Here is a 170,246-nt window from a genome sequence, read left to right on the forward strand (position 1 = left end):
ATTCAATCTCGACTAAATCACGTCATTCTGAATCGACGAGAACTCACACTCGTCTCAAAACGCATCTCTGCGCCAAAACGAGGTGTATTCTCTTGTTCAAAACGTAACCGTCGAAGTCTCTTTCCAGAACCGAAATCTCTTCCGGTCCCGCAAGCTTCGCCGCCCACGTTTCTCTTTCTTCTCATCTTCAATTGTCAAAAAACAGACCAGAAAACCCAGTCGAAATCACGTCCCWCAATCCCGAACCCGAAAGCCCAGAACCACCAATCAGCATCGCAGCCAATCCAGGAAACACTAGAGCGAAGGTCGTCGTCGCCAGCAGCGCCGCCGCCCTCGTCAGTGATCGGGCTTATAGAGAATGCACCACGCCGCCGTCAATAGGGGTTCTGAGAGAAATTACGAAAATCTTACAAGCTATTGATTTCATTACGAATTCAAAGCGCGACTACAAATACCGCCCAGAACTCGCGTTTTGGAGCAGCTCGGCGGCTTATCATAACCGTTCTGCCTGAGATCACGCATTGAAGATGTCGACTGAACACGTGCGGCATCCCCTCTCCCTCCCCTTTGCATCCACCTGACGACTACCCTGGAATAGGTCCGCCGAAGAAGTGGGATACACCGACCATGGCTGGCATGTCCCGTCATCGGCCGGTCACGCAGGGGTGAGACTGTTTCTTGAAGCGATGAAAGTGGAGGTTCGTCGCACAATCGCACGGAGGGCGATTTCATGTCCGATATTACAGTCTGGGCCAATAACGACGTCGTTCAGATAGCGTGGCGGTCCGATAAGCCGATCGAGACTTGTCTAGGCTTCGCAATCGATCGCGCGGAGGTGTTACCGACAGGAGGCGATCGCGACTGGGAAGCACTTCCCGCCTGGGTCGGCTTCACCGGCGAGACCAACCCTGCCTGGCAAATGAAGGACACCTGGATTTGGCCGATACAAAAGTTCAGCTGGAAGGATCTTACCGCCACACGCGGCAAAACCTATCGCTACCGCGTGACACCGGTCGGCGGCGAGATCGTCGATGGACAGCGTCTGGCGGCGATTGCCAGCATCGCCCCACTTGAGAGCCAGCCTGTAACCCTCACAGAGAAACACGGGCATTGCAGCGCCTATTTCAACAGAGGCATTCTCTCTACCCAGTACCTGGCTCATCAGATCCCCGCGGGGCCAAGCGGCGCACCCAATTATGTCACGCTGAAAGGCCGCATCGATCAACCGGGAGATCCGCTGCGAGAGAACCTCGCCGGCCAACTCATCGATGGACTGCTTTCGCTCCTGCGCCGGGCCGAAACCGAGGGCGGCACATGCTATGCCGCCTTGTATGAGCTTAACGACGTTGAGCTGGAAGGAGCACTGCTTCAGGCTTCACGACTGTCCATCATACTTTCGAACACTGGTCCCGACGACCAGGAAAATCATCCGGCGCGGCAAGCGCTACACGAGAAAGCCGCCAGCAATCCCAACCTGCAGATCTTTGATCGATTTGTTCCCGGCGGCCATATCGGCCACAACAAGTTCATAATCTATGCGGACGGGCAAGGCGAACCCCAGGCCGTGCTGCTGGGCAGTACAAACTGGACCGACATGGCCGTCTGCGCCCAGTCCAACAATGCGCTGGTCGTTGAGGATGCAACGCTGGCAAAAGCCTACAAGGATTATTGGGACAGGCTGCTTGCCGACACCCAGAACGACGATGCAAAGCAAGGGAACGATTTGCGCAGCTCGGATGCTGAGGCCGGCGCGACTGATATCGCCTTGGACCAGGCAACGGCCACGGTCTGGTTCTCGCCGAACACTCCGCATGCACGCCCAAGCCATCTGTCTGCGGATGCGCCGCCGCCACCCGATTTGTCAGTCGTTTACCAGCTCATGCAACAAGCCAAGACAGCTGTCGTGTTCCTTGCCTTCCAACCCGGCAGCCCGAGCATCGTCGACGAGCTTGCTCGCCTCGGAAATGCAAGGCCTGACCTCTTCATTCGCGGCGCGGTGACCGACCCCAACGCGGCCCAGACATTCAACACGACGCTGATCCATCGCTCCGGCGAGCAGCCGGTCAACGTCGTGCCGGCGTCGGCGATCGACGATCAGTTCGGCTATTGGCAAAGAGAGCTGCTCAAAGCAGGACCAAGCGCCCATGCTATCATCCACGACAAGATTGTCGTGATCGATCCGGGGCAACCGGGCTCGGTCGTCATCACCGGCAGCCACAATCTCGGCTACCGCGCATCCATGAACAATGACGAGAACATGCTGCTCGTCTCGGGCCATGACGAACTTTCGAAGGCCTACGCCGTTCATGTTTTGGATGTCTATGATCACTATCGCTTCCGCTACATGATCCAGAAGGGCGGCACGCATGCCTTTTCGGGTCTAAGCCGAGATGCGAGCTGGCAGGACAAGTATTTCGCGCCGGACAGCAGTGCGCGCAGGGATCTGGACGTATGGTTCCAGAACGGCGCGGCTAAGGACTAAACATGCAGGCCTTTGGGATCGTCCGGCGGAGGTCGAGACCATCTCCACCATGAGGCCTATCTCACCCATCTCCGAGCAAGGTCCATGACGGCTGACATTTCAATCTGAAGTCAGCCGTCAATGGGTGCCTGCATCTTCTCAGCCGGCCATCCGGTCCGGAGAACGCAAGATTGCAGCGCCTCCTGCCGCCTGCACTGCGAGACTTCCGTATTCGATGCCCGCGGCCAAGGCGCTGCTTACATCGTGACCTTCGAGCCAGGCATCGATAAACCCGGCATTGAAGGCATCGCCCGCTCCCGTCGTATCGATCACCGGGACATCCTTCGCAGCCATGTGGGCCTGCGTGTCGGCTGAGCGAAGCCAAGCGCCCTCGCCTCCGGCCTTCAACGCGACGATCGGAAAGTGCGTTGCGAGAACATCAAGCGCCTTAGCCGGCTCGTCGTGACCTGTAATAGCCTGCGCCTCTTCGCGATTGGGCAGGAATATATCGACGCCCTCGCAAGCCTTCAGCAGGCCAGGATCGTAAATCAGCGTCTCGTCCCAGCTCGGATCGAGCGAAACGGTAAGGCCAGTAGACTTTGCCTGCCGCACCAAATCAGGGATTTCATGCAGCGTGGCGAATTCGGCGATATGGAGATGCCCCGCATCCTTCCACTGCAGTGCATCAGAAAGCGTTGCGGGCAGCGCCGCACCCGCCCGGCGCGACAGGAATGCGCGATCATTGCCGATCACGCTTGCCACCGTCACCTGCGGGCCGGCATCTTCGGCGCGCTCCAGAAAACGCAGATCCAGGCCATCGATCGCAAGATCCGGCTCGATGCCGCGCGACAGGCCGTCAATGCCGAGACGGGCGACAAGTGCCACCGCCCTGCCCGCATGAGCGAGATGCGCGGCGGAAATGAACGCGCCGCCACCGGCTGCCAACTTCATATTTTCGGCAAAGACCTCGCGCCCTGGCTGCGGCAGTGACTGCAGGCCGGTGAAAATGAGGTCACAGTAAATCCGTCCTATGCTGAGGACCGCCGGACGGTTCAATTGTTGTGGTGTCATAAGCGGCCCAGGCTCTTTTCGGTCTTGGCATCGAAGAGATAGAGGCTGCCCGCGGGAGCGGAGACCGAAAGCATGCTGCCAGCCTCGGGGATAAGCTTACCAGGTGCCGTTGCGATCACCGATGCCCCGTTGACATCGAGATGAACCAGCGTTTCCGCGCCAAGCGGCTCCACGGCCGTGACGGTTCCGCGCAGCGACAGGCCGCCTGGTTTGCCTTCCTCGACCCTTAGATCATGCGGACGAACACCGACGAGCACGTCCCCATCCGGTATAAATTCGATCCCGCTTCCGTTGCGCCGGCCTGCCGTCAAGTTCATCGACGGGCTGCCGATGAAGCGTGCCGTGAACACATCGGTCGGATTTTCGTAAAGCTCGGTCGGCGTGCCGGTCTGCAGGATGCGGCCGTCGCGCATGACGACGATGCGGTCGGCCATGGTCATGGCTTCGACCTGGTCATGCGTCACATACACAGTGGTCGTCTTCAGACGCTGATGCAGTCGCTTGATCTCGATACGCATCTGCGCACGCAGCTGCGCATCGAGGTTGGACAGCGGCTCGTCAAAGAGGAAGGCGGATGGGTTGCGCACCATGGCGCGGCCGATGGCGACGCGCTGGCGCTGGCCACCGGAGAGAGCCGCCGGGCGACGATCGAGATAAGGCTCCAAGCCGAGTGCCTTGCCGGTCTCCTCAATCCGCTGATCTTTTTCCGCCTTGGACAGTTTAGACGTATAAAGACCGAAACCGATATTCTGACGCACGGTCATATGCGGATAGATCGCATAGTTCTGGAACACCATGGCGATGTTGCGCTGCTTGGGGTCGCGCTCGTTGACGATAGCGCCGCCGATCTTCAGATGACCGCCGGAAATATCCTCAAGGCCGGCAATCATGCGCAGGGTCGTCGATTTGCCGCAACCCGAAGGCCCGACGAAAACGACGAATTCGCCGTCCTTGATTTGCAGATCGATAGCCCGAACGGCTTCGACCTTGCCATAGCGCTTGACCAGCTTTTCGAGTTCGATGGTCGCCATCAGCGTGCCTCCACAAGTGCACTGAATTTCTCTTCAAGTTCGCGCGCAGCTGAAGCTTCACTTGCTGCATGTTCGGACGCCAAGGCCTTGAAACGATCGGCGTCTGCCCTGTGCCGCCCAAGCGCCTCGTTCATCGCCTTTGGTGACGGTCCGCCGAGCCGGTCGCGCACGGCGACAAAATACTGCGGCGAGACCAGCTCCTCGAACTTCTCACGATCGAAAGACGGCTCGCGGGAGGTAGCCTCGCGGAATGCCTCAAGGAACGGCTCGAAACCATCCTTTTCCAACCCACCACCGAGCGCGACGACGGCGCGCGCTACCTTCGCCGCGATCTCATGCGCCTGCCGGAACGAAAGACCCTCGATGCGCACAAGCGAGTCCGCCAGTTCCGTGATGGTGATGCAGGAGCGACGGATATTTTCGGCAACGCGCAACGAGTCAATGCGGATCGCGCCGATGAAAGCGGCCAACAGGTCGAGGACGCGGCCAGCTGAGGCAAATGCCTCGTAACCCATCTGCTGGGTCTCGCCTTCGCTATCGTTCATGTCGGTGAACGGCGTGTTGTGCATGACGTCAAGAACCGTGCGCGCCCGGCCCATGGTCTGGCTTGCCAGATGGCGCATGTGCTCGACCGGTACCGGATTGCGCTTCTGCGGCATGATCGAGGAGATCTGCACGAAAGCATGGGGCACATAGATCTGGCCGACCTCGAAGCTCGTCCAGAACTGGAAGTCCTGGATGAGACGGCCGAGGTGTAGGAACATCAATTCCAGCGCCGAATAGGTCGAGGTGATGTAGTCCACCGCGGCGATGCAGCTGTAGGAATTGGACAGGGGGGCGGCAAAGCCCAGGAGAGCAGCCACCCGGTTGCGATCGATGGGGAAGCCCGAGGTTGTAATCGCCGCCGCGCCCATGGGGGACAGGTTGACGATAGTGCGAGCAGCTTCAAACCGCTCGAGGTCGCGGATAAGAACCTCTATCGCCGCTGAAAGATAATGGCCGAATGTCGATGGCTGCGCCGGCTGGCCATGCGTGTAGGCGACGATCAGTGTCTCCTTCTCGCGTTCGGCAGCCGCAATCATCGCATCCAGGAGATTGCGAACCTTTGATGTCAGCGTGTCGATACGCTCCTTCAGGCCGAGCTTGAACAGCGTGTGATCTATATCGTTGCGCGAGCGCGCCGTATGCAGGCGTCCGGCGATATCAGCACCGATGCAAGCCTTCAGCTCTTTCTCGATGAGGAAGAAGAAGTCTTCGACCTCGCCTGTGTAAGTGAGCTTGGAGGGATCGATCTCCCGATCGATAGCCTCCAGTGCGCCCGCGATAGCAGCAGCCTTCTCGCGGTCCAGAATGCCTGTTTCGGTCAGCATCACCAGATGTGCGCGGTCGATACGGCGGAAGCCATCGACATGGTGGGTCTTGGCGCCATCGAAAAGCGGACGAAGAACGGTTTCCTTGTAAACCGGATCGGGGAAAACGCTTTTGTCGGAGAGCCGGGGATCAAGATCAGACATGGTTCAACCCTTGAGGCCTGCGAGCATGACACCGCGGACGATGTAACGCTGTAGAAGAAGGAAGACGACGAGTGTGGGAAGCGTGGCGATGGCAGCGCCCGTCATGATCATTTCCCACTGGATGGACTGCTCGACGGCAAAGCTCGAAAGCCCGACCGGCAACGTATAGAGCTCCGGGCTTGTGGATACGATCAACGGCCAGAAGAATGCGGTCCAGTTGCCGAGGAAGGTGAAGATCGCAAGCGCTGAGAGCGCAGGCGTCACCAGCGGCATCGCCACTTTCCACCAGATCTGGAATTCGTTGAGGCCATCGACGCGAGCGGCTTCGAGAAAGTCGTTCGGAACGCCTTCGAAGAACTGCTTCATGAGGAAGGTGCCGAAGGCCGTCATCATCCCTGGGAACATGATGCCCCAGTAGCTGTCCAGCCAGCCGAGCTTGCTCGACATCAGATACCACGGAATGACAAGCATTTCCGTCGGGATCATCAGGGTTGAAAGAATGGCAAGGAAGATGAAATAGCGGCCGCGGAACTGGAACTTCGCCAGAGTGTAACCGACGAGGCTGTCGAAGAAGACGTTCGACAGCGTGACGACGACCGCGACGATCATGGAATTCATGAACCAGCGCAGGAAGCGCCCGTCGGCGAGGATGGTCACGTAATTCTGCAGCGTCGGTTCGGCCGGGATCAGGCGCAGATCGTAGACCTGCCCCGCCGTCTTCAACGAGGTGGAGAACATGAAGGCCAGTGGCGTGATCATAATGAGGCCGCCGATGAACAGCAGCGTCCATGTCAGGATACGGCCGGGGCGCAGGTGCTCGAACGGCAAAGGTTTGGCTTGAGCCGGCATTGTCATTTCTTTTCCCTCAGAATCCAGAGCTGCAGCAGCGAGACGCAAAGCAGGATGGTGAAGAGAACGACGGTCTGCGCTGCCGCATAGCCCATCGCATAGGAGGAAAATGCAGTCTGGTAGATCATCAGCACTAGCGGCTTTGTCGAACCGAGCGGTCCGCCAGGATCGTTTGTGGTCATGTTGTAGACCTGATCGAAGATGCGCAGGAAGCCGATCGAAGAGAAGACGACAAGGAAAACCGTGGTCGGCTTCAGAAGCGGGATGGTGATCTTGCGCAGAATCGCCCATTCGCCGAGGCCGTCGATGCGCGCCGCCTCGTAGAACGTATTGGGGATCGCGCGCAGACCGGCCATGAAAATGATGATCTGGAAGCCAAGGCCTGCCCAAATGGAGGTTGCCATGATGGCATAGAGCCCTTGATCGACCGAGCGCAGGAACCCCTGCTGTGGCAGACCGACGGCATTCAGAATGTTATTGATGAAGCCGATGGGCGCAGGCTGATAGAACCAACGCCAGACCCACGCCATGGCGGCTGCCGTCGTTAGATAGGGCAGGAAATAGAGTGCACGGATGAGCCCGTGCATGAAGTGCACGCGGTCGAGAAAATAGGCGATGGTGAATGAGACCAGCAGGCTGATCGGCGTGCCGATCAACAGGTATGTAAAGGTGTTCTTGAACACCTTCCAGAATTCCGGATCGGAGAACAGCTTCTGGTAATTGGCGATGCCGATAAATTTCGGCGGATTCATAAGATCCCAATCGGTGAGAGAAAGCCAAAAGGCTTCCAGCGTCGGGTAGAAGCGGATCACCGAGTAGAACAGGATCGGCAGGGCGAGAAAGCTCCATACCCAGATCAGCCGTCGTGTGCGCATTGAAAGGCGATCCGTAAGGCGATTGCCCGAGGGCTGGTTCGCCATGCCGCCTGTTTCAGCCGTCATTGTCATGTTTCAAAACCCTTCGGCAGCGGAAAATGCAGTGCCGTGGACAGGCAGGAGAAGACGAAGCGGCATCCGCCGCTTCGTCGGTTGCCGTGGCTCTTACTTCGCCGCGTCGAGTATCGTCTGCTCGGCCTTCGCGGCCTGATCGACGGAATCCTTGACCGGTTGCTTTTCAAGGATCACGCGGTTGGCCATATCGATCGCAATCTGGCGCTGCTTCTGTTCGTCTGCAAACATGGTCGTGTGCGCATATTCGAGCCCCTTGAGGAACGGGCCATAGATCGGATCGGCCAGGTTCTTCTCGGTCATGGCAGCAGAGCGCCGTGCCGGTAGTTCACCCACATCCTGCAGCCAGATATCCATCGCTTCCGGCGAGGAGATGTAGTTCAGGAACTTCTCGGCGGCCTTCAGCTTCTCACCACTTGCCTTGGCACTGATGCCATTGGCGAAGTAGCTGGCATAGTTGGAACGAACACCCTCGGCATTGGCCGGAAGTTCCGTCACACCCCATTCGAAATCCTTGATGCTCCGGAAGGACCCGAGGCGGAAAGTGCCGTCGATGGTCATGGCAGCCTTGCCGGCGCGGAAGGCCGCCTGGCCTTCGTCCATGAACTTGACTTCGCCAACCTTTTGCTCGGTCTGGAGGCTCGTATAGAAACCGAGCGCCTTTTCACCGGCGGCATCGTTATAGGCGACCTTGCGGTCATGCTGGGTGTACGGCTGGCCACCGAACTGGCGCACCAGAACTTCGCGCCACCAATGTTGGTCCTGCCCCGGCATGTCGAGCGTGATGCCTTCAGCCAGGAGATTACCCGAGGCGTCCCGCTTCGTCGTCTTCTTGGCAACTTCGACCAGCTCGTCGAGAGTCTTCGGCGGCTTGCTCGAATCGAGGCCGGCGTCGGTGAACGCCTTCTTGTTGTAGAACAGGGCCAGCGACCGGACGGCTGTCGGCAACCCGTAATACTCGTCACCGCGCTTCATGGCGGAAACGATCGGGAAGAATTCGCCTTCGATCTTGTCGTGCGGGAAGGCATCTTTCGGCAGCGGCTGAAGAATGCCGCCAGCTACAAACTTGTCGAGCCAGCCGTAGAAGAGCTGCATGACATCGGGGCTTTTACCAGCCATTTTCGCCGCGATCACGCGGGTCTGATAGTCATCGTAAGGGAACGTGACCTGCTTGACCTTGATGTCCGGATTGGCCTTCTCGAAATTTGCGATCAGCTTGTCCATCGCCTTGACGCGCGTCTCGAAGACGTACTGCCAGTATTCGATTTCGACAGCCTGAGCGGCATTGGCCGCAAGGGCACTGAACCCTGCAACCAGACCTGCCAATAATAGCTTACGCATAAATCCTCCCTTGTGCCCCCACCCGCCGGTTTCCAAAATGCGGTTGCCAGGCTTGGCTGCGGATAGGCACCTCCCATCCGCATGTTCCACCATATGCCGTACAGCGAATGCACGACACCAACTCCTTGCTCGATGCGAGAATCATGTTTTCGCGATGGAGCGGGGCGGCTTTCGCCACCCTGTCCTTTACGCTTCAACTTTAAGCGCGCCTTGTCAATAAGATAATTTAGTTGAATTAATATATTGCTGTTAAGAACGCCGCGCGCTATTCCTTCAGGAAGGCAGGAGGACCCATGACACAACAACCGGCAAAGATGCCGCTGGCCGTTACTCTCGGTAAAAACCCGGAACGGATCCGCGATCATAATCGCCGTGTCGTACTCGACGTGGTGCGCCGTCATGGGCCTTTGGGCCGCATGCACATCGCCCGCCTCACCCATCTGACCGCGCAGGCCATTGCCAATATCGTAGACGAGCTGGTGGCGGATAATCTCCTGATGCAACTTGGTCGCCTCAAGACCGGCCGCGGCCAGCCGCCGATCCAGTTCGCTGTCAATCCCGAGGGTGCGATGACCATCGGCGTCGAGATGGGCTCGACCCAAATGGTCACGACGGTGCTCGATCTTTCCGGCACACCGCGCCGGCAGCATGTCCGTCCCGTTCTCGATGTCAGCGCCGGAACGCTTTCGGCGCAGTTGCGGGCCGAAGTCGATGCCGTCAAGGCGGCCTTTCCTGCTCGTCTTCTCGGTATCGGCGTCGTCATGCCCGGCCCCTTCGATATCGAAGGCATGAGCTCGGTCGGGCCTACGACCCTGCCTGGGTGGTCAGGGATCGATGCTGCGGAAGTTCTGAGCAATGCCTGCGGCGAGCCGGTTATTGTCGAAAACGACGCGAACGCCGCGGCTGTCGGCGAGCGCCTGTTCGGCGCCGGCCATGCGATCTCCAATTTCGCCATGATCTATTTCGGCGCCGGCATCGGCCTCGGCCTCATTCAGGATGGCGCGCCGTACCGCGGCGCGTTCGGCAATGCCGGCGAAATCGGCCATGTGGTCATCACCCCGAACGGACGCCAATGCGCCTGTGGCCAGAAGGGCTGCCTCGAGACCTATGCCTCCCTCCATGCTCTGCGCGAGAAGCTTCATGCCTCAGGCATTGAAAACACGGACTTCGACGCGCTCGAAACGCTGCATGCTGAGCGCAACCCGGTACTGATGAATTGGCTGCAAGAGGCGGCCGATCATCTCGCACCGATGATCGCCATGATCGAGAACATCCTTGATCCGGAAACCGTAATTCTCGGCGGCATGTTACCGGATGCCATCATTGACGACTTAATCCGACACATGGGCGAATTGCCAATTTCCGTCGCAAGCCGCCGTGCTCGTGCCTTGCCGCGCGTCCTACTCGGGCAGACCGGCCAGTTCACCGCCGCGCTCGGCGCAGCATCCCTGCCGATGTTCGAGGCAATGACACCGAAGCTCGATATGAACTCAGAATTGTAAGAGGTCCGCGAGGAACCATGCTCACTGCCCTGCAGCGCATCGAGCGCCAAAAATCGTCCCCTGCCCTTGTTCGCCTGCATCGGGCGCTGAACAGACTGCGATCGACGGTGACGCTGATGCACACGGGCGCGCATCCTGACGACGAGCAAAGCGGGCTGATTGCCTATTTCCGCTTCGCACTCGGCATAAGGGTCGTTGTCGCCTGCTCGACGCGCGGCGAAGGCGGGCAAAATGCGCTCGGCCCCGAACGCGGCGGCGCGCTCGGCGTGATCCGTAGCCGGGAAATGGAAGAGGCCGCACGCGTTCTTGATTGCGATATCCATTGGCTCGGTCATGGTCCGGACGACACCGTGCACGACTTCGGCTTCTCCAAGGATGGCGACGGCACCTTCGCGCATTGGGGCGAGGAAAAAATCGTCGAGCGTCTGGTGCGCGCCTATCGCACCGAACGCCCGGACATCGTCTTGCCGACTTTTCTCGATGTTCCCGGCCAGCATGGCCATCACCGCGCAATGACACGCGCAGCCGAGAAGGCCGTACGGCTTGCGGCAGATGAAAATGCCTATCCAGAACACATCACCGAAGGGTTGAGGCCATGGCGGGTGGCAAAATTCTATCTGCCGGCATGGTCCGGCGGCGGGGATACCTATGACGACGAACTGCCGCCTCCGGACGCCACGCTGGAAGTCCATGCGCACGGCCGCGACGAGGCGACCGGGGCAGATTTTGACCGGATCGGCGAATGGTCCCGCGCCTGTCACGCGACCCAAGGCATGGGTCGCTGGCCGGAGGTGCCAAAGTCCAATTGGCCGTTGCATCTGAAATTACCGGAAAGCCATCCGGAAGAGGCGATCTTCGCTAGCCTTCCTCAGTCACTGACCGCGCTCGCCGCGACAGACGGCTTGCCCGAAAACATTGGGCAGATGCTGATCCATGCCCAGGTTGTGATCGAAGATGCCATCACCGCCTATCCGAAGCGGGCTGTTATCATCGAGCGCCTGATCGATGCGGCGAAAAGCCTGAAAGCGGCGCTGACCGCCTCGCCCGCCGATTTTCTGCGGCGGCACGGACATCGGTTGGAGCAAAAGCTTCGCGAGGTAGACGCCGCCTTGATGGAGGCATCTTCGCTGTTCGAGAGCGCCAGCCTTGATGAGACCATGCTAGCTTCAGGCGGTGAATCCAGCCTCATTGTCGAATATGGAAGCGGCGTCCGCGACATCGATGTGACGGCCGAAGTTGTTCTGCCAAGAGGCTGCGTCGCGACTGCCGGCAACCGGAAGGCTGGCCGTGAGGAGTTTGCCATCTCCATCTTGCAACAGGCGCCGCTTTCGCCTCTTTTCGAACCCGCCTGGCGCGCGCTTGGCGGCAACGGTCAAGCCTTCATCCGGCTCAAGGTACCGTTTGACGGTCATGATGCTGTCGCCTGCTTTGATCTGGAAGAGCCACTCCGCGTGGTCCCCTCGACATCACTTCGGCTGGATCCGCCGGCTTTGGTCGTATCCACACACCAGCAACAGATAGCAGGGTGGCGGATCGGGCTTGTCGCCGAGGGTCAGGCAGACAAGATCGCGTTCAGCCCGCAGAAGGGATGGGCCGCTAAGGTTGAGGAAGCAGCAACAGAGTTGCGAGCACCGGAGGAATTAAAACCCGGTCTTGTTCGCCTGCTGCCCTCCGTCGACGGAGAGGCTGCGTGGCAAACGAGTATGATGAGCTACCGGCACCTCGGCAATACGCTTTGGCGCGAACCCACCGCATTGCAGATACTCGCGGTCGACCTGCGCCTACCCGATGCACGCATCGGCTACATCGGCGGCGGCGCCGACAATACCGGCATCTGGCTGAAGCGGATTGGCTTCGACGTAATCGAACTCGAAGAGCATCATCTAGCAGGCGATCTCTCGCAATTTTCCACGATTGTGGTCGGCATATTCGCCTTTGGCCTGCGGCGCGATCTGGCGGCTGCGACGGATCGGCTAAACGATTTCGTCGAGCGAGGCGGTCACCTCGTGACGCTCTATCATCGCCCAACGGATGGATGGCATCCGGATCGCACGCCGCCACGAAGGCTTACGATAGGCTCGCCTTCATTACGTTGGCGCGTGACCAATCCCAAGGCGTCCGTCACCGTGCTGATACCGGAACACCCTCTGCTCACCGGACCAAACGCCATCAGCGAGAGCGACTGGAACGGATGGCACAAGGAACGGGGGCTCTATTTCGCCTCCAGCTGGAATGATGCCTACCGCCCTCTCCTGTCCATGCACGACGATGGCGAACAACCTCTTTTCGGTGCGCTGGTTTCGGCCGAAATCGGCAAGGGCCGGCATACGCATACAAGTCTTGTCCTGCATCATCAGTTGGACCGGCTCGTCCCCGGCGCCTTTCGTCTTCTCGCCAATCTAGTCCAGCCTGCCCGATAGAACGATACCGCGTCGGGCAGAACAAGTAGACGCACCTAACCTCTCCGCCTTGGCAAAGGCTCCTGTGGCTGTTGCTTCGACTTACCAGACTTGCCGCCTGATTTTGGACGCGAGATCAGGGCGGGCCAACCTTGATCGTGGCGCTTCGTTTGGACGCCCATCGTCAGTCTAATGATCGCAGGAGCTTTTCCGCCCGAAAGCCTTTTAGTATCCATCGTTCTGGCGCCGTCCAATCTCTTTTGGTGTCGACATGGCACACCGCAGAACAACATCTCGGGGCTATTTCAATGCCCGTCGCGGGCAACGGCATCCTGCGGGATGCTCCCGGTCAGGTTCTTGCGATGGAAAATGAAAAGACCGGCGAGCACGATAATGACCGATCCGACGATGATCTGCGCGTCGGGGATATCTCCGAAGAACAGGAAACCGAGTGCAATCGCCCAGATCAACAGGCTGTATTGTAGCGGTGCGAGCAAGGATGCCGGCGCAAGTTTCAAGGAGCGGGTAATCAACATGTGGGCGCTACCGGCGACAACGCCAAGCGCGAGCATGGCTCCCCAATCAAGCGTCGATGCCGAGCGCCAGTTGCCGATGCTCAGCACGAGCCCCGTCGCGAGCGCAGCGACGGTCTGCCAGGCAACGAGCGTGGAATCGCTGGTATTGCGCAGCTTTCGGCTGAGGATCAGCGTCATCGAGAAGGCCAGGCTGCCGCCCAAGCCGAAAATCGACGGCCAGGACAACATTGCCGCTGAGGGCCGCAGTGCGATCACTACGCCGACGAAACCAAGCAAAACGGCCAGCCAGCGCCGCCAGCCGATCCTCTCGCCAAGGAAGAAATGCGAGAGCGCCGCAACATAAATCGGGCCTGCCATGTAGAAGGTCATGACATCGGCCAGCGGCAGATAGGCAACCGCGGCATAGAATAGAGCGACATCGGCGGTCGTCATGACGACGCGCAAGACCTGCAACGGTGGATGCTCGATCCGGAAGAGCGCATCACTTCCTTGCCGCGCGATCATGGGGGCAAGGATAATAAAGGCGCCGAAGGAGCGTATCACCAGAATCTGGCCGACAGAAAAGCTCGCGACCAGCCACTTACCCATGGCGTCATTCAATGAGAACATGAAGTCGCCGAGAACCATCAGAAGCACGCCGACAAGCACGAGGTTGCTACTCGCGCCCGCTTTCCTGGGATTCATGATGTGTCCTCTGCAGAATCTTGACTTCGCTAAACGGGCTTTAGCCGGTTTTGCTCCGGTCCCGCAAGGCACACGCGTACCCGTTTTAGTTGAACGAGCTCCCGGCGGTTGTCACGCTGACGGAAGCGATGCCGTCAGCTCTCAAAACCGACGGATCCCTGTCTCGCTTTCGTTGGAAAGCGTTCGTCGCGATAGCCATTCGAAATGTGCCTCCCAATCGTTAATGATCCACCTGCGTCCCTTGAAACCGGCTCCGATTCCGATACCCGCGGTGCAGCAACGACCAGACCGGTCTTCACGAGATCTCCTCCGTTTCTTGACAATGGCAAGCCATAATGCCGGCATTCGGATCTCCGGGGGAGACGGCATGTGGACACTTCCATTGCAGTTTTCTGGTTGCGCTGACGACGTAGCCACCGCGGCCAAGGAAGAGACCCCGGCGAGCCAAAGCTTGCAGGCTGGCTACTCGTCCCAGCGCCCGTCTTCTGGAAGGCACCCGGTCGGTATCGGCGTGAGCGGTAACTCTCTTCAACCGGTCGGCCCTGAATGACGATGAACAGCTTTCACCTACCCCGTGAGACGCCCTTGAAAATTCTGCTGCTTGAAGACGAACCCAAAATGACCCGAGCCTTGCTTGATGCACTGCGACGTCGTGATGTGTTGGCTGACCACGTTCGCACCATCGCCGACGCGGATGCCATGATCTGTACCGGTACATATGATGCCCTCGTGCTGGATCGCCGTCTGCCGGATGGCGAGGGTCTGGATTTCGTCGCAGCACTTCGCCAACGCAGGCATCCCGTGCCGATCCTCATACTGACCGCCCTCGGCAGTGTCGATCATCGTGTGGATGGTCTGGATTGCGGCGCCGACGACTATCTTGCCAAACCGTTCGCGCTCGAAGAACTGCTTGCCCGGCTGCGGGCACTGCGCAGGCGGGGTCCGCTGGTTTCTGACCGGAATCTGGACTTCGGCAATCTGACTATCGACCCTCGGAGCAATGAAATCTGCATCGCCGGATCGGTGATCGAATTTTCACGGCGTGAGTATCTGGTGCTTGAAGCCCTGTTGCGCCGCCCGAACCGTATCGTTACGAGGCCCAATCTGATCGACGCGGTCTATGCGCTGGAAGACGAAATCGAGTCGAATGCGCTCGATGCGCACATCTCCCGAATTCGAAAGAAGCTTGTGCTTGCCGGAGCCGCCGTCGAGATAAGGGCCGTGCGCAATCTTGGCTATCTCATCCGATCAAGAGTGCAGACCGCCATCGCATCCTGACGGTCAAAAACGCCCGGCGCGTAATTTTTCGATCCGCTGCAATCGGCGGGCAAACCTCAACGCCTCCCCCCAGTTCTCGCACCTCCGCTTTAACCCAATATTTATGACAGTCGGAATGGATGCAGCTCTTTCACGGTTGAATAACTGGTTCTCGCTATCGTCCATCGACAAATGAGAGAGCCGCAGATGACGCGACAGCCGGGTAGACCGTCGAAATCGATGAGCGCTGGTACGAAAGGAGGCGATGAGCACCTCCGCCAACGGTTCGATGCGTTGCAGGAGCAGCATCTGTCGCTCACCGAGCGATATGAATGGCTCGAGACGATGATCAACTATGTTCCGGACTTCATCTATGCCAAGGACAGAGATGGCCGTTTTCTCTTCGCCAATCGAGCCATTGTCATCAATAATGATTTCAGCAATGTTGAAGAGCTGATCGGCCTCACCGACGCAGAAATCCACTCGGCAGTCGACGCCGAGAAGATCGACGAGGTCGAGCGGCGCGTCATGGAAACGGGCGAACCCGATCTCGGAGTCGAAGAAAGGCGCATCCGAGGCGAAGGATGGCTGATGATGTCGCGCGTGCCGCTGCGGGACCGGAGCGGTAACATTATCGGCGTGGTGGGTGCTTCCCGGGATATCTCCGCTCGCAAGCGCGCGGAGGAGTTGATGAGCACGCAGACAAGACTCTTGCAGGATGTAGCCAGAGGCGTTGATCTCGGATCATTTCTCAGGGACGCCCAAGCGCTTCTCGAGAGATTGCTCGATGGAAGCCGCGTCCATTTCCAAGTCGATGACAGACAAGCCGAGGCTTTCGCGGAGGAACCCGTCGAGTTTCCCATCCTGTCGCGTGACGGGGGCCGGCATGGTGTCTTGATGGTCGCCAAGGCCTGGGACAATGATGACGCCGGCCTCATGGAATTCCTCGCAGGCGTGGCGCAAACGGCGGGAATTGCCATCGATCGCCACCGAGACATCACCCACATAGCCTATCTGGCGGAGCACGACGCTCTTACAGGCCTGCCGAACCGCACGTTGCTCGACAGCAAGCTCGGGGAGCTTCTGGAAAAATCCTCCCGCCAGCAGAAATGCGTCGCTGTCGCTTTCGTCGACCTCGATAATTTCAAGTTCGTCAATGACAGTCTCGGCCATGCAGCCGGTGACGAATTACTGAAGGTCGTCGCGCGGCGAATATCGACACAGATTCGAAACGATGGCATCGTCTCACGGATCGGCGGCGATGAGTTCATCATCGTTCTGGAGGAAACCTCCGTTTCGATGTCCGAACGCTTGCGCGCTATTCTTGAGGCGATTTCCGCGCCTTTGACGATAGACGGCGTCGAAATTCGTGTTACCTGCAGCATTGGCGTTGCATGTTCCGGCAAACACGGAGATACGGCATCCGAATTGTTTGCCAGTGCCGACATGGCGCTCTATCGCGCCAAGGAATCCGGCCGCGATCGCATTCAGCTGTTCACGCACGCCATGGGAGAAGAAGCGCGCAACAAGCTCGTTCGCATCGAAGAGCTCCGGCGCGCCGTGGCGCGGGACGAGTTCGTACTCCATTATCAACCTCAAAAGGACATCCGCACCGGCAAGATAATCGGCGTTGAAGCGCTGGTGCGATGGCAGCACCCGGTTGAAGGCCTGCTGCTTCCGGGCGCGTTCATCCCCCTGGCCGAAGAGACGGGGCTCATCGTCGCGATCGGCGATATCGTTTTGCGCAAGGCTTGCCAGCAGAACCGAAACTGGCAGGACCGTGGCCTTGCGATGCTGCGAGTGGCCGTGAACGTATCGGCACGGCAATTTCTCGAACGCTCACTGACGGATCAGGTGTCATCAGCGCTTCAATCCGCCGGGCTCGATCCCCATTGGCTAGAGCTTGAACTGACGGAAAGTCTGATCATGCGCGATCTTGAGGGCGCCATAGAGCGCATGCGCGAGCTGAAGCAACTTGGCGTCAGCCTTGCGATCGACGATTTCGGTACCGGATATTCGAGCCTCAGCACCCTCAGACGGTTTCCGTTGTCGCGCCTGAAGATCGACAGATCCTTTATCGCGGATATCCCGCACAAGGCCGGCGACATGGCAATTGCCGCCGCCATCGTATCGCTTGGCAGGACGCTGGAACTCGAAGTTGTCGCCGAAGGCGTGGAAACCGAAGAACAGGCGCATTTCCTCGCAGGCGCCGGATGCGAAATGTTCCAAGGCTACCTGCTTGCCAGACCCCTGCCTCCTTCCGAGGTTGAAGACCTCATTCGGCAGATGACGACACAGAGGGATGGCGATTGACCATAATCACCGGCAATGCAAGCCAGCAGCATCAGGCAAACGTCACGATTTCAATCCAGTTCGCGCCGGCGCTGACCGGGTATCGACCGACGATATCAAGTTCGCCACCATCCCTGTCAATGGCATAGACCGAGAGCCTGTCTGACTTTTCGCCTGATGCCACCAAAAAGCGACCGGATGGGTCGATGCGAATGCCGCGCGGCTGCTGCTCCGTCGGATAGCTGGTGACATAAGTCAGGCTGCCGCTTTCCTCATGTGCGCGAAAGAGTGCGATCGTGCTTGTGGTTCGTTCGGTTGTATAGAGAAACCTGCCATTGGGCGTGATGCCGATATCGGCAGCCCATACTTTCGGTTTGCCGTCATCCACCGGAGTCTTAACCGATGGCGCGACACCGGGAGACAGTTCAGCGTCACAGGGGACGGATGCAACGCTCTCGACCTCAGTCAGCGTTCCATCGGACGGATCCAGCACATAATGGATCACATGTCCCGTCAGCTCCGTCAGGACATAGAGAAATTTGTTATCCGTCGAGAGCGCAATGTGCCGTGGGCCGAAACCCTGCCCCGTCGCGATTCTCGCCGGATCATTGGCTTCCAACATGCAGCTTTCCGGATCGACGACGAATTGCAAAATGGCGTCGGAACCGAGATTTGTCGCAAAGACATATCTCCCGCTCCGATCGCTGAGGATCGAATGGGCGTTGCGTCCCGTGGGGATTGTCTGTCGCTCTCCCTCAGTAACAAGCCCGTCCCTGGCGATCGCGAGTGCCGCAACCTTGTCGCCGCCATAGGATGCCGCAAGAAGCAATCGGCCCGATGGCTCGGTGGCAATGTAAGCCATGCTGTCGGACAAGGGGGCTGTAGCCCTCTGCTCCAGCCTGCCGGTCGCCGGATCTATTGCCAACGTCAACAGGCGATAGGGCTGCGAACGGATGGCGACATAGAGATGTCCCTTATCCGCGCCAACGGCCATCGGCATGGCCATTCCGCCGACATCGAAGGAGGATATCCGAGAGAGGGCGCCATTTATCCTGTCCATTTCATACGTGTCGACCGTCCCCGCGGCTGCCGCAGAAACATAGACGAAGGTCCGGCCGGAGCCGGTGGGCGAAGATTGAAGCATTGTCGCTTTCCTCAAGGCAGCCAGCGTCGCTGTCTCTCAAGCTACTTTCTAACGAAGATTATCCGGCAGTGGTGACAATCTTCTCCAGCATCGCCATTTCCTCTGCAGTCAAATCGATCAACGGAGGCCGGACGGGGCCGGGATCCCGGTCGAGAACACGCAGCCCCGCTTTGATGATCGAAACGGCATAACCCTTTCTGCGATTGCGCAAGCTGACCAATGGGAAGAAGAAACCCTTGAGGATCGCGTCCACCGTCGCCTGATCTCCCACGCGCAAAGCGGCGTAGAACCGTTGGGCCAGCGCGGGTACGAAATTGAAAACCGCAGACGAATAGGTCGTCACTCCAGCGGCGAAATAGGCCTGCGCATAGACCTCATGGGTTGGCATACCGCCGACATAGACCAGCCGATCTTTGAGCGTCGTAGTAATCTCGATCACCTTGTCGACATCACCGACGCCGTCCTTGTAACCAATGAGATTTGGGCACTCGTCGGCCAATCGCGCCAAGCTTTCGGCTGTGAGTACGGCGTTGTCGCGATTGTAGACGATGACGCCGACACCGACAGCCTTGCAGACCGCTTTTACATGGGCGATCAAACCGGCCTGCTCGGCAAACATCAAATAGGGCGGCAGCAATAGCAAACCGTCGGCACCGGCCTTCTCCGCCGACCTTGCGATTTCAACGGCGAGCGATGTGCCGTAGCCGGTCCCAGAAACGATCGGCGTGCTGCCGGCTGCAGCCTTGGCTGCACGAACCACCTGCGGAATTTCCGCGGGATTGAGGGAGAAAAACTCGCCGGTACCGCCGGCAGCAAACAGTGCCGCAGCATCGTAACCTGCCAGCCATTCGACGTGATTGCGATATTTGGCCTCGTCGAATGAGAGATCCTGATTGAAATGCGTGACCGGAAAGGACAACAGTCCACTGCCGACGGCCTGCTTCAGTTCATTCGGGTTCATGGCGAAATCCTCTTTTATTCAGCGGACGAATCCAGTCTCAGCCCTGACCGAGCGTCTGCAAAAGTGCGGCGATATAGCCGTAGCAAAAGGCAAAGGCGACGCCTGTGGGGTCGCGGCCGCTGATGGCCGGGACATGATCCGGCATCAGCATGTATTCATAGCCGACCTCCCGATAGACCCGGACGGAACGGGCCATATCCATGTCGCCTTCCTCGGGGAAGGTTTCCATGAAAGACAGCTTGCCGCCACGGATGTTGCGGAAGTGGACGTTGAAGATCTTGTTGCGCGTGCCGAACCAGCGAATGATGTCGTCGATCTCCTCACCCGGATTATCGAGCATCTCGCCGACCGAGCCCTGGCAGAAGTTCAGTCCGTGATACGGGCTTTCCCGCATAAGAACGAATTTCTTCAACCCTTCAACGGAGCCCAGCACGCGCGTTACGCCACGAAATCCGGGCGGGGTGTACGGATCATGCGGATGACATGCCAGACGGACACGATTGCTTGTCGCCACCGGAACGACGCGTTCCAGAAAATAGTCGATCCGCTCCCAATTCTCGTCCTCCGACAAGACGCCGGCAAGGCCGGGTGCTGCCTGCTGGTCAGTCTTGTCCCAGCGAAAACTCGCATTCATCGAGCCTCCCCGACCGGGTTCGTCCGGGGTGCGTGGAATCCCGATGAGGTTGAGATTGTATTTTGCCGAAGGGATGCCGGCCGCTGCGACATCTTCGATCAATTTGCAGATCGCATCGATCTGACGATCGCGATCCGGCCCGGCGAGGAGAATGTCGGGATAGGACGCGTTCTCGATCGATTGGGATGGCAAAGGAAGCTGGATCATATCCAGAATCAATCCGAAACTCTCGATCTTGTCGCGATGCCGCTCGAGATCAGACAACGTCCAGCTAGCCGGCTTTCCCGGAGGGTCGGCACAGATATGCTTTACCCCCAGTTGCGCGAAGACTCGATAGTCATCGTCGTCGCGCGCCTCGACCTGCGTTCCCAAGTACACTCGCCGCACCTCCCGTGGGACTTCATATCATATGACATAATATGACTCAAAACGAGAGTCGAGCCCTATTGCGGCTGCTGTTCCGCCAATTGCCGGTAGCGCCGCTGGCTTGCTGTCATATGAGCACGCATTGCCTGACGCGCACGCTCTGGATCCTGATCGGCGATTGCTTCGAGGATCGCGGCATGTTCGGCATAAACCCTCTCCAGATAGGCACGATCATTGGCTTCCGGCAGGGTCGGAAATTGCCCGCGCGGGATGGTTCGCAGACCGAAATGCCTGAGCACGTCGACGTAAAAGCGGTTGTTGGTGGCAATCGCAACGGCGAGATGAAACTCATAATCCGCCTCGATCGTCGAACGCCCTTGCTCTATGAGCGCAGCCATCTTTCGATTGGCGGCGGCGATCGCCGCCTCCTGCTCGGCAGTTCTGCGATAAGCTGCTATTGCGGCCGCCTCACCTTCGGCCGCCATGCGGAACTCAAGCAACTCCAGCGTCTCGGGGATGCTTTTGACCTCGATGGGCGTCAATAGCAGACCGGATCTTGCAGTCGCCTCGGAAACGAATACTCCTTTGCCCTGAATGGGTTTGACAAAGCCGGCGGCTCTCAGATCGGCGATTGCTTCCCGCACGACCGTGCGACTGACGCCGAATGTCGCCTCCAACTGTGGCTCGGTCGGGAGCTGGTCGCCCGCCTGAAGTCTACCGGCTTCAATCTGCTGACGCAGTTGGTCGATGACCTGCTGAGCCAATCTCTGCCGTCCCCGGCCTGATGTCGTCATTCTCTTCCTCTTCGCAGAGCGACATATCGATCCTGATAGACCTTCGTCGTATGCTCACTTGCCCAATCATAATATGACATGAAGTCGGTCTCTCCCGCAATCGACGGTTCACGACGAGCTCTCCGCATGACCGACGCTCCCGCGCCAGCGGCATACCCCTTGAGGTAGCTCCCCATCTGCCGCCACCGGCGCAGCCCGGACCCTGATCGGGTACGTCGACCAACCGCTACCATTTGCCCCGTCAGCCAATCGCTTCGAAACTGCCTCGCGAAGCTCCCAACTTTGAGGATTTATTGGTTCAAATTCAGAATGATACTTCCGTTTCCGGAAGTCGTTTATCAAACACACCAACAACGCCCAAGGGGGTACGGCGACACCACCAAGCCGATTCCGAAATTGCCATATTGACATTTGTCGAAAGCAACTCGAATATTGTAAACATAAGTGCTCGACGACAAAGCTCGGTTCCGATCGATCTTTTGGCCCGGCATCCAGAGTGCGGAGGGGAACGTGGAATTCCTGCTTGAAGTGGAGGGGCTGAAGAAGTCCTTTGGCGGCGTTGCCGCATTGCGCGATGGCCGCTTTCAGTTGCGCTCCGGCTCGGTTCACGCCTTGTGCGGCGGTAATGGCGCGGGCAAATCGACATTCCTCAAAATCCTGATGGGCATTCACAAGCGCGATGCCGGCTCCATTCGCCGACGCGGCAAGGAAGTGGAATATGCGAGCCCCGCCGAGGCGCTTGCCGCTGGCATTGCCATCATCGAGCAGGAACTCAGCCCGATTCCGCATATGACGGTTGCGGAAAATATCTATCTCGGTCGTGAGCCGTCTGCCCGCTTCGGCGGCATCGATTTCAAGACGATGAACCGCAATGCGCAGGCGCTGCTCGATCGACTGCAGTTCAACATTCGCGCCACCCAATTCATGATGAACCTTTCGGTTGCCCAGGTTCAGCTGGTCGAGATCGCCAAGGCGCTCAGCCACGATGCTGAAGTGATCTTCATGGACGAGCCCACCTCGGCAATCGGTGAGAAAGAAGCGCAGCAGCTCTTTGCGACTATCGAGAGGCTGAAAGCGGAAGGCAAAGGTGTCGTCTATGTCTCGCACCGCCTGTCAGAAATCTTCCAGATCGCCGATTCCTACACGGCCTTCCGCGATGGCTCCTATGTCGGCAGCGGCGCTCTTGCCGATATCGATCGGCCCGGCCTCATCCGCATGATCGTCGGCCGCGAGCTCGGCGAGGAATACATCAAGACGAACGTGCCGACAGCAACACCAGGGCTGGAAGTCGCTGGCCTGACGGCCGCAGGTAAGGTCAACGACATCTCGTTTACCGCCCACCAGGGCGAAATCTTCGGCATTTACGGCCTGATGGGATCGGGTCGAACCGAAATCTTCAACTGTATCTTCGGCGTCGACGCAGTCAGCAGCGGCCAGGTCAAGCTTGCCGGCACCCCCATCGTCGTTCGCAAGCCCGCCGAAGCCATGCGGCACGGCATCGCCTTCGTGACGGAAGACCGCAAACTCACGGGTCTCAACCTGATCGACAGCGTGCGCAACAACATCTGCTTGGCAAGCCTTCCCAAAATGAGCCCGCATTTCTCGATGGATCGCCGGGCCGAAGCCAGCGCCAGCCAGGACATGATCCAGCGCTTTGGCATCAAGGCGGCGCGCGACAGCATGCCCGTCTCTGGCCTTTCCGGCGGCAATCAGCAGAAAGTCGTGCTAGGCAAGTGGTTCCTGCGCGAGCCGAAAGTGCTGCTGCTCGACGAGCCGACCCGCGGCGTCGATGTCGGCGCCAAGCGCGAAATCTATCGCATCATCTGCGAGTTCGCCGCCGAGGGCGGCACGGTCATCATGATCTCATCCGAAATAGACGAGGTTCTTGGCATGTCCGACCGCATCCTGGTGATGCGGCAGGGCCGCTCCGCCGGAATTCTCAAGAGGGAGGAGGCCGACGCGCAATCGCTCGTGCATCTGTCGACCTGACGACGACAGACCACGAAGCCCAGAATGAGCGCCCGGCAACAAGAGGTATTTGCAATGTCCGCCACCGACAATAATCAATCCAATTCCTGGTTCAGCTCGGACCGCCGCAGATTGATCATTCAGGAATACGGGATCTTTCTCGCCTTCCTGCTGCTCGCGGTCGTCCTTTCCTTCTCGAACCAGTACTTCCTGACGGCCGGCAATATCTCCAACGTGTTGCTGCAGACCTCGATCAACGGCGTGCTGGCAATCGGCATGACATTCGTGATCCTGACCCGCGGCATCGATTTGTCCGTCGGCTCGGTCGTCGCACTCACCGGTATTGTGAGCGCGAGCTTCGCAACGACCTCGGCGACGGCTGGCATCGTCGGCGCGCCCTATCCGCCCTATGTCGCGCTAACAGTCGGCCTGCTCGTGGGCGTCGCCTGTGGCGCCGTCGTCGGCCTCATCGTTTCGCGCTTTGCTGTGCCTGCCTTCGTCGCGACGCTCGGCATGCTGTCTGCCGCCCGCGGCCTCACCCTCATCTATGGCGGCGGTAAGCCTGTTCCGGCTCTCACCCCCGATTTCCGCTGGATCGGCACCGGCAGCGTCCTCTCCATTCCGATGCCTGTCATCTTGCTTGCCATCGTGTTCATTGTCGCCTGGTGGGTCCTCAACCGCACCCGCTTCGGCCGCTACATCTATGCCGTCGGCGGCAACCCGCATGCTGCCATCACCTCGGGCATCAATGTCAGCAAGCTGCGCTTCCTCGTTTATGTCATTTCCGGCGGTCTTTCCGGCCTAGCAGGCATGATCCTTGCGGCCCGCACCGGTTCCGCTCTCCCGCAGGCCGGCATCGCCTACGAGCTTGATGCGATCGCAGCCGTCGTGATTGGCGGAACCAGTCTTTCCGGCGGCGTCGGTCGCATCACCGGCACGCTGATCGGCGCATTAATTATCGGCGTCATGAACAACGGCCTCGATCTGATGGGAATCCAGTCCTACTACCAGCAGGTCCTCAAGGGCGCATTGATCGTCGGCGCCGTCATGCTCGACCAAAAGAGAAATCTGGGCGGCTAAGCCCGAAGAAACTGCAGTGTTCGCACTCGCAAACCGAACGGCGCGTCACGACGGCGGCCGGACTTCCAACGGAGGAGAATTATAATGAAGAAATTACTTATAGCTCTTGCTGCTGCAACCGCGCTTCTCGCCTCGCCATCTCTGGCGCAGGAGAAGAAGCTGAAGATCGGCGCGGCCCCTTATGGCCTCAATGCCGAGTTCATGCAGATCTGGTCGGCGGCGCTCAAAGAACATCCCGCCGTCAAGAACGGTAACGTCGACCTGACCATCTTCGACGGCCGCTACGACGCGCTTGTTCAGCAAGAACAGGTCAACACCATGATCACGCAGAAGTTCGACGCGATCATCTTCGTGCCGATCGATATCGAAGCCGCAGCGACCGCCGTTCAGGCAGCGCACGACGCCGGCATCCCGGTCGTCGGCTCGAACACCCGTGTCAACTCCGATCTCCTGACCTCCTATGTCGGCTCCGACGACACGATCTCCGGCTACATGGAAGCCAAGACCGTGCTCGACAAGATCGGCTGCAAGGGCAATGTTGTCATCCTTGAGGGCCCGATCGGCCAGTCGGCGCAGATCTCGCGCCTCGAAGGAAACAAGAAGGCGCTTGCCGAGTGCCCGAATGTAAAGGTTCTTGAAGACCAGACCGCAAACTGGTCGCGTGCCGAAGCCCAGACGCTGATGGAAAACTGGCTGACCTCGCATCCGGGCCAGATCAATGGCGTTATCGGCCAGAATGACGAGATGGCACTTGGCGCGATCGAAGCGATCAAAGCAGCCAAGCTCAACGTCAAGGACTTCGCCATTGCCGGTATCGATGGCATCACCGATGCGCTTCACGCCGTCAAGCAGGGAACGATGACCTCGATCCTTCAGGACGCAAGCGCTCAGGCTCAGGGCGCACTCGACCTCGCGATCTTCGCCGCCAAGAAGGGCAGCTACAAACCGGAATCGAAGATCTGGGAACAGTATCCGGCCATGCCATTCAACGACGGCAAGGACAAGAACTACAATGTTCCGTGGACCCCGGTAACGACCGAGAACGTGGACAAGCTGCTCGAGACCCGCAAGTAAGATCATTGCGGCGGGGCGAACATCTCGCCCCGCTCCCCCAAGGACAGAGGCTTGAAAAAGATGACCGAGACATCTCCAGACATTGATTTGAACTTCCCGCTGTCGGGCAAGATCGCCCTCGTGACGGGCGGCGGTTCAGGCATCGGCGCAGCCGTGGCAACGGCGTTCGCGTCGAAGGGCGCAAAGGTCGCCGTCCTCGATATCAATGTCGATATCGCGAAGGCAAAGGCGGCCGAGATCGGCGGCGGAGCGACACCCTTTGTTTGCGATGTCTCCGATCCCTCTTCGGTCAACAAGGCAGTCGGCGACGTCGTCTCGCATTTTGGCGGCATCGACATTGCTGTCAACAGCGCCGGCGTTGTCTTTCTGGCACCGGCCGAGGATCTGTCGCTCGATCATTGGGACAAGACGATCAGTATCAATCTCAAGGGTACATTCTTGATTACGCAGGCCGTCGGTCGCGCCATGATCGCTGCCGGCAAAGGCGGCAAGATCGTCAACCTCGCCTCGCAGGCAGGCACCGTCGCCATCGAAGATCATGTCGCTTATTGCGCCTCCAAATTCGGCGTCATCGGCATGTCCAAGACGTTTGCCGCCGAATGGGGCAAGCATGGCATCTGCGTCAACACTATCTCTCCGACGATCGTGCTGACCGAGCTCGGCAAAAAGGCCTGGGCCGGCGAGAAGGGTGAGGCTGCCAAGAAGCGCATTCCGAACGGTCGCTTCGCTTTCCCGCAGGAGATCGCAGCCGCTGCTGTTTTCCTCTCCTCTTCCGGTGCGGACATGATCAATGGCGCCGATCTACTGATCGACGGCGGCTACACAATTCTTTGAGCGCAAGCGCGCGATAATTCTACAGGAGGTACCATGCAGCGGTTCATCAACAATCCGGATGAAGTCGTTGAAGATACTGTGAAAGGCTTCATCAAGGCACATTCGGATATCGTCCGTCTGGCTGGCAATCCGCGCGTCGTCGTCGCCAAGGATGCACCGCGCGCCGGAAAGGTCGGTGTGGTCACTGGCGGTGGTTCGGGCCATGAGCCGGCCTTTATCGGCTATACCGGCAAGAACATGCTGGATGCGGTCGCAGTCGGCGAGCTTTTCTCCTCTCCGACGGCCAAGAGCTTTCACGACGCCATTCGCGAAGCCAATGGCGGCCGTGGCGTGATTTGCCTCTATGGCAATTATGCCGGCGACAACATGAATGTGAAGATGGCCATCAAGCTTGCCGCAAAGGATGGAATCGAAGTCGCCACCGTTGTTGCCAACGATGATGTTTGCTCCGCACCGCCAGAGGAACGCGAAAAGCGCCGCGGTGTCGCCGGAGAGATCTTCATGTGGAAGGTTGGCGGCGCCAAGGCTGCAACCGGAGCAAGTCTCGAAGAAGTCCGCGTAACCGCGCAGAAAGCGATCGACAGCTGCCGCTCCGTCGGCATAGGCCTCGGTCCCTGCACTCTGCCCGCCGTCGGCCATCCGAACTTCCAGATCGAGCCAGGCACGATGGAAGTCGGAATCGGTCATCACGGCGAGCCCGGCGTTCGCGTCGAGCCGTTGAAAACGGCGACCGAGATCGCAGACGCCATGTGCCAGATCGTTCTTGACGATCACAATCTGCCTGCGGGCAGCGAAGTCGCCGTGCTTGTATCGGGTCTCGGCGCAACGCCGGTCAACGAGCTGTATATCCTCAACGACACGATCGAGACGAAAATCTCCGAGCGGGGCCTGAAGATCCACAAGACCTATGTCGGCAACTATTTCACGTCGCTAGAAATGGTCGGCGCGACGCTGACCGTGATGGCGCTCGACGAGGAGCTGAAAGAGCTTTTGGACGTCGAGGTCAAATGTACGACTCTGCTCTGAGGGAGGACGCACGCATGCAGACATTCAACAATGCAACAGCCGGCGGCATCGTCCTTTCGATGGCCGACCGCATCGTCGAAAACCGCGCCTATCTCAGTGAGATTGACGGCAAGATCGGTGATGGCGACCACGGCGTCAACATGGCCAAAGGCTTCGGCATGGCTGCAGAGCGGCTGAAGGGCCAGAACCAGTCACTGTCTGCGTCGCTCGACACGCTCGGCACCGTGCTGATGACCGAGATCGGCGGCTCCATGGGTCCGCTTTATGGCGTCATGTTCACTGAGATTGCCGAAAAGCTCGAAGGTATCGATGCAATCGACAGTGCCGCTTATAGCCGCGCGCTCCATGCCGGCCTCGAAGGCATTCAATCGATAGGCTCGGCAAAGGTCGGCGACAAGACGCTGCTCGACACGCTGGTTCCAGCGATCGAGGCCTTCGATGCAGCGAATACGACCGGCAAATCCTTCGCAGAGGCACTCGACGCTCTGGTGGCTGCTGCCGAGGCCGGCCGTGACGCCACGCTCAATCTGGTCGCCAAGATCGGTCGCGCCAGCCGCCTGGGTGAACGCTCCCTCGGCGTACTGGATGCCGGTGCCACCTCCTGTGCTATCATCCTGAAGGAGCTTTCCCTCGGCGCTCGCGCCCAGCTGCACTAACGGGCTCTCCCAAGACCGCGCGACCCCTCAATAGACTGGAGGGGTCGCGCACCGCTTATCCCGACAAGAAGCATTTGCAAACACCCAGCATTGCTTCCATCTTCTGGCGGGAAAAGGGAATCGCGATGACAGGCAAGGCAAGTTCGGCCAGCAAAACTGGCTCAGGAAAGGGGGGCGCTCCGGACGCAATCGACGCCATGCCGCTGCGTTATGGCGACGACCCCTATGTTTGGGCCTGCTGGCTCTATTATGAAGACGGCAAAACCCAGGGCGAGATCGCCGATATCATGGGCATCTCGCGGGCGACCGTTAACAGTTACCTGGCCGATGCCCGCAGCCGCGGCATCGTCAATATCTCGCTTGAACCGTCGCGCCTAAGCTCCCTTTCCATCGCGCTCGAACTGAAACGGCATTTCGGGCTGCATGACTGTCTCGTCGTCCCGAGTGACGATGGAACACGGCCGTTGATCGACCGTCTGGGGACGGCAGGGGCGCAGGCAATCGCCAAGCTACTGAAATCGGGCGATACGCTGGCAGTTGCCTGGGGGCGCACGGTCCTTGCAGTCGGTGAACAATCGAATGTACCGAACCTTCAGGATGTGACCGTCGTTCAGGCGACCGGCGGCACGCGGGCGCGCTTTGCCTATACGCCGGAGCTTTGTGCCGCCGCCTTTGCCAACGCCACCGATGGCAAGCTTGTCAACATCACTGCGCCTGCCATCGTTTCGACGGCCGAGGTGCGCGACATCCTCTTGGCGGAACCACTGATCGAAGACCAATTCGCTGTGCTCTCGAAAGCCAACAAAGCGGTCTTCAGCGTGTCGTCGCTGCGACCGAATTCGACGATCCATAGCAGCGGCTTCTTCGAATCCGTCTCGCTGCAGGACTATCTGGCCAAGAACGCGGTGGGCGTTGTCGCGGGACGGTTCATCGACGCGAAGGGCCAGCCCGTCGCTGGCCCCCTCGATGATCGCACCATAGGCATATCTCTCGACATGCTGAAATCGATCGGGCTGCGCATCGCTGTTGCCGGCGGCTTCGACAAGGTGCCAGCGATCCTTGCGGCGCTGCGCGGCGGCTATATCAACGTGCTGATCACGGACGCCGCCACGGGGCGAGGCATTCTCAACGCCGATGGCGTCACGGCTCTGGATCAGAAGGCGAACCAACGGCCAAGGGCAGACAATAGCGTTTCGCTGCCAAGCAGCTATCGCACGCATATCAAGAAATTTCTCAACAATCCCGACGACGTCGTCGACGAGATGCTGGATGGCGTCGTCAAGGCGCATGGCTCGCATATCGCACCGATCAAGGGGTCAAATCGAGCGCTGGTTGCGCGGAATGGCCCGCGCCCCGGCAAGGTCGGCCTCGTGATCGGCGGCGGCACGGGTCATGAACCCGGCTTTCTCGGCTATGTCGGCAAGGGTTTGGCCGATGCCGTTGCCATCGGCAACATCTTCTCCTCGCCGCCGCCCACCCCCATCCTCGAATGCGCGAAAGCAGCCTCCGGCGGGCAAGGCGTGCTCTTCGTTTACGGCAATTATGCCGGCGACGTCATGAACTTCGAGATGGCCGCTGAAATGGCGCAGGAGCAGCAGATCGAAGTCCGGACAGTGCTGACGACCGACGACATTGCGTCGTCCCCCATCGAAGACAAGGAGGGGCGTCGCGGCGTCGCCGGCAATTTCTTTATCTTCAAGGTTGCCGGAGCTGCGTGCGACAAAGGCTTGCCGCTCGATGCTTGCGAGGCCACAACACGCAAGGCCAATGACCGGACCTTCACCATGGGTGTCGCGCTGGAACCCTGCTCAATGCCGCAAACACGGCGCCATAATTTCGAGATCGGCCCTGACGACATCGAGTTCGGCATGGGCATTCATGGCGAGCGCGGCGTGACCCGCGAGAAAATGATGAGCGCCGACGAGATTACGGACCGCGTCATGGATCGGATCTTTGCCGAGATGAAGCCGGCCGCCGGTGACCGGGTCGCGGTGCTGATCAACTCCTTCGGCGCGACGCCGATGATGGAACTCTATATTCTCTTTCGGCGTGTGGAGCAGCGCCTGAGCGCCAAGGATATCAAAATCGACGCAAACTGGGTGGGACACTACTGCACGTCGCTCGACATGGTCGGCGCATCCATATCCATAATGCATCTCGACCAGGAGCTGACCGAGCTGTTGCACCATCCGTGCGACGCTTTCGCACTGAGGGTCGGGTGATCGTATAAGAATGAGCCCGGCAGCGACAGAACTGCTGGGACCGGGAGGAAGACGATGTCGGAAAATGCCGCTCGATGCCTGGGCAACATGTTTCAGCGCATATCCATCGCAATCAATGCCGAGAAAGACCGTCTCTCGGAATTGGATGGCGCGATCGGAGACGCCGATCATGGGATCACCATGTCCCTCGGCTTCATGGCGGTGAATGCGGAACTCGCCAAGCTCGACCCCGCACAGGTCCTGCCCTCCGAGATTTTTGCCGTCGCGGCTTCGGCGTTTCTCGATGCGGTCGGAGCATCGACCGGCCCGCTATACGCAACCGCCTTTCGCCGAGCGTCACAGGCGCTGAAGACCGACGAATCGCTGTCGCCGGCATGCCAGGCGATGATCGTTGATGAAATGCGGGCAGGCATTCAGCAGCGCGGAAAGGGCCAGCGCGGCGACAAGACTATGTTGGATGCTTGGATCCCGGCTGCCGAAGCTGCCCTCGACGCCAGAACGCGTTCGCTCGACGCCGCCGGCATGTGGAGCGCCATTCTGGAAGCCGCGGAAGACGGTGCAAACTCTACGAGCTCAATGGTCGCCGCCCGCGGCCGGGCGGCCCGCCTTGGGCAAAGATCTCTCGGACACGTCGATCCCGGCGCAGCATCGGCGGTGACAATTTTGCGCGCGATGCGCGATACTTTCGCTGAGGAGCGCGCTGGAATTCGTTCCTGACGGGCCTGAAATCTGGTCATTGGCCTGGCCACGGGGCCGCTGACCGAAGCAAATCTCTTACCCGAAACCCTCCATTTATGCGTGATGTCGAAGATAGACATGTTCCCGGTATGATAGTATCAATCTCACCTTGTTGATGTACCCACCCCCTAGGTTCAATCAAAAAAAGGCTGTCAATTGATGCATACAAGGATAGGTTTTGCTTTCACGCTTGCGCTTCTTTCGGCCTCCCCGGCTCTGGCTGATGCCTGTGCAAGCCACTTTGAGAGCAGCGGCGTTCCGCTGGTGACCGGCATCACCTATAAGACATGGGTAGTCGCTCCGTCAGTCAACCCGAACACCGCCTTTGACAAGATTCACCGCGCCATTCTGGCAGATGGTTTTCTGGATGTGAAAGCAGAGAAAAACCTTGGCACATTGACAGCCCAGCAGGAAACGAGCGGCTCCGGCCGACCGCAAACTCTGCGCGCCGTTGTCCGCAAAAGCGGCAAGGGCAGCCGCGTCGATGTCGTTTTCATTGTCCAGCCGGGACAAGTGGCTCCGAACATGACCAAGAACCTCTGCCGCATTGCAAATGCCGCCAGCGAATGAGGCGCGCTGATAGCGATCCCAGACTTGAGTGCTGGGGATCGCTATCCAGGACTTCACCCAATGAGATGTGGCGTCGCCCATTGGCAGCGCTACAATCTCGCTCGGCCATAATTGTCGAATATTTCACGCCCCACACGATCAAATGCTAATAATGTCCGCGGTAAGAGCGTCTTTCAGTCATTGTGCATCAATGACCCGGTGTTTCCCCAGCCACAGCCGGACCGCGCTTCACCAGCGGCGGTCGTCCATGACGTTCAGAGCGACGCGGTGATCCCGCCGTCGACGTAGAGAACATGACCGTTGACGAAGGAGGATGCGTCGGATGCCAGGAAGATGCATGCGCCGATCAACTCCTCCACCCGCCCCCACCGGCCGGCCGGTGTGCGCTTTTCGAGCCATGCCGAAAAATCGGCGTCAGCGACCAGCGCTGCGTTCAACGGAGTGTCGAAATAGCCAGGCGCGATGGCATTGCATTGCAGCCCGAACCGGGCCCAGTCCGTCGCCATGCCTTTCGTGAGATTTCCGACGGCACCTTTGGTCGCCGTATAGGGTGCGATCGAAGGGCGCGCCAGCGCCGTCTGCACGCTCGCTATGTTGATGATCTTGCCGGCACCGCGCTTGATCATATGTCGCGCAACCGCCTGACCGACATTGAAGATGCTGGAAATATTGGTTCGCAACAGCTGCTCGAAGGCATCGGCTGGAAACTCCTCAAGCGGCGCACGAAACTGCATGCCGGCATTGTTGACGAGGATATCTATCGCACCCGTTTCTGCCTCGAAGGCGTCGATGGCATGCCGCGCAGCGCCATGATCTGTCGCGTCGAACGCCAATACATGCGCCCTGCCCTCGAAGCCTTCCGCAGTCTTGGCGAGCTTCTGTTCGTCGCGACCGTTGAGGATGACGTCTGCGCCAGCATCCGCTAACCCCTTGGCGAGCGCGAGCCCGATACCCTGGGATGAGCCCGTAACGAGGGCGCGTCGCCCTTTCAGATCAAAGAGACCAACAGACATCGCTTCCTCCGTTTACTCGATTGCGATACCAGAGAGGGGGCAAATGGACACTCCGAATTCACGGCGGAATATGTCTGAAGTGCCATGCTCTCCGCTTGCGGAGTCGTTTGAATACGGTATCGATAGCACAACGAACAGGCCGTGTAACTTTACGGGAGGTATTGCCGCGATGTCGTTCTTCGAGACCATGGATCCCACGTTCGGCACATTCGTTCTCGGCAATGCGCCTCTCAAGCAGCTGGCAACCGGTTTTGATTGGGTCGAAGGGCCGGTCTGGTTTGGAGACCTGAATTGTCTACTTTTCTCGGACATCCCCAACAATCGCATCATGCGGTGGGCACCGGGTCTCGGCATCAGCGTGTTTCGCGAACCATCCAATTTTTCCAATGGTCACACACGCGACCGGCAGGGCCGGCTCGTCAGCTGCGAACATGGCGGAAGACGCGTAACCCGTACCGAGTATGACGGATCGATCACGGTGATCGCCGATCGCTATCAGGGCAAACGACTGAATTCGCCCAATGACGTCGTCGTCACGTCGGACGGCGCCATCTGGTTCAGTGATCCGCACTACGGTATTGCAACGGACTATGAAGGGCACCGGAGCGAGCAGGAATTGCCTTGCCATGTCTACCGCGTCGATCCGTCCGGTGCGATGCAAGCGGTGCTGACCGACTTCAATTGCCCGAACGGCCTCGCCTTCAGCCCGGATGAGAAAAAGCTCGTCGTCGCTGATACCGGCCGCATGCATGGCAACGATCCTCAGCACATCCGCGTTTTCAACGTCGGCGATAACTGGCGACTATCCGGTGGCGAGGTGTTTCATGTGATTGCGCCTGGCTGCGCTGACGGCATGCGCTTCGACGGCGATGGCAATCTCTGGTCGTCGGCCGCCGATGGCGTTCATTGCATTGCCCCCGACGGACATTTGATGGGCAAGATCCTGGTGCCGGAAACGGTATCCAATCTATGCTTCGGCGGCCGCGGCAAGCACAAGCTTTTCATAACGGCGACCACCAGCGTCTATGCGATTTCACTAAACCGCAGCGGCGCGCTCTAAGATGCTCTAGAGCCAGAGACGATCCCACACGCATTTGACCGACCAAGCAAAGTCAGCTGCCGCATGGCAGCTGGAAAGTAGAGGCAGTGCCTTCAGCGCAAATCCGCCCGGGCAGTGATTTGCGTCTGTGAAGCTGCATTGGCTATCGGGGCCAAATCAGCGGGCAAGGTGAATTCTTTCGCACGCTTCTGCCGGCGCGCAGCATCCTGCAACAGATTCGCCATACCGCTAACAGAGATGTGATCCGCCCGCATAATCTGCCGGATGAGCGGATCTCTAAGAACTTCGGTGATCGTCAGGTCCCTATGTGTCATCTTTATCTCCTGTTCGATACCACACAAGATAAACGGCTTTATTTGCAGCGCGATGTCAGAAGCCGGACAAAAACAAGGCAGTTCGTTCGATTTTGTTACAGAATAATTGCAAAACCGCCCGCTGACATATTCACAAATCACAATACGACCCTAGTTGTCGATTAACGAAGGCGTGTTCCACCGTGGCCAGCCTACGTGGGAGGTTCAGTCGTTCCGGGAGGATGCAATATATTTGCAATAGTTCCGAACATAATTTTGCGACTTTTGTGTCTATTGTCATCTGACGCCTGAACTTCGAAGATTAAACATTTATCAGCGATCGGCCAGCGTCATGTACTCAGACCAAACTACAGAAGATGAGCGCCTCATCTACCATGCAGATCTCCTCAGCCAACTTTCAAACCCAAAGCGTCTTGAGGTTTGTATTTACCTTTCCAGCCACGAAGAAGACGTCAATAGTCTGGCCAAGAAGCTCGGAATCTCGCAGTCGGCACTCAGCCAACATCTGACACGGCTTTATCATTCCGGAATTGTCAAAGTACGACGTCAGGCGCAGTTCCGGTACTATACTTGCGATCATCCTGGAGTATTGCGCATCCTGCAGACCCTGTCTGAGGTTTTCGATCCCGACGCCGAGCGGTTGGCATCAAAGGCTGCGGACGATGCGCATCGCGAGTCTTGAGGCAATGCGGACCATGCTTCGACATATGAGGCAACCGGCCGCTAAGAGTTTTGCCTCCCCGTCCGCACCATGGCGATGAAGCTGGCCAACGCGGGCAAATACGGAAGATACCGACGCCGGATCGTTCCCGATCTGCCGCGTCAGCTGACGCCTGCAAATTTCCCGGAGATGGTAAGATCCGGATAGTAGCCCGACGGCTTGTCGCCGACAGTCTGTCCGCCGGTCATCGAACCCTGGATCTCCGGCCCGAAGAAGGAATAGGGGAAGGTCGATTGCAAGGCGCTTACCTCATTGAGCCTTTGGCGCAGCTCCGCTGGAATCGTGAACTCCAGCGCACCAAGATTGTCCTTCAATTGCTCGAGCCTGGTTGCTCCGATGATGATCGAGGCGATGCCAGGCTGCGTCATCGCCCAGTTGACGGCCACTTGCGCCATACTGCGCCCGAGCTCCGCCGAAACCTTTTCCAATTCCGCAACGATCGCCCAATTGCGTTCCGTGAATTTCTGGAAGCCCGGATTGGTCGTACCGCGGACCGTTTCAAGCCGGCCATCCACCTGCCGAACCTCGCCTGCCCGATATTTCCCGCTCAGAAGGCCGCTCGCCAGCGGGCTCCACGCCATGACGCCGGCGCCATACCGTGTACCGAACGGAACGAACTCGTTTTCGATATTGCGTTCGGCAAGCGAATATTCGAGCTGAAGCGCCGATAACGGTTCATAACCGCGATATTCCGCAACCGCCTGAGCCCGACTGGCGTACCAGGCCGGCACGTCGGACAGGCCGACATGCAGCACTTTTCCCGACTGGACGAGATCATCAAAAGTCCGCATCACTTCTTCAGGTGGGGTTAGCCGATCCCAGCAATGCAGCAGATAAAGATCGATGTAATCGGTGTTGAGGCGCTTCAACGACCCTTCGACGGCCCGCAATATGTTCTTGCGGCCGTTCCCCGCAGCGTTCGGCGTTCGGGCGGAGAGATTCATGGTGAACTTGGTGGCGATGACCGCATCATCCCGCAATCCCCTTTCGGCGATGAATTCACCGAGCCAGGTTTCCGACGTACCGCCCGTATAGGCATCGGCTGTATCGAAGAAATTGCCGTCGGCATCGACATAGGCATTGAAAATGGCGCGTGCCGTTTCCTTGTCGGCGCCCCAGCCCCATTCAGTGCCGAAGGTCATGGTGCCGAGAGCAAGCCTGGTTACTTTCAGCCCGCTATTGCCGAGGGTGTAGAAATTCATGCTCATGAGCGCGCTCCTCGTTGAAAGCGCCGGCGTAGTGGGATCGTGGCGGTGCCGGCTGTTCGCTGGACACAAGTTCGCCGACTTTGATCGCCTTTATAAGATCATTTAATTCGTATGCATTATGCGATATTGCTCAGCAATGGATCGAGATCTGCTGACACATCTACCCGTCATCGTCGCCGTTGCGCGCCGCGGTGGCTTCGCGGCCGCCGCCAATGAGCTCGGAATGAGTGCCTCCGCCGTCAGCCATGCCGTTCGGCTGGTCGAAGAACGGCTCGGCCAGCCACTCTTTGCGCGCACGACACGCAGTGTCGCGCTGACGGAGGCGGGCAGAAGCCTGATTACCACCATCGCGCCGGCCCTTCAGGACATTCACGAGCGAATGGAACGCATAAGGGCCATCAAAGGAAGGCCAAGCGGCCTGCTGCGGATCAACGCAGCCCGTGTGTGCCTGTCGCTTGCCGTCACGCGTATCATTGCGGCCATGGCCGAGCGCTATCCGGAAGTGGAAGTTGAGATCTTTTCGGATGAGAGGCTGACCGATATCGTGTCCGAAGGCTTCGATGCCGGCATTCGCATCGGCGAAATGATCGCGCAGGACATGGTGGCAGTTCGCCTCACCCCGCCCTTCCGTTCGGTCGTGGTCGCCTCACCCGATTATATCAGCCACTTTGGTCGCCCGATGATACTCAGTGACCTCTCAAGCCACAATTGCATCGGCTATCGACTGATCCGCTCAGGCGGGCTCTACGAATGGGAATTCGTCGAGGACGGCCGGGACGTCGCTGTCGCCGTGAAGGGCCAAGCAATCGTTACCGAATCCCACTCAGCAATCGAACTGGCGCTGGCAGACGTCGGATTGGCCTATGTATTCGAACCGCTGGTGCGCACGGATATTCAGGCCGGCAGACTGATTCAGGTCTTGAGCGAATTCGCGGTCCTGGAGGCCGGCCTGTTTCTCTACTTTCCCCGCCGTGCAGAACTTGCGCCGAAACTGCGGGCCTTTATCGACACGGTAAGACACCTCGGCCGAGAATCCGCGAATAGAGGGTAAACGTGCCGACGGCATTTCGCGGAGAAGACGCGCCCCCCTTCCAAAACTACGCCCCCGAAATTGGGGCCATTGCACAGCCCTGCGGCCCGCTGGGCTCTGGAATTGGCCCGCGCCTCGTCACTTGACAAATGTAGCCGAGACGAGAGTTACGACTGATCCCATCCCTCCCAATACCTGAGCTGGGATTAATAAAGTTAAATGCGCTCTCGTCGATAAAGGACCAAGAAAGACTCTGCCGCGTTGGAGTCCTCAATCATGAACACCATGCCATCCTTCTCTCCTGTGCACCTTGTTCGCCACAGCACGGGTGAAATAAAAACAGTTGGGGATGCCGGCGAGGCCTGGAAGACGCTTCTGGACGACTGGCCGGCGGACGAAGGCAGTTGTTTCATGTCCGCGCTCCTGATTTGCATGGACGTTCAACGCGGTGAGCGGCCTGCCGAGGAAGCGCGGCTTGCCTTCATAGCTGCGGCGGTCGAAGCAGGCGTTCCCGTGCTGTCGTGAGAAGGCCGCTTCCGCCAAGACTCTCCCCGAATGATTACAAGCAGCGGCGGCCCGACCGAAACCTGCTCGCCTCTCGCGATGAATCGGCCTATGAGAGAGGCGACTAGCATCCTCAAGTTCGAAAGTCTCCTATGATGGAAAGAAAATGGAGCAAGGCGGTCACGATCGCCCTTGAAAGTCCAGAGGAATGGATGGTCATCGACACCACCCAGGCAGCTTCCTGGGCGTTGATCGAAGACTGGCCTCTCGACGAAGCGCCCGCGCTCGACAGAGCTTTGCTCGTATTCGCCGATGTGATCTCCGGAAAGCGCACGCCCGAAGATGCACGGCGCGCGTTCATTGCGGCGGTAAAGGAAGCCGAAATACCAATGAAGGACGAGTAAGTCTGCCCTCGCCCGGATTTGAGCTTCGCGCTTCGCCAGCCGTTTGGCCTGCACCCGGTGTTAGGATGGGTCGTTTCCAACTACATTTCGAGCAACGAAGCGGATGTGCAAACCTCGAAAGTTCATACTCAGTAGAGATCACACCCCTCCTTGGCGTCACTCCACGACCTGATATTCAACATGCAGCTCGGCTGTCTGGCTTTGGCCGTAAATAGATAGTGCTTACCGCATCCGGCGAATGCTCGACATCTATCCTTCAGCCGATCAGCCTCGGCGTGCGAATGACCTTCAGGAACAGCGCATTCATCGCATCGGTGATGCCCTGCGTCGGACTGACTTCGAAATAGAGGCCAGGCGATGCGCAGTTTTGCAGATCGGTGCCGATCTGCGATTGGAACGGCGCAATCCAGGTGTTGTACCAGGCGTTCTGCGGCAGCGGCAGATAGGTGGTGTAGAGAATGGCGATCTTGACGTTCTGGTTCTTGAGCGGCTGGCAAAAGGACGTATCCAGCGGCTCTTGGCAGCGGCCGCCGGTGGTCGGCTTCGTGCAAGTTGTCGGCTTGTAGCTGTCGCCGACACCATCGGTCACGAAAAACAACACCTTAGCCCGGTCGGAGCTGGTCGTCCCGCCACCGCCAGTACCGATGATCGGCTTGATCTGAGTAAGCATTGTGTCGAAGCTTGTCGTCTGGTCGTTATTGTAGCCTGCATATGGAATGGTCATCAGGTCGACCGCGCTGGTCGTGCTCTTGACCTGCGTCATGTCAGACGAAAGCGCAGAAACGTTGGTCAGACCGGCAGTCTCGGCCTTGCTTCCAAAGGTGTAGACCGCCATGCGATATTGATCGGGGGTCGTTCGGTTCGTCGTCGCCGTGTCGGTCAGTGATTGCGTCGCCTGGCGCACCACGTCGATACGCATCTGCACGTTGAGGCTCTTCGCAAGATTATAGTAGTTATTTGTCGTATTGACGTTGTGACAGGCGAATGCACATGTATCGGTTGTATTAGCCTGCATCGTCTTGATATCGTTCGCTGTCGCCCCGACACCCATCGACGGCGTATTGTCGAGCAGCATGTAGAAATCGATGAAGCTTGCCGTCTGATATTGGGCTGATGCGACTCCGCTGATCGGAATCGTGGTTTGGCCCAGCAACTGCATCAGCGTCGTTGGTACAGTGGCGGAAAAGCTGACGTTGGCGGATACGATGTTCGACGCTCTCGTCACCGCGATATTCACGTTGACGGGCACATTCTGCAGATCGCTCGATATCTGGCCGTAAAAGAGTTTGTTGGCGTCGTTCTGACCGATGGTGACTGTTCCGTCACTGGTCATGGCCATCGCAGCCGCGACCGCTGGCGACGAGGTCGCGACGGCACCGACAGCCGCCGCGTCCGCAGCATTGTAGAGTTCATTCCTGACCACAAGCGCATTGGTAACATCGATGGCAAGGCCGGCCGCACCGATCAGTGGGATCGCCAACAACGCCGTCATCATCCCGAAATTTCCCGACCTATTGGCGATAAATTTTCGAGATTGCTTATATATAAAGCAGAAGGATTTTGCGCCGACCTTCAATATCTTCACGAACAAACTCTCTATGGTAGAAGCTACACGAACAAATACCGTATAAGTCGAAAGCAACAGTACTTTCAAATATACTTAAGAATAGTATCGACGATAAACATTGAAATTCAGATAATGGAAGAGAATCTATTTTAGACGTTTTGAATTTAGAAAAAATTTACCGAAACGCAAAATTATACTTTGGTATAGTCAAAAATATTTCGAGCACAAAATTCGGCACGACCGATAAGGCCTAATTTATTCTAACGATTGATATTTTGGCCGCCAAATCCCGCGCCAGGCAATTCGAGACTCGCGTGAATTGAGGCCTTTTCCAGTAATTTGCGCAGGTCGTATTTACCCGATTTTCAGTGTTTACCCCCGAAAGCATCGTTCATCTACTTCAGTTGTGACGGGTGCAACACCAAACCTCCGTCATTCCAGTGACCAGATTCGGGATTATCTGAGTGCGCGTCCTTTCATGTATCGTCACAGCACATAATCTGTGGCTCGTCTTCCTTGCGGCATTTGTCTGTGTCAGCGGCGGATGGATAACGCTCAACCTTCTACGACGGGCAGAAAAGACACATGGGCTTCAGCGCGGCGGATGGATCTTTCTGACCGGTGTGGCTGCCGGTGCCTCGATATGGTGCACCCATTTCATCGCTATGCTCGCCTATGACGTCGGCGCGCCGGTCGCCTTCGACCCGATCCTGACCATGGCGTCGTTTCTGTTGGCCATCGCCGGATGCTCCGGCGGTTTCGCGATCACATTGTCGGGCATGCCGAAGATTGCGCCGGAACTGGGTGGCGCGGTCGTTGGACTTGCCATTACCAGCATGCATTATACCGGCATGATGGCCTATCATGTCGACGGCATCGTCGATTGGGATAGGACTTATGTTTTTGCCTCCGTCGTCCTCTCGGTGATGTTCGCCGTCCTCGCGCTCAATCAGGCCATTCGCCACCCCTGGCACTTCGCGCCCTTGGCCGCACTCGGCTTTTTCGTGCTTGCGGTGGTCCTGCTGCATTTCACGGCAATGACCGCCGTTTCCGTCACGCCGCTGGCAACAGGCGCCGGCATCGTCGACTCCTACGCGCTGCAGGCCATGGCCGTCGCTGTCGCGGGCGGCGGATTGCTCGTCATCGGCACGGGTGTCGCGAGCTACATGATCGATGAGCGCGCCTCGCGCGAATCCATCCAGAAGCTCCAGCACATGGCGATGAACGACATCCTCACGGGCATGCCCAATCGCGGCAGCTTCAGCGACTATCTCAGCAGCGCCCTGGAACATGCCAAGGAAGACGGTGCGAAGCTCGCCGTGATCGGCATAGACCTCGATCGCTTCAAGGAAATCAACGATCTGCGCGGCCATAAAGCCGGCGACCAGGCATTGAAGGCAATCGGGCGCCGCCTCCTGCGCCTCGTCAAGGACGGCGAGTTCGTTGCCCGCGTCGGCGGCGACGAATTTGCAGCGGCCAAACGCTTCGAGCATCAGAGCGAACTTCTGGATTTCGTGGCACGACTGGAAAAAACCCTGTTCGAGCCCATCCGCATCGATGATTTCGAAACGGTGACCGGCGCAAGCATCGGGGTTGCGATCTATCCTGACGATGGCATCGATCAGGAGCGCCTTATCAGCAATGCGGATCTGGCGATGTATCGCGCAAAGGCCGATGTCGGTCGCGCAGTATGCTTCTATGAATCCAAGATGGATGAGGCAGCCCGCGCGCGCCATACGCTGGCGCAGGATCTGCGCCGCGCCGTCGAGCTCGATCAGCTCGATCTGCACTATCAGGTGCAAACCTCGGTTCAGACGGGCGAGATTTGCGGCTACGAAGTCCTGCTGCGCTGGAACCACCCCGAGCGAGGTGCCGTTCCGCCCTCCGAGTTCATCCCAATCGCCGAGGAGAGCGGCACGATCCTCGTCATCGGCGAATGGGTCTTGCGCAACGCGTGCAGACAAGCCGCCGCCTGGAGCAAGCCCTACAAGATTGCCGTCAATCTCTCGCCGGTGCAATTCGCCCATGCGGATCTTGCCAAGCTCATCCAATCGATCCTTATCGAAACCGGCCTTTCGCCGTCGAGGCTTGAACTGGAAATCACCGAGTCGACAATCATCGCGGACAAGACCCGCACGCTACATGTGTTGCGGCAGATCCGGGCGCTTGGCGTCACCATCGCCATCGACGATTTCGGCACGGGCTATTCATCGCTCGACACGCTCCGCTCCTTCCCCTTCGACAAGATCAAGCTCGACCGCTCCTTCATGAACGAGGTCGACAACAGTATTCAGGCAAAGGCGATCGTCCGCGCGGTGCTCACGCTCGGCAAGAGCCTCGATATCCCGGTTCTGGCTGAGGGCGTCGAGACCAACCATCAGCTGGAGATTCTCCGCGTGGAAGGCTGCGACGAGGCACAGGGCTTTTTCCTCGGGCGCCCTAAGCCCGTCGGACAGATCTTCGAGATGGGGCAGATGGTGGAGAAGGAGCTGGCATCTCCCTTTTCGGGCCGGGTGCCGCCGCAGCGTATGCGCCGCCGCTGAACACCAAGCTGAACTGCATCGGCGAAGCCGCAGCGCCCCGCCAATGCTGACCCACTATACTTGCGATAGCATTCAGCGTCAGACCAGAGGGTCGGAAACCTCCCCAATCCATTCCCTTGCAAGCTCGATCGTCACTATTGAGCGGATATCGGCGGCGTTGGCTGCGACCAGAAGTTCGTATCGGCCGACGGCAGCACGAAACGCCTTCGCCTCCACGTCGAAATAGCTCAGATCGCGCGGATAGACGGCGAGCGAAGCCCTACCCGTCTCGCCCTTTGCCAAACTGAGCTTGGCGAAAGCGCGGAGTTCCTTGTTTGGTCGCTCGACCACCGAGCCCAGCGGCCGCACATAGAGCTGTACGAGCGCCGATCCCCTTCTATCGCCGACATTGGTGACGTCGACGGTGACGGTGATGCCGTCCCGAGCCATTTGCGTCGCCGATGCCTGCGCATTGCCCCAGGAAAAATCGGTGTAGCCAAGACCGAAACCGAATGGAAACAACGGCTCCACGGCGCTGTTGTCGTGATGCCGATAGCCGACGAAGACGCCCTCGGCATAACGAACATGACCATCCTTGCCCGGATAGACGGCCTCGTCACCGATCATTGCGGAATTGTCCGACAAGTGCCTGGGAAAAGTCTGCGGCAGGCGGCCACCCGGCTCGGCATCGCCGAACAGAACATCGGCAACCGCGTGCCCCAGCTCCTGGCCCGGATACCACATCTGCAGGACCGCCCTTACCTTGCCGAGCCACGGCATCTCGACCGGGCCGCCTGTCTGCAGGATAACGACGGTGTTGGCGTTCACCGCTGCCACCCTCTCTATGAGCTCTTCCTGTCGTCCGGGCAGCCGCATATTTGGGAGATCAAGCCCTTCCGTATCCCACTGACCGTCGCGGCCAACGAACAGCAACGCCACATCCGCGTTGCGCGCCGTCTCGACCGCCTCCGCCATGTCCTGTTCGCCCAGCGGCTTCTCAACGCCAAAGCGCACAGCCGTTAGGTTGATACCTTCCTCCATCGTCGCCGAAGAGCAATATTCGACCACGACCTGGTATCTCCGGCCAGCCTCAAGATGGATACCCTGTCTCTGTTCGACGTTGGCGGTGCCGAAATAATTGTCGCCGCGGACCCAGCCGTCAAAGCCGTTCACGACCAGCCTGCCATCGACATAAAGCTTGGCGAGACCGGCATTGGTCATGCCGAACACATGCTCGCCGCTCTCTGCGGGCACGTAGGAGGTTGTCATGCGCGCGGAAAAGTCACTTGGATCAAGCTCTGTTGACGGCAAGTCGAACCAGAAAAACTCGCCGACATGGGCCGGCTCGGCAACAACCGGCAGGCCGGACAAACTACACCCCTTGAAGTACTCGACCCTGATGTCGCCTGAGAAGAGGTTGATCAGCCTGTTGTTGCGGCAGCCGACCGCGTGGCGGATGCTATTGGCGTTCGACAGCGCCTCGCGGATCCCCTCAAGCGGGCTGATCCGATAGTGAGCGGCAATCTGGGCGCTACCGCCGCCCATGACACGCGCTGCTGCAGCATTCGGCCCGAGGACGGCGACCTGTCCAAGGCCGGTCTTTTTAAGCGGCAGGATGCCGTCATTCTTCAAAAGCACGGCACCTTCAGCCCCCAGTTGCCGGATCAACGCACGATCCTCGGGCAAATCCAGCGCGTGCTCTGTAAGGTCAGGAGCAGACTCGAATGCCCCGACACACTCCAGCAATTTCAAAATGCGACCGGCAGCCGCACGCACCGTCTCGGGCTTGACCTCACCGTTGCGCACCGCCGCGACGAGCTTTTCACCTCGATCCCGCGCAGGCCCGGGCATCTCCAGATCGAGCCCGGCATCGACGGATGCTGCGGTCGAATGCGAGCCGAACCAATCTGACATGACAATCCCGTCGAAACCCCACTCGTCACGCAGGACTTCGGTCAACAGCCACGGGTGCTCGCTCGTATAAGTGCCGTTCAGCCTGTTATAGGAAGACATGACTGCCATGACGCCAGCTCTCTTAACGGCCTTCTCGAATGGCAGCAGATAGATCTCGCGAAGCGCGCGCTCATCGATATCCGACGACATGGTCTGCCGTTCGATCTCGGATTCATTGCCAACGAAATGCTTGATCGTCGCGGCAATACCCTGGCTCTGCACGCCCTTGACATAGGCAACGGCAAGCTCCGCCGTCAGCATCGGGTCTTCAGAATAGCACTCAAAATTGCGCCCGTTCAGGCCGGAGCGATGAATGTTGACCGTCGGCGCCAGCAAGACCGACGCACCCTTGCTCTTGGCCTGGCCGGCAATGGCCACCCCCATGCGCTCGACAAGCGCCGGGTTCCAGGTCGCGCCAAGGGCAATGGCGACCGGGAAGCATGCGGAGTGGACGCCGGCTACCAGCGAGCCTGCACCCCGCGCGCCGTTCGGTCCATCCGTCACCTTGATCTTCGGAATGCCGAGACGCTCGACTGGCACCGTGGTCCAGAAATCGGCACCGGACAGCAGCGAAACCTGCTCCTCAAGCGTCATCCTGTCGAGAAGATCGTCGATCATAGGGCCTCCCTTTATGTTTTCGGCTCGCTCCCCGCATCCCATATCGAGGAGATCCGCATTTGAAGTAACCAAATCATAAACGCGTTCAAGACTGTCAAGCAATCGCGATATGTCGATGAAATATCATATGTTTTCGGCACTGCTATCGCGATTGCCCGAGCGGACGCGCCCATTTTCGGCAAGGCGAAAGTGTCGATGCGGCACCGGTATCCGTGCGGGTCGCCGCCAAAGCGCGACTTCGCTAAAATGCGAATGATCTTTTTCCGAATAAATTTGACCGCATCGGATTTCATGAGCGCAATTCATGGAGCCGAGTATGCGTTCATTCCTCATCGCTGCAAGCTTTATCCTCGTTACGGGCTTGTCGTTTTCGACGGTAACCACCGCAAAGCCGGTGACTAAAGTCCTGGACGCGCCGACCCGCCAGTTCGCCCGCGTGGTCACGGAGGCGAACGCGCCAGTCGGCTGGGCCGGCTTCTGTTCGGCACAGCCGGCGGAATGCACGGCTGCGGAAAAATCCGATGAGTTCATCACGCTCGGCAAGGAGCGCTGGGCGCAGTTGCAGCAAATCAACGCTCTCGTCAATCATGAGATCCAGGGCGTCGGCGACAATGACCACTACGGCATCTACAAGCTCGGCATCATCAACTGGTGGACCTACCCAGACGATGGCGCCGGCAACTGCAACGACTATGTTCTATTGAAAAAGAAGCTGCTAGTGGAAGCCGGATGGTCGCGCTCGGCACTGCTGCTGACGGTCGTTCTAGACAAGAACAACGAGGGTCATCTCGTGCTGATGGCCCGCACGAACGATGGCGACCTCGTGCTCGACAACCTCACCGACACGGTCAAAACCTGGGAAGGGACGGGCTACACCTTCATCAAGCGCCAGTCCACCGACAATCCGAACAATTGGGTTCGGCTTGAATCCGGCCGCACGCCGGAACAGCTCGCCATGATCAGCAAGGCGTTGGCCGGTCACTCGCAGTGATTGGCTGACCAGTAGGTATCGACAAGACCTTTGCCATCCTGGTCGAGGATGGCGAAATTGCCAGGTATGATCACGAAAAAGCGTTCGCCGTCATCCGCGCCGGACGATGTTTTGATGCGGCCGCAAACGACAAAGCCCGGCATCCGCTCGCTCGGTTTGGCGGTCAATATATGGACGGCAGATGGAGAGACATCGATCCGCCGCACAACGGCTGCCTTGGCGAGTGCCGGAACGTCTGCCATCGTCGGCAGGGCCTCGCCTGGCGCGGCTGCAAGCAGGATGCTCCCTGCTACAACGAGATGTTTCAACGCAATTCCCTCGAAAACCATGACCCCACGAAAAAAAGGGCGGCGAGTCCGAAACTCGCCTTGGCAGTATTGGCATCCACGACTGCAGCCAGAGGCTGCCTGATGTAAAGTTTATTGTGATTCGCCGGACAGAAGAAGCGCCCGCCCTTGCCTTTGCAGGCTGATCGACTATGAAGATCATCCCCGTGCCGGGGAAAATTTTTGAAAGTCAACTTGCGTATGCTTACAAGCCTGTCGAGAATTCCGGCACTCAGTCTTCTTGTCGTCCTTACGTTGACGAGCGCTAGCTTTGGTCACGAACTGGTGCGCGTGCCGCCCGGCAATCGCAATAGCACGCAGCCGCCGGTTCCGAACACGTCGGCATTGCGGGCGAAAGCCTTCAACACGACCTACGATGAAAAATACCAGAAGATCGTTGGCGTGCTTCGCGAAGACAAGGATCTAATGGCTTCGATCAAGAAGGCCGCACAAGCCTATAAGATCGACCCAATCCATATCGTCGGCGCGCTTGTCGGCGAACACACCTACAACATCACGATCGTCAACAGGGTAAAATCCTACTACGTCAAGGCACTTGCCTATTCCCAGGCGGATTTCAAGTTCAGCTACAAGGACATGAACGTCCAGTCCTTCGTCAAGAAGCCGGAATTCGCCCATTGTGACGCCTTCACCGGCAGCGCCGAATTGTGGGAATGCCGCGACGAGACCTGGGACAAGAGCTTTCGCGGCAAGGTGGTCGACGGCGTCACCTATGAGAACATGACGTTCCAGCGAGCCTTCTTCCAGCCTTTCTTTGCCGGACAAACCTTCGGCCTTGGCCAGATCAGCCCGCTCACGGCTCTTGAGGTCACCGACCTGGTGCATGCGACAAGCGGGCTGTCGAAGCTGTCGGCCGATGACCCGCAGGCGATCTATCGCGACATCATGGATCCCGATCGCAGCGTGATCTATATCGCCGCGATCGTCCGAGACGCCATGGATGTTTATCGCGCCCAGGGTTACGACATCAGCGAGAATCCGGGTCTGACGGCCACGCTCTACAATGTCGGACAGCCGCGGCGGCGTGCGATTGCTCTGCGGCAAGCCGCAGATGCTTCAGGCGGCAAGAAGCTGCCGGAAGAGAACTACTATGGCTGGCTGGTCAATGACAGGCTGCCGGAATTGCGTGGCCTGCTCGGGCAGAAATAGTCGAGCTTTACGTGTGGGCATCCACGAGGGAATGGCATTGCCTGTCTCAGGCTGCCATTCCGATGAGACCGCTTGCGATCTTGCTTTCGACCCAGACGCGCTCGTTCTGCCAGTCGTGGCGCTTCCATCCCTGCCAACCGAAACCGCACAGGTTGATCTGCCACTCGGAGGCCGGGAAGTTGGCGAGAGCGTAGCAGATGCCGAGGAAGCCGGTGCTGGGAAAGACTTTGCGCATTCGGCTCGCCGTAATGCCGAGCTCGGCGCAACCGTCAGCGTAGAATTGCGGCGGCATGATTCGGATTTCTTTGCCGGCATGTCCCATGAGTTCGATCGCCTGCGTGGTCCAATCGGCCCTGCGCCCCCTCAGGCGCTGGAAGATGTTGGGCCGGGGGTGGTATTTGCGAATCACCTCCGGGTGATAGGCAAGCATCAGGATCTTTGCGGATTTGAGCGCCGCATTCTCCAGAAATGCTGGATCGGCCATCCGCAGATGCAAGGCCTTGCTGGAGGCAGCCAGCATGAGCATGTCCGTTCGCGAGCCGCTCCTATCGTCCGCGAGGTTGGGCTCGTTGAAGCGCATGACAAAATCAGCGTTGTCTATAGCCCCGGAGAGATCGCGCTCCAGGCTTCCATTGCCGACGATAAAAGCAGTCTTGCGCGCCAATTACGGGTGTCCAGCAAATTCCGGTGCTGAGTTATCAGCGCCATCTGACAATACGCTGAACTGATGACGAAGCGGAACCTTGCTTCGGATTCCTCTCGCAACGGGGGGCTGTTTTGAGAGGCAGCTGGTCCGCCCCTTCACACTTCGGCGGGGGTCGGCGCCACATTGCGCACCCAAATGTGCGGCGAATAAGGCCGCAATGTTACAAAACGTAAACGAACTTTAATCGGTATGGCACCAGCCGAAATCTCGCAGGTTCCCCGGATTTCAATAGCAACCGCGCATGCTTCATCCACAGAACTGCCATGACAATGACGGCATTCTGAAGGCATGACGGCTCTTGGGAGCCTCCTTTGCCCCCAAAATTTTGGACTCAATAGCCGCCTGCGAGACTCAATTGTGGACGAAACACTTGCCACCGACATGACACGCAGGCGATCGGACACCACAGAGCCAATCGTAACCTTCACCGCGACCGGCCTTACTCTTCTCGCAACGCTTCAGCTCGGCCCGGCTGGCCAGATTTCAAGCCTTTGTCATAAGGAGTACACCCTCTGTGCATTAATAGTCGAACCACCGTTGCCGCCTGAGGGCGACGGGTCGACACAAGGGCTTCTTGTGTCTCTCACCCACCAGGAAATTCCCGCCGAAGAAAGTCTGTCCATGTCCGGCTCGACCGCTGCCGCCGCCTCCATCTCGTCCCGTTCCTCCGAAATTTACGACCTTCTGTCGTGCTCCAATCGAGAAATCATCACCATAGCTCACCGCGGGGTGTGGTCGGCTGGGCCTGAGAATTCGCTTGCCGCAATCCGTGCTGCCGCCGAACTTGGCGTCGAGTTCGTCGAGATCGATACGCAAACAACCGCCGATGGGCATCTCGTCGTCATCCATGACAAGGCCCTCGACCGGACGACGTCCGGTAGCGGCGTGGTTGGAGCAAGCAGCTTCTCCGCCGTTCGCGATCTCCGCCTTCGCGACGGCGCAGGCGGAGAGGCCGCCGCACTCACTGATGAACGAGTGCCGACTTTAGAGGAAGCTCTCGAGGAAGCTCGCGGGCGGGTGTTCGTCAATATCGACACGAAGTTTCCGCATGAATTGCCACTGGTGATCGCCGCGGTCCGACGGTTAGGCGCAGAAGATCACGTGATCATCAAGTCAGATGTCGTGCCCGAGAGCGGTGACTTTTCCGTGCTCGCCGCCGACTGGTTTGGCTCCATTCCCCATATGCCAATGTTCCCCGTCAGACCGGGCAAGTTTGCCGCAGATCTCAGACTGATCGAGGCGCTACGTGCACCGATGGCCGAGGTAGAGTTCACCGATATCGCTGACCTCGCAGCCGGCCGAGACGAATTGGAGCGCCAGAACATCCGCTTGTGGATCAATACGCTCGACGTTTCCCACAATCTCGATTTCAACGACAGCCGGGCCGTCAATGATCCCGAGGGCGTTTGGGGCGCACTCGTCGAAGCAGGCGTCGGCGCCATTCAGACGGACACCAATGTCGAGCTCAAGCGATGGCTTTCGAGCCGCAAGCCGGCATAAATCCCGCCACCCTTTTCTTGGCGCTGAAAACAGACAAGCCCGGTCGATCGTGTGGATCGCCGGGCTTGCTGCGTCTTGGGAGACTGGTCTTAGCGAGCGTTGTACTTCGCGTCGACTTCGTTGATGGCGTTGACGTTGCCGGCCGAACGGCCCTTCTCGTCGAAGGTCTGCGCCAGGAAGGCGTCGGCGATGGCCTTAGCAAGCTCCGTGCCGATGACGCGGGCGCCCATGGTGATGATCTGGGCGTTGTTCGACAGCGCAGCGCGCTCCGCCGAATAGGTGTCATGCGTCAGGGCCGCACGGATGCCCGGCACCTTGTTGGCAGAGATGCAGACGCCGATGCCGGTGCCGCAGACGAGGATGGCCTTCTCATAGGTGCCGTCGATGACGCCGGAGGCGACGCGGTCAGCGAGATTGGCATAGAACGCATCCGGACCTTCCTGGGTGCGCGAAACCTCGCTCACTTCGAAACGATCCTTCAGATGGTCGGCGAGAACCTTGGCGAGGCCTTCGCCGGCGCTGTCTCCAGCAATAGCAAGTTTCATGATGATCTCCTTCAGAGTTTGGTGGCGCACTTGGCGAGGATGTCGAGATAGCCCTCGACGTTCCAGGCGGAGCGCCCGATGAAAAGCCCATCGACGTTAGGGCAGGAAATGAGCTCCTCGCAGTTTTGCGGATTGACCGATCCGCCGTAGAGGCATGGGATCTTTCGGCCAAGCACCTTTTGCGCAACCGCGATGATCTCGGCCTGGCGTGCATCGGCATAGGACGGCTCGGCCGGAATCCCTTTCTCGCCGATCGCCCATACCGGTTCATAGGCCAGCAGGATTTCCGCCTGCTTCTGTTGTTCATTAAGTTTCGAGAGCGCGCCGACTACCTGTTCGCTCAGGATTTCTGGAGCGCGGCCACTTTCACGATCGCTCAGCGTCTCGCCGATGCAGATGAGCGGGATCAGACCATGACGAACGGCCGCCTCGGTCTTCAGACCGACGGTCTCATTGGTTTCGCCGAAGAATTCGCGACGCTCCGAATGGCCGAGCTCGACGATGTCGAGATTGCAATCCTTGAGCATCAGTGGAGAGATCTCCCCGGTCCATGCCCCATGATCGGCCCAATGCATGTTCTGGGCACCAACCTTGGCGGAGCTTTCCGACAGGATCGATTTGACTTCGCGTACCGCGGTGAACGGCGGGATGATGAAGCGCTGGATACGGGCATCGCGCAGGTCATCGGCGACACGCAGGGCTTCGGCGAAGGCGCGCGCTTCGGCGAGCGTCTTGTTCATCTTCCAGCTGGTGCCGATCCAATAGCGAGGTGTCTCTGTCATGTCATATCCTGAGTAGAAGCAATGGTAAGGGCGATATCGTCACGGCGGAACTGTTCGAGCGTTTCCGCGTCCGGCGCACGATCTGTGATGATTGCATCGAAATCGGCCAGATCGGCCATCACATGCAGGGCCGTGTGCCCTATGCGCTGGTGATTGACGAGCAGGCAACTCCTGGCGGCCGATGCGATCATCGCGCGCTTCGTGCGCACGACATTGTCGTCCATGTGATAGGCAAGCCTACCGGAGATGGCCGGTGTCGACAGGAAGGCGATGTCGGCTCGCAATCGCGACAAGGCCTCCTCAGTGACGACGCCTAGAAAAGCGTTGAACTTGGCGGAATAAACCCCGCCAAGCGCGATGAGCGTTATGCGGCCTTCGTTCCTCATCCTGTCAATGATGGCAGCATTGTTGGTGATCAACGTCAGCGGTCGTTTTTCCAGCAACATCTCGCCGAGAACGGCCGCCATCGATCCGTCATTGACCATGACAGTCATGCCCGGCTCGACCAGCTCCAGCGCACGGCGCGCCATGGCGAGCTTTTCCTCATGGCCCTGGCGCTCGCGAAAGCGGAAGTCGCTCTCGAACTGCGTGCCGGCATCGATCGTCGCGCCGCCGCGAACCTTGCGCAGCACGCCCGCCTGCTCGAGATCATCCAGATCGCGATGAATGGTCATCTTGGACACGACGAAGCGATCGGCCAGATCGTCGAGGTCGACGGTCTTGTGCTCGACGAGCAGATTGATGATCGATTGCTGGCGCTCTTCTCGTTTCACCCTACCCTCCGGCCGTTGCCTGAGTGGAGTTGAGAGAAATATAACACGTAAATATCACAATTCAACATTTTAGTTGTGATATTTACGCGAAATTACGTTACAAACTGCGTCGACTACACTTTCAACAAAGCCCGCGCTGTTCGTTCATCGGTAATCAAACCGTAGAGACAGCGGCTTTTCAGCACGGCCCGGATGGCCTCGACCTTCGGCAAACCACCGGAGAGCGCAACCAGCCGCTCCTCTTTCGAACGCGGCAGCGATGCTGAAAGCGTGCGCGCCGTCAGCGTTGTTTCGAGGATATTGCCTTCCGCGTCGAAGAAATGGCCGAGGATTTCGCCGACGCCGCCGGCTGCGGTGACTTCCTTGATCTCGCGCGGCTCGACCATGCCGGACAGGACGAGCTGTGCGTCCGTATCGACGGTGCCGAGACCGACAAGTTTCAGCTCGGCTCCATTTGCCAGATCGAAGACTTCCCTGACACCGCGCTGCGCCAGAAGAACGTCGCGATCCTCGCGCGTATTGGCAAAGAACGGCACCGGCATCACATGCGCCTGCATGCCGGTCTTTTCGGCGATGCGGTGCATGACGTCATAGGGGTTGGCGGCATAGTTTCTGGTCAAACCACCGAGCAGCGACACGAAGCGCAAATCCTTGGCATTGACCCGCGCCAGATGATGAACGGCCGACGACAGCGTACGGCCATGGCCGAGGCCGATGACCTTGTTGTTGCCGCTCTCGATCTCCCGGCGGAGGAAGCCGGCACCAGCTTGGCCGAGTGCGCGAAACTCAAAACCATCCTCACCGAGGTCAGGAGCGACCTCGCAATATTGCAGGCCGAACCGCGCCGAAAGCTCTGTTTCCAACTCAACGCATTCGACGATGTCGCCGTCGATCGTCACTTTCACGACACCCTCGGCGACGGCGCGCGCGATCAATCGGTGTGCCTTGACCGAGGGAACGCCAAGGCGCTTTGCCACCTCAGACTGTGTCAACCCGCCGGCATAGTGCAGCCAGGCCGCCCGCACAGCGAGCGAAGCATCCGCATCCGTCATCGACCGTTCCTCTTCATTATGTCACGCATATGGTTCCGCCTGCTTATCTTTTAAGGCCCCGACCAGCTTGCCCCGGTATAGCCGCGTTGCTGATGGATTGCAGAATCGGGACTCGACTACCTCTGCGGTTAGATATGCAAGTCACCGACGCCCGTGTCGATATGAGGAGCCCAGAAGGCGACGCTTTCGGCGATCTGCGAGATAACCTGCCGATCGTTCGGCTCACGCTCCTTGAAGGACAGTTCAAGGCAGATCTCGTTATCTACGGCGCCACCTTGAGCGAAGGCCTCGAGAAGCGGCGCAGGCTGGATACGGCCCTTGGCGTTAAATTCCGCAGTAAAGGGACGGTGCCCACCCTTGTCCATAAGGCTTTGCTTGATGTGAATAATCGGCGAAACCTTCGGGACCGCACGCGCCCACGCGTAGGGATCAAAATCGTCCGGGTTTGCGGACGTAACGTCTCCGTGGTCGATGTCGGCCATCATCCACATTGGGATTGCAAATGGCGCCTTCGTCAACCTCTTCTGCAGGGAAAGACAGGCCTCGATCGTCTCGCCGAACTCGCGGCCGATGCTCATCGGCTCCCAGAAGATATAGGAGAGGCCGGCAGCGCGGGCATGTTCTGCCACCTCGCCCCAGCAATCGATCGCGATCTGGATAAGCTCCTCACGCCGGGTGGGATCGTCATAGTCCTTGTAGGTGAAGATCGCGAATTGCGTGCCGACGGAATGTCCGCCGAGGTCAGCCGTGATATCAGCAAAGGTCTTGAACCAGTCGACATAGTAGCGGCGAACGTCCTTGTCCGGATGGCCAAAGTGGTTGAGTCGGCCGTAAGGACCGGTCATGCCTGACGTCACGCGGACGCCGGTGCGCTTCAGCGCGGCCTGCATATCACGCGTCAGACGGCGAATGACAGGCGCCTGCCAGCTTGGATTGATGAACTCATGCGTCAGCTGCAGATCGCGGATGCGCAGATCGCGCGCCACCGTTTCGATCAGGTCGGACGGTTCCGCAAAGCGGTTCACCAATGGATTGGTGTTGAGTGAAAGCGTCAAGGGCATCGATATCGTCTCCCGGCAGATGTCAGTTGGTTCAGGCGGCAAGTGCCAGTTCGGTGTCGAACCAGGCGGAGAATATCGCCTTCTCCTCGACCGTCATGCGCAGCCCTTCCTTGGTGCGGCGCATCAGCACGTCTTCCGCCTTCTGCGCCCATTCGGAAGCGGCAAGATACCGGGCTTCGGCCTCATAGAGATTGCCGCCGAAATGGCGGCCGAGCCCTGTGAGCGAGGTTGCGTCGCCAACGATGAGCTTGGTGCGCGCACCGTAGAGATGCCCATAATGATTGACGAGCGTGCGCGGCATCCACGGATAGGCGCTACGGAGCGTATCCGTGAAAGACACATAATCGGCATTTGGAATTTCACCGCCCGGCAACGTGGCGCCACGTGTCCAGTCGCCGCCCATTTTCGGAAAGAACCGCGCAAGCTTCTGCATCGCATGTTCGGAGAGCTTGCGGAACGTCGTAATCTTGCCGCCGAAGACATTCAAAAGCGGCGCGCCACCGGTCTCATCGAGATCGAAGACATAGTCGCGCGTGACAGCAGACGGGTTGCCCTTGCCGTCGTCGAAGAGCGGGCGCACGCCGGAGAAGCTTTCCAGCACGTCGGAACGGCGCAGCTTTTCCTTGAAGTAGCGATTGACGGCGGTGATGAGATAATCGATCTCCTTCTCGTCTGCCTTTACCTCTTCCGGCTTGCCTTCATAGGGAATGTCGGTCGTGCCGATCAGCGCCTTGTCGCCTTCGTAAGGGTTGATGAAAATCACGCGCTTGTCGTGGTTCTGCACCAGATAGGCCTGCTGGCCGTTCCAGAATTTCGGCACGATGATATGGCTGCCCTTCACCAGGCGAACACTGCGGCTGCTGTTGGACCCGGCGACGCGGTGGATGATATCGTTGACCCAGGGACCGGACGCATTCACCAGCGCCTTGGCGCGCACGGTGCGCACCTCGCCCGAACGCGCGCTCCGCATCTGGACGATCCAGACGCCCTGATCGCGGCGGGCGCTGATGCAGGCCGTCCGCGTCAGGATCTGCGCGCCCTTGGCGGCGGCATCGAGCGCGTTGAGGACAACGAGACGGGCGTCATCAACCCAACAGTCGGAATATTCAAAGCCCTTGGAATACTGATCGAGGATCGGAGCGCCTTCGGGATCGCGATGGAGGTCGAGCGAGCGCGTGCCCGGCAGCTTCTTGCGGCCGCCGAGATGATCGTAGAGGAAGAGCCCGAAGCGCACGAGCCATGCCGGACGATCCGACGGGCTATGAGGAAGCACGAAACGCATCGGCCAGATGATGTGGCTCGCGGAATTGAGCAGGACTTCACGCTCGATCAACGCTTCACGCACCAGACGGAACTCGTAATATTCCAGATAGCGCAGGCCACCATGCACGAGCTTGCCGGAACGCGAGGACGTTCCCTCAGCCAGGTCGCCTTTTTCGCACATCATGACCGAAAGCCCCCGGCCGGCTGCATCGCGGGCTATGCCGGCACCGTTGATGCCTCCGCCGATGACGAAAAGATCAAAGATTTCCGGTTCCATCATGTCATGCTCCTTCGGATGCCTTTGGCATCATCAAATCAAATCTGAATACGGCGTCCACTCACGGTGCCCGACTAGTGCTGCGCCAGCTTGTCCCAAGCCGGCGCGATCGCCTGCCGCACATCCTTGTAGGCATCGAACAGTCGGTCATAGCGCTCGGCATTGTCGGCATCGGGCGCCTCGGCGTCGCCCAGCAGCGGCGTCACCCAGTCGGCAATACAGCTATCCATGTCGGGATATGCGCCGATGGAGACCGCCGCCATCATGGCAACGCCAGCGGCGCCGGCCTCTTCACGCTCCGAAATGCGCACCGGCGCTCTGACGGCCGCAGAAAGCGAGCCACGAAGTGCGCGCGAACGGGCAGCCCCCCCGGTGATGCGCAACTCCGACGGCATGTCACCCATGGCTGCATAGCAGTCGCGCGTGGCCATGCCGAGCCCTTCGACCACAGCCCTCAACATGTCGGCAAAGCCATGCCGTGTCGAAAGCCCCGTGAAACCGGCACGGGCATGGGCGTTGACGAAGGGGCCGCGCTCACCAGCCTCGGAAATATACGGATGGTAGAGAAGGTTGGTCGGGCGCGCTTCGGCAAACCAAGCATCGATGCGCGCTATGAGGTCGGAATAGGAGACCTTCCTGCCACCTTCGGACATCAGATCGGCCGCAATCCGAAGAATCCAGTCGATATTGATGGTCGCGCCCATATTGGTCTGGACCTGGGTGACAATGCCCGGGATCGGCAAGGCGATGACATAGCCGGTTCCTTCATCGTTGAGCTGGACGTCCGGCACGGCTTTCGCACGCATATGGACGCCGGTTGAACCGATCGTCGAGCAGGCGGCATTCTGACCGCCCGTGCGCACACCGGCGCCAAGCGCGGTCATGACCATATCTACATAGCCGAGGCAGACAGGCGTTCCCGCCAGCAATCCGGCCGCTTTTGCCGCGTCAGCGGTTAGAGGGTAGCTGATCTGAGTACCATCGATGATGTCAGGCAGAAGCGAACGCCGGCGCCCTAGGCCGAGCGCATCGATAACGATCGGATCATATTGCCGATTGCGAAAATTGCCGAAGGTGAAGCTTGCTTCCGACGGATCGGTGGCCCGAACACCCGTCAGGTTGAGATAAAGCCAGTCTTTGCAATGAAGCGATGCCTCGGCCCGATCCAGAAGCTCTGGCATGAAGCGGTCCATATGGGCGAGCTGCGTGCCCTGCTGGCAAGTATTGAGGCCTGTGCCGGTCGCCTCGAAGCGGGCGCGATTGTCGGAGCTGGCGCTCAGCTGCGTCACGGTCGGCGCAGCACGTGCATCGAGCCAGAGCCAGGCGTCTCCGACAGGAGCATTACCGGCTCCGACGAGCCATGTGCCATCACCCTGCCCCGTTACCGCAATTGCAGCCGTGCGTGACGCAAGATTCGCCACCTTCTCGCCAAGGCCACGCAGTGCGCTGACGCAATCCGCCCAGGTTTGCCCCAACGACTGCGTTACGGAACCATCATCGCCCGTCTCATAGCGATTTCGTGCCGACGCGGAGGCGATCTGCCGGCCGGACAACTCGAAGGCGACTGCCTTGAGAACCGAAGTTCCCGCATCGATCCCGATGATGATCCCGTCACTCTTAGGCACTGTGCACCTGCCCCATCACCGCCAGCCCCGCACCGGGGACGCCCGCATTCGCCAAAAACATATTCATTCCTCCCGGCCCATCCCCAAGGCTCGTTTTCAACCATCCCCGCATACACCCAGAGGGGAACGACCCTAGATAGAGCATTAGCCGTATTCGACACCGGAGGCGCCGCCAAACCATACACAAATGCAATCATCATATTGATCTCGCATTTATAACACAGAGATATCATGGTTGCAGTAATTTTTTTCTGGTATTGTAATTTTTTTCAGATAAAATGCGCAGGTGAGATCCTGATCAGATCCGCAACGATGCTGCCGGAGCGGGCCGAAGAAAAGAGCTTTCGAGACGCATGCGTCAGGCGGAGAAGCAAACTCAAGTTGCGACTGCCTTGAAAAACTTCTCCATATTATTTCGTTATATCAATGCAATAATGGATTCTTTTCCACTCTAGAGAAGCCCCATTCACAATATGATCGATGACTTCGCGCACGATTGGCAAAATGGAAGCGATAAAGCGTTGAGGGTGAGGAACTCAGGTTCGCAAGAGCACGGAGAACAGACAAAGCCTTACTTTTGCCGATTGACACCTTCTGAAATTTATAACATATGAAATACAGTTATTAACATAACTCTATCACGGAAGCCGTCGATATCGATGGCCACGGAACCAAGATGGGCGATCGGAGGAGACGGTCACCCGGCACGCTGAGGAGGCTCCTGATGCTGAACTCCCATTCCCGTCGCAGCGCGACTGGCAGCCGAGCGGAATGCCCGCAGGTCCAAGCTCGCGCATTGGCATCGGCTGGATCGTAGCCGGCACCACAGCACCTTTTCTCCCTCTCCATCAGGCAATCCGGCTCAATCGCCGAAGGTCGTTTGAACATGAATACGCAGACTCAATACACAATCGCCAGGCCGACGGGCTCCAAGCTCAAGATCGCAGCCGGAGTCGCCGCAGTGGTCATCGTGATTGGCGCCATTGCCGCCGATACCAAGGTCGTCGCGATCGGCTCCCAGCACGATGTGCGCGAACAGGGCTTTCAACCGGATAGCTTCGGCGCTCAGGAGTTTCCGAAGGTGCAGGCGGATGTCGAGAAACGCGCCGTCGATGCGGTGACGCTCGCCACCGCCGTCCTTGCCGACAAGAAGGCCGCGGGCGAAAAATATGGTGTGGCGACCAGCACCGGCCCCGTGCTCCCGGTATCCCTCAATGGCGCTTTTGGTGACCGCAAGGCCAACCTCAACGAGTTCAAGGTCGAGGGGCTTCCCGACGGTGTCGTTATTCGCGTCCAGACCGGACCGGCGATCAACGGCACCGAACTTCGCGACGCGACCGGTAATATTCAGTTCGGACAGTTCACCAACCAGATCGAATATCAGGACGCCGGCTCGGCCATCAACAACGAGATGAAGAAGGCAACCCTTCGCGGCCTCGATCCGGAAAAGCTGACGGGCAAGACGGCAACGATTGTCGGCGTGTTCAAACTCATCAACCCCAAGAACTGGCTTATCACTCCCGTAAAGGTCGAGCTGAAATGAGCCAGGCGAGAGAAAAACAGGCGCGCACGGGCGAAGTTGTTCTCGCCGCTCGTAACATCGCCAAGTCCTACGGCAGCGTCCATGCCCTCAAGGGTGTGAATTTCGACATTCGCAGCGGCGAAGTCACCACGCTCTTTGGCGAGAACGGCGCCGGCAAATCGACGTTGATGAAGATCCTCTCCGGCGTCATACAGCCGAGCTCGGGCGAAATCGTCCTCGATGGCAGCGCTATCAGCTTTGCCTCCTCCACCCATGCTCGCTCCTGCGGCATTTCCATCATCCATCAGGAACTGAGCCTCGCTCCCAATCTCAGCGTCCGCGACAATATCTTCATGGGTCGCGAGATCATGAAAGGCGGTGTGGTCGATTTTGCCGAGGAAGAGCGCCAGACACGCGCACTCATGGAGGAATTGGAGGAGGAAATCGATCCGCTCACCCCGGTCGAAGACCTGCGCCTCGGCCAGCAGCAGATTGTCGAGATTGCCCGTGCGCTCTCCGTCAATTCGCGCATCCTGATCATGGACGAGCCGACATCGGCGCTCAGTGCCACCGAAGTTGAGGTCCTGTTCAAGGTCATTCGCGATCTGACCAGCCGCGGCGTGTCGATCGTTTACATCTCGCACCATCTCGAAGAGGCGCTGCAGATTACCAATCACGCCGTCGTTCTGCGCGACGGCAATATGACGGCCTATGCCGAGCGCAGGGATATCGATCTTGAGTGGATCGTGCGCAACATGGTCGGCGACAATTTCGACCTTGGCAGCCCGCCAAGCGGCTACAAGATGGGCGATGTCGCGCTGACGATCGACAATCTCACCGTTCCCGGCCCCTCGGGTGCCGCTTACAACGCGGTCGATCGCATGTCGCTTCAGGTCCGTGCCGGCGAGATCGTCTGCATCTACGGGCTGATGGGCGCAGGCCGCACCGAGTTGCTCGAATGTGTCGCAGGTCGCCTGAGATCGAGCGGTGGCCGTGTCCTACTCGGGAGCAGTGACCTCGGCAATCTCAGCATCGCCGGCCGTATCGCCCAGGGCCTGGTCCTGGTGCCCGAAGATCGGCAGCGCGACGGCCTCGTGCAAACGATGACCGTTGGCTCCAACCTGTCGCTCGCCAGCATCGGCGCTTTCACCAAGGGCCTGTTTACGTCGACCGGCCGCGAGCGCTCGCTTGTCGACGCGTCCATTCGCAAGGTTCACATCAAGACCGATGGTGGCGAGGCCGCGATCGGCTCGCTTTCGGGCGGCAATCAACAAAAGGTCGTCATCGGCAAGATGCTGGCGACGGATCCCAAGGTGATCCTGCTCGACGAGCCGAGCCGCGGCATCGACATCGGCGCCAAGGCGGAAGTCTTCAAGCTTCTGGCGGAGCGCGCCAAGGAAGGTTTGGCGGTCATCTATTCGACGTCGGAAGTCGCCGAATGCCTGAGCATCGCCCATCGCATCATCGTCATGCACCGCGGCAAGATATCAGCCGAATTCGGTCCCGACGTCCCCAAAGAAAAGATCATGGCCGCCTCCGGCGAAGCAGTGGTCGCGCACTAGCCGCATTCATGGAGCACTGATTATGTCAGTCACGAACATCACAGATAAAAAGCCAGTTTCGAACGGACAGCGGCGGAATTTCAGTCTCGTGCGGCTGATCCTGGAAGGGCGCGCCTTCTTCGCACTGATCGTCATCATCGCGGTCTTCTCCTTCCTGTCGCCCTACTACTTCTCGCTCAGCAACTTCCTGACCATGGCCTCGCATGTGGCCATTTTCGGCATTCTTGCCATAGGCATGCTGCTGGTCATCCTCAATGGCGGCATTGACCTGTCTGTCGGCTCGACGCTCGGCCTTGCCGGCTGTATCGCCGGCTTCCTGATGCAGGGGGTCACGCTTTCAAGCTTCGGCGTCATTCTCTATCCGCCGGTCTGGGCTGTCGTGGTGCTGACCTGTGCGCTCGGTGCGGTCGTCGGGGCAGTCAATGGTGTGCTCATCGCCTATTTGCGCGTTCCGGCTTTCGTGGCTTCGCTTGGCGTCCTCTATGTCGCCCGTGGTATCGCTCTGCTGATGACCAACGGCCTTACCTACAACAATCTCGGCGGTCGTCCCGAACTAGGCAATACCGGCTTTGATTGGCTTGGCTTCAATCGCCTCGCCGGTATCCCGATCGGCGTCATCGTCCTTGCAGCCATCGCAATCATCTGCGGTCTCGTCCTTAGCCGCACCGCGTTCGGACGCTGGCTCTACGCCTCGGGCGGGAACGAACGCGCGGCCGATCTTTCCGGCGTTCCGGTCAAGCGGGTCAAGATCCTCGTCTACGTATTCTCGGGCGTCTGCGCCGCCATCGCCGGTTTGGTGCTGTCCTCGCAGCTGACATCGGCCGGCCCGACCGCGGGCACGACTTACGAGCTGACTGCGATTGCTGCTGTCGTAATTGGCGGCGCCGCATTGACCGGCGGCCGCGGTACAGTGCGCGGCACCATGCTTGGCGCTTTCGTCATCGGCTTCCTGTCGGACGGCCTCGTGATCATCGGCGTCTCGGCCTACTGGCAGACCGTCTTTACCGGCGCTGTCATCGTGCTCGCCGTGCTCATGAACAGCATCCAGTACGGACGCCGGACCAAGTCCAGCTGACGCTGCATACGAACTTGTCACTGATCGGAGACTTTTCGGTCAGAGAAAGAACCGCCGGTTCGCCGGTATCACCAAAGCTCATCAAAAAGGGAGAGAGACTAATGTTCAAAAAAGGTTTGCGCATCGTCATGGCAGCGGTTGCTGTGGCACCGCTTTTGACCGGAGCCGCATGGGCTGCCGGCCAGATCACCGTGATCGTCAACGATCCGTCCAACCCCTACTGGTTGACAGAGGGCAATGTCGCCAAGGCAACGGCTGAGAAGCTCGGCTACACGGCAACGGTCGGTGCCCACAAAGGCGATACCAACACCGAAAGCAATCTGATCGACACGGCCATCACCAACAAGTCGGTCGCCATCATCCTCGATCCGGCCAATGCTGATGGCTCCGTCGGCGCAGTCAAGAAGGCCGTTGCCGCCGGTATCCCCGTTTTCCTGGTCAATGCTGAAATCAACCAGGAAGGCCTTGCCAAGGCACAGCTCGTTTCCAACAACGCCCAGGGAGCTGCTATCGGCGCACAGCAATGGGTCGAAGCCGTTGGCGACAAGGGCAAGTATGCCGAACTCTTCGGCGCTCCGTCGGACAACAACGCCGCCACCCGTTCGAACGGCTATGAAACCGTTCTGACGCAGTATCCCGATCTGCAGAAGGTTGCCAAGGAAGTTGCCAATTGGGACCGCACCCAGGGCCACAACAAGATGCAGTCCATGCTCCAGGCTCACCCGGACATCACCGGCGTGATCTCGGGCAATGACGAAATGGCGCTCGGCGCGATTGCCGCACTCAAGGAAGCCGGCAAGCTCGCCAACGTCAAGGTCGGCGGCTTCGACGGTTCGCCGGATGCAGTCGCCGCCATCAAGGCTGGTGAATTGCAGTACACCGTTCTACAGCCGGTCGCCGTCTTCTCGGAAGAAGCCGTCAAACAGGCCGACAGCTTCATCAAGACCGGCAAGACCGGTGCCAAGAGTGAAAAGCAGCTTTTCGATTGCCTCCTGATCACCAAGGACAATGTCGCCAAGTACACGGCACCGTTCGTTCTGGCTCAGTAACGAAAACGGGGATGCCGGAAACGGCATCCCCTTCCTCTAGGCAGCCGCCGGCGGCTTCCTGGCAAAACATCAGGAAGAACTTGCAGTAGCCTCGGTAGTGAACTGTTCTTCCTACTCTTTTTCTTTAGAATGCCATTCGCTGCGGCAAATGTAATCCACAAGGCTCAGCGTCAGAGGCCAATGTGACAGACAAGACAAGCCCCACTGCCTTCCTCCAGGATGAATTGCCAAGCGACAGCCGGCAATCCCGGCAGATTGCCCGCCGGCAGATGATCGCCGAGGCGGTGATGGCGGAGAATTCCATCCGCATCGAGGATTTGACTGAGCGGTTCGGTATCAGCCTAATGACCGCCCATCGCGATGTCGATGAGCTTGTCAGTCGCGGCCTCTTGCGCAAGACGCGCGGCATCGTCACGGCGACCGCCACCAGCCTGATCGAGTCCAGCGATGTTTATCGCGCCAACCGGCAGGCCAGCGAAAAGAAGATGATCGCGACAGCCGCCATGCAGTTCATCGAACCCGGCCAGGCGATATTCCTCGACGATTCCACCACGGTCCTGCAAATGGCATCGCAATTGCCGGCCAAGGTTCCGCTGACGGCGATCACCAATTCGCTGACATTGATGAATGCGCTGAAAGATATGCATGATGTGAACCTTTTGGCGCTTGGCGGGCAATATTACAATTGGTGCAACGCCTTTATGGGCCGCATGACAATCAATGAAATCAATCGCCTGCGAGCGGACGTTGCCTTCATTTCTATGTCGGCCATCATCGATGACGTCGTCTTTCATCAGTCGCCCGAGCTGGTCGACATCAAGCGCGCGATGTTCAACAGCGCCGCGCGACGCGTCCTGTTGATGGACCACACCAAGTTCGAGCGGCGGGCGCTGCACAGCTTTGCCGCCCTTGACGAGTTCGACGTCGTCATCGTCGATGAACAGATCCCGGCGGCGCATCTCGAACGCATGCAGAGCAAGAACATCAACGTGGTCATCGCCAGGAGCGACAAAGAACGATCCTGACCATTGCTGCCATGCGGCCGGCGCCGGATCCTTCACCATCAGGAGTAACAGGAATGCCGAGTCTGCTCGGAATCGACAGCGGTCTTACCGTCACGAAAGCCGTGATCTTCGATGTCGACGGAAGGCCGCTTGCAGTCGCACGGCGCCGCGTGACCCAATTCATGCCGCACGCTCGCCATGTCGAACGCGACATGGACGAGCTCTGGACGCAGACGGCGGATGCCATCGCGGAAGCGATCAGGCTCAGCAAGCGCCCGGCAAGCGACATTCAGGCGATCGCCGCAACCGCCCATGGCGACGGAATCTATCTGCTCGACAGGGCGAAGAAGCCGCTCGGACGCGCCATTCTATCTCTCGACAGCCGCGCAGGATCGGTCATCGAACAATGGCTGAAAAGCCCGGTTGCCGACGAATCCTTGAGATTGACCGGCCAGGTGCCGCATGTCTCAGCACCTTCGGCGCTGCTTGCGTGGATCAAGGCCCATGAGCCCGAGCGTTTCGCTGCAATCGGCCAAATTCTAAGCTGCAAGGACTGGCTGCGCTTTTGCCTGACCGGCGTTACCGGCACGGATCGCACTGAGGCAAGCACCTCGTTCACTGATGTTTCGACGCAGGCCTATTCTGCGGATACGCTGAAGCTCTTCGGCGTTGCCGAGGTGGCGAGCGCGCTGCCGCATGCATCGCGATCCGATGAGGTCGTCGGACATGTAACCGAGGCCGTGGCAATACGCACTGGCCTTGCAGAAGGCACGCCTGTCGTCGCCGGCCTGCATGATGTTACCGCGTCCGCACTTGGAGCAGGTGGCTATGGCGAAGGGGTGGTTGCGGTCATCGCCGGGACCTATTCGATCAACGAGACGCTTTCTTCCACGCCGCGTGTCGATCGCCGCTGGTTTTGCCGTAATGCGATTGCGCCAGGCCAATGGAACAATATGTCGATCTCACCGGCCTCATCTGCAAACTACGAATGGTTTCTGGACAAGTTATGCGCCAGCGAAATCGCAAGCTCTGAAGCGGCCGGCCAATCCATTCACGCCCTCCTCGCCCCCGAGATCGAGGCGGCATTCCACCGGCCATCGAGCGCATTGTTCCACCCCTATCTGTTCGGCTCGCCCTATGGTGCCCAAGCAAGCGCCAGCTTCTTCGGCCTTGGCGGCTGGCATGATCGCGGCGACATGCTGCGGGCGGTTCTTGAGGGGATCGCCTTCAACCATAGAATTCACGTCGATGCCCTAAGCGACGGTTTTTCCTTCAATCAGGCAAGGCTCGCGGGCGGCGTGTCGCGCAACCCGATCGTCGTGCAGATGTTTGCCGATATCCTCGGCATGCCGGTTACGACCACGGAAACCGACGAGGCCGCGGCTTGGGGAACTGCCCTTTGTGCCGGCGCCGGCATCGGTGTATATGCGAGCCCGCAGAGCGATCCGCGTGATGTTGCAGGGATCGCCACGACCTACCATCCAGACCCGCATCGTAGCGCTGACTATCGAGCTCGTTACGACCTCTTCAAGGACATTGCCGAAGCCATGACGCCGCTCTGGCCGCGGATCGGTAGTCTCGCCTCCCAAACCTCCCAAGACTAGACCGCCAATTGCGCCGCGCGGGGCAAGTTCTGTCGCGGCAATTCAGCAGGACGATGATGTTATGACCGATATGGCTGCCGATCTGAAACAACGTTTCTCGCAACTTCAAGACGGGGATATCGACGTCGTCATTCTCGGTGCAGGCGTCAATGGCGCCGGATTGTTTCGCGATCTTTGCGCTCAAGGCGTCAACTGCCTGATCGTCGACAAATCCGATTTTGGTTCGGGAACGAGTGCGGCCCCCTCCCGCCTGATCCATGGCGGCCTGAAATATCTGGAAACCGGCGAGTTCCGGCTGGTCGCTCAATCGGCGCTCGAGCGGAACCTTTTGTTGAAGAACGCGCCACACTGCGTCGAGGCGCTACCGACATTCGTGCCGATCTTCTCGTGGATGCGCGGCATACCAGCCGCGCTTCAAACGCTCTTCGGGTCGACGACGGCGCCACGCAGCCGCGGTGCAGTCTTGATCAAGATCGGGCTTGCGCTTTACGATTTCTTCGGCTCGCGAAACCGCGTGATGCCGCGCCACCGGTTCCTGCTGAAGGGTCGCGCGCTCAAGGAAATGCCGCATGTGACACGCCAGATCGTTGCGGGCGGCATTTATTACGACGCCAAGATCAGTCGGCCGGAGCGCCTGGTCTATGAATTGGTCAATGACGGGCTTGAAGCCAATAAAGGATCGCTCGCCGCCAATACAACGGCACTTGTATCTTCCGCCGACGGACTGCTGACCTTCCAGCGCTCGGACGGCCATGCCTTCTCCGTCAGGCCGAAGCTAGTCGTTAACGCCGCTGGCCCGTGGATCGATCATGTGAATGCCGCACTAGGGGCGTCCGCCCATCTGATCGGCGGCACTAAGGGCTCGCATATCCTTCTCGATCATCCGGAACTGGTGCGCAGCCTCAACGGCCATATGATCTATTTTGAGGCCGATGACGGCCGGATCTGCCTTGTCTACGGTTATCTTGGCCAGGCACTGGTCGGCTCGACCGACATTCCCTGCGACGATCCGGACAATGTGCGATGCGAAGAGCATGAGATCGACTATTTCATCGACAGCGTGCGATCACTGCTACCGAGCCTGCGCTTCGACCGCGATCAGGTTACTTACAGTTACAGCGGCATCCGCCCCCTGCCTGCTTCGGACGCCTCGTCACCGGGTCTCATCAGCCGCGATCACTCCGCACCGGTCTTCGAACCGCAGCCAGAACGCCCTTTCCCGATCATCTCGCTGGTTGGCGGAAAATGGACGACATTCCGCGGCTTTGCCGAGGAAGTGGCCGATACCGTGCTTACTCGCCTTCAGCATAGCCGCAAACAGTCCACGGAGCGTCTCGCCATCGGCGGCGGTCGGGATTTTCCGACAGACTCCAACGCGCGTGCAAGCTGGATCCGGTCGATCGCCGTCAAAACCGGCGTGGAGATAAGTAGGGCGGATGAGCTACTCAGCCGCTACGGCACCACGGCCGCGGCAATCCTTGCCCATCAATCGGACTATAGTGACAATCAACGTATTATCGGCGCGCAGCGCCACAGCGCGCTTGAGATCGATTGGATCGCACGACAGGAACTGGTCGTCCATCTCTCCGATATCGTCTTTCGCCGCACGACTTTGGCAATCGAAGGCTTGCTGACGATCCAGGGCTTGCGCGAAATCGGCGCAATTGCCGCGGCCGCTTTGAAATGGGATGCACAGCGCCTCGCCGAGGAGATCGACGATGTCGTCACGGCCCTTTCGAAATTTCATGGTCAGACATTGACTGAAGAAAGCGTGCGACGAACAGCAAGCCCGGCGGCGCGCTGATCATCTGTCGGAAAACGGCCAAAGCTCAAGACCACCTCTTTTAGCGCTTGGCCATCTCCGCGACCTAAAGCGACCGAATGAGCGTGATCGGTCAAGGCCAACTGTGCCAATGGTCTCTGCCGATCGCTCATAGACAGTCGTAGCTCCCGTCCTATCGCGCGGAGATCAGACGGTCTCGGATCGTCGTAGAGCATATAGCATTTGCCGCAATGTCGCCTGCAAGCTATCCATCCGGACGTTGACCCTGGGCATATCGCTCTCAATTGCCCATATCGCAGAGGACTTCGCCTTCATCCCAACACGGCCGGGCACCTCACACGAAAACCTCTCCTTGTTTCGATAAAAACATTTGACTGCCGGCGGATCAGATGTTTTCTATAGATAAAAAACAGATCCGGCGCGACTGGGGATGGTTCGAGGCCATCTCGAGCGAGCTGGAACAGCAATCAATATTGCATCTATGAGGCAACTTGCGTGAGCTCGCGGATTATCCAATTCGGCACAAGCCGGTTCCTGCAGGCACATGCAGCACTGTTCGTGCATGAGGCGAAACAGTCCGGCCAGGATGTCGGCCCGATTACCGTCGTACAGATTTCCGGCGCGAACAGCCGCAGCGGCCGCGTCGCAGCCTTCAATAACACAAATGGCTATCCTGTGATTATCCGCGGCATGTCAGACGGACTGCCCGTAAACCACACGGTGCAGGTCAAAAGCGTCGTACGCGGCCTTTCCGCGACGGAACATTGGGAGGAACTCTCATCGCTCTTTGCCGAGAATGCCGAATTCGTCATCTCCAACACTGGCGACACGGGTTATCAGACCTCGCTGGAAGAAGATTGCTTTGGTAATGACAGCCAGATTCCGCACTCCTTCCCCGGCAAGCTTGCAGCTCTCCTCGTCAAGCGCTGGCAGCGATCCGGTCGGCCACTCGTTATTCTTCCCTGTGAGCTGATAACGGCCAATGGGAAGGTTCTAAGAGAGGCGGTCATCGATTGCGCAAAGCGCAACAGGCTGCCGGCTGACTTCTTCGCTTGGCTCGACGCCCATGTCGCCTTCGCCGAGACGCTGGTCGACCGTATTGTTTCCGAGCCGATCAATCCGATCGGTTCCGTCGCGGAGCCCTATGCGCTATGGGCGATCAAACGCGCACCGGGAGTGCGACCGCCATGCAGCCATCTCAGCATCGTGCTGACGGATGACCTCGAACCCTACGAGCGCTTGAAACTGCATATCCTCAATCTCGGCCACACCTTTCTTGCAGAAATCTGGCAGCGCGAAAATCGATCTGCGGATGAAACCGTGCGCGGCATATTGGTGGACGATGACGTGTGCGCGAGGTTGGAGACTCTCTACCAAAGCGAAGTGCTGCCCGGCTTTGCCGCAAATTGCATGGCCGACGAGGCCAAGACCTATATCGCAACGACCCTCGACCGCTTCCGCAATCCATTTCTCGATCACCGCATTGCGGATATCAGCCAGCACCATCCCGAAAAAGTCTTTCGCCGCATTCGCTCCTTCCTCGTATGGGCAGATGAAGCGGGAAGTCATTCAAGTGCTCCTACGCTGAGGGAAATTGCCGCGCGATATCCACTGAAAGAGGTCGCACAATGATCGCTTCTGACAAACCAGAATGCGTTACCTTGGGGATCAACAACGAGCCAACAGAAGTTCCAGACCGTCCTCTTATCTCCGCATGAGGCGGTTATTTCCAACACCGACGCTCCTGAACCTTTTAAGAGTGCATCACAATGAAGACACTGATCTGTAACGAACCCGGTAAGCTCTCGCTGATTGAACGCGATGTCCCTACGCCAGCCCCGGGAGAGGTACTGGTGCGCGTCAGACGTGTCGGCATTTGCGGCACGGACTTCCATATCTACCAGGGCAAACACCCGTTCCTCCAATATCCGCGCGTCATGGGCCATGAACTCTCCGGCACAGTCGAAGATGCAAATGGCTCTACCCGTCTCCGGAACGGCGAGAATGTTTACATCGTCCCCTACCTCGCCTGTGGCAAATGCGTTGCCTGCCGCCGCGGTGTGACCAATGCGTGCCAGAGCCTCTCAGTTCTTGGCGTCCATTGCGACGGCGGGATGACCGAGTTCATCTGCGTGCCCGAGCAGAATGTCGCCTCGGCCGGCAAGGCTTCGCTGGATGAAGCTGCCATGATCGAGTTTCTGGCCATCGGCGCCCACGGGGTCAAGCGCGGCGGCATCACTGCCAAAGATCGCGTCCTCATCGTCGGCTCAGGCCCGATCGGCATGTCTGCCATCATCTTTGCCAAGGCGCGCGGTACCGACGTTACCGTCATGGACACGCGCGAAGACCGATTGGAATTCGCCCTCGCTACGCTCGGTGCCGACCGCACACTCATCGCCAACGATGAAGCGGAGGCGCAAGCAAAACGTGTGACCGATGGCGACTTCTTCGACGTCGTCATCGACGCAACCGGCAACGCCCGCGCCATGCAACGCGGCTTCGGCTTTATCGCCCATGGCGGCCGCTACGTTCTTGTCAGCGTCGTCCGCGACGATATCACTTTCTCTGATCCGGAGTTTCACAAGCGCGAAGCCACGCTATTTGCCAGCCGCAATGCCCAGCCGGATGATTTCGCCGAAGTGGTGAAGCAAATGGAGAGTGGTCGAGTGCCGACGGCGGCATTGAACACGCATCAAGGTTCGTTAGACGACGGACCGGAAGTGTTTAAGCAGTGGTTGAGGCCGGAGGCGGGCGTGATCAAAGCGATCTTGGCGGTCGACTAACTTGCCACATGATAAAATCGCAAACCGTCAACCTACATCCGAAGTGGACATGCATTGCAACGCTCGGTGGTCGACAAAGACGCGGCAAGATTTTCCTGCCGCGTTAGCCCTTATGAAATATGTCGATGTCGGGTACATCAGGCCTTAGATCGGTTTATGCGAAGGTCTCTGCATCTGCTAATAATGGTTGTCGCTGATCCTTTGGAGAAAGAGTGAGGGCACCGCTAGCGCCCCAGTCGATCGCGATCTGCGGGTCGCTCCAACGAATGCCACGATCACTCTCGGGAGAGTAATAGTTAGTGGTCTTGTAGAGGAACTCGACATCATCGCTCAATGTCAGAAAACCGTGCGCAAACCCTTCCGGGATCCAAAGCTGGCGTTTGTTTTCCGCGGAGAGAAGGACGCCGACCCACTGTCCGAACGTCGGTGAAGATTTGCGGATGTCAACTGCGACATCATAAACCTCGCCAACCACGACACGCACGAGCTTGGCTTGGGCATGCGGCGGCAGTTGGTAGTGGAGACCACGCAGGACGCCTCTTCCCGATCGACTATGGTTGTCCTGCACAAAATCGACGCACCTACCAATCGCCGTATCAAATTTCGCTTTGCTAAAACTTTCAAAGAAGAAGCCGCGATCGTCGGAAAAAACCGCTGGCTCGATGAGCTTAACATCCGGAATGGCGGTATCGATAGCTTTCATCTACTTCTTGCTCAAAGTTCGCGTGAGAGACACCAGCAGCTCACAGCACCGCGGTATAGAGTTAGAATACTTTCTCACGTAGGATCCCAAGAAGATATTGCCCATAGGCGTTCCTCTTGAGCGGATGCGCCAACTCCTCAACCTCAGATGCACTAATCCAGCCGCTACGATAAGAAATCTCTTCGGGGCAAGCAACCTTCAAGCCTTGCCGATTCTCGATGGTGGCGATGTACTGGCTCGCCTCCAGCATCGACTCGTGCGTGCCGGTATCAAGCCATGCATAGCCTCGCCCCATCGTCTTAACGTCTAACTGACCAGCTTCCAAATAGTGCGTATTGACGTCGGTTATCTCTAGCTCACCACGCTGCGAAGGGCGGATAGATCTTGCAACATCAACGACTGTGGCATCGTAGAAATATAGTCCTGTTACCGCATAGTTGCTCTTCGGCACACTCGGCTTTTCCTCAAGGCTGACCGCTTGCCCCTGACGATCGAACTCGACGACACCGTATCGATGCGGATCTTGTACGTGATAGGCGAATACTGTCGCTCCGGCCTGCTTACTGCTCGCATCATGGAGCAGACGAGTAAAATCGTGGCCATAGAAAATGTTGTCGCCGAGGACCAGGGCGGATGGCGCCCCATCTAGAAACGCCTCGCCAATCAAAAAGGCCTGTGCCAGGCCATCCGGACTTTGCTGGACCGCGTAGTCGAGCTTGATACCCCATTGGCTGCCATCGCCGAGCAACTGTACGAAACGGGGCGTATCCTGCGGCGTAGAGATGATAAGGATCTCGCGAATGCCCGCCAACATCAAGGTCGTTAGCGGATAGTAGATCATCGGCTTGTCGTAGATTGGCAGTAGCTGTTTACTAACCGCGAGCGTTACTGGATAGAGACGTGTTCCCGAGCCACCGGCAAGTATGATTCCTTTGCGTGCTTTTGTCATCGTTGTGCGTCTCGTCTTCTTTCCATTTATGCTTGTCCGTTGCCCTAGTGACCAAGGCCACACATGGTTCTACAGCATTCCACTCATGTCGACCGCAGAGTTGCCACGACATGGTCAACCCCCTCTTGCCACGCAGGAAGAGTAATGCCTAAGCGGTTCATAAGCTTTGTGCAATCCAGCTTCGAATTGGCTGGCCGTTTCGCAGGAGTGGGATATTCCGCGGTCGATACAGGCTTGAGCTTATCGGGTGAAAGAGCAAGTTTGAAACCTCCTGCCGACGCTTCACGAACAATGTGCTCGGCATAGCCATGCCATGACGTATTGCCGCGAGCGGTTAGATGAAAGGTCTCTTGGAGACCATCTGTTGTCTGCAAATCCGAAACGCGTTCGACGATCGTCCGCGTGATGTCGGCTATTAGCGCTGCCGACGTCGGCGCACCCAACTGATCAGCCACAACATTCAGCTCGCTTCGCTCCTGGGCCAGCCTGAGGATTGTCGTCAGGAAGTTGCTGCCGTGATGACCATAAACCCAACCGGTTCGCAGAATGACATGACACACGCCGGAGGTACGGACTGCCTCCTCACCGCGCCACTTACTTTCGCCGTAGACAGACTGCGGATTGGCTTCATCCCCCTCCACATAAGGAGCGTTCTTCGTGCCGTCAAAAACGTAGTCAGTCGAGTAATGGACGAGCAAGGCGCCGTTGTCGGCGGCCCAGCGCGCCAAAATCCCAGGTGCGATGGCATTGACAGCCATCGCTAGCTCGACATCGCTTTCAGCCCGATCAACAGCAGTATACGCAGCAGGATTGATAATAATACTCGGCTCGTGCTCACGAAGGGCTGCAAGGACGCTTGCTTCATTGGCCAAATCCATTTCCTTGCGCGTCAGAGCGACAACTCCACCCAATGGTGCAAGTGACCGCTGCAACTCATACCCGACCTGTCCATTTGCGCCGGTAACTAGAATGGCGCTCACGACTGAGCCTCATATTGTTTGCCGACCCAGTCGCGATAGTCGCCGCTGGTGACGTTGCGAACCCAATCCTGATTGGCCAGATACCATTCGATCGTCTTTCGAATTCCGGTCTCGAATGTTTCCTGCGGCTTCCAACCCAGTTCACGCTCAAGCTTGCCAGCGTCGATCGCATAGCGGCGATCATGGCCAGGGCGGTCCTTCACGAAAGCAATCTGATCGCTATAGCGGCCACCATTGGCCTTCGGCTTGAGCTCGTCCAGGATCGCGCAGATTGCATGCACGACATCCAGGTTCGGTTTCTCGTTCCAACCACCAACATTATAGGTCTCGCCGATCTTGCCTTCCTGCAGCACTCGCCGAATGGCACTGCAATGATCCCTTACATAAAGCCAATCACGAATCTGCTGCCCATCACCATAGATAGGAAGGTTCTTGCCCGAGAGCGCGTTCAGGATCACCAGCGGGATCAGCTTTTCTGGAAAATGATAAGGGCCGTAGTTATTGCTGCAATTAGTCGTCAATACCGGCAGACCATAGGTGTGATACCAGGCACGAACCAAATGATCTGACGCCGCCTTACTGGCGGAATAAGGGCTGTTCGGCTCGTAGCGATTAAGCTCGTTGAAAGGAGCATCGTCCTTGGACAAGGTACCATAGACCTCGTCAGTCGAGACATGCAAAAAGCGGAAAGCGGACTTCTCATCCTCCGGCAGGCCATCCCAATAGCCGCGTACGGCCTCCAGCAGGTTGAACGTGCCGACGACATTCGTTTGGATGAAATCACCCGGACCATGAATGGAGCGGTCTACGTGACTCTCGGCGGCGAAATTGACCACCGCTCGAGGCCTAGACTTGGAAATCAGCGCGCTGACTTGTTCACGGTCGCCGATATCGCCGTGCACGAACACATGTCTATTGTCACCTCTCAATCCCTTCAATGTGTCCAGGTTGCCAGCATAGGTGAGCTTATCAAGATTAACTACCGTTTCGTCATGCCTTTCAAGCCAGCTAAGGACGAAATTCGCTCCGATGAATCCTGCCCCGCCGGAAACCAAAATCGTCATGTGAAATCCACTCCCGTCCAAAATCGTCGGATAAAACTGAAGCCACAGTCGCTATATAGCGAAAAAGACGATAGCCGAAGGGTTTTTTGCCGCAAGCAAAGCAGTGAGATCTGAAAGCAATGTTATGTTTGTTGACGCTGGATTGGGCTGCAAATGCCGATGCCCTTCAATCTTACACAGCTATTAATTGTACTCCACCGCATAGCCGCATAGCCGCATAGCCGCATAGCCGCATAGCCGCATAGCCGCATAGCCGCATAGCCGCATAGCCGCATAGCCGCATAGCCGCATAGCCGCATAGCCGCATAGCCGCATAGCCGCATAGCCGCATAGCCGCATCGGAATTCGCTCGATTTCAATCAAAGTCAATCTGCTCAAGCTACCCTGCGCGAATGACAATCAGCGATTACTGAGTCCACAATAGTAGATTGCCCATGAAATACCATTGGTCAGGGTGTTCGCGAACAATGGGTTCTATTATTGCATTCAGAAACACTGTTACCTATGGGATGGCCCGCCCTTCCGACGACATCGTGCGTGACGGCTAGAGATTAGCGGAGAAGGAGCACGCCGATTATCCGATCGAATTTGGGGGCGGTTCAGACAGGAAGAGAGAGAAATCTCGTGGGCAAAATTTGAACCCTGATGCAGCCCTAAACCATTCCGCTTCCGTCGCGATCTCTAGCGGACTTTAACCTGGCGTTAACCATATTCACCTTTATTCGCCCTTGTGAATACAAGGACTTGATTCCCCCTGCCGGCGCGCAATTTGCCGATGAATCTGACCATAAACAATTGTCGCGATCCCGAGATATGCATTCTATAAGGACTATAGCGCTGATTACTTTGGCCTGCCTCGCAGCCGGCTGCACGACGACTGGTCATGTAAAGCAGTCCATCGGCGTGGAAACGGTCGACAACGACAAGGCGCTAGCATTCCCACCGCCAGGTGGCCCGGCGATCGTCAATGTGGTCGAGCGCCGGCATGGGAAGGATGTAGATCAGACGATTTCGCTTGCCACATCCTCATCTGTCTCTGGTCAGAATTTCCTCAAGGTTCAGTTCCTTGGCGTAGCGGGGCCGAATCAGGGCCTCGGGAGCCGACCTTTCAACACAATCAACGAGCGCGCGATCGCCCGCGAAATGGCCTCGGCTATTCCAGGCGTGCGCCTCGCCCGCTCGGCGATCCTCGTCCAGAATAGTTATGGGCCATTCGGCTATGCTTCCGGTCAAAGCAGAACCGGCGATACCTGCCTCTATGCCTGGCAGCAGATTCAGGCCGGTTTCGCGCGGCAGCTCGACCAGCGCAATTTTGGTATGGTGCAGACCAGGGTCCGGCTCTGTGATGCCCACGCCACCGAGCGCCAGCTTCTCAGTACCGTCTACGGCTACACGATCGCCGGCCATTTCGATGGCGCTGCTTTGGCACCCTGGGGCACGCCGCGCGGCGCCGAGGCCGTTCTCGGCAAGCCGGGCGAGCTGGTGTACCCCGACACGGCCCCCTATCGCACGCCGCCGATCACCATCGGCTATCAGAACCGTCCAGCTCAACCTCTCCGTCACCCGGCGGTTGTACGCCGACCAGCCGTGGTGCCGCCGCAGCCACAAGTGCAGCCGGCTCTTCCGCCGATAATCGGCCCACGTGTGCCATTGCCGGATGGACAAAGCGACCCATCTCAGACAGGTGGCGCGGGTGGGCCGTCGTCGATGCTGGTGCAGCCAGCACCGACGAATACCGTGAGCAATATTATCGTGCCTTTACCGGACTGTAACGGAGACGCTGGCATATCCGGGACATGCCGCCGTTAGGCGGGCTAGTCTCGGGGCGCCAGGATGGCGCCTGGCAATACCTTTGAAGGAACTTCGATGCAGACAGCACGCAGCATCTTGATATGGGCCGTAATCGCGTTTTGCGGGGTCGTGCTGATCACATTGCCGGTCAACCTTCAGACGCAGCTGATCGCCAGCACTGTCGCCGTCACTATCATGGCGATCATTAAGATCCTCAAGCGTCAGGGCACCTGGCGGCTGGTCGCGCTCGCCTTCGGCACGGCTATCGTACTGCGTTACGTATACTGGCGGACGACCAATACGCTTCCGCCTATGAATCAGCCCGAAAATTTCATTCCTGGACTGCTGCTCTACCTCGCCGAAATGTACAACGTGGCGATGCTGATGCTCAGCCTCTTCATCGTTGCCACGCCTCTACCTCCACGCACCGCGCGCGCATTGAAGACGCAGCATTTCCCGTCTGTGGACGTTTTCGTGCCCTCATACAACGAGGATACGAACCTTCTCGCCAACACGCTCGCTTCCGCAAAGGCGATGGATTATCCGGCAGACAAACTCAAGGTCTGGCTGCTTGACGATGGCGGCACCGCCCAAAAACGGCATTCGACCAAAGTCCTGGAATCAGAGGCCGCCATCGCGCGGCATGACGAACTTAAGCGGCTCTGCGTCGACCTGGATGTCGAATATCTGACGCGTGAACGCAACGAACATGCCAAGGCTGGCAATCTCAATAATGGCCTCGAACACTCCGACGGTGAGTTGATCGCCGTTTTTGACGCCGACCACGCGCCGGCACGCGACTTTCTCTTGGAGACGGTCGGCTATTTCGAGGACGATCCGAAACTCTTTCTCGTCCAGACGCCGCACTTCTTCATCAATCCCGACCCGCTGGAACGCAATCTGCGAACCTTCGATACCATGCCGAGCGAGAACGAAATGTTCTACGGCATTATTCAACGTGGCCTGGACAAGTGGAACGCGGCGTTTTTCTGCGGGTCAGCCGCAGTTCTCAGCCGCAGGGCGCTGGAATCACAGAACGGGTTCAGCGGTATCAGCATCACGGAAGACTGCGAAACAGCACTCGCGCTCCATGGCGCCGGCTGGAACAGCATTTATGTCGACAAGCCGCTTATCGCGGGCCTGCAGCCGGCAACCTTTGCAAGCTTCATCGGCCAGCGCAGCCGCTGGGCGCAAGGCATGATGCAGATCCTGCGTTTCCGCTTCCCGTTGCTAAAGCGCGGCCTGAGCTTGCCGCAGCGTCTCTGCTACATGTCGTCAACGCTGTTCTGGCTTTTCCCCTTCCCGCGCGTAATCTTCCTGTTCGCACCGCTTTTCTATCTCTTCTTCGACCTTGAGATTTTCACAGCCTCCGGCAGCGAGTTCCTCGCATATACTCTTGCCTACATGCTCGTGAACCTGATGATGCAGAACTATCTCTATGGCTCCTTTCGCTGGCCCTGGATTTCCGAGCTATACGAATATGTCCAGACGGTGCATTTGCTGCCGGCGGTCATCTCGGTCATGCTCAACCCGCGCAAGCCGACATTCAAGGTTACTGCCAAGGACGAGTCCATCTCGGTCAGCCGGCTTTCCGAGATCAGTCGCCCGTTCTTCGTCATCTTTGCCGTGCAGATCATTGCTCTCGCGGTGACGATTTACCGCGTCTACGCCGAGCCGTATAAGGCCGACGTGACACTTGTCGTCGGTGGCTGGAACATCATCAACCTGATCCTTTCAGGGTGTGCACTAGGCGTCGTCTCGGAGCGCGGCGAGCGTGCCTCCTCACGGCGTGTACGGGTCGATCGCCGCAGCGAATTCGGTTCCGGTGACAGATGGAATGCCGCCTCCATCGAGGACGTTTCCGTTCATGGCGCCCGATTGAACGTTTTTAACAAGGATCTCGGTCCTATAAAGATCGGCTCCGAAGCCACCCTTCGTTTCCAACCCTATAGTGGTGCGGACATGGTCACTTTGTCGATCATCATCCGCAACATAGAGCCAATGGGAGACATCACCGCCATCGGATGCCAGTATGCCCCCAAGGGCGCTGCCGATCATCGACTGATCGCCGACCTGGTTTTTGCCAATTCCAACCAATGGACGAAGTTCCAGCAGGCGCGGCGGCGCAACCCTGGCATCATCCGCGGAACGATCTGGTTCCTCGGCTTGTCGCTCTATCAGACCAGCCGCGGCTTGATTTACCTCTTCCGAGGGGTGGGGGGCGAACGGGCGCCGCAACGGCAGGACGCAAAGGCGAAGAGCTGATGAACCGCGTCCTCCCTGCTCTCATCTTCCTGATTGGCACCACCGTCGCGCAGGCTCAATCGACGCCATTCGATATGTCCGGCGAACGTCCCAAGGGCGAGCCGCCGGTCACGCGGCAGATCCCGGCGCCACAGACGAGCACACCACAAGCCGTGCCGCCGAAAACGGCCGCGCCCCCGACTGTAGGGCCGCAAACTGTTGCCCCACAGGCCACCCCGCCTGCCGCCGCGGCGCCGCAAGCAGCCACGCCCCAGCCTCAGACCGCCGCGCCGCAATCAATAGCACCTGCAGCACCCGCGCAAGCGACACAGCAGACAGCGCCGAAAGTGGAAAAGGCCGTAGCTGCCCCAGCGGCATTCCGTCGCTTTGTCGTTCCCTATTCGAAGCTGCGCCTTGAAGGCGAGAACGACCACAAATCCTGGTCGATCTACCTCACCCCGGAACAGGCTGCCGCCCCGGTAAAATTCAATTTCTCCTATCAGAATGCGGTTGTCGTCGCTCCGGAAGCTTCGCAGCTCACGGTTCTCCTGAACGATCGCGTCGTTCATCAGCAGCCGATCGGCTCTTCCGACAATCCATCGGACATCAGCTTCGACATCCCGCGCGGCCTCCTGCAGCCCGGGGCTAACCTGCTGACCTTCGATGCCTCGCAGCGGCATCGTACAGATTGCGACATTCCGTCGACCTACGAGCTCTGGTCGGATATCGACCCGGCAAAAACCTATCTGACGTTCGCCGGACGCGAAGCGGAAAAGCTTTCAACGACGGATGCAATACGGGCAATCGGCGTCGATTCCAGCGGCAAGACGCAGTTCAATCTCGTGGTGCCGGCTTTGGCACAGCCAGGCTCCACAAAGCCGATATTGCGGCTCGCCCAGGGTCTGGCGCTGCTTGCTGGAATGCCTAATGAGATCTTCTCGTTCAGCACGGACACGCTGCCGCCTTCAGGCCCGGGAAAGATGACCGTCGTCGTCGGCACACCGACCGAACTGCAACCGGTGTTTGCCGTGCCGCCTGCGGCTCAGACCGGCGCCGTGGCGACATTTGCGGCCGACCCGCATAGCGGGCAGCAGATCTTGCTCATCAGCGGTCCATCCTGGCAAGCCATTTCCTCGGCCATCGACATGGTTGTGTCGCCGACTGAGAAAGACCCGGGTACACGGCGCGACCTATTGGTGACGCAACGCTGGACCGCGCCTGATGCCCCATTGGTCTACTCTGGAACCAGCCTTTCCTTCGAACAGCTCGGCGTCAAGACAGCGGAATTCTCTGGCCGGCGCTTCCAAACCAGCTTCAACATCGCAATTCCATCCGATTTCTATGCGAACGCCTATGGTGAGGCCACGATCCTGCTCGACGCCGCTTATGCGAAAGACGTAAGGCCGGGCAGCCACATAGATATCTATGTCAACGGCAATATTGCCACGACGAAACCGATCACCGCGACGGGTGGTGGCATCTTCCGGCAATTGCCCATTCGCATCACGATGCGGCACTTCAAACCCGGTCTCAATACGGTGACGCTCGAAGCCATGCTGCTCGCGGACGAGGATTCGGCCTGCGCGCCTGCGGCCACTTCCAGCACGACGCCACGCTTTGCATTGTTCGACACCAGCCAGTTCCGTATTCCTGATTTCGCAAGGGTCGAGCAGCGGCCCAATCTCGCGGCACTTGCCGGCACCGGCTATCCGTACAATCGCGATGGCGAAGCCACGGCGCTGTTCATCGATCGGATCGACGCAGACATGCTGTCGACGACCGCGACACTCCTGGGCCAGATGGCAATCGTTGCAGGACATCCCATCGCGGTCGAGCCGATAGCCTCATCGAGTGCGGTCGGTAGCCGGAATGCAATCTTCATTGGGTCGATTTCACAATTGCCGTCGACCATCCTCTCGCAAATGAACATTGCTTCGACCAGCCAAGTGGCATGGCGCCCGCCCACACCGGGACAGGGTGCGGCTCCGGATTCATCGGTGACCATCGCAGACTGGCGTTCGCGCATCAGCGGCGGCTTATTGCAGGGACAGGTCGACAATTTTCAGGGATGGATGCATCGCAATTTCGATATCTCGCTGAGCTCACTGCGTTTCATGCCCGGCTCGGAGCAAATCTTTACTCCGTCGAATACGAATACGTTTTTGATTGCTCAGGAGGCGAACCCCACGAATGACGGGACCTGGACCGTCGTTGCCGCGCCCAGTGCCTCCGACCTGAGAGCTGGTGTCGAGGCCATGACCTCGCTCCTCAACTGGTCACGGATTAGCGGTCATATTACCGTCTATTCCGGCAAGACCGGAAAGATCGATACCGTCGCGGTCAATCGCTTCGACTTCGTCATGCCTGAACCGTGGTCGCTGACCAACTATAGGCTAATCGCCGCCAACTGGCTTTCCAGCAATATCCTCTCCTACGCCTTCCTGCTGGTCATCGGCTCGCTGCTTCTCGGTATCGCCACGGCAAACATCCTCTCCAAGATCGGCAGGCGGGAATGAGACGCCGCCGTTCCATAATCGCTTTGTGCTGCGCCGCAGTTTTCGCGATCGCCCAACCGGCCGCAGCACAACGCGCCGCAATCGATCCGCAAGCATGGACCCTCTACAAGGCGAGATTCCTGGACGCGAACGGGCGCATCCTCGACAACGGCAACAGCGGCATCAGCCACAGCGAAGGCCAGGGCTACGGCCTGCTGCTCGCCTATCTCGCCAACAACCCGGCGGATTTCGAGCAGATCTGGTACTTCACGCGGACCGAGCTTCTGTTGCGCGACGATGGTCTGGCCGTCTGGAAATGGGATCCGGAAGTTACTCCACATGTGACTGACACGAACAATGCTTCGGATGGCGATCTGCTGATAGCCTATGCCCTGGCGCTTGCCGGATCTGCATGGAACAACAAGGACTATTTGCAGACGGCTGCAGCGATGGCGAAGTCGCTCTTGTCGCATGTCGTGATCGATACGGGCGGGAGAACACTGCTCATTCCCGGTGTCGAGGGCTATCAGGCACCCGGTCGCAAGGACGGCCCGATCATCAATCCATCTTACTGGGTCTATGAGGCCATTCCAGTGATGGCGCTACTGGCGCCGTCCGGCCGATGGCAAAAGCTGAAGGACGACGGTCTTTCGTTGCTGCGCTCGATGCAGTTCGGCCCGCGCAAATTGCCTGCCGATTGGGTCAGCCTGCGGGCAAAGCCGGCGCCGGCCGACGGTTTCGAACCGGAGTTCGGCTATAATTCTGTGAGGATCCCGCTCTACCTCGCCCGTGCTGGCATTACAGACAAATCCCTGCTTACGCGACTGCAGCAGGGTATGACCGTCGAAGGAGACGAACCCGCGACGATAGATCTGGCGTCGGGCAAGCTGAAAGACCGGCTCCCCGACCCCGGTTATAGAATTGTTAACGATGTTGTGGCGTGTGTGGTAGACGGGACGAAACTGCCCGCTTCGGTTCGGCAGTTCGCTCCGACACTTTATTACCCGGCCACTTTGCAACTGCTGAGCCTGGCTTTCGTTACGGAGAAACACCCGGAGTGTTTATAAAGTCCACCTTGATCATGGCTTTCATGGCCGTCGCCGTAGCGGGGTTCACCCTCGCCACGAAGGATCTCGACACGCCGGAAGACAAGATTAAGCTGGCAAGATCAAACCGGCTGGAACCCTTGGCGACGCTCGTTGCCGAAACCAAAGCCGTTGCCCCCGGACAACCGGTCGACCTGAAGACAATCGCCGATCATATTCAGGCGGCGGCACCATCCGCAGTGCTTGCTGATGTACCAAGTACTGCGTCAACGACTGATACCAGAGCCAATACAGCCGCACAGGCCACGCAGCAGCCACAGCCGGCCGCCCCGCAGCCCGCACCGCAACAAACTTCGCAACAGATGTCCGCTCAGGGTCAGCCCGCCGCAGCCCCACAGAAGGTAGATGAAAGCGCCTTGCGCTACTTTGCTAGTCGGGGCGATAAGGCGCGTCTTCAGGCGGAGATTTCGCGTTTGCAGACGCTCTATCCGAATTGGACGCCGCCTGCCGATCCGCTCGCAGTGCCGCAGAATAGCGACAAACAGCTGGAAGCCATGTGGCAGCTCTATTCCGAGGGCCGCTATGCGGAAGTGCGCAAGGCAGTGGCCGACCGTCAGGCAGAAGAGACTGGGTGGCAGCCACCCAGCGACCTTCTGGAGCGTCTCGCGATCGCCGAGGCGCGCACGCGCCTCATCAACGCCTCCGATCTCAAGCAATATGCGACTGTCATCGATATCGGCTCGAAAAACCCGAGCCTCCTCACCTGCAGCGATATCGATGTTCTCTGGCGCGTCGCCGAAGCATTCGTCAGCACCGATCGGGCGGCGCGTGGACAGGACGCCTACAGCTACATCCTGAAGACCTGTACGAACCCGCAGGAAAGGCTTGCGACCATCCAGAAGGCCTCTGCCCTCTTGCCTTACAAGCCGATGCAGGATCTGCTTGCCCTTGAGAGGCCGGATGGCAATGGCGGTCGCGAGTTCGACAGCATACGGACGGATTTGGCGCGACGCTTCGTAGCTCAGGGCAATGACGATCCGAAACTGACAGTCTCGGAGGACTATCTCTCCCAGGTCGAGCGCGTGGCCCGTAGCCAGGGCCTTGCCTCGGACGACGCGTTGCTCGGCTGGTACTATCTGCGCCGCAGTAACTACACCGACGCCGAACAATGGTTCAAGGCGGCTCACGAAAAGGAAGATTCAGCGCCGATCTCGCAGGGTTTCGCCCTGGTGCTGATTGCCGATCGCAAGCCGCAGGAAGCTGAGGACGTCATGTACAAGTGGCGCAGTGAGTCCAAGGATGCGATGGCGACCTATCTGGCGGCGACCGCAAACCTGATGGCATTGCAGCCGCCCGCCAATCTCACCGAAGAAGTGCTGGGACGCGTCGCCGCCGAAGTCGTGAAGCAGAAATATGTCCCGACCGCCCAGCAATTCGGCTGGTTTGCTCGCTCGATGAGCCAGCCGCAGGCGGCAGCCCGCTGGTTCGAGACGGCCCTGCGCTGGAAGCCCGATGACGAGCCTTCCGCCTATGGCCTTGCAATCACCCGCAATCAACTGAACGACCGGCAAGGTGTCGCCGAGGTACAGCGTTTATGGGCCGGCCGGTCGCAGCGCATCGCCGCTCTTGGTGAACCGACTCCGCGTACGCCTGCTTATGCGCCATTGCCCTCGCCGAACCAAGCCGCGCAAGTCGCCGCGCCGCAGCTTGTGCCGCAAACCCTGCCTCAGAGCGCTCCTTTGGTTGCTCCTCAGGTGGCGCCGCAGGCACCCGTCGACCAAGCCTATGTGAATACACAGGTCGTCCAGCAACCCGTGGTGCCGGCTCGCCGCACGGCCCCGGTCGAATATGCCGAGCCTGCTGGTCGCTCGAAAGTGGTCGCTCGCACGACCCGCCGACCAGCCGGGTGCACCACGACCATCAATGCCGAGCTTCTATCGCCGTCCAATGCACTCTCGCATGGCTGGTGCCTGATGAACCTCAACCGGCCAATGGAAGCCGTACAGGCATTTGGCGTTGCGCTCGAGAGCAGCGATACCAAGTCGCGCGAAGAGGCTGCCTATGGACAGAGCTTGGCTTATCTGCGCGCCGGACTTGCCAACAACGCCGCCGTCGCCGCGACAAAGGCGCCGATGAACCATCAACGGGCCGCCGAACTACAGGTCGCCATCCTTGCCGACCGCGCCCTTGCAGCCTTCAACGGCAAACGCTACCACGAGGCCCTCCTCTATCTCGATCAACGCTCACAACTCCAGCAGGAGCGCACCGATCTGATGGTGTTGCGCGGCTACAGCTACCTCAATCTAAAAATGTATGACGATGCCCAACGCATCTTCACCGCCGTCGCCGCCACCGGCAACCGCGACGGCAGCCGCGGGCTCAGAGACCTGATGCTGGCTCTGCATCCGCAGCCAGGGGAATAGTAATGCTCCGATATCAATGGATGTGTTCGCCAGCTCTCTCGATCTTTGCGGCTTACAGGTTATCGCTCTAGGTATCCGCAACCTGATGTGACATCCATCCACCGGTTCATGCTATTTGGGCACCGGTCGCTGCGGTGAAGATACAATAGACCGAACGCGTAGCGGTGATGAATAGCTGATTTCGACGCGGACCACCGAAGGTGAGATTGGCCACCGTCTGAGGAATCTTGATCTTGCCGATCAGCATGCCGTCCGGCGCGAAGCAGTGAACGCCATCACCCGCACTCGTCCAGATATTGCCCTCAATATCAGCCCGGAACCCGTCCGGGATACCGGCGTCGATCTCGCAGAAGACGCGGCCATTTGTAAGGGTTTTGCCGCCAACGACGTCAAAGACCCGAATGTGTCGCGGGGCGCTGACATCATGACTCGCAGCAGAATCCGCCACATAGAGCCTGGTTTCGTCAGGCGAGAAGGCCAGACCGTTCGGTTGGCCGAAGTCGTCCACCACCGCCTCAAGCGCGTTTGTCGATGGATCAAGACGATAGACATTGCGCGTTGTCTGCTCAGGTTCCGCCTTGTAACCCTCGTAATTCGAAAGGATACCGTAGGTCGGATCAGTAAACCAGATTGTTCCGTCCGAGTGGACGACGACATCGTTCGGCGAATTCAGACGTTTGCCCTTGTAGCTGTCCGCAAGAACGGTAATCGAGCCGTCGATCTCCGTGCGTGTCACCCGGCGGCCGCCATGTTCACAGGACACTAAGCGGCCCTGTCGATCGCGGGTATTGCCGTTGGCAAAATTCGATGGCGCGCGGAAGATCGACACACCTCCGCCCGGCACCCAGCGCAACATACGTTCATTCGGGATGTCACTCCAGATCAGACACCCAGTATCAGCAAACCAGACGGGTCCTTCGGCCCAGCGGCAATCGGAATAGAGTTCGTCCAGTCCGGCACTCGGCACCACAAGATTGCGGAAGCGAGAATCGTAAATCTCATAGAGGGGCGACACGTCATGCGGCATTTCGAAGGTCCTGCAATTGGGAGGAAATGGTGTCAGCGGCCGCCTGCTGGGCGGCCGCCTGCGACGAGGATGACTGCGATGATGATCAGACCGGTCAGAACGAGCCTCGGGCCTGCGCCGAACCCATAGGTGTTGAGCATGGACACAACGAGGAACATGAAGAGCGAAGCACCCCATATTCCCGGAACATTGGAGTCTCCTCCGGCCACCGCAGTTCCGCCGATGATGACAACGGCAATCGACATCAGCAGATATTCGACCCCCATGTTGAGGGCGGCACCGCCAGAAAAGCTCGCCAGCAGATAGCCACAGATCGACGCCAGAATGGCGCAGAGCACATAGGTCACGAGCCGCGTACCGTCGACGGGAATGCCTGCCATGCGCGCCGCAAACATGCTTTGTCCGATTGCCGAGATCCATCGACCATAGATCGTCCGCTCCAACAAGATCCAGGCAAGCACCGAAAGCAGCAGCGCGACGAGCGCGATATTTGGGACGCCAAGGAGGCCGGATGTCGTGAAATCGGCCAATTGCTCCGGCGGCTTGATGCGCAGGCCACGATTGCTCCATATGGCCGTCGATTGGACAATGAAACTCATTGAGAGCGTTGCGATGATCGGCGGGATGCGCAAAAGCTTGATCAGTGTGTAATTGCCGATACCGACTCCAAGTCCAATCAGGATCGACACCAAGAGGCCGGGCACGATCATACCGTCCTCGACATTCATCAGCTTCAGCGCCACAGTGCCCGCAAGTGTCATGGTCGAAGGTACGGAAAGATCGATATTCCCCGGACCGAGCGTTATGACGAACATCTGCCCGATCCCGACGATCACAGAGAAGGCTGCGAATGTGAGGGCGGCCTGCGAAAGGCCGATAGAGCTCGCCCCGCCTGTAAAAAGAACGGTCACAAGCCAGACGATGATCGCTGCAAGAAAGGACCAGATCCATGGCTTTCTGCCGAGGGAGCGAAGGGCGATCATGAATGTTTCTCCCGCTTCTCGACGCGGTTGAGCAAAAGCCGCAAGGCGAGCACGATAATCAGGATGGCGCCCTGCGCTCCAATTTGCCAATCTGGAGAAATCCGCAGAAATGACAGAAACGAACCTGCCAGGGTCAAGGTCAACGCACCGATGACGGCTCCCACCGGCGAGACGCGGCCGCCGATGAATTCACCGCCACCAAGTATGACGCCGGCAATCGACAGCAGCGTATAACGCAAAGCGATATTCGCATCCGCGGAGGTCGTTAGCCCGACCAGCGCAATGCCCGATAGCACAGCAAACAGACCGGCGAGGCCGTATGCCGCCGCACGCAAGCCTAGGACAGACCAACCAGCACGCTGAAGCGAACGTTGATTGCCACCGACCCCGCGGATGAGAACGCCGAAGGAAGAGCACATGACGATCAAGTGAGAGACAAATGCGATAACGACGCTTGCTACGATTGCCACAGGGACGAATGGCGGCTTTGACGTCATCATCCAGCGAGCCCAGTCAGGGGCAGTTCCCCCAGGCGCCGGGAGTAACAGCACTGCAAGGCCACCCCAGACAAAGCTCATGCCAAGCGTGACGACGATCGATGGCAGGTCCTTGACATAAATGATCACGCCCATAACGGCATAGACGGCAATCGCTGCGGTAAGGATGAGGACACCGAGGAGCGGCGACGACTGCAGGTAGGTTGCAGCTACACAGGCGGTGAAGCTCACAAATGTTCCCATCGAAAGATCGAGATCATTGACCGCCATGATCATCATCTGGGCAATCGTCGCCAGCGCGATCGGCACTGCGAGATTGAAAAGAAGATTGAGCCCGGCATAGCTCATCGCCCGTGGCTGGAGATAAAAGATCGCAATCAGCAAGACGGCAAGCGAGAGAGCCGGGATCAGGAGCCGCAGGGTTGAGGACGATGGACGGATCATGCGCCCTCCCCTTCAAAGGACGCTGCAAGCACATTTTCCTCCGTGATATCGCCTCCGACGAGCTCCGCGACAATTGCGCCGTCACGAAACACGTAGGCACGGTCGCAAAGGCGGATTTCGTCCATTTCCGTGGAGTACCAGATGAAGGTCCGGCCAGCCGAAGCCTCGTCGTTCAGAATTTGATAAACTTCCTGCTTGGTGCCAATGTCGACGCCGCGCATTGGATCGTCCATGAGCACGATAGGCGACGTGGTCGCCAGCGCGCGCGCAAACAGGACCTTTTGTTGGTTGCCCCCGGACAGTGACAGAATGCCGTTTTCCATCGTTGGTGTTCGGATCTCGATCCGCCCCTTCCAGTCCGCGCCAAGGCTGTCTTCCTGCTGTCTATCGACGAGGTACACCTTCGACAGATCGCCAAGGGACGCGACGCTGAGATTTTTCAGGATGCTCCATAAAGGAAACGTCCCGTTCAAGCTGCGGTCGCCGGCGACGAAGGCAATGCTATCTCCTCCGTCGGGAAACCAGTTGCTTGAAAGCGAGCGGTGAAGGTCGAGCAGCATATCGGTCTGACCATGCCCGGCGAGGCCAGCAAGACCAATCACCTCTCCTTTGCGAGCCTCAAAGCGAAGGCCTCGCTCACCACGATGAGGCAATGCAAGGATCTGCGGCGTAGCGGCGCGCTCCTCACCTTTGCGTTTGCGGTCCTGTTCCTTGGCGACGCTACCCATCGCTTGGACAAGGCTCTTTACACCGAAGTCCCGCGCGGCGCGATCTGCAACGATACGACCGTCTTTCATGACCACGATACGGCTCGCGGTTGTCAGGATTTCGCCGAGAATGTGTGAGATCAACATCACCGCGCCGCCAGCTTGGACAAATCCGCGCACATAGGCCATCAGTTGGGCCGCGAGCCCTGCATCGAGCGATGACGTCGGCTCGTCAAGAATAACGAGTTTCGGCCTCTCAGTGACGGTCGAGAAGATAATCGCGATCTCCACCATCTGGCGTTCGGCGATCGAAAGCTCGCCGACCGTGCGCATGATGTCGATCTTGTGGCCGGCAAAGATTTCGTCAAGTTTGGCACCAACAATCGCTGCTGCCCGCCGACGCCAATTCCAACCGGAAAGGCCATGATGCACGATGCGCATGTTTTCGACCACGGTCAGATTGGGAGCGAGCGAAAGCTCCTGAAAGACGCAGCGAATACCGTGCGCACGCGCAGCGATAATGCCATGCATCTTGGCGTCGCCATTATAGGTGACTGTTCCCTCATGAGGGCTGAGACCGCCATTGATGACGTTGACGATCGTCGATTTGCCGGCGCCGTTGTGTCCAACGAGTCCAATGCATTCGCCGGTATGAACGGCGAGGTCGGCACCATCCAGCGCCTTGACGGCACCGAAATGCATCTTGATGCCTTTGACCGAGACGACAGCTTGTTGCTCGGTATTTTCTTTCATCACGCTAGTGTCTTTGACTGAAACCATGAATCGTCCGGCCGGGCGTTGGGTCCAATCGGCGCCGCCTTTGATTGGCAGCGCCGGGCTTCATATTCGGGCTAAGTGATTACTTCGCTGAGGCAATAACCTTCTTTGCGTCATCCAGCGTGTATTCGACGTTGGCAACCCCACCGGCCTGCGTCGTCGCGAGGTTGGTTTCGAGGTTATCCTGGTCGATGCGCAGGAACGGCACGACCAGATCCTTCTTCACCTGCTGCCCGTCGAGAATCTGTTGGGCCACCCAGAATGCAAGCGTCGAGACGCCCGGAGCGATCGAAACCGACATGGTCTCATAGCTGCTGGCATCCTTTTCCTTCTTCCACCAGGCAAGCTCGTCCTGTCGGTTCCCCATCACGATCGTCGGCATCGTACGCTTTGCAGCTGTGAATGCCTGAGCCGCACCATACCCGTCACCGCCCTGGGTGACGACTGCTGCGATGTCGGGCAGGCTCGGCAGGATGCCGGCCACGGCGCGTTGCGCCACGTCCTGCGCCCAGTCACCGTGAACCGAGCCGACGATCTTGAACTGCGGATACTTCGCAGCTGCATCATGAATGCCGGCGGAAATCTCGTCATCAACCGAGACACCCGCCAGCCCCCGAATTTCCAGCACATTGCCGCCCTTCGGCATCTTCTTGGCGAGATAGTCGATCTGGCTGGCGCCCATACCCTTGAAGTCGACGGCGATCCGCCATGCGCATGGTTCGGTGACGATACCGTCAAAGGAGACGACAACGATCTTGGCGTCACAGGCTTCCTTGATGGCTCCATTCAGTGCGGTCGGAGATGCGGCATCGATGACGATCGCATCATAGCCCTGTAGGATCATGTTCTGGATTTGCGCGGCCTGCTCGGTCGCCTGATTTTCTGCAGTTGTAAACGGATCGGCAGCGGCAACAACGCCCGTCTTGACCGCATCACCGGTCACCTTCTGCCAGCTGGTCAACATGGCCTGACGCCACGAATTGCCGGCATAATTATTCGACAATGCAATCTTCTTGGATGATGTGTCTGCAAAAGCGGAACCCGGCACGACAACGCAAGCGATGGCGGCGGATGCCAGAAGCATCTTCGCAATATTCATATTTTCCTCCCAAAGAGCCCGTACTTCCACTTCTGGGCTAAGATTTTCGAAGGCGCTCCTCAACGACCGATCGAAAATAATATTTGCACTGAAGGTTCCCCCGTCAGTAGAAACAGGATGTCCGAGATTGTTACGCTTGTACAGGCGCTTAACGGATGAGACATTGCGGGATCCCGCAGAAAAAATGCGCAAATCCGCAGGACGGACAGCTCGGATAGGCGCTTAATAGCGTAGAATTCGCATATTGAGATCGATCGGAGGAGAAGCGATCGACATACTACCTCGGAGGGTTTGTTTTGCGCAATCTGGCGCCGGCGTCTGTCTTCGACCACTACCTCAACATATCGAGGCTACTCGCCGGTCAACTCGACTTTCATTCCGTTATCCAATCGGTCGCTGCTGAAATCAGCCATGTCATCCCGCATGATCATCTCGACGTCTGCATCATTCTGGTGGATGAGCAATTCCACACCGCATACGAGACCGGGCTAGAGACGGATTGGGGGCGCCGGTTTCCGGCGCCCGTGAGCAATAGCCCTATCCGCACACTTCTTTGGGGCGAGACCGACTACCTCTTGACCGATGACGCCTGGAGCGATCCGCAATTCCATTTCCAAGGCGCCTTCTCGCATCCGATCTTTCATCAGTCGCTGCATAGCCGTCTTCATGTACCTCTTAAGGTTCAGGGCCACGTTATTGGCGCCCTCTCCTGCTCAAGCCACCGGACCGGCTTTTATACGATGGAAGACATCGAAAATGCGCGCGTCATTGCCGATCTCCTGGCCCCTCACTTCTTTGCCATCCGCGCCGCCGATCAGGCGAAGCGCTCGGCAATCGTCGAAGCGGAAGCCCGCGCCCGCGAAGAGGGCCTGCAACTTGGCGCCCTGAAACTGACCGAGGCGCTCGAAGCCGAGCGTCAGCGCATCGGCATGGATCTGCACGATCAAATCCTTGCCGATCTGACCCGTCTCTCCCGCCGACTGGAACGCCTTGCACGCCAGCCTGATGTCACCGGTGAAGCACTTGAGCCGCTGTTTCGCGGATTGCAGCATAGCATGCATGATCTTCGCCAGATCATTGAGGAAGCCAAACCCTCTGTCCTTCAACTGTTTGGCTTTGCGCAGGCGGTTGAGAACCATCTGGAGCGATCGATCCAGGAAAGTGGGGCCATTTTGACGTGGTCGCTGAAAGACGAGACCCGCGGCGCCATCGATTGCCTTGAACAATCCGTTTCCATCGCCCTTTTCCGCATCGGCCAGGAAGCCATCAACAACGCAATCCGGCATGCCCAAGCGAGCAGCATAGAGGTCCAGCTGAAGGCGTCCGGGAACGCATTGACCATTGAGGTTATGGATGACGGTCTCGGACTCGGGAATGCCCGCAAATTATCTGGAGGCGGCATAGAAAACATGAAAACCCGAGCGCGCCTCATCTCGGCACGTTTCGCGATCAAGGCAAAGGCAGCAACTGGAGGAACGCTGGTCAGCGTCAGTTTGCCGATCACCGCCAAGCCATCGGAAGGCGCTACGGCATGAAGGTTCTGATCATCGAGGACGATCCGCTTCATCGCTCCTACCTCAATGAAGCCATCCGCGCGGCCCTTCCCGAATGCGACGGCGTGCTGGAGGCCGAAAACGGCGACACAGGCGAGCGGCTAGCCCGGGATTGGAAGTCCGCCCATATCGTCATGGATCTGCAGATGGGCCAGCGTAACGGCATCGAGGCTGCCCGCACGATATGGAAGGAGCGGCCAGAGACACGCATCCTCTTCTGGTCAAACTACTCAGATGAGGCCTATGTTCGTGGTGTCTCGCGCATCGTACCGGCTGGTGCAGTCTATGGCTATGTCCTGAAATCCGCCTCTGACGACCGGCTGAAATTGGCGCTCCGCAGCATCTTCATCGAGAGCCAGTGCGTAATCGATCGGGAAGTCCGCGGCATGCAGCAAAGGAGCCTCGGCAACACCAACGGCTTCACCGAGGCGGAATATGAAATCCTGGTCGATATCGCACTTGGCCTGACCGATCGCGCCATTGCCCAGAGGCGCAATCTCTCAGTGCGCAGCGTACAGAACCGGTTGCAGCAGCTCTACGTCAAACTCGGCGTTTATCAGCCGATCGGCGGCCAAGACGATGATGGCCGGTTCAATCTGAGAACACGAGCGGTCGCCGTTGCGCTTCTTCGAAAGCTGCTCAATCACAATGCTCTCGAGCGGGCAGAAGCCGATCTCAGCGTGTGGCTCGCGCGCCAGCCACATAATTGAGCCTGGATGAGCGGGACTGTCGATGCACCATCCGCATCGACGGCCAATATAACATGCGGCGACAGATGCCGTTGGGGGCTTTAAACGAGTTATAAAAGCACCGTCTGCAGGCGCTCCACCGAGTTTTCCAAATCGAGCAATAAACCATCACTTAGAGGCCTCCCTTGCTGATCGCTATGCGGGCTGATTTTAGAGCTGTCGCCCTGCATTCTTCGCCCTTGAGTTGATTTGTTTACGGAGCAGCAACCGACCCACATGTAGACTACCCCTGGTAGTTGGGGGCAAGGTGATATGCAGGATGTTTCAAAACCGCGACTATTGTTGCTCGCGGGCACGCCAATTTCGTATTTTGCGATCTGGATACTGGCGAAAATTTCTGGCCTCCAGCTTGAACTGAAGGCTACGCTTGGCTCAATTTTTGCGATAGCACTTGCCATTTGTGCCGTGAGCATTTTCGCGACCAAACGTAAGATGCTGACGCTCCGAGCAGTTGTCGAATGTATGGGTTGCGGGCTGCTACTGATCGTACCGAATGTCATAGCCACCTACTTGGCCATGAGGGCAAATTTTCCGCTCGCAGATGCTCAGCTTTCACGTTTGGATGGCTGGCTTGGTGTGGATTGGCGTTCTGCTATGATATGGCTGGATAAGAATGGCCTACTGGCTGAGATATTAAATCAGGCGTACCGAACATTCAGCTATCAATTGCTATTATTCCCACTGATCCTGATCGTGGCGAAAAGAAGCGCCAGAGCCTATCAAATGATCATCGCATATGCGCTAATATGCTTTATCGCGAGTGGCATCTCCACGCTGTGGCCAGCGGTGGGCACGTATGTTTTCTACAATTTTGATCCGACCACTTTGCAGAATATTGACCCTACCTATGGGTATGAATTTCTGGCGCAGTTTCAAGCCGTGCGAGAAGACCCAAATTTTGTATGGAGCCTTGAAAAGAGCTCAGGCATCCTGACCTTCCCATCGGTTCATGCGGCAGCGGCGACACTGTGCACCTGGGCCATGTGGGACCTGCGCCTGTTTCGCTATCCCGCTTTGGCTTTGAACATCGCGATGGCACTTTCAGCCGTTCCCTCTGCAAACCATTATGTCGTCGATGTGCTAGCGGGTTGCCTGGTAGGACTTTGCGCCATCGGGGCTGTTGTCTGGCTCACCAAGACCAGCAAAGTTCCCGCGCTGGCCGACATCAACAGTAGCAGCCTCCCATCATATCCTTGAGAAGGCCGCAACCCGCTGGGATCAGTAAGACCCCACATCTTCAAAATGAAGACCATCATGCGTGCACATCACGCAATCAAGCTTGACGTCTCCTGCTGAATAATTGTCTATTGCTAGCAATAGACAATTATTCAGCCCGATGGAACTTCCGATGCCCGCCATTTCACCTGTGATCCTGCTTAACCCCATCGACGACGTCGCGGTCGCGCGCGCCATGATCCGCGCCGGCAGTTCAACCGGCATCGACGATTTGATCGCGGCGGATCAAATTCCGCGCGGCCACAAGATCGCGGTGCGTGACATCCGAGCGGGACAGGAAATTCGCAAGTTCGGCCAGCCGATCGGCGTTGCGACACAGTTCATTCCGGCGGGCGGCCATGTCCATTTGCAGAATCTGGCGGTTATCGAGTCCGAGCATCCCTATCAGTTCAGTGTCGACATTGAAGAGGCAGGCATGCTGCCACAGGCGGACTGTCGGACCTTCATGGGCTTTGATCGAGGTGCCGGCGGCGTCGGCACCCGCAATTTCATCGGCATCATCACCACCGTGAATTGCTCGGCAACCGTCTCGAAATATATCGCCGAGCATTTCAACCGCACCGGCGGCTTGGACGGCTTTGACAATGTCGACGGCGTGGTGGCTCTCACCCATGGCGGCGGCTGCGCGATAAACACCAATTCCGAGGGGTATCGTTATCTGGCGCGCACCCTTCAGGGTTACGCGCGCCATCCGAATTTCGGCGGCATCCTGATGATCGGACTAGGCTGCGAAACCAACCAGATCGCGCCCATCCTCGAACACTACAAGCTCGAGGAAGGAAACCGGCTGCGCACCATGACCATTCAAGATCTGGGAGGCACCCGCAAGACCATCGCCGCTGCCTCGGAAATGATCCGCGATATGCTGCCTGAGGTGAATTCTGCCAAGCGCACCGTCCAACCGCTCTCGGGGATCAAGCTCGCTTTGGAATGTGGCGGCTCCGACGGCTATTCGGGGATTTCAGCCAATCCCGCACTCGGATACGCCTCCGATCTGCTCGTACGTAATGGCGGAACCTCAGTATTGGCGGAGACGCCGGAGATCTATGGCGCGGAGCACCTGCTGACACGCCGCGCGGTCACCCCCGCTGTCGCCAAAAAGCTGCTTTCGAGGATTGACTGGTGGCGAGACTACACCCGCCGCAATGGCGCGGAGCTCAACAACAATCCATCCTATGGCAACAAGCTCGGCGGCTTGACGACGATCCTTGAAAAATCGCTTGGTGCAGTCGCCAAAGGGGGCTCAATGCCGCTCAAGGCCGTCTACGAATATTCTGAGATCGTTGACGAACCCGGTTTCGTGTTCATGGATACACCAGGCTATGATCCTGTCGCCGTCACCGGTCAAGTGGCTGGCGGCTGCAACGTGATCTGCTTCACCACGGGTCGCGGATCGGTTTCGGGCTTCAAGCCGGCGCCCTGTGTCAAGATCGCCACGAACACCGAAATGTATAACCATATGCGCGAGGATATGGACATCAACTGCGGCGACATCGTCAGCGGCGATGACACGATCGAGGCGGCCGGCGAACGGATCTTCGAGGAAATCATCGCTGTCGCCTCTGGAAAAAAGACGCTGAGCGAAACCTTCGACTATGGCGACAACGAATTTGTTCCGTGGCAGGTCGGCGCGATCACCTGATTCAGTGCTGCGGTGGCGCCTTTCAAGATTCTGAACCATTTGCGACCGATCACAATCAGTTGCCACCTCTCCCATCTTGAATTTAGCTAGATTTTGATCGATCCCCTCAACCGGACCGAAAGCGCGGTTTGCTATGCCTCCCGCAACCGGGAGATCCGAGAATGTTTAAGTTCGTTGCGCTGGCTGCGCTCTGTCTGGCCGCATCCTTCACGATGGCAGGAAGCTATACGTTGCCTCCGAAGCCTCTGAGCCTGTCGGTGCGGCCGGACACGGATCCGGCTTGCAATATCAAAGGCAATATCAGCTCCCCTTCTGGCGAACGGATCTATTATGTTCCGGGTCAGAAATATTATGACGCGACGCGGGTGAATTATTCCCGTGGCGAACGCTGGTTCTGTAGCGAGACGGACGCACGGGCCGCCGGGTGGCGAAAGTCCAAAGTGCAGTAGCAGCGAAGACCGCGATCATCCGCGGGCCGAGCCTCAGCTTCTCTACGCAGCTATGAAATAAAGCTGTATTCGTCGGGGCGGTAGTGTTCGCGGATGTAGGCGGCGCGGGTCTGCACATTGGGCTGCGAATTGGTGATGTGATCGCGCATGGCTTTCCGCAACCCTTCCTTATCGCGTTTTTGTACCATCTGAAACACACCGATGTGCTCGGCAAGGAATGGCTCGTACTCGGGCTTTTTAATGCGGCTGCCGACGACATGCTTGCTGAGCGTGAGAATGCAGTGCGTTCGCTTCAGGATGTTCAGGAACTCCTTATTCGGGCAGGCCTGGAGACTGCGCTGATGAAGATCAAGCTCCAGCTCGTACATGGTGGAGGCCGAAACATCTGGATAGTCCGTAAGCGCCTGGGACAGGCGTGATAGCATCCCGTCGACGTGCTCCTTCGAAAGCCCATCAAGCGCGCTTGCGAGCGCCACCGGTTCGATCTGCGCGCGCACCTCATAAAGATCGCGGATACGCTGACTGTCGAGCGGCACGATTGACCAGCGGAAATTGTCGTCCTTTTCGGTGATGCCGAGCGTCTCCAGCTTCAGCAGAACATCGCGCGCCACACCGCGACCAACACCGAAGTGGCGCGCAAGCTCGTTTTCATTGATGCGATAACGGCCAAAGAAGGAGCGATGGACGACGATACGCTCGACGTCTTCATAAAGCGCCTGCCACGCAAACATCGGCCGGTCGTCATCACTGGCAAACAACTTGCCCAGATGGTCGCCAAGCTTCAGCCGCGTCGGCTGCGTCCCGGCCGCACCCACGATAAAGCCGCGCCCGTCGAACCGAGCGATCAATCCATCATCGAACAGCAATTGCAGCGCCTGGCGTACCGGCGCCCTGCTGCTGCCCACCAGATCGGCAAGGGCAGCTTCACTCAATACAAGCCCCTTGGGGAGTGTTCCTCCGAGGATCTCCGTCTTTAGCCGCACATGAAGCTCCTCATAAAGGCTGGTCTTGCGCGAACCGCCGCTCTCTGACTGTGATACGCTCATCTCATCCAATGTCTCGCTTCTTAGGCCACAGCCCGGGAAGAGCATCGCACGAATGGTCGTTGCACAACAATATGGATGAGGTGTTTGCAGCTCGGCGGCCAGCAGCCCAGGCGGAGTATTCCCAGAGCAAGCTCATGCCTCGCCGCACAAACATCCGGTATCGCGAGAAGATGGTGAGGTAGGTCTGGCCGATCGGAAACCAAGCTCTATATGTTTAAGATGGACAGGCGGCTAACAAGTTTATTCGCCCCGATATGGAGGTTTGTGTATGACTAAATCTTCGCGAAAGGCGATCGAAGACCTAAGCCTGCACGAGATATGTTCACGCCTTGAGAAACTTGCCGAAAGGGCCAAGCGTCTTTCCGAGAAATATGGCGGAAGCGAAATCGCGGCCGAAACGCCGGCCGATGAGATGACACCGCATTCATAGCGGAGATACTGCTCTCGCAATCAAAGATCGAACCAAGCGTCTGTTCGACGAAATCACTCATCCCGCTTGGGCGACGAAGATTGCACACAGCTCCATTTCCATTCTTCGAACGTGAGAAAATTCCAACGACATCGCACGCGCCTCATGAGACGCCCCAAGAGGTTGCGTCTTGCCCATGAAATCGAACCAGGCGCTGTCCACTATGCCGCTTTCTCTATCCGCTCCCCTGATCGCGATGGGAGATGACGCCAAACCGTTCACCTAATCAGCGAACTTACGTAGCAAGAAAACCGCCGTCGACAGTCAGAACCGTTCCCGTCACCATTTCGGTATCCGACGATAGCAGCATCGCGATCGTGCGTGCGACATCATCGACATTTGCGAAACGGCCAATCGGGTGGCGTGCCATCATTGGTTCGGATTTGGCTGGATCGCTCCATGCTTTGAGAGCAAGCTCCGTGAGCGTGATCGTCGGGGCTACAGCATTGACCCGGATGCCATGCGGCCCAAACTCCTTCGCCAGCACGCGCGTCGCCCCTTCGAGACCGGCTTTCGATGCCGCATAGCAAAGATGCTCCGGAAAGCCTCGGTGTCCGGCAATCGACGTGATGTTGACAATCGCGCCGCCGCCTCCGGCGGCCACACGCGCACGGCCAAACTCCTGACAGGTGATCAAGGCGGCGCGCAAGTTGATACCCATCACGGCCTCATATCCCGCCTCGGTCATATCAAAGCTGGTTTCGAGAACGTTGGTTCCAGCGCTATTGATGAGAAAGTCGGCAGTTCCGGCTTCCTTCATCGCCGCCCGGGTAGCTGCGGGTTCGGCGAGATCGACACCGATAGACCGACCACCGATTTCAGCCAGCAGGCTTTCGAGATCCGAGGCAGTGCGACTAAGCGCAATCACCTGCGCACCACGCTCTGCCATGATCCTGGCGCAGGCACGGCCAATTCCCTTTCCAGCCCCGGTAATAATGACGGTCTTTCCCGCGAACTGCATAGTGTTCTCCCATGGAGCTGTTTGATTTCCCGCTCTACCGGGGCGCTCCATGCGAGCCCAGTGAAGGTTGAGGCGAATGCCATCGGCGGCATTTCCCGGCGTCAGGATTGTCGCCCTGCTTCGTGAAGGCGTTTCCGCTCCTCAGACACGATCAAAATTGGTGGGAAGGACCAGCATATCGCGAATGGTCACAGTGCGTTTGCGCGTCAGGATATATTCGACAGCATCGGCAACCTCACTCGGGTCGATAAGACTGCCGGACTCCTTTGCCTTGCGTAGGTTTTCCTCTGGCCAATCGGCGAGAAGTGCGGAAATAACCGGACCGGGTGAAACCTGAGCGACGCGGACCCCATGGGGAATCATCTGACGTCGCATCGTCTGCACGAAGCAGGTGATCGCCCATTTCGAAGAGGCATAGACAGGTTCCCAATGTACTGGGTAGTGGCCCGCGATCGAGCAGGTGACAACAATATCACCGGTCTTGCGCTCCATCATATGTGGGACGACGGCGTGAACATTTTTCATCACGGCATTGACGTTGAGAGTGAGCATCTTGTCGATCGCTTCGCTAGTCGTCTCGGTCAAATCGCCACCGATGTATGTGCCGGCATTGCAATAGAGAATGTCGATGTGATCGACCTTCTTGAGGATTTCCGGGATCATCGCAGCGCAACTTTCAGCGTCGATCAGGTTTGTCACCTGCGAAACTGCCTTGCTTCCGAGTTTCTCGGCAAGCTCCGCGAGCCTTGCTTCGTCCCAATCGACCATGACGACCGTCGCGTCGAGCGAAAGAAGCTTTTCGGTGGTGGCGAGCCCGATACCGGAAGCCGCGCCGGTAATGACGGCAATCTTGCCTGCCAATGATTGAGACATGCGCATTCTCCTGTGGTGTGGGAACGACGTGAGGCAGCCACCGCCATTCAAGGGCTATGTAGATAGCAAGTAGGGTGACAATGCCTCGAATAATGTCCTGAAGGTAGGGATCGATCCCCATCAGGTTCAGCCTGTTGCCGAAAATACAAAGCAGAACCGCACCGGTCAGCATACCGAAGATGAGGCCATGACCGCCTGATGTTACCGAAGAAGCTGGTCAGCATGGATTCTCACCACCACAGAACACCTGTCGATAAAACGGAAAGCGTCGATAAGCCCCGACCTCCTCTTCCGTCTGCCCACTCACAACCGCGTGTCAACCCGCTTCGATTGGGTGGTGACGTCGGTTGCAACGCTCGACATCTTCCCGAATATTGCAAGATTCGAGATTCTTACCACTCTGCAGTTCCGTCATCGACTGGGTCAACCCTTCAAAAGCAGGATCCGCAAAAATTCGATTCCGGGCCCAGATTCTATGCTGGCTGTGCTGATGCCCGCCGCGAGACCGGCGACGGGCATCCGCTCTTCGGCTCGGGGAGAGTGTGAGCCTTAGATGTTGGCAAGCAGGTCGTTGATGCGCGATTCCATATCGGAAAGTGCGGCATCGACGCCCTTTTGACCGGTGATCGCCGCGCTCATCTCCTGCCCGATAATGTCCTGGATCGCAAACTGGCGCTGGACGGCGGATGGCAGCGGCGTGCCGAGCTGAGCGATTGACGAGATCGTGTCGCGATGCGGCAGGGCCTTGAACTGGGCCGAGTCGAGAACCGCCTTGACAGCAGGCAAGTGGCCGGTCCGCGACCAATCGAAGTCGTTGTCGTGGAAGAACTTCAGGAATTTGCCGATGGCGGCGGTTGCCTCCGGTGAGCGATCCTTCTGCGAAACGGCCCAACTGTGGCCGTCGGCATATTGTGCCTTCTTGCCGGCAAAAAGCTGAGGATAGGGATATACGGCGTAGCCGCCCTTGTTGAGGGCGGTGCCTGCCTTTTGCGACGACGCCGTATAGTCGCCGATCACCCAGGTTCCATTCAGATGCACGCCGCCATCGCCATTCAGAAAAGCATTGATGCCGGCAGCGTAATCGAGATCCTTGGTCGTATCTCCGTTGTCATAGATCGCCTTGTACATCTCGAGAACCTTCCTGGCCTCGGGCGTATTCAGCTTGACCTTCTTCGGATTGGCGAAGAAGTCGGCATCCTGCTGAAAAAGGTAGGTGTAGAGATTGCGGGTGTAGAGCGCGACCTCGTTGGCGAGGTTTTGCACGAAATAGGGCTTGCCCGTCTTCTCCCTGAACTGCTTTGCCTGTGCCAGAAGCTCCTCGGCGCTGGTTGGAAGCTTGGGCGTACCGTCGGCATTGACGAGACCGGCCTGTTTGAAGAGGTCCATGTTGATGTGGAAGAGCATGGTCCAGTTGTCGATCGGCAGGCCGTAGATCTTCCCATCCTTGGTCACGCCACCAAGGCTGGCATCGGTGAAATCGGAAGGCGCAACACCAACCGATTTCAGCAGATCGTCAAGCGGCATGATCAGGCCCTTGGACTGATAGTCTGCCAGCACGGACTGGTGGATGGTAACGATGTCGGGCGGATCTCCGGCCGCGAACTGCGCCGTCAACTGGTCGTAGCCCGGCCACTCGACCGTAGTAACCGCGACGTGAATATCGGGATTGTCGGCATTGAACTTGTTGATCAGCGAGGTGATGATCCCGCACTCGCCGACGGCCTTGCTGACGTCGGTGTTGGTACCGAAATCGGCATCACAGGCGCCGAAGAAGCGCTGGACGGTGAGATCGGTTGCGGCAAAGGCCGGCGTAGCGCCGACGAGGGCGATGACCGATGCCGCGGCCAGCATGTATTTCCTCAAAGCATGCGTCATTCCAACTCCTCCTCTTGAGTTCTTTGATCACTGGCTGCAGGCCGCCCTAAGAGGCGGATTGACCATCGTCGCGTTGCCGCCTCGTCAGCGCACGGCGGCGCCGGAGACTGCGGTCACGATGTATTTCTGGAAAAACAGGTAGAGAACCAGGATCGGTGCACCGGCAAAGACCGCTTGCGACATCAGAAAGCCGAGGCCCTCGGATTGTGCAAAGTTGGTCTGTGTCGAGGCGATGCCGATCGTCAGGGTATACATTTCCTTCTTCGTTCCCGAAATCAGCGGCCAGAAGTAGTCATTCCAGGCGCCGAGGAAAGTGAAGATGCCAAGCGTCGCCTGGGCTGGGATCGTCAGCGGCAGGAGAACCGCCCAGAAGATCTTGAAGCGGCTGGCATTGTCGAGAAGTGCCGCTTCGTCGAGCTCTTTCGGGATGGCTCGAAAATACTGCGTCATCAGAAACACACCGAAAGGTGCCGACAGACCCGGCAGGATCAGGCCATGATAGGTATTGTGGAACTTCAGCCAACTGAACAACTGGTGCCGGGCGATCAGGACGGCCTGTTCCGGAACCGCAAGACCGAGCAGCACGATGATGAACAGCACATTGCGGAAGGGAAAATTCAGCCTGGCAAAGCCGTAGCCGGCAAGCGAAGACAAGATCAATGTCATGATCGTCAAACCGCCGGCAACAATGACACTGTTTAAAATCCAGCGGAAGACCGACGAGGTCGCAAGGATATTGATGTAGTTGTTGATCGTGTAGGGTGCATGGAAGACGGCGTTCATATCCGCCATCAGTTCCTTGTTGTCCTTGAGCGAGAGCCCGATCACCCACAGCACCGGCGCCATCATGATCAGAGCGCAGAGGATGGCAAGGAATAGGATCACTCGATCGCCAGTCGAGCGACCCACCATATTGCCAGCGGAACCCATACTCATCCTTCCTCTCCTTTGCGGCGCGAGATGAAGTACTGCGCCATGGCAGCAATCAGGATCAGCAGAAACAGAACCTCGGAGGCCGCGGCGCCCAGTCCAAGGTCCCATTTGGTGAAAGCAGCCTCGTAAATGTAAAAGACGATCGGTTTGGACACATTGTTCGGGCCGCCAAGCGTCATCAGTTTCGACTGGCCGAACAGCTGGAACTGAAGCACGACCTGAATGATGAGAACGAGGACGAAAGTGCGTCGGATCGACGGCAGGGTGATATATCGCAGCGTGCGCCAGCGGCTGGCATTGTCGAGTGCGGCAGCCTCGTAAATCTCTGCCGGCACCTGCTGTAGTGCGGAGAGAAACAGCATCATCGGCAAACCGATGCACCACCATATCGTTGCAATCGCAATGCCAATCATCGCAAGGCTCGGATCGGACAGGAATGCTGGCGAAGTCGCGCCGAACCAGCCATAGATCGTGGCAAGCAAGCCGAAGTTGCCGATGAAGACGATGCGCCAGATCAGCGTCACGATCGTTACTGACAGCACCGACGATGAGAAATAGATCGTACGCAGGATGGCCGCCATCTTCGTCTTCCGGTTTAGCGCCAGAGCCAGCATGAGCCCGAGAATAGCCAGAGCCGGCACGGTCAGGAATACGAAATAGAATGTATTGCCAACCACCTGCAGGAAGATCTTGTCACGGAACAGGCGCACGTAGTTGTCGATTCCGACAAAGCGTCCGGTACCGAAGGCATCTGCCTTGTGCAGGCTTAGCCACATGCCCCAGAACAAGGGTATGACGAGCAGCGTGACAAAAAAGAAGAGATAGGGAGCAACGAAAAGCGCGTTGCGCCACAGCGGAGCATTGATGTTCTGCACCTTGTTCCGGGTGCCGGCCCTAGTGGCCGATCGAACTTGCGACAACGTCACGTCAGCCATGGCCTGGTTCCTCATTATGCCAGGCGCGCCCCCCTGCATCGAAAATATGGCTGCGGGTGCCGTCGAGCATCAGAGCGATTTCCTCACCGATGGCCACACGACTATTGCCGATGTCTTCGGCCACCAAAGTGGTGCCGTCCTTGAGACGCGTATAGAGAAGAGTGCGGTCGCCCAGGCGTTCGAGCACTTCGACCTTGCCTATTGTCGTCGCATCGCCACCTCCTGCGGCCTTTACCGCCTCGGCCCGGATGCCCAACGAATGGGGACCGGCATTAGGGCCTGAAGCGCGGATTGCCGTCTGCAACATCGTGCCGTCGGGCAGCCGGGCGCACAGGAAGCCGTTGCACTCGGAAAGGCCGACGTCGAGGAAATTCATCGTTGGCGATCCGACGAAAGTGGCAACGAAACGACTGGCTGGACATGAGTAGATCTCCATCGGAGAGCCGATCTGCTCGATCTTGCGGTTGTTCATGACGACGATACGATCGGCAAGCGTCATCGCTTCGATCTGATCATGCGTCACGAAGATCATCGTCGACTGGACACGATTGCGCAGTTGGGCCAGTTCGACACGGGTGCGCACCCGCAATGCCGCGTCGAGGTTCGACAACGGCTCATCGAAGAGGAAGGCCTTCGGCTCCTTGACAATGGCGCGACCGATCGCAACGCGCTGCCGCTGGCCGCCTGAAAGCTGGCCGGGCTTGCGCTCCAGCAGATGGCTGATCTCCAGCATGCGGGCAGCTTCGGCAACGCGGGCCGCAATCACGTCCCGCGCAACATTGATATTGCGCAGGCCGAACGCCATGTTGTCGGCAATCGTCATATGCGGATAGAGCGCATAGCTCTGGAAGACCATAGCAACATCGCGTTGGCCGGGCGGCAATGTGTCGATGCGCTGCCCATTGATCGAAATGGCACCCTCGTCGACGCTCTCCAGGCCCGCAATCATCCGCAAAAGCGTCGACTTGCCGCAGCCGGAAGGACCAAGGAACACCATGAATTCGTTGGCCTTGATAGATAGAGACAGATCGTCAAGGACGGTTACGGCGCCATAGCGCTTACTGACATTCTGGATTTCGATATTCGCCGTCATCCGACCACCTCGATGAGGCAGTCAGAATCCGAAAAGCCGATATGACTATGTGTCTGACATGTGCGAACCGTGCAAATATCCATCGTGAAAGATGGATACGCGTCAGTCGGCAACAGCGCCAAAACAGAAGCTGCTGCTTCCATCTCTTCCTCCCAGTGGCACGCCAAGACCGATGCTTTGACATTAAATCATACTAATTCGATGTCAATGCATCCTCGATATAGATCGGAAATCCTGATTTATAACTCAGGCCCGCAAACGGATCATCCGGTAAGACAAGGGAGCGATCTTTGCGCTGAGCCTGCTGTCCGCAACCACGGCGTCCGTCGCCCTGACCGGCGCGACATTGAAGGGCGCCTCGGCGGTATTGGTGATGTTGAGATTGGGATGGGCAATGAGCTGATCGTTGACGACCTTCAACGCCCCGAACTCAAGCAGGCTGACATCGAGGTCAAGTACCTCAGTCCTGTGACGATTGACGATGAAGAATGTCAGCGCACCAGCATCAGCATCGTGAACGGCGGAAACGTCGAGGTATGGCACCTCGCCAAGCTCATCCACCTTATAGGTGGGGCTGTCGACCATCAGCCTCAGCGCCGTACCGCGACCATAGACCGAGGCGAAGTAGTAGGGATAGAAGATCGTCTGACGCCAGGCCGCCCCACCCGGCGTCGTCATGATCGGCGCGATGACGTTCACCAACTGCGCGAGGCAGGCGATTTTCACCACATCGGCGCGGTTGATGAAGGTATTGAGAATACAACCGACCTGCAGCACGTCCTCAAAGTTATAATCATCTTCGAGGAGTGCTGGGGCACGCGGCCAGCCATTGGCGCCGGCAAGCGTTGCCTTGTCGCGCTCCTTTGAATGGTACCAGACATTCCACTCGTCAAACGAGATATAGACATCCTTGGCCGAACGCTTCTTGGCCTTGATGTAGTCGATGACCCCGGCAACCGTGCCGATGTAGCGATCGAGTTCAAGGCTGCGAGCGAGGTAGGTTGCGGTGTTCTTGGCGCGGTTCTCGAAATACATGTGCAGCGAAATGTAATCGACTTCGTTGTAGGTATGGTCGAGAACGGTCGCTTCCCATTCCGGATAGGTCGGCATGTGGGCATTGGACGATCCGCAGACGACAAGTTCCAGGCCATTGTCGAAGGCCCGCATGGCCTTGGCGGTTTCATGCGCCAGGCGACCGTACTCGTCCGCCGTTTTGTGGCCGATCTGCCAGGGACCGTCCATCTCGTTGCCGAGGCACCAGAGCTTAACGTTCCAAGGTTCAGCCCGGCCGTTGGCGATACGCTTGTCGCTCCACTCGCTGCCGCCGGGATGATTGACATACTCGAGGAAATTGCGTGCCTCGTCCAAGCCCCGGGAGCCGAGATTGACCGCGAGCATCATTTCGGTGTTGGCGCTGACGCACCAATCGGCAAATTCGTGGATACCGACCTGGTTACTTTCCGACGTATGCCACGCAAGATCGAGCCTAGTCGGCCGGCTTTCCTTGGGGCCGATCCCATCTTCCCAATTATAGGCCGAGACGAAGTTGCCTCCGGGATAACGCACGATCGGAACGTTAAGCTCCCTGACGAGATCGAGCACGTCCTTGCGCATGCCGTTCTCATCGGCGGTCGCGTGCTCCGGCTCGTAGATGCCGGTATAGACGGCGCGGCCGAGATGCTCGATGAACGAACCGTAGAGACGCGGATCGATGTCCGAGATCGTATACTTGCCGTGCGCGGTCACCGCAGCTTTCATGATACCCTCCACATTATCATATTTTGTGATATATATCACAATTTTAGATGAATAAAGCGGAAGCCGCGGCCGCGGTCAAGGGTAAATATCAGAAAGGCCGATTGGCTTAGCGGGTCCTGATGCGCAGCAAGATATCTTGATCGTAATTGCCGAAGCCGCGGCCAAATACGTTGATGCCGCCAGGGTGCTTTGCGTCGTCACGTACCCCGATCCGCAGGCGAATCGAATGGTGTTCGTTGAGCTTGAGATCGGCCAGCGTCACATTCGAAATGCGCAGGCCGTCAACAAATGCACCATCATCATTGATACGGAAGCTTTTCAGCTTTCCGTATTGCGATCCCTTCAACTTCCACCAATCGGGCGTAAAAACCCCACGTTTGTCGCCAAAATCGCCGGGTGACGTCCAGGTTCCGATATCGACGCCGTTGACGGTGAGGGTAATGTCGGAGGGCCAGTCGGCACTTGTACCAGGCACCTCAGAGCTCAACTCCATAACGAATTCGATCTCACGAACATGGGCATTGGTTAGTCGCGCATTGTTGGGAAACTGGTACTCGACATGGCCACGTGTGAACCAGATAAGCGCCGTTTTCATCCTGTCGGGATCAAGGAATGTTGCCGGGACGTCGAGCAGCCCGATAATACCCTCCACCGAGCAGAGACCACACGGCGCCGTCACATCGAAGCTTGTATAGAGACCAAGTGGCATCGCCACCTCAATGGCATCCGGTTCAGCTTCCTTGATTTCATTCTTGAAGACGACGAGGATCTCGTCATAGACGCTGTAGCAGACCTTCTGATTGCCCTTGCGCGCCTTCTGCGTCTCGGTACGGATCAACCCTGCCTCCTCGAGCATCTGCACATTAGTCGAGACGCTGGATTGCGGCAAATCAAGGATTTCAGCGATTTCATTGACGTTCAACGCGCCTCTCTCGTGCAATAATTTGAGCACCGAGATCCTTGCCGGCGATGCAAGTCCTTTCAGGACGGACATACCCTCCTCAGGGTGAACGACGAGAAAATTGCGACTCATGGGGGTCCGATCAGCAAGATATGAATGCGTATCCTCGTTCTATATCAATTTAGCTGATTTAATCAATCGGATGCGCAGCGACTGCCGGCCTTCAGGAGCACAGACCCCAGCCTTCAAGTCTCCTTGAGCTACCTCCGGGTCTCTCCAGCACCCACCGTGTCGGATCGACCTACGATCACAATTAGTTCGCCTGAAAGCTACGACGGACCGCACACGCCAACGGGGCCGGCGGAATTTGAACACCACATGGTTGCCATACGGACCAAAACCATGAGAAAACCTTTTCCCATCTTGACACACACTATGAGAAAAGGTTTTCTCACCTTCATTCATTCAGGAGAGGTCATCTGCAAAATCAGCGTACCAAAAGCGGCCGAACGACGATTCACGATGTTGCTGCGGCTGCAGGCGTCAGCATTTCAACGGCATCGAAGGCATTGAACAATACCGGCCGGATGGCGCAGGGGACCCGCGACCGAGTCAAGCGGATTGCATCTGAAATCGGCTTTCGTCCGAATGCCCTCGCCAAGAGCCTGCTTAGCAATCGCAGTTTTACCATCGGTCTTTTGACCAACGATACTTACGGCCGCTTTACGCTTCCGGTGATGGCCGGGATTACCGAGGCGCTCGCCGATCATGGGGTCTCGGTGTTTCTCTGCACCATCGAAGACGATCCGGCGCTCGGAAAGGTTCATGTGGACGCCATGCTCGACAAGCACGTTGACGGCATCATCGCTTCGGGAAAAAGGATCGATCGCCGGCTACCGGTGGATCTTTCCAACCTACCCGTGCCGGTCGTCTATGCCTTTACCGAAGGTGCGCCCGACAGCGTGACATTCTGCGCTGATGATTTCCAAGGCGCGACCCTTGCGGTCAAGCGACTGATCGATCTTGGTCGTCGCCGGATCGCGCATGTTACCGGACCGGAGAGTTTCGTATCCGTGCGCGAACGTAGCCAGGCCTATCGCAGCCTCGTCGGCGACGCCTTTCCGGTGTTTTACGGCGAGTGGTCTGAGGCCTGGGGGCACGAGGCGATCACTAGGCTATGGATGGCGCCCGGTCCGAAGCCCGACGGCATTTTTTGCGGTAACGACCAGATCGCGCGTGCGGTCGTGGACGGGCTGCGTGAGCGTGACGTGCGTGTGCCGGAAGATGTCTCGGTGATCGGCTTCGACAACTGGGAAATTGTCGCTGCCCAAACTCGCCCGCCACTGACGACGGTCGACATGAATCTAAAGGCGCTCGGGCGCGAAGCGGGATTGACGGTCCTAGCGCTTGCCGAGGGCCATGCCGTCGAACCGGGCATCAGGACGTTGCCGTGCGAATTGATCATTCGGCAATCGTGCGGAGGAGATTCCAAGCTTTAGTGCAAGAAACGAGGCAATGGGAGTTGCCTCAAGGGAGGAGAAACATGATGAAGCGATTTCTGGCCGCAACCGGCCTCATATCTCTATGCCTTACATCCTTAGCATCTGCCGAAAACATCTCCATGTGGGTTCGAAGCGGCATTGGCGATTCCTTCAAGAAAGTCGTTGAGGCCTATAACGCCGGTCACGATGACAAGGTCACGCTGACCGAGGTACCCTTTGCCGAGCTCGTGCAGAAATATGCGACGGCCATTGCCGGTGGTCAGGCGCCCGACGCGCTGTCGATGGATCTCATCTACACGCCTGCCTTTGCTGCGGCCGGCCAGCTTGAGGATCTGACCGACTGGGCCAAAAGCCTGCCCTACTTCAACTCGCTTTCGCCCTCGCATGTGAAGCTCGGCACCTATGATGGCCATATTTACGGCCTCCCGCTCTCCGTCGAGACCTCGGTCTTTGCCTGGAACAAGGATCTGTACAAGAAGGCCGGCCTCGATCCCGAAAAGGCGCCGGCGACCTGGGTGGAAATCGAACAGAATGCGGAGAAAATTCGCGCGCTCGGCGGCGACACCTATGGCTTCTATTTCTCCGGCGGCGGTTGTGGCGGCTGTATGATCTTCACCTTCACGCCCCTCGTTTGGGGTGCCGGTGCAGATATTCTCTCAGCCGACGGCAAGAAGGCGACGCTCGACACGCCGCAAATGCGCAAGGCTATCGACATCTATCGCAGCATGGTGAAGAAGGATCTGGTGCCGGCGGGCGCGGCAAGCGACACCGGTGCCAATTTCCTCAGCATCAGCAACGGCAAGATCGGACAGCAGAGCATCGGCGCCTTTTCGATCGGTACGCTGATTACGCAATATCCCGATATCCATTTCGGCGTGACGCTGATCCCCGGTGTCGACGGCAAGCCCTCTTCCTTTGCAGGGGGCGACAATTTCGTCATCTCCAAGGGTACGAAGAAGCTCGATGCCGTGAAAAAGTTCCTCGAATACACCTACTCGCTCGACGGGCAGAAGATCATGGCGAAGTACGGGAGCCTGCCGACGCGCGGCGATATCGCCGAGCAGGTGCTTCAGGGTCTCGATCCGCGCATGCAGGTTGGACTGAAGGCGATCTCCATCGCCAAGACACCCTACACGCTGCAGTTCAACGATCTGATCAACAGTGCCAACGGCCCATGGGCGGGCTTTACCAACGCCGCCATGTTCGGAAGCGATGTCGATGGCGCCTTCTCCAATGCCCAGTCGGAAATGCAGTCGATCATCGACAACGCACAACAATAACCGATCCATCAACGCCGGGGAGCGCCGAGAGCTTCCCGGTTCCTCCATCACAACATCGGGAGCATTCCATGGCCGGGCCTGGAGCTATCGCAGCCGCACGTCCGCGAAAAAGGCGAAAGCGTGCCGACTGGCACGGGTTTCTTTATATCGCGCCGGCCATGGCGCTCGTCTTTATTTTCTTCGTCCTACCGGTCGGCTTCACCGTCTGGATGAGTTTTCATAACTGGCCGCTGCTTGGCAATCCGCGCTGGATCGGCCTTGGCAACTATACACGCATGCTCTCGGACGTCCGATTCCTGACGGCCTTGCGCTTTACCGCCTATTACACCGTCGTCGTGACTATCGCGATCTTTGCGGTTGCCTTTCCCCTCGCCTTCTTCGTCGAGAAGCACAGACCGTTCGTCGGCGTCTACCGCACGATCATCTTCCTTCCGGTCGTCGTCGGGCTTGCGACAGCGTCGTTGCTCTGGGTATGGCTTGCCAATGTCGACAGCGGCTTCTTTGCGCCGGTCGCACTGACGCTTGGTCTCGTCGACAAGAGACCGAACCTGCTTGCCGATTTCGACATGGCATTTGCAACCATCATCGTGATGGTCGTCTGGAAGATCGCCGGCTTCACCATGATCATTCTTTTGACCGGCCTGCAGGCAATCCCGTCCGAACTGACCGAGGCTGCCCGGATCGATGGCGCGAAACGTTGGCAACGTTTCCGGCATCTGACGCTGCCTTTGATGCGCCGCACGATCGCGCTTGCGCTGATCATTTCCATCACCGGTTCGGTGCTTGCCTTCGATCAGTTCTACATCATGACATCAGGTGGCCCGCAGAACCGGATGATCTCGGTGGTCTATTACATCTTCAACCAGTCCTTTGTGTCCTTCAATCTCGGCTATGGCGCAGCGCTTTCCATCGCGCTCCTCGTCATCCTGGTGTTGATCAGTATCGTCCAGCTCTGGCTGCTGCGCGTCGGGGAGGATAAGCCGTGACCATCGCAAACGAGCGTCGTGCGAGGCGCAAGCTCTTCGGCAGCATCGGCTATCATGGCATCGGCGTCGTCATCGTCATTTTCTTCTTCGCGCCGTTCGCGATCGCGTTGCTGTCCTCATTTAGGCATGGATCGGAGGCAAGCCTCCCGCCCCTGCCGCCATGGCCAACGACCGGCTTCAGCTTCGACGCCTATCGCTCACTTGACGGCTTTGGTGCCGGCGTCGTGCAGCATACGCTGAACTCGCTTTTCGTATCGGTCGTGACCGTGCTTTTGACCGTCATCGTCAGCCTGCTCGCCGGTTACGGTTTCTCGCGCTATCGCTTCCGCTTCAAGAGTGCGCTCTTCATCTTGATCATCGCAACGCTGATGATCCCCTTCCAGTCGATCCTGACGCCACTCTTCATCATCCTGGCAAGGCTCGGCCTCAACAATTCGCTGATCGGGCTGACACTCGTCTATGTGACGCTGCAGCTTCCCTTCTCAGTCTTCATGATGCGCAACGCCTTCGACGCCGTGCCGAAGGAAATCGAAGAGGCAGCGCGCATCGACGGCGCACGCGATCTGAAACTTCTGTTCCGCGTTCTCTTTCCCTTAGTGCTGCCGGGTGTCGCGACCGTTGCGATCTTCGCTTTCCTCAATGCCTGGAATGAGTTCCTGGCCGCACTAGTGCTCCTGTCGAGCAACGAGAAATTCACCCTACCGGTGCTGATGATCGCCGTCAGGACCGGCCGTCTCGGCGCCGTCAACTGGGGCGCGGTCCAGGCCGGCGTCGCCGTCATGACCATCCCCTGCGTCATCGTCTTTCTGCTTCTGCAACGCTACTACATGCGCGGGCTCATGGCCGGCGCGGTGAAATAACCCTTTCAACAAGGATGAAACCATGTCTGACAGAGAAAATCGCCAGTTTCGCCCCCTCCCCGTCCCGAATATCGAGCTTGCCGGCCTTTTCGGCGCCCGCCAGGATGCCATCTGCAACTCTACCGCTGCAACGCTGCTCGATCGCTGCGTCGAAGCCGGCATGATCAAGGCTATCGATGTCGATCAGCCAAGTCCTGGCATCGTTATTCCCTTGCAGGCATGGTCGGGCTCGACGCAGATGTTCTGGGACAGCGATCTCGCCAAGTCGATCGAGACCATCGCTTACTCGCTCTACAGGCGCCCCAACCCCGAGCTTGAAGCGCGCGCCGACGCCATCATCGATATGTACGAAAAGCTGCAGCAGGAGGATGGCTATCTGAACGCCTGGTTCCAGCGTGTTCAGCCTGGCCGTCGCTGGACAAACCTGCGCGATCATCACGAGCTTTACTGCGCCGGGCATCTGATCGAGGCGGCGGTCGCCTATTATCAGGCAACAGGCAAGCGCAAGCTGGTCGACATCATGAGCCGCTTTGCAGATTGCATGATCACCGTCTTCGGACATGGCGAGGGCCAGCTTCGCGGCTATTGCGGCCATGAGGAAGTGGAACTCGCCCTCGTCAAGCTCGGACGAGTCACGAGCGAGAAGAAGTATCTCGACCTTGCCAAATACTTCATCGACGAGCGCGGCCAGCAACCGCATTTCTTCACCGACGAAGCGCTTCGCGACGGCCGCGACCCTAAGAATTTCGTGCAGAAGACCTATGAGTACAGCCAGTCGCACCTGCCGGTGCGCGACCAGGCGAAAGTCGTAGGCCATGCCGTACGTGCCATGTACCTTTATGCCGGCATGGCCGACATCGCCACGGAATATAACGACGATACGCTGACCGTGGCACTCGAGACGCTTTGGGACGATCTGACGACCAAGCAGATGTATGTGACCGGCGGCATCGGGCCTGCGGCCTCCAACGAGGGCTTCACCGACTACTACGATCTGCCGAACGAAAGTGCCTATGCCGAGACCTGCGCTTCCGTTGGACTGGTCTTCTGGGCGAACCGTATGCTGGGTCGCGGGCCGAACCGGCGTTATGGCGATATCATGGAAGTCGCGCTCTACAATGGTGCAATGGCGGGGCTGTCGCAGGACGGTAAGACCTTCTTCTATGAAAACCCGCTGGAAAGCACCGGCAAGCATCACCGCTGGACCTGGCATCATTGCCCCTGCTGCCCGCCGAATATCGCGCGCCTGCTTGCCTCCGTCGGCTCCTATATGTATGCGGCAGCCGACAACGAGATCGCCGTCCATCTCTACGGTGAGAGCAAGGCCCGCGTACCGCTCGCCGGCGGCACGACCGTGCACCTTTCCCAGACGACGCGCTACCCTTGGGACGGCGCAATCCGCTTCGACGTCAGCACCGATCGAGCGGCAAGATTTGCGCTGTCGCTGCGCATTCCCGAATGGGCCGAAGGCGCCACGCTCGCAATCAATGACGCGTCGATCGATCTGGCAACGGTGACGATCGATGGCTATGCGCGCATCGATCGTGAATGGCAGGCGGGCGATCGTGTCGACCTCGCGCTTCCGCTTATCCCGCGCACGCTGTTTGCCAACCCGAAAGTCCGCCAGGATGCCGGTCGCGCTGCCCTGATGCGTGGGCCGCTCGTCTATTGCGTCGAGACCACGGACAATGGTCGCGATCTCAACGGCATTTTGCTTTCCAGCGATCCGGCCACTGCGAAAACCACGGAGATTGCCGCGCTGGAAGGAGCGGTCGCACTCGATGTTGCCGTGACGCGGGAGACAGCTGACTGGGGCGCAGATCTCTATCGGACAGCACCGCCGAAAACCACTTCTTCGACCGCGCGTTTCGTTCCCTACCATCTTTGGGACAATCGTGAGCCCGGCGAAATGCTGGTCTGGGTCCGCGCCGACCACATGCAGCGCGGAGCCTGAGATGACAAAGAACAGTATGCGCCTGACCGGCGTCCGCAAGAGCTTCGGCGGGCTGGAGGTCATTCACGGCATCGACCTCGACATACCGGAAGGCGCATTCGTCGTCTTCGTCGGCCCCTCCGGCTGTGGCAAGTCCACCTTGCTGCGCATGATTGCCGGACTGGAAGAAGTCACTGACGGCGAGATTGCGATTAAGGGTCGAGATGTCACCGATCTCGATCCTTCCGAGCGTGGTATCGCCATGGTCTTCCAATCCTATGCGCTCTATCCGCATATGAGCGTGCGCGACAATCTCGGTTTCGGGCTGAAGATGGCACGCGTTGGAGCTTCGGACATCGAAGCGAGAGTCAGGGCCGCCTCCGCGATCCTCAAGATCGACCATCTGCTGGATCGCCGGCCGGGTCAGCTTTCCGGCGGCCAGCGCCAGCGTGTCGCAATCGGCCGGGCAATCGTGCGCAAGCCGGACGTCTTCCTGTTCGACGAACCACTTTCCAATCTCGATGCTGAGCTTCGTGTCTCCATGCGTATCGAGATCGCCCGACTGCATCGCGACCTCGGCAACACGATGATCTACGTCACACATGACCAGACGGAAGCGATGACGCTTGCCGACAAGATCGTCGTGCTCAAGGACGGCAGGATAGAACAGGCAGGCAGTCCGCGCGAGGTCTATGAAGATCCCGCCAATAGTTTCGTGGCGGGTTTCATCGGTTCACCACGGATGAACATGGTCCAAGCGGAATGGGTCGGTAGCGGTCTTGCAAACACGGCTGGCGGCTGCATCCAGACTGACATACGACAGGCAAGCCTGTCCCCCGGCGAACAACTGATGCTCGGCATGCGGCCGGAGCATCTGACAGTCGTCTCGGATCGGGATGACACCATTCGGGTCACAGTTGATTTCGACGAATATCTCGGCGGAACACGCTACCTTTACTGCCAGAGCGAAGATGGCCAAAGCCTGGTTGCCGAGTACCGCGACGGACCGGAGATCCAGCGCGGCGACATCATCCATCTCTACTGTCATCCTTCGCGCCGCCGCTATTTCGACGCCCAGGGAAACCGCCTGCGCTGATCGCTCAGTGGCCGGGTAACATCAGCCGGTCAGCGCCTGGCCAGAGCGACCACGTAACGACGAGTTCTGCTGCTGCCTAGCGGTCATCCCCATCAGATATGCAACTGTAAGCGTCACCGCCTCCAGCGCCAATCCTTGACCTCCGGCATATCCTCGCCATGCTGCCTGACATAGGCGTGATGTTCTACGAGCTTCGCCTCCAGGGCCTCCACGAAATCCGGCACTTTCTCCGCAAGACCTGGGACACGGCTGATTGCTTCGAGCGCGAGATGATAGCGATCGAGCTCGTTCAGAACCGTCATGTCGAATGGGGTAGTCGTCGTACCCTCCTCGATAAAGCCGCGAACGTGGATGTTTTGGTGGTTGGTGCGTCTATAGGTCAAGCGGTGAACGAGGTAGGGATAGCCGTGATAGGCGAAGATAACCGGCTTGTCCGTCGTGAAAATGCGATTGAATTCATGATGGTCGAGCCCATGCGGGTGCTGCTCAGGATCCTGCAAGGCAAGAAGATCGACGACATTGACCGTACGGATCTTCAGATCGGGGATCGCTTCATGCAACAGCATGACGGCAGCCAGCGTCTCCATGGTCGGAACGTCGCCGGCACAAGCCATGACGATATCGGGCGCGATCGTATTGTCCTCGTAGCTTGCCCAGTCCCAAATGCCAGCACCCGCTTTGCAATGGGCAATAGCTTCATCCATCGTGAGCCATTGCGATTCCGGTTGCTTGCCCGCCACGATGACGTTGATCCGGTCGTAGGTTTGAAGGCAATGGTCTCCGACCCAGAGCAGCGTATTGGCGTCCGGCGGGAGATAGATGCGGACAATATCGGCCCGCTTGTTGGCGACAAGATCGACGAAGCCAGGGTCCTGATGGGAAAAGCCGTTATGGTCCTGCCGCCAGACGTGCGAGGTCAGCAGATAGTTCAGCGATGAGATCGGCTTGCGCCATTCGAGTTCACGGCTGACTTTCAGCCACTTGGCATGCTGGTTGAACATGGAATCGACGATGTGGATGAAGGCCTCATAACATGAGAACAAGCCATGCCGTCCGGTCAGCAGATAGCCTTCCAGCCAGCCTTGGCAAAGATGCTCGCTCAAGACCTCCATCACCCGGCCATCGCGTGCCAGGTGAACATCATAGTCCTCGATATGCTCCATCCAGACCCGGTCCGTCACCTCGAAGACGCTGCCGAGACGGTTCGATTCCGTCTCGTCCGGACCGAAGATGCGGAAGTTCTTCTCGTCGGCATTAAGTCTCAACGTGTCCCGGAGATAATGCCCCAGGATCTCCGTCGATTGCACCTGCTTGCTGCCGCGTTCACCGATCTCGATCGCGTAATCCCCGATCGGCGGAACCCGAAGCTCCTTGCGCAGAAGGCCGCCATTGGCATGGGGATTGGCGCCCATGCGCCTTGTGCCGCGGGGCGCAAGCGCCTTCAACTCCACCTTGAGCTTGCCCTGCTGGTCGAAGAGGTCTTCCGGATCGTAGCTGCGCATCCAGTCTTCGAGGATCTTTCTGTGCCCCTCATCCTCACGGCAATTGGACACGGGTACCTGATGGGCTCGCCAGAAACCCTCTACTTTCTTGCCATCCACTTCTTTCGGGCCAGTCCAGCCCTTGGGGCTGCGAAGCACGATCATCGGCCAGCGCGGGCACTCAGCAAGAACGTTGCCTTGCCGCGCGGCGGCCTGGATCGCACGTATGCGGTCGAAAACCTGCTCGAAGGTCGCGGCCATCTGCTGGTGCATCTTTGCCGGCTCGTGGCCCTCAACGAAGAAAGGCTCATAGCCATAGCCTTCGAAAAGACGCTTCACATCCTCGTCGCTTGCGCGCCCGAGAATGGTAGGGTTGGCGATCTTGTAGCCATTGAGGTGCAGGATTGGCAAGACGGCGCCGTCCCGGGCCGGGTTGAGGAACTTATTCGAATGCCAACTCGCTGCCAGCGGCCCTGTTTCTGCTTCACCGTCCCCGACGACACAGGCGACGATCAATTCTGGATTGTCGAAAGCCGCGCCAAAGGCGTGCACCAGCGCATAACCAAGTTCGCCCCCCTCATGGATGGAGCCGGGCGTCTCGGGTGCGGCATGGCTCGGAATGCCGCCGGGAAAGGAGAACTGCTTGAACAGGCGCTGCATCCCGTCGGTGGTTTCTGAAATCTCCGGATAGATCTCGCTGTAGATCCCCTCGAGATAGGTATTGGCCACCATGCCTGGACCACCATGACCAGGTCCGCACATGTAAATGATGTCGAGGTCGCGTGCCTTGATGACACGATTGAGGTGAGCATAGATGAAGTTCAGGCCCGGTGTCGTGCCCCAATGGCCAAGCAGCCGCGGCTTGATATGTTCGGGCTTCAGCGGTTCGCGCAAAAGCGGATTGTTCATCAGATAGATCTGCCCGACAGACAGATAGTTTGCCGCCCGCCAATAGCGGTCGATCAGTGACAATTCCTCGGGCGAAAGCGGTGCGGCGATTGCGGTCATGTTCGTCTCCTCGTTTTCGTCACGCGATGAGCGCTATCGTCTCATCGGCGATCACTTGTTCCTCGTCGGTGGGAATTACGAATAGCTTGACGGCGCTGGAGGTCGCGTTGATCGAAGTCAAATTGCGCCTGTTGGCATCCTCATCGATTTCGACGGACAACCATCGCAACCTTTGCGCCACCCGAGACCTGATCTCCGGCTGATTTTCGCCAATGCCCGCGGTAAACACCACGGAATCGAGGCCACCGATCGTCGAGCACATCCGCCCGATCTCCCCGGCAATGCGCAGACAGAACAGATCGATGGCCGCGGCAGCTTCCGGACGCTTGTCCTGCAACAAGATGCGCGTATCGCCGCTGATGCCGGAGACGCCCAGCAGCCCGCATTCATGATAGAGGAAATCCTCGATTTTTTCGGGATCACGCAAGCCGCTTCGCATCACATAAAGCAGGGCACCAGGATCGAGCCATCCCGGGCGCGTTGCCATCGGAATACCGTCAAGCGCCGAAAACCCCATGCTTGTGTCGCAACTGATCCCGTTTTCCATGGCGCAGAGGCTGGCGCCGCTGCCGAGATGACACGCAATGACTTTGCCTCGTGCCCCCGCCGGATTGATCTCGTTGAGCTTCGAGGCGATGTATTTGTAGGACAGACCGTGAAAACCGTACCGGCGCACGCCGCCATCGTGCAACGCCCTCGGGATCGCAAGCCGCCTGACAATATCTGCTTGAGAAGAATGAAAGGCAGTATCGAACGATGCGGTTTGCCGAATATCGGGGCGAAGTTTTCGAAGTGAGCGAATGACGCGCAGCGCCTGCGGCTGGTGCAAGGGCGCGAGCGGGACAAGGTCCTCCACGCGTTCGATATTGGCATCGTCAAGCAATACCGGCCCTTGAAACTGCAGACCGCCATGAACAATACGGTGGGATGCCGCAAGCAGTGTGCCAGGGAGATGGCCAAGGATGTGATCGAGGGTCTCGCTGACGACGGAGACGAAATTCTCCGCGTTATCTCCTGTAAGCGTCTTTTCGTAACGGTCACCTCCGATCGAGTAAACGAGTGTCAGAGGCGCTTTATCGAAGTCGATCTTTCCGCGACCTATATTCCTGGCGTGGCGGCCCGTCTGTTCGAAGACCCCGATCTTCAGGGTCGAGGAGCCGGCATTGAATGTCAGTAGGATGTCGTCGGTCATGAAAAGCCTCGGATCAGAGGGTACTGCCACCCCAAGTTAGGGCATTTGTGCATGGAAGCAATCAAGCAAGCAGCCCCGTGCGACGCTATATCGCAACTGATAGTTGTCAGTCTTGTGACAGAGCTGACGGGCTGTGCCTTGGTGGTACAGGCGAAAAATCATTCGCACTTCTACAGTCTTGCAGCCCTGGGCAGATACGACGGGCTGCCGCAACAGCATCACCGTACGATTATCTCAGGAACTTCCTGAACCTTCCTAGAGCCAAGAAAAACAAAATCCCGCCGATAGCAAGCAAGGATAAAAGCTGCGGCCAGACGACATCTATACCAGCGCCTCGAAAGAGCACGGCTTGCGCCAGAATGACAAAATGAGTGTTCGGCGCAAGAAGCATGATGTTCTGAATGATATCGGGCATGCTTTCGCGCGGTGTCATGGCACCGGACAGGACCTGCAGCGGCAAGAGCACCAGAATCAGGAGCAAGCCGAATTGCGGCATCGAGCCCGCGACGGTAGCCAGAAATATTCCCATTGCCGTCGTTGCAAAAAGCTGGAGCGCTGTTCCAAGCAGAAACAGCGCCATCGAGCCTTCTATAGGTACACCAAGCAGACCCTTGACCACGACGAAGACAGAGAAAGCGGTGGCAACCAGGACCACGAGCCCCATCGACCAGATCTTGCTCAGCATGATCTCCAGCGGGGTTACGGGCATGACGAGCAAATGCTCGATCGTGCCGTGCTCCTTTTCGCGAATGAGGGCGGCACCGGTCAAGACGATCGAAAGCATCGTGATCGAGGTTATGATGTTGTTGATTGAGCCGAACCAGGATTTGTTGAGCTGCGCGTTGAATCTGGCCCGCAAGGTCAGCTCCACTGGCACGTTACTGGTAGCGCGATAGCGCTTCATGAACTCATCGACCTCGCTTGTGACGATGGTCTGGATATAGCCGCTCCCGGAGAAGGCCTGGCTCATGCGAGTGGCGTCGACATTAAGCTGAATAGCCGGCTGTTGCCCCGCCATGACCTTGCGTTGGAAGTCTGGGGGGATGTTGAGCGCAAAGGTGTCAAGGCCCGCATCCATTCGCTGATCCATCTCTGCGATGGAAATCTGCTTTGGCGGCACGAAATACGGCGGGTAGAACGCCGTGCTGATACGGCCAGACAGCGGCGACTGATCCTCGTCGACGATCGCGACAGCCGCGTTGTTCAACGTTTCCGGCAAGGCGCTGGAGCCGGTATAGATCTGCAGCGAGAATGCATAGACGACGAGCAGGAGGAGCATCGGATCGCGGGCCAGGCCACGCAACTCCTTGATCCCTAGCTGCAGGATATTGGACAGTGCCATGTCATCCCTCCTGCTTCTTGATAAGCAGCGTGCCCAGGATCGAAAGGATCGGGATCGCAATCAATAGCGGAATAAAGGAGCCGTAGAGGCCTGCAAAGTCGAGCGCCTTGGAGAAGGTGCCGCGAGAAATCGTCATGAAATAGGTTGCCGGATAGAGCTTGCCAATCAATGCACCTGCGCCCTGCAATGACGAAACCGGGTCGATCATGCCGGAATATTGCGTCGCAGGTATCAGGGTCAGTAGCGCAGTGCCAAAAATGGCCGCGATCTGGCTTTTCATGAAGGACGAGATGACGATGCCGATCGAAGTCGCGATGACGACATAGAGCAGCGCGCCCGTCAGATAGGTCAGATAGCTGCCGGTAAAGGGAACACGGAAAACCAGCGTGGCAAAGGCTGTCAGCAGAACAAAATTCAATACGCCCAGCGCGATGTAGGGCAATTGCTTGCCGATCAGGAATTCCAGCTTGCTGACGGGCGTGACGTATAGATTGATGATCGAGCCAAGTTCCTTCTCGCGCACGACACTCAAGGCTGCAAGCATTGCCGGGATGAGCATCAGCAGCAGCGGGATGACTGCAGGGACCATTGCCACCAGGCTTTTAACGTCCGGATTATAGCGAAAGCGCGTTTCGATCGTGAACGCGCCTTGCGTGGCTGCTGATCCATAGAGCTCCTTTGCCTTGCGTGCCAGCCATTTGGCGTGCATGCCCTGAACATACCCTCTGACCGTTTCGGCCCGTTGCGGCATGGCCCCATCGATCCATGCGCCGATCTCGACATTGTCGCCGCGCAACACGTTTCGTCCGAAGCTTGGCGGTATCTCGATAGCAAGACTGAGTTCGCCGTCGCGCATGCGGCGATCCATGTCGGCATAGTCCTTGATCGGTGCCTTTTCGATGAAATATCGCGAACCGGCAATATCGAGCACGTAGTCGCGGCTAATCGTCGAATCGTCGCGGTCGAGCACGGCAAAGGTCAGATCTTCGACATCGAGGTTGATGCCATAACCGATGACGAACATCAGAATAACGCTCCCGAGAACGGCAAGTGTACCGCGAATGGGATCGCGCTGCAGCTCCAGCGCTTCGCGGCGCGTATAGCTGAACATCCGTCGAAAATCGAAGAGCCGCCGGCGGGCCGGCATTGCGGATGGCCGGTGAGCGTTTGCCATCACGACAGGCTTGGCTTCCTCGCCTCGAACGATACCCGAGGCTTCCTCAAGATAAGCAATGAAGGCATCTTCTAGCGTCGCCGCGTCGCGGCTGCGGGCGATGGCCGCCGGTGTGTCGCTAATCAGCACCTTGCCCGCGTGCATCAGCGAAATTCGATCGCAGCGCTCGGCCTCGTTCATGAAATGAGTCGAGATGAAGATCGTCACATCGTCCTTGCGCGAGAGGTCCACGAGGATCTGCCAGAAAGCATCGCGCGCAACCGGGTCGACACCCGAGGTCGGCTCGTCAAGAATGAGAATATCCGGCGCGTGAATCATTGCAACCGCAAGCGACAGCCGCTGGCGGATGCCGAGCGGCAATGCGTCCGGCAGCGCGTCCATCACATTACCCAGCCCGAAGCGATCCGTCATTTCGGCGATGCGTGCAGGGATCCGCTCTTCGGGCAATCTGAAAAGACGGGCATGAAGATCGAGGTTCTGCCGGACCGTCAGTTCGCCATAAAGTGAGAAGGCCTGGCTCATATAGCCGACCCGGCGTCTGACCGCCATGTCGCTGGCGTCGACCTTGCGGCCGAAAAGCTTAGCTTCGCCTTCGCTCGCGGCAAGCAGGCCCGTCAGCATCTTCATCGTCGTGGTTTTGCCGCAACCATTCGAGCCGAGAAAGCCGAATATCTCGCCTTTGGGGATCTGAAAGCTGACATTGTCGACGGCGGTGAAATCGCCGAAACGCATGCTGAGATGGCTGGCCTCGATGGCGTAAACACCGTCAGCGGCCTTCGGACGTGGCGGAATAATGATGTCGTGGTGGTCACGCCGATCGGCCTCCGGAAGCAGAGCGATGAATGCAGCATCAAGATCGCTGGTCTGCGTGCGTTCAAGAAGTTGCTGGGGAGTACCGGTATCAAGGACTTTGCCGGCATTCATCGCGATCAGCCAGTCGAACTCGGCCGCCTCCTCCATGTAGGCGGTCGCGACGATGACGCTCATACCGGGCCGGCTTGCCCGAATACTGCCGATCAGCTCCCAGAATTGCCGGCGCGATAGCGGGTCGACGCCAGTGGTCGGCTCGTCGAGAATAAGCAGGTCAGGATCGTGAATGAGAGCGCAACACAATCCGAGTTTCTGCTTCATGCCACCCGACAGTTTCGCTGCCGGACGCTGCGCAAACGGTCCGAGACCGGTGCTGTCGAGCAACTCGGCGATCCTGGCTTTCCGCTCTTCCTTGTCCTGCCCGAAGAGGCGCCCGAAGAAATCGACATTCTCGAAGACGGAGAGGGTTGGATAGAGGTTCTTGCCAAGCCCCTGCGGCATGTAGGCAATCCGTGGGCAAGTTCGGTCGCGATGTCGGGCATCGCTCATGTCTCCGCCGAATACTTCTACGCGTCCCGTCTGCACGGCGCGGGCACCGGAAATCAGTGACAATAGGCTGGATTTCCCGACACCATCGGGGCCGATCAAGCCAGTCATCCGTCCCGAAGGAATATCAAGCGCGATGTTGTCCAGCCCGATCGCATTTTTGTAGACGAGCCTGACATCGGTCAGCCTGGCTACAGCGACATCGCCTTTGTCGTCGTTCAATGTCCGTTCGACAGTTTCGACCATGTCGTCAACCGCTACTTGACGAGCTTGCGTTCGAGCTTGTCAGGCCATTGCGCCTGCGGATCGAGGCGGACATAGGCCATGCCCGGCAGCCCCGTTTTGACATATTGGATGTATTTCTTCAGAAGCTCCTGAGGGATCTGGGCGCGAACGCGGAAGGTGAGTTTTTGCCTTTCCTCCTCGGTCTCGACGGTTTTCGGCGTGAATTGCGCAACGTCTGCAACGAACGAGACCTTGGCGGGGATCGTATATTGCGGCGCCGCATCGAGCACCAGACGAACGTCCGATCCGATCGAGGTCCGGCCCGCCTGTTCCGTCGGCAGGAAAAAAGTCATGTAGACATCGCCGAGGTCGACGAGATTCAGCACTCGGCCGCCGGCTGCAAGCACTTCACCCGGCTGGGCAATGCGATATTGTATCCGGCCATCCCTCGGAGCCTTGAGCGTGCTGTCGGATATATCCGTTTCTATGCTCTCGATCTCGGCCTTGGCGGCATCGACCGCCGCTTCTGCATCCACCACTTGCGCCTTGGCAGCGTTGATGGCGGCATCTGACGCCGCAAGAGCTGCCTGTGCCGAGGCAAGCGTTGCCTTGGCTGACTGCTCGTTCGCCTCACTGTCGTCGACAATTTGCTGCGAGACCGTGTTGCTGCTCAGTAGCTGTCTGTTGCGCGCATTGGTCTTACTTGCGGAATCGAGCTGGGCCTTGCGCTGTTCGATGACAGCCATCGCCGAGGTCTTCTCCGCCAGTCGCTGGGCAACAAGGCTATCCGCCGTATCGATCGAGATCTGCGCGCGACGAAGCTGCGCTTCTGCCTGGCGCTTTCGGGCACTGAGTTGAGCCGTATCCATTTGAGCAAGCGTCTGGCCGGCGGTGACGAAATCGCCCTCGCGGACCAGCAAATCCTGCAATCGTCCGGCAGTCTTGGTGGAAATGTCAATTTCGACGGCCTCGATGCGACCATTGCTTGCAGCAAAGCCGGCGGGAAGGCTGGGGGCATGGATCTTCGTCCATGCGTAGTAGCCAGCCGCGGCAATGATAATGATTGCGCCCGCAAGCCAGGTCTTTCGTGAAACAGCCATTGCACTCTCCATAACCATCGGCCCGCACGCTCTTGGGCCAAGCACTCAAAACACTTTAAGCTCTCAACTGCCCACCGGATGCCAGACCATCCGGTCGGTATTTCGAAACGGCTTCATCTCAAGCGACTCCATGGTCGGGCTACGGCTTCATCGAGCTCATCTTGAACGCAAAAATGCAATCGATGAGCGTGACCATACCAGGCAGATCGACAACGAATACGGGAGGCGCGTTCGTTAAGAGCGAGCCATACGCAACCTTACTGGTTACATCGGTGATCGCAGTTTCCTCAAGCTTCGTCGCCGTGAAGCCGGCGGCGATGATGTCAATGATGCCAGCAACCGCGAGGGCAATGGCATCAATTCTGCGCGCCGATAAAGCGCCGCTATCATGGGGGAGCCTCATCTGTTCGAACCGCGCCGGAGCGGCTTATCAGAATGCGACGGTAGCAAGGAGAGTTGTAGTTTTCAATGCTTCAAACAATTCAAGCGAGTTTCGTATTTCGGATTCGATGTGGTCAGTTGTAGCCCTCTGGCAAAGAGCAATGAAAAGCGGGAAGTCGCAAGAGTGGTCACCAGCGGCGAAGGGTCGCGGCTTATGCGATCGGCAACACGGGATGGGAAAGAGGAAGTGACTGGGTCGCGCCAATCGACCAGAAGCTGCAGCTTTTGCCAAGTCGCCAATGCATTTGAGTGCCGATGGAAATCGCCACCCTGACCGGACGCCAGATATTCCTTTTCAAGGTTTTCGACGCCGCTGGTTTGCGTAAACCGGCCAAATTTGCGGCGTCACCACCGAATCACTTCATGAGAGACGACGTGACGGGGTCGGCACGCATGCTTCGGCATGTCTTAGTCTGACGACGATCAGTATGAGAACATAACGTGAAAGTATAGTCTCGAAGACGGAGCAATGCGCTGCGGCAGGTGATCTGCGCTTCGGTCTGGGCGGCCGAAGTTCACTCCCACCGGCGTCGTAGGTTCACCGCAAGGCCATGCTCTGCGATAAGCGTGCGGTTACAGAATACCATTCTCGCAATCCAATTGCGGGTGCCGGCGCATAAGCCTCCGATGCCTTGCCCCCAAATTGACGGCAGCCTCAATCACGAGTGGCGGCACATTCGCGTAAAGATCGAATGTGCTCAGCCTTAGAAGGCGTCGCCGGTTTCCTGCCAGCTGCGAAGCAAGGCATGTAACTCTTCGCGATCCTTCCGGTCGAGCTGCGGCAGCCCTGGAACTCGAACCGGGCCGACATCCAGACCAGAATAGCGGACCGCTTCCTTGACGACCGTGACATTAGCGCCGTTACGGAACTTGGTGCGCATGCGCTCGAAAGGTTCAAGCTTGGCCACGATGGCACGCGCAGCAGCAAAATCGCCTCTGGCCAAGGCAGCATGAACGGCAAGTGACAGCTTTGGCGCCACATTGACCAGTCCGGAGGTGAAACCACGCGCGCCTGCTGCAGCGAAAGTCGGCGCCCAGCTTTCGGCCAAGCCACAAACGAACAGCGCACCATTTGGATCGGAGGCGGCAATCGACCGTGTCAGCAGCATCAGATCGGTTGTCGCAAACTTGATGCCGACGATATTTCCGTGTCCAGCCAGCCGAACCATATCGTCGACGCTGAACCCCTCGGCACGGACGTAAGCAACAAGCGGCAGAGGCGAAGCCTCCGCCAAATCCCGGAAGTAATCGATCTGTGCCGCCGGTGCGGCAAACGGATCCACCGGTTGATGCGACATGACGGCCGAAGCGCCGATCAACGTGGCGTCCTTCGCCATTCGGATGGCTTCGCGCAGCGAGCGGCCAATCGCCGCCGTAACCGGCGCCTTGCCATCCACACCGGCGACGGCAGCTTCGTGGACACGGCGGATTTCGTCCGGCGTCAACGCATAGAATTCACCGGTATTGCCGGCTGCAACGATGTTATGGATACCGGCAGCCGCGACGCGCTGGTAAACCCGAGCCGTTACCCGTGCTTCCACCTCGCCGCTTGCATCATAGGCCGTGACGGGAACGCCGGATACGCCAGTCAACGCGTGCCGCATGATTTCTACGCTCATCTTCCTACCCTTACCCTTCTTGCCCGCTGAGACGGACACGAACACGCTTCAAGACGTGCCTCACCTCTTCCCGCGTGTCCTCAAACTCCCTAAACGCCCTGGAACATGCGGGCGCGCGCATTCAATATGTGCCGCTTCATGGCATCGTGCGCTTCAGTCTCCTGGCGCTCAAAGATCGCCTCCACGATCACGGAATGTTCGTCCTGGACGCTGCGGATCTGTTCGGGCGTCCGCTTGAGGCTGAGACTTCGCGTGACGGAGTGACCAATGGCGAAATGCGGCCTGAATAACTCGCGGGCGGAGACATGAAATTGATTGCCGGTCGCGATCGCAATCGCATCATGCAGTTCCTGATCTTCCTCGGCGCCAAGCCGGCCCTCGCGCAGACATTGTTCAATCTTTTGCAGCGCAGCCGAAATCCGCTCCTTGTCGGCGGGCTGCCAGTTGCGGGCAGCAAGCTCCGCCGCTTCAGCTTCAAGCCCCGCGCGAAATTCGAAGAATCGCTGGACGTCGGCGAGCGATCCGACCGGCACCATTTTGAGGACTGACGAATCCGGCCTCTGGCGAACATAAGAGCCAGACCCCTTGCGGGAAACGATCAAACCGTCGGCACGCAGCCGTTCCAGTGCATCGCGAACCACAGGCCGTGACGCGCCGAACATTTCTGCGAGCCTGGCTTCCGCCGGCAGGCGTTCGTTGACCGGGAATTTCCCCTCCGCAATCATGGCGACGATCCGCTCATAGATGATGTCGCCGAAGCGCGTCGCGCCCGTAATCGGTTCGTTGGCGACAGAGAGTTTCATCATCATCCTTCTTGAATGCCAACCAGCGACAGCCATAGCGCATTTCCTGCGCGACAGGGCTACTAAATCTGTAAAAATCTGTCAACTCTTGTAATTATCTGAGAACAGAATATGGTCTCGACGCTGCGCCAGAAGGGTGCATCGCGGCAGGTCGGGAGCTTGTCGCATCGGTTGAGGCAAAGCCCGGCCGAGGTTAAAATGGGAGGGATTCGATGCGCGATGAAATATTGTCCCGCGGCGTCAGCAGACGTGCCGTTCTCAGCGGCATGGCAGGAATGGCAGCGCTGTCTCTAGCCGGCCGCGTCAGCGCAGCCAATGCGGGCGGCGAAGCACCCGCGCTGGCTCAGCTCGTCAAGGACGGCAAACTGCCGCCGCTGGCAGACCGGCTGCCGAAAATGCCGATGGTCCTCACCCCTTACGAGAAGGTCGGGACCTATGGCGGCACCCTACGACGGGGCCTGCGGGGCTCCTCCGACCATAACGGCATTCTGCGCATGGTGGGCAATCAGAGCCTGGTGCGCTGGAACCTCGAATTCACTCAGGTCCTGCCGAACCTTGCTGAGCGTTGGAATGTCAATGCCGACGCCACGCAATTCACCTTCTACCTCATTCAGGGCGCGCGTTGGTCTGATGGGCATCCGTTCACGGCCGACGACGTGGTCTTTGCCATCGAGGACTGCGTCAAGAACACCGATCTCTATAGCGCAACACCGGCGCAATTGACCGTCGCTGGCAAGCCTGTCGATGTAGCGAAAATCGACGACTATACGGTGAAATTCAGCTTTGCCGCACCGAACGCGCTTTATCTGGAAAATCTCGCAACCCCGCTCGGTCAGCATCCGACGCTGTTTCCAAAGCATTACTGCAGCCAGTTTCTGCCAAAATACAATCCGAACGTCGCCGAAGATGCCAAGAAGGCTGGCGTCAGCAACTGGCCCGAACTCTTCCGCGCCCGCTGCGGCGATATCGAAATTCCTTCACGCTGGGGCAATCCGGACAAGCCAACGCTCGACCCCTGGGTCATCAAAGAGCCCTATAGCGGCGGCGCCACCCGTGTCGTCATGACCCGTAACCCCTATTTCTGGCAGGTCGATACAGCCGGCAATCAGCTCCCCTATGTCGACGAGATCAACTTCGGCATCTCGCAGGATGTGGAGTCGCTGATGCTGAATGTGATCTCGGGCAAGGTCGATATTCAGGAGCGCCACATCAGCGTGCTCGCGAACAAGCCGACGCTCTCGCAGAACATGAAGAAGGGCGACTATCGCCTTCTCACTCTTATTCCTTCCAGCTCGCAGCAATGCCAGATCTACTTCAACATCACCCATAAAGATCCGGCCATGCGCAAGATGTTTGCCGACAAGTCCGTCCGGCAGGCGCTGTCGCTCGGCGTCAATCGGCAGGAAATCATCGACATCGTCTACTTTGGCCAAAGCCAGCCGTATCAAGCCGGACCGCGGCCGGAGCATCCCTGGTACAACGAAAAATACGCACGTCAATTCACCAACTACGATCCGGACAAGGCCGGCGCGATGCTCGATCAGGCCGGCTACGGTAAGAAGGATGCCAACGGTTTCCGCCTGCGGCCGGACGGCCAGAAAATGTTCTTCACGATCGACGTCATTCCGACCCTCTATCCCGATCTGGTCGATGCTTTGGAACTGGTCAAGGCACATTGGGCGCAGATCGGTGTCGACATGAAGGTCAACACGATCGAGCGTGCCCTTTATTATACCCGTGGTGACGACAATGCGCACGACGCACAGGTTTGGCCCGGACCAGGTGGCCTCGACCCCATGCTCGATCCGCGCGATTTCTTCGCCTTTCATCCGCAGGGTTCGCGCTACGCAATCCCATGGTCGGTCTGGTACACCTCGAACGGCAAACAGGGCGAGGAGCCGCCGGAAAGCCAGAAGAAGCGCATGAAGCTCTTCGACGAGGCGCGTTCAACGGCCGATCTCGAAAAGCGCGGCGCCGTGATGAAGCAGATCTTCGACATCGCCGCCGAAGAATTTGAAACGGTTGGGCTTTGTCTTGCGGTCGGCGGTTTTGGCATTATCCGCAACAATCTGCACAATGTTCCCGAAAAACAGCCGGACAGCTGGTCCTGGCCGAATCCGGGACCCGCTATGCCGCAGCAGTTCTTCTTCACCAGTTGATCACACCGATCAAGCGCCGTCCTCCATGGGCGGCGCTCTCCTTCATGCGGAGCTGCCCGTGGCAGCGCTTACTGCGAGAAATAGCCATGCTGGTCTTCATCGGTAAACGCCTCTTATGGATGATCCCATCCCTCTTCGCCATCAGCTTCCTCGCCTTCGTGCTGATCCAGCTACCGCCGGGCGATTATGTCACGACCTATATCGCCACGCTCGCCTCGTCGAATGAGGTGGTCGATCAGAATACGGCTGCTCAGCTGCGCGAGCGTTTCGGCCTCGATCAGCCGATGCTCATCCAATATCTGAAGTGGATGTGGGGCATTCTTTCGCGCGGGGATTTCGGCATCTCATTTGAGTGGCAGCAGCCGGTCTCGGGCCTCATCTGGGAACGCATGGCGCTGACGCTTATTCTGGCGCTGGCAGCCCTGATCGCCACCTGGGCCATCGCCTTGCCGATCGGCGTCTATTCCGCCGTGAAGAAATACTCGATCGGCGATTATTTCTTTACCGCCTTCACCTTTCTTGGCCTCGCCATCCCCTCCTTCCTGCTGGCACTGGTGCTGATGTATGTCGCCGCCGTCGAGTTCGGTCAGGATGTCGGCGGTCTCTTCTCCTCCGAGTTCGAGACTGCGCCCTGGAGCATCGCCAAGATGCTGAACCTCCTGTCGCATCTCTGGCTTCCCGTGATTATTCTCGCGGTGTCCTCGACCGCCAGCCTGATCCGCGTCATGCGCGCCAATATGCTCGACGAGCTGCCAAAACCCTATGTGACGACTGCGCGGGCAAAGGGTCTCTCGGAGTTTCGGCTTCTGGTCAAATACCCGCTGCGCATCGCGCTCAATCCCTTCATTTCGACGATCGCCTGGCTGTTGCCCAATCTCATTTCGGGTTCCGTCGTCGTCGCCATCGTTCTCAATCTGCCGACGGCGGCGCCATTGCTGCTTCAGGCCCTGATGGCGCAGGACATGTATCTTGCCGGCGCGTTCGTGCTTCTGATCTGCGCGCTGACGCTGATCGGGTCACTCATCAGTGACATCCTGCTTGCCCTCGTCGATCCCCGCATTCGGTTGGAATAGGAGCAGCCCATGGCCGATATTGCCGTTACAAATCTCCGTCCCGACCGAAACGCCGTGGCATCGCAATGGCAGCTGATCTGGTGGGCATTCCGCCGTCACAAGCTTGCCATGGTCGCCCTCGTCGTTACCGTGCTGATGTATATCGTTGCGATCGTGCCGGGCTTCTTTGCGATCAACGATCCCAATCAGCAAAACGCACGCGCAACCTTCCACCCGCCGCAACGGGTGCATTTCATCGACACGGACAATGGCTTTTCCTTCGGGCTGCACTACTACCCGTTGAAACTGACAAGAGACCCGGAAACGCTTGCTGCCATTTTCAAGGAAGACACCACGAAGCCGGTCTCCATCAGCCTGTTCGGGCGCGGCTACGAGTACTCCGTGCTCGGCCTTTTCACGACCAACATCCATCTTCTTGCATCGTCGGATAAAGCGACGCCACTCTTGCTGTTCGGTGCGGATCGGCTCGGCCGCGACGTCTTCAGCCGCACGGTTCAGGGCGCGCAGATTTCGTTATCAATCGGGCTCGTCGGCGTGTTCTTCTCGCTGGTGCTCGGGATCGTTCTTGGAGGAATTTCAGGCTATTACGGCGGCAAGCTCGATTTCTTCATCCAACGCTTGATCGACTTCGTGCTGTCGCTGCCCACCATTCCGATCTGGCTCGCCATGGCGGCGGCTCTGCCGCAGGGTTGGCCAGCAGCGCTGCAATATATGATGATCACCATCATCCTGTCTCTGACCGGCTGGGCGCAGCTTGCCCGCGTCGTGCGCGGTCGTTTCCTATCATTGCGCACCGAGGAATTCGTGGCTGCAGCAAGACTGGACGGCGCCAGCGAAGGGCGCATCATCTTCCGCCATATGCTGCCAAGCTTTGCCAGCCACATCATCGCCTCGATCACGCTCGCGGTCCCAGCGATGATCCTCGCCGAAACGTCCCTCTCCTTCCTAGGGCTTGGGCTGCAGCCGCCGACCATCTCCTGGGGGGTTCTACTGCGCGAGGCGCAGAACATCCGCTCGATCGCAACGGCGCCGTGGCTGTTCCTGCCCGGTGTTGCCGTTGTCATTGCCGTCATGGCGCTCAACCTTCTTGGCGATGGCCTGCGCGATGCGGCCGACCCCTACAACAAATGAGGCGGGCATGACCGACATTGTTTGCATGAACACCGCTCGCCCATTGCTGCAGGTCAAAAACCTGACCGTCGACTTTCCGCTGCGAACCGGCACGTTTCGCGCAGTCGACAATCTATCCTTTGCCATAGAACCGGGAAAAACGCTCTGCGTCGTTGGGGAAAGCGGCTCGGGTAAATCCGTGACCGCCCGCTCGATCCTACAGATTGTCGATGCGCCCGGCCGCATCACCGCCGGCTCCATCATCCTGGATGGCGCAAACAGCAGTTCCGTCGATCTCGTCAAGCTCAATCCGCGCGGGCGACAGATCAGGTCGATCCGCGGGCGTGACATCGCCATGATCTTTCAGGAGCCGATGGCCTCACTGTCGCCGGTCCACACGGTCGGCGACCAGATCATGGAAGCGCTGCGCCTCCACATGAAAATGAGTAAGGCTGAAGCACGCGCCGAGACGATCTCCCTGTTGAAACAGGTAGAAATCCCCTCCCCGGAAAAGGCGATCGACCGCTACGCTTTTCAATATTCGGGTGGCATGCGCCAGCGCGCTATGATCGCTATGGCGCTTGCCTGCAAACCGCAGCTTCTGATCGCCGACGAGCCGACGACGGCACTCGATGTAACGACGCAGGCCGAGATCCTCGACCTCATCGCCCGGCTGCAAAAAGCCAATGGCATGGCGGTCCTGTTTATCACGCATGACATGGGCGTCGTCGCTCAAATCGCCGACGACGTGCTCGTCATGCACAATGGCGTGGTCAAAGAATACGGCCCGGTCGAGCAGATCTTCCATGCGCCGAAGGACGATTATACGCGCATGCTGATCGGCTCGGTGCTGAAGCTCGAGCGGAAGGCCGAAATCCGCCTGGCACGGCCGCCGCTCGACAGAGCCGCGGTGCCGATCCTCGAATTGCGCAATGTGTCGATGGCCTTTGGCGAGGTTCGCGCGCTCAACGATGTTTCGATCTCGCTTCTGCCGCGCGAGACGCTTGGTATCGTTGGTGAGAGTGGATCGGGCAAGACGACGATGGGCCGCTCGATCATGCGCCTGATCGATCCGACCGCCGGGGAGATTCTCTATCGCGGTTCCGATGGCGGCATTACGGATCTGGCAAGCGCTAAAGGGGTAACTCTTGCAGCAGCACGCCGCGAGCTGCGTATGGTGTTCCAGGACCCCTTCGGCTCGCTCAATCCGCGCATGACCGTTTCGCAGATTATCGGCGAGCCATTGCTGGTCAACGGCATCGCCAAGGGCCGAGCGCTTGATGAGCGCGTTTGCCACCTAATGGAGCAGGTCGGGCTCGATCCAAGGGCGCGCGAGCGCTACCCGCACGCCTTCTCCGGCGGCCAGCGCCAGCGCATCGGCATTGCCCGCGCCATCACTCTCAATCCACGCCTGATCGTTGCCGACGAGGCAACCTCGGCTCTCGATGTTTCCGTGCGCTCTCAGGTGCTCGATCTGCTAATGCGCCTGCAGGACGAACTTGGTCTCGCCTATATCTTCATCAGCCATGACATCGGCGTCATTCGCTACATGTGCGACCGGGTCGGCGTCATGTACAAGGGCCGCCTTGTCGAGGTTGGCGATGCCGACAAGGTCTGCAACGCACCCGAACATGCCTATACGCAAGCGCTGATCTCAGCCATCCCGCGCCCCGATCCGCGTGATCGGGACCGCTCGCGGCGCTTCCGCTATATCGAGCCTGAGACCGTCAAAAACGGGAGTGCTGCCTGATGGCTTGCATCCTCACGGCCCCAACAATCACGTGCCGCCGCTTTGGCTCGACTTGGCAACGGTTTTCCCACCTGCGGCGCCTCCCATGCCGCATCCATGTCAATCGATAGAAGGAAAGTTAGATGAAGATCGACCGCATGCGGGTGTATATGACCCGTGACAAGGATCGCCCGCGCGTCATCGTGGCGCTTGATACGGATGACGGACTGACCGGCTGGGGCGAGTGCTACAATCACGGCCCCGATCTGGCACTGCCGCCGATCCTCGACTATCTCTACGGCTTTATCGCCGGCCAGGATCCTAGCCGCATCGACTATCTCATCAACCTCCTGATCCAGCAGAGCCGCTTTCCGCCGGGAGCCCTCGGCCTTTCGGCGATTTCCGCGCTCGACCATTGCCTCTGGGATCTCTCAGCCAAAGCCCTCAATGTACCGGTCTACAAGCTGCTCGGAGGCGCGGTGCGCGATCGAATCAAGGTCTATGCCGGCGTCTACACCGCACCGGACGCGCCGGCCGCTCGCGACGAGCTCGACCGGCTGAACGCAGAATGGGGCTTTACCGCCTTCAAGCTCAGCCCCTGGCGCATCGACATGCATGCCCACCGCTGGGGCAATGTCGTCAAGGCATCGGCCGATTATTTCCGCTCGCTACGTGAGACCGTGCGCGACGACTATGAGATTGCCTTCGACGCCCATGCGAAGATCTTCGAACCGGTTGCCGCACGCCAGCTCGGCAACGCACTCGCACCTTACGATCCGCTTTTCTATGAGGAGCCGCTGCGCCCCGAAAATATCGAGATGTGGGGCGAACTGAAGCAGGGTCTGAATTGCGTGCTCGCAACCGGCGAATCCCTCTATAACCGCAACGAGTTCCTGCGCCTGTTGCAGGTCAAGGGCGCCGACCTCATCCAGCCCGATATCTGCGTCGTCGGTGGTATCAGCGAGATGCGGCGCATTGCGACCATTGCCGAGGCGCATTTCGTCGGCGTTGCCCCGCACAATCCGATGGGTCCGCTCGCAACCGCCGTCAACGTGCATTTCTCGGCCGCCGCACAGAACTTTAGGATACTCGAATACCGGCTGCCGAAGGGCCAGGCCTATGTCTATGGTGGCAACGAGGTCGAGCAGCGGCAGGGCGAAACCCGCTATGTCGTCGATCCCTATCTGCCGAAGGATGGCTATCTCGAGCTTCGGCCCGACCGGCCCGGCTGGGGTGTCGATATGGATGAAAAGGCAATGGAAGAGGAAGGCTATATCCATTGGCAGCGGCGGGTGCCAAAACGCCCGGATGGATCCTATGCCTTCGCCTGAGCGGACGATGCGAGCCTGAATGCAGAATCTGCATCCAAACCGACAGAGGAGCGGCCTTCAGCCGCCCCTTTTTTTGACGTAAGTCATCACATGGGCTTGCCGGCGATCACTTCGCGCCTGCGGCACCTGGATTGCTAAGATCCTCTCTTCGTGGAGCCTTCGGTATCATGCGGCCGATGACGAGAACCAACAGCGCCGCAGCCAGAAGACAAGCAGCAAGGAAGAACATCGGCGCGATCGTGCTGCCGGTCGAATCCTTGATCCAGGGAACGACGTTCTGGGCGACAAAGCCGCCGAGATTGCCGACCGAATTGATGGCAGCCAGTCCCGCCGCAGCGCCTGCCCCTTGTAGGAAACGCGACGGCAGGCTCCAGAACACCGGCTGCCCGGCGAAGATCCCGGCGGCCGCGACACACAAGAAGGCGAACTGCAGGGCATGGTCGGGAACAACGGCAGAGAGAACCAGACTGACCGCGCCGGCCAATGCCGGCAAGACGATATAGGGCGTCTTGGACTGCGCCTTGTCAGCCGCTGCCGGCACTGCATAAAGGGCGACGGCGACGAGGAGCCAGGGAATGATGTTCAGGAAGCCGTTCGTCGTGTTGCTGACGCCGAAATTCTTGACGATGGTCGGTAGCCAGTAGCTCAGACCATAGGCAGCCAGCGGGAAGCCGACATAGCAAAGCGCCATCAGCAATACGCGCGGATTGATGAGTGCGCGGAAACCATCAGCGGCATTCTTCTCCATGCTCGAATTTTCCGCCGCGAGCCGGTCCTTGAGCCATGTCTTTTCCGTATCGCTGAGAAACGACGCCCGGGCCGGCAGATCTGGAAGAAAGAAGAGCGTGATGATCCCAGCGATAACTGCAGGTATGCCGGTGACGAGGAAGACCCATTGCCATCCGGCCATGCCATAAAGGCCGTTCAGATCGAGGAGCATACCTCCCAGCGGCGCACCGATCGCATTAGCAAATGCACTGAAAATCATGAACAGACCGACCATCGTGCCGCGATAGGCGGACGGGTACCACAGTGTCAGGAGATATAGAACGCCGGGAAAGAAGCCCGCCTCGCAGGCGCCGAGCAGGAAGCGGAGGATGTAAAACATCGTCGCATTCTGCGTGTAGGCCAGGGCGACCGTGACTATCCCCCAGGATATCAGGATGCGCGCGAACCACTTGCTTGCGCCGAACCTGTCGAGAAGCAGGTTGCTCGGCACCTCAAAGATGAAATAGCCGATGAAGAACAGCGAGGCGCCGAGACCATAGGCATATTCGCTCATGCCGAGATCGCCGACCATTTCCAGCTTCGCGTAGCTGACATTCTGACGATCGATATAGGCGATCAGATAAAGGATGCCCAGAAACGGCATGAGCCTCCAGGTGATCCTGGAGATGAGCTGCTTTTCATCAACCACGCCTCTTCCTCCCAGAAAAATGGTTCTGATTGATATAGATAGCGTAACTGGCCGTTTATCAATGCGCTAGTCGGCAAAGCTCACTTTGCCCATCGAGCTTGCGGGTGACGCAGGTGGCTACATGTCGCCAATGCGAGAGGGCAGCCCCGAGCGGATCCCTTAGGCGACGCGTTCGAACTGCGTGCGAATATGCTCGATGTAGTGCTGGCCGGGCGAAGATGCCTTGACCATGGCCAGCGCCGCCTTCTGCGGCACACCGGTGAACTGGCGTTCCTCGCCATTCTTGAAACGGATATACAGCCGCCCGTCATCGGGGCGGAAAAATACGGACTTGATGATTTTCGACGAAACCAGAAGTTCTTGCATGGGGTCACCTCACTTTCATCGGGCTTTTCGCATAGAAACCCCAAAAGATGGGTGAAGTGACCTAGTTAATGAAAGATAGAGTTGTATCAGCGGATTTTAGCGATTGCCTTTCAAGAGCTTACTGCTCTTTTGGCAGGGCATCGTCGGCATAAAGCGCCGCAAATTCCGCGCTCGGCGGTATCGGCTTTATAATGTCGATCAGCACACCGTTCGGATCGGCGGTGATGAAGTGGCGCTGACCGAAGGCTTCGTCGCGAATGGCAAGCAAAATGGGCAGGCCGGCCCGCCGCACACGATCATAAACGGCATCGACGTCATCCACCTCGAAGTTAAGCAATAGTCCCGCAACCCGCCCGCGGCCCTGCTCCGGAATGGTTTCATGCTGCCCGTCCAGAATGGCCAGGTTGATCGCGCTATCCTGCCCATGCTGCAGATGCACGTACCAGTCGCTGGCGAAATTCTCCTGAAAACCGAAATGCGTCCTGTAGAAAGCCGCAGTCTCCTCAACGCGCTCCGTCATGATGACCGGATAGTAGCTTGTCACCTTCATGCTTCACTTCTCCTCAAAAAAGACATACAGTCTGCCTGTATTTTCGCAAATAACATACAGGCTGCATGCATGCAAGACTATCGCTCCAATCGAGAAAGAACCGAAAAGACAAAGGCCGCGCTCATCGCAGCAGCGCGCGCCCTGTTCGTTGAAAAGGGGTATGCCGAAACATCGACGCCGGAGATCGTGGCGGCGGCTGGCATCACGCGCGGCGCGCTCTACCATCACTTCGAGGACAAGCGCGCCCTCTTTCGCGCCGTCGTCAAGGAGGAGGCGTTTGCCGTCACAGCCGCGATCGAAGCGGCGACGCCTGATCGTCTTTCAGCTCTTGATGCACTGATCGCCGGCAGCAATGCCTATCTCGATGCGATGCGGGTGAGCGGCCGCACACGGCTTTTGCTGATCGAAGGACCGACAGTGCTCGGATATCTCGACATGAAGCAATTGGACGAGGAAACAACGGCACTGACCCTGCAGCACGGGCTGGAAGCAGCACTCAATCCAGGCAACACTTCCGGCATCCCAGCCGACGCACTTGCCGACATCCTTTCAGCAGCCTTTGATCGGGCAGCCCTAGCAGTCGATACCGGCGGTGATGCGGATCGATATCGCGCAGCGATTGCGCATCTGATCAAGCATATTGCGGGATGAGGAACACGCCCGCCTGACGGTTGGAGATCGCAGTTCGCCCGCCACGCAAATACCGGCTGCTCGGACTGTTTGATGCTCATCGCGACGGGCGGATGGCCATTATTCCGCATATTATTTGAGCACAGCTGTTGCTTGACACTTTTTTAGACGCCTCCTATGATTTTTTTACCAAATGATCAAAAAGCAGGGGAACTAAAAAATGACCAAGCAGATCATATTGACACGCCGTGCCGTCATCGCATCCGGCATTGCCCTCGGCGTCGGTGCGCTTGCACCGGCTGCTCGAGCGGCAGCGCCACTCAAGGTCGCGGGCATTCACGCCTCGCCGGTCGAAAATGCCTGGAATTCCTGTCTTCACAAAGCCCTTCAGGACGCTGCCAAGGAAGGCGTCATCGAATACGCCTTCTCTGAGGGAGTCTCGGGCACGGACTATCCGCGCGCCATGCGCGAATATGCCGAACAGGGCAACAAGCTGATTATCGGAGAGGCCTACGCAGTTGAAAAGGAAGCCCGCCAAGTCGCAGGTGATTATCCGGACACCGCCTTCGTGCTCGGCTCAAGCGGCGAGGCTGCCGGCAGCAATTTCGGCGTCTTCGGCACCTGGAACTATGACGGCGCTTATCTCGCAGGCATGCTCGCCGGCAAGATGACCAAGTCGAACGTCGTCGGATCCGTCGGCGCCGTTCCGATCCCCGAAGTCAACATGCTGATCAACGCCTTTGCGGCTGGTGTCAAGGCGGTCAACCCGAACTGCAAGCACCTCGTCTCTTTCATCGGCACCTTCTTCGATCCGCCCAAGGCGCGTGAGGCCGGTCTCGCACAGATCGACGCAGGCGCCGATGTTCTCTTCGGCGAACGCATCGGCACGGCCGATGCCGCCAAGGAGCGGCATATCAAGTCCGTGGGATCGCTGATCGACTACACGCCGCGCTACCCCGACACCGTCTTTGCCAATGCTATGTGGTATTTCCGTCCCATTCTCAATGCCGCCATCGCCGACGTTGCAGCTGGCAAGCCGGTCGGTCGCAACTACACGGCCTATGGACTGATGAAGGAGGGAGGCAGCGACATCGTCTACGTGAAGGGCACCGCCTCGGCAGAAGCGGAAGCGGCCATGGAAAAGGTCCGTGCCGACATCAAGGCTGGCACCTTCGAGGTGCCGAAGGTGCCGGATCAGCCGAAGTAACTCTCCGGTTCGATCATGAGCAGCCCGTCATTCGCCGACGCCACCGAGCTAGCCGGCGCGATCAAGGCCGGCAAGCTCGCCTGCGTGGATGCGATGCGGGCAGCTCTTGCCGCCTGCGTCAAGCAAGACGAGCTTGGCGCCATCACCTATCTCAATCCGGAGGCAGGGCTTGCGGCAGCGCGCGCCCTGGATCAGGAGACGTCGGCGTATCCAGAGCGCTTCGCTGAGCGGGCCTTTGCCGGCGTGCCGACGGTTGCCAAGGATCTCGGCGGCCCCTTTCCGGGGTTGCCAGTGACGGCTGGCTCTCGGCTGTTCATCCGTACCGGCAATGGCGTAGACAGCGATCTGGCGGGGCGCTTTCGCGATGCCGGCCTCTGCGCCTTTGGCTTGAGCACCAGCCCGGAGTTCGGCTTCTCCCTCGCCTCCGAGCCGGCAATCGGGCCGATCTGCCGGAACCCTTTGGATCCGATGAGAACTGCCGGCGGCTCGTCGGGTGGAGCTGCGGCCGCAGTTGCCGCCGGCATCGTGGCAATCGCCCATGCGACGGATGCGGGCGGCTCGATCCGAGTGCCAGCCGCCTGTTGCGGCCTTATCGGGCTGAAGCCGACGCGCGGCGCCGTGCCCGCCGGCCCGTCCTTCGGCAATCATCTCGGCGGCATAGCCAGCGAACTCGCCTTGACCCGCTCCGTGCGCGATACCGCGCGGATCTTCGATGTCGTACGCGGTCGGACACGAGGACCTTTCGCTGATATCGCGCAATTCCCCGCCAAGATCGGCAAGCTTCGCATTGGGCTTCTTGCCGACACCGGACAGCACTATGCGATCGAGCCAGACAGAGCCGAAGCGGTGGACGCCGCTGCCCGCTTGCTTGAAGGACAGGGACACGAATTGATATCCCTTCGTTGGGGGGACGTAGAACGCGCCGTTGAGGCCAGCGCCCTCGCCTTTGGCGATATCATTTCCGTCAATATTGCCAGCCTGATTGACGATCTCGACCTGGACATGCGTGCCGCCGAGACGATGACGCAGGCCTTCATCACGCGCGGACGCGCCATGCCGGCAACAGCCCTTTGGAGCTCGCTCAATGGCGCCGTAAGGGCCAGCCGCAGCCTGTGGGAGATCTTCGACACGGCGGATGTCATCGTCATGCCGATGCTCGCCTCGGCGCCACCGCTGATCGGATCCTTCCCCACGGATCATTCGGACACCGAGCTGCACCTTGAGCGCATGACCACCTTTGCGCCGCTTGCCTCGCTTGCCAATATATCCGGCTTTCCAGCGATCACACTTCCCTTCGGCGAAGATGCCGAAGGATTGCCGCTGCCGGTCCAGCTGATGGCACCCATGGGTGAGGATAACCTCTTGCTGCAGCTTGCATCTGTGCTCGAGGCCGAGCAACGTTGGCAGCACCGCTCCCCGATTGCAGGATTTCCGACATGAGCATTCCTGTCTTGACCATCGAAGGTGTTAGCAAGCGCTTCGGCAGCACGATTGCCAATGACAATATCTCGCTGTCATTGGCAAAGGGCGAGATCGTTGCCCTGCTCGGAGAAAACGGTGCGGGCAAGACGACATTGATGAGCATCCTCTTCGGGCACTATGTGCCCGACACCGGACGCATCCTCATCGACAACGTGGAACTGCCGCAGGGCAAACCGCGCGCCGCAATCAAAGCCGGCGTCGGCATGGTGCATCAGCATTTCTCGCTCGCGCCGAACCTGACCGTTCTCGAAAACATCATGACGGGTACGGAGGGACTATGGTCGCTCAGGTCCCAAACGGCGGCAGCCCGCAAAAAGCTCCTGGCGATCTCCGAGCGCTTCGGCCTGAAAGTCGATCCCGACGCGCGCCTTGGCGATCTCTCCGTCGGCGAGCAGCAGCGTGTGGAAATCCTGAAAGCCCTCTACAATGATGCGCGCATCCTGATCCTCGACGAACCGACCGCGGTTCTCACCCAGATCGAGGCGGAGAAACTCTTCTCGACGCTGAAACAAATGGCGGCGCAGGGCCTGTCCTTGATCTTCATCTCTCACAAGCTCGATGAGGTCATGGCGACGGCCGACCGTATTGTCGTGCTGCGCGGCGGCAAGGTTGCAGCCGAAAGGCAGGCGTCTCAGACCAGCAAAGCAGAGCTTGCCGAACTGATGGTCGGACATCGCGTCACACGCCCGACCAGGGAAAAAAGCGTACCTGGCGGCATCGCACTCGAAGCTCGCGACATCACGCTCAAAAGCGGCGGCGTCGAGCGCCTGAGGAAGATCAGCTTTCATGTCCGTGGGGGCGAGGTTCTCGGCATCATCGGGGTGTCCGGAAACGGCCAGGCGAGCTTGGGCCAGATTCTGTCCGGCACCGCAAACCGTTCCTCAGGCGAGCTTCTCCTATTCGATAAGCCCGTCGGCGATCTCGACGTCGCCGCGGTCATCGATGCCGGTATCGGACGCATTCCGGAGGACCGAAACCGCGACGGTGCCATTGGCGAAATGGCAATCTGGGAAAATGCCGTGCTCGAGCGCCTGTCCTCCTATTCCAAGCGCGGACTGGTCGACAAAGGCGCCGGCATGGCCTTTGCGCAGGAGATCATCGAGGCATTCGACGTACGCGGTGGCAATGCAGTGACCCGCACCCGCCTATTGTCGGGCGGAAACATGCAGAAGCTGATCCTCGGACGCAATCTCCATGAACGCCCGCGCATCCTCATCGCCGCGCAACCGGCGCGGGGGCTGGATGAGGGCGCTGTCGCCGCCGTTCACGGGCGCATTCTGGAAGCTCGCCGGCAAGGCACCGCCGTCCTGCTGATCTCTGAGGATCTGGACGAGGTCATTGCGCTGGCCGATCGAATCCAGGCAATCGTCGGCGGGCGTCTTTCGCCGCCCATCGATGCCGATGAGGCCGATGCACGGCTGCTGGGACTGATGATGGCAGGCGAATGGAAAGAAAAGAGCAGGGCCGACCATGCGATTTGAACGGCGAGAACACCGCCCACTCTACATGATGATCCTCGCGCCCTTGCTTGCCATCATCGCAGCGCTCGCGCTCGCCGGCATCCTGATTGCCATTGCCGGGGCACCGGTTTTCGAAGCCTATCGGCGGATTTTGCTTGGCGCCTTCGGCTCTCGGCTCTCGGCAACAGAGACACTCACACGCGCAACGCCATTGATCCTGACGGGGCTTGCCGCCGCCATCGCGTTTCGCGCCCGCCTGTGGAACATCGGCGCCGAGGGGCAATTCTATTTCGGCGCCATTGCCGTTGCAGCATTTGGGTCGAAAATGCTGGCCGGTGTGCCCGGCCCTTTCCTCATTCCGCTCCTGATGGTGATCGGCGCCATCGCCGGAATGATCCTGATCCTCGTGCCACTATGGCTGCGGCTGCGCTTTTCCGTCGACGAGGTTGTGACGAGCCTCATCCTGAATTTCATCGCCGTTCTCTTCGTCTCCATGCTGATCGACGGCGTGCTGAAGGATCCGACGGCATTCGGCTGGCCGCAATCCCAGGCTCTGGTCGATCAGGCCATGCTACCGAAGCTGATCGCCCGTTCACGCCTTCATATCGGCTTCGCAATTTCGATCGTCATCGCGGCGATCGTCTATTTCGTCCAGTCGCGCACCGTCTTCGGCGTGCAATCGCGGGCAGCCGGCCTCAACCCGTCGGGCGCTGTCTTTGCCGGCGTTCGCCTCGGCTCAACCCTCGTCAAGGTCGCATGTCTTTCGGGCGGGCTGGCCGGCCTTGCCGGTGCGATTGAAGTCATGGGCGTCAAAGGTTATGTGACCACCGATCTGTCGCCCGGCTTCGGCTATGCCGGCATCGTCGTTGCGATGCTCGCAAACCTCAACCCGCTTGGTGTCGTGCTTGCGGCGATCTTCACCGCAACCATGTTCGTCGGCGCGGATGGCATGAGCCGCAGCCTTGGCATCCCCACCTATATCGCCGACGTCACGGTCGCCCTTTCGCTACTGACCATGCTGATTGCATTGTTCTTCACGCAGTACAGGATCCGCCGATGAGCACGCTGGTCGACATCATTGCCTCTGCCGGACTGTGGGCTGCCGTGCTGCGGATTGCCACACCGTTGATCTTCGGCACGCTCGGCGCACTGCTTTGCGAGCGAGCCGGCGTCCTCAATCTCGGCATCGAGGGCATCATGACGTTCGGCGCGATGATCGGCTGGCTCTCGGTCTATCACGGTGCCGACCTGTGGACCGGCCTTCTGATCGCAGCGATCGCCGGCGGCATTTTCGGCCTGCTCCATTCAGCCCTGACCGTAACGCTCGGCCTGTCGCAGCATGTTTCTGGCCTTGGCGTGACGCTCTTCGCATCCAGCTTCAGCTATTACATCTTCCGGCTGGTCGTACCAGTTGCCGGAACGCCGCCAACCATCACGCCCTTCCAACCGATCGCAATCCCCGGCCTGTCGACCCTGCCCTTCATCGGCCCGGCTCTCTTTACCCAGACAGCACCGACCTATCTCGCAATCCTGGTGGCGCTCGTCATGGCCTACCTCATTTTCCGCACCCCGGTCGGGCTTGCAATCCGCATGGCGGGTGAAAACCCGCATGCGGCCGAGGCTCAGGGCCTCAACCCGATGAAGATCCGCTACGGCAGCATCATCGCGGGCAGTGCCTTGATGGGCATGGGCGGTGCCTTCCTAACCTTGTCAGCCTTCAACAGCTTCTTTCCGACGATGGTGCAGGGCCGCGGCTGGATCTGCATCGCACTGGTGGTCTTTTCGTCCTGGCGGCCGGGCCGAGCACTGTTCGGCGCCTTGCTTTTCGCCTTCTTCGACGCATTCCAATTGCGCCTCCAAACCGCAGTCCAAGGCATCCCCTATCAGATCTTTCTGATGACACCCTACATCCTGTCCATCGTCGCCCTTGCCGTCATGAGCCGGCGAGCCCGCGTGCCGCAGGCGCTGATGCAACCCTATCGCCGTGGCGAGAGATAATCCGAGGAGCCTTTCATGTTCGATCTGATCATTCGCAATGCCAATCTGCCCGATGGCCGCAAGGGCATCGACATCGCAGTCAAGGATGGCAAGATCGCAGCAATCGAAGCCTCGATCACCGCCGAGACGAAGGACAAGATCGATGCGACGAACAGGCTGGTGAGCCCGCCCTTTGTCGACCCGCATTTTCACATGGATGCGACGCTATCGCTCGGTCTGCCGCGTATGAACGTTTCCGGCACGCTTCTGGAAGGTATCGCGCTTTGGGGAGAGTTGCGCCCCATCGTGACCAAGGAGGAGCTTGTCGATCGGGCGCTACGCTATTGCGATCTCGCCGTCACGCAAGGGCTGCTGTTCGTCCGCAGCCATGTCGATACCTCCGATCCCAAACTGGTGACGGCTGAGGCGCTCCTGGAAGTGAAGGACAGGGTCAAGCCCTATATCGACCTGCAGCTTGTCGCCTTCCCACAGGATGGTTACTACCGCACCAAAGATGGTGTCGCCTCGCTTGGGAGAGCGCTCGACATGGGCGTCGACATCGTCGGCGGCATTCCCCACTTCGAGCGCACGATGGCTGAGGGCAAAGCCTCGGTCGAAGCGCTTTGCAGGATCGCCGCCGATCGCGGTCTTCCCGTCGACATGCATTGCGACGAAACAGACGACCCGATGTCGCGCCATATTGAAACTTTGGCAGCGGAGACGGTCCGCTTCGGGCTGCAGGGCCGTGTTGCCGGCTCGCACCTGACCTCGATGCATTCGATGGACAATTATTACGTCTCCAAGCTCATCCCGCTGATGGCGGAAGCCAAGATCAACGTCATCCCCAACCCGCTCATCAACATCATGCTGCAAGGCCGGCATGACACCTACCCCAAGCGGCGCGGCATGACGCGCGTGCGCGAACTGATGGATGCGGGCCTCAACGTTTCCTTCGGCCATGACTGCGTGATGGATCCCTGGTATTCGATGGGCTCCGGCGACATGCTCGAAGTCGGGCATATGGCCATCCACGTCGCGCAGATGGCTGGCATCGAGGACAAAAAGAAGATCTTTGACGCCCTCACCGTCAACTCCGCCAGGACGATGGGCCTTGAGGGATACGGGCTAGAAAAGGGCTGCAATGCCGATCTCGTGGTGCTGCAGGCCGTCGATATGCTGGAGGCGCTTCGCCTGAAGCCCAATCGCCTCGCCGTCATCAAGCGCGGCAAGATCATTGCCCGCTCAGCCCCACGCATCGGCGAGCTTTTCCTTGACGGCAGGCCACAGACGATCGATGGCGGGCTCGACTACGTGCCCGTCAGGAGCTAGCAATCCGTCTCGTAAGCCACAACTAAGCCGTCCGCGGCTCAGGCCTCGCTCTCACCGCACAGCGGTATCTCGCAACACTCTTGTTGCGGGATATCAGGCGACTGCGTTGTGCGAGAACCATTCACGTCAACCAACTTTGACCGCCTCTTTCCACCAATCCATCCACCAATCCATCGCGCGTATAGATCACATATGCGCGACTAATATAAACCTCACTTTACAACTAACATGTCAGCATGATACGCACTGATCTCGCAAGATCGGGAGGATCGAATGAGAGAGAGTTTTGGCCTGTCGGCCGCCCTGGCAACCCCTTTTGACGCTGAGGGCGAGATCATAATTGCTGGCGTGATCGCACAAGCCAAGCATTGCCTTGCAAATGGCTGCAGGAGCGTCACACTGTTCGGCACGACGGGCGAAGGCGCCTCGATCGGAATGCAGGAACGCCAGCAGGTTCTCGCGGCAATGCTGGAGGCCGGCATCGCTCCCAGGCATATCGTCATGGGCGTTCTGGTCGATGCCGCCGAGGACGCTGCAGCGCAGGCAGCCCAGGCGCTCGCACAGGGTGTTCGCGGCATCCTCCTTGCTCCGCCATCCTATTTCAAGAACGTCAGCGACGATGGACTTTTCAAATGGTTCGCCGCCGTTTTCACCATGCTGGGCGCCCATGCCCGCGACGTGATCGTCTACAACATTCCGTCGGTGACGATGGTACCACTTTCCGTTTCTCTCGTCGGGCAGCTGCGCGCGGCATTTCCGGAGGTCGTAGTCGGCGTCAAGGACTCCTCCGGCGACTGGCCTTATACAGAGACGCTCTTGAAGACGCATCGTGACCTCATCATTCTGATCGGGGACGAACGCCATCTGGCGCGCGGCGTCCGCCTCGGCGGGCAAGGTGCGATTTCTGGCATGGCGAACCTGCTTCCCCGCGAAGTGCAGGCCATGGCCGAGCAAGGCGTTGATGACGCCAACGTCGAACGTTTCGTTGGAGAATTGCTGAACTATCCGGTCATCCCGTCCATCAAGGCGATCCTCGCTCGCCTTGCAAATGACGCGAGCTGGCTTGCGGTACGCCCGCCACTCGTGCCAATGAACGCTCAGGATTCTGACAAGCTCTTTGCTGCCTTCGACGCATTGTTTCGCGCCAGGGCGGCGTAACCGAACAACCCGGAGCTGCCGATGGACGGACCAGGCGAACAGCCGACGTTGAGGGAAAAAGCCTATGAGAGCTTCACGCGCCACCTTCTGGCGCGCGACGTTCGCCCAGGCCAGTTCATCTCACAGCGACGGCTCGTCGAGCTGACGGGACTGACGCTCGGAGCAATCCGTGAGCTCATTCCGCGCCTGGAAGCCGAAGGGCTGATCAAGACGGTGCCGCAGCGCGGGTTGCAGATCGCCCATATCGATCTGGATCTGATCCGCGAGGCGTTTCAGCTTCGTCTCTTCCTGGAAAAGGAAGCGGTGGCATTGTTCACCTATTCGGCGTCGGACGACACGATAGCCAAGCTTTTGAAGGATCATCGCGATATTGCCGATGCCATCCGCTCCGGCGACAATTCTCCAGAACTCGAGCTGCATGCGCAGTCCGTGGACTGGGGCATGCATGACGCCTTCATCGACGCGCTTGGCAACACGATCATCTCGAATGCCTATCGCGTCAACTCCATCAAGATGCGGCTGATCAGCCAGGACAGATTCCGCATCAATGGCCATGTCGGGCCGGTGATGGAGGAACACTTGAAAGTGCTTGAGGCGATAGAGCGGCGCTCGGCCAACGAAGCCGTCACAGCACTCGTCTCGCATATCGGCGGTGCCCGGGACCGCGCATTGAAGATTTGAATGGGTTTGAATAACAAGGCCGCGAATGAGGAGATTCTCGGCCAAAAGAGGAGGAACAGAATGTCATCGTCATTTTTCAATCCGACACGTCGCGGCTTCATGGCCGGCACCGCCGCGCTTGGCGCAGCAAGCCTTCTGGGTGTTCGCACCGCATCGGCCGCCGTAGACTGGAAGCGCTTTTCCGGCACGACGCTTGAGGTCAACCTGATCAAGAGCCCGCGCAGCGAGACGATCCTCAAATACTTAAGCGAATTCGAGGCACTGACCGGCATCAAGGTCAATGCCGAGGCGACGCCCGAACAGCAGCAGCGGCAGAAGACGACGATYGAGCTTTCCTCCGGCAAGCCAAGCTTCGATGTCGTGCATCTGAGCTATCACGTCCAGAAGCGCCAGTTCGAAAAAGGCGGCTGGCTCGCCGATATCAGCGGCTTCATGAAAGATCCGTCGCTCACCGATGCGTCGCTGACGGAAAGCGACTTTGCCGAGGCGGGCCTGAAATTCGCGAAGGATTCCGCGGGCGTCATGCGCTCGCTCCCCTTCTCGGTCGACTACTGGATCGTCTACTGGAACAAGACCTTGTTCGAAAAGAAGGGTCTCACCTACCCCGCAACCTTCGAGGACATGGTCAAGGCCGCCGAGGCTCTAACGGACAAAGCGACCAACACCTACGGCTTTGTCGCGCGCGGCCTGAAGAACGCCAACGCGCCGGTCTGGACGACATTCATGCTCGGCCATGGCACGACGCCGCTCTCGGCCGACGGCAAACTGCAGACGGAATCGCAAGGCGCCGTCGACGCCGCCAAGCTCTATCAGCGTCTAATGACGAAATCGGCCCCTCCCGGCGTTTCCGGTTTCAACTGGGCCGAAGCACAATCCGCCTTCCTGCAGGGCAAGATCGGCATGTGGCTTGACGGCGTCGGCTTCGCACCGCCGATCGAAAACCCGGAAAAGTCCCGCGTCGTCGGCCAGGTCGGCTATGGCATCATGCCGAAAGGACCGAATGCGCAGGCAGCCGCCACCACCGGCGACGGAATCGGCGTCACCGCCGCCAGCCAGAAGAAGGAAGCAGCCTATCTCTTCTGCCAATGGGCGATTTCGCACGACATGGGCGCGCGGCTGTTGCAGGCCGGCGCCGGCGTTCCCTTCCGTCAGTCCATCCTGGAAGATCAGAAGGTGCGCGAAGGCGTGAAAATGCCGGGCGCATGGCTGGATGCTGTGGCGGGCTCCGCCAAGGTCTCGCAACTCGCCCTGCCCGTCATCATTCCGGTCACCGAGTTCCGTGACATCTACGGCGTCGCGCTCACCAATATGATCGGCGGCGCCGATCCTGCAAGCGAACTGAAAACGGCGACGGCGCAGTTCGAGCCGGTATTGGCGCGAAGCGAGGGATAATGGCCTCTGTGAGTATCGAAGAGACCAGAACGAAAGCTGAGAAGAGGAGCAAGCCGCAAAGGCTTGCTCCCAACTACTGGCCCTTCGTCGTTCCGGCACTGATCGTGATCGCCGCAGTCATTGTCTTCCCCTGGGTCTTCACCCTTTGGATGAGCGTAAACAAGTGGACGCTCGGTCAATCGCAAAGCTTTATCGGCTGGGATAACTATGTCCGGCTGGCGACGGACGCGCGGTTCTGGGAGTCGTTATGGCATACGGTTCTCTACACCGCCCTGTCCGTGGTCGGCCCCTTGGTGTTCGGGACGCTTGCAGCGCTGATCTTCGATGCAAATTTCCCGCTGCGTGGCTTCCTGCGCGGCGTCTTCGTCATGCCGATGATGGCAACGCCGGTCGCCGTGGCGCTCGTATGGACGATGATGTTCCATCCTCAGCTCGGCGTACTGAACTACCTGCTATCGCTGGTCGGCATCGGACCGCAGGAGTGGATCTACAATCAATCCAGCGTCATCCCATCGCTCGTTCTGGTCGAGGTATGGCAATGGACGCCGCTTGTCATGCTGATCGTGCTCGGCGGCCTCGCCTCGGTGCCGCGTGAGCCCTATGAAAGCGCTGAAATCGATGGCGCCAATGCCTGGCAGAAGTTTCGCTATCTGACGCTGCCGATGATCTCGCCCTTCCTGATGATCGCCGTCATTATTCGCGGCATCGATGCGATCAAGAGCTTCGACATCATCTATGCGATGACCCAAGGCGGCCCGGGAACAGCGTCCGAGACGATCAATATCTACCTCTACAATACCGCATTTTCCTATTACGACATCGGCTATGGCTCGGCCATGGCGGTGGTGTTCTTCATTCTCATCGTCGCGCTCTCCTTTATCCTCCTGATGATGCGGCAGCGGACGAAATGGACTGACGCGGAGGGACATTGAGATGAAGCGTTCGACGCTCAACCGCATCGGCCTGCTGTTCGTGGCGCTGGTGATTGTTTCACCCGTCGTGCTGTTCTTCCTCTGGATGATCTCGCTTTCGCTGAAATACGAGATCGACAACGGCGCTTATCCACCGATCCTCATTCCTGATCGCATTGCCTGGACGAACTATTTCAACGTCTTCCAGGAAAACAATTTCTTCCTCTATTTCTGGAACTCCATTCTGGTGACGGGGGCAGCGACCCTGCTTGCGCTCGTCATCGGCGTACCGGCCGGTTACGGTATTGCGCGGCTGAAGGCTGAGAAGTCCGCGATCGTCATCATGATCGCCCGCATGACGCCGGGCCTGTCCTTCCTCATTCCGCTGTTTCTGCTGTTCCAATGGCTCAATCTCTTGGGAACGCTCTGGCCGCAGATCATCATCCATCTCGTGGTGACAGTCCCGATCGTAGTTTGGATCATGATCGGCTATTTCGAGACCACACCGATTGAACTGGAGGAGGCTGCAAGCATCGACGGCGCAACACCGTGGCAAGTCTTTCGCCTTGTCGCCCTGCCGATCGCACGACCCGGCATCGTCGTTGCTTTCATTCTCTCGGTCATCTTCTCCTGGAACAACTTCGTCTTCGGCATCGTGCTTGCCAGCCGCGAGACCCGCACGCTACCGGTGGCGGTCTACAATATGCTCTCGTTCGAGCAGGTCAGCTGGGGGCCGCTTGCGGCTGCCGCACTGATCGTGACGTTGCCGGTTCTCGTGCTGACGATGTTCGCGCAACGGCAGATCATCGCCGGCCTGACCGCCGGTGCTGTCAAATGATGCAGCCTTCGTTCCAGAGAAACCCGTTGATGAAGACAAACGGAAAGCGGCTTTGAACCCTCCTTCCAATTTCGATCCGCCAGCAGGTGCCCCAAAGCATGTCCTTTGCGTCGGCGCTRCCGTCCTTGATACGCTGTTTCGAGTTCGCACGCTGCCCGCCGGCGAAGGCAAGGTCTTGCCGTATGAGATGCTGCAGATCGCCGAAGGCATGGCTTCGAGCGCGGCCTATGCCGTTGCTCAGCTCGAAGGACGAGCGAGCCTCTGGGGTGCTGTCGGCAGCGATGAAACCGGCGAGCGGATCATCGATGATCTGACCGCTGCAGGCGTCGCCACCGAAGGCATGCTGCGTGTCGAAGGCGCCCGGTCTGCCGTATCGACAATCCTCGTCGACGACCACGGCGAAAGACTGATCGTCCCCTTCTACGATCCGAAACTGCATCACGACGTCAAACACTTCACGCATGACGATGTCGCCGGTTTCGACGCGGTACTCGTCGACGTGCGCTGGCCATCCCTGGCGCTTGAAGTACTGCGGACAGCACGCGGCCTGGGCAAGCCGGCCGTTCTCGATGGCGATGTGGCACCGGACGGCATCATCGAACGCCTGGCACCGGAAGCGACTCATATCGTTTTTTCCGAACCTGCCGCCCGACGCCTTACCGGCGTTGCGGACTTCGCGGAAATGGCCCGCCTCCTGAAGAAAAAGTTCAGCCATGCCTTCATCTGCGTAACAGCTGGGGCCGCCGGAAGTTTCTGGTTCGATGACCAAAGCGATCTCATCAGACACAGTCCGACGATTGGCATCAGGGTCTTGGACACATTGGCAGCCGGCGATATTTTTCACGGGGCCTTTGCGCTTGCAATCGCTGAAGGGATGACGCCGGCGGATGCAATCCATCTCTCATCGGTTGCCGCGGCCATGAAATGCGAGGTTTTTGGCGGGCGGTCGGGCGCTCCGACGCGGGCCGAGGTCATCGCGCGGATGAACGCGGCTCAACTGCCAGGCACGCCTTAGGCGCACACAGTCAGTTCTTGGTCCAAGGACAGGTCATCCATCGGTTAAGGGGATGACAGCGATGCACGCGTGGATTATATCAGTCTCCGCGACTCAAGCAGGAGGATCGCCCAGATGAGAAATTTCGGTTCCAACTGACGCTGACTGGCAGCACCGAATTCGGGCTGTCCCTTGGTCCGCTCTCGTCCATTCCCATCCTCTTGATGCCCATGGAGGGCATATATGCTTCGTCGTTTCTTCTCCTATTATGCACGCTATAGGAAGCTGTTTTTCCTCGATTTCGGCTGCGCTGTGCTCGCAGGCCTGCTGGAACTCAGCTTTCCCCTGGCAATCAAGCTCTTCATCGATCAACTGTTGCCGAGCCGTGACTGGAGCCTGATCTTCGGAACGGCTGCGCTACTGCTTGTCGTCTACGCGCTCAACACTGGCCTCTCTGCCATTGTCAACTATTGGGGCCACGCACTCGGCATCTCGATCGAGTCTGACATGCGCCGCCAGGCCTTCGACCATATCCAGAAACTGTCCTTCCGCTATTTCGACAACAACCGGACCGGACATCTGATCACGCATGTCACCAAGGATCTCGAGGAAGTCGGCGAGATTGCCCATCACGGCCCCGAGGATCTGTTCATTGCCATCATGACCTTCATCGGCGCCTTCCTGCTGATGTTCAGTGTCCATTGGAAGCTCGCGCTACTGACCACCACCATTGTGCCCTTCATGACCTGGTTGGTCAGCCGCTACGGCTCGAAGATGACGCTCAATTCACGCAGCCTGTTCGGCAAGGTCGGCAACTTCAACACCCGCATGCAGGAGACGGTCGGCGGCATTCGCGTGGTCAAGGCCTTTGCCAACGAGAAATACGAGAGCCAGCTGTTTGCCAGCGACAATGACGACTACAAGGCGACCAAGCTCGACGGCTACGCCTATATGACGGCAGGCATTGCTCTCAGCTACTTCAGCACGCGTCTGGTACAGCTCATCGTCATGATGGCAGGAACTTGGTTCGTCATATCGGGAGAGCTGAGCTATGGCGGTTTCGTCAGCTTCCTGCTGCTCATCAATGTATTCTTCCGGCCGATCGACAAGATTACGTCGGTGATTGAAACCTACCCCAAGGGCATTGCGGGCTTCAAACGCTTCCTCTCGCTGATCGACACGGAGCCGGATCTTGCCGACCGGCCGAACGCCATCGCGGTCGATCACCTGAAAGGCGATATCGCCTACAAACACGTCAGCTTCGGCTATTCCGATCAAAGCGCGATCTTCAGTGATCTCACATTGACCATCGTTCCCGGCGAGACAGTCGCTTTCGTCGGCGCATCCGGCACCGGCAAGACGACGATCTGCTCGCTGTTGCCGCGCTTCTACGACGTCACATCGGGCAGCATTACCATCGATGGCACCGATATTAGGGACATGACACAGACGTCGCTGCGCAATCAGATCGGCATCGTGCAACAGGATGTCTTTTTGTTTGGATCGACCATCCGCGAGAATATCGCCTATGGAAAGCTCGGCGCGACCGACGAGGATATCATGAAGGCGCTGCAGCGCGCTTCACTTGCCGACTTTGTCCGTTCGCTGCCCGGCGGGCTCGACACGCCGACCGGCGAGCGCGGCGTCAAGCTTTCGGGCGGTCAGAAACAGCGACTTGCGATCGCTCGCATCTTTCTCAAAGACCCACCGATCCTTATTCTCGATGAGGCCACCTCGGCGCTCGATACAGCCACCGAGTACGCGATTCAGCAGGCCTTGCTGGAACTGGCGAAAGGACGCACCACCCTTGTCGTCGCGCATCGTCTTTCGACGATCCGCAACGCCGATCGCATCATCGTCATGGGTGATCGGGGCATTGTCGAGCAGGGCTCGCATGACGAGCTGATCGCACGCCATGGCGCTTACGCCCGGCTGCACAATGCGCAGTTCGGGCTTTACGCCTGACAGATTGGTATCAACCGATCATCGCAAGCCGAGCCTTCGCGTCTCGGCTTGCCACTCTTACATGTCGCCCAACTGCGCGGACAAGATCGCCGCACACTTTTGCCAGGTGGGCTTTCGCCCTCACTGGAAATCAAACACGCTCAGGCCTGTCGCCATCTCGTCTAGACCAAGCGGTCGCGTAACCGGCGGCTCTGCCCTTGCAAGGCAGCCCTGGCGTTCGCACAAGCGACAGGCTGGACCGATCGCAACGGGCATCGAGCTCAGCGCCTTGCCGTAGACCACCTCATCGCGGTGCGCGATGTCGCAGCCGACGAGAAGTGCCGTGCGGCGAATCCTTTCGCCAAAATCCGCCCGGGGGCCTTCGATGGTCCGCGATATCGTCAGAAAGCCCAGGCCGTCAGGCATTTCCGTCGCCTCGGTCAGTATTTGTCCCGGCTGAGCAAAGGCGGTGTGAACGTTGAGCTTGGGACACCCCCCGCCGAAGCGGGCCTGCGGGAAGCCCTGTGCCCCAGCCTTTCGAAGGCGATGACCGGCGCTATCGACTTCCATCAAAAAGAAAGCGATGCCTGCGGCCCCCGGGCGTTGCAACGTCGTCAACCGTGTGGCCGCCTGCTCGTAGGAAACACCAAAGCGCGCGCCGAGCCCCTCAATGTCGTAATGCAAACGCTGCGCCGCCGAAAGATAGGCGGCATAGGGCATCAGCAGGGCATGTGAGGCGTAGCGCGCCAGTTCAAAGCGGGCGATCCGCCTGGCTTCCGGCGTTGAGAGACCAAGGGCGTCGACCTCGAGGGCGAGTTCGTCACGCATGACAAGCAGCGAAACCTCGGTTGCGATCTCGCGAAGCTGGTCGAAGGGCGACAACCGCTCCGAAAGGAACAAGCGCATGGAGTGCCGGTCGTAGCGCCGCCGCAAACCGGGCATGGCATGCACCGGCAGCAGACGCACGGCAATGCCATGTTCGCTTTTCAACCATGCTTTCAGAGCGCCGGCGATTTCGTCCCCGGGCACAAGGCGGGCGTGAAAGGCCTCGGCAGCATCCTCGATACCGGCAAAGAAATTCGCCCTACCGTGCAGTCGATCATGTACCTCGTCCAACGGCAGGCGTGGACCGGCAACCTCGGCGATCCTGCCCTCGCGGGACAGGAGTTCGGCAAGATCCGACAATCTCGCTGCCTGTTCCCGATAGGCCCGATACAGCCGGATCATACCATTGGCGGCATTGGGCGCCGCTTCAGCAAGTTCGATCAATTCTTGATCGCCCGGGATCTCACCGACCAGCAGCGGATCGGCGAAAATTTCGCGCAACTGCCCGGCATTGCCGCTTTGCTCGCCCTGCAATTCGTCGAGGTCCACCTTGTACACGGCTGCCAGCTTCAACAGCAGTTGCACGGTCAACGGTCGCTGATTGCGCTCAATGAGATTGAGATAGGACGGCGATATGTCCAGCGCCTGCGCCATCGTCGTCTGCATGAGGCCAAGACCAGTCCGGATGCGTCGAACCCGAGGTCCGGCAAAGATCTTGCGCTCGGCCATTTGTCGTTCCTTTTACAGCGGTACGCCGGAGGTGTGATTTACATTATTTACAAATTTACACATCCGCTTTGTCAACGATAACACATCATAACCCCTTTATCTATTGGGATTTATCGGTTTCCCTAGCCATCCAAACGAGTATTTTGTAAATATCGTCGTGCATTCAACATCGACATCACGATCAGAAGAACAGCATTGGGAGACTGGCATGACAGATTTTTACAAACTGGTTCCAAGCGCACCGACCGGCCGTTTCGATGGCGTCGAACGGCCCTATACCGCCGAGGATGTGAAGCGGCTGCGCGGATCTGTCGCCATTCGCCACTCCCTGGCCGAGATGGGTGCAAACCGCCTATGGGAGCTGATCCACGAAGAAGATTTCGTCAACGCGCTCGGTGCGCTTTCCGGCAATCAGGCCATGCAGATGGTTCGTGCCGGATTGAAGGCGATCTACCTGTCGGGATGGCAAGTTGCTGCGGACGCCAATACTGCATCCGCCATGTATCCCGACCAGTCTCTCTACCCGGCCAATGCCGGCCCGGAGCTGGCGAAGCGCATCAACCGGACACTGCAGCGCGCAGACCAGATCGAGACTGCAGAAGGAAAAGGTCTATCGGTCGACACCTGGTTCGCTCCGATCGTTGCCGACGCCGAAGCCGGCTTCGGCGGCCCTCTTAATGCCTTCGAGATCATGAAGGCCTATATCGAGGCAGGCGCTGCAGGCGTCCATTTCGAGGATCAGCTGGCATCGGAGAAAAAGTGCGGTCATCTTGGCGGCAAGGTTCTCATCCCGACCGCCGCCCACATCCGCAATCTCAACGCAGCTCGTCTGGCGGCCGACGTCATGGGCGTACCGACATTGGTCGTTGCGCGGACCGACGCGGAAGCGGCTAAGCTCCTGACCTCTGACATCGACGAACGCGACCAGCCTTTCGTCGATTACGATGCGGGACGTACGGTCGAGGGCTTCTATCAGGTCAAGAATGGCATCGAGCCCTGCATCGCCCGCGCCGTCGCCTACGCACCGAATTGCGATCTCATCTGGTGCGAGACGTCGAAGCCGGATCTCGAGCAGGCGCGGAAGTTCGCGGAAGGTGTGCATCGGGTGCATCCGGGCAAGCTGCTAGCCTACAATTGCTCACCCTCGTTCAATTGGAAGAAGAATCTGGACGATGCAACGATCGCCAAGTTCCAGCGCGAGTTGGGGGCGATGGGCTACAAGTTCCAGTTCATCACGCTTGCCGGCTTCCATCAGCTGAACTTCGGCATGTTCGAGCTTGCCCGCGGCTACAAGGCCCGCCAAATGGCTGCCTATTCCGAGCTGCAGCAGGCGGAATTCGCAGCCGAGGTCAATGGCTACACCGCCACCAAGCACCAGCGCGAAGTCGGAACCGGCTATTTCGACGCGGTATCGCTGGCAATCACCGGCGGCCAGTCATCGACTACGGCCATGCGCGGCTCGACCGAGCATGCCCAGTTCAAACCGGCAGCAGAGTGAAATCGAGATCAAAGGAGGAGAAAGACATGCCATCGATAGCACGCGTTCGCGAGAGAGCCGAGGAGCAATCTCTCACCATGAATTCCGATCAGCAGGCCGTTATCCGCATGCTGGCCAATGAACTGCACCGCCTCAACCAGGCGGTCATGAATGCGGTCGAGGCGGGCGTCTCCGTCGAACTCGTCCGCTCTTCCCGCCACCATGGCGGGGACGGCAACTGGGGCGACCTGTTGATCCCGGTCGTCGTCGCCAATGCGGCTCGTCCTGCCTGACGGCGCAGCTCAAGAGCATGCGGTGAATTCGCATTGCGGCGGCCAACACGCTTTGGCCGCCGCAATGCCGTTTGATCAAAAGGGATAATGCTGCGCCGGATCTTCGATGGTAATCCATCTGAGATCGGTGAATTCAGCAATCGCCGCCTTCCCACCGAAGCGGCCATAGCCGCTGCCCTTGACGCCGCCGAACGGCATTTGCGCCTCGTCGTTCAGTGTCGGGCCGTTGATGTGGCAGATGCCGGACTGGATGCGCGCCGCAACGGCCAGGGCGCGCTGCACGTCGCTACTGAAGATGGCCGACGAGAGACCATATTCGGTATCGTTGGCGACACGCACTGCTTCGTCTTCATCGGCGACGCGGATGATCGGCTTCACCGGACCGAAGGATTCTTCAGCATAGACCCGCATATCCGGCGTCACGAAATCGAGCAGCGTCGCCTCGACAACGGTGCCGGTGCGCTTGCCGCCTGCAACCAGTTTGGCTCCCTTTGCCTGCGCATCGGCAATCAGCTCTTCCATTTTCTTGGCTGCATCGAGGCTGATCAGCGAGCCGAGGACCACATGACCGCGCGGATCGCCGGCCGGAAGTGCTGCGGCGCGCGCCGCAAGCTTGGCAACGAAGGCATCGGCAATCGCCTGATGCACGATGATGCGCTCCGTCGACATGCAGATTTGGCCCTGATGCATGAAGGCACCGAAAATGGCGGCGTTCACGGCGCCATCGATATCCGCGTCGTCAAGCACGACAAGCGGCGCCTTGCCGCCGAGTTCCAGCAATGCGGGCTTCAGATGCTTGCCGCTAAGCTCCGCGATGATCCTGCCAACCTTGGTGGAGCCGGTGAAATTGACCCGGCGAACCGCCGGATGCGCGACCAGCGCCTCGACGATCAGAGGCGCATCTTCAGGCGCATTGGTGATGACATTGATTACGCCGGCGGGAAGGCCGGCCTCCGTCAGCGCGGTCGCGATCAGCCGCTGCGTGCCGGGGCACTGCTCGGAGGTTTTCAGGATGACGGTGTTGCCGCAGGCGATCGGCATGGCGATGGCGCGTGTGGCAAGGATAACGGGCGCGTTCCAAGGGGCAATGGCGAGGCAGACACCGGCCGCCTGACGCACACCCATGGCAAGTGTGCCGGGTTTGTCTGACGGAATAATCTCGCCGCCGATCTGGGTGGTCATCGCCGCGGCCTCGCGCAGGATATTGGCTGCCAGCATGACGTTGAAGCCGGCCCAGGGTGCCGTCGCGCCTGTCTCTTCCATCATCAGGCGCGTAAATTCACCAACCTTCGCATCCATGATATCGGCCGCCTTTGCCAAGATCGTGCGACGTTGCCCGGGACCCGTGCTCGACCATGCGGAAAAGGCATTGGAAGCCGCCTCGATCGCGGCGGCTACATCTTCAAGACCAGCGGCCGGTGCGCGGCTTGCTAGCTTATCGGTAAAGGGGTCGTGGCGATCATAAGTGCGCCCGCTGGCCGCCGGCCTGTCGACGCCGTTGATGAGAAGGGAAATATTCATCTCTTGTCTCCTGATGAGGATGTTTTCCAATGCATGTCACGCAAAAGTGCGTAGCGGCTTTGCGCGACATGCATGAATTCAAAGACCTAAAGCGCGAGGAGCGAACCCGAAGGTTCGCGACGCGTTTTAGAAGCCGAGGACATCGGCATTGATGGAGGCTTCGAGCCCGCCATCGACCGGAAGATTGGCCCCGCTTACCCAGCGCGCGCCATCCGAGCAGAGGAACAGGATCGCAGGCGCGATGTCGGCTGACGTTCCTGCCCGCCCGACGCGCGTGATGTCGCTATCGACACGCTCGTCACCGAGTACGGCGCGGAATTGCTTGAGAATCGGTGTTTCCACTGGTCCGGGGCTAACGGCGTTGACGCGAATGCTGCGATCTCTGAACAGCGGCTGATGCGCCGCCTGCATAGTCCAGAGCAGCAGCAATTCCTTGGACAGCGGATAACCCTCTTCGTTCTTCAAGCCGTGCTCAGCCGCGACGGCAGCGACGTCGGGAAAGCCCTCGATCGCCGTCAGCGTCTTTGCCCGCTCGAGATTGGCCCGCCAGCCATAACCCGCGATCGAGGCGACATTGACGATCGCGCCCCCCTCCCGCAATCGTGACGCGACCGCCTGCGAAAGCGCCCTTAGGCCATAGAAATTGACCGCAAGCGTTGCCGCAATACCAGTACTGCCTGAAAGGCCGGCGACGTTGGCCAATGCGTCGATCCTGCGCGGCAATTGCCCGACGATGTCGGTCACGCCCGCAACGCTCGAAATGTCGCCCTTGATGAAAGACGTGATGCCCTGCGATGGTTCGCGCACATCGATCCCGATAACATCCGCGCCCAATTGGCCCGCAAGCTCAGCGGTGCGTGCGCCTATACCCGAAGCGACCCCGGTGACGACGATGGTCTTGCCGAAAAGCATGATTTCACCTTTCTCATGAAACGCGACGATTGGCTCTGTCGCTATTGCTTGTCTTTGAAAAGATCCGAAATGGTCAGCCGGTAACCGACCGGCAACAATTGCAGGTCAAAGCGGCGCTCGATCGCGCCCCACAGACCCTGCGGCAAATAAAGCGAAAACAGCAAAGCTGCCGCGCCGAGGCCGACCAGATACCAGACCCCCGTCCCGCCAAACGCGGTTTCAATCACAAAGAACAACAGCGCCCCGAGGATCGCGCCCTCGAACTTGCCGATGCCGCCCACGAGCACCATGAAGATCATGTAGGCCGTCCATTGCACGCTGAAATAGGTCTTTGGCTGGAAGGTGACCGCGGTCGCCAGCCACAATCCGCCGGCAACAGCGATACCAAAAGCCGCAAGCACGAAGAGCAATCGCTTGGTAGCAGCTACTCGGACGCCAACCGAGGTTGCTGCGTCCTCATTGTCACGGATCGCCTGCATCGCCGCACCTGCCCGGCTGCGCATCAGGGCAAAGAGAGCACCAAGCAAGGCGATCATGGCTGCAAGCGCCAGCCAGTAGATCGCCACCCGCCGCGCAGCACTGTCGTAACCATTCAATGCAATGAGTGAGGTGCCGGTTTCTCCTTGAATGAGCCGGTCCAGATTGACGAGCAGATGGGCAAGCTCGGCGAGCACCCACATGCCGATCGCAAACTCCCCACCCTTCAGCCGCAGCATGAGCCATGACAACGGCACAGACAGAATGCCGGTGATAACAGCAGCAGCAAACACCGAGACAAATGGATCCAGCCCTGCATCCGCCAGACGAATGGTGAAATAGGCGCCGAGACCGAAGAAGACCTGCTGGCCGACGGAAACCAGGCCGGCGAAGCCCGCCAGCGCATTCCACATGGCAGCAAGGATGACGTAGATGAACAGAGTGGTCATCCGGTCGATGGCGCCGGCCCCGAGAACCGCAGGCGAAGCGGCAAGCAGGATGACAACCGCGATCATCAGAGCCAATGTCCGTCGAGATGAGGCGGTCCAGCGCTCGACGGATATTCCGGGAACAATCGTGATCATGTTGGGCTCCGAAGAAGCGCGCGGATCCTGCCGAGCCCCAGCAAAGGGAGCTGGCGGAGCCGAACGAATAGAACAAGCAGAAAGGCGACGTGGCCACCGATCAGGAAACCCTGCGGGTGGATTTGGGCGCCGATGGACTGCGCCAGACCGAGAACGATGCCGCCAACCAGGGTTCCCCAGAGAGAGCCCGCACCGCCGATCACCGCCGCTTCAAAAGCGAACAGCAGCTGCGGCCCGCCCGAATAGGGATTGAAGGTCGCCCGCATCGCAAGGAACGCCCCGGCGATACCGACGGTCACCATGGTAATCGCTGTTGCAACCGCATTGACCTTGCGAGCGTCGATGCCGACGAGACCAGCCGTATCGGGATCTTCCGCCGTCGCACGAATGGACCGGCCGAGAGCGAAACGACTGAGGAAGAGCTGCAGGCCGCCGAGAATGACGATCGCACTCACCATCATCAGCACGGCCAGTTTGCCGACGAAGATGTGGCCCGGCAGTTGCCACGAGGCGTAGGACAGATTGCCGATAAAGGGCGCCAGCGACCGCGTATCGGCGCCGAACTGCTCGAACAGTAGATTGTCGATCACGATCGACAATCCGAACGTCGTCAGGATCGGCAGAAGTGTGCCGCCACGGGCGCTCCGCTCGAGCACAAACCTCTGTAGCAACCAGCCCATGAGTGCCATGACGGGCAAAATGATCAGCAAGCCGGCGAAAGGCGGAACGCCGAGTTTCGCAGCCAGCAACCAAAGGCCGTAAGCAGCGACGACGGCAAAGCTGCCATGCGCGAGATTGATGACGCGCATGACCGAGAACATGAAGGACAATCCGCAGGCGATGACAGCATAATAGCCACCGAGCAGGACACCTTGAAGTAGGGTATTGATCATGACGCGCTCCTTTCGGCCGTTGCCCGATGCAGGCCGAAATAGGCTCTGGTGACATCATCGCGCGTGGCGCCGGACGCCGGTCTATCAAGGACGATATGCCCCTCAAGCATGCAGATGACGCGACTTGCGACGCTCATCGCCCGCGACAGGTCCTGCTCCACGAGAACGATCGTCGTGCCGGATGACAAAAGGCCTTGCAGCTGTTGATAGACGCGATCGACGACCAGCGGCGATAGCCCAAGCGATACCTCGTCGAGCAGCAGGATATCGGGATTGCTCATCAGCGCCCGGCCGATCGCAGTCGCCTGCTGTTCGCCACCCGACAAATGGCCGGTCTTGGCTTGGCGGCGTGGCTTCAAATTCGGAAAGGCATCGAAGACCCTCTCGACCGTCCAGGCGCCTTTGCGGCCAGAACTCTTGCCGAGCAGCAGATTTTCCTCGACCGTCATTTGCGAAAACAGTCGCCTGCCCTCCGGCACCAGGGCAATGCCTCTCGCAATGCGCTTGTGCGACGGAATGAGGGTGACATCAGCGCCATCGAGCAAGATCTGGCCGCCGGCGGGAAGATGCGCGCCGGCAATGGCGCGCAGCAATGTCGTCTTGCCGGCACCATTGGCTCCAACGAGGGCGAGCACTTCACCCTTGGCGAGGTCGAAACTGAGGCCGCGCACCGCTTGCAGCAAGCCGTGGCGAACATCGAGATTGCGCACGGAAAGGATCGTCATGCGGGCGTTCCTCCCAGGTAGGCACGCACCACCTCGGCGTCGTTCATGACAGCCTTCGGATCACCATCGGCAATGATCTTACCGGCATCCATGCAGATCAGCCGATCGACGACCTGCAGCAGGATATGGACCATATGTTCGATCCAGACGATGCCGATGCCCCGGCGGCGCAATTCGAGAATGGTCTCGACCAGTTCCGCCGCTTCGCCGTCGGTCAATCCACCGCCGATCTCGTCGAGCAGCAGCAACCGGGGGGACGTTGCAAGGGCGCGGGCCAATTCCAGTCGCTTACGATCAAGCAATCCAAGCGTGTCGGCCCGGCGGTTGGCAACGCCGAGCATGCCGCAGAGCCGCAAGGAATCAACCACCCGCTCATAGGCTTCGTCACGCTCGGACGCCTTGCCATGGGAGGCGGCAACAAAGACGTTTTCGAAGGTTGTCATGCCACTGAATGGTTTGGGAATCTGATGTGTTCTGACCAGACCGGACCGGCAGCGATCGGCCGCAGTTAGGGCGGTGACATTCTTCCCATCGAAGGAGATCGTCCCCGCGTTCAGCGGAAAGGCACCCGCTAGCGCACTCAGCAAGGTTGTTTTTCCTGCTCCGTTCGGACCCACAATGCCGACGGCGTCGCCGTCACCCATGGAAAAATCGATGTTTTCGAGAACCACAAGCGCCCCGAAGCGCTTGTGGATTCCCTTGGCCGACAGGAAATCCCGGTCTGGCCTATGTCGTTCTTGCTCCTGCACGATAGTCTCACCCATTATAAGCAATGAGCTTAGCCGCGACGGGCACGTTCGGATCGGTTGCATGCTCGGTGACGACATAGTCGAGCGCGAATTTCGAGCCGGCAGGCGCCTTCACCCATTGCGTGCCGATGATCGGCCCCGGAGACACGTTGGCGACGGGACCGTTGGTGAAATCCACCCTTCCGGCGATCGTCGTTGTCTTCAGCGTGCTCATTGCCTTAGCGACGGCCTCCTTGCTCTTGGCATCAGAAGCAGCCTTGAGGGCGTCAAAACCGGCATCGAGAAGCGAAAGGCTCGCACCGAGTTGCTGCGTCCATTGCTTGCCGCTTGCCGCCTCATAGCCATCGGCAAGCTCGGTTCCGGAGACACTCGTCAATGTCGACTTGTAAGGAAAGGCCTTGTGCCAATAGGCGGCACTGCCGATGTTCATACCAAGATCGCCGAGCGCCTCAATGTCAGACGGGAAGAGACCGGTCTTTGCAATCTGGCAAATCTTGATCTGCTGGGTGAGACCCTGCTGCGCCGCCTGTCGCCAGAAAGCGGCAAAATCCGGCGGGATCGGAAAGCTGTTGAAGATTTCTACGCCTTCCTGGCGAAACAGCGCGATCTGCGAGGAGAAGTCAGTCGTTCCAGTCTCGTAGGCGCCGGGATCGACGATGGTGAAGCCGGCCTTGGCGAGCGCCGGGGCCAGATTGGCGCGGATCGCATTGCCATCCGCATCGTTCGGATACATGACGCCGACCTTCTTGTTGGTCTCGATCAGGTTCCACTGCGAAATATAGGTCTTCAGGAATTCTCCGACACCAAAACCGAAGTGATAGGTCCATTTGAACGGCGACGGTGCGCCGGGCTTGGCGCCACGACCGAAATACCAGGCCTCCCACGGCATGACAGTCGAAAGGCAGGGAACACCCGCCGCCTCGCAGGCATCGGCAACGGGATTGATCGTCTCCGGCGTCGAAACGGCCAGCATGAGATCCACCGCCTGGTTGTTGATGAGATCCTTTGCCAATTGCCCGGCCCGTGACGGATCGGACTGCGTGTCGCGGTCGAGGATCTCCACCTTCCATGTTTTACCCCCGATCTGCAGGCCGCCAGCCAGGGCCTTGCGCGCGAGATCCAGGACGTAGCCATCCGTCTCGCCGAAGCCACCAAGCGGCCCCGTGCGCGGGCTGATGAAGCCGACCTTCAACGTATCGTCGGCAGCAAAAGCGGCACGATTGCCGATTGCAATTGCGGTGGCGCCAGCTGCCGTCGCCACCATAAACCCGCGCCGCGTCAACCCACTCATCAATTTCGGCCTGTTGAACTTATCCGTCATGTGATCTTCCTCCCTTTTTGCCGGAGCCCTCTTACTCCGCATGCCCTTGTGCATTTCCGGCCGCCAACGTCAGATCGGATAGTCTCGCCTGCCCGACGCAAGCGTGATCCAGCGTAGCTCCGTGAATTCGTCGATGGCCGCCTTGCTGCCAAAGCGGCCGTAGCCGCTTGATTTGACGCCGCCGAACGGCATTTGCGGCTCGTCTGCAACTGTTGCTTCGTTGATGTGGCATATACCGGTCTCGATGCGCTTTGCGACGATGAGCGCCTGATTGATGTCGCGGCTGAATATCGCGGACGACAAGCCATATTCATTGTCATTGGCGACGGTGATCGCCTCATCGATGCTCTCGACGCGGATAATCGCGGCGACCGGCCCGAAGCTTTCCTCGCGATAGATGCGCATGGCGGGCGTTACCTGGTCGATGATCGTGGCGTCGATCAAAGTGCCGCGCGCATGCCCGCCACAGGCGATCACCGCCCCTTTCTGCGTGGCATCTTCCACGAGGGCGCGAACACGCCTTGCCGCTTCCGCAGTGATCATCGTTCCGAGCGGCGTGTTGCCGTCGCGCGGATTGCCCGCGACAAGTGTTTGAGCCTTCGCCTTGAACTTGTCGACGAACTCATCGGCAATCGCCTCCATCAAGATGATGCGTTCGGTCGACATGCAGATCTGGCCCTGGTTCATGAAGGCACCGAAGGCGGCGGCCCGCACGGCCTCATCGATATCGGCATCGGCAAGCACGATAAACGGCGCTTTGCCGCCAAGTTCCAGCAGGCATCGTTTGAGATGCCGCGCCGAGGCTTCGGCGATGAGACGGCCGACGCGCGTCGAACCGGTAAAATTGATCCGGCGCACGGCAGGATGCGCGATCAATGTCTCGACGATCGCCGCTGCATCCTTGGGAGCATTTGTGATGACATTGACGACACCGGGCGGGAAACCGGCATCGCGCATCACCTCGCCGATAAGGCAGTGAGTTCGAGGGCAAAGTTCGGATGCCTTCAGGATGACCGTATTGCCGCAGGCAAGCGGCATGGCGATAGCGCGGACGCCGAGAATGATCGGCGCGTTCCACGGGGCAATTCCAAGGCAGACCCCGGCTGGCTGGCGCACAGCCATTGCGAGGCTGCCCTGTTCACTGGAGGGGATGATTTCGCCCGCGACCTGTGTCGTCATGGCAGCTGCCTCGCGCAAAATTTCGGCTGCGAGGTCACAATTGATCGCAGCCCAGAGCGCGGTCGCTCCGGTTTCGCCGACCATCGCTGCAACGAATTCTGCCCGACGTACCGTCAGAATGTCGGCCGCCTTGTTGAGACATTTCCGGCGCTCACCAGGCCCGGTCTGCGACCATGCGGGAAAAGCGGCCGCTGCGGCTGAGGCAGCGCGGGCTGCATCCGCCACCGAAGCCGCCGGCGCGATGGTGGCGACATCTCCGGTCGCCGGATCAATGCATTCGAAAGTGGCTGCGTCCAAAGCATCGGACGCTTCATTATCGATCAGCAGCTTTGCCACGAACATCGCGATCGTCCACATTTGTGCAGGCACCGCCTACAGTTTTCCGGGTGGGAGCGGCACGCAGGGCGGCGCGGCGCGATGGAACCGCAAGCGCCTGATAGTTCCTGTGGAGGCCTCCTCCCAAAGGCTCATGAAGAGAGATTACGTGGTTACCGAGAGCTTTGAATGTGATTTTCTGGGTTAATATTGCAAATATCTGGCAATCATGTCATCGGTTCGTCATGCCACACAGAGGAGAGTGCGTTGGTTTCCGACAGCGGCATTCATCTGCATGCGCGCGGAGAATGGCGCGAGCCGTCATTGACGCTTCGGACGATCCGTTTCCAGAAGGGCCTATACGCGCAGTTTCATCATCTCTGCCTGCTGCAAGCGGGAACGGCGACATTGGCGCTGGAGGGAGAAGAGCCAAGATCCCTGCAGGCGCCGACCATCGCCTATATGCCGCCGCAGTCGCGCTGCGAGCTGCATATGGCCGCTGGGGCCGCGGGCTTCATCATAGGTGCCTCGACGCAAATCATCGTCGACGCCATCGGCGATCGCGCCGAATCCTACGCGCTCAGAATCTTCAGCGAGCAGCCATGGTTCATGGCCGAGCCGGATGCCGAAGCCGTCAACGAGCTGCAACCACTGGTGGCTGGTTTCGTGCGCGAACTCGGCGACCCCTCCCGCGCGTCCTGGATGGCGATTGCAGCCTATATGCGCCTGATCTTTATGGCGCTTTGGCGGGCCGCCGGCGCGGAAGCTGCAGAGCAGCGCGGACGTGGCGGTGGAGCATCAGTGCTGCAAAGATACCGGCAGCTTGTCGAGATCGGTTTCCGGCAGCATCGATCGATAACGGATTATGCGCGGGAGCTCGGCGTGACCACGGATCGGCTGCACTCCATCTGCAGCAGCGAGCTTGGCCGTTCGCCCGTTCAGTTGTTGCACGAACGGGTCGTGCAGGAGGCTAAACTGCGATTGGAGCGATCCGCTCGCACCGTCCAGGAGATTTCCGATGGGCTCGGCTTCCGCGATCCCACTTATTTCAGCCATTTCTTCAAGAAAAAAACCGGCTTCTCGCCTGCCATCTATCGAGACCTCGCCCGTAAGAGCGAGGCCTCAACGGTCACCTTGTCCTCGGGCTACGCCGATTGGCCCTGATATCTAGATATCCGGATATCGATCATACGATCAGTCCCTTCATCGGCATGACATGATCGGAACCTGGGAAGACGTCGCGCGCCAGCACCACCGGTGACGCACCGAGCAGATCGACGGCGATCCCCTTGATGACTGCGCGCAGGTCGGTCGTCGCGGCAAGATCTCGGCCGTCACGCAGTTGCGCCGGCTTGAGACCCGGCCAATCTGCAATCACCCGGCCGCCCTTGATCGCACCACCGGCAAGGAAAGCCGTTGTCCCGGTGCCATGGTCGGTGCCTTCCGTGCCGTTGACCTGCGCAGTCCGGCCAAATTCGGTTGCAACGACGATCGCCGTGTCCTTCCACACCGGTCCAAGTTCTTGCTGGAAGGCCGCCAGTGAGTTATCGAGCCCGACAAGCAGCTTGTTCAGCCGGTCAACTTCACCGGCATGGGTGTCCCAACCTTCGAAGGCAAGGGCAGCGACACGGGGACCGTCTTCTTGCGCCAGCAGGCGCGCAGCGCCTCTTGCCATCTGCTCCATGCCTGTCGGATCGCCAGGACCGCCCCTTGCCTTGACGTCGAGACCGGCCGCGATCTTTCCGGTGGAAATGCCCTCCGCCAGGATTTTCGCGAAAAGCGGATCAGTGTGGGTGTAGAGATCCATCAACCGCGGCGGCAAGTCGTCGCTGACGGGCTGAAGATTGGACGGCGACCAGCCGAGGACCGGCGCCTTGCCTCGAATGACGAGCGGCGCATTGGCCCCAACCGACAGTCCACGGAACGCCGATGCATCTGGAGAAACTTTATCGCCCTTGGGAAGCCCCTCGAGCATCCGATTCAACCAGCCTGAATCGACGCGGCCGGGCATTTCATAACCGGATTCCAACACGTCCTGACCATCGAAATGCGATCGATCGCGATAGGGCGTCGCGCTGGCATGGACGACGGCCGCCTGTCCCGCACGATAAAGCTGGTTGAAATTCGGCATCGAAGGATGCAGCGCAAAGAAGCTGTCGAGCGGTAGCGCCGCATGCGGACCGCTCGTCGTCATGGCGATCGATTGCCGCAAAGCCTGATAATCGGGGTCACCAATGGGTGGAACGGCCGTCAACCCGTCAAGCGCACCACGCAGGATGATGGTGATGAAACGCGGGTCACGCCCGCCCGCGGCATAGGCGAAGCGCGGGATGAAGGCCCAGGCAAACAGAGCACCAGAAGCGCCAAGAATGGCGCGGCGAGTAGGAGTCATCAATTCGCAAGTCATGATCAACGCCTTTGAAATTCGGGGGAAAGATAGGCGATCGCCAGGCCCTGACTGCGCGTTTCCGCTCGCGACACGGCCTGCAGCGTTTCCTTCGAAAGAAGCGGCCCCAGACTGTCGGAGATGAAACGGCGCGGATCGATCTGCGGTGGCACCGCATTCGCTATCATGTTGGCAACATCCATGCGCATGCTAAGGCTCTCGCTGGACGCCCAGACATCGACGGTATCGGCAAACCCGTTCGGTCCGGCTGGAGCCCAGAATGGTTGACCCATGGCATTCAAGGTGCCGAGAATGACATTCGGCTTCGGCGTTTCGCCGCTCGCGCGCAGAAGCGCGGTCATGAATTCCAGCGGCGAGCGAACCTTGGAAAGCGTTGGATTCCAGGCGTCTTCAGAGCCGACGAGCGCGCTGTAGACGGCCGAGAGATCGCCATCGGTCTTGCTGAAGGTGGCAGCAACCGCCTGCACAAGTGCCGGGGGCGGCGTGTCGGCGACGAAATGCCGGACTAGCTTCGTGGCGATGTGCTGAGCGGTCGCGGGGTGGCGGGCAAGATCCCGTAGCACTTCACGCCCCTGCCCAACGCCGTTGTCGGCATAGGTGAGGCCAAGGAGTGTCTGATCGCCGGGCTCATGTGCGCCGGCATTGAAGACGAAAGTCCCGGGAGCGCCGAGCTTTCCTTCGGCGCGCGCCACCGTCCAGCCGGTGATGATCTTGGCAAGCGTCGTCACATCGGTCTGTGTGTAGCCGCCATTGACGCCAAGCGTGTGAAGTTCCAGCGTTTCGCGAGCGAGGTTCTCATTCAGACCGCGCTTCTTGTTGCCGTTGGCTTTGGAGTTTGGCCCGATCGACTGCTGATTGTCGAGATAGCCGAGCATGGCCGGATGGGTTTCGACGGCAAGCAGCATGTCGGCGAAACGCCCGAAGACATGCGGGCGAATGGCTTCGCGCTCGAAAGCGCCGGCCACGATATGGACCTCTTCGCTCTTGGAGACTGCGACCGCGAAGTGGTTTGCCCAGAACATGGCAAGCCGCTCGCCAAAACCGATGAGCGGCTGCCGGATGGTGCCGTTAAAGCGAGCATCCACTTCGGCAAGCAGGATCTGCTGCGGAAGATAGGGCATGGCGGGCTGCATCGGCTTGTCGACGGGCTTGCCGGGTGGCGGCGCCATCGCCTGATTACCCGGTTGGGCAGCCATGGCGCCGGCAGGCTGTGGCGCAGCCTGCTGCGGCCGTGGCGGACCTTGCACCAGCTTGTCCTGCGGCGAGGCGGCAACAGCAGTGACCGCCTGTTGCCTCGCCTGCTTGCGCTGCTCCTGAAAAGCATAAAGAGCGACCAGAAGATTGGCCGTCGATTGAAGTTCCGGCCCGACTGGAACAGGAACGAAGCGTTCGGTGATCTCTTCCATTAGTGCGCCGCGCGGATCGGATGCGATCGGCGCGGTGCCATTGTGGTCGGCTCCCAACCCGAACCGGGAAAGGGCGAGCGCGGCATAAACATCATTCGATTGCTGAGCCATGTTCCTGCCAACTCCTGTATCAAACACATAGCTTAAACGCGGGTGCGTTTCCGATCCGTCGGTCGGCGAGTGTGATCATTTCGTGACGGCGCCCCTCGGCACGCTGCGCCGGATCATGCTTTCGGCAAGGGCGCGGCGTTCGTCGTAGGAAAGCGTTGCAGCGAAATCCACGGCGCGTTGCTCAAGCTTGGCCCGCAACCCGATATCGGCATTGCGCGCCCTTGCCAATGCAGCCGAGAGTGCCGCCGTATCCAGTGTCGGCTGGCCTAAAATCGAAGCGGCATCGACCTTAGCCTGCTGCGCATCGAGAATGGTCTGGCGCTCTTCCTTGCGTGCCTCGTTGAGAGCAGCCCTCAGTGCCTTCCTCTCACTCGACGGCAGTTGTTCGCCGCCCAGGGGCATTGCACCGACGGGTGCCCGCGAATTGCGGATCCAGGTCAATCCCCCGCCCGCCAGCCCCGCGATCAGAAAGGTGTTCAACACGAGCAGCGCTATGACCAATATTCGGAAACTGCGATCTGTCATTGGCTTTCCTGCGTTATAGTCACGTCCGATCCGATGTCGCCGAACATGGTGCTCGTCCCCTCCGACACGACGGTGGTTTCCGATGTCAGGCTTGGCGCCAGCACGGCGATGGCGACGCTGCCCGCAAAGGCGCCGGCAAGTCCGACGCCGACAAGACCAATGCCCGCCGAGCCGAACCGGAACCAGTTGCGGATCCGCGACCGGCGCGAAAGCTGCCCGACGATCTGGCTACCAAGCCGCAAGGGGATCGGTTTCAGCGTGTAGGTGTCAAGCAATGCATCGAGATCAGCGGCGCGATCCAGCACGTCATACGCATTGTTTTGCGCGGTATATTCGCGGGCGGCCGCGCGCTCTGCCTGCGGCCAGCGGCTGATGTCGCCGCCATAAGCGTCGGCCATTTTGGCAAACCGCTCGCTACTCATCGGGCCTGCGATATGTTCAACCATCGCCCTGTTCCTTCAACAACAGCGCCTGCAATGAACGCCTTCCTCGCGCCAGCAAGCTCTCCAATGCGTCCACGCTGACATCCATGATCGCAGCCGCTTCCACATTCGACAGCGCCTGATAATAAACCAGAATGATTGCCTCGCGCTGCCGAGGCGCAATCATCTGCATGGCCAGTTCCACCCGCCGCGATGGATCTTCCTCGCTCATCAGCCCCGCATCCGGTGCCGGCCCCTCATATTCGATTTCAGGCGGCGACTCGGCCAGGACGTCCTTGCGCCGGCGCAGGCGGTCATAGCAAAGGTTGATCGCCACGCGATGCACCCATGTGCTGAAGCGAGCGTTGCGCTGGCGCCAGCCGCCGGCATTTTTCCACACGCGCAGGAAGGTTTCCTGCGCCACATCCTCAGCTTCGACGGCATCACCGAGCATACGGGTTGCCACCGAAAGGATACGCGGCAGTTGCCGCGTCACCATCATGCGCATCGCCGGCACGTCGCCGGCGGCGATACGGCCCACCAGATCCCCTTCCAGGTCGCCATTCTCGGGCGCGCGATCCCTTTTCATCGACAATCGCCACCGTCCAAAATTCGAGCGCTCTGCGCATTGCACGCCCCTTCCGCGCCGTTGACAAGAGGGCCGTGTCTGTTCGTCTTTCCCGGCACGGGATACCAATCCGATCGCAGCGTCTCTTTCCTTCGACATGAAGCATGGGGTCTCAACCGTTGAACGGCCAGGCCGCCGAAATCCGTCGCTCCGGCATCACCGATTTTGGACTATTTCCGCAGACCCGATGTCTCTTTCGGGAACCACAAAAAGCCGGCTCGCCCAGGCCGGAAGACCGCAAGGTCTCCCACCGGGCTGCCGGCCCATGCGAAGATCCGAATCCCGAGGCGATTTCTTATCAGAGTGTCAGCAGATCGGTTGTCGTCTGATCCTGCGTGTCGGAAGCGTAGAGATTGCCAAGTTGCGGGCGCTGCGCCTTTATTGCCGCTTCGAACTGGTTTTGCGTTAGGGATCCCGAGCCAGAAGTATCAAGGCTGCCGAACAGTGCAGTCGCCTGATCCGCACCCATGTCGGACGGTCGCGCAGCAACGAATTCAGCTTCCGTGACATTGCCGTCACCATCGGTATCCATGGAGGAAAAGGCCTTGGAGAGCTCTTCATCACCCATCCTGCCGCCATGGTGCATATGATGGCCGGTCTTCATCGCCTTTGCCAGTTGCTCTTCGGTGAGCGAGCCGGTCTTATCCTTGTCGAAGCTCTCAAACAGCTTGCTAGCCTGGTCCGCACTGACATTTGCCGGACGCGCGGCAACGAATTCCGCCTCGCTGATATTGCCATCACCATTGGTGTCCATGGCTTTGATCAGGTCAGCCTGTTTGCTGCTTTGAGAGTTCGTCGCTACTACCGGCTGAGAGCTCGATGTCGAGCCGGCAGAATCGCTGTCGGACTTGGCACTCGAACCGCCGGTGTCGCCACCGCCACTACCGGACTGAAGATTGAGAATAACGTTCATCAACTGCGCGATCAGCTGCTGGGCGGCAGAAATCTGAGACTGGTCGTCCGATGACGAAGAGGTACCTGCATCGGATGAATTGCCGGAAGAGCCGGCGGCCGGGATCAAGGATGCCGAATCGTCGTTGACGGAGGATGTTGAGCGAGATGTCTGATACTGAAAATAGCGATTGGACAGAACTGAGGTAATGCTCGTCATTGGGGCCTCCAGGTGCGAGCGTTGAGAGGGACTCCGATGGCCTGCGCATATACGAACTCAACACAGAACCGCCAAGGCATGCCCGCGCAGACGCAATGCCACGGCTCTTGACCATCGATATGGGCGGAGGATTGCCGAGGACGGAGATCAAAGCCGTTCTGTGCCCCGGTTTGGCGGATAAAGCCAATCATGAAGCGGCTGAACTCAGAATCGCCCGAAGTTATTCGTCGCCGTCATGGCGCTATCGGCATCTGCACATTTTCGATATTGCACTTCCCAACGCCGCGAAATTGCACAAGGAAACTTGTGCGTGGCTTATAGGCGCTTGACGAATACCTCTCGTTGCGATTTTCTTTCTCGATTTTTAGAGAATGTCCAAACTTCGCTTCGCCGCCCTATGCTGCAGATCCAAGAAGATGACGAGCACCGGCGCGACGTTGATGGAGCAAGAAACTAAGAATAAGAATGAGGGGGTCGCTTGAGAATGGGCACATGTGGAGAACTGAATGAGGCGCACTAAGGAGGAGGCTGCAGAAACGAGGAATGAGATTTTGCAGTCCGCAAAAGCGCTGTTTCTCGACAAAGGATATGAAAACGTAAGCCTGGAAGAAATTGCCACGGCGGCCGGTGTGACGCGGGGGGCGGTTCACTGGCACTTCAAGAACAAGCAGGGGCTGATGTTCGCAATCCGCGACGAGGCCCAGCAGCCATTCGATGAATTGGCCGAGCGGATGTCGCGGGAATTGCCGCCCAACCCACTCGACCTTATTGCCGACGCCATTGCATCCATATTCGAGGACGTTCAGCACGACCCGCGCAAGCGCAGCATGCTGAAGGTCATGATGCATCTCGATATGGCTTTCTGCGACGGCACGACGAACCGTGCCAGCTCCTTCCGGCAGGACATGCACGACAATTTCGAGCGTATTTTCAAGTTGATGAATGAGAAGACCCAACTGCCGCCGCCCTGGACGCCGGATACTGCCGCGTCAGCGCTGACAGCCGTCATCGGCGGCCTTATCACCGAATGGACGCTGGATCGGGGCAATTTCCAGCTCGTGCCTTGCGGGCAGATGTTCATCAAGATGGTTTTGAAGACTTGGTTCCCATCGGTCCAGACGCACGACATAGCGACGCCTGTCGCCTGAAACTAAAAAGGATCCGGAGGGAAAGCCGGATCCTTTCTCTTTGATCGGAGGTCAACCGATCACGATGAGAAGCCTGACGGATTGGAACATCAGGCTTCTCTTACCCGGCGCGGGGCCGGGTAATCTCTCAATTAGAAGCTACGCTGGAAGCGCAGGATACCAGCCCACTGATCCTGGTTCACAGAATCGAAGTTGGTGTAGGAGACTTCCGGCTCGATGAGCAGGTTCTTGACCGGGTTCCACTTCAGGTTCGTGGTCGCGGCAAAGATCTTCGAGTCGGTGTAGGCGAGCTGCAGGTTCCACTTCAGCTTTTCGTTGATCGGAACGCTTGC

At 58.8% G+C, this 170,246-nt stretch carries 144 protein-coding genes; 72 read left to right on the top strand and 72 right to left on the bottom strand.

From position 1 onward, the window contains the following. Window positions 1-730: 730 nt before the first annotated feature. Window positions 731-2,482, top strand: coding sequence for a phospholipase D-like domain-containing protein (locus QD461_RS16735; RefSeq protein ID WP_414088734.1), 1,752 nt, complete (start codon window positions 731-733; stop codon window positions 2,480-2,482). A gap of 138 nt (window positions 2,483-2,620) precedes the next feature. On the opposite strand, the gene QD461_RS16740 is transcribed toward QD461_RS16735, so the two are convergent. From QD461_RS16740 to QD461_RS16765, 6 genes are all read right to left on the bottom strand, one after another. Continuing rightward, window positions 2,621-3,532: a carbohydrate kinase family protein gene (locus tag QD461_RS16740; RefSeq protein ID WP_414088735.1), complete on the bottom strand. Its 912-nt coding sequence runs from the start codon at window positions 3,530-3,532 to the stop codon at window positions 2,621-2,623. Then, window positions 3,529-4,563: an ABC transporter ATP-binding protein gene (locus tag QD461_RS16745; RefSeq protein ID WP_414088736.1), complete on the bottom strand. Its 1,035-nt coding sequence runs from the start codon at window positions 4,561-4,563 to the stop codon at window positions 3,529-3,531. The genes QD461_RS16740 and QD461_RS16745 overlap by 4 nt, the downstream gene beginning before the upstream one ends. Then, on the bottom strand, window positions 4,563-6,077 hold the full coding sequence (argH, locus tag QD461_RS16750) for an argininosuccinate lyase (RefSeq protein ID WP_414088737.1): 1,515 nt from the start codon (window positions 6,075-6,077) through the stop codon (window positions 4,563-4,565). Before argH ends, QD461_RS16745 begins: the two co-directional genes overlap by 1 nt. A gap of 3 nt (window positions 6,078-6,080) precedes the next feature. Then, on the bottom strand, window positions 6,081-6,932 hold the full coding sequence (locus QD461_RS16755; RefSeq protein WP_414088738.1) for a carbohydrate ABC transporter permease: 852 nt from the start codon (window positions 6,930-6,932) through the stop codon (window positions 6,081-6,083). After that, window positions 6,929-7,873, bottom strand: coding sequence for a carbohydrate ABC transporter permease (locus QD461_RS16760; RefSeq protein ID WP_414088739.1), 945 nt, complete (start codon window positions 7,871-7,873; stop codon window positions 6,929-6,931). Before QD461_RS16760 ends, QD461_RS16755 begins: the two co-directional genes overlap by 4 nt. Before the next feature lie 93 nt (window positions 7,874-7,966). Further along, on the bottom strand, window positions 7,967-9,214 hold the full coding sequence (locus QD461_RS16765) for an extracellular solute-binding protein (protein WP_414088740.1): 1,248 nt from the start codon (window positions 9,212-9,214) through the stop codon (window positions 7,967-7,969). A gap of 293 nt (window positions 9,215-9,507) precedes the next feature. Here QD461_RS16765 and QD461_RS16770 point away from each other — a divergent pair, with 293 nt between their 5' ends. After that, the gene (locus QD461_RS16770) at window positions 9,508-10,716 is read left to right on the top strand and encodes an ROK family protein (RefSeq protein ID WP_414088741.1); all 1,209 of its coding nucleotides are present in this window, start codon (window positions 9,508-9,510) and stop codon (window positions 10,714-10,716) included. A gap of 17 nt (window positions 10,717-10,733) precedes the next feature. Beyond that, window positions 10,734-13,136 carry a PIG-L family deacetylase gene (locus QD461_RS16775; protein ID WP_414088742.1) on the top strand — a complete coding sequence of 801 codons (2,403 nt, stop codon included), beginning with the start codon at window positions 10,734-10,736 and terminating at the stop codon, window positions 13,134-13,136. A 284-nt stretch (window positions 13,137-13,420) separates the two neighbouring features. Here the strand turns inward: QD461_RS16775 and QD461_RS16780 are convergent, their stop codons facing one another. Beyond that, on the bottom strand, window positions 13,421-14,335 hold the full coding sequence (locus QD461_RS16780; protein ID WP_414088743.1) for a DMT family transporter: 915 nt from the start codon (window positions 14,333-14,335) through the stop codon (window positions 13,421-13,423). A gap of 585 nt (window positions 14,336-14,920) precedes the next feature. Here QD461_RS16780 and QD461_RS16785 point away from each other — a divergent pair. Together QD461_RS16785 and QD461_RS16790 are read left to right on the top strand one after the other, a co-directional pair. Continuing rightward, window positions 14,921-15,613: a response regulator transcription factor gene (locus QD461_RS16785; protein WP_414088744.1), complete on the top strand. Its 693-nt coding sequence runs from the start codon at window positions 14,921-14,923 to the stop codon at window positions 15,611-15,613. Between the two features lie 186 nt (window positions 15,614-15,799). Further along, window positions 15,800-17,905 (top strand): putative bifunctional diguanylate cyclase/phosphodiesterase, encoded by a 2,106-nt coding sequence (locus QD461_RS16790; RefSeq protein ID WP_414088745.1) that lies wholly within the window; start codon window positions 15,800-15,802, stop codon window positions 17,903-17,905. A 31-nt stretch (window positions 17,906-17,936) separates the two neighbouring features. On the opposite strand, the gene QD461_RS16795 is transcribed toward QD461_RS16790, so the two are convergent. The 4 genes from QD461_RS16795 to QD461_RS16810 all read right to left on the bottom strand — a co-directional run bounded on the left by QD461_RS16795 (window position 17,937) and on the right by QD461_RS16810 (window position 21,783). Beyond that, complete coding sequence (locus QD461_RS16795; RefSeq protein WP_414088746.1) at window positions 17,937-19,028, bottom strand: lactonase family protein; 1,092 nt, start codon at window positions 19,026-19,028, stop codon at window positions 17,937-17,939. Window positions 19,029-19,086: 58 nt separating this feature from the next. After that, window positions 19,087-19,989 (bottom strand): 5-dehydro-4-deoxyglucarate dehydratase, encoded by a 903-nt coding sequence (kdgD, locus tag QD461_RS16800; protein WP_414088747.1) that lies wholly within the window; start codon window positions 19,987-19,989, stop codon window positions 19,087-19,089. Between the two features lie 37 nt (window positions 19,990-20,026). Continuing rightward, window positions 20,027-21,001 (bottom strand): mannonate dehydratase, encoded by a 975-nt coding sequence (locus QD461_RS16805; RefSeq protein ID WP_414088748.1) that lies wholly within the window; start codon window positions 20,999-21,001, stop codon window positions 20,027-20,029. Window positions 21,002-21,066: 65 nt separating this feature from the next. Continuing rightward, window positions 21,067-21,783: a FadR/GntR family transcriptional regulator gene (locus QD461_RS16810; protein ID WP_414088749.1), complete on the bottom strand. Its 717-nt coding sequence runs from the start codon at window positions 21,781-21,783 to the stop codon at window positions 21,067-21,069. Window positions 21,784-22,293: 510 nt separating this feature from the next. Here QD461_RS16810 and QD461_RS16815 point away from each other — a divergent pair. The 9 genes from QD461_RS16815 to QD461_RS16855 all read left to right on the top strand — a co-directional run bounded on the left by QD461_RS16815 (window position 22,294) and on the right by QD461_RS16855 (window position 31,951). Then, on the top strand, window positions 22,294-23,772 hold the full coding sequence (locus QD461_RS16815) for a sugar ABC transporter ATP-binding protein (protein ID WP_414088750.1): 1,479 nt from the start codon (window positions 22,294-22,296) through the stop codon (window positions 23,770-23,772). A gap of 54 nt (window positions 23,773-23,826) precedes the next feature. Next, window positions 23,827-24,831: an ABC transporter permease gene (locus QD461_RS16820; protein WP_414088751.1), complete on the top strand. Its 1,005-nt coding sequence runs from the start codon at window positions 23,827-23,829 to the stop codon at window positions 24,829-24,831. Window positions 24,832-24,915: 84 nt separating this feature from the next. Continuing rightward, complete coding sequence (locus QD461_RS16825; protein WP_414088752.1) at window positions 24,916-25,905, top strand: substrate-binding domain-containing protein; 990 nt, start codon at window positions 24,916-24,918, stop codon at window positions 25,903-25,905. 60 nt (window positions 25,906-25,965) lie between these two features. Continuing rightward, window positions 25,966-26,739: an SDR family oxidoreductase gene (locus tag QD461_RS16830; RefSeq protein WP_414088869.1), complete on the top strand. Its 774-nt coding sequence runs from the start codon at window positions 25,966-25,968 to the stop codon at window positions 26,737-26,739. Between the two features lie 33 nt (window positions 26,740-26,772). Then, the gene (locus tag QD461_RS16835) at window positions 26,773-27,765 is read left to right on the top strand and encodes a dihydroxyacetone kinase subunit DhaK (protein ID WP_414088753.1); all 993 of its coding nucleotides are present in this window, start codon (window positions 26,773-26,775) and stop codon (window positions 27,763-27,765) included. A 14-nt stretch (window positions 27,766-27,779) separates the two neighbouring features. After that, window positions 27,780-28,421 (top strand): dihydroxyacetone kinase subunit DhaL, encoded by a 642-nt coding sequence (gene dhaL, locus QD461_RS16840; RefSeq protein ID WP_414088754.1) that lies wholly within the window; start codon window positions 27,780-27,782, stop codon window positions 28,419-28,421. A gap of 125 nt (window positions 28,422-28,546) precedes the next feature. Beyond that, the gene (locus QD461_RS16845; protein ID WP_414088755.1) at window positions 28,547-30,643 is read left to right on the top strand and encodes a bifunctional sugar-binding transcriptional regulator/dihydroxyacetone kinase subunit DhaK; all 2,097 of its coding nucleotides are present in this window, start codon (window positions 28,547-28,549) and stop codon (window positions 30,641-30,643) included. 54 nt (window positions 30,644-30,697) lie between these two features. Beyond that, a complete protein-coding gene (gene dhaL, locus QD461_RS16850; RefSeq protein ID WP_414088756.1) occupies window positions 30,698-31,360 on the top strand; it encodes a dihydroxyacetone kinase subunit DhaL in 663 nt (220 codons plus the stop codon). A gap of 180 nt (window positions 31,361-31,540) precedes the next feature. Beyond that, window positions 31,541-31,951, top strand: coding sequence for a hypothetical protein (locus tag QD461_RS16855; protein WP_414088757.1), 411 nt, complete (start codon window positions 31,541-31,543; stop codon window positions 31,949-31,951). Window positions 31,952-32,205: 254 nt separating this feature from the next. Here the strand turns inward: QD461_RS16855 and QD461_RS16860 are convergent, their stop codons facing one another. Then, window positions 32,206-32,964, bottom strand: a complete 759-nt coding sequence (locus tag QD461_RS16860; RefSeq protein ID WP_414088758.1) for an SDR family oxidoreductase — start codon at window positions 32,962-32,964, stop codon at window positions 32,206-32,208. Window positions 32,965-33,133: 169 nt separating this feature from the next. Between QD461_RS16860 and QD461_RS16865 the strand changes: the two genes are divergently transcribed. Beyond that, window positions 33,134-34,024, top strand: a complete 891-nt coding sequence (locus tag QD461_RS16865; protein WP_414088759.1) for an SMP-30/gluconolactonase/LRE family protein — start codon at window positions 33,134-33,136, stop codon at window positions 34,022-34,024. A gap of 92 nt (window positions 34,025-34,116) precedes the next feature. Here the strand turns inward: QD461_RS16865 and QD461_RS16870 are convergent, their stop codons facing one another. Next, on the bottom strand, window positions 34,117-34,479 hold the full coding sequence (locus QD461_RS16870) for a hypothetical protein (RefSeq protein ID WP_414088760.1): 363 nt from the start codon (window positions 34,477-34,479) through the stop codon (window positions 34,117-34,119). Window positions 34,480-34,669: 190 nt separating this feature from the next. Here QD461_RS16870 and QD461_RS16875 point away from each other — a divergent pair, with 190 nt between their 5' ends. Continuing rightward, on the top strand, window positions 34,670-35,020 hold the full coding sequence (locus tag QD461_RS16875; RefSeq protein WP_184707019.1) for an ArsR/SmtB family transcription factor: 351 nt from the start codon (window positions 34,670-34,672) through the stop codon (window positions 35,018-35,020). 140 nt (window positions 35,021-35,160) lie between these two features. On the opposite strand, the gene QD461_RS16880 is transcribed toward QD461_RS16875, so the two are convergent. Then, complete coding sequence (locus QD461_RS16880) at window positions 35,161-36,267, bottom strand: aldo/keto reductase (RefSeq protein ID WP_414088762.1); 1,107 nt, start codon at window positions 36,265-36,267, stop codon at window positions 35,161-35,163. Between the two features lie 136 nt (window positions 36,268-36,403). Between QD461_RS16880 and QD461_RS16885 the strand changes: the two genes are divergently transcribed. The 3 genes from QD461_RS16885 (at window position 36,404) to QD461_RS16895 (ending at window position 38,205) form a co-directional block, all read left to right on the top strand. Then, the gene (locus tag QD461_RS16885) at window positions 36,404-37,318 is read left to right on the top strand and encodes a LysR family transcriptional regulator (RefSeq protein WP_414088763.1); all 915 of its coding nucleotides are present in this window, start codon (window positions 36,404-36,406) and stop codon (window positions 37,316-37,318) included. A 255-nt stretch (window positions 37,319-37,573) separates the two neighbouring features. Beyond that, complete coding sequence (locus QD461_RS16890) at window positions 37,574-37,822, top strand: DUF982 domain-containing protein (protein ID WP_414088764.1); 249 nt, start codon at window positions 37,574-37,576, stop codon at window positions 37,820-37,822. Between the two features lie 134 nt (window positions 37,823-37,956). Next, a complete protein-coding gene (locus tag QD461_RS16895; protein WP_199086985.1) occupies window positions 37,957-38,205 on the top strand; it encodes a DUF982 domain-containing protein in 249 nt (82 codons plus the stop codon). A 256-nt stretch (window positions 38,206-38,461) separates the two neighbouring features. Here QD461_RS16895 and QD461_RS16900 read toward each other — a convergent pair whose 3' ends face one another. After that, the gene (locus tag QD461_RS16900; RefSeq protein ID WP_414088765.1) at window positions 38,462-39,700 is read right to left on the bottom strand and encodes a pilus assembly protein TadG-related protein; all 1,239 of its coding nucleotides are present in this window, start codon (window positions 39,698-39,700) and stop codon (window positions 38,462-38,464) included. Between the two features lie 536 nt (window positions 39,701-40,236). Here QD461_RS16900 and QD461_RS16905 point away from each other — a divergent pair. Continuing rightward, window positions 40,237-42,315, top strand: coding sequence for a putative bifunctional diguanylate cyclase/phosphodiesterase (locus QD461_RS16905; RefSeq protein WP_414088766.1), 2,079 nt, complete (start codon window positions 40,237-40,239; stop codon window positions 42,313-42,315). A gap of 78 nt (window positions 42,316-42,393) precedes the next feature. Here QD461_RS16905 and QD461_RS16910 read toward each other — a convergent pair whose 3' ends face one another. Both QD461_RS16910 and QD461_RS16915 read right to left on the bottom strand, forming a co-directional pair. Next, the gene (locus QD461_RS16910; protein WP_414088767.1) at window positions 42,394-44,865 is read right to left on the bottom strand and encodes a glycoside hydrolase family 3 C-terminal domain-containing protein; all 2,472 of its coding nucleotides are present in this window, start codon (window positions 44,863-44,865) and stop codon (window positions 42,394-42,396) included. 11 nt (window positions 44,866-44,876) lie between these two features. Further along, the gene (locus QD461_RS16915; RefSeq protein WP_414088768.1) at window positions 44,877-45,158 is read right to left on the bottom strand and encodes a hypothetical protein; all 282 of its coding nucleotides are present in this window, start codon (window positions 45,156-45,158) and stop codon (window positions 44,877-44,879) included. Window positions 45,159-45,181: 23 nt separating this feature from the next. Between QD461_RS16915 and QD461_RS16920 the strand changes: the two genes are divergently transcribed. Then, a complete protein-coding gene (locus tag QD461_RS16920; protein ID WP_414088769.1) occupies window positions 45,182-45,856 on the top strand; it encodes a transglutaminase-like cysteine peptidase in 675 nt (224 codons plus the stop codon). On the opposite strand, the gene QD461_RS16925 is transcribed toward QD461_RS16920, so the two are convergent. After that, on the bottom strand, window positions 45,844-46,164 hold the full coding sequence (locus tag QD461_RS16925; RefSeq protein WP_414088770.1) for a hypothetical protein: 321 nt from the start codon (window positions 46,162-46,164) through the stop codon (window positions 45,844-45,846). The genes QD461_RS16920 and QD461_RS16925 overlap by 13 nt on opposite strands. Before the next feature lie 219 nt (window positions 46,165-46,383). Between QD461_RS16925 and QD461_RS16930 the strand changes: the two genes are divergently transcribed. Continuing rightward, window positions 46,384-47,352: a DUF1402 family protein gene (locus QD461_RS16930; protein WP_414088870.1), complete on the top strand. Its 969-nt coding sequence runs from the start codon at window positions 46,384-46,386 to the stop codon at window positions 47,350-47,352. Window positions 47,353-47,398: 46 nt separating this feature from the next. Here QD461_RS16930 and QD461_RS16935 read toward each other — a convergent pair whose 3' ends face one another. Continuing rightward, on the bottom strand, window positions 47,399-48,016 hold the full coding sequence (locus tag QD461_RS16935; RefSeq protein ID WP_414088771.1) for a glycosyltransferase family 29 protein: 618 nt from the start codon (window positions 48,014-48,016) through the stop codon (window positions 47,399-47,401). Window positions 48,017-48,679: 663 nt separating this feature from the next. Between QD461_RS16935 and QD461_RS16940 the strand changes: the two genes are divergently transcribed. Next, window positions 48,680-49,558 carry a glycerophosphodiester phosphodiesterase family protein gene (locus tag QD461_RS16940; protein WP_414088871.1) on the top strand — a complete coding sequence of 293 codons (879 nt, stop codon included), beginning with the start codon at window positions 48,680-48,682 and terminating at the stop codon, window positions 49,556-49,558. Between the two features lie 89 nt (window positions 49,559-49,647). On the opposite strand, the gene QD461_RS16945 is transcribed toward QD461_RS16940, so the two are convergent. The 7 genes from QD461_RS16945 to QD461_RS16975 all read right to left on the bottom strand — a co-directional run bounded on the left by QD461_RS16945 (window position 49,648) and on the right by QD461_RS16975 (window position 56,936). Then, a complete protein-coding gene (locus QD461_RS16945; RefSeq protein ID WP_414088772.1) occupies window positions 49,648-50,103 on the bottom strand; it encodes an RpiB/LacA/LacB family sugar-phosphate isomerase in 456 nt (151 codons plus the stop codon). A gap of 11 nt (window positions 50,104-50,114) precedes the next feature. Then, on the bottom strand, window positions 50,115-50,885 hold the full coding sequence (locus QD461_RS16950; RefSeq protein ID WP_414088773.1) for a triose-phosphate isomerase: 771 nt from the start codon (window positions 50,883-50,885) through the stop codon (window positions 50,115-50,117). Further along, window positions 50,882-51,658, bottom strand: a complete 777-nt coding sequence (locus QD461_RS16955; protein ID WP_414088774.1) for a DeoR/GlpR family DNA-binding transcription regulator — start codon at window positions 51,656-51,658, stop codon at window positions 50,882-50,884. The genes QD461_RS16950 and QD461_RS16955 overlap by 4 nt, the downstream gene beginning before the upstream one ends. A gap of 113 nt (window positions 51,659-51,771) precedes the next feature. After that, window positions 51,772-52,710, bottom strand: coding sequence for a sugar-binding transcriptional regulator (locus QD461_RS16960; RefSeq protein ID WP_414088775.1), 939 nt, complete (start codon window positions 52,708-52,710; stop codon window positions 51,772-51,774). 128 nt (window positions 52,711-52,838) lie between these two features. After that, window positions 52,839-53,771: a sugar phosphate isomerase/epimerase family protein gene (locus QD461_RS16965; protein ID WP_414088776.1), complete on the bottom strand. Its 933-nt coding sequence runs from the start codon at window positions 53,769-53,771 to the stop codon at window positions 52,839-52,841. Window positions 53,772-53,802: 31 nt separating this feature from the next. Next, entirely contained in the window at window positions 53,803-55,314 is a 1,512-nt protein-coding gene (locus QD461_RS16970; protein WP_414088777.1) for a glycerol-3-phosphate dehydrogenase, read from the bottom strand. 71 nt (window positions 55,315-55,385) lie between these two features. Next, the gene (locus QD461_RS16975; RefSeq protein WP_414088778.1) at window positions 55,386-56,936 is read right to left on the bottom strand and encodes an FGGY-family carbohydrate kinase; all 1,551 of its coding nucleotides are present in this window, start codon (window positions 56,934-56,936) and stop codon (window positions 55,386-55,388) included. 886 nt (window positions 56,937-57,822) lie between these two features. On the opposite strand from QD461_RS16975, the gene QD461_RS16980 reads away from it, so the two are divergent. The 9 genes from QD461_RS16980 to QD461_RS17020 all read left to right on the top strand — a co-directional run bounded on the left by QD461_RS16980 (window position 57,823) and on the right by QD461_RS17020 (window position 69,318). Next, a complete protein-coding gene (locus QD461_RS16980; protein WP_414088779.1) occupies window positions 57,823-58,479 on the top strand; it encodes a DUF2291 domain-containing protein in 657 nt (218 codons plus the stop codon). After that, window positions 58,476-60,020, top strand: coding sequence for a sugar ABC transporter ATP-binding protein (locus tag QD461_RS16985; RefSeq protein WP_414088780.1), 1,545 nt, complete (start codon window positions 58,476-58,478; stop codon window positions 60,018-60,020). Before QD461_RS16980 ends, QD461_RS16985 begins: the two co-directional genes overlap by 4 nt. Window positions 60,021-60,042: 22 nt before the next feature. After that, window positions 60,043-61,095: an ABC transporter permease gene (locus tag QD461_RS16990; protein WP_414088781.1), complete on the top strand. Its 1,053-nt coding sequence runs from the start codon at window positions 60,043-60,045 to the stop codon at window positions 61,093-61,095. 101 nt (window positions 61,096-61,196) lie between these two features. Continuing rightward, window positions 61,197-62,144 carry a D-ribose ABC transporter substrate-binding protein gene (locus QD461_RS16995; RefSeq protein ID WP_414088782.1) on the top strand — a complete coding sequence of 316 codons (948 nt, stop codon included), beginning with the start codon at window positions 61,197-61,199 and terminating at the stop codon, window positions 62,142-62,144. A 269-nt stretch (window positions 62,145-62,413) separates the two neighbouring features. After that, window positions 62,414-63,169, top strand: coding sequence for a DeoR/GlpR family DNA-binding transcription regulator (locus tag QD461_RS17000; RefSeq protein WP_414088872.1), 756 nt, complete (start codon window positions 62,414-62,416; stop codon window positions 63,167-63,169). Between the two features lie 53 nt (window positions 63,170-63,222). Beyond that, window positions 63,223-64,752 carry an FGGY-family carbohydrate kinase gene (locus tag QD461_RS17005; protein ID WP_414088783.1) on the top strand — a complete coding sequence of 510 codons (1,530 nt, stop codon included), beginning with the start codon at window positions 63,223-63,225 and terminating at the stop codon, window positions 64,750-64,752. A 61-nt stretch (window positions 64,753-64,813) separates the two neighbouring features. Next, complete coding sequence (locus tag QD461_RS17010) at window positions 64,814-66,556, top strand: glycerol-3-phosphate dehydrogenase/oxidase (protein WP_414088784.1); 1,743 nt, start codon at window positions 64,814-64,816, stop codon at window positions 66,554-66,556. A gap of 474 nt (window positions 66,557-67,030) precedes the next feature. Next, window positions 67,031-68,167, top strand: a complete 1,137-nt coding sequence (locus QD461_RS17015) for a mannitol dehydrogenase family protein (RefSeq protein ID WP_414088785.1) — start codon at window positions 67,031-67,033, stop codon at window positions 68,165-68,167. 137 nt (window positions 68,168-68,304) lie between these two features. Then, complete coding sequence (locus QD461_RS17020) at window positions 68,305-69,318, top strand: zinc-binding alcohol dehydrogenase family protein (RefSeq protein ID WP_414088786.1); 1,014 nt, start codon at window positions 68,305-68,307, stop codon at window positions 69,316-69,318. 154 nt (window positions 69,319-69,472) lie between these two features. Here QD461_RS17020 and rfbC read toward each other — a convergent pair whose 3' ends face one another. The 5 genes from rfbC to QD461_RS17045 all read right to left on the bottom strand — a co-directional run bounded on the left by rfbC (window position 69,473) and on the right by QD461_RS17045 (window position 73,392). Next, complete coding sequence (rfbC, locus tag QD461_RS17025) at window positions 69,473-70,021, bottom strand: dTDP-4-dehydrorhamnose 3,5-epimerase (RefSeq protein WP_414088787.1); 549 nt, start codon at window positions 70,019-70,021, stop codon at window positions 69,473-69,475. Window positions 70,022-70,082: 61 nt separating this feature from the next. After that, entirely contained in the window at window positions 70,083-70,970 is an 888-nt protein-coding gene (gene rfbA / locus QD461_RS17030; protein WP_414088788.1) for a glucose-1-phosphate thymidylyltransferase RfbA, read from the bottom strand. 83 nt (window positions 70,971-71,053) lie between these two features. Further along, complete coding sequence (gene rfbD, locus QD461_RS17035; protein WP_414088789.1) at window positions 71,054-71,950, bottom strand: dTDP-4-dehydrorhamnose reductase; 897 nt, start codon at window positions 71,948-71,950, stop codon at window positions 71,054-71,056. Beyond that, a complete protein-coding gene (rfbB, locus tag QD461_RS17040) occupies window positions 71,947-73,014 on the bottom strand; it encodes a dTDP-glucose 4,6-dehydratase (protein WP_414088790.1) in 1,068 nt (355 codons plus the stop codon). The genes rfbD and rfbB overlap by 4 nt, the downstream gene beginning before the upstream one ends. 183 nt (window positions 73,015-73,197) lie before the next feature. Beyond that, on the bottom strand, window positions 73,198-73,392 hold the full coding sequence (locus QD461_RS17045) for a hypothetical protein (RefSeq protein ID WP_414088791.1): 195 nt from the start codon (window positions 73,390-73,392) through the stop codon (window positions 73,198-73,200). 435 nt (window positions 73,393-73,827) lie between these two features. On the opposite strand from QD461_RS17045, the gene bcsN reads away from it, so the two are divergent. From bcsN to QD461_RS17070, 5 genes are read left to right on the top strand one after another with little or no spacing between them, the layout of a single operon-like run. After that, window positions 73,828-74,823: a cellulose biosynthesis protein BcsN gene (gene bcsN / locus QD461_RS17050; RefSeq protein ID WP_414088792.1), complete on the top strand. Its 996-nt coding sequence runs from the start codon at window positions 73,828-73,830 to the stop codon at window positions 74,821-74,823. Between the two features lie 57 nt (window positions 74,824-74,880). Continuing rightward, window positions 74,881-77,070, top strand: a complete 2,190-nt coding sequence (bcsA, locus tag QD461_RS17055; protein WP_184706952.1) for a UDP-forming cellulose synthase catalytic subunit — start codon at window positions 74,881-74,883, stop codon at window positions 77,068-77,070. Beyond that, window positions 77,070-79,565 (top strand): cellulose biosynthesis cyclic di-GMP-binding regulatory protein BcsB, encoded by a 2,496-nt coding sequence (locus QD461_RS17060; protein WP_414088793.1) that lies wholly within the window; start codon window positions 77,070-77,072, stop codon window positions 79,563-79,565. The genes bcsA and QD461_RS17060 overlap by 1 nt, the downstream gene beginning before the upstream one ends. After that, window positions 79,562-80,611, top strand: a complete 1,050-nt coding sequence (locus QD461_RS17065) for a glycosyl hydrolase family 8 (protein WP_414088794.1) — start codon at window positions 79,562-79,564, stop codon at window positions 80,609-80,611. The genes QD461_RS17060 and QD461_RS17065 overlap by 4 nt, the downstream gene beginning before the upstream one ends. Next, on the top strand, window positions 80,602-83,013 hold the full coding sequence (locus tag QD461_RS17070; RefSeq protein WP_414088795.1) for a cellulose synthase: 2,412 nt from the start codon (window positions 80,602-80,604) through the stop codon (window positions 83,011-83,013). The genes QD461_RS17065 and QD461_RS17070 overlap by 10 nt, the downstream gene beginning before the upstream one ends. A 106-nt stretch (window positions 83,014-83,119) precedes the next feature. Here QD461_RS17070 and QD461_RS17075 read toward each other — a convergent pair whose 3' ends face one another. From QD461_RS17075 to QD461_RS17095, 5 genes are all read right to left on the bottom strand, one after another. After that, window positions 83,120-84,040, bottom strand: coding sequence for an SMP-30/gluconolactonase/LRE family protein (locus QD461_RS17075; protein ID WP_414088796.1), 921 nt, complete (start codon window positions 84,038-84,040; stop codon window positions 83,120-83,122). 32 nt (window positions 84,041-84,072) lie between these two features. Then, entirely contained in the window at window positions 84,073-85,023 is a 951-nt protein-coding gene (locus tag QD461_RS17080) for an ABC transporter permease (RefSeq protein ID WP_414088797.1), read from the bottom strand. Further along, complete coding sequence (locus tag QD461_RS17085; protein WP_414088798.1) at window positions 85,020-85,964, bottom strand: ABC transporter permease; 945 nt, start codon at window positions 85,962-85,964, stop codon at window positions 85,020-85,022. The genes QD461_RS17080 and QD461_RS17085 overlap by 4 nt, the downstream gene beginning before the upstream one ends. Next, a complete protein-coding gene (locus QD461_RS17090; protein ID WP_414088799.1) occupies window positions 85,961-87,424 on the bottom strand; it encodes an ATP-binding cassette domain-containing protein in 1,464 nt (487 codons plus the stop codon). Before QD461_RS17090 ends, QD461_RS17085 begins: the two co-directional genes overlap by 4 nt. A 106-nt stretch (window positions 87,425-87,530) precedes the next feature. Next, the gene (locus tag QD461_RS17095) at window positions 87,531-88,547 is read right to left on the bottom strand and encodes an ABC transporter substrate-binding protein (RefSeq protein ID WP_414088800.1); all 1,017 of its coding nucleotides are present in this window, start codon (window positions 88,545-88,547) and stop codon (window positions 87,531-87,533) included. Window positions 88,548-88,843: 296 nt separating this feature from the next. Here QD461_RS17095 and QD461_RS17100 point away from each other — a divergent pair, with 296 nt between their 5' ends. From QD461_RS17100 to QD461_RS17120, 5 genes are all read left to right on the top strand, one after another. Next, window positions 88,844-90,082 carry a GAF domain-containing protein gene (locus QD461_RS17100; protein ID WP_414088801.1) on the top strand — a complete coding sequence of 413 codons (1,239 nt, stop codon included), beginning with the start codon at window positions 88,844-88,846 and terminating at the stop codon, window positions 90,080-90,082. Further along, entirely contained in the window at window positions 90,079-90,810 is a 732-nt protein-coding gene (locus QD461_RS17105) for a response regulator (RefSeq protein ID WP_414088802.1), read from the top strand. The genes QD461_RS17100 and QD461_RS17105 overlap by 4 nt, the downstream gene beginning before the upstream one ends. A gap of 291 nt (window positions 90,811-91,101) precedes the next feature. Then, window positions 91,102-92,046, top strand: a complete 945-nt coding sequence (locus QD461_RS17110) for a phosphatase PAP2 family protein (RefSeq protein ID WP_414088803.1) — start codon at window positions 91,102-91,104, stop codon at window positions 92,044-92,046. 151 nt (window positions 92,047-92,197) lie between these two features. Next, complete coding sequence (locus QD461_RS17115) at window positions 92,198-93,727, top strand: UxaA family hydrolase (RefSeq protein WP_414088804.1); 1,530 nt, start codon at window positions 92,198-92,200, stop codon at window positions 93,725-93,727. Between the two features lie 161 nt (window positions 93,728-93,888). Next, window positions 93,889-94,176 carry a hypothetical protein gene (locus tag QD461_RS17120; protein ID WP_414088805.1) on the top strand — a complete coding sequence of 96 codons (288 nt, stop codon included), beginning with the start codon at window positions 93,889-93,891 and terminating at the stop codon, window positions 94,174-94,176. Window positions 94,177-94,226: 50 nt separating this feature from the next. Here QD461_RS17120 and QD461_RS17125 read toward each other — a convergent pair whose 3' ends face one another. Then, window positions 94,227-95,222, bottom strand: coding sequence for a GntR family transcriptional regulator (locus tag QD461_RS17125; protein WP_414088806.1), 996 nt, complete (start codon window positions 95,220-95,222; stop codon window positions 94,227-94,229). Window positions 95,223-95,490: 268 nt separating this feature from the next. On the opposite strand from QD461_RS17125, the gene QD461_RS17130 reads away from it, so the two are divergent. Further along, window positions 95,491-95,652 (top strand): hypothetical protein, encoded by a 162-nt coding sequence (locus tag QD461_RS17130; protein ID WP_414088807.1) that lies wholly within the window; start codon window positions 95,491-95,493, stop codon window positions 95,650-95,652. Between the two features lie 274 nt (window positions 95,653-95,926). Here QD461_RS17130 and QD461_RS17135 read toward each other — a convergent pair whose 3' ends face one another. From QD461_RS17135 to QD461_RS17170, 8 genes are all read right to left on the bottom strand, one after another. Next, window positions 95,927-96,652, bottom strand: coding sequence for an SDR family oxidoreductase (locus QD461_RS17135; RefSeq protein ID WP_414088808.1), 726 nt, complete (start codon window positions 96,650-96,652; stop codon window positions 95,927-95,929). Window positions 96,653-96,793: 141 nt separating this feature from the next. Then, on the bottom strand, window positions 96,794-97,525 hold the full coding sequence (locus QD461_RS17140; protein ID WP_414088809.1) for an SDR family oxidoreductase: 732 nt from the start codon (window positions 97,523-97,525) through the stop codon (window positions 96,794-96,796). A gap of 549 nt (window positions 97,526-98,074) precedes the next feature. After that, entirely contained in the window at window positions 98,075-99,400 is a 1,326-nt protein-coding gene (locus tag QD461_RS17145; protein WP_414088810.1) for an extracellular solute-binding protein, read from the bottom strand. Between the two features lie 84 nt (window positions 99,401-99,484). After that, window positions 99,485-100,336 (bottom strand): carbohydrate ABC transporter permease, encoded by an 852-nt coding sequence (locus QD461_RS17150; protein ID WP_199149644.1) that lies wholly within the window; start codon window positions 100,334-100,336, stop codon window positions 99,485-99,487. Then, window positions 100,333-101,268 carry a carbohydrate ABC transporter permease gene (locus QD461_RS17155; protein WP_414088811.1) on the bottom strand — a complete coding sequence of 312 codons (936 nt, stop codon included), beginning with the start codon at window positions 101,266-101,268 and terminating at the stop codon, window positions 100,333-100,335. Before QD461_RS17155 ends, QD461_RS17150 begins: the two co-directional genes overlap by 4 nt. Next, window positions 101,261-102,361 (bottom strand): ABC transporter ATP-binding protein, encoded by a 1,101-nt coding sequence (locus QD461_RS17160; RefSeq protein WP_414088812.1) that lies wholly within the window; start codon window positions 102,359-102,361, stop codon window positions 101,261-101,263. Before QD461_RS17160 ends, QD461_RS17155 begins: the two co-directional genes overlap by 8 nt. 246 nt (window positions 102,362-102,607) lie before the next feature. Then, on the bottom strand, window positions 102,608-104,119 hold the full coding sequence (locus tag QD461_RS17165) for an alpha-N-arabinofuranosidase (RefSeq protein ID WP_414088813.1): 1,512 nt from the start codon (window positions 104,117-104,119) through the stop codon (window positions 102,608-102,610). Window positions 104,120-104,225: 106 nt separating this feature from the next. Next, entirely contained in the window at window positions 104,226-105,152 is a 927-nt protein-coding gene (locus QD461_RS17170) for an ArsR/SmtB family transcription factor (RefSeq protein WP_414088814.1), read from the bottom strand. Between the two features lie 347 nt (window positions 105,153-105,499). Here QD461_RS17170 and QD461_RS17175 point away from each other — a divergent pair, with 347 nt between their 5' ends. The 6 genes from QD461_RS17175 to QD461_RS17200 all read left to right on the top strand — a co-directional run bounded on the left by QD461_RS17175 (window position 105,500) and on the right by QD461_RS17200 (window position 112,677). Continuing rightward, complete coding sequence (locus tag QD461_RS17175; RefSeq protein ID WP_414088873.1) at window positions 105,500-106,519, top strand: LacI family DNA-binding transcriptional regulator; 1,020 nt, start codon at window positions 105,500-105,502, stop codon at window positions 106,517-106,519. 44 nt (window positions 106,520-106,563) lie between these two features. After that, complete coding sequence (locus tag QD461_RS17180; protein WP_414088815.1) at window positions 106,564-107,802, top strand: ABC transporter substrate-binding protein; 1,239 nt, start codon at window positions 106,564-106,566, stop codon at window positions 107,800-107,802. 68 nt (window positions 107,803-107,870) lie between these two features. Beyond that, window positions 107,871-108,788: a carbohydrate ABC transporter permease gene (locus QD461_RS17185; protein ID WP_414088816.1), complete on the top strand. Its 918-nt coding sequence runs from the start codon at window positions 107,871-107,873 to the stop codon at window positions 108,786-108,788. Then, window positions 108,785-109,648, top strand: coding sequence for a carbohydrate ABC transporter permease (locus QD461_RS17190; RefSeq protein ID WP_414088817.1), 864 nt, complete (start codon window positions 108,785-108,787; stop codon window positions 109,646-109,648). Before QD461_RS17185 ends, QD461_RS17190 begins: the two co-directional genes overlap by 4 nt. Window positions 109,649-109,670: 22 nt before the next feature. After that, a complete protein-coding gene (locus QD461_RS17195) occupies window positions 109,671-111,602 on the top strand; it encodes a glycoside hydrolase family 127 protein (RefSeq protein ID WP_414088818.1) in 1,932 nt (643 codons plus the stop codon). Window position 111,603: 1 nt separating this feature from the next. After that, complete coding sequence (locus QD461_RS17200; protein WP_414088819.1) at window positions 111,604-112,677, top strand: ABC transporter ATP-binding protein; 1,074 nt, start codon at window positions 111,604-111,606, stop codon at window positions 112,675-112,677. Between the two features lie 113 nt (window positions 112,678-112,790). Here the strand turns inward: QD461_RS17200 and QD461_RS17205 are convergent, their stop codons facing one another. The 8 genes from QD461_RS17205 to QD461_RS17240 form a co-directional block, all read right to left on the bottom strand. Continuing rightward, complete coding sequence (locus QD461_RS17205) at window positions 112,791-115,166, bottom strand: phosphoketolase (RefSeq protein ID WP_414088820.1); 2,376 nt, start codon at window positions 115,164-115,166, stop codon at window positions 112,791-112,793. Window positions 115,167-115,185: 19 nt separating this feature from the next. Then, the gene (locus QD461_RS17210; protein ID WP_414088821.1) at window positions 115,186-116,358 is read right to left on the bottom strand and encodes an acetate/propionate family kinase; all 1,173 of its coding nucleotides are present in this window, start codon (window positions 116,356-116,358) and stop codon (window positions 115,186-115,188) included. A gap of 229 nt (window positions 116,359-116,587) precedes the next feature. Beyond that, window positions 116,588-117,700 (bottom strand): ABC transporter permease, encoded by a 1,113-nt coding sequence (locus QD461_RS17215; protein WP_414088822.1) that lies wholly within the window; start codon window positions 117,698-117,700, stop codon window positions 116,588-116,590. A gap of 1 nt (window position 117,701) precedes the next feature. Continuing rightward, entirely contained in the window at window positions 117,702-120,476 is a 2,775-nt protein-coding gene (gene rbbA, locus QD461_RS17220; RefSeq protein WP_414088823.1) for a ribosome-associated ATPase/putative transporter RbbA, read from the bottom strand. An 11-nt stretch (window positions 120,477-120,487) separates the two neighbouring features. Further along, entirely contained in the window at window positions 120,488-121,555 is a 1,068-nt protein-coding gene (locus tag QD461_RS17225; RefSeq protein WP_414088824.1) for an HlyD family secretion protein, read from the bottom strand. Between the two features lie 139 nt (window positions 121,556-121,694). Beyond that, the gene (locus QD461_RS17230) at window positions 121,695-121,958 is read right to left on the bottom strand and encodes a hypothetical protein (protein WP_414088825.1); all 264 of its coding nucleotides are present in this window, start codon (window positions 121,956-121,958) and stop codon (window positions 121,695-121,697) included. 742 nt (window positions 121,959-122,700) lie between these two features. Further along, window positions 122,701-123,615, bottom strand: a complete 915-nt coding sequence (locus QD461_RS17235) for a dihydrodipicolinate synthase family protein (RefSeq protein ID WP_414088826.1) — start codon at window positions 123,613-123,615, stop codon at window positions 122,701-122,703. Window positions 123,616-123,704: 89 nt separating this feature from the next. Then, window positions 123,705-124,418: a FadR/GntR family transcriptional regulator gene (locus tag QD461_RS17240; RefSeq protein ID WP_414088874.1), complete on the bottom strand. Its 714-nt coding sequence runs from the start codon at window positions 124,416-124,418 to the stop codon at window positions 123,705-123,707. Window positions 124,419-124,630: 212 nt separating this feature from the next. Here QD461_RS17240 and QD461_RS17245 point away from each other — a divergent pair, with 212 nt between their 5' ends. From QD461_RS17245 to QD461_RS17265, 5 genes are all read left to right on the top strand, one after another. Then, a complete protein-coding gene (locus QD461_RS17245; protein ID WP_414088827.1) occupies window positions 124,631-126,577 on the top strand; it encodes an ABC transporter substrate-binding protein in 1,947 nt (648 codons plus the stop codon). A gap of 86 nt (window positions 126,578-126,663) precedes the next feature. Next, window positions 126,664-127,650, top strand: coding sequence for an ABC transporter permease (locus QD461_RS17250; RefSeq protein ID WP_184706859.1), 987 nt, complete (start codon window positions 126,664-126,666; stop codon window positions 127,648-127,650). Window positions 127,651-127,659: 9 nt separating this feature from the next. Further along, complete coding sequence (locus QD461_RS17255) at window positions 127,660-128,781, top strand: ABC transporter permease (RefSeq protein WP_414088828.1); 1,122 nt, start codon at window positions 127,660-127,662, stop codon at window positions 128,779-128,781. A gap of 7 nt (window positions 128,782-128,788) precedes the next feature. Beyond that, a complete protein-coding gene (locus tag QD461_RS17260) occupies window positions 128,789-130,510 on the top strand; it encodes an ABC transporter ATP-binding protein (protein WP_414088829.1) in 1,722 nt (573 codons plus the stop codon). Between the two features lie 122 nt (window positions 130,511-130,632). Further along, window positions 130,633-131,820: a galactarate dehydratase gene (locus tag QD461_RS17265; RefSeq protein ID WP_414088831.1), complete on the top strand. Its 1,188-nt coding sequence runs from the start codon at window positions 130,633-130,635 to the stop codon at window positions 131,818-131,820. 106 nt (window positions 131,821-131,926) lie between these two features. On the opposite strand, the gene QD461_RS17270 is transcribed toward QD461_RS17265, so the two are convergent. From QD461_RS17270 to QD461_RS17280, 3 genes are all read right to left on the bottom strand, one after another. Further along, a complete protein-coding gene (locus QD461_RS17270) occupies window positions 131,927-133,237 on the bottom strand; it encodes an MFS transporter (protein WP_414088832.1) in 1,311 nt (436 codons plus the stop codon). Between the two features lie 159 nt (window positions 133,238-133,396). After that, entirely contained in the window at window positions 133,397-133,603 is a 207-nt protein-coding gene (locus QD461_RS17275) for a KTSC domain-containing protein (RefSeq protein WP_414088833.1), read from the bottom strand. Between the two features lie 118 nt (window positions 133,604-133,721). Further along, window positions 133,722-134,153, bottom strand: coding sequence for a VOC family protein (locus QD461_RS17280; RefSeq protein ID WP_414088834.1), 432 nt, complete (start codon window positions 134,151-134,153; stop codon window positions 133,722-133,724). Window positions 134,154-134,222: 69 nt separating this feature from the next. Between QD461_RS17280 and QD461_RS17285 the strand changes: the two genes are divergently transcribed. From QD461_RS17285 to QD461_RS17350, 14 genes are all read left to right on the top strand, one after another. Next, a complete protein-coding gene (locus tag QD461_RS17285; RefSeq protein WP_414088835.1) occupies window positions 134,223-134,804 on the top strand; it encodes a TetR/AcrR family transcriptional regulator in 582 nt (193 codons plus the stop codon). Between the two features lie 199 nt (window positions 134,805-135,003). After that, window positions 135,004-135,990: a BMP family protein gene (locus QD461_RS17290; protein WP_414088836.1), complete on the top strand. Its 987-nt coding sequence runs from the start codon at window positions 135,004-135,006 to the stop codon at window positions 135,988-135,990. Window positions 135,991-136,005: 15 nt separating this feature from the next. Then, window positions 136,006-137,430: an amidase gene (locus QD461_RS17295; protein ID WP_414088837.1), complete on the top strand. Its 1,425-nt coding sequence runs from the start codon at window positions 136,006-136,008 to the stop codon at window positions 137,428-137,430. Further along, window positions 137,427-138,953 (top strand): ABC transporter ATP-binding protein, encoded by a 1,527-nt coding sequence (locus QD461_RS17300; protein WP_414088838.1) that lies wholly within the window; start codon window positions 137,427-137,429, stop codon window positions 138,951-138,953. Before QD461_RS17295 ends, QD461_RS17300 begins: the two co-directional genes overlap by 4 nt. Continuing rightward, a complete protein-coding gene (locus tag QD461_RS17305) occupies window positions 138,943-139,992 on the top strand; it encodes an ABC transporter permease (protein WP_414088839.1) in 1,050 nt (349 codons plus the stop codon). Before QD461_RS17300 ends, QD461_RS17305 begins: the two co-directional genes overlap by 11 nt. Continuing rightward, window positions 139,989-140,930: an ABC transporter permease gene (locus QD461_RS17310; protein WP_414088840.1), complete on the top strand. Its 942-nt coding sequence runs from the start codon at window positions 139,989-139,991 to the stop codon at window positions 140,928-140,930. Before QD461_RS17305 ends, QD461_RS17310 begins: the two co-directional genes overlap by 4 nt. Window positions 140,931-140,945: 15 nt before the next feature. Further along, entirely contained in the window at window positions 140,946-142,238 is a 1,293-nt protein-coding gene (locus QD461_RS17315) for an amidohydrolase family protein (RefSeq protein WP_414088841.1), read from the top strand. A 273-nt stretch (window positions 142,239-142,511) separates the two neighbouring features. Beyond that, window positions 142,512-143,396 (top strand): dihydrodipicolinate synthase family protein, encoded by an 885-nt coding sequence (locus tag QD461_RS17320; protein ID WP_414088842.1) that lies wholly within the window; start codon window positions 142,512-142,514, stop codon window positions 143,394-143,396. A 21-nt stretch (window positions 143,397-143,417) separates the two neighbouring features. Then, entirely contained in the window at window positions 143,418-144,077 is a 660-nt protein-coding gene (locus QD461_RS17325) for a GntR family transcriptional regulator (protein WP_414088843.1), read from the top strand. Between the two features lie 60 nt (window positions 144,078-144,137). Beyond that, window positions 144,138-145,469, top strand: coding sequence for an ABC transporter substrate-binding protein (locus tag QD461_RS17330; protein WP_414088844.1), 1,332 nt, complete (start codon window positions 144,138-144,140; stop codon window positions 145,467-145,469). Continuing rightward, window positions 145,469-146,401: a carbohydrate ABC transporter permease gene (locus QD461_RS17335; protein ID WP_414088845.1), complete on the top strand. Its 933-nt coding sequence runs from the start codon at window positions 145,469-145,471 to the stop codon at window positions 146,399-146,401. The genes QD461_RS17330 and QD461_RS17335 overlap by 1 nt, the downstream gene beginning before the upstream one ends. A gap of 1 nt (window position 146,402) precedes the next feature. Then, window positions 146,403-147,218: a carbohydrate ABC transporter permease gene (locus tag QD461_RS17340; protein ID WP_414088846.1), complete on the top strand. Its 816-nt coding sequence runs from the start codon at window positions 146,403-146,405 to the stop codon at window positions 147,216-147,218. A gap of 52 nt (window positions 147,219-147,270) precedes the next feature. After that, entirely contained in the window at window positions 147,271-148,233 is a 963-nt protein-coding gene (locus QD461_RS17345) for a sugar kinase (protein WP_414088847.1), read from the top strand. Window positions 148,234-148,455: 222 nt separating this feature from the next. Further along, window positions 148,456-150,177, top strand: coding sequence for an ABC transporter ATP-binding protein (locus QD461_RS17350; protein ID WP_414088848.1), 1,722 nt, complete (start codon window positions 148,456-148,458; stop codon window positions 150,175-150,177). 120 nt (window positions 150,178-150,297) lie between these two features. Here the strand turns inward: QD461_RS17350 and QD461_RS17355 are convergent, their stop codons facing one another. After that, window positions 150,298-151,710, bottom strand: coding sequence for a helix-turn-helix domain-containing protein (locus QD461_RS17355; RefSeq protein ID WP_414088849.1), 1,413 nt, complete (start codon window positions 151,708-151,710; stop codon window positions 150,298-150,300). A 208-nt stretch (window positions 151,711-151,918) separates the two neighbouring features. On the opposite strand from QD461_RS17355, the gene aceA reads away from it, so the two are divergent. Both aceA and QD461_RS17365 read left to right on the top strand, forming a co-directional pair. Next, on the top strand, window positions 151,919-153,208 hold the full coding sequence (gene aceA / locus QD461_RS17360; protein WP_414088850.1) for an isocitrate lyase: 1,290 nt from the start codon (window positions 151,919-151,921) through the stop codon (window positions 153,206-153,208). Between the two features lie 26 nt (window positions 153,209-153,234). Beyond that, window positions 153,235-153,480, top strand: coding sequence for a hypothetical protein (locus tag QD461_RS17365; protein WP_184706814.1), 246 nt, complete (start codon window positions 153,235-153,237; stop codon window positions 153,478-153,480). A gap of 75 nt (window positions 153,481-153,555) precedes the next feature. Here QD461_RS17365 and QD461_RS17370 read toward each other — a convergent pair whose 3' ends face one another. The 8 genes from QD461_RS17370 to QD461_RS17405 form a co-directional block, all read right to left on the bottom strand. Beyond that, entirely contained in the window at window positions 153,556-155,001 is a 1,446-nt protein-coding gene (locus tag QD461_RS17370) for an aldehyde dehydrogenase (RefSeq protein ID WP_414088851.1), read from the bottom strand. A gap of 126 nt (window positions 155,002-155,127) precedes the next feature. Continuing rightward, window positions 155,128-155,913: a coniferyl-alcohol dehydrogenase gene (locus tag QD461_RS17375; protein ID WP_414088852.1), complete on the bottom strand. Its 786-nt coding sequence runs from the start codon at window positions 155,911-155,913 to the stop codon at window positions 155,128-155,130. A gap of 41 nt (window positions 155,914-155,954) precedes the next feature. Then, entirely contained in the window at window positions 155,955-156,974 is a 1,020-nt protein-coding gene (locus QD461_RS17380) for a branched-chain amino acid ABC transporter permease (protein WP_414088853.1), read from the bottom strand. Further along, complete coding sequence (locus tag QD461_RS17385; RefSeq protein ID WP_414088854.1) at window positions 156,971-157,867, bottom strand: branched-chain amino acid ABC transporter permease; 897 nt, start codon at window positions 157,865-157,867, stop codon at window positions 156,971-156,973. The genes QD461_RS17380 and QD461_RS17385 overlap by 4 nt, the downstream gene beginning before the upstream one ends. Beyond that, window positions 157,864-158,592 carry an ABC transporter ATP-binding protein gene (locus tag QD461_RS17390; RefSeq protein ID WP_414088855.1) on the bottom strand — a complete coding sequence of 243 codons (729 nt, stop codon included), beginning with the start codon at window positions 158,590-158,592 and terminating at the stop codon, window positions 157,864-157,866. The genes QD461_RS17385 and QD461_RS17390 overlap by 4 nt, the downstream gene beginning before the upstream one ends. Further along, window positions 158,589-159,356: an ABC transporter ATP-binding protein gene (locus QD461_RS17395; protein ID WP_414088856.1), complete on the bottom strand. Its 768-nt coding sequence runs from the start codon at window positions 159,354-159,356 to the stop codon at window positions 158,589-158,591. The genes QD461_RS17390 and QD461_RS17395 overlap by 4 nt, the downstream gene beginning before the upstream one ends. Further along, window positions 159,349-160,662, bottom strand: coding sequence for an ABC transporter substrate-binding protein (locus QD461_RS17400; RefSeq protein ID WP_414088857.1), 1,314 nt, complete (start codon window positions 160,660-160,662; stop codon window positions 159,349-159,351). The genes QD461_RS17395 and QD461_RS17400 overlap by 8 nt, the downstream gene beginning before the upstream one ends. Window positions 160,663-160,731: 69 nt before the next feature. Next, a complete protein-coding gene (locus QD461_RS17405; protein WP_414088858.1) occupies window positions 160,732-162,183 on the bottom strand; it encodes an aldehyde dehydrogenase in 1,452 nt (483 codons plus the stop codon). A 240-nt stretch (window positions 162,184-162,423) separates the two neighbouring features. Here QD461_RS17405 and QD461_RS17410 point away from each other — a divergent pair, with 240 nt between their 5' ends. Then, window positions 162,424-163,320 carry a helix-turn-helix transcriptional regulator gene (locus QD461_RS17410; RefSeq protein ID WP_414088859.1) on the top strand — a complete coding sequence of 299 codons (897 nt, stop codon included), beginning with the start codon at window positions 162,424-162,426 and terminating at the stop codon, window positions 163,318-163,320. Window positions 163,321-163,342: 22 nt separating this feature from the next. Here the strand turns inward: QD461_RS17410 and QD461_RS17415 are convergent, their stop codons facing one another. The 6 genes from QD461_RS17415 to QD461_RS17440 form a co-directional block, all read right to left on the bottom strand. Continuing rightward, complete coding sequence (locus QD461_RS17415) at window positions 163,343-164,563, bottom strand: DUF1501 domain-containing protein (RefSeq protein WP_414088860.1); 1,221 nt, start codon at window positions 164,561-164,563, stop codon at window positions 163,343-163,345. Between the two features lie 2 nt (window positions 164,564-164,565). Beyond that, a complete protein-coding gene (locus QD461_RS17420) occupies window positions 164,566-166,080 on the bottom strand; it encodes a DUF1800 domain-containing protein (RefSeq protein WP_414088861.1) in 1,515 nt (504 codons plus the stop codon). A gap of 75 nt (window positions 166,081-166,155) precedes the next feature. Continuing rightward, window positions 166,156-166,605, bottom strand: a complete 450-nt coding sequence (locus QD461_RS17425) for a periplasmic heavy metal sensor (protein ID WP_414088862.1) — start codon at window positions 166,603-166,605, stop codon at window positions 166,156-166,158. Beyond that, entirely contained in the window at window positions 166,602-167,051 is a 450-nt protein-coding gene (locus QD461_RS17430) for a hypothetical protein (RefSeq protein ID WP_414088863.1), read from the bottom strand. The genes QD461_RS17425 and QD461_RS17430 overlap by 4 nt, the downstream gene beginning before the upstream one ends. Next, the gene (locus QD461_RS17435; RefSeq protein WP_414088864.1) at window positions 167,044-167,754 is read right to left on the bottom strand and encodes an RNA polymerase sigma factor; all 711 of its coding nucleotides are present in this window, start codon (window positions 167,752-167,754) and stop codon (window positions 167,044-167,046) included. Before QD461_RS17435 ends, QD461_RS17430 begins: the two co-directional genes overlap by 8 nt. 199 nt (window positions 167,755-167,953) lie before the next feature. Continuing rightward, the gene (locus QD461_RS17440) at window positions 167,954-168,766 is read right to left on the bottom strand and encodes an EF-hand domain-containing protein (RefSeq protein ID WP_414088865.1); all 813 of its coding nucleotides are present in this window, start codon (window positions 168,764-168,766) and stop codon (window positions 167,954-167,956) included. Between the two features lie 506 nt (window positions 168,767-169,272). On the opposite strand from QD461_RS17440, the gene QD461_RS17445 reads away from it, so the two are divergent. Further along, the gene (locus QD461_RS17445) at window positions 169,273-169,914 is read left to right on the top strand and encodes a TetR family transcriptional regulator (RefSeq protein ID WP_414088867.1); all 642 of its coding nucleotides are present in this window, start codon (window positions 169,273-169,275) and stop codon (window positions 169,912-169,914) included. A 131-nt stretch (window positions 169,915-170,045) separates the two neighbouring features. Here QD461_RS17445 and QD461_RS17450 read toward each other — a convergent pair. Further along, a partial coding sequence (locus QD461_RS17450; protein ID WP_414088868.1) for a porin occupies window positions 170,046-170,246 on the bottom strand: 201 nt, incomplete at its 5' end.

Source organism: Rhizobium sp. BR 314 (assembly GCF_047445805.1).
GTDB classification, from domain to species: Bacteria; Pseudomonadota; Alphaproteobacteria; order Rhizobiales; family Rhizobiaceae; genus Rhizobium; species Rhizobium lusitanum_B.

Excerpts from the sequence above, each read along its gene's own strand:
- QD461_RS17125 (WP_414088806.1), bottom strand. The coding sequence starts at position 95,222 with ATGAGCGTATCACAGTCAGAGAGCGGCGGTTCGCGCAAGACCAGCCTT.
- QD461_RS16745 (WP_414088736.1), bottom strand. The coding sequence starts at position 4,563 with ATGGCGACCATCGAACTCGAAAAGCTGGTCAAGCGCTATGGCAAGGTC.
- QD461_RS16860 (WP_414088758.1), bottom strand. The coding sequence starts at position 32,964 with ATGTCTGTTGGTCTCTTTGATCTGAAAGGGCGACGCGCCCTCGTTACG.
- QD461_RS17105 (WP_414088802.1), top strand. The coding sequence starts at position 90,079 with ATGAAGGTTCTGATCATCGAGGACGATCCGCTTCATCGCTCCTACCTC.
- QD461_RS17110 (WP_414088803.1), top strand. The coding sequence starts at position 91,102 with ATGCAGGATGTTTCAAAACCGCGACTATTGTTGCTCGCGGGCACGCCA.
- QD461_RS17350 (WP_414088848.1), top strand. The coding sequence starts at position 148,456 with ATGCTTCGTCGTTTCTTCTCCTATTATGCACGCTATAGGAAGCTGTTT.
- QD461_RS17155 (WP_414088811.1), bottom strand. The coding sequence starts at position 101,268 with ATGGCTGACGTGACGTTGTCGCAAGTTCGATCGGCCACTAGGGCCGGC.
- QD461_RS17095 (WP_414088800.1), bottom strand. The coding sequence starts at position 88,547 with ATGAATATTGCGAAGATGCTTCTGGCATCCGCCGCCATCGCTTGCGTT.
- QD461_RS17145 (WP_414088810.1), bottom strand. The coding sequence starts at position 99,400 with ATGACGCATGCTTTGAGGAAATACATGCTGGCCGCGGCATCGGTCATC.
- QD461_RS17140 (WP_414088809.1), bottom strand. The coding sequence starts at position 97,525 with ATGTCTCAATCATTGGCAGGCAAGATTGCCGTCATTACCGGCGCGGCT.
- QD461_RS17005 (WP_414088783.1), top strand. The coding sequence starts at position 63,223 with ATGCCGAGTCTGCTCGGAATCGACAGCGGTCTTACCGTCACGAAAGCC.
- QD461_RS17195 (WP_414088818.1), top strand. The coding sequence starts at position 109,671 with ATGTCTGACAGAGAAAATCGCCAGTTTCGCCCCCTCCCCGTCCCGAAT.
- QD461_RS17230 (WP_414088825.1), bottom strand. The coding sequence starts at position 121,958 with ATGAGGCTCCCCCATGATAGCGGCGCTTTATCGGCGCGCAGAATTGAT.
- QD461_RS17090 (WP_414088799.1), bottom strand. The coding sequence starts at position 87,424 with ATGAAAGAAAATACCGAGCAACAAGCTGTCGTCTCGGTCAAAGGCATC.
- QD461_RS17285 (WP_414088835.1), top strand. The coding sequence starts at position 134,223 with ATGCAAGACTATCGCTCCAATCGAGAAAGAACCGAAAAGACAAAGGCC.
- QD461_RS17250 (WP_184706859.1), top strand. The coding sequence starts at position 126,664 with ATGCTGGTCTTCATCGGTAAACGCCTCTTATGGATGATCCCATCCCTC.
- QD461_RS16795 (WP_414088746.1), bottom strand. The coding sequence starts at position 19,028 with ATGCTTCAATCTTCGCCCACCGGCTCCGGCCGGACCTTCGTCTATGTT.
- QD461_RS17300 (WP_414088838.1), top strand. The coding sequence starts at position 137,427 with ATGAGCATTCCTGTCTTGACCATCGAAGGTGTTAGCAAGCGCTTCGGC.
- QD461_RS17075 (WP_414088796.1), bottom strand. The coding sequence starts at position 84,040 with ATGCCGCATGACGTGTCGCCCCTCTATGAGATTTACGATTCTCGCTTC.
- QD461_RS17225 (WP_414088824.1), bottom strand. The coding sequence starts at position 121,555 with ATGGCTGTTTCACGAAAGACCTGGCTTGCGGGCGCAATCATTATCATT.
- rfbC (WP_414088787.1), bottom strand. The coding sequence starts at position 70,021 with ATGAAAGCTATCGATACCGCCATTCCGGATGTTAAGCTCATCGAGCCA.
- QD461_RS17000 (WP_414088872.1), top strand. The coding sequence starts at position 62,414 with ATGATCGCCGAGGCGGTGATGGCGGAGAATTCCATCCGCATCGAGGAT.
- rfbB (WP_414088790.1), bottom strand. The coding sequence starts at position 73,014 with ATGACGATTTTGGTTTCCGGCGGGGCAGGATTCATCGGAGCGAATTTC.
- QD461_RS16770 (WP_414088741.1), top strand. The coding sequence starts at position 9,508 with ATGACACAACAACCGGCAAAGATGCCGCTGGCCGTTACTCTCGGTAAA.
- QD461_RS17425 (WP_414088862.1), bottom strand. The coding sequence starts at position 166,605 with ATGACAGATCGCAGTTTCCGAATATTGGTCATAGCGCTGCTCGTGTTG.
- QD461_RS16765 (WP_414088740.1), bottom strand. The coding sequence starts at position 9,214 with ATGCGTAAGCTATTATTGGCAGGTCTGGTTGCAGGGTTCAGTGCCCTT.
- QD461_RS16875 (WP_184707019.1), top strand. The coding sequence starts at position 34,670 with ATGTACTCAGACCAAACTACAGAAGATGAGCGCCTCATCTACCATGCA.
- QD461_RS16985 (WP_414088780.1), top strand. The coding sequence starts at position 58,476 with ATGAGCCAGGCGAGAGAAAAACAGGCGCGCACGGGCGAAGTTGTTCTC.
- QD461_RS17260 (WP_414088829.1), top strand. The coding sequence starts at position 128,789 with ATGACCGACATTGTTTGCATGAACACCGCTCGCCCATTGCTGCAGGTC.
- QD461_RS17435 (WP_414088864.1), bottom strand. The coding sequence starts at position 167,754 with ATGTCGAAGGAAAGAGACGCTGCGATCGGATTGGTATCCCGTGCCGGG.
- QD461_RS17390 (WP_414088855.1), bottom strand. The coding sequence starts at position 158,592 with ATGACGATCCTTTCCGTGCGCAATCTCGATGTTCGCCACGGCTTGCTG.
- QD461_RS17280 (WP_414088834.1), bottom strand. The coding sequence starts at position 134,153 with ATGAAGGTGACAAGCTACTATCCGGTCATCATGACGGAGCGCGTTGAG.
- QD461_RS16960 (WP_414088775.1), bottom strand. The coding sequence starts at position 52,710 with ATGACGGATGCGGATGCTTCGCTCGCTGTGCGGGCGGCCTGGCTGCAC.
- QD461_RS17370 (WP_414088851.1), bottom strand. The coding sequence starts at position 155,001 with ATGAATATTTCCCTTCTCATCAACGGCGTCGACAGGCCGGCGGCCAGC.
- QD461_RS16775 (WP_414088742.1), top strand. The coding sequence starts at position 10,734 with ATGCTCACTGCCCTGCAGCGCATCGAGCGCCAAAAATCGTCCCCTGCC.
- QD461_RS17235 (WP_414088826.1), bottom strand. The coding sequence starts at position 123,615 with ATGAGCGTAGAAATCATGCGGCACGCGTTGACTGGCGTATCCGGCGTT.
- QD461_RS17275 (WP_414088833.1), bottom strand. The coding sequence starts at position 133,603 with ATGCAAGAACTTCTGGTTTCGTCGAAAATCATCAAGTCCGTATTTTTC.
- QD461_RS16950 (WP_414088773.1), bottom strand. The coding sequence starts at position 50,885 with ATGACAGAGACACCTCGCTATTGGATCGGCACCAGCTGGAAGATGAAC.
- QD461_RS17295 (WP_414088837.1), top strand. The coding sequence starts at position 136,006 with ATGAGCAGCCCGTCATTCGCCGACGCCACCGAGCTAGCCGGCGCGATC.
- QD461_RS16980 (WP_414088779.1), top strand. The coding sequence starts at position 57,823 with ATGAATACGCAGACTCAATACACAATCGCCAGGCCGACGGGCTCCAAG.
- QD461_RS17205 (WP_414088820.1), bottom strand. The coding sequence starts at position 115,166 with ATGACCGCAATCGCCGCACCGCTTTCGCCCGAGGAATTGTCACTGATC.
- QD461_RS17080 (WP_414088797.1), bottom strand. The coding sequence starts at position 85,023 with ATGATCGCCCTTCGCTCCCTCGGCAGAAAGCCATGGATCTGGTCCTTT.
- QD461_RS17335 (WP_414088845.1), top strand. The coding sequence starts at position 145,469 with ATGGCCTCTGTGAGTATCGAAGAGACCAGAACGAAAGCTGAGAAGAGG.
- QD461_RS17060 (WP_414088793.1), top strand. The coding sequence starts at position 77,070 with ATGAACCGCGTCCTCCCTGCTCTCATCTTCCTGATTGGCACCACCGTC.
- QD461_RS16910 (WP_414088767.1), bottom strand. The coding sequence starts at position 44,865 with ATGATCGACGATCTTCTCGACAGGATGACGCTTGAGGAGCAGGTTTCG.
- QD461_RS17180 (WP_414088815.1), top strand. The coding sequence starts at position 106,564 with ATGATGAAGCGATTTCTGGCCGCAACCGGCCTCATATCTCTATGCCTT.
- QD461_RS17160 (WP_414088812.1), bottom strand. The coding sequence starts at position 102,361 with ATGACGGCGAATATCGAAATCCAGAATGTCAGTAAGCGCTATGGCGCC.
- QD461_RS16845 (WP_414088755.1), top strand. The coding sequence starts at position 28,547 with ATGACAGGCAAGGCAAGTTCGGCCAGCAAAACTGGCTCAGGAAAGGGG.
- QD461_RS16820 (WP_414088751.1), top strand. The coding sequence starts at position 23,827 with ATGTCCGCCACCGACAATAATCAATCCAATTCCTGGTTCAGCTCGGAC.
- QD461_RS17255 (WP_414088828.1), top strand. The coding sequence starts at position 127,660 with ATGGCCGATATTGCCGTTACAAATCTCCGTCCCGACCGAAACGCCGTG.
- QD461_RS17010 (WP_414088784.1), top strand. The coding sequence starts at position 64,814 with ATGACCGATATGGCTGCCGATCTGAAACAACGTTTCTCGCAACTTCAA.
- QD461_RS17170 (WP_414088814.1), bottom strand. The coding sequence starts at position 105,152 with ATGAGTCGCAATTTTCTCGTCGTTCACCCTGAGGAGGGTATGTCCGTC.
- QD461_RS17200 (WP_414088819.1), top strand. The coding sequence starts at position 111,604 with ATGACAAAGAACAGTATGCGCCTGACCGGCGTCCGCAAGAGCTTCGGC.
- QD461_RS16970 (WP_414088777.1), bottom strand. The coding sequence starts at position 55,314 with ATGATGGAACCGGAAATCTTTGATCTTTTCGTCATCGGCGGAGGCATC.
- QD461_RS16830 (WP_414088869.1), top strand. The coding sequence starts at position 25,966 with ATGACCGAGACATCTCCAGACATTGATTTGAACTTCCCGCTGTCGGGC.
- QD461_RS17355 (WP_414088849.1), bottom strand. The coding sequence starts at position 151,710 with ATGGCCGAGCGCAAGATCTTTGCCGGACCTCGGGTTCGACGCATCCGG.
- QD461_RS16965 (WP_414088776.1), bottom strand. The coding sequence starts at position 53,771 with ATGCCCTTGACGCTTTCACTCAACACCAATCCATTGGTGAACCGCTTT.
- QD461_RS17120 (WP_414088805.1), top strand. The coding sequence starts at position 93,889 with ATGTTTAAGTTCGTTGCGCTGGCTGCGCTCTGTCTGGCCGCATCCTTC.
- QD461_RS17440 (WP_414088865.1), bottom strand. The coding sequence starts at position 168,766 with ATGACGAGCATTACCTCAGTTCTGTCCAATCGCTATTTTCAGTATCAG.
- QD461_RS16825 (WP_414088752.1), top strand. The coding sequence starts at position 24,916 with ATGAAGAAATTACTTATAGCTCTTGCTGCTGCAACCGCGCTTCTCGCC.
- QD461_RS17245 (WP_414088827.1), top strand. The coding sequence starts at position 124,631 with ATGCGCGATGAAATATTGTCCCGCGGCGTCAGCAGACGTGCCGTTCTC.
- QD461_RS16990 (WP_414088781.1), top strand. The coding sequence starts at position 60,043 with ATGTCAGTCACGAACATCACAGATAAAAAGCCAGTTTCGAACGGACAG.
- QD461_RS17340 (WP_414088846.1), top strand. The coding sequence starts at position 146,403 with ATGAAGCGTTCGACGCTCAACCGCATCGGCCTGCTGTTCGTGGCGCTG.
- QD461_RS17215 (WP_414088822.1), bottom strand. The coding sequence starts at position 117,700 with ATGGCACTGTCCAATATCCTGCAGCTAGGGATCAAGGAGTTGCGTGGC.
- QD461_RS16740 (WP_414088735.1), bottom strand. The coding sequence starts at position 3,532 with ATGACACCACAACAATTGAACCGTCCGGCGGTCCTCAGCATAGGACGG.
- QD461_RS16755 (WP_414088738.1), bottom strand. The coding sequence starts at position 6,932 with ATGACAATGCCGGCTCAAGCCAAACCTTTGCCGTTCGAGCACCTGCGC.
- QD461_RS16900 (WP_414088765.1), bottom strand. The coding sequence starts at position 39,700 with ATGATGACGGCGTTGTTGGCGATCCCACTGATCGGTGCGGCCGGCCTT.
- QD461_RS16835 (WP_414088753.1), top strand. The coding sequence starts at position 26,773 with ATGCAGCGGTTCATCAACAATCCGGATGAAGTCGTTGAAGATACTGTG.
- QD461_RS17240 (WP_414088874.1), bottom strand. The coding sequence starts at position 124,418 with ATGAAACTCTCTGTCGCCAACGAACCGATTACGGGCGCGACGCGCTTC.
- aceA (WP_414088850.1), top strand. The coding sequence starts at position 151,919 with ATGACAGATTTTTACAAACTGGTTCCAAGCGCACCGACCGGCCGTTTC.
- QD461_RS16885 (WP_414088763.1), top strand. The coding sequence starts at position 36,404 with ATGGATCGAGATCTGCTGACACATCTACCCGTCATCGTCGCCGTTGCG.
- QD461_RS16920 (WP_414088769.1), top strand. The coding sequence starts at position 45,182 with ATGCGTTCATTCCTCATCGCTGCAAGCTTTATCCTCGTTACGGGCTTG.
- QD461_RS16940 (WP_414088871.1), top strand. The coding sequence starts at position 48,680 with ATGTCCGGCTCGACCGCTGCCGCCGCCTCCATCTCGTCCCGTTCCTCC.
- QD461_RS17395 (WP_414088856.1), bottom strand. The coding sequence starts at position 159,356 with ATGGGTGAGACTATCGTGCAGGAGCAAGAACGACATAGGCCAGACCGG.
- dhaL (WP_414088756.1), top strand. The coding sequence starts at position 30,698 with ATGTCGGAAAATGCCGCTCGATGCCTGGGCAACATGTTTCAGCGCATA.
- QD461_RS17405 (WP_414088858.1), bottom strand. The coding sequence starts at position 162,183 with ATGTTCGTGGCAAAGCTGCTGATCGATAATGAAGCGTCCGATGCTTTG.
- QD461_RS16995 (WP_414088782.1), top strand. The coding sequence starts at position 61,197 with ATGTTCAAAAAAGGTTTGCGCATCGTCATGGCAGCGGTTGCTGTGGCA.
- QD461_RS16735 (WP_414088734.1), top strand. The coding sequence starts at position 731 with ATGTCCGATATTACAGTCTGGGCCAATAACGACGTCGTTCAGATAGCG.
- QD461_RS17415 (WP_414088860.1), bottom strand. The coding sequence starts at position 164,563 with ATGACTTGCGAATTGATGACTCCTACTCGCCGCGCCATTCTTGGCGCT.
- QD461_RS17210 (WP_414088821.1), bottom strand. The coding sequence starts at position 116,358 with ATGACCGACGACATCCTACTGACATTCAATGCCGGCTCCTCGACCCTG.
- QD461_RS16855 (WP_414088757.1), top strand. The coding sequence starts at position 31,541 with ATGCATACAAGGATAGGTTTTGCTTTCACGCTTGCGCTTCTTTCGGCC.
- QD461_RS17375 (WP_414088852.1), bottom strand. The coding sequence starts at position 155,913 with ATGCTTTTCGGCAAGACCATCGTCGTCACCGGGGTCGCTTCGGGTATA.
- argH (WP_414088737.1), bottom strand. The coding sequence starts at position 6,077 with ATGTCTGATCTTGATCCCCGGCTCTCCGACAAAAGCGTTTTCCCCGAT.
- bcsN (WP_414088792.1), top strand. The coding sequence starts at position 73,828 with ATGCATTCTATAAGGACTATAGCGCTGATTACTTTGGCCTGCCTCGCA.
- QD461_RS17130 (WP_414088807.1), top strand. The coding sequence starts at position 95,491 with ATGACTAAATCTTCGCGAAAGGCGATCGAAGACCTAAGCCTGCACGAG.
- QD461_RS16780 (WP_414088743.1), bottom strand. The coding sequence starts at position 14,335 with ATGAATCCCAGGAAAGCGGGCGCGAGTAGCAACCTCGTGCTTGTCGGC.
- QD461_RS16790 (WP_414088745.1), top strand. The coding sequence starts at position 15,800 with ATGACGCGACAGCCGGGTAGACCGTCGAAATCGATGAGCGCTGGTACG.
- QD461_RS16895 (WP_199086985.1), top strand. The coding sequence starts at position 37,957 with ATGGAAAGAAAATGGAGCAAGGCGGTCACGATCGCCCTTGAAAGTCCA.
- QD461_RS16915 (WP_414088768.1), bottom strand. The coding sequence starts at position 45,158 with ATGAAATCCGATGCGGTCAAATTTATTCGGAAAAAGATCATTCGCATT.
- QD461_RS17385 (WP_414088854.1), bottom strand. The coding sequence starts at position 157,867 with ATGATCAATACCCTACTTCAAGGTGTCCTGCTCGGTGGCTATTATGCT.
- QD461_RS17400 (WP_414088857.1), bottom strand. The coding sequence starts at position 160,662 with ATGACGGATAAGTTCAACAGGCCGAAATTGATGAGTGGGTTGACGCGG.
- QD461_RS17420 (WP_414088861.1), bottom strand. The coding sequence starts at position 166,080 with ATGGCTCAGCAATCGAATGATGTTTATGCCGCGCTCGCCCTTTCCCGG.
- rbbA (WP_414088823.1), bottom strand. The coding sequence starts at position 120,476 with ATGGTCGAAACTGTCGAACGGACATTGAACGACGACAAAGGCGATGTC.
- QD461_RS17115 (WP_414088804.1), top strand. The coding sequence starts at position 92,198 with ATGCCCGCCATTTCACCTGTGATCCTGCTTAACCCCATCGACGACGTC.
- rfbA (WP_414088788.1), bottom strand. The coding sequence starts at position 70,970 with ATGACAAAAGCACGCAAAGGAATCATACTTGCCGGTGGCTCGGGAACA.
- QD461_RS16945 (WP_414088772.1), bottom strand. The coding sequence starts at position 50,103 with ATGAAACTTGCTATTGCTGGAGACAGCGCCGGCGAAGGCCTCGCCAAG.
- QD461_RS17290 (WP_414088836.1), top strand. The coding sequence starts at position 135,004 with ATGACCAAGCAGATCATATTGACACGCCGTGCCGTCATCGCATCCGGC.
- QD461_RS16880 (WP_414088762.1), bottom strand. The coding sequence starts at position 36,267 with ATGAGCATGAATTTCTACACCCTCGGCAATAGCGGGCTGAAAGTAACC.
- QD461_RS17325 (WP_414088843.1), top strand. The coding sequence starts at position 143,418 with ATGGACGGACCAGGCGAACAGCCGACGTTGAGGGAAAAAGCCTATGAG.
- QD461_RS16890 (WP_414088764.1), top strand. The coding sequence starts at position 37,574 with ATGAACACCATGCCATCCTTCTCTCCTGTGCACCTTGTTCGCCACAGC.
- QD461_RS17380 (WP_414088853.1), bottom strand. The coding sequence starts at position 156,974 with ATGATCACGATTGTTCCCGGAATATCCGTCGAGCGCTGGACCGCCTCA.
- dhaL (WP_414088754.1), top strand. The coding sequence starts at position 27,780 with ATGCAGACATTCAACAATGCAACAGCCGGCGGCATCGTCCTTTCGATG.
- QD461_RS16810 (WP_414088749.1), bottom strand. The coding sequence starts at position 21,783 with ATGACGACATCAGGCCGGGGACGGCAGAGATTGGCTCAGCAGGTCATC.
- QD461_RS17135 (WP_414088808.1), bottom strand. The coding sequence starts at position 96,652 with ATGCAGTTCGCGGGAAAGACCGTCATTATTACCGGGGCTGGAAAGGGA.
- QD461_RS17320 (WP_414088842.1), top strand. The coding sequence starts at position 142,512 with ATGAGAGAGAGTTTTGGCCTGTCGGCCGCCCTGGCAACCCCTTTTGAC.
- QD461_RS17065 (WP_414088794.1), top strand. The coding sequence starts at position 79,562 with ATGAGACGCCGCCGTTCCATAATCGCTTTGTGCTGCGCCGCAGTTTTC.
- QD461_RS17165 (WP_414088813.1), bottom strand. The coding sequence starts at position 104,119 with ATGAAAGCTGCGGTGACCGCGCACGGCAAGTATACGATCTCGGACATC.
- QD461_RS16865 (WP_414088759.1), top strand. The coding sequence starts at position 33,134 with ATGTCGTTCTTCGAGACCATGGATCCCACGTTCGGCACATTCGTTCTC.
- QD461_RS17365 (WP_184706814.1), top strand. The coding sequence starts at position 153,235 with ATGCCATCGATAGCACGCGTTCGCGAGAGAGCCGAGGAGCAATCTCTC.
- bcsA (WP_184706952.1), top strand. The coding sequence starts at position 74,881 with ATGCAGACAGCACGCAGCATCTTGATATGGGCCGTAATCGCGTTTTGC.
- QD461_RS17020 (WP_414088786.1), top strand. The coding sequence starts at position 68,305 with ATGAAGACACTGATCTGTAACGAACCCGGTAAGCTCTCGCTGATTGAA.
- QD461_RS16930 (WP_414088870.1), top strand. The coding sequence starts at position 46,384 with ATGCTTACAAGCCTGTCGAGAATTCCGGCACTCAGTCTTCTTGTCGTC.
- QD461_RS17310 (WP_414088840.1), top strand. The coding sequence starts at position 139,989 with ATGAGCACGCTGGTCGACATCATTGCCTCTGCCGGACTGTGGGCTGCC.
- QD461_RS17315 (WP_414088841.1), top strand. The coding sequence starts at position 140,946 with ATGTTCGATCTGATCATTCGCAATGCCAATCTGCCCGATGGCCGCAAG.
- QD461_RS17085 (WP_414088798.1), bottom strand. The coding sequence starts at position 85,964 with ATGATCCGTCCATCGTCCTCAACCCTGCGGCTCCTGATCCCGGCTCTC.
- QD461_RS17150 (WP_199149644.1), bottom strand. The coding sequence starts at position 100,336 with ATGAGTATGGGTTCCGCTGGCAATATGGTGGGTCGCTCGACTGGCGAT.
- QD461_RS17445 (WP_414088867.1), top strand. The coding sequence starts at position 169,273 with ATGAGGCGCACTAAGGAGGAGGCTGCAGAAACGAGGAATGAGATTTTG.
- kdgD (WP_414088747.1), bottom strand. The coding sequence starts at position 19,989 with ATGAACCCGAATGAACTGAAGCAGGCCGTCGGCAGTGGACTGTTGTCC.
- QD461_RS17305 (WP_414088839.1), top strand. The coding sequence starts at position 138,943 with ATGCGATTTGAACGGCGAGAACACCGCCCACTCTACATGATGATCCTC.
- QD461_RS16760 (WP_414088739.1), bottom strand. The coding sequence starts at position 7,873 with ATGACAATGACGGCTGAAACAGGCGGCATGGCGAACCAGCCCTCGGGC.
- QD461_RS17185 (WP_414088816.1), top strand. The coding sequence starts at position 107,871 with ATGGCCGGGCCTGGAGCTATCGCAGCCGCACGTCCGCGAAAAAGGCGA.
- QD461_RS17265 (WP_414088831.1), top strand. The coding sequence starts at position 130,633 with ATGAAGATCGACCGCATGCGGGTGTATATGACCCGTGACAAGGATCGC.
- QD461_RS17430 (WP_414088863.1), bottom strand. The coding sequence starts at position 167,051 with ATGGTTGAACATATCGCAGGCCCGATGAGTAGCGAGCGGTTTGCCAAA.